The 230,686-nt window shown below is 52.8% G+C and carries 188 protein-coding genes, 4 tRNA genes, 1 other RNA gene and 4 pseudogenes (2 of these 197 only partly in view); 107 read left to right on the top strand and 90 right to left on the bottom strand.

Annotated elements, in window-relative coordinates:
- The 3 genes from gyrA to IPJ96_09160 form a co-directional block, all read left to right on the top strand.
- Window positions 1-511, top strand: partial view of a DNA gyrase subunit A gene (gene gyrA / locus IPJ96_09170; GenBank protein MBK7910516.1) — the final stretch only. The gene continues 2,054 nt to the left of window position 1, outside the view; the window shows 511 of its 2,565 coding nt (coding positions 2,055-2,565); its start codon lies off the left edge, out of view; it ends in the stop codon at window positions 509-511.
- A 40-nt stretch (window positions 512-551) separates the two neighbouring features.
- Complete coding sequence (locus tag IPJ96_09165) at window positions 552-1,757, top strand: tetratricopeptide repeat protein (protein ID MBK7910515.1); 1,206 nt, start codon at window positions 552-554, stop codon at window positions 1,755-1,757.
- Between the two features lie 332 nt (window positions 1,758-2,089).
- The gene (locus IPJ96_09160) at window positions 2,090-2,764 is read left to right on the top strand and encodes a glucosaminidase domain-containing protein (GenBank protein MBK7910514.1); all 675 of its coding nucleotides are present in this window, start codon (window positions 2,090-2,092) and stop codon (window positions 2,762-2,764) included.
- Between the two features lie 66 nt (window positions 2,765-2,830).
- Here the strand turns inward: IPJ96_09160 and IPJ96_09155 are convergent, their stop codons facing one another.
- The 5 genes from IPJ96_09155 to guaA all read right to left on the bottom strand — a co-directional run bounded on the left by IPJ96_09155 (window position 2,831) and on the right by guaA (window position 7,644).
- Window positions 2,831-2,971 (bottom strand): hypothetical protein, encoded by a 141-nt coding sequence (locus IPJ96_09155; GenBank protein MBK7910513.1) that lies wholly within the window; start codon window positions 2,969-2,971, stop codon window positions 2,831-2,833.
- A gap of 98 nt (window positions 2,972-3,069) precedes the next feature.
- Window positions 3,070-3,732 carry a DUF4918 family protein gene (locus IPJ96_09150; protein ID MBK7910512.1) on the bottom strand — a complete coding sequence of 221 codons (663 nt, stop codon included), beginning with the start codon at window positions 3,730-3,732 and terminating at the stop codon, window positions 3,070-3,072.
- 11 nt (window positions 3,733-3,743) lie between these two features.
- Window positions 3,744-4,649, bottom strand: coding sequence for an oxygen-dependent coproporphyrinogen oxidase (hemF, locus tag IPJ96_09145; protein ID MBK7910511.1), 906 nt, complete (start codon window positions 4,647-4,649; stop codon window positions 3,744-3,746).
- Window positions 4,650-4,663: 14 nt separating this feature from the next.
- The gene (locus IPJ96_09140) at window positions 4,664-6,103 is read right to left on the bottom strand and encodes an ABC transporter substrate-binding protein (protein MBK7910510.1); all 1,440 of its coding nucleotides are present in this window, start codon (window positions 6,101-6,103) and stop codon (window positions 4,664-4,666) included.
- Between the two features lie 11 nt (window positions 6,104-6,114).
- Complete coding sequence (gene guaA / locus IPJ96_09135; GenBank protein MBK7910509.1) at window positions 6,115-7,644, bottom strand: glutamine-hydrolyzing GMP synthase; 1,530 nt, start codon at window positions 7,642-7,644, stop codon at window positions 6,115-6,117.
- 158 nt (window positions 7,645-7,802) lie between these two features.
- Here guaA and IPJ96_09130 point away from each other — a divergent pair, with 158 nt between their 5' ends.
- Window positions 7,803-8,990: a hypothetical protein gene (locus tag IPJ96_09130; GenBank protein ID MBK7910508.1), complete on the top strand. Its 1,188-nt coding sequence runs from the start codon at window positions 7,803-7,805 to the stop codon at window positions 8,988-8,990.
- 266 nt (window positions 8,991-9,256) lie between these two features.
- Complete coding sequence (locus IPJ96_09125; GenBank protein ID MBK7910507.1) at window positions 9,257-9,463, top strand: hypothetical protein; 207 nt, start codon at window positions 9,257-9,259, stop codon at window positions 9,461-9,463.
- Here the strand turns inward: IPJ96_09125 and bshC are convergent, their stop codons facing one another.
- Window positions 9,464-11,074: a bacillithiol biosynthesis cysteine-adding enzyme BshC gene (gene bshC, locus IPJ96_09120; GenBank protein MBK7910506.1), complete on the bottom strand. Its 1,611-nt coding sequence runs from the start codon at window positions 11,072-11,074 to the stop codon at window positions 9,464-9,466.
- Between the two features lie 234 nt (window positions 11,075-11,308).
- On the opposite strand from bshC, the gene IPJ96_09115 reads away from it, so the two are divergent.
- Window positions 11,309-14,725, top strand: coding sequence for a hypothetical protein (locus tag IPJ96_09115; GenBank protein MBK7910505.1), 3,417 nt, complete (start codon window positions 11,309-11,311; stop codon window positions 14,723-14,725).
- Between the two features lie 6 nt (window positions 14,726-14,731).
- Here IPJ96_09115 and IPJ96_09110 read toward each other — a convergent pair whose 3' ends face one another.
- Window positions 14,732-15,133, bottom strand: a complete 402-nt coding sequence (locus IPJ96_09110) for a hypothetical protein (protein ID MBK7910504.1) — start codon at window positions 15,131-15,133, stop codon at window positions 14,732-14,734.
- 203 nt (window positions 15,134-15,336) lie between these two features.
- On the opposite strand from IPJ96_09110, the gene clpB reads away from it, so the two are divergent.
- From clpB to IPJ96_09055, 11 genes are all read left to right on the top strand, one after another.
- Window positions 15,337-17,949, top strand: a complete 2,613-nt coding sequence (gene clpB, locus IPJ96_09105; protein MBK7910503.1) for an ATP-dependent chaperone ClpB — start codon at window positions 15,337-15,339, stop codon at window positions 17,947-17,949.
- A gap of 154 nt (window positions 17,950-18,103) precedes the next feature.
- Window positions 18,104-18,913 carry a dienelactone hydrolase family protein gene (locus tag IPJ96_09100; protein MBK7910502.1) on the top strand — a complete coding sequence of 270 codons (810 nt, stop codon included), beginning with the start codon at window positions 18,104-18,106 and terminating at the stop codon, window positions 18,911-18,913.
- 100 nt (window positions 18,914-19,013) lie between these two features.
- Complete coding sequence (locus tag IPJ96_09095) at window positions 19,014-19,271, top strand: hypothetical protein (protein MBK7910501.1); 258 nt, start codon at window positions 19,014-19,016, stop codon at window positions 19,269-19,271.
- A gap of 114 nt (window positions 19,272-19,385) precedes the next feature.
- Window positions 19,386-21,296, top strand: coding sequence for a RecQ family ATP-dependent DNA helicase (locus IPJ96_09090; protein ID MBK7910500.1), 1,911 nt, complete (start codon window positions 19,386-19,388; stop codon window positions 21,294-21,296).
- A complete protein-coding gene (locus tag IPJ96_09085) occupies window positions 21,284-21,901 on the top strand; it encodes a DNA-3-methyladenine glycosylase (protein MBK7910499.1) in 618 nt (205 codons plus the stop codon). The genes IPJ96_09090 and IPJ96_09085 overlap by 13 nt, the downstream gene beginning before the upstream one ends.
- A 46-nt stretch (window positions 21,902-21,947) precedes the next feature.
- Window positions 21,948-23,135, top strand: coding sequence for a class I SAM-dependent rRNA methyltransferase (locus IPJ96_09080; protein MBK7910498.1), 1,188 nt, complete (start codon window positions 21,948-21,950; stop codon window positions 23,133-23,135).
- A gap of 95 nt (window positions 23,136-23,230) precedes the next feature.
- Window positions 23,231-24,526, top strand: coding sequence for an MATE family efflux transporter (locus tag IPJ96_09075; protein MBK7910497.1), 1,296 nt, complete (start codon window positions 23,231-23,233; stop codon window positions 24,524-24,526).
- The gene (locus IPJ96_09070) at window positions 24,523-25,497 is read left to right on the top strand and encodes a methionyl-tRNA formyltransferase (protein MBK7910496.1); all 975 of its coding nucleotides are present in this window, start codon (window positions 24,523-24,525) and stop codon (window positions 25,495-25,497) included. The genes IPJ96_09075 and IPJ96_09070 overlap by 4 nt, the downstream gene beginning before the upstream one ends.
- Window positions 25,498-25,557: 60 nt before the next feature.
- On the top strand, window positions 25,558-26,262 hold the full coding sequence (locus IPJ96_09065; protein ID MBK7910495.1) for an NAD-dependent deacylase: 705 nt from the start codon (window positions 25,558-25,560) through the stop codon (window positions 26,260-26,262).
- A complete protein-coding gene (locus IPJ96_09060) occupies window positions 26,259-26,861 on the top strand; it encodes a DUF2179 domain-containing protein (GenBank protein ID MBK7910494.1) in 603 nt (200 codons plus the stop codon). Before IPJ96_09065 ends, IPJ96_09060 begins: the two co-directional genes overlap by 4 nt.
- A gap of 92 nt (window positions 26,862-26,953) precedes the next feature.
- Window positions 26,954-27,526 (top strand): hypothetical protein, encoded by a 573-nt coding sequence (locus tag IPJ96_09055; protein MBK7910493.1) that lies wholly within the window; start codon window positions 26,954-26,956, stop codon window positions 27,524-27,526.
- A gap of 37 nt (window positions 27,527-27,563) precedes the next feature.
- Here IPJ96_09055 and IPJ96_09050 read toward each other — a convergent pair whose 3' ends face one another.
- The 9 genes from IPJ96_09050 to IPJ96_09010 form a co-directional block, all read right to left on the bottom strand.
- Complete coding sequence (locus IPJ96_09050) at window positions 27,564-28,421, bottom strand: aminotransferase class IV (GenBank protein ID MBK7910492.1); 858 nt, start codon at window positions 28,419-28,421, stop codon at window positions 27,564-27,566.
- A gap of 75 nt (window positions 28,422-28,496) precedes the next feature.
- The gene (locus tag IPJ96_09045; protein ID MBK7910491.1) at window positions 28,497-29,003 is read right to left on the bottom strand and encodes an HAD family hydrolase; all 507 of its coding nucleotides are present in this window, start codon (window positions 29,001-29,003) and stop codon (window positions 28,497-28,499) included.
- A complete protein-coding gene (locus IPJ96_09040) occupies window positions 28,993-29,616 on the bottom strand; it encodes a rhomboid family intramembrane serine protease (GenBank protein MBK7910490.1) in 624 nt (207 codons plus the stop codon). Before IPJ96_09040 ends, IPJ96_09045 begins: the two co-directional genes overlap by 11 nt.
- A 4-nt stretch (window positions 29,617-29,620) precedes the next feature.
- Entirely contained in the window at window positions 29,621-30,721 is a 1,101-nt protein-coding gene (gene ychF, locus IPJ96_09035; protein MBK7910489.1) for a redox-regulated ATPase YchF, read from the bottom strand.
- A 33-nt stretch (window positions 30,722-30,754) separates the two neighbouring features.
- On the bottom strand, window positions 30,755-31,666 hold the full coding sequence (locus tag IPJ96_09030) for a DUF4835 family protein (GenBank protein ID MBK7910488.1): 912 nt from the start codon (window positions 31,664-31,666) through the stop codon (window positions 30,755-30,757).
- 7 nt (window positions 31,667-31,673) lie between these two features.
- Window positions 31,674-32,882 carry a bifunctional phosphopantothenoylcysteine decarboxylase/phosphopantothenate--cysteine ligase CoaBC gene (gene coaBC / locus IPJ96_09025; GenBank protein MBK7910487.1) on the bottom strand — a complete coding sequence of 403 codons (1,209 nt, stop codon included), beginning with the start codon at window positions 32,880-32,882 and terminating at the stop codon, window positions 31,674-31,676.
- 73 nt (window positions 32,883-32,955) lie between these two features.
- Window positions 32,956-33,288 carry a DNA-directed RNA polymerase subunit omega gene (locus IPJ96_09020; GenBank protein MBK7910486.1) on the bottom strand — a complete coding sequence of 111 codons (333 nt, stop codon included), beginning with the start codon at window positions 33,286-33,288 and terminating at the stop codon, window positions 32,956-32,958.
- Window positions 33,289-33,301: 13 nt separating this feature from the next.
- A complete protein-coding gene (bamD, locus tag IPJ96_09015; protein ID MBK7910485.1) occupies window positions 33,302-34,123 on the bottom strand; it encodes an outer membrane protein assembly factor BamD in 822 nt (273 codons plus the stop codon).
- A 74-nt stretch (window positions 34,124-34,197) separates the two neighbouring features.
- Complete coding sequence (locus IPJ96_09010) at window positions 34,198-36,579, bottom strand: choice-of-anchor B family protein (protein MBK7910484.1); 2,382 nt, start codon at window positions 36,577-36,579, stop codon at window positions 34,198-34,200.
- Window positions 36,580-36,925: 346 nt separating this feature from the next.
- On the opposite strand from IPJ96_09010, the gene IPJ96_09005 reads away from it, so the two are divergent.
- The 3 genes from IPJ96_09005 to IPJ96_08995 all read left to right on the top strand — a co-directional run bounded on the left by IPJ96_09005 (window position 36,926) and on the right by IPJ96_08995 (window position 38,623).
- Window positions 36,926-38,167 (top strand): aminotransferase class I/II-fold pyridoxal phosphate-dependent enzyme, encoded by a 1,242-nt coding sequence (locus IPJ96_09005; protein ID MBK7910483.1) that lies wholly within the window; start codon window positions 36,926-36,928, stop codon window positions 38,165-38,167.
- Window positions 38,168-38,219: 52 nt separating this feature from the next.
- Window positions 38,220-38,408: a histone H1 gene (locus IPJ96_09000; GenBank protein MBK7910482.1), complete on the top strand. Its 189-nt coding sequence runs from the start codon at window positions 38,220-38,222 to the stop codon at window positions 38,406-38,408.
- Window positions 38,409-38,549: 141 nt separating this feature from the next.
- A tRNA-Met gene (locus IPJ96_08995) sits at window positions 38,550-38,623 on the top strand.
- A 14-nt stretch (window positions 38,624-38,637) separates the two neighbouring features.
- Here IPJ96_08995 and IPJ96_08990 read toward each other — a convergent pair.
- Entirely contained in the window at window positions 38,638-38,847 is a 210-nt protein-coding gene (locus IPJ96_08990; GenBank protein MBK7910481.1) for a hypothetical protein, read from the bottom strand.
- Between the two features lie 330 nt (window positions 38,848-39,177).
- Window positions 39,178-39,921: a DUF1295 domain-containing protein gene (locus tag IPJ96_08985; protein ID MBK7910480.1), complete on the bottom strand. Its 744-nt coding sequence runs from the start codon at window positions 39,919-39,921 to the stop codon at window positions 39,178-39,180.
- Between the two features lie 131 nt (window positions 39,922-40,052).
- Between IPJ96_08985 and IPJ96_08980 the strand changes: the two genes are divergently transcribed.
- The gene (locus tag IPJ96_08980) at window positions 40,053-40,457 is read left to right on the top strand and encodes an SRPBCC domain-containing protein (protein MBK7910479.1); all 405 of its coding nucleotides are present in this window, start codon (window positions 40,053-40,055) and stop codon (window positions 40,455-40,457) included.
- Here the strand turns inward: IPJ96_08980 and IPJ96_08975 are convergent.
- Window positions 40,452-41,042 carry a hypothetical protein gene (locus IPJ96_08975; GenBank protein MBK7910478.1) on the bottom strand — a complete coding sequence of 197 codons (591 nt, stop codon included), beginning with the start codon at window positions 41,040-41,042 and terminating at the stop codon, window positions 40,452-40,454. The genes IPJ96_08980 and IPJ96_08975 overlap by 6 nt on opposite strands.
- A gap of 38 nt (window positions 41,043-41,080) precedes the next feature.
- Here IPJ96_08975 and IPJ96_08970 point away from each other — a divergent pair, with 38 nt between their 5' ends.
- Entirely contained in the window at window positions 41,081-42,502 is a 1,422-nt protein-coding gene (locus tag IPJ96_08970) for an LptF/LptG family permease (GenBank protein ID MBK7910477.1), read from the top strand.
- Window positions 42,499-43,701 carry a glycosyltransferase gene (locus IPJ96_08965; protein ID MBK7910476.1) on the top strand — a complete coding sequence of 401 codons (1,203 nt, stop codon included), beginning with the start codon at window positions 42,499-42,501 and terminating at the stop codon, window positions 43,699-43,701. The genes IPJ96_08970 and IPJ96_08965 overlap by 4 nt, the downstream gene beginning before the upstream one ends.
- A gap of 4 nt (window positions 43,702-43,705) precedes the next feature.
- Here the strand turns inward: IPJ96_08965 and IPJ96_08960 are convergent, their stop codons facing one another.
- Both IPJ96_08960 and IPJ96_08955 read right to left on the bottom strand, forming a co-directional pair.
- Window positions 43,706-44,923 (bottom strand): bifunctional 3,4-dihydroxy-2-butanone-4-phosphate synthase/GTP cyclohydrolase II, encoded by a 1,218-nt coding sequence (locus tag IPJ96_08960; GenBank protein MBK7910475.1) that lies wholly within the window; start codon window positions 44,921-44,923, stop codon window positions 43,706-43,708.
- A 469-nt stretch (window positions 44,924-45,392) separates the two neighbouring features.
- The gene (locus IPJ96_08955) at window positions 45,393-49,607 is read right to left on the bottom strand and encodes a translocation/assembly module TamB (GenBank protein MBK7910474.1); all 4,215 of its coding nucleotides are present in this window, start codon (window positions 49,605-49,607) and stop codon (window positions 45,393-45,395) included.
- On the opposite strand from IPJ96_08955, the gene IPJ96_08950 reads away from it, so the two are divergent.
- From IPJ96_08950 to IPJ96_08940, 3 genes are read left to right on the top strand one after another with little or no spacing between them, the layout of a single operon-like run.
- Window positions 49,590-49,859, top strand: coding sequence for a hypothetical protein (locus IPJ96_08950; GenBank protein MBK7910473.1), 270 nt, complete (start codon window positions 49,590-49,592; stop codon window positions 49,857-49,859). The two genes, IPJ96_08955 and IPJ96_08950, sit on opposite strands and share 18 nt — an antisense overlap.
- 4 nt (window positions 49,860-49,863) lie before the next feature.
- Window positions 49,864-50,901, top strand: a complete 1,038-nt coding sequence (gene tsaD, locus IPJ96_08945) for a tRNA (adenosine(37)-N6)-threonylcarbamoyltransferase complex transferase subunit TsaD (GenBank protein MBK7910472.1) — start codon at window positions 49,864-49,866, stop codon at window positions 50,899-50,901.
- Window positions 50,902-50,905: 4 nt separating this feature from the next.
- Window positions 50,906-51,634, top strand: coding sequence for a hypothetical protein (locus IPJ96_08940; protein MBK7910471.1), 729 nt, complete (start codon window positions 50,906-50,908; stop codon window positions 51,632-51,634).
- A 68-nt stretch (window positions 51,635-51,702) separates the two neighbouring features.
- On the opposite strand, the gene IPJ96_08935 is transcribed toward IPJ96_08940, so the two are convergent.
- Window positions 51,703-52,260, bottom strand: a complete 558-nt coding sequence (locus IPJ96_08935; protein ID MBK7910470.1) for a fasciclin domain-containing protein — start codon at window positions 52,258-52,260, stop codon at window positions 51,703-51,705.
- Between the two features lie 149 nt (window positions 52,261-52,409).
- Here IPJ96_08935 and IPJ96_08930 point away from each other — a divergent pair, with 149 nt between their 5' ends.
- Window positions 52,410-52,949: a GNAT family N-acetyltransferase gene (locus IPJ96_08930; protein MBK7910469.1), complete on the top strand. Its 540-nt coding sequence runs from the start codon at window positions 52,410-52,412 to the stop codon at window positions 52,947-52,949.
- Window positions 52,950-52,980: 31 nt separating this feature from the next.
- Here the strand turns inward: IPJ96_08930 and IPJ96_08925 are convergent, their stop codons facing one another.
- A complete protein-coding gene (locus IPJ96_08925) occupies window positions 52,981-55,047 on the bottom strand; it encodes a M13 family metallopeptidase (GenBank protein MBK7910468.1) in 2,067 nt (688 codons plus the stop codon).
- A gap of 147 nt (window positions 55,048-55,194) precedes the next feature.
- Here IPJ96_08925 and IPJ96_08920 point away from each other — a divergent pair, with 147 nt between their 5' ends.
- The 5 genes from IPJ96_08920 (at window position 55,195) to msrA (ending at window position 59,393) form a co-directional block, all read left to right on the top strand.
- A complete protein-coding gene (locus IPJ96_08920; protein ID MBK7910467.1) occupies window positions 55,195-56,277 on the top strand; it encodes a PD40 domain-containing protein in 1,083 nt (360 codons plus the stop codon).
- A gap of 43 nt (window positions 56,278-56,320) precedes the next feature.
- A complete protein-coding gene (gene nhaA, locus IPJ96_08915) occupies window positions 56,321-57,517 on the top strand; it encodes a Na+/H+ antiporter NhaA (protein MBK7910466.1) in 1,197 nt (398 codons plus the stop codon).
- Window positions 57,498-58,166 carry a class I SAM-dependent methyltransferase gene (locus tag IPJ96_08910; protein MBK7910465.1) on the top strand — a complete coding sequence of 223 codons (669 nt, stop codon included), beginning with the start codon at window positions 57,498-57,500 and terminating at the stop codon, window positions 58,164-58,166. The genes nhaA and IPJ96_08910 overlap by 20 nt, the downstream gene beginning before the upstream one ends.
- Window positions 58,167-58,197: 31 nt before the next feature.
- Entirely contained in the window at window positions 58,198-58,662 is a 465-nt protein-coding gene (locus IPJ96_08905; protein ID MBK7910464.1) for a hypothetical protein, read from the top strand.
- A gap of 89 nt (window positions 58,663-58,751) precedes the next feature.
- Entirely contained in the window at window positions 58,752-59,393 is a 642-nt protein-coding gene (gene msrA, locus IPJ96_08900) for a peptide-methionine (S)-S-oxide reductase MsrA (GenBank protein ID MBK7910463.1), read from the top strand.
- Window positions 59,394-59,401: 8 nt separating this feature from the next.
- Here the strand turns inward: msrA and IPJ96_08895 are convergent, their stop codons facing one another.
- Complete coding sequence (locus IPJ96_08895; GenBank protein MBK7910462.1) at window positions 59,402-59,773, bottom strand: TerB family tellurite resistance protein; 372 nt, start codon at window positions 59,771-59,773, stop codon at window positions 59,402-59,404.
- Window positions 59,774-59,913: 140 nt separating this feature from the next.
- Between IPJ96_08895 and mutL the strand changes: the two genes are divergently transcribed.
- The 4 genes from mutL to IPJ96_08875 are packed head-to-tail and all read left to right on the top strand — an operon-like array spanning window position 59,914 to window position 64,686.
- Window positions 59,914-61,740 carry a DNA mismatch repair endonuclease MutL gene (gene mutL / locus IPJ96_08890; protein MBK7910461.1) on the top strand — a complete coding sequence of 609 codons (1,827 nt, stop codon included), beginning with the start codon at window positions 59,914-59,916 and terminating at the stop codon, window positions 61,738-61,740.
- A gap of 26 nt (window positions 61,741-61,766) precedes the next feature.
- On the top strand, window positions 61,767-62,621 hold the full coding sequence (locus IPJ96_08885) for a rhomboid family intramembrane serine protease (GenBank protein ID MBK7910460.1): 855 nt from the start codon (window positions 61,767-61,769) through the stop codon (window positions 62,619-62,621).
- A 9-nt stretch (window positions 62,622-62,630) separates the two neighbouring features.
- Window positions 62,631-63,506 carry a rhomboid family intramembrane serine protease gene (locus IPJ96_08880; protein MBK7910459.1) on the top strand — a complete coding sequence of 292 codons (876 nt, stop codon included), beginning with the start codon at window positions 62,631-62,633 and terminating at the stop codon, window positions 63,504-63,506.
- Window positions 63,507-63,540: 34 nt separating this feature from the next.
- Complete coding sequence (locus IPJ96_08875) at window positions 63,541-64,686, top strand: endonuclease/exonuclease/phosphatase family protein (GenBank protein MBK7910458.1); 1,146 nt, start codon at window positions 63,541-63,543, stop codon at window positions 64,684-64,686.
- Here the strand turns inward: IPJ96_08875 and IPJ96_08870 are convergent.
- The gene (locus IPJ96_08870; protein MBK7910457.1) at window positions 64,672-66,333 is read right to left on the bottom strand and encodes an ABC transporter substrate-binding protein; all 1,662 of its coding nucleotides are present in this window, start codon (window positions 66,331-66,333) and stop codon (window positions 64,672-64,674) included. The genes IPJ96_08875 and IPJ96_08870 overlap by 15 nt on opposite strands.
- Window positions 66,334-66,488: 155 nt before the next feature.
- Between IPJ96_08870 and mtaB the strand changes: the two genes are divergently transcribed.
- The 3 genes from mtaB to IPJ96_08855 are packed head-to-tail and all read left to right on the top strand — an operon-like array spanning window position 66,489 to window position 69,835.
- Window positions 66,489-67,838 carry a tRNA (N(6)-L-threonylcarbamoyladenosine(37)-C(2))-methylthiotransferase MtaB gene (gene mtaB / locus IPJ96_08865; protein MBK7910456.1) on the top strand — a complete coding sequence of 450 codons (1,350 nt, stop codon included), beginning with the start codon at window positions 66,489-66,491 and terminating at the stop codon, window positions 67,836-67,838.
- A gap of 43 nt (window positions 67,839-67,881) precedes the next feature.
- Window positions 67,882-69,042, top strand: coding sequence for a prolipoprotein diacylglyceryl transferase (locus tag IPJ96_08860; protein MBK7910455.1), 1,161 nt, complete (start codon window positions 67,882-67,884; stop codon window positions 69,040-69,042).
- Complete coding sequence (locus IPJ96_08855) at window positions 69,035-69,835, top strand: inositol monophosphatase (protein MBK7910454.1); 801 nt, start codon at window positions 69,035-69,037, stop codon at window positions 69,833-69,835. Before IPJ96_08860 ends, IPJ96_08855 begins: the two co-directional genes overlap by 8 nt.
- A gap of 6 nt (window positions 69,836-69,841) precedes the next feature.
- Here IPJ96_08855 and IPJ96_08850 read toward each other — a convergent pair whose 3' ends face one another.
- Together IPJ96_08850 and IPJ96_08845 are read right to left on the bottom strand one after the other, a co-directional pair.
- A complete protein-coding gene (locus tag IPJ96_08850; protein MBK7910453.1) occupies window positions 69,842-70,807 on the bottom strand; it encodes a LysM peptidoglycan-binding domain-containing protein in 966 nt (321 codons plus the stop codon).
- Between the two features lie 62 nt (window positions 70,808-70,869).
- Window positions 70,870-72,351 (bottom strand): sodium:solute symporter, encoded by a 1,482-nt coding sequence (locus tag IPJ96_08845; GenBank protein ID MBK7910452.1) that lies wholly within the window; start codon window positions 72,349-72,351, stop codon window positions 70,870-70,872.
- Between the two features lie 83 nt (window positions 72,352-72,434).
- Between IPJ96_08845 and recR the strand changes: the two genes are divergently transcribed.
- The 6 genes from recR to IPJ96_08815 all read left to right on the top strand — a co-directional run bounded on the left by recR (window position 72,435) and on the right by IPJ96_08815 (window position 79,466).
- Entirely contained in the window at window positions 72,435-73,076 is a 642-nt protein-coding gene (gene recR / locus IPJ96_08840) for a recombination protein RecR (protein MBK7910451.1), read from the top strand.
- A gap of 15 nt (window positions 73,077-73,091) precedes the next feature.
- Window positions 73,092-75,077 carry a glycosyltransferase gene (locus tag IPJ96_08835; protein ID MBK7910450.1) on the top strand — a complete coding sequence of 662 codons (1,986 nt, stop codon included), beginning with the start codon at window positions 73,092-73,094 and terminating at the stop codon, window positions 75,075-75,077.
- A 66-nt stretch (window positions 75,078-75,143) separates the two neighbouring features.
- Window positions 75,144-76,460 (top strand): 2-oxo acid dehydrogenase subunit E2, encoded by a 1,317-nt coding sequence (locus tag IPJ96_08830; protein MBK7910449.1) that lies wholly within the window; start codon window positions 75,144-75,146, stop codon window positions 76,458-76,460.
- Between the two features lie 35 nt (window positions 76,461-76,495).
- Window positions 76,496-78,076 carry a PD40 domain-containing protein gene (locus IPJ96_08825; GenBank protein MBK7910448.1) on the top strand — a complete coding sequence of 527 codons (1,581 nt, stop codon included), beginning with the start codon at window positions 76,496-76,498 and terminating at the stop codon, window positions 78,074-78,076.
- Window positions 78,073-78,849 (top strand): 3'-5' exonuclease, encoded by a 777-nt coding sequence (locus tag IPJ96_08820; GenBank protein ID MBK7910447.1) that lies wholly within the window; start codon window positions 78,073-78,075, stop codon window positions 78,847-78,849. Before IPJ96_08825 ends, IPJ96_08820 begins: the two co-directional genes overlap by 4 nt.
- Before the next feature lie 5 nt (window positions 78,850-78,854).
- Window positions 78,855-79,466, top strand: a complete 612-nt coding sequence (locus IPJ96_08815; GenBank protein MBK7910446.1) for a fumarylacetoacetate hydrolase family protein — start codon at window positions 78,855-78,857, stop codon at window positions 79,464-79,466.
- Window positions 79,467-79,502: 36 nt separating this feature from the next.
- Here the strand turns inward: IPJ96_08815 and IPJ96_08810 are convergent, their stop codons facing one another.
- Entirely contained in the window at window positions 79,503-79,973 is a 471-nt protein-coding gene (locus IPJ96_08810) for a DUF4878 domain-containing protein (GenBank protein MBK7910445.1), read from the bottom strand.
- A 10-nt stretch (window positions 79,974-79,983) separates the two neighbouring features.
- Window positions 79,984-80,640: a hypothetical protein gene (locus IPJ96_08805; protein ID MBK7910444.1), complete on the bottom strand. Its 657-nt coding sequence runs from the start codon at window positions 80,638-80,640 to the stop codon at window positions 79,984-79,986.
- Between the two features lie 95 nt (window positions 80,641-80,735).
- On the opposite strand from IPJ96_08805, the gene IPJ96_08800 reads away from it, so the two are divergent.
- Window positions 80,736-81,347: an HD domain-containing protein gene (locus IPJ96_08800; GenBank protein ID MBK7910443.1), complete on the top strand. Its 612-nt coding sequence runs from the start codon at window positions 80,736-80,738 to the stop codon at window positions 81,345-81,347.
- 14 nt (window positions 81,348-81,361) lie between these two features.
- Here the strand turns inward: IPJ96_08800 and IPJ96_08795 are convergent, their stop codons facing one another.
- Window positions 81,362-83,161 carry an arginine--tRNA ligase gene (locus IPJ96_08795; protein ID MBK7910442.1) on the bottom strand — a complete coding sequence of 600 codons (1,800 nt, stop codon included), beginning with the start codon at window positions 83,159-83,161 and terminating at the stop codon, window positions 81,362-81,364.
- 15 nt (window positions 83,162-83,176) lie between these two features.
- Window positions 83,177-84,118 carry an arginase gene (gene rocF, locus IPJ96_08790; protein MBK7910441.1) on the bottom strand — a complete coding sequence of 314 codons (942 nt, stop codon included), beginning with the start codon at window positions 84,116-84,118 and terminating at the stop codon, window positions 83,177-83,179.
- Between the two features lie 140 nt (window positions 84,119-84,258).
- Between rocF and IPJ96_08785 the strand changes: the two genes are divergently transcribed.
- Together IPJ96_08785 and IPJ96_08780 are read left to right on the top strand one after the other, a co-directional pair.
- The gene (locus tag IPJ96_08785; GenBank protein MBK7910440.1) at window positions 84,259-85,662 is read left to right on the top strand and encodes an arginine decarboxylase; all 1,404 of its coding nucleotides are present in this window, start codon (window positions 84,259-84,261) and stop codon (window positions 85,660-85,662) included.
- A complete protein-coding gene (locus tag IPJ96_08780; protein MBK7910439.1) occupies window positions 85,662-86,459 on the top strand; it encodes a hypothetical protein in 798 nt (265 codons plus the stop codon). The genes IPJ96_08785 and IPJ96_08780 overlap by 1 nt, the downstream gene beginning before the upstream one ends.
- Window positions 86,460-86,466: 7 nt before the next feature.
- Here IPJ96_08780 and mnmD read toward each other — a convergent pair whose 3' ends face one another.
- From mnmD to IPJ96_08765, 3 genes are read right to left on the bottom strand one after another with little or no spacing between them, the layout of a single operon-like run.
- Window positions 86,467-87,159: a tRNA (5-methylaminomethyl-2-thiouridine)(34)-methyltransferase MnmD gene (mnmD, locus tag IPJ96_08775; GenBank protein MBK7910438.1), complete on the bottom strand. Its 693-nt coding sequence runs from the start codon at window positions 87,157-87,159 to the stop codon at window positions 86,467-86,469.
- Window positions 87,159-88,160: a cation transporter gene (locus tag IPJ96_08770; protein ID MBK7910437.1), complete on the bottom strand. Its 1,002-nt coding sequence runs from the start codon at window positions 88,158-88,160 to the stop codon at window positions 87,159-87,161. The genes mnmD and IPJ96_08770 overlap by 1 nt, the downstream gene beginning before the upstream one ends.
- Window positions 88,160-89,227: a DUF2027 domain-containing protein gene (locus IPJ96_08765; protein ID MBK7910436.1), complete on the bottom strand. Its 1,068-nt coding sequence runs from the start codon at window positions 89,225-89,227 to the stop codon at window positions 88,160-88,162. The genes IPJ96_08770 and IPJ96_08765 overlap by 1 nt, the downstream gene beginning before the upstream one ends.
- Before the next feature lie 334 nt (window positions 89,228-89,561).
- On the opposite strand from IPJ96_08765, the gene IPJ96_08760 reads away from it, so the two are divergent.
- Window positions 89,562-90,320 carry a shikimate dehydrogenase gene (locus IPJ96_08760; protein MBK7910435.1) on the top strand — a complete coding sequence of 253 codons (759 nt, stop codon included), beginning with the start codon at window positions 89,562-89,564 and terminating at the stop codon, window positions 90,318-90,320.
- A gap of 99 nt (window positions 90,321-90,419) precedes the next feature.
- Complete coding sequence (gene uvrB, locus IPJ96_08755) at window positions 90,420-92,447, top strand: excinuclease ABC subunit UvrB (GenBank protein MBK7910434.1); 2,028 nt, start codon at window positions 90,420-90,422, stop codon at window positions 92,445-92,447.
- Here uvrB and IPJ96_08750 read toward each other — a convergent pair.
- Entirely contained in the window at window positions 92,444-92,941 is a 498-nt protein-coding gene (locus tag IPJ96_08750) for a GNAT family N-acetyltransferase (protein ID MBK7910433.1), read from the bottom strand. The genes uvrB and IPJ96_08750 overlap by 4 nt on opposite strands.
- A gap of 101 nt (window positions 92,942-93,042) precedes the next feature.
- Here IPJ96_08750 and IPJ96_08745 point away from each other — a divergent pair, with 101 nt between their 5' ends.
- Window positions 93,043-97,095 carry a T9SS type A sorting domain-containing protein gene (locus IPJ96_08745; protein ID MBK7910432.1) on the top strand — a complete coding sequence of 1,351 codons (4,053 nt, stop codon included), beginning with the start codon at window positions 93,043-93,045 and terminating at the stop codon, window positions 97,093-97,095.
- Between the two features lie 60 nt (window positions 97,096-97,155).
- Here the strand turns inward: IPJ96_08745 and IPJ96_08740 are convergent, their stop codons facing one another.
- The gene (locus IPJ96_08740; protein MBK7910431.1) at window positions 97,156-99,024 is read right to left on the bottom strand and encodes a T9SS type A sorting domain-containing protein; all 1,869 of its coding nucleotides are present in this window, start codon (window positions 99,022-99,024) and stop codon (window positions 97,156-97,158) included.
- 10 nt (window positions 99,025-99,034) lie between these two features.
- Window positions 99,035-99,544 carry an RDD family protein gene (locus IPJ96_08735; GenBank protein ID MBK7910430.1) on the bottom strand — a complete coding sequence of 170 codons (510 nt, stop codon included), beginning with the start codon at window positions 99,542-99,544 and terminating at the stop codon, window positions 99,035-99,037.
- 70 nt (window positions 99,545-99,614) lie between these two features.
- Here IPJ96_08735 and IPJ96_08730 point away from each other — a divergent pair, with 70 nt between their 5' ends.
- Complete coding sequence (locus IPJ96_08730) at window positions 99,615-99,932, top strand: rhodanese-like domain-containing protein (GenBank protein ID MBK7910429.1); 318 nt, start codon at window positions 99,615-99,617, stop codon at window positions 99,930-99,932.
- Here IPJ96_08730 and IPJ96_08725 read toward each other — a convergent pair whose 3' ends face one another.
- From IPJ96_08725 to IPJ96_08695, 7 genes are all read right to left on the bottom strand, one after another.
- Window positions 99,933-100,859, bottom strand: coding sequence for a DUF2279 domain-containing protein (locus IPJ96_08725; protein ID MBK7910428.1), 927 nt, complete (start codon window positions 100,857-100,859; stop codon window positions 99,933-99,935).
- 16 nt (window positions 100,860-100,875) lie between these two features.
- Window positions 100,876-102,480 carry a gliding motility-associated C-terminal domain-containing protein gene (locus tag IPJ96_08720; GenBank protein MBK7910427.1) on the bottom strand — a complete coding sequence of 535 codons (1,605 nt, stop codon included), beginning with the start codon at window positions 102,478-102,480 and terminating at the stop codon, window positions 100,876-100,878.
- Between the two features lie 169 nt (window positions 102,481-102,649).
- The gene (locus IPJ96_08715; GenBank protein MBK7910426.1) at window positions 102,650-104,248 is read right to left on the bottom strand and encodes a DUF4139 domain-containing protein; all 1,599 of its coding nucleotides are present in this window, start codon (window positions 104,246-104,248) and stop codon (window positions 102,650-102,652) included.
- Window positions 104,249-104,294: 46 nt separating this feature from the next.
- The gene (locus IPJ96_08710) at window positions 104,295-106,226 is read right to left on the bottom strand and encodes an OmpA family protein (protein ID MBK7910425.1); all 1,932 of its coding nucleotides are present in this window, start codon (window positions 106,224-106,226) and stop codon (window positions 104,295-104,297) included.
- Entirely contained in the window at window positions 106,223-108,904 is a 2,682-nt protein-coding gene (locus tag IPJ96_08705; GenBank protein ID MBK7910424.1) for an AsmA family protein, read from the bottom strand. Before IPJ96_08705 ends, IPJ96_08710 begins: the two co-directional genes overlap by 4 nt.
- A 45-nt stretch (window positions 108,905-108,949) precedes the next feature.
- Window positions 108,950-110,032, bottom strand: a complete 1,083-nt coding sequence (gene aroC / locus IPJ96_08700; protein MBK7910423.1) for a chorismate synthase — start codon at window positions 110,030-110,032, stop codon at window positions 108,950-108,952.
- 80 nt (window positions 110,033-110,112) lie between these two features.
- Entirely contained in the window at window positions 110,113-111,255 is a 1,143-nt protein-coding gene (locus IPJ96_08695) for a geranylgeranyl reductase family protein (protein MBK7910422.1), read from the bottom strand.
- A 55-nt stretch (window positions 111,256-111,310) separates the two neighbouring features.
- On the opposite strand from IPJ96_08695, the gene IPJ96_08690 reads away from it, so the two are divergent.
- Genes IPJ96_08690 through IPJ96_08680 form a run of 3 tightly spaced genes read left to right on the top strand, consistent with a single transcriptional unit; the run spans window position 111,311 to window position 116,657 of the window.
- On the top strand, window positions 111,311-112,579 hold the full coding sequence (locus IPJ96_08690; GenBank protein ID MBK7910421.1) for an imidazolonepropionase: 1,269 nt from the start codon (window positions 111,311-111,313) through the stop codon (window positions 112,577-112,579).
- Between the two features lie 18 nt (window positions 112,580-112,597).
- Entirely contained in the window at window positions 112,598-114,256 is a 1,659-nt protein-coding gene (gene ftcD, locus IPJ96_08685; GenBank protein MBK7910420.1) for a glutamate formimidoyltransferase, read from the top strand.
- Between the two features lie 49 nt (window positions 114,257-114,305).
- Window positions 114,306-116,657 (top strand): patatin-like phospholipase family protein, encoded by a 2,352-nt coding sequence (locus tag IPJ96_08680; GenBank protein ID MBK7910419.1) that lies wholly within the window; start codon window positions 114,306-114,308, stop codon window positions 116,655-116,657.
- Window positions 116,658-116,659: 2 nt separating this feature from the next.
- Here IPJ96_08680 and IPJ96_08675 read toward each other — a convergent pair whose 3' ends face one another.
- Window positions 116,660-118,639 carry a dehydrogenase E1 component subunit alpha/beta gene (locus IPJ96_08675; protein ID MBK7910418.1) on the bottom strand — a complete coding sequence of 660 codons (1,980 nt, stop codon included), beginning with the start codon at window positions 118,637-118,639 and terminating at the stop codon, window positions 116,660-116,662.
- 147 nt (window positions 118,640-118,786) lie between these two features.
- Here IPJ96_08675 and IPJ96_08670 point away from each other — a divergent pair, with 147 nt between their 5' ends.
- Entirely contained in the window at window positions 118,787-118,945 is a 159-nt protein-coding gene (locus tag IPJ96_08670) for a hypothetical protein (protein MBK7910417.1), read from the top strand.
- A 30-nt stretch (window positions 118,946-118,975) separates the two neighbouring features.
- On the opposite strand, the gene IPJ96_08665 is transcribed toward IPJ96_08670, so the two are convergent.
- Window positions 118,976-119,269 carry a hypothetical protein gene (locus IPJ96_08665; protein MBK7910416.1) on the bottom strand — a complete coding sequence of 98 codons (294 nt, stop codon included), beginning with the start codon at window positions 119,267-119,269 and terminating at the stop codon, window positions 118,976-118,978.
- Between the two features lie 70 nt (window positions 119,270-119,339).
- Window positions 119,340-119,690, bottom strand: coding sequence for a hypothetical protein (locus IPJ96_08660; protein MBK7910415.1), 351 nt, complete (start codon window positions 119,688-119,690; stop codon window positions 119,340-119,342).
- 146 nt (window positions 119,691-119,836) lie between these two features.
- Between IPJ96_08660 and IPJ96_08655 the strand changes: the two genes are divergently transcribed.
- From IPJ96_08655 to IPJ96_08635, 5 genes are all read left to right on the top strand, one after another.
- On the top strand, window positions 119,837-120,553 hold the full coding sequence (locus tag IPJ96_08655; protein ID MBK7910414.1) for a DUF5011 domain-containing protein: 717 nt from the start codon (window positions 119,837-119,839) through the stop codon (window positions 120,551-120,553).
- Window positions 120,554-120,646: 93 nt separating this feature from the next.
- Complete coding sequence (locus IPJ96_08650; protein ID MBK7910413.1) at window positions 120,647-122,557, top strand: LTA synthase family protein; 1,911 nt, start codon at window positions 120,647-120,649, stop codon at window positions 122,555-122,557.
- Window positions 122,554-123,444, top strand: coding sequence for a diacylglycerol kinase (locus tag IPJ96_08645; GenBank protein MBK7910412.1), 891 nt, complete (start codon window positions 122,554-122,556; stop codon window positions 123,442-123,444). Before IPJ96_08650 ends, IPJ96_08645 begins: the two co-directional genes overlap by 4 nt.
- Complete coding sequence (locus tag IPJ96_08640; protein ID MBK7910411.1) at window positions 123,441-123,803, top strand: diacylglycerol kinase family protein; 363 nt, start codon at window positions 123,441-123,443, stop codon at window positions 123,801-123,803. The genes IPJ96_08645 and IPJ96_08640 overlap by 4 nt, the downstream gene beginning before the upstream one ends.
- A gap of 10 nt (window positions 123,804-123,813) precedes the next feature.
- On the top strand, window positions 123,814-124,161 hold the full coding sequence (locus tag IPJ96_08635) for a translation initiation factor (GenBank protein ID MBK7910410.1): 348 nt from the start codon (window positions 123,814-123,816) through the stop codon (window positions 124,159-124,161).
- A 2-nt stretch (window positions 124,162-124,163) separates the two neighbouring features.
- On the opposite strand, the gene IPJ96_08630 is transcribed toward IPJ96_08635, so the two are convergent.
- The 3 genes from IPJ96_08630 to IPJ96_08620 are packed head-to-tail and all read right to left on the bottom strand — an operon-like array spanning window position 124,164 to window position 128,816.
- Entirely contained in the window at window positions 124,164-124,697 is a 534-nt protein-coding gene (locus tag IPJ96_08630) for a CopD family protein (protein ID MBK7910409.1), read from the bottom strand.
- An 11-nt stretch (window positions 124,698-124,708) separates the two neighbouring features.
- On the bottom strand, window positions 124,709-125,848 hold the full coding sequence (gene bshA, locus IPJ96_08625; protein ID MBK7910408.1) for an N-acetyl-alpha-D-glucosaminyl L-malate synthase BshA: 1,140 nt from the start codon (window positions 125,846-125,848) through the stop codon (window positions 124,709-124,711).
- Between the two features lie 37 nt (window positions 125,849-125,885).
- Window positions 125,886-128,816, bottom strand: a complete 2,931-nt coding sequence (locus IPJ96_08620) for a serine hydrolase (protein MBK7910407.1) — start codon at window positions 128,814-128,816, stop codon at window positions 125,886-125,888.
- A 154-nt stretch (window positions 128,817-128,970) separates the two neighbouring features.
- On the opposite strand from IPJ96_08620, the gene IPJ96_08615 reads away from it, so the two are divergent.
- Entirely contained in the window at window positions 128,971-129,861 is an 891-nt protein-coding gene (locus tag IPJ96_08615) for a hypothetical protein (protein ID MBK7910406.1), read from the top strand.
- On the opposite strand, the gene plsY is transcribed toward IPJ96_08615, so the two are convergent.
- From plsY to IPJ96_08590, 5 genes are all read right to left on the bottom strand, one after another.
- The gene (gene plsY, locus IPJ96_08610) at window positions 129,823-130,461 is read right to left on the bottom strand and encodes a glycerol-3-phosphate 1-O-acyltransferase PlsY (protein ID MBK7910405.1); all 639 of its coding nucleotides are present in this window, start codon (window positions 130,459-130,461) and stop codon (window positions 129,823-129,825) included. The genes IPJ96_08615 and plsY overlap by 39 nt on opposite strands.
- Window positions 130,462-130,557: 96 nt before the next feature.
- On the bottom strand, window positions 130,558-135,027 hold the full coding sequence (locus IPJ96_08605) for a hypothetical protein (GenBank protein ID MBK7910404.1): 4,470 nt from the start codon (window positions 135,025-135,027) through the stop codon (window positions 130,558-130,560).
- On the bottom strand, window positions 135,024-135,851 hold the full coding sequence (gene prmA / locus IPJ96_08600; GenBank protein ID MBK7910403.1) for a 50S ribosomal protein L11 methyltransferase: 828 nt from the start codon (window positions 135,849-135,851) through the stop codon (window positions 135,024-135,026). Before prmA ends, IPJ96_08605 begins: the two co-directional genes overlap by 4 nt.
- 4 nt (window positions 135,852-135,855) lie before the next feature.
- A complete protein-coding gene (locus IPJ96_08595; GenBank protein ID MBK7910402.1) occupies window positions 135,856-136,623 on the bottom strand; it encodes a triose-phosphate isomerase in 768 nt (255 codons plus the stop codon).
- Window positions 136,624-136,664: 41 nt separating this feature from the next.
- Window positions 136,665-137,741, bottom strand: a complete 1,077-nt coding sequence (locus IPJ96_08590; GenBank protein ID MBK7910401.1) for an ABC transporter permease — start codon at window positions 137,739-137,741, stop codon at window positions 136,665-136,667.
- A gap of 180 nt (window positions 137,742-137,921) precedes the next feature.
- Between IPJ96_08590 and IPJ96_08585 the strand changes: the two genes are divergently transcribed.
- Window positions 137,922-141,893 (top strand): PKD domain-containing protein, encoded by a 3,972-nt coding sequence (locus IPJ96_08585; protein MBK7910400.1) that lies wholly within the window; start codon window positions 137,922-137,924, stop codon window positions 141,891-141,893.
- A 5-nt stretch (window positions 141,894-141,898) separates the two neighbouring features.
- Here the strand turns inward: IPJ96_08585 and priA are convergent, their stop codons facing one another.
- Window positions 141,899-144,400 (bottom strand): primosomal protein N', encoded by a 2,502-nt coding sequence (priA, locus tag IPJ96_08580; protein MBK7910399.1) that lies wholly within the window; start codon window positions 144,398-144,400, stop codon window positions 141,899-141,901.
- Window positions 144,401-144,514: 114 nt separating this feature from the next.
- Between priA and IPJ96_08575 the strand changes: the two genes are divergently transcribed.
- On the top strand, window positions 144,515-145,507 hold the full coding sequence (locus tag IPJ96_08575; protein MBK7910398.1) for a serine hydrolase: 993 nt from the start codon (window positions 144,515-144,517) through the stop codon (window positions 145,505-145,507).
- A 64-nt stretch (window positions 145,508-145,571) separates the two neighbouring features.
- Window positions 145,572-147,131 carry an organic solvent tolerance protein OstA gene (locus IPJ96_08570; protein MBK7910397.1) on the top strand — a complete coding sequence of 520 codons (1,560 nt, stop codon included), beginning with the start codon at window positions 145,572-145,574 and terminating at the stop codon, window positions 147,129-147,131.
- Window positions 147,132-147,134: 3 nt separating this feature from the next.
- On the opposite strand, the gene IPJ96_08565 is transcribed toward IPJ96_08570, so the two are convergent.
- Window positions 147,135-148,148 carry an AI-2E family transporter gene (locus tag IPJ96_08565; protein MBK7910396.1) on the bottom strand — a complete coding sequence of 338 codons (1,014 nt, stop codon included), beginning with the start codon at window positions 148,146-148,148 and terminating at the stop codon, window positions 147,135-147,137.
- A gap of 44 nt (window positions 148,149-148,192) precedes the next feature.
- Between IPJ96_08565 and IPJ96_08560 the strand changes: the two genes are divergently transcribed.
- The 7 genes from IPJ96_08560 (at window position 148,193) to IPJ96_08530 (ending at window position 153,631) form a co-directional block, all read left to right on the top strand.
- Window positions 148,193-148,600, top strand: coding sequence for an RNA-binding S4 domain-containing protein (locus IPJ96_08560; GenBank protein MBK7910395.1), 408 nt, complete (start codon window positions 148,193-148,195; stop codon window positions 148,598-148,600).
- A gap of 147 nt (window positions 148,601-148,747) precedes the next feature.
- Window positions 148,748-149,590, top strand: coding sequence for a transketolase (locus IPJ96_08555; GenBank protein MBK7910394.1), 843 nt, complete (start codon window positions 148,748-148,750; stop codon window positions 149,588-149,590).
- 20 nt (window positions 149,591-149,610) lie between these two features.
- Window positions 149,611-151,014 (top strand): VWA domain-containing protein, encoded by a 1,404-nt coding sequence (locus tag IPJ96_08550; GenBank protein MBK7910393.1) that lies wholly within the window; start codon window positions 149,611-149,613, stop codon window positions 151,012-151,014.
- 15 nt (window positions 151,015-151,029) lie between these two features.
- Window positions 151,030-152,004 (top strand): transketolase family protein, encoded by a 975-nt coding sequence (locus tag IPJ96_08545; GenBank protein MBK7910392.1) that lies wholly within the window; start codon window positions 151,030-151,032, stop codon window positions 152,002-152,004.
- A gap of 31 nt (window positions 152,005-152,035) precedes the next feature.
- The gene (locus IPJ96_08540) at window positions 152,036-152,584 is read left to right on the top strand and encodes an RNA polymerase sigma factor (protein ID MBK7910391.1); all 549 of its coding nucleotides are present in this window, start codon (window positions 152,036-152,038) and stop codon (window positions 152,582-152,584) included.
- A gap of 35 nt (window positions 152,585-152,619) precedes the next feature.
- The gene (locus tag IPJ96_08535; protein MBK7910390.1) at window positions 152,620-153,153 is read left to right on the top strand and encodes a hypothetical protein; all 534 of its coding nucleotides are present in this window, start codon (window positions 152,620-152,622) and stop codon (window positions 153,151-153,153) included.
- A gap of 4 nt (window positions 153,154-153,157) precedes the next feature.
- A complete protein-coding gene (locus tag IPJ96_08530) occupies window positions 153,158-153,631 on the top strand; it encodes a hypothetical protein (protein MBK7910389.1) in 474 nt (157 codons plus the stop codon).
- Window positions 153,632-153,640: 9 nt separating this feature from the next.
- On the opposite strand, the gene IPJ96_08525 is transcribed toward IPJ96_08530, so the two are convergent.
- Both IPJ96_08525 and glmM read right to left on the bottom strand, forming a co-directional pair.
- Window positions 153,641-154,789, bottom strand: coding sequence for a cysteine desulfurase (locus IPJ96_08525; GenBank protein ID MBK7910388.1), 1,149 nt, complete (start codon window positions 154,787-154,789; stop codon window positions 153,641-153,643).
- Between the two features lie 11 nt (window positions 154,790-154,800).
- Window positions 154,801-156,207, bottom strand: coding sequence for a phosphoglucosamine mutase (gene glmM, locus IPJ96_08520; GenBank protein MBK7910387.1), 1,407 nt, complete (start codon window positions 156,205-156,207; stop codon window positions 154,801-154,803).
- 284 nt (window positions 156,208-156,491) lie between these two features.
- On the opposite strand from glmM, the gene IPJ96_08515 reads away from it, so the two are divergent.
- Entirely contained in the window at window positions 156,492-160,082 is a 3,591-nt protein-coding gene (locus tag IPJ96_08515) for a T9SS type A sorting domain-containing protein (protein ID MBK7910386.1), read from the top strand.
- A gap of 165 nt (window positions 160,083-160,247) precedes the next feature.
- Here IPJ96_08515 and IPJ96_08510 read toward each other — a convergent pair.
- The 5 genes from IPJ96_08510 to IPJ96_08490 all read right to left on the bottom strand — a co-directional run bounded on the left by IPJ96_08510 (window position 160,248) and on the right by IPJ96_08490 (window position 168,938).
- Window positions 160,248-160,321: transfer RNA gene (locus IPJ96_08510), tRNA-Arg, on the bottom strand.
- A 73-nt stretch (window positions 160,322-160,394) separates the two neighbouring features.
- Window positions 160,395-161,198 (bottom strand): M48 family metallopeptidase, encoded by an 804-nt coding sequence (locus IPJ96_08505; protein ID MBK7910385.1) that lies wholly within the window; start codon window positions 161,196-161,198, stop codon window positions 160,395-160,397.
- Window positions 161,199-161,262: 64 nt separating this feature from the next.
- Window positions 161,263-161,553, bottom strand: coding sequence for an ATP-dependent Clp protease adaptor ClpS (locus tag IPJ96_08500; protein ID MBK7910384.1), 291 nt, complete (start codon window positions 161,551-161,553; stop codon window positions 161,263-161,265).
- A 41-nt stretch (window positions 161,554-161,594) separates the two neighbouring features.
- On the bottom strand, window positions 161,595-167,651 hold the full coding sequence (locus tag IPJ96_08495) for a PD40 domain-containing protein (protein ID MBK7910383.1): 6,057 nt from the start codon (window positions 167,649-167,651) through the stop codon (window positions 161,595-161,597).
- A gap of 99 nt (window positions 167,652-167,750) precedes the next feature.
- Window positions 167,751-168,938: an RsmB/NOP family class I SAM-dependent RNA methyltransferase gene (locus IPJ96_08490; GenBank protein MBK7910382.1), complete on the bottom strand. Its 1,188-nt coding sequence runs from the start codon at window positions 168,936-168,938 to the stop codon at window positions 167,751-167,753.
- A gap of 69 nt (window positions 168,939-169,007) precedes the next feature.
- On the opposite strand from IPJ96_08490, the gene IPJ96_08485 reads away from it, so the two are divergent.
- Complete coding sequence (locus IPJ96_08485) at window positions 169,008-170,414, top strand: hypothetical protein (protein ID MBK7910381.1); 1,407 nt, start codon at window positions 169,008-169,010, stop codon at window positions 170,412-170,414.
- Here IPJ96_08485 and IPJ96_08480 read toward each other — a convergent pair.
- Both IPJ96_08480 and IPJ96_08475 read right to left on the bottom strand, forming a co-directional pair.
- Window positions 170,399-171,379 carry a phosphoribosylaminoimidazolesuccinocarboxamide synthase gene (locus IPJ96_08480; protein ID MBK7910380.1) on the bottom strand — a complete coding sequence of 327 codons (981 nt, stop codon included), beginning with the start codon at window positions 171,377-171,379 and terminating at the stop codon, window positions 170,399-170,401. The two genes, IPJ96_08485 and IPJ96_08480, sit on opposite strands and share 16 nt — an antisense overlap.
- Before the next feature lie 3 nt (window positions 171,380-171,382).
- On the bottom strand, window positions 171,383-172,327 hold the full coding sequence (locus tag IPJ96_08475; GenBank protein ID MBK7910379.1) for a PhoH family protein: 945 nt from the start codon (window positions 172,325-172,327) through the stop codon (window positions 171,383-171,385).
- Between the two features lie 165 nt (window positions 172,328-172,492).
- Here IPJ96_08475 and IPJ96_08470 point away from each other — a divergent pair, with 165 nt between their 5' ends.
- From IPJ96_08470 to dnaN, 9 genes are all read left to right on the top strand, one after another.
- Window positions 172,493-173,287 (top strand): SAM-dependent chlorinase/fluorinase, encoded by a 795-nt coding sequence (locus tag IPJ96_08470; GenBank protein ID MBK7910378.1) that lies wholly within the window; start codon window positions 172,493-172,495, stop codon window positions 173,285-173,287.
- Window positions 173,280-173,576, top strand: a complete 297-nt coding sequence (locus tag IPJ96_08465) for an antibiotic biosynthesis monooxygenase (protein ID MBK7910377.1) — start codon at window positions 173,280-173,282, stop codon at window positions 173,574-173,576. The genes IPJ96_08470 and IPJ96_08465 overlap by 8 nt, the downstream gene beginning before the upstream one ends.
- 211 nt (window positions 173,577-173,787) lie before the next feature.
- Window positions 173,788-176,376 carry a T9SS type A sorting domain-containing protein gene (locus tag IPJ96_08460; GenBank protein ID MBK7910376.1) on the top strand — a complete coding sequence of 863 codons (2,589 nt, stop codon included), beginning with the start codon at window positions 173,788-173,790 and terminating at the stop codon, window positions 176,374-176,376.
- 234 nt (window positions 176,377-176,610) lie between these two features.
- Window positions 176,611-178,182: a T9SS type A sorting domain-containing protein gene (locus tag IPJ96_08455; protein MBK7910375.1), complete on the top strand. Its 1,572-nt coding sequence runs from the start codon at window positions 176,611-176,613 to the stop codon at window positions 178,180-178,182.
- Window positions 178,183-178,260: 78 nt separating this feature from the next.
- Entirely contained in the window at window positions 178,261-178,998 is a 738-nt protein-coding gene (gene gldF / locus IPJ96_08450) for a gliding motility-associated ABC transporter permease subunit GldF (GenBank protein MBK7910374.1), read from the top strand.
- Window positions 178,995-179,654 (top strand): Gldg family protein, encoded by a 660-nt coding sequence (locus IPJ96_08445; GenBank protein MBK7910373.1) that lies wholly within the window; start codon window positions 178,995-178,997, stop codon window positions 179,652-179,654. The genes gldF and IPJ96_08445 overlap by 4 nt, the downstream gene beginning before the upstream one ends.
- Window positions 179,651-180,688 carry a Gldg family protein gene (locus IPJ96_08440; protein ID MBK7910372.1) on the top strand — a complete coding sequence of 346 codons (1,038 nt, stop codon included), beginning with the start codon at window positions 179,651-179,653 and terminating at the stop codon, window positions 180,686-180,688. The genes IPJ96_08445 and IPJ96_08440 overlap by 4 nt, the downstream gene beginning before the upstream one ends.
- A gap of 12 nt (window positions 180,689-180,700) precedes the next feature.
- Entirely contained in the window at window positions 180,701-181,723 is a 1,023-nt protein-coding gene (locus IPJ96_08435; protein ID MBK7910371.1) for a DUF4340 domain-containing protein, read from the top strand.
- Between the two features lie 193 nt (window positions 181,724-181,916).
- Complete coding sequence (gene dnaN / locus IPJ96_08430; protein ID MBK7910370.1) at window positions 181,917-183,041, top strand: DNA polymerase III subunit beta; 1,125 nt, start codon at window positions 181,917-181,919, stop codon at window positions 183,039-183,041.
- 65 nt (window positions 183,042-183,106) lie between these two features.
- On the opposite strand, the gene IPJ96_08425 is transcribed toward dnaN, so the two are convergent.
- The 8 genes and pseudogenes from IPJ96_08425 to IPJ96_08390 form a co-directional block, all read right to left on the bottom strand.
- On the bottom strand, window positions 183,107-183,250 hold the full coding sequence (locus IPJ96_08425) for a hypothetical protein (protein ID MBK7910369.1): 144 nt from the start codon (window positions 183,248-183,250) through the stop codon (window positions 183,107-183,109).
- An 11-nt stretch (window positions 183,251-183,261) separates the two neighbouring features.
- Window positions 183,262-183,513, bottom strand: coding sequence for a hypothetical protein (locus IPJ96_08420; protein MBK7910368.1), 252 nt, complete (start codon window positions 183,511-183,513; stop codon window positions 183,262-183,264).
- A gap of 211 nt (window positions 183,514-183,724) precedes the next feature.
- Window positions 183,725-185,437: a T9SS type A sorting domain-containing protein gene (locus IPJ96_08415; protein ID MBK7910367.1), complete on the bottom strand. Its 1,713-nt coding sequence runs from the start codon at window positions 185,435-185,437 to the stop codon at window positions 183,725-183,727.
- Between the two features lie 375 nt (window positions 185,438-185,812).
- Window positions 185,813-185,890 (bottom strand) — tRNA-Leu (locus IPJ96_08410).
- A gap of 58 nt (window positions 185,891-185,948) precedes the next feature.
- Window positions 185,949-186,028, bottom strand: a tRNA-Leu gene (locus tag IPJ96_08405).
- 106 nt (window positions 186,029-186,134) lie between these two features.
- Window positions 186,135-186,566: pseudogene (locus IPJ96_08400) on the bottom strand (prolyl oligopeptidase family serine peptidase).
- Window positions 186,560-187,471 carry a S9 family peptidase gene (locus IPJ96_08395; GenBank protein MBK7910366.1) on the bottom strand — a complete coding sequence of 304 codons (912 nt, stop codon included), beginning with the start codon at window positions 187,469-187,471 and terminating at the stop codon, window positions 186,560-186,562. Before IPJ96_08395 ends, IPJ96_08400 begins: the two are co-directional and overlap by 7 nt.
- A gap of 265 nt (window positions 187,472-187,736) precedes the next feature.
- Window positions 187,737-188,177, bottom strand: a complete 441-nt coding sequence (locus IPJ96_08390; protein MBK7910365.1) for a PD40 domain-containing protein — start codon at window positions 188,175-188,177, stop codon at window positions 187,737-187,739.
- A 95-nt stretch (window positions 188,178-188,272) separates the two neighbouring features.
- Between IPJ96_08390 and IPJ96_08385 the strand changes: the two genes are divergently transcribed.
- Window positions 188,273-188,809 (top strand): hypothetical protein, encoded by a 537-nt coding sequence (locus IPJ96_08385; GenBank protein ID MBK7910364.1) that lies wholly within the window; start codon window positions 188,273-188,275, stop codon window positions 188,807-188,809.
- Between the two features lie 54 nt (window positions 188,810-188,863).
- Here IPJ96_08385 and fabG read toward each other — a convergent pair.
- Window positions 188,864-189,609, bottom strand: a pseudogene (gene fabG / locus IPJ96_08380) (3-oxoacyl-[acyl-carrier-protein] reductase).
- A 176-nt stretch (window positions 189,610-189,785) separates the two neighbouring features.
- Window positions 189,786-190,666: pseudogene (sucD, locus tag IPJ96_08375) on the bottom strand (succinate--CoA ligase subunit alpha).
- 126 nt (window positions 190,667-190,792) lie between these two features.
- Between sucD and mnmE the strand changes: the two are divergent.
- A pseudogene (mnmE, locus tag IPJ96_08370) lies at window positions 190,793-192,194 on the top strand (tRNA uridine-5-carboxymethylaminomethyl(34) synthesis GTPase MnmE).
- Window positions 192,195-192,218: 24 nt separating this feature from the next.
- On the opposite strand, the gene deoD reads toward mnmE, so the two are convergent.
- Complete coding sequence (deoD, locus tag IPJ96_08365; protein ID MBK7910363.1) at window positions 192,219-192,926, bottom strand: purine-nucleoside phosphorylase; 708 nt, start codon at window positions 192,924-192,926, stop codon at window positions 192,219-192,221.
- 42 nt (window positions 192,927-192,968) lie between these two features.
- Complete coding sequence (locus IPJ96_08360) at window positions 192,969-193,358, bottom strand: cupin domain-containing protein (GenBank protein ID MBK7910362.1); 390 nt, start codon at window positions 193,356-193,358, stop codon at window positions 192,969-192,971.
- Window positions 193,359-193,491: 133 nt separating this feature from the next.
- On the opposite strand from IPJ96_08360, the gene IPJ96_08355 reads away from it, so the two are divergent.
- The 7 genes from IPJ96_08355 to IPJ96_08325 all read left to right on the top strand — a co-directional run bounded on the left by IPJ96_08355 (window position 193,492) and on the right by IPJ96_08325 (window position 202,917).
- Entirely contained in the window at window positions 193,492-194,784 is a 1,293-nt protein-coding gene (locus IPJ96_08355) for an acetyl-CoA hydrolase/transferase family protein (protein ID MBK7910361.1), read from the top strand.
- A gap of 44 nt (window positions 194,785-194,828) precedes the next feature.
- Window positions 194,829-196,361 (top strand): CotH kinase family protein, encoded by a 1,533-nt coding sequence (locus tag IPJ96_08350; protein ID MBK7910360.1) that lies wholly within the window; start codon window positions 194,829-194,831, stop codon window positions 196,359-196,361.
- A 21-nt stretch (window positions 196,362-196,382) separates the two neighbouring features.
- Window positions 196,383-197,666, top strand: a complete 1,284-nt coding sequence (locus IPJ96_08345) for a replication-associated recombination protein A (GenBank protein MBK7910359.1) — start codon at window positions 196,383-196,385, stop codon at window positions 197,664-197,666.
- A gap of 103 nt (window positions 197,667-197,769) precedes the next feature.
- Window positions 197,770-199,404 (top strand): hypothetical protein, encoded by a 1,635-nt coding sequence (locus IPJ96_08340; protein ID MBK7910358.1) that lies wholly within the window; start codon window positions 197,770-197,772, stop codon window positions 199,402-199,404.
- Window positions 199,404-200,651 carry a hypothetical protein gene (locus IPJ96_08335; GenBank protein ID MBK7910357.1) on the top strand — a complete coding sequence of 416 codons (1,248 nt, stop codon included), beginning with the start codon at window positions 199,404-199,406 and terminating at the stop codon, window positions 200,649-200,651. Before IPJ96_08340 ends, IPJ96_08335 begins: the two co-directional genes overlap by 1 nt.
- Complete coding sequence (kdsA, locus tag IPJ96_08330) at window positions 200,651-201,463, top strand: 3-deoxy-8-phosphooctulonate synthase (GenBank protein MBK7910356.1); 813 nt, start codon at window positions 200,651-200,653, stop codon at window positions 201,461-201,463. The genes IPJ96_08335 and kdsA overlap by 1 nt, the downstream gene beginning before the upstream one ends.
- Before the next feature lie 14 nt (window positions 201,464-201,477).
- A complete protein-coding gene (locus IPJ96_08325) occupies window positions 201,478-202,917 on the top strand; it encodes a T9SS type A sorting domain-containing protein (protein ID MBK7910355.1) in 1,440 nt (479 codons plus the stop codon).
- On the opposite strand, the gene IPJ96_08320 is transcribed toward IPJ96_08325, so the two are convergent.
- The 6 genes from IPJ96_08320 to IPJ96_08295 form a co-directional block, all read right to left on the bottom strand.
- On the bottom strand, window positions 202,911-204,884 hold the full coding sequence (locus IPJ96_08320; GenBank protein ID MBK7910354.1) for a PD40 domain-containing protein: 1,974 nt from the start codon (window positions 204,882-204,884) through the stop codon (window positions 202,911-202,913). The two genes, IPJ96_08325 and IPJ96_08320, sit on opposite strands and share 7 nt — an antisense overlap.
- Before the next feature lie 86 nt (window positions 204,885-204,970).
- Window positions 204,971-205,594, bottom strand: a complete 624-nt coding sequence (locus IPJ96_08315; protein ID MBK7910353.1) for a 7-carboxy-7-deazaguanine synthase QueE — start codon at window positions 205,592-205,594, stop codon at window positions 204,971-204,973.
- A gap of 20 nt (window positions 205,595-205,614) precedes the next feature.
- Window positions 205,615-206,553 carry a bifunctional 5,10-methylene-tetrahydrofolate dehydrogenase/5,10-methylene-tetrahydrofolate cyclohydrolase gene (locus tag IPJ96_08310; GenBank protein ID MBK7910352.1) on the bottom strand — a complete coding sequence of 313 codons (939 nt, stop codon included), beginning with the start codon at window positions 206,551-206,553 and terminating at the stop codon, window positions 205,615-205,617.
- A gap of 33 nt (window positions 206,554-206,586) precedes the next feature.
- On the bottom strand, window positions 206,587-207,921 hold the full coding sequence (gene ffh / locus IPJ96_08305; protein ID MBK7910351.1) for a signal recognition particle protein: 1,335 nt from the start codon (window positions 207,919-207,921) through the stop codon (window positions 206,587-206,589).
- 83 nt (window positions 207,922-208,004) lie between these two features.
- Complete coding sequence (locus IPJ96_08300) at window positions 208,005-208,766, bottom strand: MBL fold metallo-hydrolase (GenBank protein ID MBK7910350.1); 762 nt, start codon at window positions 208,764-208,766, stop codon at window positions 208,005-208,007.
- Window positions 208,767-208,774: 8 nt separating this feature from the next.
- On the bottom strand, window positions 208,775-209,065 hold the full coding sequence (locus IPJ96_08295) for a hypothetical protein (protein MBK7910349.1): 291 nt from the start codon (window positions 209,063-209,065) through the stop codon (window positions 208,775-208,777).
- Between the two features lie 118 nt (window positions 209,066-209,183).
- On the opposite strand from IPJ96_08295, the gene IPJ96_08290 reads away from it, so the two are divergent.
- The 5 genes from IPJ96_08290 (at window position 209,184) to IPJ96_08270 (ending at window position 212,919) form a co-directional block, all read left to right on the top strand.
- The gene (locus IPJ96_08290; GenBank protein MBK7910348.1) at window positions 209,184-210,314 is read left to right on the top strand and encodes a Re/Si-specific NAD(P)(+) transhydrogenase subunit alpha; all 1,131 of its coding nucleotides are present in this window, start codon (window positions 209,184-209,186) and stop codon (window positions 210,312-210,314) included.
- 9 nt (window positions 210,315-210,323) lie between these two features.
- Window positions 210,324-210,686: a hypothetical protein gene (locus IPJ96_08285; GenBank protein ID MBK7910347.1), complete on the top strand. Its 363-nt coding sequence runs from the start codon at window positions 210,324-210,326 to the stop codon at window positions 210,684-210,686.
- Window positions 210,687-210,691: 5 nt separating this feature from the next.
- Window positions 210,692-211,009, top strand: a complete 318-nt coding sequence (locus IPJ96_08280; GenBank protein ID MBK7910346.1) for an NAD(P) transhydrogenase subunit alpha — start codon at window positions 210,692-210,694, stop codon at window positions 211,007-211,009.
- A gap of 21 nt (window positions 211,010-211,030) precedes the next feature.
- Window positions 211,031-212,416, top strand: a complete 1,386-nt coding sequence (locus IPJ96_08275) for an NAD(P)(+) transhydrogenase (Re/Si-specific) subunit beta (protein ID MBK7910345.1) — start codon at window positions 211,031-211,033, stop codon at window positions 212,414-212,416.
- Between the two features lie 86 nt (window positions 212,417-212,502).
- Entirely contained in the window at window positions 212,503-212,919 is a 417-nt protein-coding gene (locus tag IPJ96_08270) for a nucleoside-diphosphate kinase (GenBank protein ID MBK7910344.1), read from the top strand.
- Window positions 212,920-212,926: 7 nt separating this feature from the next.
- On the opposite strand, the gene IPJ96_08265 is transcribed toward IPJ96_08270, so the two are convergent.
- Both IPJ96_08265 and IPJ96_08260 read right to left on the bottom strand, forming a co-directional pair.
- The gene (locus IPJ96_08265; GenBank protein ID MBK7910343.1) at window positions 212,927-213,223 is read right to left on the bottom strand and encodes a DUF721 domain-containing protein; all 297 of its coding nucleotides are present in this window, start codon (window positions 213,221-213,223) and stop codon (window positions 212,927-212,929) included.
- Complete coding sequence (locus IPJ96_08260; GenBank protein ID MBK7910342.1) at window positions 213,220-214,341, bottom strand: DNA replication/repair protein RecF; 1,122 nt, start codon at window positions 214,339-214,341, stop codon at window positions 213,220-213,222. Before IPJ96_08260 ends, IPJ96_08265 begins: the two co-directional genes overlap by 4 nt.
- A 153-nt stretch (window positions 214,342-214,494) precedes the next feature.
- On the opposite strand from IPJ96_08260, the gene IPJ96_08255 reads away from it, so the two are divergent.
- From IPJ96_08255 to IPJ96_08240, 4 genes are read left to right on the top strand one after another with little or no spacing between them, the layout of a single operon-like run.
- Window positions 214,495-215,913, top strand: coding sequence for a tetratricopeptide repeat protein (locus IPJ96_08255; protein MBK7910341.1), 1,419 nt, complete (start codon window positions 214,495-214,497; stop codon window positions 215,911-215,913).
- Window positions 215,910-216,677, top strand: coding sequence for a phosphosulfolactate synthase (locus tag IPJ96_08250; GenBank protein MBK7910340.1), 768 nt, complete (start codon window positions 215,910-215,912; stop codon window positions 216,675-216,677). The genes IPJ96_08255 and IPJ96_08250 overlap by 4 nt, the downstream gene beginning before the upstream one ends.
- Window positions 216,678-216,687: 10 nt before the next feature.
- Window positions 216,688-217,176, top strand: coding sequence for an LEA type 2 family protein (locus tag IPJ96_08245; protein ID MBK7910339.1), 489 nt, complete (start codon window positions 216,688-216,690; stop codon window positions 217,174-217,176).
- A gap of 17 nt (window positions 217,177-217,193) precedes the next feature.
- On the top strand, window positions 217,194-217,754 hold the full coding sequence (locus IPJ96_08240; GenBank protein ID MBK7910338.1) for a DinB family protein: 561 nt from the start codon (window positions 217,194-217,196) through the stop codon (window positions 217,752-217,754).
- A gap of 75 nt (window positions 217,755-217,829) precedes the next feature.
- Here IPJ96_08240 and IPJ96_08235 read toward each other — a convergent pair whose 3' ends face one another.
- Complete coding sequence (locus IPJ96_08235) at window positions 217,830-218,810, bottom strand: T9SS type A sorting domain-containing protein (GenBank protein MBK7910337.1); 981 nt, start codon at window positions 218,808-218,810, stop codon at window positions 217,830-217,832.
- A gap of 128 nt (window positions 218,811-218,938) precedes the next feature.
- On the opposite strand from IPJ96_08235, the gene IPJ96_08230 reads away from it, so the two are divergent.
- On the top strand, window positions 218,939-220,606 hold the full coding sequence (locus tag IPJ96_08230) for a HAMP domain-containing histidine kinase (GenBank protein ID MBK7910336.1): 1,668 nt from the start codon (window positions 218,939-218,941) through the stop codon (window positions 220,604-220,606).
- 15 nt (window positions 220,607-220,621) lie between these two features.
- Window positions 220,622-221,329, top strand: coding sequence for a response regulator transcription factor (locus IPJ96_08225; protein MBK7910335.1), 708 nt, complete (start codon window positions 220,622-220,624; stop codon window positions 221,327-221,329).
- A 13-nt stretch (window positions 221,330-221,342) separates the two neighbouring features.
- Here IPJ96_08225 and IPJ96_08220 read toward each other — a convergent pair whose 3' ends face one another.
- Window positions 221,343-223,565, bottom strand: coding sequence for a T9SS type A sorting domain-containing protein (locus IPJ96_08220; protein ID MBK7910334.1), 2,223 nt, complete (start codon window positions 223,563-223,565; stop codon window positions 221,343-221,345).
- Window positions 223,566-223,618: 53 nt separating this feature from the next.
- On the opposite strand from IPJ96_08220, the gene IPJ96_08215 reads away from it, so the two are divergent.
- The 3 genes from IPJ96_08215 to IPJ96_08205 are packed head-to-tail and all read left to right on the top strand — an operon-like array spanning window position 223,619 to window position 226,243.
- Window positions 223,619-224,290, top strand: coding sequence for a hypothetical protein (locus IPJ96_08215; protein MBK7910333.1), 672 nt, complete (start codon window positions 223,619-223,621; stop codon window positions 224,288-224,290).
- The gene (locus tag IPJ96_08210) at window positions 224,268-225,170 is read left to right on the top strand and encodes a hypothetical protein (GenBank protein ID MBK7910332.1); all 903 of its coding nucleotides are present in this window, start codon (window positions 224,268-224,270) and stop codon (window positions 225,168-225,170) included. Before IPJ96_08215 ends, IPJ96_08210 begins: the two co-directional genes overlap by 23 nt.
- Entirely contained in the window at window positions 225,167-226,243 is a 1,077-nt protein-coding gene (locus IPJ96_08205) for an FAD-dependent oxidoreductase (protein MBK7910331.1), read from the top strand. Before IPJ96_08210 ends, IPJ96_08205 begins: the two co-directional genes overlap by 4 nt.
- Here IPJ96_08205 and IPJ96_08200 read toward each other — a convergent pair.
- Window positions 226,237-228,327 carry a hypothetical protein gene (locus IPJ96_08200; protein MBK7910330.1) on the bottom strand — a complete coding sequence of 697 codons (2,091 nt, stop codon included), beginning with the start codon at window positions 228,325-228,327 and terminating at the stop codon, window positions 226,237-226,239. The genes IPJ96_08205 and IPJ96_08200 overlap by 7 nt on opposite strands.
- 94 nt (window positions 228,328-228,421) lie before the next feature.
- Window positions 228,422-228,808: RNase P RNA component class A (gene rnpB / locus IPJ96_08195), an RNA gene on the bottom strand.
- A 147-nt stretch (window positions 228,809-228,955) separates the two neighbouring features.
- On the opposite strand from rnpB, the gene IPJ96_08190 reads away from it, so the two are divergent.
- Window positions 228,956-230,686 carry the 5' portion of a TonB-dependent receptor gene (locus tag IPJ96_08190; GenBank protein ID MBK7910329.1) on the top strand. It continues 642 nt past the right edge of the window, so only the first 1,731 of its 2,373 coding nucleotides appear in the window; it begins with the start codon at window positions 228,956-228,958; its stop codon lies beyond the right edge, outside the window.

Genomic DNA, 230,686 nt, shown 5'->3' with positions numbered 1-230,686 from the left:
AAATTCAATCGGAGTGAAGGGCGTCACGCTCGACGGAGATGACGACGCTGTAATCGGCATGGTATGTGTCAGTGACCCGCTCAAAGAGTCGGTATTGGTTGTAGCAGAACAAGGTTATGGCAAGCGTTCTGATATCGACGAATACCGGAAAACGAACCGGGGGGCCAAGGGCGTAAAGACCATCAACATAACCGACAAGACCGGCAACCTGGTTGCGATCAAGGTGGTAGTTGAAAACGACGACCTGATGATCATCACCAAAAACGGACTGACCATTCGGATGGGGGTAGAGGATATCTCGGTTCAGGGCCGGGCGACCCAGGGCGTTCGACTGATCCGCCTGGAAGATGATGATGAAATCGCCTCGGTTGCGAAGGTGGAAGTGGAGGATAAGGAAGAATCGAAGATGGAAGATACTCCCGCCATTGAGGGCGCTACGCCGGAAGGACCTTCTGATGAAGCGGAGTCAGATGGGGATGCGAGCGGAGAGGCCGGGCAGGAAAATAATTGAACTGATATTCGTTTAACATAATAATACGCAATCGGAAATCATGCAAAAACTGCTTTCGTTGATCGTAGTGCTTTGTTTGTCTGTAAGTTATTCCTTCGGACAAAAAGCGAAACTTCAAACGGCTATTAATTTCTACAAGGTCCCTTATCAGCAATACGATAAGGCAAAAGAGGCCATCGATGAGGCCGTCAACCATGAGCAGACCAAGGGGATGGCCAAGACCTGGTACTATAAAGGGCTGATCTATTCGGCTCTGTATTCAAGTGAGAAGTATGGTTCACTTTGCAACAATTGCCTGGTGGAAGCCAATGACGCGTTTAAAAAGGCCATGGAAATCGAGCCCAATAATGAATGGGCTGGTGAAATTCAATTGAATCAAATGCAGTTGATGAGCCAGGTCTTCAACAAAGGTGTTGGTCAGTTCAAAGAAGGCAAGTACGCGGAAGCGCTGGTGGATTTCGAGATCGCACAGGCCATCAGTCCGAACGATACCGCTACGATCCTGAATTCAGCGTATGCCGCTGAGCGGGCGGGAAATAAGGCCAAGGCGAAGCAATACTATGAAAAGCTGGTTTCCATGAATTATCAGGACGATAAGTCTTATGCCGCCTTGTCGAACCTGTACCGTGAGGATGGCAATACCGATAAGGCTTTGGAGGTTCTGCGCCAGGGACGTACCGCCATGCCGGAAAGCATCAATTTGATGCTCGCCGAGATCAACATCCTGTTATCGACCGGTAAGAGTCAGGAAGCCACCACGGCACTGGACGCGGCCATTCAAAAGGATCCCAAGAACCCGAGCCTTTATATGGCCTTGGGCAGCACGTTTGACAACATGGCCAATCCCAAAGGTGCGGATGGCAAGGACAAGGCGAAACCGGCTCAGTATAACGATTACATGAGCCGTGCTGAAGCAGCCTATAAGAAGGGTCTGGAGATCCAGCCGGACAATTACGAGATCAACTATAACCTGGGAGCCATGTACTTTAACCAGGGCGCCGATATGGCCAATGCAGCGAATCAGTTGACCAATAATGCCGAATTCGAGAAGGCGAAGGTCAAATATGAAGACAAATTCAAGGCTGCAGCGCCGTATCTGGAAAAGTCGCTCGAAGCGAATCCCCGGAAGACAGAGGATGACCAGTCCTTGTACCAAGGAACCTTGTTGTCGTTAAAACAGCTGTACGTTCGATTGAATGAGACAGAGAAGTATAACCGGATCAAGAATCTGTTGGAGCAGAAGTAGACTGCTGTTCGAGCGACTCGATAGGATATATTCGAACACTTCACATTCAGGACCCCGGCCAGGAGACAGACTTCCAGGCCGGGGTTCGCTGTTTCTATGGAATGGGGTGTTTTGCTTACTTATAACTTAACATAATGTTAATTATAAGACTGAAGGGGTTGTATTTTTTTGAAAATGAGGACTATCCGCTGGCGGCAAGATCCCGGCTGTTCGCCCAATCAGGTTATCCGTTTGACCAAATAAGGTTCCGGTTCGGCTGGCTGCCAACCTACTTTTGATCTGACTTCCCCGACACACCATGAATACCCGAGTCCCCCTAAAGATTCAACGTCATGAAGTCGATTTGCTGTCATACCAAGTTGCTGCAACCTGCCGGTCCGGACACCCCCGATCTGTGCCTCAACCCGGATTGCGGAAACTACCTCCGCCCGACCGCTATCTATAGCCCCCGGGTCTGGAACCGCGTCCTGGCGGTTGGGTTCTTCTTGTTCCTCTTTATGCTGACCATGGATGATCGTTCTACAGCCAACCGGGCTACAGAACTCACCAGCAGCATGCAGAAAATGCGCGGAAAAACGGTTCGTCCGTTAAGCCCGGAAAGCCTGCGTGAAGAATTGGATCATCAGCATGTGATTTGTCCTGAACAAGTCCAGGCCCAGATCCTGCTCGAGTCCGGTAACCTGGAATCGTATCTGGCCCGCCGAACCAACAACCTGCTGGGCATGCGCTTCCCGTTTCGAAGAAAGACCACGGCCATCGGTATCTACCTGCCGGAATCCAACCTGATCATCCGAGGTACACAAGACGAACTGAAGAAGTATCGAAGTGCCAACCATTATGCAGTCTATGAGAACTGGGTCGATTGTGTGGCCGATTACAAGTTGTGGCAGGAACAAACCTTTCGCCTGACGGACCGTTACCTTGATTTTCTGGGTACCTATTACGCGGAAGACCATCAATACGCGGATAAGATCCGAAACATGGTGGACCGTCGAAAAGGGTCCTGAACGGTAATAACTAAAATCAAAAAAGCCCGGCACTATGGCCGGGCTTTGTATTTGTCTGGGTCGAGATCAACCGAAATTGACAACTCCGAAGATCCAGCTTAAGGTCAGCAGGATCCAGATAAAGGCGACAACGGCTGCGCCGGTTTCTCCAAGGTACGTGTACCAGATTCCGCGTTTGGGTTCTTCTGCGTGATGATCGTGCGACATAGGTTTTTCTTTATGGAGCGTCAAATATCGTGATTCTCACTAAAACGGACAAAAGCCTTCCCGGGTTGCCGGGCGGCGAATTATTAACGTGGTTCTCCCTAGGCCAAAACAGCGGCATAACGGTCCAGATACTCCGGAAGCGCTTTTCGCTTGTATTGCATGATGAACCTCGGATGCGGAAGACTGACCACCTGCCGACAAAAGCCGTACTGACGATTCCATTGCAGGAAGTGTTTCGCATTTTGGCCTTCGCCAAGAAGTATCACCGTGTCCAGATTAACGCCGAGCGCGAATTGTTTTTGCAGGGTATCGAGTATGAAAGGCCTTGTCGCATCCAGCAATTCCGGATCGTCATAATAGTTGATGTTCTTACCAGCCCTGGTGAACCCCAGCGGACATACAGCGCTTAAGAGATTTTTTCCAAAGAACTTTGCTGGTCCACCCAGGTGCCGGATCATCCGGTAGATGAAATCGCTGCTGAGTTCAGTCCGTTTCTCCAGTTGATTCGCGATACCACAACCTTCTGACAGCCTTACGGGATCGGTGAACGGAATGCCCGTCATCCCGCCACCCAGACGGCCAGGATTGATACCCAGAACAAGTGTGCGCGGTCGCTCGTCGTGATAGTAACGCGAGTAAAACGCCTCAACGAATCCGCGAACCTCCGGGTCCTGATAAACGGAAAGTACTTCGACTCCATTCGGCACGTGTAAACGCGACGGCAGTGAAAAATAAAACCGGATGATCCGTTCGGAGAGCATCGTTGAACCAATCAACCTTTGATCCAATCAATTCCTTTTATCAGAAGTGCCTGGGTTTCCGCTTCCGGAGTTCCGGCGGCTGGTTGAAAGTCGTATTCCCAGGACGCCAGGGGCGGTAAACTCATCAGGATCGATTCGATCCTCCCGTCGGTTTCGAGCCCGAATTTCGTTCCCCGATCGTACACCAGGTTGAACTCCGCATAGCGTCCGCGGCGGATCAATTGCCATTGCTTTTCGCGTTCGGTGAACGCAAGTCCTGCATTCCTTCTGATCAGTTCCGTGTAGGTCGGAAGAAAAGTTTCTCCAACCGCCTGCATGAACCGGATCCGGTCATCGAACCCGTGTCGATCATCCGCCTTTAGATGGTCAAAGAAGATCCCGCCAACGCCTCTTGTCTCCTTGCGGTGTTTAATGAAGAAGTAATCGTCGGCCCATTGTTTGAATGCAGTATAATAGGCTTCATCAAAGCGATCACAGGTTGCTTTCAAAGCCTGATGAAAGAACCGGGCGTCCTCCCGTTTAACATAATGCGGAGTCAGGTCAATCCCGCCTCCGACCCAGCGCACCTTTGAGCCTGTTTCAAAGTACCTCACATTCATGTGGATGATCGGCACTTGGGGTGAATTCGGATGGATGACAATGGAAACACCGGTTGCGAAGAACTCGGAACCTGCCTCCGGGCCCAACTGCTGTTTAAGAAAGTCAGGAGTACTCCCGAAAACCGCTGAAAAGTTGACCCCGCCCTTTTCGATTACCGAACCGTTGGTGAGCACCCGGGATCTTCCGCCACCGCCGCCTGGTCGTTCCCAATTATCTTCCCGGAAACGCCCGGTCCCGTCAGCGACTTCAAGTCCTTCGGTAATGCGATCCTGAAGGGACATTAGCCAATCGGCAATATACCGGCGGTCAGTAGCCATAGTCAACTCGACCATTACTGGCCTACCTCGATCGGTTTTCGGTCACGAAACTCCCATATCCGGATATTCATGTTCTCCATGCAGGAGCCGGCTTCAGTCTTGCTAAACCGATAATCACAATAACGTCCATTGTAATTCGGGAGTGATAATTCGTCCGGAAAATCTGCTCCTGATTTTTTCCAGCCGTTTAGAAGAATGTCGATGGCATCCGCTCCAAGCAGCGCGTTTTCATCAGGTTCTGCGGCATAGCGATCGCGAAACGATTTTCGCATTCCGGCTTGATCCGGGATATCCTGCTGAAGGTATGCCGAGGTGAACAGTTCAACACCTGCCGATTCCATGAGCGCGGCGTCGATGGTTTCAAAGTGCATCCAGGTTGGCAAACCCACGATCTTAAGTTCGTAATCGGCTTTCAGTTCCTTGGTCTTGTTCAGAACGGCGGTGACAAGATCCTCGTTGCTGGAAGGAAGGAAGATCACGTTTGACTTGCCCTTGGACAAGGAGTCCTGCAACTTGTCAGCGCCCAGTTTTGCGTAATCGTACGTGCGAAAACGGACATGCTCGAACTGTTTCTTCCATCCATCCCGAAATTCAGAAGCACGTTCATTCTCCCTGGGGAGCGCTGTCTTGACCAGTACCACATTGGCACCGGGGAAGCGTTTCGCGGTCAGTGTTCCGGCGCGGTTGCATTGCAAGAGCGATGACGGAAGCATGACTACTGCCAAGGGATTGTTTCGAACAGGTTCGGTACTGTTCACGGAAGTGGACAATAACCGGATCTTTTGCTTCATGCACCAACGATTCAGGAAACGAAGTTGACTGCCATTCAGGTTCGTGATGACCGCGTCAACTTCTTTGAGTTCCGCTTTGGTCAACGCTTTTGCCAGCGAAACCGTATCGCCACCGGCATCGACGATCGACAATTTCACTTTCCAGCGGTGATCCGTGGCGACAGCTTCTTCCAAAGCGTACTGGACACCTTCATTGAACTGTAAACTGTTACGCACGTCCTCTTCCAGTACTTCTTCCTCTGCCGTTGTATCTGCAGGGTCCGGTTCGCGCAAATCCTGACGTGGAAGAAAAAGGCCCGCGATCGCCGCGACTCTCAACTCCTGCGCATCCCGGCGGCTGGCTTTCTCATCCTTGCCATTATCCTTTTCTCCGCCTTTCTTCTTCCAGGAATAGGCAGGAATCCAGAGCTTCATTTTACTCTTCAAGCCCTTCTTCAATTCAGGATTCAATTCTTGCAACTCGTCCTGGGGAATGCCGAACTTTTGGGAGATGGAAAACAAGGATTCACCCTTCCCAACCTGGTAGAGATAAAACTTCCGGTTGTTGAGAAACCGGACTTCTGCCGTGTCTTTTGCGGACAGGTTGACCTTTGCATTTTGTGCGCTTACCGCCTGGATGCAAAACAGCAGGAAGACAAAACTTCCGATCGCAAGGGACTTCAAGCCAGGTTGGATCATTCCCATTCGATCGTTGCTGGAGGTTTCGAACTGATATCATAGACCACCCGGTTCACGCCCTTCACCTTGTTGATGATCTCGTTGGAGACTTTTGCAAGGAATGTATGCGGCAGGTGGCACCAATCGGCCGTCATTCCGTCGACGGATGTAACTGCACGCAGGCAAATGGCATTTTCATAGGTTCGCTCATCGCCCATTACACCAACCGACTGCACTGGTAAGAGGATAGCGCCGGCTTGCCAGACGTCCTTATAGTGGTTGTGCTCCTTTAGCAATTGAATGAAGATGGCGTCGGCTTCCTGGACCTTGCGGACCTTTTCGGCGGTAATATCTCCTAAGATCCGAATGGCGAGACCTGGTCCGGGAAACGGATGACGGTTAAGGATCGAAGGGTCAATGTCGAGCTGAGCTCCGACTTTTCGGACTTCATCCTTGAACAGTGTTTTGAGGGGCTCGACCACCTTGAGGTGCATCTTTTCAGGGAGGCCTCCTACGTTGTGGTGCGATTTGATCGTTGCCGATGGTCCTTTCACGCTGACGGATTCGATCACGTCTGGATAGATGGTTCCCTGAGCCAGCCACCGTACGTCTGAAATTCGATGGGCTTCGCGGTCAAAAACCTCGATGAAGACCCGGCCGATCGCTTTTCTTTTCAGTTCCGGATCGGTGAGACCGTTGAGCGCCGAGTAAAAATCCTGCTTTGCGTCCACTCCGGTAATGTTCAAGCCCATATGCTGGTAGGAATCCAGGACTTGTTCGAATTCACCAAGGCGAAGCAAACCGTTATCAACGAAAATGCAGTGGAGATTTTTCCCGATGGCACGATGGAGCAAGGCTGCAGCAACCGTAGAGTCCACACCACCGGATAGTCCGAGTACGACCTGGTCGTTGCTCAACTCCTGCTTGAGTTTTTCGACGGTCTCCTCAACGAAGGAAGCAGGGGTCCAATCCTTTTTGCAACCGCAAATGTCGACGAGAAAATTCCGCAACAGCGTCTTACCATCCTCGGAATGGGTGACTTCCGGATGAAACTGAATGCCGAATGTCGCTTCGTTGCGGATATGATACGCCGCAACGGCTACATCGGCCGTGCTAGCGACCACTTCAAAGCTTTGTGGAACTTTGGCGATCGTATCGCCGTGGGACATCCAAACCGTTGAATCGACCGGGATATCGCGAAAGAGCACAGACGAGTGGTTAATAGTTTTGAGGTGAGCCCGGCCATATTCCCGGATACGAGACGGCATGACCTCTCCCCCATTGTTCTGCGCCAACAACTGGGCTCCGTAACAGACCCCCAGGAGGGGTACTTTTCCCCTCCATTGGCTGAGGTCGACCTGCGGCGCGTGCTCATCGCGAACAGAGGACGGGCTACCCGAAAGAATGACACCCTTTATGGATGGATCAAGGGCAGGTACATGATGAAACGGATGAATTTCGCAGTATACATTCAGTTCACGAACCCTTCGGGCGATCAACTGGGTGTATTGCGATCCGAAATCAACGATCAGGATCGTTTGGTGCATGCGCAAAATTAACAAAAGAACGGCGTCGGATTTTCAGTAATCTTTGGATCTATTGACATCTTTCCATGTTGAAATTGAACCACAAATTCACCTCGAAACCCAAATAATGAAACACCTTTACCTGGCAAATTGGGTTCACAACCAAACACCACGAGACAATGGTAAAATGCATCCGTACTGGCCCGCTGGTTGAATTCGGGGCCGCCTGGAAGTTGTTCTTTGGCCTCTTGCTGTCGGTGTCTCTTCAGATCGGGGTCAGCGGGCAAACTGTTCCCAGGCCGGATCATGTGGTGATTTGCGTTTTGGAGAACCATGGTTACTGGTCCATCGTCGGGTCGCCGTATGCACCGTTCATCAATGGTCTGATCGGTCGCAGCGCTTTGTTGCAGGAATATTATGCGTTGACCCATCCTTCCCAACCCAATTACATCATGCTCTATTCCGGGGATGCACAGGGAGTATCGGATGATTATCTTCCTTCGGGAACACCCTGGTCGACGCCCAACCTGGGATCCGCTCTGTTACAGAACGGTTTTACGTTTGTCGGCTATTCCGAGGATTTGCCCGGACAAGGTGCCTTGGACGAGGTGTCGGGCGGATATTATCGGAAGCATTCACCCTGGGTGAATTGGCAGGGAAACGGAACAAATCAATTGCCCATTGCCTGCAATCAGCCCTTCTCAGCTTTTCCGGTGGACTATCATTTTCTCCCAGATGTATCCTTCGTGATTCCAACGGTTGACCATGACATGCACGATGGGACAGATCCGCAGCGTATACAAACCGGAGACGACTGGGTGCGGGACCATCTCGAGGCCTACATTGATTGGGCAGATCAGAACAACTCCCTATTTATCCTGGTATTTGATGAGGATGACGACCTGAGTCAAAATCATATCCTGTGTCTATTTCATGGACCGATGGTCCAGAACGGGGTTTATGGAACCAATGGCCATCATCACTACGATCTCCTGAGGACCCTGGTCGATATGTATGATCTCCCGGATATCGGAGCAAGCGCAGGCGCTGAACCCATCGATGAGATCTGGCAGCAGGCTACCTCAACTTCCTTCAACTCCACCCCAGGGAGCAACTTTGTGCTTTGGCCTAATCCAGGCATGACCACACAGGGTTTCGAGATTTCTTCAGCCAGCGGGTTTAGAAGAGGGGATGTATTGATCGTTCGCGATGGATTGAGCAGGGAACTATACCGGCAGACTCTTGATACGGATTCAAAGAGGTTGCAAGTGTCAAGCGATGCTCTTGCCCTGCAAACAGGTCTCTTTTTCGTGGAGTTGTGGTCAGGCGGAAGTCGGCTATTTACTTCGAAGTTGGTCCGACACTAGACCAAGTTTGCTCAGCAAGGCTTAACAAATTCCACTTATCATTCTTCTTGGCGATTCTTAGGGGTTCTCCCCGATTTGGTTGTTTTCAATTTTAGCTTATTTTTGGTTCGGAGTACTGCGAATATTCTGAATCAGTTATGCCGAATAAACCTACGCGCTGGGGTCGGGCGCATTGGAGTGCGTTGTTGCTCCTTCCTGTTTTGCTTTATTAGCTGGTTTGGCTGACGTCCAACCTGGCTAATGACGATTCTCAGGAACGGGTTGTGATGTTCTATTCCATCATCCCTCGAACGATCCTATTCATTCCGGTACATCTGATCGTACTCCTCCTTACTTCCGCTGCGTTATCCTTCGCGATCAAAGAGAAAATGGTACGACGGATTCGTTGGTATAAGACACCCAAATACCTTCAATTCCTCATACTCGTTTCCGGAGTCTTGTTGTTTACCTGCGTCTTGCAGTTCATGATGTAATCAATAGCAGATCAGGTTCAGGCTCTTTTTCAACGGATCCATGAGTTCCAATAGGTCCATCGGATGATGTAAATCGCCGCTGCCGATAAAACCCAGTATGTTATCGTGACGTTCCTGGAGTGTTCCATTCGGGAAGATCCTATCCCGCACTTTCCGGATCACCTGAACCGACTGGTCTTCGGACCGCTTTTGTGACTTTTTCCATTTCTCTTCCAGCTTGTCGATCGCTTGCAGCATGCGGACCTTTTCCGCTCTCCCGGCGTCGCCCAACGTTTTATCCGTTGCTTCCATGAATCCGGTCAATGCATCCATTTCAAGCGTCGTTTGTTTTCGTGCCTGATCGAAAACCTCAGTCGTGATTCCGCGAGCGTTCATCCAGCGGGCAATCAATTCATCCGGCTTCTCCAGCCAGTCTTTTCCGGCAAAGCCCATGCGTCGGAACTTCTCGTACAAATTGTTGTCCACCAAGACTGCATGTGCACGCGGGAGGAGCACCGGGAATGGAATGTCGTGCAACTGAAAGACACCACGCAGTTGAAGCCAGTAGACCACTTCCGCGGGGCCACCGATGTAGGCTACATTCGGGAGTATCGATTGTTGATACAAGGGTCTCAGGACCACATTCGGACTGAACCGTTGCGGAAAGGCTTCGATTTCGGCACTCAACTGTTCGGGTGTCCAGTTGAAACGTTCGTCGGGTGTACGGAAACCGCCGGGGACCGTGTCGATGCGCAAGCGAAATTGTTCACCGAGGTAGAACAGATTGACCGATCGAATCGATAAGGGGAGCGAACCATGAGTGGACAACTCCTCTTCCAGTCTCTTCGCCGCCTGTGGTGCTTCCTGACGGGTAATATCGCGTTGCATGACCGGTATGAAGGATCGTTTCAAGGCCGCTGCGTCCGGATCAATCATCAGGAGACCAGCCTTGCCGAACCACTCGTGGATCAATTTCCGGGTTGCCAGTGAAAGCGTGTATTCACTTTTGTACGCGTTGAATACTTCAGCCAACAACTTATCGATTCCTGGTCGGGCCCCAAGATCGGTTTTCAATTGTTCCAGCATTTCCGGAAGCCCCTTGCAGGACATTCGTCCGGTGGGCCCGGATTGTTCGGTCAGCCAGGTGTAGGTTTTTCCCGCCACCTGAAGTTCCCGGACTTCCTGCAAGTCATGGTCTTCGGAAGCCAACCAAAAAACCGGAATAAACCGATGTTGTTGTTGCACTGCATTCAACTGCTTGCATAGATTCAACGTTGAAAGGATCTTGAAGACTACATAAAGTGGTCCCGTTGCCGGGTGCAACTGCTGCCCGGTCGTGATCGTCCGCGAGTCAGGTGAAGAAAGCGCTTCCAGATTGTCCTTAACTGCTTCTGAGATGACAGCTCCGCTTTCTTCCAGTTCACGGTATTGGGCTGTAAGGGTGTTGAGCAGGAGTTTGCGGTCGAACTTTTCCCATTCAGCATCCTGTGCAACCTGCAGCAGGCCCTGGAGATCCGGTTTTGGCAGTTGGAAATGATCAAGCCATTGACGCTGCTCGATAAAATCAATGAAAATAGAAGAAAACAGACCGGTTTCTTCCAGGGGTAGTGCGATACTTGATATCCCGTTCATATTTGGTGAACTCAAAGGTAAGGATTGCAAGCATGAAGGAATTTCGGACAGCATTCTCGTTTAACGACTATTTTTTGACATTTACCGAGTAAGGGGAATCGATTACCGATTCAGGACAGTATTTCGGTACTTTTTAGCTATATTTGATTAACTAAGCTGTTGCCACTGGAGTCTGGCAGATTCTGACGGACTACCACTTGGATTTTCCCCTCACCGAAAAGTGAGGTTCGTGACATGACGCACACACACGCTCAAATCTCCAAGAGGAGTGTATTGGCTATTGCCATCCTCTTCGCAGTGCTTTCGATTTCCATTGGCCGTTCAACGGCTCAGGGAGTCAGCACTTATACCTTCTCGACTGCTTCCGGCTTTGCCCTCGACCCCCTCCCGGGTAGCTTTTCCATGCTGATCGGACCGGGACAAGATGATGTATCCAGCTCTGTAACGTCGATCGGATTTACTTTTGAGTTCGACGGATCCTATTATTCCAACTTCTCGGCTAATAGCAATGGACTTGTTTCCCTCGGAACTACTGCCGTGAGTACTTCCGGATTGAATCAGCTTAGCAATGCATCGATCAATCCCAAACTGGCACCTTATTGGGACGATCTCACTACCGGTACGAATGGGTATGTGGTCACCTGGCTGGCCGGTACGGCTCCCAACCGTCGGCGTGTTGTAGAATGGCAGGTGACCGTTCCCAAAGGACTTACTAACGCTGCCGGTGCGAAGTTCCAATTGTGGATCCTCGAAGGTACCCGACAAGTCCGATTCGTTTACAGTTCGGGGATCAGCGCCAATTTGGGCCAGTATTCGATCGGGTTGTCCGGAAGCAGCGGTGGATTTCATGCCGTAACGGCGTCGAATAACACTAGCAGCAATTCGGTGGTAAAGGATAATAATACCACTGCCATGAACAGTGGCCGTACTTACCTGTACACACCTCCCTCCTTGTTATCCGGTTGTGTCCTTAATGCTACTCCTGCGAATGGAAGTGAAGGCGTCAGTCCGATTACGCAGTTAACATGGCAGGCGAACTATGGCTCTCCTGCCGCTTACAACGTTTATTTTGGTACTACCACTTCTCCTCCCCTGGTTTCCGCTGCTCAGGCAGGCACGACCTATTCGCTTCCGCAGCTTTTGCCCAATGCAACCTATTACTGGAAAGTTGAACCGATCAATGCGCTCGGGACCAATACCACCTGCGCCGTAAATTCCTTTCAAACGAATTATCTTCTGACCTACTCTCCTGTTTGGTCGGACAATATCGGTTTCAACTCCATCGCTTCCACCGGCAGCTCCGTTGCCAGTTGGCGTAATGGCTCGAATACGGACGATAACCTGAGTCAGGCGATCCCGATCGGCTTTAATTTCACCTACCAGAAGTCGTCCTTTAATTCGTTGCTGATCTCAACCAACGGATTCATTACGCTGAATACGGCTACGACAGCTACGGGTGGCGGACCTGGCGCGTATGGCTATTTCAATTCCAATCTCACCAATGGTGACCCTGCAAATAATTCACCGTTGATCATCGCGCCATTGTATGAAGACCTGGTTTGCCAGGGCAATCCCGGAACGCTTTCCAGCCTAAGCAGTTCTATTCATTACATGGTGAACGGAACGGCACCCTACCGGTCATTGACAATCGAATGGACCGGCATGGAAGTCTATAATAACCCGGGACCTAATCTCAATTTTCAAGTAACTCTCTTTGAGACAATCGGCGAGATTGAATTTACCTATGGTAATATGGAGGCTTTCAATGGAACCTCCACCTACTCTTATAGTTCCTCCATTGGATTGAATGCGATCTATGTTTCCAATCCGCCAGTGGTTGGCGAGTACTTTGTACAACAGCAGACCAATTCCGAGAGCTTTGCAAATACTCCTGCTAATTCGCTCAATGTCCTGCCCAAGTGTCATTCGTCAATCCATCTTTACCCGGTTTCCGGTGCTATTATCCCTGTCGTAGCAACTGTCCCTGATAACGATGAGTCTGCTTCCGCGATCGGCGTCCTCGTAAATCCCTTCCCGTGTACGGAATTGTGCGCTACCTATTTTTCATCACAAAACGGTACGCCTTCAGGTTTGGGAACCTGTTCCGGAAATGCGGATGATGATGTCTGGTTTAGCTTTACCGCTACAAACGCGCAAACGACCATCCGCGTCGCGGGCGGAGCGGACTATGACCCGGCCTTCGAGTTATGGAACGCCAACCTTTCCATCAGATTGAATTGTCGTGACACGAGCGGTGCTGGCGCTATGGAGTTGCTATCGCTATCCAACCTGATCGTTGGCGATACTTATTATTTGCGTGTCTATCATAAACTAAGCGGTTCCGGTCTGACGGGGCAGTTTAGTTTGTGCATCTATGCAACTCCGCCGCCACCGGGCAACGATGAATGCAGCAGTGCAGTTTACTTATCAGTCAATCCTACTTGTATCGGAATAGCGGGCACCTCTACGCTGGCAGCCACTCCAAGTACCGGAATTCCGACGTGCAGTGTTTCCGGAACCATTCCGGATGATGACGTTTGGTATTCCTTCAAGGCGCAGAATCCGGTTTGTTACATCACTGTCCAGGGCGGTTCGGGATTCAATCCGGTTGTTCAACTGTTTTCAGGATCATGTGGCAATCTTCAGTCCTTACAATGCGCCAATTTTACCGGTTCCGGTCAAAGTGAGACGATCACTGCATCCGGTTTGACAATTGGGGCGACCTATTTTGTCAGGGTCTACCACGCGGCCAGTGGCTCGGGAAGCGGAGTGTTTTCAATTTGCGTTTACTCTCCTCCACCTTCCTGCACCGGAGGTTACATCCCTGCGAATGCCACCCAGAATGTCCCGGCATCCGGTACACAGTTACGTTGGAATAAGGCGAGTAACACCAACTCGTATAAGGTCTATTTCGACATGGTCAACCCTCCGGTAGCTATGTTGGCTCAGGTGGCGGATACATTTGTTTCGACCGGTGCATTAACACTGGGAGCCTCCTACTATTGGATGGCTGTTCCGGTCAATGCCTCCGGTGATGCAACCGGTTGCAGCCCGGTTGTATTTGCCACGGACCCTACCGGCGTCCCGATGCGGTTGTCGACTTACCTTCAAGGCTATTACCTGTCCGGAGGAACCATGATCGCGGCGGTTGACGCAGGTGTCCTGGATACGATCGCCGATACATTATCGGTAAGTGTCGCTGCAAGCACACCGCCTTATCAGATCGTCGGTACCAGCAAAGGACTGCTAAGCACCCAGGGTATTGCCTATTTCGATATCCCGCAGCCCTGTTTTGGCTTAGGTCAGTATTATTTGGTGTTGAATCACAGGAATCACCTCGAAACCTGGAGTGCACTTCCTGTTCAATTCGATTCGGAAGATTCACTTTATGTTCTATCGGATTCTCCCTCCCGGATACTTGGTGGCAATGTAATCGAAGTCGAACCAGGATATTGGGCGATGTTCGCCGGTGATATCAATAAAGACGGGCTGATTGAATCCACCGACTATAGTGCAGTCGAGAACGCCGCGATCCAATTCCTTTTCGGTTATGAGCCGACGGATCTGAATGGGGACGGATTGGTAGAGGCTGCGGATTATTCTTTGGTTGAGAATAACAGCCTCTTGTTCTTGTTCACCATCACTCCGTAGATCGCATCAATCCTGTTCGTGGTAATCAGGGCGTTCTCCCTGATCCTGTTCGTTCGCGCCGGATTCTCTGGCTTCAGCGTTTTGTTCATCCAGGGTCCAGGTATCGGTTGTCGTGGTCCTCAACCAGACTTTCCCGGACATTCTGAAGATTTCTGCATGGATCCCGAACTGACTACGGATCTGCTCTTCCAATTCCCGCACGGTTGTCAGGCCGGTCAGGTGAATCTGACCAGCGGTCGGATCTGAATTCAAATCGCTAAACCGTTTGTGTGCATCCACCCTGTTCTCCGGTTTGATGGTTGCTCCGCTTTTGACCTTGAAGAATTCGATCTTCAGGAATGGAAACCGTTTTTGAAACTGTTCTTGAATACTGCCGATGGTCAAATCTGGTGCGATGCGGATATCCATGCTATCTTGTATTAACTGAATATCGAAGTACGCCAGAATCCGACCATTTTTGAATGACCGTTATCAGCCTAAGTTCAGATGTAAATCAGCGATCCTGACAAGCTGACTTTCCGAACTTTGCTTTCCCTGACAATGTTGCAGTAGATTTGACATGATCTTGCGTTGGCTCCCAAATTGATGCAGCGAGTTTGAATAAGACAGCTATGAATCTGAATAATTTCACCATCAAGTCACAGGAGGCTTTGCAACAGGCTCAGCAAATCGCTGCAGGTCTGGAACAACAGTCCATTGAACCGGCTCACATCTTTCAGGGAATGCTGGAAGTGGACGAAAACGTGATCCCGTTCATTCTAAAGAAAATCGGCATAAAGCCGGACCATCTTCAAAATGCTACGGATACGCTGGTTCGTTCGTACCCGAAAGTCAGTGGAGCGCGTCAATATCTTTCTGATGAAAGCAATAAGCTTGTACAGAAAGCCATTTCAACTGCCAAGACCCTGGGTGATGAGTACGTTTCCCTGGAGCACCTGTTTGTCGCGCTGCTGGGAATCCGTGATCGGATGTCTGGTATTTTGAAAGATGCGGGTATAACCGAAAAGGAGACCATGGCCGCCATTCGGGAACTTCGGAAAGGCAACAAGGTGACCTCCGCCAGTGCAGAAGAAACGTATAATTCTCTGAGTAAATACGCCCGGAACCTCAATGAATTGGCGCGTCAGGGAAAGCTTGATCCGGTCATCGGGCGGGATGAAGAGATCCGCCGAGTCTTGCAGATCCTTTCCCGACGCACGAAAAACAACCCTATCCTGATCGGCGAACCTGGTGTAGGTAAAACAGCTATTGCTGAAGGCCTCGCCCACCGGATAATCAACGGAGATGTTCCGGAGAACCTGAAGAGCAAGCAGATCTACTCGCTTGACATGGGCGCACTGGTGGCAGGCGCAAAATATAAGGGTGAATTCGAAGAACGCCTGAAGTCGGTAGTAAAAGAAGTCATCAGTGCCGAGGGAGAAATCGTCCTGTTCATCGATGAGATCCATACGCTGGTCGGAGCAGGCGGTGGCGAAGGCGCCATGGATGCCGCCAACATCCTCAAGCCTGCGCTCGCGCGCGGGGAGCTAAGAGCCATCGGAGCAACCACCCTTGCCGAATATCAGAAGTACATCGAAAAGGATAAGGCGCTGGAGCGCAGATTTCAGAAAGTGATGGTCGAGGAACCTTCCTCCGAGGACGCCATTTCGATCCTGCGCGGACTCAAAGAGCGCTATGAGACCCACCACAAAGTCCGAATCAAGGACGAGGCGATCATAGCTGCGGTGGAATTAAGCGAACGCTATATTTCCGATCGCTTCCTACCCGATAAAGCCATTGATCTTGTTGACGAATCAGCGGCCAAGCTTCGGTTGGAAATTGATTCCGTACCGGAGGAGTTGGATGAACTCAATCGCAAGATCATGCAACTGGAGATTGAGCGGGAAGCGATCAAGCGGGAAAAAGATGAGCGAAAGCTTCTGGAACTCAACGAAGAAATCGCCAACCTGATCGAGGCACGGACCCAGATCCGCGCAAAGTGGGAATCAGAGAAGGGTGTCGTTCAGGGGATCCAGTTAACCAAGGAGCAGATCGAGCAACTCAAACTGGAAGCGGAACAGGCCGAACGGGCCGGTGACTATGGCAAAGTTGCGGAAATACGTTACGGCCGAGTTCGCGAAGCGGAAGACCGTTTGCATGGTTTGGAGAAACAACTGGTAGCGCTTCAGGCGGAAAAAGCCCTGATCAAGGAAGAGGTGGATGCTGAGGATATCGCCGAAGTGGTGTCTCGTTGGACGGGTATTCCTGTTTCAAGAATGTTGCAAAGTGAACGGGAGAAATTGCTCCACCTGGAAGACGAATTGCACAAGCGAGTCATTGGACAGCAGGAGGCCATCGCTGCATTGAGCGACGCTGTGCGCCGGAGTCGTGCCGGATTGCAGGATATGCGTCGCCCGATCGGCTCCTTCATCTTTCTGGGAACCACGGGAGTTGGAAAGACGGAATTGGCGAAAGCCCTTGCCGAGTTCCTCTTCAACGATGAGAATGCCATGACACGGATCGATATGAGCGAATACCAGGAGCGACATACGGTATCGCGTCTTATCGGCGCCCCTCCCGGATACGTAGGGTATGATGAGGGCGGACAATTGACGGAAGCGGTACGCCGCCGGCCCTACTCCGTCGTCTTACTGGACGAAATCGAGAAAGCGCACCCGGATGTGTTCAACATCCTGCTCCAGGTGCTGGACGATGGACGGCTGACCGACAACAAAGGGCGCACGGCGAATTTCAAGAATACGATCATCATCATGACCTCCAATATCGGTTCGCACATCATCCAGGAAGAATTCGAAGGAATGGATGAGTGGAATAAAGATGAAAAGATCGCTTCCGCCAAGCACAAGGTCTACGAGGTACTCAAAAAGAGTATCCGCCCGGAGTTCCTGAACAGGATTGATGAGGTGATCATGTTCCAACCCCTCAACAGATCCGAAGTGCGGTCGATCGTGGAATTGCAATTCCGGCAGTTGCAGCACCTGCTGGCAGCGAATGACATACGACTTGAGGCATCCGATGAAGCGATCGACTGGCTGGCACAACTGGGATTCGATCCGCAGTTCGGCGCCCGACCGTTGAAGCGAGTCATGCAAAAAAAGATATTGAACGAGCTTTCCCGTCAGATCCTGGCCGGATCGGTGAGTAAGGAAGATACCATCCTGATCGACCTTTCCGATAAGCATGAGTTTTTGTTCCGCAACCAGGGAAAGGCGATTGAAGCCTGAGACCAGGAAGTTTTAAAACAGTTCACAGCCCGGACAAACTAACTTTGTGCGGGCTGTGAACATTTATTCTGTCATCGTTGTTCGATAGACCATCCGTACCTTTGTTGACCCATCGTCCCCAATGAAAAAGTATCTGTACACACTCGTTTTTCTGTTGTCGGTTTCTTCAGTCAGTACCGGCCAGATTTCTTCCTGCTGTCAAAAAAGCGCCGAAGCGGAATTTTCCGCCCTGGCCATGAATGAGCGGTTCGCTGCCGCACACCTGGCTCCCGAAGCCTTTGTTTTGGAGAACAGATCCGGTTCTTCCATCGAGTTCCCTTGTCTTGATGGGAAATCGGGTGCCGCTTACCTGATCCGTTCCATCCAACCTACCAGGAACTGGCTGCTCGTCATCCATGAATGGTGGGGCCTCAATGATCACATCCGTAAAGAGGCGGAGCAGCTGCAACAGGATCTCGTGAACGTCAATGTCCTGGCGGTTGATCTATACGATGGCCGATTGGCCGAGACACCGGCCGTTGCGCAGCAACTGATGTCGGGGCTTGAAGAAGCGAGGGCTAAAGCCATACTCAACGGCGCAATACAGTATATGGGTTCGGATGCCCGTATCCAGTCCATGGGCTGGTGCATGGGCGGCGGCTGGTCATTGCAGTCGGCCCTTATGGCAGGGAAACAGTCTTCAGGTTGCGTGGTCTATTACGGTATGCCGGAGAAGGATGTAACCAGGCTAAAAAGTCTGCAATCAGATGTACTGTTTATTTTCGCTAAAAAGGATGCCTGGATCAATCAAGCTGTTTTGAAAGAATTTGAAACAAATATGAAATCGGCCGGTAAAAAGCTGACCGTTTTGAGCTATGAAGCGGATCATGCTTTCGCGAATCCCAGTAACCCGAAATTCGACAAAAAAGCTGCATCCGAAGCCCGAAAACAGGCTATCGCCTACATGAAGAAACACTTGAAGTAAGCCATGAAGTGATGCTTCAGTACAATATTATTTCTGAACAATCGCTTTAATTATCAACTTCTTTCTTGCTCAAATCACTAATCTTACTATATTTGTAATCATGCAACGCCCCTACCAACCCATCGATTGTTCTTTGTTGGATGAGCTTGAATGGCTGGCAATGCGACGTCAGCCGGTCTTGCTCTCTTACCGCGACGAACAAGATGAAGAGATTCACGGAGTAGCGCTTATTCAGGACTGGTATGCATCTCAAGGCATCGAGTACCTGGTATTGGGCGACGGTTCTGTGATTCGTATGGATCAACTGATGTCGTTGAACGGAAAGCCCGTAGACGCTTGTCCGAGTCCTTCCAACTGATTCTTCCATCCTCCGATATTCCAAGGCGCCAGGAATGGCGCCTTTTCTTTTTCCCTATTTCAAGCGGTTCATACCGCAGTTGATGTTCCGTAACTTGCAGTTTCGTTATCGTTCATGAGTGATCAGATCCATCAGGTACTGACCCGGTATTGGGGGTTTTCCCGATTTCGTCCCTTGCAGGAAGAGATCATTCGGTCCGTCCTGGATGGGAAGGATACGCTCGCCCTGCTCCCTACGGGTGGCGGGAAATCGATCTGTTTCCAGGTTCCGGCAATGGCTATGGACGGCTTGTGTCTGGTCGTATCTCCCCTGATCGCGTTGATGAAGGATCAGGTCGAACGCTTGAAGTCCAAAGGTATTGCAGCGGCATCCCTGGTGTCCGGAATGAGCAAAGCCGAGATCGATCTGACCCTGGAGAACTGCATATACGGAAAGACGAAGTTTCTATACGTGTCCCCGGAACGGCTGGGAAACGAACTGTTCCTTACCCGTGCTGCTCGATTTCCACTGTGCCTGCTTGCCATCGACGAAGCTCATTGCATTTCACAATGGGGATACGATTTCCGGCCGTCTTACCTGAAGATCGCCGAGTTTCGGAAGTTGCATCCACAGGTACCGGTCTTGGCTTTAACGGCAACGGCGACCCCCAAAGTTCAGGACGATATTCAGGAACGTTTGGGTTTTAAAGAACAAAACGTTCTTCGCAAAAGCTTCGAACGGCCGAACCTGTCCTATGTAGTATTGGAGGAAGAAGATAAACTGGGACGCCTTTTGAAAGTAGTACGGGGAGTTCGGGGAACCGGCGTTGTCTATGGACGGACGCGAAAACGTACGCGCGAAGTAGCGGAATTTCTGCAACGGAACGGAATCAAAGCCGGCTATTATCATGCGGGACTGGAACGAAGTCAGCGGGATCGTATGCAGGACGATTGGATGAAAGGTCGTACGCCGATCATTGTTTCAACCAACGCCTTCGGAATGGGAATCGACAAGCCGGATGTCCGCTTTGTCGTGCACGTGGACTTGCCTGACAGTTTGGAAGCCTACTTTCAGGAGGCGGGGCGTGCCGGTCGCGATGAACAAAAAGCCTACGCGGTGCTCCTCTTCCATCGTTCGGATGAACTTGAAATGGAACGGCGCGTGCAGCAGTCCTTTCCGGAAATGAAAACAGTCCGACAGGTATACCTGGCATTGGCTAACCATTATCAACTCCCGGTCGGTTCCGGCAAAGGCGTCAGTTTCCCATTCGATATCGTCGACTTTTGCAGGATGTATGAGCTTGAAGTGCCCGTTGTACATAGTTGTCTGACGATTCTTGGACTTCAGGGGTTGATCGCGTTGGAAGAATCACCGGAATTCCGTTCCCGATTGCACGTGATGGTGCGGCCGGAAGCACTCTATGAATTCCAGGTCAAAAGCCAGGTGCACGATAAGCTGATCAAGACCATGCTGCGTTCCTATGAAGGCGTCTTCGAAGAGTACGTCCAGATCCGGGAAACGGAGCTTGCGGAGCGCTCGGGTCTGAACGTTCAACAGGTAAAGTCCTTTCTCGAACAGTTGACCAAGTTGCGATTGCTAGACTATCAGCCGGCCATTGAAGAGCCCAGACTGAATTTCATTACCGAGCGACTTGATCAGAAGGACCTGCACATCGACCGGGAGCATTTGGCGAACCGGAAGACCCGATATCTCGAACGCGCGAAAGCGATGTTGCACTATGCCACGGATCAGGAGCATTGCCGCAGCCAACTACTGCTCCAGTACTTCGGTGAAGCGGTGCGTCATCGTTGTGGTGTCTGCGATTATTGCCTTGAGCGGAACAAAGCGAATGTGAACGATCTTGAATTCGAGCGAATCTCCCGCCAGGTAGAAGAACAACTCAAACTGCGACCGATGGCTCTCCAGGAATTGGTGGATTCCATCCGTGATGCCGGCGAAGAGCAGCGACTGAAGGTCATCACCTGGATGATCGAGCACGATCAGCTTCACCTTTCGGAGGAGCAACTCCTGTCATGGCGATCGTGAACCGGAAGTTGTCGAAGGATTTTTATCGCCGAAGCGACGTCGTTGGCATTGCCCGGGACTTGTTGGGTCAGATCCTGGTTACCCGTATCAACGGAACGCCTACTGCCGGATACATTACGGAAACAGAAGCTTATGCCGGAATATCGGATCGGGCTTCCCATGCATTCGGTGATCGCAACACGCCAAGAACCCGAATCATGTACCTCGAAGGCGGAGTCGCTTATGTCTATCTAATCTACGGGATTCATTCGCTCTTCAATGTTGTCACGAACCAGGAAGGAATTCCGCATGCCGTCTTAGTGAGAAGTCTTTTTCCGTTCAAGGGAATCGAAGTCATGACCGATCGAAGAGGACGGCAATTGTCGCCGGATAAACTGTGTACCGGTCCGGGGAGCGTCTCGCGTGCGCTCGGCATCCATTTTAGCGATACCGGAACCGATCTGCTGGGAGACCGGATCTGGATCGAGCGAAATGAATTGAAGCTCCCCGATACGCTGATCCGGCAAGGGCCCCGAATCGGAGTGGATTATGCCGGACCGGATGCCTTACTTCCCTACCGTTTCCATGTCAGGCACCCGGACCTGAAATCCCTGTGGAAGCTTTGATCCTGCAGCCCTTGGGCTATCTAACGGGAAGTGGTTTCTTTGCAGGATGACAGGAACCCTGCCACGCGTCGTATTGCATCCTAAAAAGGAACGTTCGCTTCTTCAGCGGCATCCCTGGGTCTTCAGTGGCGCCATTCGTTCCATTGACCAGGGGGTTTCGGAAGGCGATTGGGTGGAGGTAATCGGGTCCGACGGCCGTTTCCTAGGGGCCGGGCATTTCCATGAAGGATCTATCAAAGTTCGCCTCCTGTCTTTTCATCCGACTGTTGGTGAACAACAGTTTTGGAATGAACGCATACTGGCGGCATACCACCTGCGGGAGCGACTGGGTTTGACGCGTTCGAAGCAAACAACCGCGTACCGCCTCGTTCATGGGGAAGGCGATGAATTGCCGGGACTGATCATCGATATCTACGGGGATACCGCTGTTGTTCAGTGTCATTCCTGGGGCATGTACCGTGCCCTTGACCAGATCACAGAGGCGCTGATTGGTTGTTATGGTGAACGGTTAACAACGATCTTTGACAAGAGTGCAGATACGTTAGAGCGCCAGACTGAGCGAAAGGTTGATAACCGGTTTCTTAAAGGGGATCGCACAGCGACCACGATCGAGGAAAACGGCGTCCGCTTTCATGTGAATTGGGTGGAAGGGCAAAAGACCGGATTCTTTCTGGATCAACGGGAGAATCGGGAGCTCATACGCACTTATGCCCATGAGCGCGATGTCCTGAACACCTTCAGTTACTCGGGTGGATTCTCGATGTATGCCGGTTTGGCGGGAGCGCGGTCGGTTGTTTCCGTTGACAGTTCTAGGAAAGCGATAGAAGCCTGTAACCGCAATGCGGAGCTGAACGGACTACAGCAACACGCTTCTTCGTGTTCCGATGTGTTCGACTTTCTTAAACACCAGTCCGAGCAGCAATTCGACCTGATCGTACTGGATCCGCCGGCATTTGCCAAGCACCTGAGTTCGGTTGAGAATGCCATGATCGGTTATCGCAATCTGAACACCGAAGGGTTCCGACGAATCAAATCCGGAGGCATCCTGTTCACCTTTTCTTGTTCCCAGGTGATGGACAAATTGCTCTTCCGGAAAGTAGTTTTTCAGGCGGCCTTACAGGCGCGCAGAACGGTCCGCATCCTGCATCAACTCAGCCAGGGACCCGATCACCCGATCAATGTCTACCATCCGGAAGGTGAGTACCTGAAAGGACTGGTCTTGTACGTTTCCTGACGGCTTCCCTCCTGCCTCCTCTGACTATTTGAGTACCTTCGTCCTCCCGAATTTTCGTTTTGCAGGTTAATACGACATACAAGGACATCCTCCGTATGGCCTATCCGGTCATGCTGGGCAGCTTCGCGACCACGATCCTCAACGTTACCGATTCGGTATTCCTTGGACGAATCGGCGAGGTGGAACTGGGCGCTTCTGCGCTTGGCGGTATCCTGTATTTCGTCTTTGCGATGATCGGTGTCTCCATCGGTACCGGAACGCAAATACTGATCGCGCGTCGTACCGGTGAAAGGAACGATGCCGGGGTTGGGCCGATCTTCGACCATAGTTTTCTACTGCTTGCGGGAATAAGCATCCTGTTGTTCCTGATCTTGTTTGTAGGAGCTCCGGTCTTCCTGCCCTATATGGTCCGGAACCCCAAGATCCTGGCGGCAGCGATCGCCTTCCTGGAGTATCGGTCTTTCGGTATTTTCTTCATCATGGTCGCTGCGGTCTATCGAAGCTTCTATGTCGGCATCGCGCAACCCAAAGTCTATGGGACCTACAGTTTTCTAATGGCAGGGTTGAACCTGTTACTGAATTACACACTGATCTTCGGGCATTGGGGCTTTCCTGAAATGGGGATTGCCGGATCAGGACTTGCTTCCAGTATTTCGGAAGCTGTCGCGTTGTTCTATCTGGTCTTCTATACGAGCGGCAAACGATCCCTGAACATCTATCAGCTTTTCAAATTCAAATCCATTCAGTCGTCCGTCTTTCGTTCCACACTTGAGTTGTCGATACCGCTGATAGTTCAAAACCTCCTTTCCATGGGAGCCTGGTTCATCTTTTTCATTTTTATCGAAAAGATCGGGCAACACGAGCTGGCCATCAGCAATATGGTCCGTGGTGCCTACATGGTCAGCATGACCCCAATATGGGGCTTCGCCATCGCGGCGAATTCCATGGTCAGCAACGTCATCGGACAAGACCGGCGCGAGGAAGTCATGGTGCTCCTAAACAGGATCATTCTGCTTGCATTCGGAACCGCTGCAGTCATGGTCGCCATCAACCTGCTGTTTCCCGTTCAGCTACTGGGGGCCTTTACGCAGAACCAACAGCTCATCGAGGACGCGCGACCAAGTCTGATGGTGGTGAATGTTTCGATGTTCTTTTTCGCATTTGCCATGGTCTGCATCAGCGCTGTCAGCGGAACGGGGGCGACCCGCACCGCCCTTTATATCGAGATTGCCGCCATCCTGTTGTACATGGTATACAATTATCTTGTCACCTTTGTTTTTTCCGGAACGGTGGAAGCTGTGTGGATGTCGGAAATCATTTACTGGGTATTCACCGGTCTGGCTTCTTACCAGTTTTTACGTTCCTCACGATGGAAAGCCATCCAATTATGAAGCACGCGCACCCCAGGATCGTATTCATGGGAACTCCCGAGTTTGCCGTCCCTTCGCTGGAGGCACTGGTGCAGGCGGGATTTCCGGTGGTTGGAGTGGTTACAGCCCCCGACAAACCTGCCGGCCGTGGTCAGCAACTTCAGGCATCCGCTGTCAAGCAGGCGGCACTTCGGTTGGGCATCCAGGTATTTCAACCCGAAAAGCTACGATCTCCGGAGTTCCTAGAACAATTGAAATCCCTCCAGGCGGATCTGCAGATTGTCGTGGCCTTTCGAATGTTACCCGAGGTGATATGGTCGGCTCCTCCAATGGGAACCTTCAATTTACACGCGTCTTTACTTCCCCAATACCGCGGTGCCGCACCGATCAATTGGGCCATCATACAAGGTGAGCGTTTTACCGGTATCACGACCTTTTTTCTCCGGCAGGAGATCGACACCGGCAATATCCTGCTGCAGGAAGAAGTGGAAATCGGTAGTGACGAGACCGTAGGTTCCCTCTACGCGCGTCTGATGCACGCAGGCGCCGGACTCGTTGTCAGGACGGTGCAGGGGCTGATGGACAAGAGCATTACTCCCCGACCGCAGGCAGACACGTCGCTGGATGGATCTCCATTCAAGCCCGCACCGAAGCTGAACAAGGAAAATACTCGTTTGTCCACCGCGCTACCAGTTGCGTCGCAATTCAATTTCGTCCGGGGACTTTCCCCCTATCCGGCTGCGCATGGAGAGTTTTTCCGACTGTCGGACCAGCGTTCAATACCGGTAAAACTCTTCCAGGTCAGGGCCTCTCCTGATGACAAGTCGCATCTTTCCGGAAAGTTGCTGGTACAGGACAAAGAGAAGCTGTTTATAGAAGGTCCCGATGGCTTGTTGGAGATCCTGGAACTTCAACCGGCCGGGAAAGGTCGGATGAAGGCCCGTGATTTTCTGAATGGCAATCGACTGGAAGGTGAATGGACCTTTCGATAGTCGTGAAAAAAAAACAGCATTGCCAGTCGAGCGCATTGCGGCAGTCAGGAAATTTGCAGCATGAAAAGGCATCCACGACTGGTCGTATTGTCCGGTGCCGGCATGAGTGCCGACAGTGGTATTCGAACTTTTCGGGGCGCTGACGGACTTTGGGAAAACTACCGGATCGAAGACGTGGCTACTCCCATGGCCTGGCAGCGGGATCCGGAACTTGTTCAGCGTTTTTATAACGAGCGCCGCAAACAGGTACTGGAAGCTCAACCCAATGAGGGTCACCTCGCGCTTGCACGATTGGAAGCGTGTTTTGATGTCAGGATCATAACCCAAAACATCGATGACTTACACGAACGTGCCGGGTCGAGCAGTGTGTTGCACTTGCATGGAGAGATCCGCAAATCAAGGTCGTCCCTGGACCCCTCCTTGACCTATCCGATCGAGGGTTGGGAGTTGCGCATGGGAGAACGTTGTGCAAAAGGGTCGCAGTTGCGGCCGCACATAGTCTGGTTCGGAGAGATGGTGCCGTTATTGCCGGAGGCTGCCCACCTAGTTTCCACCGCCGATGTTTTTCTGGTCGTTGGAACGTCACTGGCCGTTTATCCTGCTGCCAGCCTGGTCGATTACGTGCCGGTAGCAGCAGAACGATTCGTTCTTGATCCGGAAATTCCGGACCACTTGATGGGTTATACAGCCATCCGTTCCGGTGCTGCATCCGGCTTGCCTAAGTTGGCGCTTCAATTGATCGAGACCTATACAACCAAGTCATGAATTCAGCTTTCATTGATACCGAGTTTTTCCGTTGGGTAGTATTACCCATTCTCATCTTCCTGGCGCGTATGGCCGATGTTTCGCTGGGCACGTTGAGAAATGTTTTTATCTCCCGGGGATTTCGGAGTATCGTGCCGTTTGTGGGCTTCTTTGAAGTGCTGATCTGGCTGGTATCCATGCGCCAGATCATGCAGCATCTCGACAACCCCCTTTGTTACATCGGGTTCGCAGGCGGTTTTGCCATGGGTACCTACGTCGGACTCTTCATTGAGCGTCAGTTGGCGCTGGGTATGCAGGTGCTTCGGATTATCACCCCGGTAAACTGGCAGGAACTGGCCGACGGGCTCCGCAGCGACAGTTTTGGAGTAACCGTCATTGATGGGCATGGTGCCAAAGGACCTGTTAAAATCCTTTTTTGTGTGGTTAAACGAAAAGACCTGGATCGGGTGAGGGTACGAATAAGGGAAATCAACCCGGAGGCTTTTTACTCGATTGAGGACATCCGGGTCGCCAATCAGGGCGTTTTTCCGAAGAATTCGGCGTCCAGCTCCACACTTGACCACATCCGGAACGTTTTTCCGGACCCCAAGGATAAATAACAACCTGTGGTTGATAGTTTTCCGGCGGCATCGCGTCCGGGTCCCCTTTTTAGTAATTTTGCAGCAAATCCAACTGAACCAAAAACAACACCATGAAAACCAAAGCAATCCTTGCTTTCGTAGTAGCCGGTGCCATGGCACTGAGCTCCTGCACCAAGAAAATTGATGAGAAGACCATGTCGGAAATCAACCAATTCGGTACCGACTGGACGGCACTCGGCGAAAAAGCTACCGCCTGGAGCCAGCAACTGACCGAGACGGCCACCAAGGCGAAAGAATTCGCTACGGCTCAGACCGACATGCAGACCCAGATGGCCAACATCAAGGACGAAGCGATGAAAACCAAGATGGCTGAAACCGCTCAGAAGGCTACCGAAGACGCTTCGAAGTTTGAGGCTATGTCTAATGAGTGGAACCAGTTCAAGACCACCTGGGACGAGACCACCAAGCAGTTCACCGAGTGGAAAGACAAGATTGCCAAAGGTGAAATCAACCCGGCTGACGCTGTAACCGGACTGGCCGATTTCAAATCGAAAATGAGCGATGCTCAGGCCAAGATCGAGTCCTGGAATACCTCCTTCGCTGAAGCTAAGACCAGCATCGAGCAGAACATGGCTTCTGCCGGTGAAATGGCTAAGAGCATCGAAGCTACTTCCAAGAAGTAATTTTAGATCGTTCCAACAAAAAAGGTCTGAGCATTGCTCAGACCTTTTTTGTTTGTGCTTCCTGGATCGCGTTGAGGAGCTTCCTGGAAGTCGTGTTGAAATAACGTTTGTGTCGGAAAGCCCCCACCCATCGCAGGCCGTGGATCACGTCCGTGAGAAAGATTTCGTCGGCTTTTAAAAGGTCATCGACCGTGATGCCGGTTTCCTGCACGGAGCGCCCGTTCAGTCGCTCGTGCTCGATGATGTATTCCCGCATAACGCCGGCTACGCAAGCTTCTTCCAGACCGGGCGTGAACAATTCGTTTCCCCTGATCAGGAAAATGTTGGAGGAGATGGCTTCCGCGATCCTACCCTCGGTATTCAGGACCAGGCAATCTTCGATACCCAATTGCTTTTTGTACAATCCGGCCATGACATAGTACAAGGCATTGGATGACTTCAGGTTCGATAGCCGGCTCATCGGTTTTTTGATGTCCGGATAAAGTTCGATCCTGAGTCCGTGGTCGTTCAACCTGTAGTCTTTGTGAGACAAGGGTGTGACCTCAATCAGGTACGAAACGTGATTTGTCTGGGGTGTATAAAGTCCTCCGTCGTTCCGGAATACTTCCAGCCTGATCCTGCCGTTCCCCTTCAATTGGTTGACCTGATCGAGGTGACGAATGGAGAGGTAGAGGTTATGGAACGTCAGATCATCGTGCGGCAGCATGCCGAGGAGTTGCATGCTGTTCCGTAACCGTTCCAGGTGGCGGTCTAAGAAAAGGATTTCGCCCTGTTGTAATCGGATGGTTTCAAATACGGCATCGCCATAACGGAAGGCACGGTTCGCCGAGGTGAAAATCGGCTGATCCGACGGCGTGATGTTGCCGTTGAAGTTCAAAAAAGTTGGCGCCTGCATCTCTGTCGATGCAAAGGTAGTCAGCCACCCGCGATCTGGATGTCATGGAACCGGAATTAATCAACGTTTGATTCTTTAAAACGTCCCCGAAAGGATGCGGTCGACGATCGGTATCAGCGATGCGTTCGGCGAGATCCGTACCGTTGTTACGCCTGCGGAGTGCCCCGCCTCCACGTCCCGTTCAGTATCACCAATGAAAAAGCAGGCGGTCGGGTCGAGTTGAAAGCGGGCGATGGCCTTTTCGATCATCAGACCGGATGGTTTTCGACAGAGGCATTTTCCGGTAGCCGGATGATGGGGACAGTAGTAGATCTCCGTCAGGCGAACGTCGCCAAGTGCCAGTTGCCGTTCCAGGTGAAGGTGCAAATAATCGGTATCCGACTTTTGATAGAGACCCTTTCCGATACCGCCCTGGTTACTGATGACGATCAACAGGAAACCGGCATCGGCAAGTCGCGCCAATGCTTCCAGAACCCCGGGATTAATCTGAAAATCCTCCAGCAGCCAGGTATAATCGCCCCGTTCACGGTTGAGCACACCGTCGCGATCGAGAAATACGGCTTTGCGCTTTTCAGATCGCATTTCTGAAGTACACCAATTGTTCGAAAAAATGTATCAGGAGCGACGGCTTCAGCAGCACTGTAAAGACGATGCCATAGATCGCTCCCCACAAATGCGCATCATGGTTCACCCGGTCACCACCCCGTTTATCCATGTAGTAACTGAAGACCAGGTACGCGACACCGAAAATCACACCGGGAAGGCACAAGACTCCGTACAGGCAAAGCCGTTCCAGCGGATTGAACAGGATGAACGCGAACACGACCGCCGATACCGCTCCGGAGGCCCCCAAGCCATTGTAGCCGGGATTGTTTCGGTGCTTTCGGTAAGTGGGTAAAACGGCCGTCATCATACCGCCGAAGTACAGGAGGAAGTAGAGTACCGGACCTTTTTCCGGGAAAGTCTGCTGATAGTAGAATTCGACAATCTCACCGAACGAGAACAGCACGAACATGTTCACCAGCAAGTGCATCCAATCGGCATGGATCAGTCCGCTACTGACGAAGCGGTACCATTCACGGTTCCCGTCGATGCGGTAGGGTTTGAACATCAGTTTATCCTGAAGCCCGGGATTGCTGAATGCGATCATGGAAACCGCGACCGTCACCAAAAGGATCAACAGGGTCAGACTCATAGCCTTATACGTTGAAACGGAAGTGCATGACATCGCCGTCCTGCACTTCATACTCCTTCCCTTCCACGCTCAGTTTTCCGGCATCCCGGCATGCGGTTTCCGAACCCAGGTTGACGAAATCCTCGTAGTGGATCACTTCGGCGCGAATGAATCCCTTTTCGAAATCCGTGTGAATGACACCGGCAGCTTGTGGCGCCAGCATTCCCCGGGTAATGGTCCATGCCCGGACTTCCTTCTCCCCTGCGGTAAAATACGTTTGCAAACTAAGGAGTCGGTAAGCCGCCTTGATCAACTGACTCACACCCGATTCGGTTAAACCAAGATCATCGAGGAATGCTTTCCGGTCTTCGTAACTGTCGAGTTGGGTGATCTCGGCTTCAATGGCAGCGGCAATGACGAGTAATTCAGCGTTTTCGTCCTTCACCGCTTCGCGTAAACGCGTTACATATTCATTGCCGGTCTGGACCGATTTTTCATCGACGTTACAAACGTAGAGCACCGGTTTGGCGGTCAGCAGGTGGATATCGGCAATGTGCCGTTTGTCCTCCGGGGCCACCGGTGCACTGCGCGCCGAACGTCCCTGTTCGAGGTGTTCCTTGTAGATCTTAAGGGTTTCCACGGCTTTCAACGCCTCCTTATCTCCCCCGGTCTTTGCGACCTTTTCAATACGTTGGATCTTCTTGTCGACCGATTCCAGGTCCTTCAATTGCAGTTCCGTCTCGATCACTTCTTTGTCACGAACCGGGTTGACCGATCCGTCGACGTGAACCACGTTGGGGTCGTCGAAACAACGGACCACGTGAATGATCGCATCGCACTCCCGGATGTTACTCAGAAACTGATTGCCGAGCCCTTCACCCTTGTGCGCACCTTTGACCAGTCCGGCTATATCGACGATCTCGATCGTCGTGGGAACGATGCGTTGCGGTTTGACGAGCAATTCCAGTTTATTGAGGCGATCATCCGGAACGGTGATAACACCCAGATTCGGTTCGATCGTGCAAAATGGAAAGTTTGCAGCTTGCGCTTTGGCGTTCGAAAGACAATTGAAGAGCGTGGATTTCCCGACGTTTGGAAGTCCCACGATTCCGCATTTAAGACCCATAATCAGCAGTAGTAATTGGTATGTGTGGTCGACTTACTTCGTCTGACCCATGTTTTGGTATTTCAACGTATTGGCCGGATCGACCAGCGATAAAACAGGGACCACCTGATTGCGTTCATCGCCTTGTGCCTGGCTGTAGAGGTTTACGATCTCGTCGCTTTTGGCATTGAAGAACGATTGCATCGCAATGGAGTTCGGGCGGTCAGCGTAGGTGGTCCGAAGCAGTTTCAGGGCTTCGGTAATGGCCGCGCGTCCGTCCTGGATATTTTCCGTCAGGCGATCCATGCCGAGCCGATGATACTGATAAATGCAGTTGCGCAACGGCTTGAAGGATACGTTGAGGTAATTTTCCGTGAACCAATAACGATTCCGGTTGCTTTCAAAAGCTTTCCAGCCGCGTTCCGGAATCGCCTGGGCGTTGTTCACGATCGTCTGTGCTTTTACGAAGTATGGGGTACCACCATCCTTGGAAAACGAATCGTAATCCAGTGCAAGGATGATGTAAGCATAAAAGGCCAGGATAGCCGTGAGGTTGGTACTGGAGGAGATATTGCTTTCATCGTACTCCAACACCTGGTCCTGAAGATACCGGAAGCTCAGGTCATTGTCCTGATGGTTGAACAGTGGCGAGTTGTAGGAGGTCTTATAGACAGGGCGACGCGCCTGGATCTGGATATTGCCCCGAAACTCATCGACCGATACCCGTTCGGAGATCGTAATGGTAATGCTGCAGTCGATCCGCTCCTGGTTCAGGAACTTGTCCTGTGTCCAGACCCGGTTATTCATGAATTCCCGGATCGAGTTCTGCATGGTCTCGAAGAGGGTCTTGTCCGTTTGCTGAATCTGTGGCGTCAACACGGAAACCTGGCAATTGAGTTCCTGTGCGGTCGACCGATTGATCAGAAGGGCCAAGAAAATGGTGGTGAACAGCAGAATGCGTTTCATGACGGAGTCAGCTTCGGTGGAGATTTTGCCAGCGGTCGCGTATGTAGTCAACCAGGTGTTGGGCGGTGTCGGATTTTGACAGCAAAGGTAATCGCTTCGCATCATGAGGGCCAATCAGGGTGACCTGGTTGGTATCGTGACCAAACCCGGCGCCGGTGTCCTGAAGGCTATTCAAAACGACCAGGTCGAGGTTTTTTTTCTTCAATTTTTCTTTAGCAGCTTCGAGCCCATCCGTGGTTTCGAGGGCGAATCCGATCAGCAACTGACGATCAGATTTACGAGCGCCCATTCCAGCGAGGATGTCCGGATTACGAACGAGTGCAATGTTCAACTCCCCGATGTCTTTCTTTATTTTACTTTCCGCCGCATTTTCGGGACGGAAATCGGCTACCGCCGCGCACATCACCACGACGTCCTGCTCTTGAAAGCGGTCCATACAGGCCGCCTGCATTTCCAGGGCGGTGACCACGTTGACCCGGGTATCTATTCCGGGAGGATCCGATAAACTGACCGGACCGGCGACCAGAGTTACCGTCGCTCCCGATTTTGCCAGTTCGCCGGCAATCGCAAACCCCATCTTGCCTGAGGAGTGATTCCCGATGAACCGTACCGGATCGATCGGTTCATAGGTTGGACCCGCGGTGACCAGCGCTTTCATGCCCAGCAGCGGACGTCCGGTCGCCCACCATGTTTGCAGTGCGGACAGTATCGCTTCCGGTTCTTCCATTCGTCCTTCGCCTACGAGTCCGGAAGCCAGTTCGCCATGCGCCGGGGCGATGAGCTTTACTCCCATCGCCTGCAACTTTTCCAGGTTCGAACGGGTGCTGTCGTGTTTCCACATGTCGAGGTCCATCGCCGGCGCGACCCAGACCGGACAACGCGACGAGAGGTATACGGCAGTCAACAGGTTATCACAATAACCGTTCGCCAGTTTGGCCAAAGTATTGGCCGAAGCGGGCGCGATTACGAAAAGATCGGCCCACATGCCGAGGTCTACATGATTGTCCCAGGCGCCGGAGTTGGCATCAAAGGACTCCCGGTGTACCGGGTTTTTACTGAGTGTGGAGAGTGTCAGCGGGGCAATGAAATCGGTGGCCGCGTCAGTCATGACCACGCGAACGTCCGCGCCAGCCTTTACGAGCAGACGAACAAGTGTGGCGGATTTGTAAGCGGCAATGCTGCCGGTTACGCCAAGGAGTATACGGGCACCTTTCATACTTGGCTTAAAGACGAAAAGAACCCGATGAAGTCACCGGGTTCTTTTCACTGGATACTTTGAATGCCAGGACTTAGAATCCTGCCTGATTTTCTTCCCGGGCAGGATTGCGGTGGTAGATCTTCTTCTCGTTGAATTCGCTCAAAGAGATGAGCGTCGGTTTGGGCAGTCGCTCATAATATTTGGAGATCTCGATCTGCTCGCGGTTTTCGAACACTTCTTCCAGGTTATCCGACGCGCTGTTGAATTCGGAAAGCTTGGAGTTCAGTTCTTCTTTAAGGTCCGAAGAGATCTGGTTGGCGCGCTTGGCGATGACAACGATGGATTCGTAGATGTTTCCGGTTTCACGATCGTACTCGCGTAAGTTACGGGTGATCGTCGTCGATGCGTCTGCTTTGTAATTCATGGGCTCGAGGAAATTAGTTGCTACTGGAAGGATTGAGGGTGCCGTTCAGGCGTTCGAGGCGACGGCGCGTGGTACTGGCGATATCGTCGGCCTCCTTCTTGAATTTACTTTCGGGGTAGGCTGCGGTGAATTCTCCGTAGAACCCCAGGGTTTCGCTATAACGTTCCGATTTTTTCTCGTCAATGCTGTTTTCGGCCAGCAAGAATTCGGATTTAACGATCAGAAAGAGGGAGTTTTCCCGAAAGGAAGTTGACGGGAAGTCGTTGAGCAGATTCCGGAAAGCCGTAACCGCGGCTTTGTAGTCCTCCATGTTGAAATAGAGACGGGCCTGTTCGAACGATTTGGTTTCCAGTTTTCCCCTCAACTGATCGATCAAACGATTGCATTCGGTGATTCGCTGGCTGGCAGGATACCGGTCCGCAAACAATTGGAGTTCATTGATCGCCTTGTAGGTATTGGTCTGGTCAAGGGAAAAATCGGGAGAATCCTGATAGAAGCAATACGCATGCATGTAAGCGCACTCTTCTGCAAACTGCGAAGTCGGAAATGTCTTGGAGAAGTTCTCGAAATCATACGCGGCCGACGTATAATCCCCAAGCCGGTAATTCGTGTACGCGTAATAATAGTAGGTACGTTCGGCTTTCTGCGTTCCGCGATAGACCGTAATCAACTCCTCGAGCAACGGCAGCGCCTTGAAGTAGTCGCCTTTGTTATAGAGCTTCACGGCATATTCCATCTTGGCATCCATATCGGACCCTTTCAGGACCCGGTTATATGGACTACAAGCGGCAAAAACGGCCGGAATCAGGAGAAAAAGAAGCTTCTTAAGGCGCATCGGGGCGCAAAGGTAAGAAATTATCCAAATCATTAAAAATCATGGATCTGGACAATTCCTGGCCTGTCTGGATGTCAATTGCGGATCAGTTTCCGGTACTCCGTCCTGCCATCCGCCTGTTTTGCTTCCAGTAGGTAACAACCCGGGCTCACCTGCTCTCCCCAGTTGATCAGGCCTTTTTCAAGATCAAGACCAGTCAGGTTGCTCATCAACTTACCCTGGAGGTCCAGGATGCGGATCTGAACAAGGCCTGCGGCCTGATCGAACTGGATGCGGAAGTTTGCGTTGCTGGGGTTGGGATAAACAGTTAGCGAAGCCGGAGCAGTAGCAGCGGGCAAGCCGACGGTCAGTTGTCCGGTAATGCTGAACCGATCCAGTCCGCCTTCCAGCACATGCCCCGGAGCATCGTCGGCAATGTCGACGATCAACTGCATGGTGGAGGTCAACGGCAACAGACCAGTAAGCGGAATCGCTTGGGGAACCCAGGTACCCTGGCCCGGTGAGGTGATGCTGACCTGTTCCAGGGCGATCGTGGTTGTTCCATTCGTAAGACGGAAGTTCATCAGGTCATTCGGCGTCCCTGTACCCGCCGTATTGACAAACCAGCGATAGTATTCGATGGTAGGATTGGAATAGATGGTGGCATCAAAAACCGGTGAGGTCAGTTGCGTATTCCCGTTGTCGACATCGTGGTTGGAGAATGTGCCTCCACCATTATCGGTGACGTAACAGTACTGCTGACAATCGCCCGATACATCCGTAGCCGGGTTGACTTCATCTCCCTGGTTATCGTATGTGCCAACCGGAATGCCCCGCTCCCACGCATTGGGAGAAGTGCCACTCACGGTCCAACCGAAGTCAAAGGTGAAGTCATCGTAGTAGCCGGGTACCAGTTCCGTCTGAAAGGCCCCGGAGCCTGCAACGAAGCCCGAACATTTGGTCACATACCCCCACAATCCGACCGTGACATCGTAATTTCCAGCTACCACACCGTTTAGGGAGAAAGTTCCGGCAGCATCTGTGGTGGTGTTGAACGTGAAGTCAGGATCCGACATCATCACCATGGCACCGGCTATGGGCTGACCCGTCAGACTATCCAATACCGTTCCGCTAATACTAATGGTCGGCACGGGCGCTAATTGTACATCGAGCGTCGTCAGCACACCATTGGAAAGGGTGACACCTGAAATTGTCTTGGTCTGATAGCCGGGTTTGCTGATCTCGACATCGTATGTACCACCGGTTACCGTCCCGGTCCGGTAATCGCCGAGAATATCGGAAACAGCTGTGAGGGTGGTGGTCAGCAATCGGACACTTGCCGCTTGTAAAGGGAACCCGGTAATGCTGTCAGTGACCTTTCCTTCCAGGTAGCAGGCTCTTACATAGGTCGGAGTCAGGACAAACAACCCATTGTCGATGTCGGACGCGACGACCGTACCCGACGGCAGGAACGGATAAACGCCCCAGCAGCCATTGAATCCATTCCCACTTCCTTGTGCGTAGGTATCATAGTGTCCTACTTCGACCGGATTCGCCGGACGGGAAACGTCGGTAATGACTACCCCCTCCTTATACCAGGAAGTCACGGCAAAATCGTTCAGGATATGCGTATTATGAATAACGGCACCGCTGCCGGGAGCGGTCTGAAAGCGTGCCAGCTCCGTGATATTGCTCAAATCGGAAATATCGTAGCAGCCGAGAAAGGACCCAGAATTCTCGTCCGTGGTAAACAAGGTCTTGTGATCGACCGAAAGCCAGGTATTGTGTGTGAATTCCGTCGGGGTAACCTGAGTAGCCAGGAGCACCGGGTTCGCCTTGTCGGTTACATCCACGACGGTGAAGAAGCCGGCGTAGATGTGTGACTGATACAAGGTGTCATTATCGGCATAGCCATCGTGTACATAGGCATCGCTGCCGCCACCGGGGTAAACATATTCCCCTGCGTAGGTCGGGTTGGCGGGATCGGACAAGTCGAAAAACAGGGTGTTTCCACTTCCGATATTGCTGCCGTAGAGATACAGGAATCCCTTGGTCGTATCGACGTGCAGGGCGTGGATCGTTTCCAATTGGTTGGCGATCGCCCCATCCCCGTTGTAGTCGTAATAATTGACGTTTGCGGGAAGCTGAGAAAGGTCGACGATGGTCAAGCCTCCGCCACCTTCCGTTGTTACATAAGCGAAATCGTGGTAAGTCTTGACCTCACGCCAAATGGAATTGGCGCCGGGAACAGTAAAACGAATAGCCGGATTGTCGGGATCGGTAACGTCGACGATCGAAAGGCCGAAATCTGTTCCGACCAGGGCATATTCGTTTCCATCATGGTCTACATAACCTCCGATGTTGGCCAATGCGGAGGAGCCGTAAGACAGATTCGCACGTAATTGGAGGTTTTGAGCGGAGAGGCTGGAAACTGACAGCAGCAGGATGCAGCCAAGGAAGGCGATGAGCTTTTTCATGGGTGGGGCTGCAAGGACAGCAGATTTTCAGGTAAATACAATGAAGTCCATGTCTTTTTAGCGTCAAATTTGTCCATGCAAGTCCTGCGGGATCGGAGATTGAAACCAACAAATCTGCCGCTGGAACGATGTATGGAGGCTACTGAAATAAGCTTTATATATCTGAATATCAATAATATATATAGCAAATGGTGAACTGTTTCTAATGCATGTGATCAGCTCCGCACCTACTTCTTCCACACTGACGTGTTGATGAAAAGCCTTAAAATTCTTTGAATTCGAGCAATTATGGTTACATTTGTAGAGAAGGCCTTCATCGGAAGGCCTCGACAAAAAGGAGAACATCGTGGATCTGTTTGAAAAAATTAAGAAGAATCGCGGTCCGATCGGTCAGCACGCGAAAGACTCGCATGGCTACTTCACCTTTCCAAAACTGGAAGGTGAAATCGGTTCGAAAATGGTATTCCGTGGAAAAGAGCGCCTTGTTTGGAGTTTGAATAATTATCTCGGCTTAGCCAACCATCCCGACGTTCGCAAGGCCGATGCAGCTGCCGCTGCAGAATACGGTTTTGCGTCGCCCATGGGTGCACGCATGATGTCGGGTAACACCAACTACCACGAACAGTTGGAGAACGAGCTTTCCGCCTTCATGCACAAGGAGGACACCATTCTGCTGAATTTCGGATACCAGGGAATGGTTTCCGCGATTGATTGCCTGGTTGACCGCCATGACGTAATCGTTTACGACAGCGAAAGCCATGCATGCATTATTGACGGTGTGCGTCTACACATGGGCAAACGCTTTGTTTTCCCGCATAATGATATTGCCAACTGCGAAAAACAACTCGAACGGGCGACCCGGATCGTTGAAGAGACCGGTGGTTCCATTCTCGTCATTACCGAAGGTGTATTCGGCATGCGCGGTGATCAGGGTAAATTGAAAGAAATCGTCGCCCTGAAGAAGAAATACAACTTCCGCCTGTTTGTGGATGACGCGCATGGATTCGGCACGATGGGTAAGACCGGTGCCGGTACGGGTGAAGAGCAAGGTGTTCAGGATGAGATCGATGTTTACTTCGGCACGTTTGCCAAGAGTATGGCCATGATCGGCGGGTTCATTTCATCCAAGGAAGATGTGGTGGAATACCTGCGCTACAATATGCGATCGCAGATTTTCGCCAAATCCATGCCTGCAGCCCTGGTAAAAGGCGCCTTAAAACGCCTGGAACTGCTCCGATCGAATCCCTCGCTGAAAAATGACCTGTGGAAGATCGTAAACGCACTTCAATCGGGTCTGAAAGAAGCAGGATTTGAGATCGGAAATACCGAAAGTCCGGTTACGCCTGTCTATATGAGCGGCTCGATTCCGGAAGCCACCAACATGATCTACGACCTGCGTGAGAATTCCGACATCTTCTGCTCGATGGTCGTCTATCCGGTCGTCCCGAAAGGCGTGATCATTCTCCGACTGATCCCAACGGCGGTACATACACTCGAGGATGTGAAATACACGATCGAAGCGTTCCGCAAAGCGTATGTCAAATTGAAAGCCGGCGAGTATATGTCGGATAAGATCGCCGCATTCTAATATTCACTACTTCCCTTCCACCTCCATTCTTAACCCCTAAACGATCATCAACATGAAAGAGTACGAAAAAATCAAGCAACTGGTCGCCGCAATTGAAGAGGATGTGATCAAGTTTTCCGAAAAGGGCAACGCGGCAGCCGGAACGCGTGTTCGCAAAGGCTTGCAGGACATCAAGCGTGCTTGCCAGGATATGCGTGACGCTATTCAGGATATTAAAAAGGGAGATACGCCGCAAGGCTGATCATTTTCCCGGACGGTACATCATCCTGAGATTCCTTCCTTGGGGAAGGAATCTCTTTTTTATTTCCGCGCAAAGGATGCAGTTTTTTGAAGGATGCTTGGGCGGAATCAATTCTATTCGGATATTTGCAGCCCCAAATCCGGCGAGGTAGCTCAGGTGGTTAGAGCGCAGGATTCATAACCCTGAGGTGGAGGGTTCGATTCCCTCCCTCGCTACACCAACATCCCGTTCAACCGAACGGGATTTTATTTTTTGTGGAGGGTTCTCCGCCTTTTTCATGCCGCTTTTTTCCGGATTCAAGGAAGGTTCGGCGGACATGGATTCCCTCCCTCGCTACACCAACATCCCGTTCAACCGAACGGGATTTTATTTTTTGTGGAGGGTTCTCCGCCTTTTTCGTGTCGCTTTTTTCCGGATTCAAGGAAGATTCGGCGGACATGGATTCCCTCTTGGAGGTTCTCCGCCTTTTTCGTGTCGCTTTTTTCCGGATTCAAGGAAGGTTCGGCGGACAGGGATTCCCTCCCTCGCTACACCAACATCCCGTTCAACCGAACGGGATTTTATTTTTTGTGGAGGGTTCTCCGCCTTTTTCGTGTCGCTTTTTTCCGGATTCAAGGAAGATTCGGCGGACATGGATTCCCTCCCTCGCTACACCAACATCCCGTAAAAGGAACGGGATGTTTTTTGTGGAGGGTTCGCCCCCTTTCAATCAATGACCGTATAGCAACCGCAGTTCAATGCGTGCATTCATCAAACCCGGCCGGATCCCTTATGAACGTCCTTCTTCGTTAAGCAGGCTGGTATAGTGCTTCAGGCTTCGCAGTAACAAGGTCATTGCAATGGTGACATAGAGCACCACCAAAAAGTGATCACCGATCGAGAAGGTTCCCCAGCGGAACCAGCCGATCATCACTTCCACGAAGACGAATCCGATCACCGTGGCGAGCACCCCGGAATACTCGCGGCGCAGGACCGAACGAACGGAAAACGGGATGACACTTGGAACAAATCCCGAAAGTCGGGGAACGAAAGCCGGAAGTTTGCTGGCCCATTTCAGGTAAGCATCGCCAAACTTTCGTTCCAGAAAACGTTCTTCGGCGAACATGATTCGCTCGTAATAGAGCCAATACAGCAAACTAACGATGATGACAAACCAGATGTTCTTGGTAAATATCACAATGCCGATCCACATCAGGTAGTTGCCGAGGTAAAGCGGGTGACGCACGAGCGAGTAAATGCCGGTACTGTTCAGGCTTTCGGCTACTTGTCCGGCGGTATTTCTGCCGGAAGTTCCGCGCGGCGTGGTTCCGATGGTGTACGCGCGTACCAGGAATCCCAACAGACTGCAACCGGCAGCCAGCCAGTTCATCCAATGACTGAATGCCGGCGAGAGCTGTTCGTAGTCCGTAAACGCGATTGCCGGAATGGCCAGCAGAAACAAGACGACGGGCAATTGTCCCCTTCTGCGAAAGAGCCAGTTTCCATCCGATTCAAGCGAGTTGATGAGCGCCATATGGGCACGAAAATAGAATAAAGATCGGCTTTGAACGTTTTCATGATGCGAATCAGGTCGTTCGAACCGTATTTTTAGGTATCTTGCGCCCTCTCAAATCTGGCCCTATGGCCCCTGAACGTAGTCTAGTGATGTCGGAAATCAAGTCCCAGAAGAAGCAGAAATATACCCTCGAATTCGAGATCAAGTCTTCACCGAAGATCCTTTTCAATTACCTGAGTACCGCCAGCGGTCTTGAGGAATGGTTCGCCGACAAAGTGAATATCCGGGAAGGCGATTACATGTTTCAATGGGACGGTACGGAACAGCGTGCCCGCATCGTAGCGCGTAAAGAAAATCAGATGATCCGGTACAAGTGGATCACCGAGGATAAATCAAAGGACGAGACCTTTTTTCAGTTTGAGATCCAACAGGACGAGATCACCGGTGATGTAGCCTTGATCGTGACCGATTTCGCATCGGATGATGAAAAGGCGGGCAACATGATGCTGTGGGATTCTCAAATCCACGCCCTCATGCACCACATCGGTTCATGACAAGCATTGCCTGAAGAGGCGAAAAGTATCCTGTCCGAATTCCACCACTTCTCCGGTTCGCGCAAGCGGCAGTTGTCTGCTTAACTTGACAAACGATCCTTCAAGGCACCGATGTTCGAATTCATCGGGTCGGATTTCCACCAATTTCCGGTAGTTGTCCTTTTCGAAATGGTACTCCCAGGGTGTATCGTTGGTACACCACCAAACCTCCGCTTTCAGTAAACGATCCCGTGCGGTGATCAGCTTCTCCCGAAAGGGTTGCAGGCCCTCTCCCTGCAGGTGCAGCGTAAAACTCCATTCATTTCCCCAGCGACAAAGCGAACGCATCGCGAAGACTCCCTTCGCATCGAACCGCCTCGGGTAGTCCAGCAGGTGATACGGGAACTGCCGGTAGTTTTCCCCGCGAAAGATCTTGCCCCTGCTGGTATCGACACCTTCAACCGGTAGCGGCCAGCTCTTCAGTTCGTCCGACAAGGCATCTTTGAGGCGCGACAAGAGCTGATCCAATTCCTGAGCGATGCGAAACCGGGCCGGGAAGAACCGGGTATCGCAGAGTACGTGCAGGTCATCCTGGCTTAAGGTCATTTTCTTAACTTGCGCGGGCTTTTCAGCTTCAAAGATACGTGAAGAAGCTTACACTGCTGGTTCTCCGCTCCTTTGCCGGTCCGCTGGTCCTGACTTTCCTGATCGCGTTGTTCGTCCTGGAGATGCAGTTCCTGTGGAAGTACATCGACGACCTGGTCGGAAAAGGACTCGATACCTGGATCATCGTCCAGTTGATGGTATACGTGTCGGTTACCCTGGTACCGCTTGCGCTTCCACTGGCCATTTTGCTTTCGTCCATCATGACCTTCGGCAACCTGGCTGAACAATATGAACTAACCGCTTGTAAGGCCGCCGGCGTATCGCTCCAGCGTGTGATGCGACCGCTCATCGTGACCGCCGTTCTGATCTGTTGCGGAGCCTTTCTCTTCTCCAATTATGTCCTGCCGATAGCGAACCTGAAGATGAACGCGCTGCTGTATGACGTGCGTGAACAGAAGCCGGCATTGCTCATCAAAGAAGGCATCTTCTACAACGGGATCGACGGATACTCCATCAAAGTGGGCCGGAAGGATCCTGACGGCCAAACGTTGCACAACATGATGATCTATGACCATTCGTATAACCGGGGAAATACGAAGCTGGTCATAGCCGAACGGGGTACCATGAAGCTTTCGGAAGATGAGCGCTACCTCCTACTCACCCTGTACAAGGGCGCCAGCTACGAAGAGCGGGAAGATCCCAAGCATCCGAAGGCCCGGCCACTCATGCGTACGGAATTCGATGAAGAAAGAATCCGCTTTGACCTGAGTTCATTCAAACTCACCCGTACCAACGAGCAGTTGTTCAAGGACAATTACCAGATGCTCAATCTGAAGCAGTTGACCCGATCCGCCGACTCCATTTCAAAAAGTATTACCACGAAGGAAAAACAGTTTTCGAACCATATCGCCCCCATCATCAGTGCCGATTTCGCCCAGTTGGGGCGCAGTGCGCAACCCATACGTCCCGCGAAAGACCTGCTGAGAAGTCTTCCGGAAGAAAAGCGGGCCGCTATCGCCTCATCAGCGCTTTTTGGCGCCAGGAATGTGAAGAGCATGGCAGATGATTCGAAACAGGATCTTCAGATCAAGAACAAGTCGTTGCGTAAACACCGTATCGAGTGGCATCGGAAGTTCACCCTTTCTTTCGCTTGTCTGATCCTGTTCTTCATTGGCGCACCGTTGGGTGCCATCATCCGGAAAGGCGGACTGGGCATGCCGGTTGTAGTTTCCATTTTGTTCTTTGTCACGTATCACGTCATCTCGATTTCCGGGGAGAAATTCGCACGTGAAGGTGTCATTCCTCCCTGGCGGGGCATGTGGACATCCTCGCTGGTCCTGTTGCCGATCGGTATTTTCCTCACCTACAAAGCGACGACCGATTCCGCACTCTTTGACAAGGAGGCGTATATCCGGTTTTTCAAAAGGTTCGTTCCGCATAAAAAATCCGGTGTTTCGTGAAGATCCTGCAAATCTGCCACCGGGTCCCTTATCCGCCACTCGACGGAGGAAATATCGCCATGCAAAACATGGCCGAAGGACTGGCCGGTGCCGGCGCGGAAGTACATCAATTCGCGTTGAACACCAACAAGCACTATGTCGCTCCGGAGTCCCTGCCTGAGCGGTTCCGCAGCATCTTCCATTTCCAATCTTCTCCGATCCGGACCAATGTCACTGTTGCCGGAGCCGTCACCAATTTTTTCAGGCGGAATGAGTCCTACAACCTTGTTCGTTTTTTCGACAAGCAGGCAGCTCAAAAAATCGCGACGATTCTGAAAGAAGGCGCGTTCGATATCGTGCAGCTTGAAACACTTTTTGCTGCGCCCTACCTTCCGGTGATCCGCGAAAACAGTCAGGCACGTATCGTCCTGCGCGCGCACAACGTGGAGCACATCATCTGGAAACGGCTCCGGGATGCCGAGCATCGGAATCCGCTGAAGCGCTGGTATCTCGGCTTCCTTTCCCGCAGGTTGAAGCGTGAGGAACTGAGAATTTTCCGGGAAGTGGATGCCATCGTTCCGATCACCGATGTGGATGAAGGGATGATCCGACAGGTGGTACCGCACAAGCAACTCCTGACCGTGCCCCTGGGCGTCGATCTGAATGAATACCCGGTGCAGGATACTACCGGTGAACCGCTACGGTTGTTTCACCTGGGAAGCATGGACTGGCTTCCGAACCTCGAAGCGGTCAATTGGTTCCTGGGGAATTGCTGGCCACGCATTCATCAACAATTTCCGCAACTGGAACTATTTCTTGCCGGTCGCGGTTTTCCGGAATCCCTGCTCCTGAATGCTCCTGCCGGTGTTCAATGCTCCGGGACGGTAGAAGATGCACAAGGCTACATGCGCGATAAGCAGATCATGGTTGTTCCACTGTTATCAGGTTCCGGCATGCGTGTCAAGATCATTCAGGGGATGGCGCTGGGAAAAACGATTATCTCCACATCCATCGGTGCAGAAGGAATCGGCGTAAAAGACGGGGAACATCTGCTGATTGCCGATACGCCTTCGATGTTCCTGGAAAAGATCCGCTATTGCCTGGAACATCCGGAAAAATGCAGATCCATCGGAAAGGCGGCACGTCGCCTTGTGGAAGAGCGCTATAGTTGCGCTTCACTCGGAAAGCGGCTGATTGAATTCTATCAGGGATTGGCCTGATCCGTCAGGAATCGATCCGGATCGTATGCCCCATTTTGTCCCGCTTCGTCTGCAGATAAAGCCGATTGTGCTCGTTTGATTCGATCTGCAAGGGAACGACTTCTACGATTTCCAATCCGTAGCCGATCAGGCCGGCACGCTTTTTCGGATTATTCGTCATGAGTCGCATCTTGGTGACACCCAGGTCGCGAAGAATCTGCGCACCGACTCCATAGTCGCGCTCGTCGCTGTTAAAACCCAACTCCAGGTTCGCTTCGACCGTGTCACGGCCCTGCTCCTGCAATTTGTAGGCTTTGAGTTTGTTGAGGAGACCGATCCCACGACCTTCCTGGTTCATGTAGACGATCACCCCTTTGCCGTCCGCCTCGATCAGTTCCATCGCTTTGTGCAACTGCGGACCGCAATCACAGCGGCAAGACCCGAAAATGTCGCCGGTCATACAACTCGAATGAACACGCACGAGTACGGGCTCGTCCTTCGACCAGCTTCCTTTCCGCAGGGCCAGGTGCTCCTGTCCGTTGTTCAACTGACCGTAGGCGATAAGTTCAAAGTCACCGAATACCGTTGGGAGTTGAACATCCACCTGTCGCTCGATGAGCGTCTCGTGCCGCAGCCGGTACGCGATCAGATCTTCGATGGATACGATCGGCAATTCGAACTTTTCGGCTATCAGAAAGAGGTCGGGTAAGCGAGCCATCGACCCGTCTGCATTCATGATTTCCACGAGTACACCTGCGGGATAGCAGCCAGCCAATCTGGCGAGATCGATGGTTGCTTCGGTATGTCCGGTTCGGCGTAAAACTCCACCATTCTTGGCACGCAGCGGGAAGATATGCCCGGGTCGCCCAAGGTCTTCCGGCCGGGTGGCCGGATCAATCAGTGCTTTGATCGTCTGAGCCCTGTCCGATGCCGAGATGCCGGTTGTAACCCCTTTTCCCAACAAATCGACTGAAACCGTGAACTGGGTTTCGTGTGAGGCCGTATTCTGCATGACCATCAGCGGAAGGTCAAGTTCATGGCATCGGTCTTCGGTCAACGCGGTACAGATCAAACCCCGGCCATGAGTGGCCATGAAATTGATGATATCGGGCGTGATGTGTTCTGCCGCAACAATGAAGTCCCCTTCATTTTCACGGTTTGCATCGTCCACGACGATGACCACTTTGCCCGCGCGCAGGGCATCCAACGCGGTTTCGATCGTATCTAATTGCATTCGTTTCATTTCGAGCTGACAAAGGTACGAATCAACCGTGGGCATATTGTGCTTTCAGGAGAGCATAGTATCGGGATTTCGGCGAATAAAACCCCCAAAAAACCACATTTCCGGTTCGGTCTTACTTGCCTCAAGCCTGCCCCAGGGCCGATTCTTATTCAAAAGGGAACAACCTTGCATCGCAATAGTTCAATTCCAGCCTGCTGCTTACCGATGTAAGTGTACCGGGAATTCCAACATCCGGCACGGAAATCCGGGGTTACCTTGCTTCCATCACTTCATCATCTGAAGCGACAACAATTAACGCAACCCCGTAAGGTTGCCCACAAAAGCCGCACAGGCCCCGTAAGGCCGGCGGCTTTTGTTCATTTATGATCGCATCGGGGTACGGAGTCGATTTAGCATGATTCGTTCATGCGCACCGCTCATACCCGGCCCGCAATCCGAACCTTCACAACGGCAACATGCAAAGGGTCGCTTATTCCTTGGGGACTTGTTTGTTTTCCAGGCTTCTTTTAAGTCGTAAGCGGGTTAGCAGGTCGTTCATGTCGTTGAACTCTTGTCTGAAAAAAACACCGAATCCCTGCGTGTAGGGTGCTGAGTAATTGAGAATGTTATCGAGATTATTCCGGTTGAATCCTTTGAGACGGAAACGACCGTCCTGCGTCAATTTATACTCCGCATAAAAGTCGCCTACCAGGTTGCTGTTGTTCCCGGTGGTAGTCGCAGCCTGATTACCCGTATAGCCTACGTTTCCCTCCACCAACAGCCGATCATTGAAGAGCGATTTTGAGAACATGAGCTGGATCTCCTCGTTACTATACGTATCCTTGGCGCGATAATTAAAACCGATGCTGACGTTCTTACTGAGTTGCGATAGCCAGTTGCTGACCTGATTGCTCAACAATTCACTGGCACTTGCGCCGGCTCCTGCTCCTGCATCCAGGCGCGCCACTCCCTGCGAGCCCCCGCTTTGCGGCACGAACTGATTCAGGACCATCAGACCGAACATTTGTCGGCTTACCTCCTGCTCTGAATTCAGAAATGTCTTCACCAGGCTTTGAGCGGTAGCATCCAATCCTCGGGGTTCGATCTCGTAATCGATCGTCGGGTTCATGAGACGATTGGTCATTCGCAGTTTGCAATCGACCGGTATCCTTCGTTTGTAGGTGGAGTCCTGGAGGAGGTTGTAGAGCGAGGAAGTGTAAACGGTATAAACAGCCGTCAGGTCGACGTTCGCTTCATACGGGTCGCCGGACCAGGTGATCCTGCCGCCACGATCGATGTTGAATCGCTTGTTGATCAGGTTCTGCAGGGTGAACAAGTACGTGCCCTTTTCGATCGTATAGGTCCCGTACATATTGAAATCGCCAACGGTATTGATATCCAATCGAAGATTCCCATTACCGTTTCCGGAGATCACGTCACCGATCTTTTGGTCGAAGATGATGTTTATCTCCGCATCCGGATTCATCTCGAGATTCATGTTCAACCGGATCCCCGACAAATCGATGGTGTTTGAATTTTCGGAGAAGTCGTCCCGTTTCTTTGGGTCGATGAAGGTGATAAAGTTGCTTTGCGTTACCTCCGTGCTGCTCGTCAGCGGGATGTTGAGGATGGTTCCTTTCGTCGGGGAAAGGGTGATGTCCATGTTCAGGTATTCGAGCGGGCCGGTGATCTTGACCAGGCCAGTGGCGTTGGCACGCCCATAGTAAAGTTCATTCTGACTCGGATCCGTGTTCAGCGCCTGGAAATTCCTTGGCCGTAACTGGATATCAAATCTGAAATTCCTGAAATAGTCATGCAGTATCTTGCCCTTGACAGCGGCTTCGTTGTTATTCACATCTACCAGGGTCATATGGTCGAGGTTGAACGCGTTCTCTTCGACTTTCACCTTGCTGGTAAAATTATATCGGGTATTGAGATAATTCACGACACATCCTGCTCGCTTGAAATCCAGTTCTCCCTCGAAGACAGGCCTTTTGAGCGTTCCGTGAAGGTTCAGCTCCGCGGACAATTTTCCGTTCACATCCGAAACCACATCATCCACATAACGTTCGATCGTTCGCAAGTAGAAATTTTCCAGTTTGATCCGGAAATCCAGATTGTCGGATTCCCGCGCGAGATAATAGTTGCCGCGGATATCCGCTACTTTGGCAGTACCCCGCTGGATACCGATGCTGGCCACGACGACCTTTTGTTCACTATTCAAACGGGTGACGACTGTCGCATTTCCCAATGAATCTCCGTTGACTGTCAGATCCGCGATCGTGAGGTCGGTTTCCAATTGCGGATGACGCAGAAGGTCGACACCGATCACATCGCCATTCACCCGACCACCCAAAGCCGTTCCGCCCAAGACCGGATCCAGGTGATGGAGGTTGAAATTCTCCATACGCACGACAAGCTGGTGCAGGGAATCCTTCACGATAGCCCCTTCTATTCGCAGCGCTTCAAGTCCATTGGATACGTCCAAGGCGTGGAAGACAATGGCCGAAGAATCAAAGGCCACCTGATTTCCTTCATTCAACACCCAGTGCCGGCCTTCCAGGAAGAGCGATGAGGAGTCGATCTCCAGACTAAACTTTCGGGAGGAGGTGAAATCCAGATCCCCGGCAAGCATCATCCGGTTGGGAAAACTGTCTTGTTGGGATACGTTGAGGAGGTACTCGATCCTGTTATCATGGGCCGAGGCATGGAGATCAACTAAGGGAACGACCCGTCGGTCGGCTCCGAGAAAGAGCGAGTCGGCAGAAACATCCAGCCGCAGGTTGGCGACATCCGAGCTCATGACGGTTTGCAATCCATGAATGCCGACAGCCCCATAGGTAAGATCCGGCGAGCTCAGCTTGAGCAGTACCGTTTTATCCATGGTATTCATTTTCCCGCTCAAGCGTGTATTGGGATCAATCGTCCAGGAAGGTAAAAACGTCTCCGTCAGGAATGAGGTGTTTTTGACCCTGATTGTAAATGTAAAATCCTGAATACCCGGGTCGGTCTTCATCGGCAGAATGACCGATGGCAGGTAGCGCGGCAACCATTGCTTGGCGGCATCGCCCAATTGCGCCAATTGGAATCTACCGGACATACGCGCGTCCAGGAAGTCCGATTCCAGAAACAAATCCCGCTCTTCCTGGTCGAGCCAGGTCGAATTCAGAAAAATACGGTTAACCCGATACAATTTCTGGTCTACCTGAAAGTTGGTGTTATCGATCCGCACTTCACCGGTCAGATTGTCAAGGTTGTTACCGGTCAACCTGCTGTTGATCGTCGTGGAGATATAATTGTCGCCGGAGATATTCACCAGATTCAACGGATCAAGGTGAGCCCGCTTGATGGCAGCCGTAAAATCAAAGATGGGAAGCTTGCCCTGGAAATTGATCTTTCCTTCAAAATCCAGATCCAGATTGGGGTCCTGCACATTGACTTTACCATTGAAGAGTTTCTTGGCGATCTCACCATTCACTTTGATGTTGGAATACGCATAGTTCTTGAAACCCAGGGATTGGATGTTCCCGATCAAACGTGCATCGACCGTTTCGAATCGTAATCCCTTGCCGTCAATATCAGCAGCAAGGGTGACCTGCCCCATATCACCGATACGCGCGATCTTGCCGATATCGAAGTGATTGCTGGACACATGCCCTTTATAGACATAGTCCTTGATACGGGAGTCGTATTTCAAGTTGATATCCGCGCTCAGGTAACCGACGTCCGAGTTCAAATTCCCGTAGGCGACGAAGTCACTGAAGAATCCCGTGAACTTCCCTTTGAAATCAACCAGCCCCAGGTCTTCCAGGTTCTCCGGAACATCTATGGTCTGTTTGGTTTCGAAGGGTGGAATCGGAATCCATTCAATATCGCGAGCGCTTGTGCGAATCTGCTCGGCCAATACGTCGATGTAGGTTTCGTCGATTTCCGGCAGACCGGTCATGGAGATATTCCCTTTGAAGACCGATTCCTTGCCCCAGCCAAGACGGACGTTCCGGCCACGAAATTTGCTGACGGTCCCGCGGAAGTTCCCTTCCAGGGCCACTGCCTTATCGAGACCTTTCAGGTCGGTCGCGAAGTAGGCGATGTCGGTGAAAGAAACAGTGGAGGAAGTGAAATCGCCTCTCCATCGGACTTTTTCCAGGAACTCATCAAAGTCCGGGAAACTGTCGAATTGGAAAGTCAGATCCGCCCGGATGGAAGTCTGAGGTGTAACGATCTTCAGGCCCTTGCAACGCAATTCATCGGGCCCGACTTTGGCATCGGCGCTGAGTTCCTGCAGTGTGAATCCGCTGTGGTCGTGAAATCGCAACTTCTCGATCCTTGCGAAAACTGAATCTCCAACGAAATGGATGTCGTACAGATCTCCGTGAATACTGTCGATGTCGAGGTTGGAGAAATCCACTCCCTCGGGCTCCAGGGAATCCGATTCGACCCGGTGCCGGAAGTGCAGGTTGTCTAACTTCAACTGGTCGACCGAAAGTTTCCAGGGCTTTGAAGCAGTGGTATCATTCGATGAAAAATAGTCGAGCAAAAAGTACAGGTTATCATGTTCCTCACCCCGGTATTCCATCAGGTTGAAGTCGGTCCGGCTAAGCCGTAAAGTGCCGATTGACAACCGGCGGGCGGCGGTTGAAAGGTCTTTTATTCCTACACTGATCTCCTCGCTATAGAGGAGTGTATCGTGATGCAGATCTTCCACGTAAACGCCCTTCAAATTGACCGAAGTAACCAACCGGATGGAAACACGGTCAATGGATACGGTAGTGCCCAGTTCGCCCGAAAGCCAGGCGGCGGCACGGCGGGCAAGCCAGGATTGAAAACCATCGAATTGAAACGCACCGAAAAGCAGTCCGATCAGCAGAATAAGACTGCCGAAGATCCAAAGCGCTATGCGACCTGCTTTTTTGATATTTTTGAAATGCTAAACGGTCGTGCCGTGATGCAATTTTAATACCGTGTCGACACCTTCCCAACCCCAGTTCATACTAGGCATAGAATCGTCGTGTGACGAGACAAGTGCCGCGGTTATTCAGGGAAGAACCGTTCTGTCCAATGTGATCGCTAACCAGTTGCTGATTCACCGGAAGTACGGTGGCGTCGTTCCGGAACTGGCATCGCGGGCACATCAACAAAAGATTGTTCCGGTGGTCGAAGAGGCCCTGACCCTCGCAAATATAACTAAAAATCAACTTTCTGGGGTGGCATTTACCCGAGGTCCGGGTTTGATGGGGGCCTTATTGGTTGGAGTATCCTTTGCCAAATCTTTTGCCCTTGCTCTGGATATTCCGCTCCTGGAAGTTAATCATATGCAGGGACACGTCCTTGCGCACTTTCTGAAGAAGCCCGGAGAGCATAAGGCGGTTCCCTCCTTTCCGTTTCTCTGTCTGACAGTATCCGGCGGACATACCCAGATTGTCCGGGTGGATGATCCCCTGGAGATGCGCGTCATCGGAGAAACGCAAGACGATGCCGCCGGTGAAGCATTCGATAAGGCAGCCAAGTTGCTCGGATTGCCATATCCTGGAGGACCTCTGATCGACCAGCATGCTGCGAAGGGAGACCCGGACAGCTTCAAGTTTCCGCATCCCAGGATTCCCGGACTTGACTACAGTTTTTCCGGATTAAAGACCGCCTTTCTTTACTTCCTACGTGACCAGGAGAAGCACCACCCATCATTCAAACAGGAACGGTTGGACGATATCTGTGCCTCCCTGCAACAATCGATTGTTACGATACTGCTGGAAAAGCTGGTGTTGGCCAGCCGGGAAACCGGTATACGGGGTATTGCAATTGCCGGCGGCGTAAGTGCCAATTCTGGACTTAGGAAAGCACTCCAGTTCACGGGTGAACGCGAAGGTTGGCAGGTTTTCATACCGCCATTCGAATATTGTACTGACAATGCCGCGATGATCGCTTGTGGAGGCTCGTTTCTCTTCGAAGCAGGTCGTTTTACCGGACTTGAAACCGCTCCCCTTGCCCGAATGCCTTTCTGATCGTATGAACCAACCCTCCTCCCGCAGCTCATCGCTACCGATTTGGACTACCCTGGTATTCGCCGGCTGGTTGTTGTCCTTCTTGTTCTCCTGTCAACAACCGCGACAGGAAAGCGAGCAAACCGAAGCGGCAACGAACGATACCACTGCGCTGATGAACAATTTCCTAACGGGCTTGTGGAGCGTCGATTCGCAGAATTTCCTGAACAACGAAGGGTTCTATCTGCAGCCAGATGGTCGGTTATCGTTAGTCGCCAGTGAAGCGCAAGGCGAATGGAGACTGATGGGTCGTGATACACTCTATCTGAAAGTCCATAATTGGTCACCGGATCCACTGGAGTATTTTTTCATCCTGGATTCGCTTGATCCGCAATTCATGATCCTGCGCGACACTATCGGGCAGACGGTGTATCGCAAAGTCCCGTATGGGACCAATGCGGAAGGCATCGTACTGAACGGCTTCATGGGCACACTCGATCGTCAGTTAAATGCGAAGGAATATCGCTTTGATCTTCCGTCTGCCAAGCGCATCAAGCTGGAGCTTAAATCAGCCTTCGCCGGTATCAGCTTTCGCGTTTTCGACGGGGAGCATGAACTGACCGCGGCACCCGTAAAAAGCTGGGACGCGATCCTGATCCGCAGCGGTCAGTACAGGGCGGTGGTGGCGATCGATGATCCCCGGCGGTTGTCCGAAGACCGAATCGAATTCGATCTGAAAGTTTTTGGTTATTAGCGACCGGCCATAAAAAAGCCCGCTCTTTCCAGAGCAGGCTATCCAACTGAAACCGTATGCTTTTACGCTTATTGTGACGGCAACAGTACCTTATCGATCACGTGTACGATCCCGTTTGATGCCGGAACGGATGCCAGCACATTCGCGCCGTCGATGGTCATTTTGCCATCAGCCCCTACGGTTACTTTACACGATCCACCTGCAAACATGCTTACCTGTTGGCCATCCCGGAACATTTCCTGTTTCATGTTTCCAACGATGACATGATGGTAAAGTATGTCCGTCAATTTCCCTTTATTCTCAGGTTTTAGGAGACCTTCCACCGTGCCGGCCGGCAAGGCTGCAAATGCATCATTGGTAGGTGCAAATACCGTGAACGGGCCGTTGTTCGAGAGCGCGTCGACCAGTTCAGCGGCCTTTACCGCTTCGACCAATGTGGTATGGTCCTTTGACCCTACCGCCACTTTCACGACGTTAGGCTGTGAGACATCATCTTCTACTGTGGATTGGCCACCTTCCACGGGTGTGGACTCGGTTGACTGATTGGCGTTAGTTGCTCCTTCTTCCTGAGCGCCGGACTGGCATCCCGGTAGTGCCAAAACCAGGCTTAAGGAAAGGAGGCTCATCGGGATCAAATGTGTCAGTTTTTTCATGGGTGCGGGTTTGATTAACTTGCCAGTGAAATTACAACCGTCGTAAGCAGCGGGTGACTGATTGCCCTCAGGGCACGTACTGCTCTTTATCATTCCCTCGCCTACGAAAACACACCATTCCGATGATCCGCCTACGAACATTCGATCTGGGAGACGCCGATGCGATCGCCAGTCTGGCCAACAACCGGAAGATCGCCGATAACATGCGCGACATGTTTCCCCACCCGTATCACCGGGAAGATGCGGTTCGGTTCATTCAGCGCGTCAATCAGCAGTCGCCTTCTACCGTCTTCGCCATCGAGCTGGACGGTAAGCCGATCGGCTCGATCGGTTATTTTCCGGCATCCGACATCAACCGCATGAACGCAGAGGTCGGTTATTGGTTGGGTGAACCATTTTGGGGCAAGGGCATCATCACAGAAGCCATCGGCAAGCTGGTCGACCATGCCTTTACGCATTCGAATCTGAGTCGCCTCTTTGCCATTCCGTTTCCGCACAACCTGGCTTCCGCCAAAGCGCTGGCGCGAAACGGTTTCGAACTGGAGGCTAGGTTGAAGGGTACGCTCATCAAACATGACCGGGTGATGGATGAGCTGATCTATTCCATTCGTCGCGAGGAGTGGGCCAAACGATTTCCGGAAAAAGCAAAGGCCCGGACATGACCGGGCCTTTCGCTTTGAAGTAGCTACCGTGTTACCAGATGCTTGCACGAAGCGAATCCGGGCGCCACATCGGATCGCCTTGCTTGATGCCGAAGGCCTCGTAGAATTCAGGAACGTTGCTGAACGGGCCGTTTACCCGGAGGAAGTTCGGAGCATGAACATCGGTCATGACCTGATTAGCAAGACTTGCATCACGGGAATGTCCCAACCACCCTAAAGTGTAGCCCAGGAAATAACGCTGCATGGGCGTCAGGCCATCGATCTTCTCGCCTTTCTTGTATTGCTCCGTTTTCTTGAACGCTTCCAAACCGATCACTACGCCGCCAAGATCTGCGATATTTTCGCCGAGTGTAGCCTCACCATTCACATGCAGGCTGTCCAGGACGGTATAGTTGCTGAATTGATCGATGATGAGTTTCGCACGTTGGGTGAAGCGGGCGGAGTCTTCCGCTGTCCACCAGTTTTTCAGGTTGCCAGCCGCATCGAATTGCCGACCCTGGTCGTCGAATCCATGGGTCAATTCATGTCCGATGGTCGAAGCGGCGGCATAGCCATAAATGATCGCGTCATCGGCCAGGGAATCCGGTAAACCGGGAATTAGAAACTGTGCAGCAGGCAGGACGATCTCGTTGTTGCTGGGGTTGTAGTAAGCATTATACGTCTGCGGAGTCATCTCCCATTCGTTCCGGTCAACCGGTTTGTAGAGTTTCCCGACGATATATTGGTATTGCCAGATTCGGGCGTTTATGACATTTCCGAGATAAGAATCACGGGAGATGCGCATGGAACTGTAGTCTTTCCAGTTATCGGGGTAGCAGACTTTACTGGTTATACGTCCCAATTTTTCTTCAGCCTTCTTTTTAGTCGCATCCGACATCCAATCGAGCTGGCGGATTCTTGCACCATACGCATCCAGCATATTGTGAACGAGATCCTCGTACCGCTTTTTCATGCCGGCTGAAACGTATTGCTGTACGTAGAGCTGTCCCAAGGCGTCGCCGAGAAAGTTCTCCGTCTGATCAAGGATCCGTTTCCAGCGTGGACGTTGCTGCGGAACGCCAGTGAGCGCGGTTCCATAGAACGCGAAATTTTGCCGGTCAAACTCGCCGCCTAGTTCTGCCGCGAAGGAGTTGATCAGGTTCCAGCGCAGATAGGTTTTCCAGTCTTCCAGGGAAGCGGTCTTCAGGTTATTGGCCAGCGCCTTGAAAAACTCCGGTTGCCCGACGATGACCGTATCGATACCCTGAATGTTCAGGCTGTCGAGCATGGATTTCCAGTCGATACCCGGCGACATCGCATTGGCTTCAGCCAGCGACATCTTGTTGTAGTTCGCATAGGGATCACGAAGGTCTTCCAACTTACGGGATGCCCGGGCCAGATCGGTTTCAAGCTTCATGATTGTTTTCGCATGACGGTCAGCCAATGCCGGCTCCTCTCCCATCAGGCGAAACATCTTGCCTAAGTGATCAAGGTACGCCGCACGTATTTCTTTGGTCCGTGAGTCTGAATTGAAATAGTAGTCGCGGTCGGGTAAACCGATTCCACCCTGATAAAGGTGCAGGGAATACCGGGACGAATTCATCTCATCCTGGTAAATTGCCAACGCGAACATGGGCGACCCCGCGAATTGTTGGTGCCGGGCTACCAACCGAAGCACATCATCCTTTGTTCGGACCTGATCAATCAACCCCAATTCCTCCTGGAGCGGCTTTAGTCCGAGTTGATCGATTTTGACGGAATCCATTCCGGTCGCCCAGAAGTCACCGATCTTCTGTGTATTCGATCCGGGTTGTGCAGCCTGATCGTTCGCTGCCTGCTCACAAAGGCCACGAAGTTTTTCGAAGTTGTCGTCGCGCACCAGGTTGGCAATACCCCAACGACGCTCACTGGCGGGAATCGGATTGTTCTTTAGCCAATTGCCGGTGGCAAACTTGAAAAAGTCGTCGCCAGGCCGTACACTGGAATCCAACCATTGCACCAGGAAATCATCCTCGCGGATATTCGCAGTTTCGGTCGATCCAGCCTGTTTGCAGGCATAGTTGCCGGACAGCAGGAGAATCCCTGCAAGGCCGGATAAGAGTTTGGTGTAGAGCTTCATGGGTTTGTGGATACCCTGCAAAACTAGGGACTTTACCTACCGGAGGCCGGATTTAACGCACATTAACGTGTTTTACAAAATGATGATAAACTGACGATTCTACTTTTCCCTTGTACTATGTTCGCAGTTCCACACAACGTCAGCACGATGAACCTTCAGAAAATAGCCATAGCGGCAGGGATAATTTCAGGCATGATGACTACCGCTCGTGCACAACAGCATGTTCATAGCCAGGAACCGGCCGACACCACTACCCACTATTCCGCTGAAAAGCACCTGTCGAACATCCGTCAGCTAACCTTTGGCGGCGACAATGCGGAAGCCTATTTCAGTTTTGACAGCAAAAGCATTGTCTTCCAGGCAACCAACCCGGCCTGGAATGCAAGCTGTGACCAGATCTTTTCCTCGGCGATCGAACCGTTCAAACCAGCCCTGGTGAGTACTGGTTTGGGGAGAACCACCTGCTCCTACTTCCTGCCGGGCGACAGTCTTTTTCTCTATGCCAGCACGCACGGTGCTGGGAAGGAATGTCCGCCCAAGCCGGCACCCCGTGCGGACCACAAGTATGTATGGGCACTTTATCCGTCCTTTGATATTTACATGGCTGATCTGAAAGGACAGATCCGAAAACAACTGACCACCGAACCGGGATACGATGCCGAAGCAACCGTCAGTCCCAAGGGCGATAAGATTGTTTTTACCTCGACACGAAATGGAGACATCGACCTTTACGTCATGGATATTGACGGCGGGAATGTTCGGCAAATCACGCGTGAATTGGGATACGATGGCGGGGCGTTCTTCTCACCGGACGGCAGCAAGATCATCTTCCGGGCTTCCAGGCCTAAGACCGAGGAAGAAGTTTCCACCTACAAGCAGTTACTTCAGGAAAACCTCGTCATGCCGACGAATATGGAGTTGTATGTCTGCAATGCCGATGGTAGTGAATTGAAGCAACTGACCTCGCTGGGCGGAGCGAATTGGGCGCCTTTCTTTTCGCCGGACGGGAAGCGCGTCATCTTTTCGAGCAATCACGTTCGGAAAGGGTACAGTTTTAACCTGTGGATGATCCAACTGGACGGTACCGGATTGGAACAGATCACCTTCGATCCTCATTTCGACGCGTTCCCCATGTTTTCTCCTGACGGGAAGCGACTGATCTTTTCATCCAATCGTAACAATGGAGGGACACACGACACGAACCTCTTCATTGCGGATTGGGTAGAGTAACACCTGAACAGGATATCGTATCTTTTCGCGGAAATCCAATTCCGTGTCGAAAAACACAGCGCCCCTTTTCTACAGGATCAGTAGCGGATTCCGGTTATTCGTCCGGTCACAGCAATTTTCCGGATTCCTGCTGATCGGTTGTACTCTTCTTTCAGTCCTGCTGGCCAATTCCGAGGTCGGTGAAGCGTACCTTCATCTGTTCCATGCTGAATTACCCTTATCGATACCGGGCATACACCACACCGTCAGTGTCGAATGGCTGATCAATGACGGACTGATGGCCGTGTTTTTCTTATTGGTCGGGTTGGAGATAAAGCGGGAATTGTTGGTGGGAGAACTCTCGAGCTTTCAAAAGGCCTCCCTGCCGGTGATGGCAGCCATTGGCGGCATGATCGCTCCTGCCTTGTTTTATACTGCTTTTAACGCCGGAACCCCGAGTGTTTCGGGATGGGGCATTCCCATGGCGACCGACATCGCCTTCGCACTGGGAGTCTTATCACTGCTTGGTAACCGCGTACCCTTATCCCTGAAGGTGTTTCTCACCGCACTGGCTGTTGTCGATGATCTGGGGGCCGTTGGTGTGATCGCCGTTTTCTATACACACGATCTTTCGACTACGTACCTGTCTTATGCCGCTGCAGTGCTGTTGTTGCTGATGATAATGAACCGAAGCGGTATCAACTCCCTTTGGAAGTACCTGATCCCCGGCCTTGTTTTGTGGTATTGTGTCCTTCAATCCGGCGTACATGCAACCGTCGCCGGAGTATTGCTTGCCCTTTGTATTCCGCACAAGACCCGGAAAGGTCCTCCCCTCCTGAGTCGACTGGAAGAGCGGCTGCATACTCCCGTCAATTACTTTATCATGCCACTATTCGCCCTGGCGAATACCGCTTTACCGATCAAGTCGGAGATGGTGACGCATCTTTCGGATCCGATAGCGCTTGGGGTGATTTTCGGACTTGTAGTAGGGAAGCCGGTGGGCATATTTCTGTTTAGTTGGCTTTCAGTCACTACCGGTCTGAGTCAGTTGCCTGCTGGAACGCGGTTCCGGGAGTTGGCCGGATTGGGGATGTTAGGGGGAATTGGTTTCACCATGGCAATATTCATCGCCTTGCTGGCCTTTCGTGACCCTGGGCAGATCGTTGAAGCCAAGATCGCCATCCTGGTAGCGAGCCTGTTATCCGGCATATTCGGTTATTTGTTTTTATCCAAAAGCCTTCATGAAAGAGCTGGATCCTGAAGCGCTCGCGAGCCAGCTTCGCTCCCCGCATGGTGATCACGCCAAAGCAGTGGGAGAATTCATGAGTAAGGGTAATAAGCGGCTCTACGCACTCTTATTTCGCCGGATGACGGAGAACCCGATCGGCAGCGTCCTGGAGGTTGGGTGTGGAAATGGCTGGTACATGGACCAGTTCCTGGCATTAGGGAATGCTACGACCTATCAGGGATTGGATCTAAGTGAGGAAATGGTCAGGGATGCCCACGAACGGATCAAAGCATTGGGAAAGACGGATTTGGCCAGCGTGCAACAAGGCGATATCCTGCACTGGCAATCCGATGTGCAATATGACCTGGTCATCGCCATGAACCTCATCTATTTCTTCCCTGAACCGTCGGAACTGATCAAGCGATTGTCCGGTTTTCTAAAGCCCGGAGGCCAGTTGCTGCTTGGATTCCGGACAGCCGGAAGTATGCAACAATTACCCTTCGCCAGTTTCGGGTTTCGATTATTTGAGCCGAATGAAGTGGAAGACTTGTTCAAAGGAACAGGATTGACTTCCATCGACACTCAGTTGGAACGGGAAGAATTGGAGACACCTGCAGGTACCTTTTCGCTCGTGAATGCAGTTGTTTCCGGTATAAGACCGAGCGTACGAGCACTTGACTAAATTGATTTTATTCATTAGATTTGAGTGTATTATGAGAGATTATAAAAAGTATTCATTTAGAAATCTGGCTGTAGCGACTAGCTTTCTTTGGCTCTTCGCTGCTCAGGTCGCCTGGTCGCAAAAGGTCACCAAGGTGACCATTACGGACCAGCTTTCGGCCGCCAGCGCCCTCTCCTATGGAACTCCCAAACCTGCCGCAGCCAAGGATAAATTCGTACTGGCAGGCGACAAGGGAGCAAAGGTGCTGGTCTATCTCTCGCTTGAACCCGACTCCATGATGCAACCGGGCTTCGGTTTCAAGTATACCGTTAACCGAAGTCAGGATGGGAAAGAGGAGTGGATAGACGAACGGCTGTTAGCCTTAAAACCCACGGCCAGGTATAGCATGGCGGCATTCACCCTGACAGAACCCGGTCGATATCATTTCCTGGTAACCGATCAGCAAGACGAACGCAAGGTCTACGCGGAAGGTTGGGCGACGGTGGTGCAGGAATAGGGATTCGGTCGGTTGTTAATCTTTCATAAATCACGCTCTCCGACAAATCCCAAACAATCCGAACCCCGTGGAAGCGCGTACATCCGGACATGCGAACACTTATCTTGGTCACCTATATATTATTCAGTCTGGCTGCCTGCGGCCAGCGCAATACCCCCTCCCCGGTTATGTCTGATGTAACAAGCGTGCCCCCCGAATTCCTGGATACTGCCACGCTCGGGGGTGGCTGTTTTTGGTGTACCGAAGCTCAATACAAACTGCTTGATGGAGTTGTGAACGTAGTCTCCGGATATTCCGGCGGAGAGATCAGGAATCCGGCGTACAAGGAAGTCTGTTCCGGAAGAACCGGCCACGCGGAAGTCATACAAGTGGTTTACGACACGCGTAAATTAAGCTTCGACCAAATACTGGAAGCGTTCTGGGTATCACACGATCCCACCCAACTGAACCGACAAGGCAACGACATCGGAACGCAATATCGTTCGGTCATTTTCTATCATAATGCAGAGCAACAGCGTATCGCGGAAACCTATAAGAAACGTTTGAACGATGAGCAGGTCTTCAGCGATCCGGTCGTCACGGAAATATCGGCATTCAAGGCTTTTTACCCTGCCGAAGATTACCATCAGGATTACTATGCGGAAAACGGTGACCAACCGTATTGCCAGTTTGTAGTCGCTCCCAAAGTGGAAAAATTCAAAAAGGTCTTCAAAGAGCGCTTAAAGCACTAAGCAACTGATCAGAGACCTTCGTTTTCGGAGTCCCAGGAGTTGAAGAGCATCTTGAGGAAGGTATTTTCCTTGCCGGTGACCTCATTATCCGCCTTCACCAATTGGGTGGCAAAGTCCAGGAACTCGATCCGTTCCTTTCGGGTGGAATCGGAATAGAAATCATCCATACACTTTTGGAAGTGCAGCACATAATCGTCGGCATGAAGAGCGCTCAGGTGCTCGATCGCGCCATCGAGTGAAACGTGGAAGGGGTAATTCTCCACCAGGTACTTTCGGATGACCAGGTCCTCTTCCAACGTGAATTTTCCATCAACAGCGGATAGTAATTGCAAGAGATGATAGCCTGCTTCCGATTTATTCAAACGGCGTGTTTTTTCCATAACCAAGTATTCGCTCATCAAATTAGATTTTTTTCTCTGAATAAGCAACGTTTCAGGGCACCGGTTGTTTTGAAATTTGGGCTTGTTTTTCAACAACAAACGCGAAAAACGTACCTTTAGGCAGATTTTTGCATGACCGTATGCCCGACTTGATCCGCCTGCTTCCCGACACCGTAGCCAACCAGATTGCAGCAGGTGAAGTCATTCAACGTCCCGCTTCCGCAGTGAAGGAACTGTTGGAAAATGCGATCGATGCCGGCAGTTCCAGGATCGATCTCTTCGTCAAGGATTCCGGCAAGACCCTGATCCAGGTCACCGACAACGGCTGCGGCATGAGTGCCACCGATGCCCGGATGGCCTTTGAGCGGCATGCTACCTCCAAGATCCGCTCCGCCGACGATCTCTTTCATATCCGCACGATGGGGTTTCGCGGTGAAGCCCTTGCCTCCATCGCTGCCGTGGCGCAGGTCGAACTAAAGACCCGACGGCACGACGATGAAGTGGGTACCCGTCTCCAGATTGACGGGAACGAAATACTTTCCCAGGAGCCTGTAACCGCAGCGGCCGGTAGCACCTTTTACATCCGGAACTTGTTCTTCAATGTGCCGGCAAGAAGGAATTTCCTCAAGTCGAATCCTGTCGAAGCGCGACACATCATCGACGAGTTCGAGCGGGTAGCGCTTGCTCAGCCGTCTATCGCATTTTCACTGAACCAGAATGGTCTGGAAGTCTTCAAGCTTCCCGCATCCAATCTTCGACAACGGATTGTCAACCTCTACGGGCAGCCCTATAACGAACGCCTGGTACCGGTTCAGGAGGAGACCACCCTTCTGAACATTCAGGGTTTTGTTGGTAAGCCCGAGTTTTCGCGTAAGACCCGCGGAGAGCAGTATTTCTTTGTCAACCGTCGTTTCATCAAGGACGGTTACCTCCACCATGCGGTCACGAATGCCTTTGAGTCCCTCCTTCCCCGGGAAGCGTATGCCTCCTATTGGTTGTACCTCGAAATCGATCCGGGAAAGATCGATGTGAACATCCATCCGACCAAGACCGAGATCAAGTTCGAAGACGAACGGTCGGTTTACGCCATCGTACGGGCAGCGGTGAAGCGCGCGCTGGGTCAATACAGCGTAACGCCTTCGCTGGATTTTGAGCGGGAGACATCCTTCGATGTTCCGAGCGGCATGAACCACCGTCCGCCGGTCCTTCCCGGGATCACCGTCAATACCGGTTACAACCCCTTCAAAGAATCCGGTGACCGTATCCGGACATCCGGCTGGGAGAAAATGTACGAAGGACTGGATCAGGTTGCCGTTGCTCAGGCTTCCTTGATCCCGGATCCTGCTGAATTGTTCCCAGACGCGGCCGCGACAAGCGAAACAGCATCCGATGAAATGGCTCCCGCGACCGGCGAGATCATCAGCATCGATTCACGTTACCTGGCTTTCCCGATGCATGGCGGACTTTGCCTGGTCGACCAGCAGGCTGCCCATGAACGGATCCTTTTCGAGGAACTCCTCAACCGGCCTGAGGAGGCCATTCAGGGAAGCCAGCAGGAACTCTTTCCGGTTCATTTACAGTTCCGGACCGCGGATGCCGAGTTACTAGCCCAGCACCTGGCTGACCTTCGCCGGTTCGGTTTTATGTTGGAATCATTCGGCGGTAGCGCTTTTGTCCTGCAGGCAACACCTGTTGGCGTGGAACGCGGTACCGAACAATCCGTACTGGAGCACATCCTGGAGAACCTGAAGCACTTTCATCCGGATCCTACCGAACCGGTACGAGAACAACTGGCCAGGGCCCTTGCACGTTCACTGGCAATTCCAGCTGGCCGTGAGTTAACACCCGTAAAGCGACAGGAACTTATTGAAGCATTGTTCCGGTGTTCGAATCCGGGTATGGGCATCGATGGGAAGCCCTGCATCGTGAGAATTTCCCAGGAGGAACTTCGTGGACGTTTCCGCTGAACTGAAAAAATCGACCGAGCACTGATATGAACGACTACCAACGTCCTTCCGGATTCAGCCTCATGCCGGAGGCGGTCAAGAATATCCTCATCATCAATGGCCTTCTGTTTCTCGCTACGATCGTACTCGGTAACAAGGGAATCGATCTGACGAGTATTCTCGGTCTTCATTACTGGGGTGGTTCCGATTTTCGTTTTTTCCAATTTATCACCTACCAGTTCATGCACGGTGGGTTTGCCCACATCTTCTTCAACATGTTCGCTGTTTGGATGTTCGGAACGGCGATCGAACAGGTTTGGGGAAGCCGTAGGTTCCTCACCTACTATCTGCTGACGGGTGTCGGCGCGGCACTTTGTCATTACGGGTTGTTCTATTTCGAACTGCAGCCGCTGCAAGCGCTCTTTGAAACCTACCAACAATCCCCTACCGTTGAGAACCTCGAGACACTCCTGCACAGTCCCTTACTCCATACGTATTGGTCCGCTGAAGTGGAAAGTTCGATCCGCTCATTCGTTGAAGAATTCAATGTGCAGTATTCAGCCGACCCCGAGAAGGCCATGATCTACAGCGTAGGGTACGTGAAGGATCTGGAGAACCTGATCATGAACGCCCCCCTGGTGGTTGGTGCCAGCGGTTGTGTCTTCGGTTTGTTGTTGGCCTACGGGATGTTGTTTCCAAACAATGTCATATACATCTATTTCGCGTTACCCATCAAAGCCAAGTACTTCGTGATTCTTTACGGCGCAATCGAATTGTTTTCCGGCATTGCCAATGTCAGGGGCGACAACGTTGCACACTTCGCGCATCTTGGCGGACTGATCACCGGATTCCTCCTGATTCAATTCTGGCGGAACCGGAACCGTCGGAAATTTCGTTATTGATACCCTGAGATGAGTACTGGCTGGAAGGATATGTGGCAAAACCAGGTTCGGTCGGCGGACCTCTTGCAGCGGCTGTTGATGGTCAATATCGCGCTGTTCATCCTCCTGCATTTGGTCCATAGCCTCTCAGCATTGTTCCTGCATCCGATGCTGGACTTCGCCACTGCATCACGCTGGCTGGCGGTTCCGGCAGCTTTGCCGGTACTGGTGGTCAAACCCTGGTCCCTGCTGACCTATCAGTTCTTTCATTGGGATTTCTTTCACCTGCTCTTCAACATGCTCTGGTTGTATTGGATGGGAAAGATCTTTCAGGAGTACCTGGGCGCTCCGAAATTGTTCGGTACCTATTTGCTCGGCGGATTGAGCGGAGCCGTCTTTTACATCGTGTTCTACAATGTTTTTCCGCTCTTTGCTGATGGTGTCCGGGATTCGTTTGCCCTGGGAGCCTCGGCCAGTGTACTGGCTGTCACCATCGCGACCGCTACCTTGCTTCCGGATTATCCGATCCAATTGCTGTTGTTCGGCACGGTACGCCTCAAGTGGATCGCGCTCATCACTATTCTACTGGACCTCATCAATATTTCCGGCTCCAATGCCGGCGGTCACATCGCCCACCTGGGAGGCGCGTTCTTCGGCTTCATCTATATCCGGCAATTGCAGTCGGGCCGTGACTTAAGTGCCTGGCTCCAGCGAATGTTCTTTCGAAAGGGAGGCACCGGAAGGATGAAAGTGAAGTATCGTCGGTCCGACGATGATTTCCTTTCCGACAAGAAATCGAAACAGGAACGCCTGGACGAGATCCTCGACAAGATCAACCGATCCGGTTATGGCAGTCTGACGAAAGAGGAACAGGAGTTCCTATTCCATGCAAGCAAAGACAGCTAACGTGATTGTCAGGCAAATTTTGTTTCTTTAAGTCGTGAGTGGCGCCTCTGTTCCGCGTACCGGCGGTATTTTGAAAAGACTCTTCTGGTTCCTCAACCTACTGGCAGGTATCGGCCTGCTGCTTTCTTTCGTTGCGGCATGGGTGAGCCCGGCCTCCGTCTGGTGGCTTGCATTGTTCGGACTCGCTTTCGGAACGCTCTATCTGGTCAATTTTCTATTTTTCCTTGGTTGGAAACTTGCCCACAGTCGTCGATACTGGTTCTCTCTCGCGTTACTGCTTCTGGGGGCCGGAAAACTATTCGGCATGTATCAGTTTCCTTTTGGTGGAAAGGATGAGCCAGCCTTAGCAGATCGTAATCGATCGCTCAAGGTCATGTCGTTCAATGTCCGTCTGTTCAACTTGTACAACTGGTTCCATAACCAGGAAACGCGACAAGCCATATTCCGGTATCTGGAACGATCCTCTCCGGACATTGTTTGTTTTCAGGAGTACTATCAGTCCGACGATCCGAAAGAAAACTATCACAATACGGATAGCATCTACCGGATACTGAATACGACTTTTGCCCACGTGGAATATACCGTCACGCTAAGGGAAACGCATCACTGGGGTATCGCGACGTTCAGCAAGTACCCGATTGTCCGACAGCAAGCGGTGCATTTCAAGAAAAAAGGTGGCAACATTTTCCTGCTCACGGATATCCGGGTCGGAGATGATACGCTGCGGGTCTTCAACACACACCTGGAAAGCATTCGGTTTCGGTGGGAGGATTATCAGTTCATCCGTAATCTCGGGAATGAAGAAGTCGAACAAGACGAGATCTCCGGAGGCTTGAGCATACTGCGCAGGTTGAAACGTGCCTTTGTAAAACGCGCCAACCAGGTAGCAGTGTTACACGATTCCATTCAGCACAGCCCCTATCCCGTGATCGTCTGCGGCGATTTTAACGATACCCCTTCCTCCTATGCCGTTCACATCTTGTCAGACGATCTGACCGATGCGTTCCGGGAAAGTGGACGTGGAATCGGGAAAACCTATTCGGGTATCTTTCCTTCCTTCCGGATCGACTACATCTTCCACGACCGACGGTTGAAGTCGTGGGATTACGACACTTACCGCGATGAACCCTTGTCGGATCATTATCCGATCAGTTGTCAGTTGGTATTACCGCATCGCTGATTTCCGAACCCGGTCCAGCAATAGCAGATTCATCGAATTTGGCGGAAGACCTTCGACGTTATTTCGCCGTAACCGTATCACCTTGTCGTAGTACAGGATGATGACCGGCGAGGCTTCCATGACTTTTCGATCTATTTCAGCATAGAGTTTCGCCCGTAGGCTGTCGTCAATCGTCCTGCCGGCTTGTTCATACAAACGATCGGTTTCCGGGTCATGGAAGTGCGTGTAATTCGGGCCTCGGGGAGCAGCATTCCTGCTGTAAAACAGCGAGAGATAGTTTTCCGCGTCCGGATAATCCGCAATCCAGGATCCCCTGAAGAAGCCAAGCTTCTGCTCCGCCACCAGCTTTCTGTGAACAGCAGCCTGATTGATATCGATACGGATGCGTAAGCCTAAATCCTCCCACTGGCTCTTGATGTACTCCGTCAGGTCGAGATACGAAGAAGTTGTTCCCAAAACGATTTCCGGTATCCCTTTGCCTCCCGGGAAGCCGGCTTCCCGTAACAGGGCTCTGGCCCGATCGGGATCGAACCGATAGCCGGTTGTCGAGTCAAAGCCTGGAAGTCCGGGTGGAATGAAGCCATAGTCGCCGGGAGTACCCATGTTATTCCGCAGGAACAACATCATCCGACGTTTGTCGAATCCGTAAGCAAGCGCCTGACGTACTTTGGGATGTAAAAGCGGATTGTTCCGCATACCGACAACATTGGTATCGACCAATATCCCGAGGTACTCGGTATTCAGATAGGGCAATGTTTCGAGTTGAAAACGTCCCTGATGACGTTGCTGCAATTTCCCATCGCGGGTGAGCAGTTCATCTTTGTAGCTTGGATCCAGTCCGGAGAGGAAATCCAGGTTACCTTTTAGAAATTCGATGAATGCGCTCTGCTTGTCGTTGATGAATCGCATCTCCACCGCATCGAGGTAAGGCAACGCGTGCCCGGAATCATCTTTGATAAAATAACGGTCATTTTTCCAGGCAACGAGCCGGACGCCTTCTTTCCAAAGGAACAACCTGAAAGGCCCCGTCCCGCAGGGATGACTTCGGAAGTCGGCTCCGAAATATTGAACCGCCTCTTTTTGAACTACCGCACAATACGGCATGGCCAGTAAGGAGAGAAATGGCGGGAAAGGATGCCGAAGCTGAATCAACAGGGTCGAGTCGTTTTCGGCGGTGATGCTCAGGTGGGTTCCCGAGCTGTCCTGATCGACCGGGCGCATCACCCAACGGCCGGGAGATGCAACAGCCGGATCCGTCAGCCGGTGCAAGCTGTAAACGAAATCATCAGCGACCACCATTCTGCCGGCTGCCTCCTTCGGCAGTTCCGGTGCAGCATGAAAGAAAACATCGGTTCGAAGATGGAATCGATAAGTTGTGCCGCTATCCAGGATTTCCCAGGAATTGGCGATACAGGGAACAGCCCTTAGCCGGTCATCGAATCGAACCAAGCCGTTGTAGAACAACATGGATGCCCAAATATGCGATTGGTCTTTCGCGAAGGCAGGGTCAAGTGTCAGGATCCCGCTGGCATCGTTGAAACGAAAGACTTGTCGGCCATCCGAACCATTACCGGTCGGGTTGCAGGCCTCCAGGAGCACGACCATGAGTCCGAGCAAAGGAGTCTTTCGAAGTAAGCACTTCAACATAGGGTCCTCAAGTTATAGCAGTTGGCGTATTGGATGGTTCCTTTTCATCAGCAGTTTTAAACGTATCCGGGTGGACGTGAGATTATTCTGAACGACTGAAAAACAAGCAGTTAACAGCTTTTCGATGCATTGGCCGTTTCGTACCTTTGCGACCCATGAATCGGAGGCCGAGCGTTTCATTTCACACCCTGGGTTGCAAATTGAATTTTGCCGAGACCAGTACGATCGGCAAGCAGCTACGCGATGCCGGCTTTCAGAAAACCGAATTCGATTCCGGTGCGGATGTCTATGTGATCAACACCTGTTCCGTTACGGAGAATGCCGACAAAGAATGTCGGACTCTCGTTCGTCGTGCTTTACAGCGAAACCCGAACGCGTTTGTCGCCATCATCGGATGTTATGCGCAGCTGAAGCCCGAGGAGATATCCCGCATCCCGGGAGTCGACCTGGTGCTGGGTGCAACCGAAAAGTTCAACTTACCCGCATACCTGAACGATCTGAAGAAATCAGGTTCTACTCAGGTGCACAGTTGCGAGGTAAGCGACGCGACACGATTCATCGCGTCCGAATCGGCCGGCGACCGTACCCGCGCTTTCGTGAAAGTTCAGGATGGCTGCGACTACCCCTGCACCTACTGTACCATCCCCCTGGCACGTGGACATAGCCGAAGCGATACCATCGACAACGTAGTTGCCCGTGTAAAGGCCCTCGCGGCAACGGGCATTCGGGAAGTGGTCCTGACGGGTGTCAATTTGGGTGATTTCGGGCTGCGTCACCTCGAAGGAGGCGGATCAGAGCGACCCGAGCATTTCCTCCAACTGGCGGAGGCTCTGGAGCAAGTTGAAGCGATCGACCGCTTCCGTATCTCCTCGATCGAACCCAATCTGTTGCGGGACGAGATCATCCGGTTCGTCGCGCAGTCGACCCGGTTTGTTCCACATTTCCATCTGCCGTTGCAATCGGGATCTGATAAGATCCTGGCAGCGATGAAACGTCGTTACCGGACCGGCTTGTATACTGAACGAGTCGAAGCGATCCGGCAATTGATGCCGCATGCGGCCATCGGCGTTGATGTGATCACCGGCTTTCCGGGGGAAGGCGAAGCTGAATTCATGGAAACGTTCAATTTCCTGCATGGCTTACCGGTATCGTATTTCCATGTATTCACCTATTCGGAGCGTGATCATACGGAGGCGGCTACCCTGCCGGGGAAAGTGCCGATGGAAATTCGAAAAGATCGTACACGGCAGTTGCGTAATCTGGGCGATAAAAAATACCGTTCGTTCATCGAATCGTTCATCGGACAAACACGCCCGATCCTTTGGGAGGCCGAGCAGGTGAATGGAAGGATGCATGGCTATACCGATAATTACATCCGGGTCAGCACTCCTTTTGCAGCGGCTGCGGTAAATACGGTTGTTCCCACCGAACTTGGAGAAGTTGATCCCAATGGTACACCCTGCCTGATGTGCCGGAATGTAGAAGCATTGATCCATGTTTCCTGACCTCCTCACCCACCGTCGCTGACGATCAGCACCCCTACTTCACATGTATCCAGGCATCAGCGACCTCTTCAACGAACTGTTCGGCACCCATTTCGATTTCAGTTTCCCCCCTTCGTTCGGCACGCTCGTCGCTATCAGCTTTGCGCTGGCTGCCTGGACACTTGGTCTGGAACTAAAACGAAAAGAACGTGAAGGCCGCTTGCAACCTGTGAAACGGACAGTGGTGATCGGAACCCCCGCCTCCTTTTCGGAACTGGCCTCCAACGGGCTCTTCGGTTTCATTTTGGGTGCCAAAGCCTTGCTGATCATTTCAGACAGCAGCGCCTTTTTGCAGGACCCTCCCGGGATCCTGCTTTCTTTAAAAGGGAGTTGGACTGGAGGTATTGCCGGAGGATTGTTGTTCGCTTATCTGAAGTACCGGGAAAAAAAGCGAGTCCAGTTACCCGCTCCAAAAACCATTCAAGAAACGGTATATCCACATCAGCAGGTCACTGAATTGACCATGATGGCGGCGCTTGGCGGACTGGTTGGCGCCAAGCTCTTCCATATACTTGAGTACTGGCATGCCTTCCTACAGGATCCGCTTGATATGATCTTCAGCGGCAGCGGACTTACGATGTATGGAGGTCTGATCGTCGGTGCGATAGCGGTGTTGTATTATGGCCGAAAACAAGGCATTCCGCCCCTGGAATTATGCGACGCGACCGCTCCCGGTCTGATGCTGGCATATGGTACCGGCCGTATCGGTTGTCAACTGGCCGGCGATGGGGACTGGGGCATCGTCAATCATGCACCAAAGCCCGATTGGCTGAGTTTCATTCCGGATTGGGCCTGGTCCTCCACCTATCCACACAATGTTCTCAAGGAAGGTGTACCCATCCCCGGATGTACCGGCAGGCATTGTTTCGAATTACCGGAACCGGTATTTCCTACGCCACTCTATGAAAGCATTTTGTGCATTGGGTTCTTCTTTTTGCTTTGGGCATTCCGAAAACGACTGCGCTTACCGGGACAGGTGTTTGGATGGTACCTCATCCTGAATGGCCTGGAGCGCTTCGCCATCGAGTCCATTCGTGTCAATTCCCTCTACCATGTTGCCGGTATTTCCTTTACGCAGGCGCAGCTTATTTCTGTATTGCTTTTCATTTCCGGACTGACCTTGCTTACCCTTATCCGGCGAGACCGCCCGAAGCAACATGCGTGAGGACCTCCAACTGGTATGCAGTGCGGTTACCAGTCTGACCGGAAAGGTCGGTCAGTTCATTCTACAGGAACGTAAGCGCTTTCGCGCGGACCGTGTGGAAAAGAAAGGACATAACGACCTGGTTTCGTATGTGGACAAAGAAGCTGAGCGTATGCTGGTTGACGGATTGGCGGACATCCTGCCGGATGCCGGATTCCTGACGGAGGAAAAGACACGTACCGATGAAGGAAATGGACTTCGTTGGATCATCGACCCCCTCGACGGCACTACCAATTTCATCCACGGTATCCCCTGCTATTGTATCAGCATCGGCTTGTTCGACGGAAACAAAGGCCTTGTAGGAGTCGTTCATGAATTGAACCTGGACGAGTGCTTCTATGCTTCAGCCGACAATGGCGCCTATCTGAATGGAGAACCGATCCGGACTTCGAACGTCCCGTCATTGGCGGATTCGCTGATCGCTACAGGATTCCCTTACCACGATTATGACCGAATGAAGCCCTACATGGAAGTCTTCGATCATTGTATGCGTCATACGCGGGGTTTACGCAGACTGGGGTCTGCAGCGGCTGATCTTGCCTATGTGGCAGCGGGCCGGTTCGAAATTTTTTACGAATATGGATTGAACCCGTGGGACGTCGCAGGCGGGATCGTGCTGGTACGGGAGGCTGGCGGGATCGTAACGGATTTTTCGGGCGAGGATAACCCGTTGTACGGTGCCGAGATCATTGCCGGCGGACCGGAGATACAAAACAGCTTCCTGGATGTGGTACGGGAACGGTTTCGTCCCTGAAAGAACTCACTTCTCCTGAATTCCGTAGAGGAGGTCAACCTGGAATCGCTGGTCGATCACGCCCATCTTGTCGGCCGCGGCTTTGGAAATCTTGATGATCATGCCTTCGTTCTCACCGGAATCCGGCAATCGTCCGACCACTTTCACAAACACATTTGCATTGTTCATCCGGTTGGTGACCCGGATAATGGTACCATTCGGTGCACTGCGGTGCAAAGCGTAATAACGGTTGGGATTGATATCCTCGTCGCCAACCCATCCCGCCATGCCCTGTTCGGTCACTTTCTTTCGTCCATTCGTGAAAGCGTAATCCGGCTCCGGGACGGGTCTTGCATCGGTCTTCGGCTTTACCTCGGACTCCACTTCCTGATTCGGCCTGGGCATCGGTTGGACTGAAACGACAGGTTCAGGGACACGCTGTTTTTCCGGTACCGGTTGTTCCGGCACGATCGTTTCGACAACCGGATGAGCCGTCGACGTGGTGCTCTTTCGGATCTCCAGTTTCTGACCCTTGTTGAGGCTGTTACTGCTTAGTTTGTTCCACTTCTTCAGGTCGTCAACACTTACCGAATACTTCCTGGAAATACCATACAAGGTTTCACCTGCGCCCACCGTATGTATTTGGGTGACGGCAGATGCTGGTGATTGGGGCTGTGCATCCGGAGTATTGGGTACCGGTTCTATGTCGTGTTTCCGTTCAATTCCTCGTTTGGATTTACCGGTGGGGACCAGCAGTACCTGTCCCGGTTTCAGGAGGTCGGAACTTCCGCGATTTGCCAGCTTCAGTTCGGCAAACGTTACCCCGTACTGCCGGGCGATAGCATACCAGGTTTCGCCGGATTCCACTTCGTGCCGGGTGTATTTTTTTCCGTCTTTGGTGGTTGTGCCAATTGAATCGACCGGAAGTGCATTTGCTGCACTGACTACAAAGAGGCATCCGATCAACAGAAAAGCAATCCTAAATCGCGTCATTCCCATCATACAGACAAAACTATGCCAGATAAGCCGAAATTATTCCCCCTTTTTTCGCGGGTTTAAACTGATTTTTTAACATCGAATGGCTTTGATGTCCCCGAGGCCTTCAGCAACCAAAGTCCGATAAAGGTGAGCAGTCCGTTGAGAATGATCAATTCGAAGCCGAATTTGTAGCCATTCCACCAGACCGGCGCATTTTCATTCAACCAAAAGCACAAGACCGGGGCTACGAGACAAACCAGCGGCACGAAGCGATCCCGTACCGGATGCCGTGTAAACAGCCCGAATGCGTACAATCCCAACAAGGGACCATAGGTATAGCCGGCCGCTTTGAATAGGATCCCGATCACCGCATCGTTGTTGATGATCCGGAAGACCACGATAACCAGGAGCAGGAGTATCGCGAATGCAATGTGTACCGTGTAACGGGTCCGTTCCTTTTTCTCTTTCGACCAGTCTTTTCGTTCCATTCCCAGGAAGTCAATGCAAAATGAAGCGGTCAGTGCGGTCAAAGCCCCATCTGCGCTGGGATAGGCGGCCGAGATAAGTCCGATGATAAAGAATACGGCGGAAAGCGTTCCCAGGTGCTGTAATGCCACCGTTGGGAATAAGTCATCGGAAGTATGGAATTGGGTAGCGATACCTTCTATGGAAACGTAATTGTACAGCAGAATGCCCAAGGAGAGAAAGAGCAAGTTAACCAGCACCAGGATCAGGCTGAAACTGATCATGTTTTTTTGCGACTCGCCCAGCGTCCGGACGCTGATGTTCTTTTGCATCATCTCCTGGTCGAGGCCGGTCATGGCGATGGCGATGAACATTCCGCCGAAGAAATGTTTCCAGGCGAAGTTCGAGGCTTTCACATCGGAAACAACCATATTCGAATAGGGTCCCGAAGTGAGTTGGTTCACCAATTCGCCCCACGACCAGCCGAGTTTACCGAGTATCAGGACGATCGAAAGCACCAGGGACAGGAGCATGAAGGTTGTTTGCAGGGTATCCGTCCAAACGATCGTCTTAACGCCGCCTTTGTAGGTATAAAGCAGGATCAGGAGAATGAATACGCCTACGGTAACCGCGAATGGGACACCCCATGCATCGAAAACAAAGGTTTGCAAGACGTTTACGACGATGTATAAGCGGAAGGAAGCGCCGATGGTCCGGGACAGGATAAAGTAAAACGCGCCGGTCTTATAGCTCCAAAAGCCGAAACGCTGTTCCAGGTAAGAGTAGATCGATGTCAGCCGCATCCGATAATACACCGGCAACAGGATGCCGGCGATCGCGGCATAACCGAGCAGGTAACCGAATACTACCATCATATACGACATGCCGGTGGTTCCGACCCAGCCAGGCACCGACATGAACGTGACTCCGGACAAGGAGGCTCCGATCATACCATAGGCCACGACATACCACTTGGAGGATCGGTTACCGATGAAGTAGGACTCGTTATCGGCACCACGACTCGTCAGCCAAACGACGAAAAAGAGCAGCGCCGAATAAAGGACAACACAGGTCAGGATAAGGGTTGCAGACATTCTATGGTTGTGAATACTGGCCGAAGTAAGTAATTTCGTCTCGGCGGGATTCCCGCACCAGTGTCCTTTTTTCAACACCTTCCGTGAGCAGTCTCCCATCCCGAATCCTCGAAGAAGCTGTACAGGAATTCTCCCGCTTACCCGGAATCGGAAAGCGATCGGCGCTCCGGCTGGTTTTACACCTGTTAAAGGCGCCAGCCAGCGACTCCCGTCGGCTGGGTACTGTTTTGTCCAGGCTTCGGGATGAAATCCGGTATTGCAGGATCTGCAACAACATTTCCGAGTCCGACACCTGCGTCATCTGTTCCAATCCCCGTCGGGAGACTTCACTGCTCTGTGTCGTCGAGGACATACGGGATGTTATCGCGATCGAGAACACCGGACAATATCAGGGCCGCTACCACGTTTTGGGCGGTATCATTTCTCCCATCGATGGTATCGGACCGCAAGACCTCAGCATTGAACCCTTCCTGGAACGCATCCGATCAGGTGAAATTCGCGAGGTCATCATGGCTTTGGGTACAACCCTGGAAGGCGATACCACGACCTTTTACATTTATAAACGCATGCAGGCAATAGGCACTCCGGATGTGAAATGTACGACCATTGCCCGGGGAATCTCGGTCGGCGATGAGCTGGAATACGCAGACGAAGTAACGCTGGGACGATCCATCCTGCAGCGAGTCCCTTATGAACAAGCCGTAGCCCGACCCAACGAACGCTGACCCCCTACTCCTTCCGTGAAGCTTTCCGTCGTCATTGTCAACTACAACGTACAGTACTTTCTGGAACAGTGCCTGCGCAGTGTCGAGATCGCCTGCAAGCGGGTATCCAGTGAAGTATTCGTGGTCGACAACAACTCGGTGGACGGATCGGTCGAGATGGTTCAGGAGAAATTCCCCTCGGTGCGGCTGATTGCCAACAAGGAGAACCTCGGATTTTCCAAAGCGAACAATCAGGCGATCCGGATCGCTTCCGGCGAGTACGTCCTCTTACTCAATCCGGACACCGTAGTAGAGGAAGACACGTTTGAAAAGATCGTCCGGTTCATGGACGAACATCCCGACGCCGGTGGATTGGGTGTCAAGATGATTGACGGTAGCGGACGATACCTGCCGGAATCAAAGCGCGGCTTACCGACTCCTGCCGTGGCCTTTTACAAGATCTTCGGCCTGAGCGCACTCTTTCCTCGGTCCACCCGGTTCGGCAGGTATCATCTCGGGTTCCTCGATAAAAATGAAACGCATGTGGTTGATGTCCTGGCCGGAGCATTCATGTTGCTACGACAAGCGGCCCTGACGAAATGCGGTTTGCTGGACGAGGATTTTTTCATGTACGGGGAAGACATCGACCTCTCCTACCGGATCCAAAAAGCCGGTTTCAAGAATTACTATTTCCCCGGCACACAGATCATCCATTACAAGGGAGAAAGTACGAAAAAGAGCAGCGTGAATTATGTCTTCGTGTTTTACAACGCGATGATCATTTTCGCGAAGAAGCATTTTTCCCCACAGAACGCCAGCCTGTTCTCCTTTTTTATCCGGATTGCGATCTACCTACGTGCCGGAGCGGCGGTCCTGACCCGGGCATTCCGAAACCTGTTGTTGCCGGCACTTGATTTCGGTTTCCTGTTCGCGGGATTGTACTTTCTCCAGGCGTATTGGGGAACGAACATGAACGTGCGTTATCCTGAGTTGTTTCTTCAAGCGGCTGTCCCAACCTATATCCTCTGCTGGATCGTCTGTATCTATTTCAGCGGCGGCTACGATGTGCCCATCCGCATCGCGAAAGTTGTTCGAGGAGTTTTCACCGGCACCCTGATCATCCTGGTGGGCTATGCCTTGCTCCCCGAGCATTATCGTTTTTCGAGGGCACTTATCCTGCTTGGAGCGGCCTGGGCTACGGCGGCTGCGGTAGTTATTCGCCTCGTGTTGAATGTGCTTTGGAAAAAGCGCTATGAATTGGCCAATGACCGACCCAAACGTCTGATCATTGTCGGCAGTGAAGAAGAAGGTTCCCGGGTCTTGTCACTGCTCAAACTGACCGGCACCAATCACAATTTCATCGGATTTGTGCGACCGGAAGAAATAACCCGGTCTCATCCTGGAAAGTCGCAGGAACTGAACACCTATCGGCTCGGTGATCTTTCTCAGCTGACCAGTATCGTCGAAGTTTTTGCCATCGACGAAGTGATCTTCTGTGCACGTGACCTTGCCTCCAACCGGATCATTGCGCTCATGGCCGGTATGGCGGGGAAAGCAATTGAATTCAAGATCGCTCCACCAGACAGCTTGTTCATCATCGGCAGTAATTCGATTGACGATCCGGGAGAATTGTATGTGATCGATATCAACAGCATTGGAAAGAAAGAGAACCGGCGGAACAAGCGGTTTCTCGATATCACCTTCTCCATCGCGCTGCTGCTGGTCAGTCCGATCCTGATGTGGCTGCAACAGCGACCCTGGACATTTTTTCTCAACCTGTTCAAAGTACTGCTGGGCAGCATGTCGTTGGTGGGCTACAACCGCGCGGCCTCCGGATTGGATGAATTGCCAAGGATCCGTCCCGGTATCCTGCATCCCGGTGACCAACTCCGCGATCAAACAACGGATTCGTCCACCCAACAACGGCTGAATACGTTGTACGCTAAAGATTATCAGACTGATACGGATCTGCGCATCCTGTGGAAAGGGTTGAGAAAATTGGGGCGGACGGCAGGAAATTAACGCATCCTTATTGCTAATTTTGCTAAAACCCCGGTAGCGGGGTCGTTCCTATTCTATTCCCAACCGATGGCGCAACTCATCATGCCCAAAATGGGCGAAAGCGTGGCTGAAGCTACAATTCTCAAATGGCTGAAAAAGGAAGGCGATCGCATTGAAGCCGATGAACCGGTATTGGAGATCGCGACGGATAAAGTCGACTCCGAAGTACCGTCTCCGGTTGCTGGTATCCTGAAAAAGCGCCTCTTTGAGGAGGGACAGGTTGTCAAAGTCGGTGAAGTGATCGCTGAGATCGGGTCTGAACAAGACAAAGTCGCTGCGACTCCTGCCAGTCCGGCCCCGGCAGCGCAACCGGCTCCTGCTGTAACGTCTAACGGACACAAATCCGCCACTCCGGTAGCAGTATCCGAGCCTCTGGTCAAGTCATCATCCGGCAGCGGTCGCTTTTATTCGCCTTTAGTGAGAAATATCGCCAAGCAGGAAGGCATCGGCATGCAGGAACTGGAGAGTATTCCGGGAACCGGCATGAACAACCGGGTTACCAAGCAGGATATTCTCCAGCATATCGACAACCGGCAGCAAGGACAACAGATCAGCGCTCCGGCACCTGTCCCTGCACCAGCCGTAGCAACCGCAGCCGCTCCAGCCTATACTGCTCCGGCGGTGAGTGTTTCCGGCGCGGTCGAGATCATTGAAATGGACCGCATGCGGAAAATTATCGCGGACCATATGGTGATGTCGAAGCATACTTCGCCGCATGTGACCTCCTATGTGGAAGCAGATGTGACGAATCTGGTCAAATGGCGCGATAAGGTCAAGGGTGCCTTTGAGAAGCGCGAGAAAGAAAAGATCACCTTCACCCCGATCTTTATTGAAGCGGTAGCCCGGGCTATTCGGGATTTTCCGATGATCAACGTCTCGGTTGACGGGAACAAGATCATTGTGAAGAAAAACATCAACATCGGTATGGCCACGGCGCTTCCTTCGGGTAACCTCATCGTTCCGGTCATCAGGAATGCGGACCACCTGAATCTCATCGGCCTCACCAAATCGGTCAATGACCTGGCCAATCGTGCACGTCAGAACAAACTGAAACCCGACGAGATCCAGGACGGCACGTTCACACTGACGAACGTAGGCAGCTTTGGTAACGTGATGGGAACACCGATCATCAACCAACCCCAAGTCGCCATTCTGGCAGTCGGCGCCATCCGGAAAAAACCGGCCGTCATTGAAACACCGGAAGGCGATACGATCGGGATCAGGCACATGATGTTCCTGTCGCTTTCGTATGATCACCGCGTGGTGGACGGATCGTTGGGCGGCAGCTTCGTTCGTCGCGTAGCGGATTACCTCGAACAATTCGATGTGAATCGTCCCATCTGAGCAACCTCACTTCCCCTAAAGTCTATCCTACCTGCATGCGAAAGCATTACCGGTTATTCCTGTGGCTCGGGTGTCTTCTCCCCGTCCTGACATCCGCCCAGAAAGCAAAGAACCACGTACTGACAGCTGATGAGGCTAAGGTGGTCAAGAAAGACGCATCAGTCCTGTTCGTTGCCGGCAACTTCGATAGTGCCTTGAAATCCTACAAGGAACTGGTCAAGTCGGATCCTGGCAATGCGGATTATCAATACAAACTGGGTGTCTGCTATCTACTGACGAATCAGGACAAGGCGGAAGCGCTGGAGCATTTGGAAAAGGGGAAAGCAGCCAAGGACGCCAAGAAGGAGATCGATTTTTGGATGGGCATCGCTTATATGCACCAGTTGCGCTGGGATGATGCGATCGCATCCTTGAGCACCTTCAAGACCGCCAACAACAATAAGCCGCTTCGTGATTTCGTAAGTCCGGAACGTCTTATTCAGATGTGCCAGAACGGAAAAGAACTCTGCGCTCATCCGGTCGCGGTTACGTTCACCAACCCGGGCAAGGCGATCAATACGATCTATGATGAATACAATCCGTTCATCTCCGCCAACGGGAAGCAGCTTGTGTTCACCTCCAGAAGAAAAGGCAACATCGGTGGATTCATTGAAGATCTTGGTATCTATCCTTCCGACATATATTGGAGCACCTGGAAAGATACTGCCTGGCTGAAAGCGAAAGGCATTGGCGGACTGGTGAACACCGACTGGGATGAAGAAGCCGTCGGGATGACTCAGGACGGAAATCAACTTTATGTCTATTTTGACAATGCGGAGATCTTTGGCGATCTCGGTGCCGCGCCGTTGAAAGGAAAAGCCTGGCAACGGTCCAACCTGCTTCCCCCGCAGGTCAACTCCAAGCAAGAAGAAAGCGCCGCGGCCCTTTCAGCCGACGGCAACCTCCTGATCTTTTCCAGTGACCGTAAGGAAGGGCAAGGTGGTCGCGATCTCTGGATGATCCGACGGGAGAAAGGCGAATGGTCAGAAGCCATTAACCTGGGGACAACCATCAATTCAAAGTTCGACGATGATGCACCGTTTCTGACCCTGGATGGTCAAACGCTCTATTTTGCCAGCAAAGGACACAACAGCATGGGAGGCTATGATCTGTTCCGAAGTTCTTTTGACGCAAAGACGGGCGCTTGGTCCGCCCCCCTGAATCTCGGCTACCCGGTCAATACACCGGATGACAACCGTTTCATCTCATTCAGCGCTGATGGTAAGTCCGCGTATGTAAGTTCTTGCCGGAAAGGCGGCATGGGCGATCGCGACATCTGGCAGTTGACCTTCGATGACAAGGCTTCATTTCCGGTTCGGACCCTGATCAGTGGCAACATCACTTCTTCGACAGGAGCGAAAGTGGAATTGACCAAAGCCGTGTTGGAGGACGCGAATGGACAACCGGTCCAGGAATATAAACCCCAGGTGGCTACCACGCACTTCTACCTCGCGGTAGATCCCGGCACCTACAAACTACGTCTCGAAGGCTACAACTTCGAGAATCACGCGGAGGATGTCCAGGTAACCGACGCGCCGCTGGAATTGAACATCACCGTCAAAGCTGCAGCCAAATGAGTCGTAAGCTTCAATTAAAACGGCCGTTGGTCTTCATCGATCTGGAAACGACCGGAACCAACATCGGCACGGATCGCATCGTTGAAATCGCTTTGCTGAAAGTCCAGCCGAACGGTAATCGTGAAAGCAAGACCATGCGGATCAATCCGACTGTCCCGATACCTGTTGAATCCAGCCGTATCCACGGGATCTACGATGCCGACATCCAGGACTGCCCAACCTTCCAGGATGTAGCACGCGACCTGCAGGCCTTAATCGGTAATGCTGATCTGGCCGGATACAATTCCAACAAATTCGATATCCCGTTGTTGATCGAGGAATTCACCCGTTCCGGAATCCATTTTGAGATCGCTGACCGAAAATTAATCGACGTGCAAAACATCTTTCACAAGATGGAGCAACGCACCTTGTCGGCAGCTTATAAATTCTATTGCGGGAAAGACCTGTTGAATGCCCATTCCGCCGAAGCCGACACCTTTGCCACCTGTGAGGTGCTCGAAGCCCAGTTGGAGCGATACGACAGCCTGCAAACTGACGTCGATTGGCTGGCCCAGTTCAGCAGCATGAACAAGAACGTGGACCTTGCCGGCCGTATCGTATACAACGAAAAAGGTGATGAAGTATTCAACTTCGGTAAGTACAAAGGGCGCCTGGTTTCCGAAATTTTCCGAAACGAACCGTCCTATTACGACTGGATGATGAAAGGTGATTTCGCCACCAATACCAAGAATGTCATTACCCAGATCCGGTTAAAGGATTTCAACAACAAGTAACCCGGATGAAGATTCTGTGCATCGGCCGGAACTACGCCGAACACGCGGCGGAATTGAAGAACGATATCCCCGCGGAACCCGTATTCTTCTTAAAGCCCGATACCGCCCTCCTGCCTCCGGGACAGGCTTTCTACCTGCCTGATTTCTCAAACGACATCCACCACGAGGTGGAGCTGGTTCTTCGCATCGGCAAGGAAGGAAAGCACATCCAGGAAGAATTTGCCTCCCGGTACATCGATGGGATCACGGTAGGAGTCGATTTCACAGCTCGGGATGTACAGCAGCGCCAGAAGGAAAAGGGCCTGCCCTGGGAGCCCGCCAAAGCCTTTGATCATTCCGCTCCGGTCGGACGAATCGTTCCGTTCGAGTCGTTCTTAGGAAATGACGCCATTCATTTTTCCCTGACCCGAAACGGCCAGGAGGTGCAACGTGGCGACAGTTCGCTCATGCTCTTTCCTTTTAACCGCATCCTTGCACACCTCTCCCGCTACATTACACTCCGTAAAGGTGATTTGATCTTCACCGGGACCCCGAAAGGGGTCGGGGCGGTCGCGGCAGGTGATACGCTCGAAGCCTTCCTGGAAGGCGAGTCGTTGTTGCGTTTCGATGTAAAATAAAAAAGCCGGCTGTCCGCCGGCTTTATCTGTGTTCATTCAATTGGAAACACTGTCCACCGCCTCAGGTTCAGGTTCCGGTCCGGCAGAACTATCCATACTGGTAGCGCCGATATCCATGGAGCCGCCCGCATCCGCACCGCTCATGCTCTCTTTACTCATGGACACCTTCCACTTACCGTCGATGCGTACCAGACTGAGGGGCGTTTCACCTTCACGGCCTTCTTCCTTGTAAGTCACGGTCGCCTTGTCACCTTCGATCTTTTCTCCGGTGATTTCAAACTTGGTCTCATTCGCCTTCATGGAATCCGGAACCATTTTGGCAAAACCGCTCATCATGTCGAGCAACTTGCCGGTGTCCTCCGTGCCGTATTTCTTGGCGCCTTCAAAGTCCATGCTGTTCATGGCCTTCAGGAAGTTCTCGGCTACGGATTTCGGGGAATCTCCTCCACCGCAAGCACTCAGGGCCGCGATCAGCAGGAAACTCAGGAAGTGTTGGAGCTTTTTCATTTCAAGTGGATTATTTCCGGTTGGAAGAGTACGAATAGATGATGCGTGCGTGTTCGTTGAGGTACAGGTTATCGCATGCCACATATTCCCGACCCGAAAGACGGGTCAAAGGTAGGAATTTACGATCCCCAGTTGCTGCCAATACGGCTTTGTAAACAAACTCTGTGCAGTAGAACCGGTCATCGGAAGCCAGGTCGAAATCGGAATCGAAATAAGGTCCCGCCTCCAGCATACTTTCCACGATCCGCTTCAGCCTCACCCGATCAGCGGGTGTGAGGTCAAGACGAATGATACCCATGGCGCTACTCAGATCGGAACGACAAAACGCGGCAAGCGATTCTTTCTTCAATTTATCCGTCGGATTGTCTTCCCCGCCGATGGCATGGACCACCATCCAACGATCTTGCTCCCGCACGAGTATCCCCGCATGGGAGTACGATGGATCCTGCAACGAAAAGTGACGGAGGGATTCACTGATGATACCTTTGCCGCGGCGAAGAACGACATCGCCTTCGCGAAGCAGTTCATGATCCGGCAGGGACAAATGGGAAAGCGACGTTCGATCGCGGGCAGGTCCCTGTCCGGCGAAACCGACCCCAACTAACGATATACCCAGGAGTACCAGGAGCAACAGGTCAGGAAAACGCGGGCGGATGGAGCGCAGCACAAGGAATGATAACGGACAAGCCGCTGCCGGGTTTCGCCTTTTCAAAAAATCAGCGAACAATCGCATAGCGGGAAATTCTTCGTACTTTTCCTCGTATGGTGAATATCCGGCTGCTGGATATACAGGTAGCGCAGATGCTGCAGTCGCGGCTTTTGCCGGACCTCTATTACCACTCACCTGCCCACACCCGGGATGTATTGCGGTCCGCCTTGCGCATAGGTCGTGAAGAAGGCCTCTCGCCATTCGAGCTGGAACTCCTGGGGGCCGCAGCGATCCTGCACGACACCGGTTTCACGGTTGCCTACGCCGACCACGAATGGCATAGTTGCGCGATCGCGCGCATCTTATTGCCCCAACACGGTGCGGATGAATCCTTTGTCGAACGAGTGTGTGACCTCATTCAGGCTACGCGCATTCCTCAACATCCGACCGACTTGCTTTCGGAGATACTGTGCGATGCCGATCTGGATTACCTCGGACGGGATGACTTCGAGGAGATTTCCAATCATCTCTACCGAGAATTGCTAGCCTACCGGATCGTGAACGACTCGTTCGAGTGGGACCAGATTCAGGTTCGTTTTCTGGAAAACCACCACTATCACCGCCCTTTGATGCGGGAGTTACGGGAATGGAAGAAACGGGAACACCTGGAGATCATCCGGGAACGACTGGACAATCGCCCCGAAGAAGAGGAAGATGATGAATAAGCCGGATATCCTTATCACATCCGCTCAGGCGCCTCGATGCCGAGCAGCCTTAACGTTTCTTTGATGACAGCTCCCGTTACCCGGCTCAGCTCCAAGCGGAAGGCAGAGGCAGTGGGATTGGCCGCATCGATGATCTGGTGGTCGTGCCAAAAGTGATTGAAGCTTTTTGCTACTTCGTAGGCATAATTCGCGACCAGGGCCGGAGAATATCCATTCGCCGCGTCTTGCAGGACTTCCGGATATCGGTACAATACGCGTAGCAGGTCTTTTTCGCCCTCATCCGGTTGGTGTGTTCCGGTAAGGCTTTTATTGACATTGGCAGCCGTTCCCTTTCTCAGGACGGAACAGATGCGGGCATGGGCATACTGGATGAACGGGCCGGTGTTACCGTTGATGTCGATGCTCTCCGCCGGATTGAAGAGCATACGCTTCTTGGGATCGACTTTCAGGATGAAATACTTCAACGCGCCCATTCCAAGCGTGTGGTACAAATGCCGGGCTTCCGCTGAATCGAAATCGTCGATCTTCCCCTGCGCCTTGGTCGCCATTTCGCATTGCTCCACCACTTCACGGATGAGGTCATCGGCATACACGACGGTACCTTCTCGGGATTTCATCTTGCCGGACGGAAGGTCGACCATCCCGTATGACAGATGGTATAAACCGGTAGCCCATTCCCGGCCTAGTTTCCGGAAGATTTCCCGCAGTACTTTGAAATGATATTCTTGTTCATTTCCGACTACATAAATCAATGATTCCAAGCCCTTAAACTCATCGTAGCGCAACTGCGCGGTACCCAGGTCCTGGGTGATATAGACAGAAGTTCCGTCGGAGCGCAGGAGCAATTTCTGATCAAGTCCGACATCCGTCAGATCAATCCAGACGGAGCCATCGTCTTTGCGATAGAACACCCCTTGGGACAGACCTTCATCGACAATTCGTTTTCCTAAGAGGTAGGTTTCAGATTCGTAATAGGTTTTGTCGAAGTCCACCCCCATGAGCCGGTAAGTCTCATCAAAGCCTTCGTAGACCCAGCCGTTCATCCGTTTCCACAAAGCAATGGTCTCCGGATCGCCGGCTTCCCATTGGCGCAACATCTCCTGGACTTCAAGGGTCAGTGGCGCCTGTTTTTCGGCCGCTTCTTCCGGAAGACCGGCTTTCTTGCCCTCCTCGATCTGCTCCTTGAGTTTCTTGTCGTACACGACGTAGTACTTGCCAACCAGGTGGTCGCCTTTCATCCCACTCGATTCGGGCGTCTCGCCATGACCGAATTTTTTCCAGGCCAGCATGGATTTGCAGATGTGAACGCCCCGGTCGTTGACGAGGTTCACCTTCGTGACATCATGGCCGGCGGCTTTCAGGATTTCCGCGACGGAAAAGCCGAGCAGGTTGTTCCGGATGTGCCCAAGATGGAGGGGTTTATTGGTATTCGGCGAAGAATACTCTACCATCAAACGGCGACGCGCCGTCTTCCCCGCATCAAATAATTGCCGGGTATCAGCGGCAATGGCCTGAAAGAAATCGTTCCAGAAACGATCGGCAATGACCAGGTTCAGAAAGCCTTTGACGACATTGAATCGCGTGACGATCCCGGCAAATTCCACGAGGTATCCGCCCAGTTGCTCGGCCGTAAGTTCGGGTGACAAGCCGGAAACCTTGGCCAAGGGAAACACCAACAGGGTGATATCCCCTTCAAACTCCCGCTTGGTCTCCTGGAATACGACCTGGTCAGCGGCAATGGATTTTCCAAACCGGTCTTGAACGGCAGTGACCACCGATTGGCGAATGGTATCCTGGAATCGTTGAATTGACATATCGTAAGCTGGGAATCAGGCGAGCTGGCTGACCACCCGTTGAAGGATTTCAAAGGTGTTTTCAGCCATCAGGTTTTCTTTGTCGAGGGTCGGATTGACTTCGGCGATCTCAAAGCAACAAACCTTTTCATTCTGGATAAGTCGCACCAGTAAACTACCCGCTTCTTTCTCTGTAATGCCGTTACGGACGGGGGTCCCGGTTCCTTTTGAAATGGAGGAATCCATGGAATCCACGTCAAAGCTGATATAGATCAGGTGGCAGTGGTTCAGGTGTGCCAGGGTATCGCGGGCGATCTTTTCCACCCCATTGCGCTTCACTTCACTTGTGCTGAAGACCTTCACTTTGTGCTTTTTCAGCAGATAGGTCTCTTCCGGTTCGGTGTCCCGTAAGGCGATGAATACAAGGTCTTTATAGTCTAATTTGGGTGCAATATTTCCCAATTTCTTGATCTTGTTCCACCACTCCAGCGTCTCCTTATCAGGCCGGTTCATCTTATTCGAGGCATTGTCCTCGTTGAGTACTGCGGCCAACGGCATGCCGTGCATGTTGCCGGAAGGGGTCGTCCAGGGTGAATGGAGATCGGCATGGGCGTCGACCCAGATCACGCCGAGGCGCTGCTTCGGGTAAGCCATCCGGATACCGGAGATCGTTCCCGCCGCTGTTGAATGGTCGCCAGCCAGGACGATGGGAAACTCATTACCCTTGAGGGAATTCTTCACCGCGTTGGCCACCCGTTCCAACATGGCATAAACCGCCTTGATACGCTTCGCGTACGGACTTCCCGGAGCATCGAACAACTGTTTGTTCTCGTTCGGCACTTCCGTCGCATCGATCTTCTTGAACAGGTTACTTCCGTAGTCGAGCGCTGCCACTTTGATGGCATCTGGTCCCATGCTGGCCCCCCGGGTACCGGCGGCGATCTCCGACTTGACTTCAATGAACCGGATCTTCTTCATAAGGTTCTGGCATCTAAAAATTTACTCTCCAACGCAGGAGGGAAATGTAAGTTACTTACTTTCGCAAGCCCCCGGCGATCCGGGAGACTTACTTCACGTTAAAACGACCAATCCGACTTACCCGGAGCATCCACGGGACGATGAAAAACACCTATCGCGACCTGATCGAACAAACGTTCTACTTCCCCCAGGAAGGATTCGAGGTCATCGACAACCAGCTACACTTCTACGGCATCGATTTGATGGAGATCATCAAGCAATACGGTACTCCGTTGAAGATCTCCTACCTCCCCAAAATCGGATCGCAAATTAAGAAAGCGAAGCGGATTTTCAACGTAGCCATTGCCAAAGCCGACTACAAAGGGTCGTATACGTACTGTTACTGTACGAAAAGCAGCCATTTCAGTTTCGTACTGGACGAGGTTTTAAAGAACGAGGTCCACCTGGAGACCTCCTCGGCCTACGATATCCAGATCATCCGGTCGTTGTACGCGGCAAAGAAACTCGATAAGTCCATCACGATCATTTGTAATGGTTTTAAACGAGACCAGTACATTCAGTACATCTGCGACCTGATCAACGACGGATTCGAAAACGTCATTCCCGTGCTCGACAACATGAACGAGCTGGAGCAATACGAGAAACGGGTCAAGGGGCGCAGGAAGGTCAAGTTCGGAATCCGGATCGCGGCCGAAGAGGAACCCAATTTCGAATTCTATACCTCGCGCCTCGGCATCCGGTACGACGAGATCAAGGATTACTACGTCAAATCGATCAAGAAGAACAAGCGTTTTCAATTGAAGATGCTGCACTTCTTCATCAACACGGGCATCAAGGATACCGCCTATTACTGGTCGGAGTTGAACAAGTGCGTCAATGTCTATGGCGAATTGAAAAAAGTCTGCCCGACGCTCGACTCGCTCGACATCGGTGGCGGATGGCCCATTCGACATTCCCTGGGCTTTGAGTACGATTACGAGTACATGGCCGAGCAGATCATCAAATCGATCCAATCGGCCTGCAAGACTCAGGGCGTCGACGAACCCAACATCTATTCGGAGTTCGGAAGCTTCACCGTTGCTGAAAGCGGGGCTACGCTCTACTCGGTCGTCGACAAGAAACAGCAGAATGACAGTGAACTGTGGTACATGATCGACAGTTCCTTCATCACTACCCTGCCCGACACCTGGGGCATCAAGCAAAAATTCATCCTGCTGGCGATCAACCAATGGGAAAGGGATTACGACCGGGTGAATATCGGCGGTATCACCTGCGACAGTGACGATTATTACAACAACGAATCCCACGTCAACCAGGTGTATCTTCCGCGCATACGGGAAGACGACAAAGAGCCGCTGTATATGGGCTTTTTTCATACCGGCGCTTATCAGGAAAGCATCGGCGGATACGGCGGCATCCAGCATTGTCTCATTCCGGCACCCAAGCATGTCATCATCGACCGGGATCAGGACGGAGAGATCGTTACCCGATTGTTCGCAAAAGAGCAAAGCGCGAAGAGCATGCTGAAAATCCTCGGCTATTGATGAGTCAGGGCGTCATCTCCCCTGCCATTGGCGGCTTCTTCTTCAAATCCCGGGATCCGAAATCACTGGCTCGATGGATGGAAGACCGTCTGGGTGTTCCGTTCGGCACGCAGTTGTATGCATCTTTCCTATGGAAGACGTCTCCTGACGACTCGATGACCGGCCGTACAGAGTTAGGATTGTTTCAGCAGGATACGGATTACTTCTCTCCTTCCACAACAGATTTCATGCTGAACATCCGCGTAACGGGATTGTTTCAGCTACTGGATCAACTGCAATCCAAGGGTGCGACCGTTCTCGATCAAACCCAGTCGTTCGAATACGGCCACTTTGGTTGGGTCCTCGATCCGGATGGAAACAAGATTGAACTTTGGGAACCGAACGAGTCTGGTTTTGGCGATTTACCAGCACAGACTGTTTCGTCGCGCATGACCTGCGATGGTATCGGAGGTGTTTTTCTAAAGAGTCGTCAACCGGACCAATTGAGTAACTGGTTCCGGGAGATGTTTCAACTGCCGATGCAGGGCACAATGGCATTGTTTAAGAATTATCCCGTCAATGGAACCGTGCAACAGGTTCAGGTCTTTTCCATCATGAAGGAGGATAGCTCTTACTTTGCCCCTTCAGCGCAACAATTCATGTTGAATTTCCGGGTTCCCGACCTCGATGTTGTCATCCGTGAACTGAAAGATCATGGTGAGACACTCGTTGGCGAACCGGAATCGCACCCGCAAGGGAAATTCGCCTGGGTGCTGGATCCGGAGGGACGAAAGATCGAACTCTGGCAACCTGCCTGAAACAGGTTTACAAAATTTTTACCGCGCGTATCATTTCACGCTTACCCGGAGGACCCGGAAGCGCGATAACCTGTAGCCCAACTGCTTTCAAGGCGCGCTTGAATGCACCCTGTGCGCAGTAAGTGACCATGCTACCACCCGTGCACAGGCGTTCCGCCAATCGTCGCATAGCCGACTCGCCCCATAGTTCCGGCTGTACACGCGGGCCAAAAGCATCGTAATAGACCAGATCAGCCGGAGGAAGTTCAATCGGGTCATTCCACGAGGCGTTCCATTTCCAAAGCTTGAATCGTTCGTCCAAATCGACCGGTACACCCCAGGGCGCATCGTGCAGTCGTTTGAATGTCTCGGAGTATTCTTCCAGATCATTGCGGCAATAATTCAATCGATCGATCACCGGCCAGTCGAGTGGTCGAGTCTCCAACGCATGGTAATGCAGTTGGAGACTGCCTGGGTGTCGTTTCAAAAAATCGAAGGTCAGCAGGGCGTTGAGTCCTGTACCCAACCCCATTTCCAGTAATACGACAGGTGTTGAGTCGTTCCGTTCCGCAAACAAGCGGGACAAACCCGCATCGATGAAAACATGACGCGATTCCTGCAGCGCGCCTCTGGCCGAATGATAGGGCTCGTCAAGGTCGGTTCTTCGCAGCGTGAAACTGCCGTCGCTGGTGGGTGATACTTCCAGATCGTGCTCTGCCATTATCCCCGGTGTGGTTCATTCTTCAACAGGATGCGGAGATTCCAGTCCAGACGCTCCCGAAAAGGCTCCTGCCTCACCGGACAATCGGACACCGTGCAGATCGGACAGGAAGCAGGAAGGCAAGGATCGGTATGAATGAAAAACTCCACCCGGTTACGGAACCGTTCGTTGATGATGCCTTCCAACTCCTTCACCGCATCGTGCGATTTTCGGAGATCCTGATACCAGGGCAAGGTGAGGTGAGCGTCGATATGCAATTGGCTGCCATACTTCACCACACGAAGATTGTGAATGTCGATCCACTGGTCACGGCGTTGGGAATTCAGCACATGTATGATGTCTTTGATCTGATAAAAATCAGCTTCATCCATCAGGCCGGCAAGGGCATCCCGCAGCAAGCGGTACCCCACAACGAGAATATACAAGCCGAGCAACAAGGCCAGCGTGGGATCGATCCAGGCATATCCGGTCAGCCGGATGGCTCCCAGCCCGATCAACAGGATGACCGATGACCAGGTATCGGACAACAGGTGTTTCCCATCGGCTACCAGTGTTTGTGAATGCAGTCGCTTGCCCTGGCGCAACAGCAACCAACCCATGAACCCGTTGACTCCCGCCGCTCCGGCCGTGATCCACAAGCCGATGTCGATCCTGGCCAGCGGGAGTGGATGGAAAAACCCGTATACCGCCTTGACAGCCATGACTGCCCCGGCAAGAAAGATCGCTCCACCCTCAAAGCCTACCGAGAGGAATTCTATTTTCCCATGCCCATAGGGATGGTTCTCATCGCGTGGACGTGCGGCTACGGTAAGCGATAACAAGCCGATAGCGGCCGCAATGATATTGATGATGGATTCCAGGGCATCGGTCAACACCGCGTCGGAATGTGTAAGGAACCAGGCGATGAACTTCCCGATGGTCAGCAAAAGGCCGAAAATCAGAATTCCCCGCATGATGCGGATCTTCTCCGTGGCAGCCTGTTCCAGATCCATGGTGTTCATTACTGGAATATGACTTCGGTGGCGCCATAGCCGAACTGTTCAGGCGGCGCATCCTGGAATCGGATGGCGGGGTATTTTTTTAATTCTTCCCGGATAGAACTGCGCAGTACGCCGCTTCCCACACCGTGAATGAACGTGATCTTGTGCAATTTATCCAACAAAGCACGGTCAAGTTCCTTTTGGAAATGGTTGAGCTGATAGGATATGATCTGCGCGTTGCTCATACCGGTAGGATCCTTGATCAATTCCTCTATGTGCAAGTCGACGATACGCTCCCGTGAAAGGATGGTGAATTTACTTCCCCGTGCCGGCTTTGCTCCGCCCTGCCGTTCCTTCGCTTCCGCTTCCGACTTACTGAACTTTTCCAGCAGGCGGGAAACATCCACTTCCCCTTTCGGCATTACTTCTGCCAGGGAATGCAAGAGGACAGTCTCCGGATGCCCGGGTAGCTTATCGCGAAAAGAGGGTTCCAGAAAATCCGACGGACTGATACTGAGTGACCGAACGATGGGCGGTCGGAACGCATACTCGCGCTCTCCGAAGAAAAGGATCTGGAACTCGAACCCCTCGATACGGTGCAGTTCATCCGCGGAGAAGACGCCAAGGCTTTCCTCCTTTCTCGACTGCAGGATACCGGAGCGTACCCCTGATCGCACATCCGGCATTTTACGCGCTACAGTGAAGAGGATGGTCCAATGCGTGTTGTTGATCAAACGGATATCAATATCGGAAACCAATGGAGCGTCCGGTCTCTTGAGTGCGGTTGCCACATACACGGTCTGATCCTGATCCATGAACCTGATCCAGGTATCTGCCGACTTAGCAGTGGCAGCCTGGGTGGCCTCCACTAGTTTCTCAACGGGTCTTGAAGTCGAACTCGCTTCAGCCGGAACGGTCAGTTGTTCATCCAGTCCGAACTCGATCCTGACGAGTTGATGCAACTCGATAATATGGGTGAATCCATCTGAATCAATTACTTCTGCCCTGCTGTTGGGCAAAAGCCGACGTACCGTTCCTTCGATCGGATCATTGAGAAACCGGACTTTATCGCCTACTTCAGGTAGCATAGATGAAGGAATGTAGTAGTACTACTACGGTCCTGCAATTTCTCAAATTTTTAAGATTTCTATAGGAAAATTCAAGCTGAAGAGTGTGTATATTTGTGACGGAGTTATTAGTGGAGCTACTGCGAGCTTCGGCTTATCGAGAATCACTGGAGAAATGACGCTACGTCATTGGTAAGGTTTTATGCATTAACCGCTTTTATTTTTCCCGGACTGCGACCCGCGGAGCGATAGAAGACTTAAACGATTCCGACATGCTGAGTTTTCGCCCCTGCTACGACTATTGAACCGCTTGTTGAACCAGAACCTTAATCTTAACCCTAACCTTAGTACCATCATGAAACGTTTCGGATTGTTCGGTCACCCACTTGAACATTCGTACTCAAAAAAGTTCTTTACTGAAAAATTTCAGCGTGAAGGACGGACTGATTGCGTTTATGAAAATTTTGACTCTGATAACATTTACGATCTGAAGAAGATCGTTCGAGACAACCCTGACCTGGTTGGTTTGAACGTGACAATCCCGTACAAACAGGATGTCATCCCGATGTTGGATAACCTGGATGATATTTCCCAGCGGATCGGCGCGGTCAACACGATCCGGATCCAGCGATTCGAGAACGGAAAATTTGAATTGCACGGCTTCAATACGGACGCATGGGGATTTGAACTCGCCATCCGACCGATCCTTCGCCCGCACCATCGTCGCGCCCTGATCCTGGGAACCGGTGGTTCCGCAAAGGCGGTCAGCTATGTTTTTCGCAAGTTGGCGATCGAGCACTTTTTCGTGACCCGTGAGGAATCCCGATTCCATTACTGCTACGCCGACCTCAACCAGAACACCATGAAGGCGTTCCAGGTCGTGGTGAACACGACACCCCTCGGCATGTATCCGAACGTCAACGACGCTCCGAACATCCCGTACGAGTTTCTGACCCATAAGCATCTGTGCTTCGACCTTATTTACAACCCGCCCCAAACGCGCTTTTTGGAAAAGTCAAAAGCATCAGGCGCTTTCATTCACAACGGATTCCGGATGCTTCGCTTACAGGCGGAAAAAGCCTGGGAGATCTGGAACGAACCGATTTATGTCTGATCGTTAGTCAGTACAAGAATGAAGACCGGTAGATCCGGTCTTTTTTTTGTCCGACCGCCTCCCGATGTTTCGTACTTTCAAGCGCAGATTGTCCTTTCCATGTCTTTTAAAATCATTTCAGAATTCCGCCCTACCGGCGATCAACCGGAGGCGATCCGGCAACTGGTAGAGGGCCTTCGGCGCGGCGACCACGCCCAAACACTGCTCGGAGTGACCGGATCCGGGAAGACCTTTACCGTTGCCAATGTCATCGAACAGGTCCAGCGTCCGACGATCATCCTGAGTCACAACAAGACGCTTGCCGCCCAATTGTATGGCGAGTTCAAACAGTTCTTTCCGGAGAACGCGGTGGAGTATTTCGTCTCCTACTATGACTATTACCAGCCCGAGGCGTTCATACCAAGCACCAATACCTATATCGAAAAGGACCTCGCGATCAATGATGAGATCGAGAAGCTTCGGCTGAGTACCACCACTTCCCTCTTGTCGGGCCGACAGGATGTATTGGTTGTAAGCTCGGTATCCTGCATTTACGGTATCGGAAACCCGGGTGATTTTAAGGCGAATACGATCCGTGTCAGGGAAGGAGAGAAAATCAGCCGGAACGCGTTCCTTCACAAACTGGTCACCTCCCTCTATTCCAGAACCGACACCGATTTCGACCGGGGGAAGTTCCGCGTTCGCGGCGATACGGTGGACGTCTTCATCGCATACGGTGACATTGCCTACCGTTTCTACTTTTTCGGAGATGAGATCGAAGAAATCGCCTCGATCGATCCGATCAACGGAAAGACCCTTGAAAAGCACAACGCCGTTGCCATCTACCCGGCGAACATCTTTGTCACGAATCCTGAACGCCAACTGCAGGCCATCTGGCAGATACAGGAAGACATGATGAAGCAGGTGGAGTACATGAAATCACTGGGGCAGCACCTGGAAGCGAAACGTCTGGAAGATCGTGTCACCTATGATCTGGAGATGATCCGGGAACTGGGATATTGTTCCGGGATCGAGAACTACTCGCGTTATTTCGATGGCCGGGATCCCGGGCAGCGTCCCTTCTGCCTGCTGGATTATTTTCCGGAAGATTATTTGCTGGTGATCGACGAAAGCCATGTAACGGTACCCCAGATCCGGGCCATGTACGGTGGGGACCGCTCACGCAAGCAAAACCTCGTCGAGTACGGTTTCCGCTTACCAGCCGCGCTGGATAACCGGCCGCTGAAGTTTGAGGAATTTGAAACCCTGGTGAACCAGGTCATCTATGTGAGTGCCACCCCGGCTGAATATGAATTGCAGCAAAGCGAAGGTGTGCTGGTGGAACAGGTCATCCGGCCGACCGGTTTGCTCGATCCCATCATTGAAGTTCGGCCAGCGATCAATCAGGTCGACGACTTACTCGAAGAGATCGACCGGACGATCAAAGCCGGAGATCGTGTGCTCGTTACCACTCTCACGAAACGAATGGCCGAGGAACTCACCAAGTACCTCACGAACCTGAACATCAACTGCCGCTATATCCACTCGGAAGTGGAGACCCTGGAACGCGTGGAGTTGCTGCGCGACCTGCGGCTTGGCAACTTTGATGTACTCGTCGGTATTAACCTGTTGCGGGAAGGTCTTGACTTGCCTGAGGTTTCTCTGGTCGCGGTCCTGGACGCCGACAAGGAGGGCTTTCTGCGCAGCAACCGCTCGCTCACCCAGACGGCAGGACGCGCCGCGCGCAATGTCAACGGGCGGGTAATCTTCTATGCTGACAAGATCACTGAGAGCATGCAGCAGACGATGGATGAGACCAATCGTCGGCGGGAAAAACAGCTGCGGTATAACGAGGAACATGGGATCACACCGACGCAGATCCGCAAATCGAAAGACGCGATATTACTGCAGACCAAAGTGGCCGACCGCCGGCAGCTTGCGGAGCCCGGTGCCTATACCGAAGATTTTGCCACCCCATCGATCGCCGCTGATCCTGTCGTGCAGTACATGGATCAGGAGCAATTGAAGAAACTCATCGGGCAGACCAGGAAATCCATGGAGAAAGCAGCACGTGAACTGGACTTCATCGAGGCGGCCCGTTTACGGGACGAGTTATTCCAATTGGAAAAAATGGTGAACGCCCATTAGGCGGAACGATATCGTTCAAGTGCTTCCGGAGCCAATTCCATCCTGAAGGTGGTTCGTTTGAAAACCGGATGGACATGATGATCACCCTTACGCCGGAATCCCGCACGCTCATAAAGCCGAATCGCTTCGACCAACTGGTCCGCGGTATCGAGATGGATGGTGGTAAAATTACGACTGACGGACCAGCGCAAAGCCGCGTCCAACAAGGCGTTGCCGGCACCTAAGCCGCGACACCGTTCATCAACCCCCATTTTCGCTACCTGAATACTTGAAGGACTATCAGGAATCACGGCTACTGTGCCGATGGGACGGTCCTCCAGTACTGCGAAAAAGATCATCCCTCCTTTCTCCAGGATCGCCTCAGGATTTCCCAGTTGCCGTTCATCTTCCGCTGTCACGGAAAAGAGGGCAGCGAGCCAGGAAACATTCAGATTTCGAAAATCCGACCGCCATTCCGGGCGATATTCCCTGACCTGAATGTCTCTTTTATCCATTTTCGGGCACTTTTTGATTAAAATCTGATTAGGAGGATGTCAAAATTCTTCCTATATTAGAACCAGTTCATTGCTGCGTAAATAACCCTTACACCTACTACATGAAACGAGTCCTTACCCTGCTCGCGCTCGGAATTGCCTTGCAATTTAATCAGGCATCCGCCCAATGTACAACCACGAACGCGACTACCTGCGTTTGTCCTCCCGGACAGGGAACAGACTGCGATCTGTTACCTGATATTACGGTATCCAAGGATGCCATTTCAAATTCGGGAGGCACCACGGAATATGCCCAGACAGGTGCCGGCACCAACTATTCCGGCCAGGGTTCTGATGATGGTCGACTTCGCCTGACCGGTGCTACGCCGAACATCGGCTATGGTCCGATCGAGGTGCGTGGACAATCCCGTTGGGTATGCGGTACTGATACCTCGCTCACCTATCCGGGCGTCGGGGGGTGTCCGAACGGCATGGATCCCAAGCAGGTGGTCGTTCAGCGCATCTACCACAAGAATGGCAACGCCATGTCCTTTACCGACCGGCTGGCCGGTACCATGACCTATCACAGCACCCACGGTCACCAACACGTTGACTCCTGGGGCGAGTACACCATCCGTCTGGAGAATCCCAATGAACCTGATCCCAGGAACTGGTCCATTGTCGGCACAGGCTCCAAACTGGCGTTCTGCCTCTTGGACCTGAGCAATTGTAACTCCAGCGCCGGATATTGCCGGGATTCGCTCAACACGGTATTGAACTCCACCAACCTGCCCAACTATGGACTGGGTGGAGGAAGCTACGGCTGTTCAAACGCCCTTCAGGGTATTACAGCAGGGTATGTAGATATTTATTCCAAGTCGCTTGATGGAATGTGGATCAACATTCCTTCCGGAACCTGTAATGGAAACTACTGGATCGTCGTCACCATCGATCCGAATGAGAATTTTCTAGAGTACCGGGAAAACAACAACGTCATCGCGGTGCCCATTACCCTGACCCGCCAGGCTACGTCCAACCCGATCATCGAGATCATGGCCGACAAGTCCGGCACGATTGCTCAGGGTGAAACCATCCGACTGACCGCAACAGCAGGAACCGCATACCTTTGGTCGACGGGTGCGACTACTCAATCCATCGAAGTGAACACTTCGGGCACGTATTCTGTCACCGTAACCACCTATTGCGGTACCGTTACGTCTGCGCCCTTCAACGTTACCGTAATTCCGAACCCCAACGATCCTACTGTCACCAGTGCCACGATCTGCCAGGGGCAATCCGCCACCATTTCGGCTAACGCTTCTTCCGGCACGGTATACTGGTACACGCAACCTTCCGGTAACTCCTTACCGGTCGGTAATGGTCCCAGCTACACGACACCTACCCTCGGCGGCACCACGACCTACTATGCCCAGGCAGAAGAAGTAACACCTGGACCCGTGAACTTTTGCAGCCCGACCGATAACACCTTCGGCAGTGGCGCCTATTACACTTCAGCCGGAACTCCCTATGTGGTCTTTACCGCGTACTCCAGTTTCGTGCTGCAAAGTGTTCAGGTCTATGCCGGCGCTGCCGGTAACCGTACGTTCCAACTGTACGACAAGAATGCCACCCTGGTCCGCCAGGTTACAGTGAACCTTCCCGCCGGAAAAAGCCGCGCTGTCCTCAACATTACGGTTCCGGTCGGAGAGCACTTCCGCCTGCAGGTTAGCGGTACGCCGAACTTGTGGTACAACACCACCGGTGTAAGCTATCCTTATACGCTTCCGGGTTTCATGTCGGTGACGAATTCATCCGCCGGTAAATCCACTTATTATTTCTTCTACGACTGGCAGATCGCATCTCCGGACATCATCACCCGCAGCGCACGTGTCCCGGTGACGGTTACTGTTAATCCGACACCAGTTGTAAACGCTTCCGCTGCTCAATCGACCCTGTGCTCCGGCCTGAGCGTCGGCCTGAGTGCCTCCGGTGCGGACACCTATGTATGGTCTCCTGCAACCGGCCTCAGTGGCACGACCGGAAGTGCGGTGAACGCCTCCCCGACTACTTCGACGGTTTACACCGTAACCGGTACTTCGAATGGTTGTTCCGCAACCCAGACTTTATCCCTGACCGTCAACCCTTCTCCATCCGCAACGCTCTCTACTTCGAACGTAACGTGTAATGGCGGTAGCAACGGCAGCCTGCAGGCCAATGTTTCCGGCGGCACTGCCCCATTCAATTATTCCTGGAATACAAGCCCGGTTCAGACCGGTGCAACTGCCTCGAATCTGAGTTCAGGAGCTTATACCGTCAGTATCAGTGATGCCAACGGTTGCACGACCAGCGTACAGGGAACAATCAGTCAGCCCGCTGCTTTGAATCTTTCATCGAGCGTGACACCGGTTATTTGTGGACAAGCCAACTCGGGGGCCATTGACCTGACGGTCAGCGGTGGCAATGCACCCTATTCCTATAGCTGGTCAAATGGCGCGACATCAGAAGATCTGTCGAACCTGAACAGCGGCAACTTCACCGTAACGATTACGGACGCTTCTTCCTGTACCGGCAGTCAGACCTTCAATGTCGGACAAGTCGGTACCGCACCGGCGACTCCGGCATCTGTAAACGGAGCAGCGGCCGTTTGTAACAACCAGTCGCTGACCTATTCCGTTCCGGCTGTACCGGGGGCATCAACTTACAACTGGACCTTCCCGTCCGGATTCACCATCACCGGAGGTGCCGGCAGCAATTCCGTGACGGTGAGTGCTTCCAACATTCCCGCAAGCGGACAGATTTGTGTCACTGCACAAAATGCCTGTGGAACCAGCGCGCCAGTCTGCTTCACCGTAGCAAAGGTTACCGCGCGTCCGGCAACTCCGGCTGCCATCGTCGGTGCAAACATCATTTGCCCCGGTTCTACCGTCTCCTTCAGTGTCGCGGCCGATCCGATGGCAACAAGCTATAACTGGCAACTGCCCACCGGCGCTACGGTTGTCAGCGGTCAGGGCACCAATAGCATCAGCTTCACGCTGCCCACACCGTTCACCACCGGAACACTCCGTTGTACGCCTTCGAATTGCCTGGGCGCCGGCGGAACGCGGACAATGACGGTCTATGGCACACCGACCACTCCAGGCACGATCAGCGGGCCCACCAACGGAGTCTGTGCCGGTAGCACCAATGTGAATTATTCGGTTAGTCTTGTACCCAGTGCCTCCTCGTACGTATGGAGTGCTCCTCCCGGAGCAACCATTACCTCCGGTGCAGGAACAAATGCCGTCACCGTTACTTTCAGCGCGGGATTTACCGGCGGTAACCTGACCGTTGCTACGGTCAATTCCTGTGGCACCAGCAGTTCTCGCGTGGCTTATATCCGCAGCAAACCGGTTACTCCCGGTTCCATCAACGGAACCCTCACCGGAATTTGCAGCGCAGGCGCCATGAACTTCTCGATCTCACCGGTGACCGGAGCTACAGGCTATTCCTGGAATGTACCCAGCGGTATTTCGGTCCAATCCGGTGCCGGCACTACGTCGATCGGTGTGAACGTCTCTCCCGCATTTGTATCCGGCAACCTGTGTGTGACCGCTTCGAATTTATGTGGAAACAGCCCTCAGCGTTGCGCGGCCCTGACTGCCAAACCTGCTGTACCGTCCAGCATCAGCGGACCTACTGCGGTATGCGCCAATCAGACCAACGTCGCCTTCTCCACTGCCTCCGTATCCGGAGCGACTACGTATAATTGGGTGGTTCCATCCGGAGCTACCATCGCATCCGGTGCCGGTACGAATTCCATCCTCGTCAATTTCGGTGCGAATGGCGGTACCGTAAGCGTCAATGCCGGTAACGGTTGTGGCAACAGTTCCAACCGAAACATGGCAGTGGCCATCAACTGTCGTTCAGCTGCAACAGCAACCACCTCCGGAAACATCTCGGCCTTCCCGAATCCGGCATCGGAGTTGTTGACCGTACAGGTCGATGCGCTTGAAAAGTCGAACAGCCGGGTTATGCTGCGGGATCTGACCGGAAGAATCGTACTGCAACAGGATCTTCGCCTCATCGCCGGCTTGAACCAGATCAACCTGGATGTGCACCAATTGGCACGTGGAGTCTATGTGCTGGAATTGGGACAAGACGACCAACGCGAATCACTGCGGGTTGTTCTTCAATAATCGTCAGCTATAAAAAAGAAAGGCCGGGTTCAACGCCCGGCCTTCCTTTTTTCATGTAGGTCAATGCAATACTTGTAGTCGCCTTGTCACTTGCTGATTTCCTGATGTCAGTCGGATAAAATACAACCCGCTTTTCCAGTTTGAAACATCGAGCACCAGAGGAGAGATAACTCCCGTATCCCGGCCTGAACGGCGTAGTGTGCAGCGTCCATCGGGCAGGAAGACTTCGATCGAAACTCCTTCGGCCGAATACTCCGTATTTTGAAGCTGAAGACAAGCGATTCCGGATGCCGGATTCGGATAGAATTGGGAAACACTCCTGTCATCCAGCAAATCCATGCCGGTGATCAGATTGACGGTATCGACGGTGGCATTGATCATCAGATCCTCCGTTTCCCGTGTACGGTAGATCGCCCAGGCATTGCTTAACACTTCATAGGTGCGGTTCGAAAAAGGTCCGATCAGGTCTTGACCGAGGCTGATGAATTCTCCTGCCATGTTCCAGGCAACATAAAATCCGCCGCTGTTGATGACGATCGGTGTTGTCAGCTGCAGGCTGACCCAACCCGGTGTGGTAAAGGTAGCCGGATCGGCATACACGGAATCCAGACGCGTACCGGGTGCTCCGCTGCCGCCGTTATCATCGAAAACGGTCATGTAAAAACCAACCAGGTTCGGATTGGCCTGGATATAGGCATGCACCTCTGTGACCTTACAGGGATAGAATGGCGGAATAAAGTGTACGCCCGCTCCACCATTGCCCGCCTGCCAGTTCAAGCCGACTCCGCTCGCGGATCCGTTGTCAAAGGAAAGCCTGACCGGCAGCACCGTGGTATCCACGACAACGATCTCAACAGTCGATGAATCATTGGATGGTACCAGATCACCGGGATACAGGGTACGGCTGACCTGTAAGTAGGTTCCCACTCCATCCGGGCTAAAAGTTTCCGACATGGTGATATCGGAAGTCGTTTGAGGCGCCATACCGGCTTGTGTAACGGTATCGTCCACGATCACCGTTCCGGTAGTTCCGAAATTGTCGGTTGCCACATACGAATAGACATTGAACGCATTGCAGGTGGTATTCCCGGTGTTCTTGACCTGTAATTGCAGCGGCCATGGCGCTGCGGTTCGGTCACTGATGAAAACGCCTCCATTGGATGGATTGTTGGAATACGTGCAGCTAAGATCGAGTACCTGATACGAGGTGGTGGCGGGATAGTAGAATTTTACCGCATAAGGTGTAGCCAGATAATTGACACCCGGAACATTGACCGGATTCAATAAGTGTTGCAGTCCGACCCCGCCGGTGATGTTTTCAATACCCGACGACCAATAGGTTGCCGTCCCCCCGTTGTATACTCCGTTTTGGGACAGGTACTGGAATGTTATGGAACTGTCGACACTGGTCAGGATGATCTGAAAACTGTTCGAGCCGATATAGTTCGGCGCTGCCGGATCCCAGAAGGGAACATCCACCCAGGATACCACCAGGCTGTCGCCGGTCGGGCTTTGCCAGGAATAACACCGGCCGGGATTTCCGGTACCGTCGAAATTCAGGTCAGACGCCATGGCTGCAATGAAATTATGCGGCTGGCTGGTGCTTGGTATGGAAGGAAAGGAAGCCGATAACTGACCATTCTGGAAGGCAATGTAACCGTTGCTGCCGACCCAAAACTGATCGACATCGTACCAGTAATAGTGGAAATCGAAATTCATGTTGAAGGGCCCCTTGGTATTGTCATCCGACAGATTCTCCACGAGGTTGACGCCCGTTCGGGTGGTAAGATCGATCCAGTTGAACACTGGCCCGGCCGGGTCGAGGTTGTCGCGCCAGACATAACCGTAAGCGTCAGGTCCGCCGCTGCCTGCGAATGCTTGCTGAGCAAGTAATAGACAGGCACTCAGGATGCGTAGCGTTCTTTTCATGTAAGTGGATTTAGGATTGTGAGGGATTCGATACAACGAGGCATTCCGCCATCAGGTCATGCAAGGCCTGCCTCTTTTCCGTGAAGGCTGCCATGATGAAACCAATGTACAGGATCATGCCGGAAATGATCTTTCCAAAATACCGGCCGGTGGCGCGCAGGAAAGTTATCCTTTCGCCATTCAGATCAGTAACCCTTAAGCCTAAAGCGATCTTTCCGACCGTGGCTTGCCGGGAACTGGATTCCATCAAAGCGTAGTACAACCAACCGATAATGGCCAGTACTACATACAGGATTGCCGCGCCGCTGAGAATAGCCATGAACAACATGGCCTGATCGTCTTCCGACATGCCTTCCGCATCGATACCGCTGGCAACCGCACCGATGCCTAACATTCCAAGTACCGGAACGATTACGATCATGTGCAATGCGCCGAGTATCAAATAGTCGATCAACATCGCTGCAAACCTTCGCCAAAAGCCTGCATATACAAGGATTTCAGTATTCGTGGTAGAGTCCATAAAGCAGATGGGTTAGTGTGTGAATGGACAATTTAAGTTATTTTTGAACTGTCTCAAAACCAAGAGGTTCATGAAGGAAGTCACCGTCCAGGAATTAAAGGAGAAACGCGATAATGGAGAAGATTTTCAACTCATCGATGTACGGGAATCCTATGAGTTCGAAGTTTGCAATCTTTCCGGAGAGCTCATCCCGATGGGGACCATCTTCGAACAGATCGATCGCATTGCCCGCGATAAAGACGTGATTATTCATTGCAAATCCGGCGGTCGTTCCGGTGTCGTGGTCCAGGAACTGGAACGACGGTATGGCTTCACCAATTTGTACAACCTGCGCGGTGGGATACTCGCCTACGCCCGCGAGATCGACCATTCGATTCCCACGTATTGATCAGAAGTATAACCAGTGGCCCTTCACACTCCTACCCGGTGAAATTTCCAGGGCGGGGGCCGGTAAGTGGATCAGGTTGATCACACTTCCCACCGCTTTCAGGAACCGTGATCGTGTCCGGATGCGCGATAGCTCCACATCAACACTGAGATAGAATTGCCTTCGGCGTTCGAAGGATGGAATCGGTACGCCATCCACGGCAGGAGGATTTTCTTCACCTCCGGTCATCCCGTCGGCACCATAACCGATTGCGACACTCAACCAGCGGGGAAATTTTTCGTTCCCCTTCAGGAAACTTGCCGGGTTTAGGACTGCCCAGCACGTCATTCCATTGTAGTCCTTCAGGATCCTTTCTGGAAACGTTTCACCGAGTACCTCCGGTCGAAACCGCGCATATTCGGAGAGGTGAAACGAATATTTCAGTGTGATACGCTGCTCCTGCCACAATAACTCTTGCGAAAGGAATGCACCTGTACCAAAGCTGTTCGCCAGCATATCCGGTACGGAGAATCCCCATTCGGCGGAAAATCCGTCAAACACTTCAATGGTGGTTTGGTAAAGGAACGCGATACCTGCACCGTAGAGCGCGGATCGGTGAGTACCATGTCCTGCCCATCGAAAGGTCCTGGCGAGCGGCTTGGCGATCGAGTACGCATCCCAGGCATGCGCAACTTTATCCATTTGTTCCCATTCACCGGCATCGTTGAAAAAGTGGAAACCTGACTGAGGATAATCTTTATACCATTGAGCATACAGCCAGGTCATGCTCAGCGGATACAAGCCCAGGGTTGTACCGGCGATCAGTCTGGTTCTCCCTGGATGTGGTCGTGTCGCGTTCTCCCAGGGAGAAAGCAATGGGATGCCGGATGAATCGGACTTCTCCTGAGCCATCGCTACCGAAGCGGATTGGAGCGCAAGCAGCAGCAAGCAAAATAAACGAAGATCAGTAAAGCAGGGTGACCCGTCCTGTCTTTTGTTGCTCACTTCCATCGGTGGCAAGATACCGAAGCAGGCAGACATATGTGCCGGTAGGAGCCGGCTTACCGGACAACTTTCCATCCCAGCGGTCATATGGTCCCTGATTCAGGAGAATAGCATTTCCCCAGCGGTCGTAAATGTTCCAGCCGATAACACGCTCCAATGGTCCTACGGGCGACCAGGCATCGTTAATACCATCCTGATTGGGTGTAAAGGCATTCGGCAATAAGGGTTCGCCCAGACAATCCAGTCGCACATGTAACGTATCGGTACCGGTACAACCGCGTGCATTGGTCACTTGCAAAGCAATTACGCCTGAATCTGAAATGAGCACAAACGGTCCATCATCCCCCGTCGACCACAAATATTGATCAAACACTCCCCCGCCCAGTTGCAGGGGCCGGTCCGGGCAGACAAACGTGTCAGGGCCCAACTCGGGACGAACGTACCCGTCGGGACGAGTTTCAATGCCGGTGGAGACTTCCAGCGAGCAACCGTTGCTGACCGAAACGATTGCGTCGTATACTCCTTCCTCAAGTCCCAAAAGGCTATCTCCGACAACCGGAACCGGAAGTTGCCAGACAGTCGCATGTGCAAGACCGGAAGGCAGGACTTCGAGGGAGACGCTCCCATCGTTACCACCGGCACAGCTAACGGCTTGTGTTACCGAGGTAGCGCGCAGCACGTTTATTTCCTGCGTTCCGACTGCCGAAGCACCGCATGCATTTTCGGTTTCCAGGGTCACCGTATAGGTGCCTGGAGTTAAAAATGTATGCGAAGTTCCGGAGACAGTCTCCGAAGAAGAACCCGAAGTTCCGTCTCCGAAATCCCAGGACCAGGATTGATTACAGGAAGGATCGGCATCCGAGAATTGCACCGTGGTTTCATTTACACAGCTAAACAGAACACCTGCAGTAGCAGCGCTGGAACTTTCCCGGATCTGGAAGGCATCGAATGCGAAACCATCGAAGTCATTGCAAGTGGTACCCGAACCGAACGTAACCCGAAAGCGCACTTCCGGTTGTCCGGCTAACTCACGTACGCAATGGCGGGCGGTTACCCAATCGCCGCTGCCATTCCCGCCGCGACAGGAACCTGAAGTCGGTTGCACGTTACCGGACCAACCGGATCCCGGATTGACAAACCCGGAAAGATTATTGATGCCTGAACGGTTGAACCAATTTTCCGAGAGGCAAGTACCGGATTCATTCGCGTTGCCAACATTCACCCAAGAGGAACCCCCATCGATCGAGTATTGCAAATTGGCGCCGTCGTATTGATACTCGGTTTCCCAGAAAACCATCAAGGAGACTTCCGGGAACTGTAATCCGGAAAAATCGAAACAGGGACTTTCCACCCACGATCGTTCCCCGAAGTTGTAAAAAGAAAGCGTTAGTCCGCCGGTAATCCAGGAATTCAAACCGTCGCCGGCCGTACGAATAACCGGTTTGCCCGGAGTACCCAGCGCCCAGTCATCATTCGAGCCACTGCTGCTCCACCCTCCGTTACCGACTTCAAAACTCTCGAAATAGGGAAAACTACTGACGGTGGAAGCGCATTGCGCGTTCAACCATTTCGGAAAAGCGGAAATTAGCCCGAAAACGAGTAAAATATTGTATATCAGCTTCTTGCTCGCCATTCCGTGCTGCAAAAAAACGGAAAATGCGCGAATCTTCCCAACGCCGGATGTTAAGGAAATAAGAAACGCCGCCTATACAGGCGGCGTTTCTCCTTCTTGATTAAAGGCCCGGAACTGGTCGGTCTTTCGGGTGTTTGACCGTGTAGTTGAACTTGCGGTTTTCCGTTTGGTTGGAACCTATCGACAACCTCCACGTCAGTTTGCCGCTAACTTCATCGTACGAGGCACCGGAGAAGTCTCCGGTTTGTACCTTGATGTCTTTGTCACGACTCACGGGGAACTGATCTTCGAGTACCAGATTGATGGCCTCGCGTTTCGAGTTCCGCACTTTGATCTCCCAGGTAGTTTCATGGACCTGCGTACCGCCGATGGTTTTATTGGTGGTCAGTTCTTTCAGTTTCTCGCGTGTAATGACAATCCGTTTATCACGGCCGAGTGAAAGATCCAGGGTGTCCTGTGTGGCGTTGGGATTGATCGAAGTTTCTCCGACATAGCTTCCTTCAAAATAGACATTCGCTTGTCCAGGCAGCAGGTTCAATGCATCCCAACCCGTGACACGTGCCAGCAAGAAGGCATCCCGGTCCAGACGCGGTGCTGCATAATAGGTGTAGGTGGCCGGAAGTTGATGGGACTGGATATCGACCGTGACCGGTTTGCCGTCGCCGTTCAAGGTATACGGAAGGGTGATGTCAAAGTCGGTGGCCAGTTGGTTCTCATTCATCTGAACAATCGGCGCGGAAAGCTCGACGGCCTGGCCCATCGCCAGATTATCATCCCGCATGGCCGGTACCGCTGACAGTTCTTTCAACTCTTGTTTCTGGCGCCCATAGTAGGGCTGAAGAAAATCGAGGTACCACGGATTCAGTTGTGGTTTTGTACCACCCAGACTCGGATTGCCTGTTGAAAGTGTCAGCCGAACATTCTCCCATTGCTCTCCCGTAGCATTTGTCACCTGTGCTTTATAAGACAACTGCACCGGACTCGCCACGTCTTTGGCACGGATATCATACAGCGGCGACCAGGCGACACCCTGCACATAGTAGCTCAGGGAAAGGTTGACACTGGTGCGTTGACGGGCAGTCAGGGTGACCAGAATGGTTCCGAACGGATGATTCTTCCTTGCATTCAGTTCATTCAATTGTTGTGTGACGCGAGCCAGGCGTTCACTGACTTTCTTCTTTTCCCGTCCCGAATCGATGAGTTTGATGCGCAGTTCAATCATGCGTTGTCGGAAAAAATCGGCTACTTCCCGCAGGTTGTCGACATCCACACCTATGTTTGAACCACCCACCGCTTTATTGGCATTCAGCAGGGTTATTTCATCGTTGTACACCTGCTCCAACCCATTCACTTTGTCCAATTCCAACTGAAGCGTTTTTGCCGAGTCCTCGAGTTGACGGACCTCCGGTGATTTTCGGTCTTCGGTCAGGTACTCCATCCTGAAACCCACTCCGGCGATCACCGCTTCTCCTGTTCCGCTCACACTGATCGAACTCTTATCGATGTACTGCGACAGGTTTTCGATCTGCAGTAAGGTGGTGCCGGCATCGATGGTGGTTTTTGCTTCCCGATTAACCTGCGCTCCATTGAGGAAGACTTTTACGGATTTCACGTCGGATTCCGTGATCGATCGCACTTGCTGTGCGGATACCGGTATCGCGATCAGGAGAGCGAATACCGGGGCTAGAAAGTACTTCATGCTGGATTTTTTAAGTGGAGCACGGTGCATAGCATTTTCCATACCATTAATTCTGGGAAACCACGAAAACCGTCCTTCGGTTCTTCGCACGTCCGGCTTCGGTAGCATTCGGGAAAAGCGGCTTCGTTTCGCCATATCCCTTATGCGTCATCCGGGTAGCGGTAATGCCCTGACCGACGAGATAGTCGAAGACGGCCTTGGCGCGACGCTCTGAAAGCGCCATGTTATCACCTGGGTTCCCGACATTATCCGTATGCCCCTGAATGCCGACCCGCAACTTCGGGTTCAACTGCAGATACTCCGCAAAATCATCCAGGACGGTCTTGATGGTGTCGTTGATCTCGGAAGAATTCGTTCCGAACAGGATATCGTTGATCGGGTACTGTGCCCCTACTTCCAGCTTCTTCAGTTGAAGATCGCTGGTAACTACCAATGGTCGGGCCGTGTCTTTCCGTGATACATACTGGGATTCGAACGCATAGCCTTCTTTCTTAACGGATACCAGGAGGTCGTGATCGAAGTTTACGACGAAGGCATATTCACCGGTCACGGAATCGACATCGATCCTGGTGAGTTTTCTTGTCACCGCATCCTTGATCTCGATCGTAGCAGGTAATGGATCAGCATCCTCCGGTCCGTTCAGATCGCCCTTTTGAAAATACACCTTCCCCGGTCGGGCGCCTTCATACAAATCGAAGGAATAGATATCGAAACCGCCGGCTCCGTTATTCAATTTGTTGGAGCTGAAAAATCCTTTTTTCCCATCGGTGCTGACAAAGAATCCCACTTCATCGGCTTCCGTATTGATCGGATAGCCCAGATTCACCGGTTTGCTCCAGTTACCCTTCTCATCCTGTCGGGAAAAGTAAATATCGTATCCGCCCAATCCAGGCAGACTGTCGGAAGAGAAATACAAGGTCCGGGCATCGCTGTGAAAGAAAGGCGATTTATCATTCCCGTTCGTGTTGACGGGAGGCGGGAGCTTACGCGCCTTGTTCCATGTTCCATCATCCGACCGCGTTGTCACATAGAGATCAATTCCCGTGGCTGCATCCCTTGCTGAAGCGAAGTACAACGTCTTCCCGTCCGGCGCAATGGTCGGCTGCGAATCCCATTGCTTCGGGTCGTTGACATTCGGGCCGAGATTCCGGATCTCTCCCCACTGCCCATTTTCGCGATCCGAAGTACAGATGTCGAAATTACCCTTTGTATTGACCGTAAAGAACAAGTGCTTATTGTCAATCGTGATCGTTGCCCCGCCTTCGTTGTTCGAGCTTGCCTGATTGAAGGGTAATGGCATCGGGGCACCTCGCTCAAAAACGCCCAGACCGGTGCGTTTCGAAAGCATGAATTTCTCGACGCTTTGCGGCACCAGCATGTTCTTGTCCTTCAGTTCAAAGCGGCGGGTGAAAAACGCCAGGTCCTGGTCGGGTGATATGTACGGCAGATACTCGGGGTCGGGTGTGCTCAGGTCTTTCACCGGTTGCGGGTCAAAGGGTACCGGATGGGCATAAAGCTTCGCCCTTGCCAGCATCAATTCGGCCTTGGCACCATGTTCTTCGTTGATCCGGTCATGACCTGTGAATTTTGACAGGTAGCGCTCCGACTCCTTCCATTTCTTGAGGTCATAATACAACCAACCCAGCTGATAATAGGCTTCCGGATCGACCGACTCGCAGAGTTCGATCGCCTTTTGCAAACTCTCTTCCGCCAATCCGAATGAGCGTTTCTTCAATGCGGCATAACCTTGCAGCAAATAAGCGTCTGCATATTCCGGATCCGCGTCAATCGCTTTTCCACTGGCATCCAACGCATCTTCGTACTTGCGCGACTTGTAAGCCGACTCCGCCTCCTCCTGGAAGCGGAGGGCTTTTTTATTCTCCGACTTCGGGCATGATTGCGCAACCGCCAGGCAGGAGTTCAACAGCAATGTTCCCGCGATCAGGAACCTGCCAATAGGACAAACGGCTTTTATCACTTCTTCTTCTTGAACGGATTGAATTCGTCGATCATCTCCTTCCCTTTCTTCTCCGCGGCTTTCTTCGCGCTGTCGGCAGCTGCTTTCGCTTTCGCTTCCGCTTCTTTCTTCAAACGATCCGCTTCCGCCTTGGCCTTTTCCTTCTCGGCGTTCAGCTTTGCTTCCGCTTCCGCCTTGAGCTTGTCGGCCTCGGCCCGGGCTTTCGCTTCGGCTTCAGCCTTCTTCTTATCAAACTCCGCTTTGGCCTTGGCCTTCAGGTCATCCATAACCGCTGCGCCTTTTTTATTGAGGTCCGTTCCGACCTTGGGCTCCAGCACCGTACCGCCAATGGTCACATTCAACGGGACCGTCTCTCCCAAACTGAAATTGGCTCCGGAAGCATTGGCCTTGGAAACGAGACCTTCGAGTGCTGCGTTGGCGTTGCCGCCAAACGAACTCCGCGGAATCTGAACAGCCATGGTATAGTCGATGGTCTGGTCGAATCCGTTCGATCCTGCAATGGTCGCCTTGTTCCCGTTCATGGTCACATCGAACGGATCCACATAGACGCGGCCATTGACAAAACGGAAGGAAGGATTCAACGCGGGTACATCCAGCTTTTTCCAGGAGGGCATCTTCAGCGCATCCGCCAGTTTGTTGAATGCAGGGAAATTCGAAATCACAACCTGACTGGTACTCAGCTTTCCTGCACCGGTGAGGGAATTCACTACCGGGCTCATGTGTTGATCCAACTGTCCCTTCACCGTCATGGTCGTACCGAACTTGCCCGAGCAATACTTCGCCATGGGTGCGAGCTTTTCCACCGTATTAAAGGTCGCCACCGTTTTCTGCATATCGAAGTTCTTGATGTCCATGCTGAAGTCGATGTCCGGAGCTTTGGGATTCTTCGTCGAGTAACTTCCGTTCATCGCCATCGTCCCATCCATCAATTGCATGTTGACTCCACTCATCCGGACGGATTCATCGCGAACGATCAGTGAACCTTTCAGGTTATAGATATTGAAATTGGTATAGACCAGTTTGCCGATCGACGCGTTCAAGGTGAAATCGATGTTGGCAGGAACCGGAATAACACTCAGCGCAGCCGTGTCGGCTGTGGCAGCATTGGTGGAGTCCGATGCAGGCATCCACTCGTTCAGGTCCACCACCCGGGAAGTCATGTTCAGCTTGCCCGTCAGAACCCCTTCGTCTTTCAGGAAGTACGCGAGAAACTGTTCCAGGCTTCCTTCCGCCTGGATATCGGTCTTCCCTGCCTGCATCTGAAGATTCTCCAGTCGAACAATCTGGGGAGAAAAGCCCAGCTTCAGTTCAGCGATCGAAACAGGTTTCCCTACGGCAGGATCGACGTATTTGAACTGGCTCAGGAGCAAACGCCCGGCTGCTTTAAACTGATCGTACTGCTTGCGGTCGATCGACGACATGCGTCCCTTCAGTTCCAGATCGGCTTCCATACGACCACTTAGATCGGTTCCCTTTTCGAGCGGAACGAATTTCTTGACATTGTCCAGATTGATCCGGCCTTTCATCATCGCATCCAGATCGGGATCGCTGACCGGTGTCTTCAGCACCAAACGGGAACGAAACTCGTCACCACCGAGGTTGGCATCCAGTCGGGAAAGGTTGATGTACGTATGATCGGGAACACCGTCGGGGTTTTCAACCGCCAGGTTGACGAACACGCTGCGTACTTCGGCCGGCAGGCTGGGATATTTGAATCGCCCGTTATCAATATCCAACTTCAGTCCGAATCCCGGCATACTGGCGGCATTGTATCGGCCTTTGATGAAACCGGACAGGGCCATTTTGCCATTCGCCTGAATGGAAGAAAAGTCCTTGGAATAAACGGCTGGAATCATGGACAGGAAGTTCCGGAAATCGGCTTTCGGGGCGTTGAATTTCAAGTCCATGTCGATGTTGGTGTCCGGCATGGCCACCCAACCATCGACACCCAGTTCAAGTTCATTGAGCTTGAGTTGATTTTGCTTGAACGTGAACTTGAATTGCTTCATGTCCATGTCGAGGTCGGCCAGAATTTCGGCTTTTGCCGCAGCGATATACGGTACACCACCATACTTCATCGCAACGTTCGGACTGATGGTAGTGGTCGACAGGACGAACAGGTCTTGGGTAAAATCTCCTTTGCCTGCATGATTCACATCTTTAAGGCGCAGGTAAAAATCGAGCGACCGGTCATCGTAGGTTACATCCGCGTTGGAAACCGTATACGACTTCAGACTCGCCTTGAATTTCGATGGTTCACCAGCAGCGGTGGGCGTTTCAGAAGGTTTGGCAATATCCCAGTTCGCTTTCCCTTCTTTGGTGACCAGGAAATTCATGACCGCATCCGCGACCGTGACGGAGCGGATGTTGATCTCACTACCTCGGATGACCGACATGATATCGACCGTAATGCCGAGTGACTTCGCATAGACCAAGGTATCACCGGCGAAGGGGGCCATGTTGATGACCGATAGATTCTCCAACTCCAGGGAGAGGTTGGGGAAACTCCGGATCAAAGAAAGACTGGCATCCGAGAAGTCAACCGTCGCGTTCAGGTTCTTATTCGTTTCCTCTTTGATCAGGCCAACCAATTTGTCCTTGAAAAGAAACGGAGTGGCGATCAATAGCACCAACAAGACTCCGATTACGATGAAGAACCACTTCAGTATTTTTTTCATGACTTTAATTGATATTATACTAACGGGATTTTCGATAAATATTGTTTACAAGCGGGAGGAGCGGTGGCGCAGATAGTGATCGGCTAGCACCAGACAGGTCATCGCTTCGACGATCGGAACGGCGCGCGGCACTACGCACGGATCGTGCCGCCCTTTGGCTTCCAGGACAGTAGGATTTCCTCCCGTATCGACTGTTTCCTGCGGCTTCAGCAGAGTGGCGACGGGTTTGAAGGCTACGCGGAAACGGATGTCCATCCCATTGGAAATACCCCCTTGGATTCCCCCGGAATGGTTGGTACGCGTCACGATCCGGCCAGCCTTCGCAGTCGTAAAGACATCGTTATGTTCAGAGCCTTTCATGGCCGCGGCAGCGAAGCCGCTTCCGTATTCGAATCCATGAACGGCGTTGATGCTCAACATCGCCTTACCCAGATCGGCGTGGAGTTTATCGAATACCGGTTCACCCCATCCGGCTGGCATGCCACGGACGAAGCCGGTGATGACACCGCCGGTGGTATCGCCCAGTGACTTTAGCTCTTCGATATACCGGATCATCTGATCAGCGGCGGTTTCATCCGGACAACGGAGTATGTTCGCGTCAACTTCCTCGCGGCTGAAAAAGCGATCGGCAGTGGCGAACTGATAGGGACCGACACCCGAAACACAAGCGCCTACTTCCACACCGACGGTAGTCAACAGTTGACGGGCGATCGCGCCTGCAAAGACCCGGCAAACCGTTTCGCGGGCGGAACTGCGTCCACCACCTCGATGATCGCGATGTCCGTATTTGGCGGTAGTCGTATAATCGGCGTGAGAAGGACGAAAGCTTCCGGCCATGGCATCGTAATCGGAAGAACGTTCGTCACGGTTCCTGATGATAAATCCGATCGGAGCGCCGGTGGTTCTGCCCTCAAACACACCCGATAACAACTCAAAAGAATCAGCCTCCTTTCTCGCGGTGGTAATGCCGCTTTGTCCGGGTCTCCGTCGATCAAGATCAGCTTGTACAGCAGTCAAATCAATCGGCAGTCCGGACGGGCAACCATCGAGTACGCCACCCAGTGCGGGACCGTGCGATTCGCCGAACGAGGTAAGACGAAAAATCTGTCCGAAGCTATTTCCAGCCATAGGATACGAAGTTACGGTTCGGGTTGGCTGCAGAACCCGGTGAAAGGCCTAAAAATCAACGAAAAGATGTTAATGCAGCCTTACAACCTGCGTGCTACCCGGTCTTTCAACCAGGGAATTCGGTTCCCCAACGCAACCAGGGACTCGATCAGCCAGGGACGGTTAAAAACACGTTGCATCAACAATTTGCGGCGGAGTTCCGGTCCAAGTTTGGAGTAGAGTTCCCGATCGTAGGCTTGCAAAGAGTCGTGGCCAAACGCTCCCGACTTGAAGGCCTGCCGGATATGGCGTGCCGCGATTTGCGCACTCCACATCGCGTTGGCTATACCTTCCCCGTTCAAAGGATCGATCAGGGAAGCGGCATCGCCACAGAGTAGGAAACTGTCACCGCTGAGTTGTTGCACCTTTCCGCCAAGTGGTAAGCCGAATCCTGTCACCGTTCCTTCCCTTACGGCGAACCGGAATCGGTCACGCAGTTCATCATTGGACCGGATAATCGCGTCCAGGGCAGCCTTCAGATCGATCCGCCGTTTGGAGATATCGCTGGTCAACATCCCGAAACCCACATTCGCTGCTCCATCCGGAAGCGGAAATATCCAGAAGTATCCCGGCAGAAAATCTTTGAGCAGGTAGATCTCGAGCAACTCATTGCCTTGAACACCTTTTATCCCGCGGTAATAAGCCCGGACTGCTCCCGAGTGAAAAGCAGGATCTACCGTTCTCCCGACCAGTTGCCGGGCAACGATGGAGTTTGCGCCATCACAGCCCACCAGAAAACGGGCCTTGAGTTGCAGCCCGTCAGCTAACAATTCAAACCCCTCTCCGGTATTCCGGATCGACTTGACCGTCAGTCCGGTCAACAACCTGAGTGTCGGAAACTTCACCCGGAGTTGTTCGAACAGAAAATGATCGAAGTCCCATCGGCGAACGACCCGGCCAGGTTTTACAAACCTGGCTGTAACGGACCTGCCCCGGGGTGTCACCAATCGCCAGCCGGCAGCCTTTACGCCGAACGCGCGCCTTGAAAATTCATCGGCCAGGTCCGGATCAAGTTCCCTCAGGACACGTTCAGCCCTCCCTCCAATCGCATCCCCACATACCTTGTCGCGCGGAAAATCACTTTTGTCAACAAGCGCCACCTTCAGCCCTGCGTCATGCAAAGCCAAAGCACAGGTACAACCGGCTGGACCGGCGCCAAGGATCACGACATCGTAGGTATCCATACAGGCGGTGGCGGGATTAATTGCTACTTTCGCCGGCGAATCTACCAAAGTTCCTGTGGCTTTATTGATCCGGAACATCCGTACCCTGGTGCTTGCCCACCCGGGTTCACTTTCTCCGCTTCGTGGCGATGCCATGGACCGTATTCCGCTCGTGGATGGAGCCTACCTGCTTGTCCGGCACGGGAAATTTGAAGCCTTTGGACAGGAAACACCGGAGGCCCTGGCCGAACTTCGATCCCGCTACACGATCGGCGAAGAGATCGATGCCCAAGGCGGATTGGTGCTACCCTCTTGGTGCGATGCCCATACGCATACCGTATTTGCCGGTAGTCGTGAACAGGAATTCGTTGATCGTATGCAGGGACTCAGCTATCAGCAGATAGCGGAGCGTGGTGGTGGTATATTGAATTCAGCCAGGCGCCTTCGGGATGCTTCGGAAGATGAGCTTTTCCACGCGGCACGTGAGCGTGTGCTGGATGCGATCCGGATGGGAACCGGAGCGATCGAGATCAAGAGCGGTTATGGCCTTGACGAAGCCAGTGAGTTGAAAATGCTCCGGGTCATTCGTCGGTTGCGGGATCACTTCCCGATTCCGGTGCGCAGCACCTTTCTTGGAGCACACGCGGTCCCAGCCGAGTTCCAGGGTGACCGATCAGCCTATCTGAAATTCCTTACCGATACCTTATTCCCGAAAGTCGCCGATGAAGGGCTCGCTGATTTCTGCGACATCTTTTGTGAACAAGGGTATTTTACGGCGGACGAGACGTTTCAGTACCTGTCAAAAGCTCGTGCGTTCGGAATGCGGCCCAAGGTGCATGCCGAGCAGTTGACCCGAAGCGGTGGTATCCTGGCCGGAATCAAAGTCGGAGCCATCAGCGTGGATCATCTGGAATACGCGAATGACGAAGACATCAAGGCGCTGGCAGACTCTACAACCATTCCGGTCCTGTTGCCCGGAGCTCAGTTGTTCCTCGGACTTCCTGCTCCCCCGGCCCGGGCGATGATCACGGCCGGCAATGCGGTCGCACTGGCGACCGATTTCAATCCCGGCAGCAGTCCCAGTTCGAACATGAACCTCATGGTGTCTCTTGCCTGCATCCTCTACAAGATGACCCCACGGGAAGCGATCTGCGCCGCAACAATCAATGCAGCGGCCGCCATGGGCATTCAGGATACACATGGAAGTATCGGCATCGGAAAGGTTGCCAATTTCTTTGTGACCTCGCCGCTTGAATCCGTCGAAGCATTTCCATACTTCTTCGGTCAGCCACTCATCCGGCAGTGCTTCATCAACGGCCGGACATTATCCTCACTCAATATCTGACAACTGACAACACCCCATATGCAACAGCTTATCGAATGTGTTCCCAATTTCAGTGAAGGACAGGATCCGGCGATCATCCGGCAGATCACCGAGGTTATCGAAGCGACCGATGGAATCCGTTTGCTGAACGTCGATCCGGGAAAGGCTACCAATCGTACTGTGGTTACGTTTGTCGGAGCGCCTGAACAAGTTGTGGAAGCCGCGTTCCAGGCCATCCGCAAGGCGGCGGAACTGATTGACATGAGCAAGCACAAAGGTGAGCATCCCCGCATGGGTGCTACCGATGTTTGTCCGCTTATCCCGATCAGCGGTATCTCCATGGAAGAGACGGCTGCCTGGGCGCAGAAGCTGGCTCAGCGCGTGGGAAATGAATTGAAAATTCCGGTATACCTCTACGAGGCAGCTCAGCCTGACCCGGCCAGGAAGAATCTATCGGTCATCCGCGCCGGCGAGTATGAGGGCTTCTTCGAAAAGATCAGGAAGCCGGAATGGAAACCCGACTTCGGTCCCGCTGTTTTTCCTGCCCGTTCAGGCGCTACGGTTATCGGAGCACGAAATTTCCTCGTGGCTTATAACATCAACCTCAATACCACTTCTGTACGACGGGCCAATTCGGTTGCGTTCGACGTACGGGAAAATGGCCGAAAGGTCAAGAATGAAAAAGGCGAAGAAATTGTACAGCCCGGCACCTGCAAATCGGTCAAAGCCATCGGATGGTTCATCGAAGAATACGGCATTGCCCAGGTCAGCATGAACCTGACCGACATCAGCGTGACTCCGGTTCACATCGCGTTTGACGAATGTGTGAAAAGCGCTTACCAACGAGGGCTTCGGGTTACGGGTTCCGAACTGGTCGGTCTGATTCCCCTATCCGCAATGACGGATGCGGGAAGGTACTTTTTAAAAAAGCAGAAGCGATCAACCGGTGTATCGGAAGAAGAACTGATACGGATCGCCATCAAGTCGATGGGACTCGACGAACTGGGACCATTTAAACCGGAAGAGCGGATCATCGAATACCGTTTGCGCGACGCAGCCCAGGAGCGTTTGGTCGGCATGCGGCTACGCGAATTCGCGAACGAGACAGCCGCTGAATCCCCTGCACCCGGCGGTGGCTCCATTTCCGCCTATGTGGGTGCATTGGGTGTTTCCCTGGGTTCCATGGTCGGGAATCTTTCCTCCCATAAAAAGGGCATGGATGATCGTTGGGAGTTCTTCTCGGATTGGGCAGAAAAGGGTCAGCAACTGAAGGACGAGCTTTTGTTCCTGGTCGATGAAGACACCCGATCGTTCAACCGTATCATGGCCGCCTTCGGTCTTCCAAAAGCTACGGAGGAAGAAAAAAAGGCCCGAAGTGTGGAGATCCAGGCGGCTACCCGGTATGCGACCGAAATACCGCTCCGTGTCATGAAGGCCGCCTTCGCTTCGCTTGCAATCATTAAAGCCATGGCCGAAGAGGGCAACCCCAATTCGGTTACCGATGCTGGTGTAGGTGCGTTGTGTGCCAGGACAGCCGTACAGGGCGCCTATCTGAACGTCCGGATCAACGCTTCGGGGCTAAAGGACAAGGAATTCGTTGACGGGATCCTGAAGGAAGCGGCGGCAGTCATGGAAAAGGCTAAAATCGAAGAGAAAGTTATCCTGGAAACGGTCGAACGTAAGATAACTACCGCATAAGTGTCAAACTTTTTCCTGTTTTGAACGTAAATTATTGGTACTGCGTTCAATGAACAGGTTCCGCCGCCCCGATTTCCGAAGACGTAAAGCCTTTACCCGCTTTATCTATTCGTTTCCCATCCAGTTACTGGTGGTGATGCTGAAAAAGAATCACCTCCTGTTGTTGTACTGGGTGGTGCTGTTCGGCTGGGTGACGGAATCGCTTTCCAAACGCTTCGGTATACCCTATCTGTTTCTCGATCCCGAGTACATGGGGACCGTCGGTTTTCTGAGTTTCTTCATCATGGGTTTCGCCACCGGCGCGTTCATCATGGTGTTCAACATTTCCAGTTACATCATCAACGGCTTCCGCTTTCCGTTCATTGCCACCTTATCGCGCCCGTTTCTGAAGTACACGATCAACAACTTCATTCTTCCTGCGCTGTTCGTCCTGGTGTACCTCGGCAATCTCATCAGTTTTCAGCTCAACAATGAATACCAGGGCTTATGGAGCATAATTTCGGAGGTGACCGGTTTCCTGATCGGCATGACGCTGATCTTCACCGTCACGCTGACGTATTTTTTCCGAACCAACAAGGACATCGTGCTCATGTTCGGCATGGAGACTTCCGATGCCGATCCCAATGCGCCTGTCGCGGCGCATGTGGATGACGAAGACGATCTGCTGCTGACAAGAAAATTATTCACCAAGAAGAAAAAACCGGCCCAGATCAAGGAGTGGCGGGTTGATACGTACCTGAGCACCTTCCGAAAAGTCAAGTTGGTACGGCATACCGGACACTATACCCGCGACATGGTCGAATCGGTGTTCCGCCAGAATCACCTGAACGCCGCGATCATCGAGATCATCGTCTTTGGCATGTTCATCCTGATGGGACTTTTCAAGGAGTACTCCCTTTTCAAGATCCCGGCCGGCGCCAGCGTGATGCTCACCTTCTCCCTGCTGATCATGTTGAGCAGTGCCTTCCGGTTCTGGTTGAAATCCTGGGCGGGCTCCGCGTTCATTCTCCTGATCCTGGTGGTCAATTTCCTATCGCAATACGGCATCTTCTATCCGGAAAATAAGGCCTACGGGCTCGATTACACGGTGAAAAAGAGCGCGTACGACATGGATGCCATCCGGAGAAGCGACGACAGTCTGCGCGTTCAGGCAGACATGGCCGCCACGATCGCGCAGTTGGAAAAATGGAAAGAGAAAGCGGCCGTCGGCGGGACGAAACCGAAGATGATCTTCGTTAATTGTTCCGGTGGCGGCTTGCGCGCATCCATTTGGGCCTTTCGGATCATGCAACTTTGCGACAGTCTGACCGACTACCGCTTCACACGTTCCACCCAACTCATCAGCGGGGCTTCGGGGGGAATGATCGGCGCGGCGTACTACCGGGAGTTGTTCCTGCGCCAGCGACTCGGACTGCTCTCCGACCTTCAGAACAAGAAATACATTGATAACATCGGGAAAGATCTGCTGAATCCGGTCACGTTCAGTATTTCCGTGAGCGATCTGTTCCTCAACGTCCAAAAGTTCCGGGAAGGCAATAACCGATACTCGAAGGATCGGGCCTATGCTTTCGAGAACCAACTCAATGAAAATACCGGCAGTGTCATGGTCAAGCGTCTGCAGGATTACCGGAAACCGGAATCGGAAGCCATGATCCCGATGATGGTCTTCGCGCCGACCATTGTCAACGACGGCCGTCGCCTCCTGATCTCACCCCAACCCATCTCCTACCTTACCACCCACAGGAACGACAGCAATTTCAATTTCAAGACCACTTACGACGAAGTGGAATTCTCCGACCTCTTCAGGGAACAACAGGCGGGAAACATCCGGTTCAGCAGTGTGCTGCGGATGAACGCGACCTTCCCTTACATCCTGCCGGCTGTCAGTTTACCCAGCGAGCCGATGATCCAGGTGATGGATGCCGGCATCCGGGACAATACCGGAATGAAAACCTCGTTGCGTTTCCTCCATACCTTTCGCAAATGGATTGAGGAAAACACCAGCGGGGTGATCTTTGTCGATATCCGTGATTCTCACAAGGAGCGTCCCATCGAAGAGCAACCGCGAAAGACCTTCATCGAGAATATCACGACGCCGCTCGGCAACATCTACGGCAACCTGCTGACCATTCAGGATTACAACCAGGATGAGTCGTATGAATACGCCAAGGCCTGGCTGACCTCCCCGTTCGATTTCATCATCTTCGAACTACCGACCAAGGAACAGGAGATTTCGCTGAGCTGGCATCTGACGACCCGCGAACGCCGGTCCGTTTACAATTCGGTTTACCTCGAGCAGAACCAGGTGGCCATTGCCCGTTTACTCGAGCTGATGAAGCCGGTACGCGAACAGCCGAACAAGCCGTTACTCACGGACGTTTCTACGACCGATCCAAAGTAATATCAGTAACGGAGCAGTTGCTCCAGACGTTCTCCGAGGCGGTTCTTCGGAAGAAAATTCCATTCCAATTCCAGGTTCATGGGAACCGGTGTATCCAGGCTGGCCAGTCGCATCACCGGCGCGTCCAGGGATTCAAAGCAATGCTCGGAAATATGCGAAGCGATCTCTCCCCCGAATCCTCCCGTGTGCGTGTCCTCATGGAATACCAGCACTTTTCCGGTCTTACGCACGCTCTCCATCACCATTTCCTTATCCCACGGTAAGAGCGAGCGCAGGTCAATCAGGTCAACCGAAATTTCGGGATGCTGATCGAGGTATTCCAGCGCCCAGTGGACCGCCAGCCCATAGCTCACAATGGTGGCAGCATTTCCCTGACGGACCAACTTTGCCTTTCCGATCTCGAGGGTATAATAATCGTCCGGAACCTGCCCCTGGACAGAGCGGTAAAGCGCCTTGTGTTCAAAGAACATGACCGGATTGGGGTCCGCGATGGATGCTGCGAGCAATCCTTTCGCATCATCCGGGAACGCGGGATAGACCACCTTCAAACCGGGTGTATGGGTGAACCAGGCTTCGGTTGACTGAGAATGGAACGGTCCGGCATTCACGCCGGCGCCGGTGGGCATACGAACCACTACATCGACATTTTGTCCCCAGCGATAGTGCGTCTTCGCGAGGTTGTTTACAATCTGGTTGAAGCCGCAGGTGACGAAGTCGGAAAACTGCATTTCGACCATGGCTTTCATACCATTGATGGCTAAGCCCTGGGCGGTTCCAACGATTGCGGACTCGCATAAAGGCGTATTCCGTACACGGTCCTTTCCGAAGGCTTCCACAAATCCCTGGGTAACCTTAAAGACACCGCCATATTCGGCAATGTCTTGTCCCATGAGAATCAGGTTCGGGTAGCGCTCCATGGACTGACGGAGGCCGTCGCTGATCGCATCGACCAGACGTTTCTCGGTAGCCTTGCCTGTAACGGGCTCAATCAGTTCAACCGAACGCTGATCGTACATGTCCCGTAACTCGACCTCCGTGTCCGGTTCAGGGTTCGACTCCGCATAAGCGACCTCCAGATTCGCTTCGATCTCCTGCTTTATCTCTCTGCGCGTCAGAGCTATAAATTCCTCGTCGATCACTTTCTCTTTAAGCAGGAAATTCTCGTAATTATTGACCGGATCCTTCTTTCCCCAAAGGTCGAAGAGCTCCTGTGGGACATATTTCGTCCCGGAAGCTTCCTCATGCCCACGCATTCTGAAGGTCATGCATTCCAGCAGGATCGGACGAGGCCGTTGACGCACCGATTCCGCCAGACCGGATATGGTCTTATAGGTTTCGAGGATGTTGTTTCCATCGATCTGAACAGCCTCCATTCCATAGCCGATTCCCTTGTCGATGAACTGTTTCATCCGAAACTGTTCATTGCTGGGGGTGGAAAGTCCGTAACCGTTGTTCTCGATGATAAAGATGACCGGCAGGTCCCAGACCGCGGCCACGTTGAGGCTTTCGTGGAAATCGCCTTCGGAAGTTGCTCCATCGCCGGAGAAAACCGCGGTAACACGCTTTTCCGAGCGGATCTTATTGGCCAGCGCGATGCCATCGGCCACACCGAGTTGGGGACCCAGATGAGAGATCATTCCGATGATCTTGAATTCCTGTGTACCGAAGTGAAAGGAGCGGTCGCGACCTTTGGTAAATCCACCTGGCTTTCCCATCCACTGGGAGAACAGTCGGTTGAGCGGAATTTCCCGAGTGGTAAAGACACCGAGATTCCGGTGCATGGGCAGGATGTATTCATCGCGATCCAGGGCAAGGCCGCACCCAACGGCGATAGCTTCCTGACCGATACCGGAGAACCATTTCGCCAGTTTCCCCTGGCGCAGGAGCACGAGCATTTTCTCCTCGATCATGCGAGGCTTCAGGATAGCTTTATAGATACGCCGGAGTTGGTCGTCGGAGAGTCCGGAACGGTCGTACTTCATCATAGGTGAAATCGCGGTTGGCGCTGCAAAATTACCGAATCAGAACGGGCTGCTGCCTTGGGGCCGGCAGGTTGATTTACAGACTTTCCAACAAATCAGCCCGACTACCCTGAACGAAAAGCAAGCCCGCATTCGTATCTTAGCGGAATGGAATGGCAGTCTTTGGTCGCTTATGTGCTCTTGCTGCTTGCGGCGGGTTACCTGTTGCAGAAATTGGTTGGAACATTCTCCGGGAAAAAGACTTCCGGATGCTCCGCCTGTGACCCCGGATCGATGAAAAGTGTAGAAAATAAAAAAGGAGCCTGAGGCTCCTTTTTTATTTTTTTCTGCGCGGAATTACTTGGCAGACTCAACAGCAGCAGCAGCAGAGTCAACAACCGTTGCAGCAGCAGCGGCAGCAGAATCCTGCATAACAGCCTGCTCGGCAGCAGCCTTAGCGGCAGCTTCAGCAGCAGCGATCGAATCTTGAGCAGCTTTTTCCTGAGCAGCTTTTTCTTCTGCGCTCGGACCACAAGCTACGAGAGCGATCATTCCGGCGACGAACAAGGTAGAGAGAACCTTTTTCATTGTTTTTTGGATGGTTTTTTGATTGAATGGGCGCAAAGGTAGGGCTTTTTCCTTAGGAAACAAGGCCTTAGGTTAAAAAAATTAACAGGGGAACGTTAATATCCGCTCCCCTGTTTTATGCTAAAAAGCCAGATTACTTGGCTCCCGGCTTCTTCATGCCCACCTTGGGCTGTCCGGTCGGGGCCTGCTTCGGCTCTTCTTTCGGCTTGGGCTTGGGCTTTGGCTTTGCTTTCGCCTTATCCGCTTCAGCTTTAGCGATGGAATCGGCCTTCGCCTGCTCCATAGCCGCGTTGATCGAATCCTGACGAGCCTGCTCCAGGGCAGCCTGGGCAGCTGCTGCGGAATCAGCTGCAGCCTTTTCCATTACAGCATTGATTGAATCCTGGCGGGCTTTCTCAGCCGCAGCCTTTTCTTCAGCGCTCGGGCCGCACGCGACCGTAGCGATCATACCGGCTGAGAGAAGAAGGGCGAATACTTTCTTCATGATGGTTGTTGGTTAATCGTTTGATTTTTGATTGACGGCAAAGATATACTGAAAGGAATGAAAATTGTTTCGGCCAGGCAAAAGAAAGATAATTCCGCTATTTTTGCGGTACCAAACGTAACGTAACTTAACCAATCAACCCTCCAATGAAAAAATCAATTTTGTATTCCGCTTTTGCGATTCTCGGATTTGGCGCGCTGGTCCTGACGGGCTGTTCCAAGGACGAAGACACCACTGCTCCTTCTCTTAGCCTGACCGGCGGTACCAGCATCACGGTCAGCCTTCCTACCACAGCAGGTGGCGCCGGCACCTGGTCGGATCCGGGTTTCAGCGCTTTGGATGACGAAGATGGCAACATCACCAGCTCCGTTACCGTTACCGGCGCTTCTGCTGTCAACCTGAACCGCAAAGGCTCCTACACTGTTTCCTACTCTGTAAGTGACAAGGCAGGCAACTCGACATCTGTCGACCGCGTAATCAACGTGGTGAACGATGCGGAAGTATTCGCTGGCTCTTACGCCACCTGTACCGATTCATCCACGACTTTTGCCCTCGTTGCCAATTTTGCAGCCTCCTGTTCCACTTCAGATACGATCAATAACCTGGTCAAAGTGGTGAACTTCGGCGCCTTTGACTCTACCGGAACCTATCCGATCTACATCAAATTTGACGGAGTAGCCGCCGGATCGGCAATTACCCTGAACACCAACAATCAGTTTGTCGGTGCAGTTGCTCAAGTCACCCAGATCTATCCGACGGGAACGGGTGTTGTAAGCGGAACAGCTCCGACCTCTTTCGATATCACTTACCAGTGGACCGACGGTACCGCTACGGACATTGCCGTATCGAAATATCGCCGCTAACCATCTGTTGATGGTATAACAAAAAAGCCGCCGATGAGGTGGCTTTTTTGTTTCTCGCCATCTTCGCGAATAGCATTATCTTGCCCTGGACTGATGAATAAAAGCGCCACGCTGCTTCTGATGCTTCGTTTCAGCGGACTGCTGGTGCTTTACTCATTGCTCAGGCTGATCTTCCTGTTGGTGCACTGGGACTATTATGCCGGGACATCATCCGGAACGCTGCTCCTTTCATTCTTCTACGGTTTACGCTTTGATGCGACGGCCATCTGCATCCTGAATACGCCTTTTTTTCTTTTCCATGTTCTCCTTCCCGACCGCTGGCTTGCGCACGGTTTTATGCGAAAGATCCTCAGCGTCTACTTTGTCACCCTGAATGCGCTCTTTCTCCTCGCGGCTTGTGTCGATCTTGGATTGTATAGCTTCTCTGCCAGGAGGATGACGACCGATATGGTACGCATCATGGGTTTCGGCGACGACTTTGTGAACACCGTACCCCGGATGGTGGTGGATTATTGGTATCTGCTCCTGCTCTTCTTCGGATTAATCTTCATCCTCTATCGCATCCTGCGTTGGTCTCGCACCACATCGCGCTTTTACCGGCTCAACGAAGCACTTTCCAAACGCTGGTGGAATCTCGTCTTCCGGATGCTGGCGCTGGTTTTGCTGGTCATTGGTTTTCGCGGAGGACTTCAATATCGTCCGTTAAGTATTGGCAATGCCGCTCAATTGGGTGGAGGTCATACGTCGGCCCTCATCCTCAATACGCCATTTACCATCTTCAAGACCTGGGGGAAAGATGAACTGGAAAGAGCCCAATGGATGGATGACGCTACGGCCCGGCAGTTACAACCATTCGCCTATCATCCGCTTCCGGCGGATAGTGCATCCCATCGCCCGAATGTGGTCATCCTCCTCCTGGAGAGCTTTGGCAGCGAATACATCCAATCGCTCCATCCCGATGGCGTCGCTTACACGCCATTTCTTGATTCGCTTTTCAAACACAGTCTGCTTTGCACGAACGCGTTCGCGAATGGCAAGCGCTCCATTGAAGGCATACCGGCCGTGATCGCCGGTATTCCGGCGCTGATGAACGAGCCATTCATTACTTCCGTATACGCCGGCAACCGGTATGACGGACTTGGTACGCTCTTAAAACGTATCGGGTACCAATCCGTTTTCTTTCATGGTGGGACGAATGGTACCATGGGATTCGACCATTTTGCAAAAGCTGCCGGATACGACCGCTATTTCGGTCGCAAGGAATACGGCCATGACGAGGACTTTGATGGCAACTGGGGCATTTATGACGGGCCTTTCCTGCAAAGAGCCGTTCATGAGATGGATCAATTGAAAGAGCCTTTTCTGTCGACTATTTTCACTTTATCCTCGCACCATCCCTATTCCATTCCTCCTGCAATAAAGTCTCAATTTCCGGAAGGACCGTTACCCATTCACGCCAGTGTCCGGTATACCGACGCGTGTCTGCGCGATTTCTTTAAAACTGCAGCGAGGAGTACATGGTATTCCAACACAGTGTTCATCATCACAGCGGATCATACCGCAGAAGCCGAGACTCCCTATTACCTCAGCAAGGCAGGTATGTATGCCATACCGATCGCGTTTTATCATCCTGATGAAAGCCTGAAAGGACGGTACGAACGCACCACCCAGCAAATTGATATCCTCCCGAGTATCCTGGACCAGGTTCGGTATCCGGATCCTGCATTTGCATTTGGCAATAGCATCTTCCGGACGGGTGTCTCCTCCGGCGCCTACACCTGCCTCCAATCCGTTTATCAACTGATTGACAGCGGATATGTACTTTCGATGGACACTACCGTCCACCGCCAGTTGTACCGGCTCCAGGAAGATCCTTCCCTGCAGCAGGATATCAGCGTCTCCGACAGCAGCCGGGCCGATCGGATGAGCCTGCGGTTGAAAGCCATGATCCAACGCTTCAACAGTGTATTACTCGACAATGCCATGAGCCAGAGCAAAGAATGAGTAAGCAACGTATCCGATTCATCATCAACCCGCATTCCGGCACGTCAAAAAAACACAACCTGCCGGACATGATCCGTGCGGCGATCGACCCGGGTCGCTTCGAACCGGAGATCGTCTTTACGCAAGCGCAGCTTCATGCCACCGAGCTAGCCCGTGAAGCCGTCTCCATGGGTTATCGTGCGGTCATAGCTGTGGGCGGGGACGGCTCCGTGAATGAAACAGCGGCCGGATTGTCCGGCACCACCACCGCCCTGGGCATCATCCCAACCGGTTCGGGAAACGGCCTGGCCAGGCACCTGGGCATGCCGATGGGTTTGACTGACGCGATGAAATGTCTCAACACGGCGGAAGAAATCTCCATTGACACCTTCCGGGTGAATGATCGGCTGGGAGTCGGGACTTTCGGTATCGGGTTTGACGGACACATCGCGCACTTGTTCGCGAAGGCCGGAACACGCGGATATTCCACCTATGTCAAACTCGTCTTGTCGGAATTCTATAAATACCGTCCACGTGAGTTTCACTTCAGTGTTGACGGGAATCCCCACTCCAAGGAATCGTTTCTGTTTACGTTCGCCAACTCATCCCAATTCGGCAACAACGCCGTGATCGCGCCTTTCGCCGATCTGCAGGACGGGTATCTGGATGTAGCGATGCTCCGGCAATTCCCGGTTTATTCGGTTCCCCATCTGCTCTACCGGATGACACACAACACCTTGCATAAATCGCGTTATTACGATATGCTGCGCGGCAAGGAAGTGAAGATCCACAACGCCGATGAAGTTCACGGCCATATCGACGGTGAACCAATCATCCTGCAGGGCAATATCCACATTACCGTAGTGCCATCATCCTTACTCATCCTCGCACCCGCAAAGACGCCATGAACCCGTTGATCATGTTCCTTCGCAGTTTCATCTACGCGATGGCAGGTTGGCGGTCGGCCATACGAACGCAGCGCAATTTCCGTATCCATCTGCTGGTGACGGTCATGGTGGTCTTGGCAGGCTACTATTTTTCCATCTCCAGAACCGAATGGTGCTTTGTATTGCTTTGCATAGGCCTGGTCTTGTCCGCTGAACTTTTCAACTCATCCATTGAAACCATGATCGATCTAATCCATCCGGAGCGGCATCCGCTAGCCGGCAGGGTAAAAGATATGGCCGCCGGGGCCGTCCTGATCACCGCGATCATGGCGGTGATCATCGGACTTATTATTTTTCTTCCCTATCTGCTTACAACCTGAGCTTACTGACATGTCCAATAAGAACAAGCACCGCAGCGGAGTGGTTTATTCCACCAACCCGGATTTTCATTATGCATCGGATCAACAGCAACCGGAAACCGGCAGCCTTGCTCCTGCCCGTCAGGATTTGCGCGTGCAATTGGACAAAAAGCAGCGGGGAGGAAAAATGGTGACCCTGATCACCGGGTATATCGGCGCTGGGGATGACCTGGAGACGTTGGGGAAACTGTTAAAATCGAAATGCGGAGTCGGTGGCAGCGTAAAGGACGGCGAGATCCTGATCCAGGGTGACCACCGCGATCGTGTACTGAAGATCCTGCTTGAACTGGGTTACAAGGCCAAGCGATCCGGCGGCTAAGTTTACTGTTCCCGAAATTTCCGGTAAAGCCGAATGGCAACCATCAACAGGGCTGCAAAGGCCACCAGACCTACCAGACCGTATATCCAATTGGTCAGGTCCTTCATGACCACGACGAACACAATGGCCACGAGAAACAAGGTGGCGACTTCGTTCCAAACGCGCAGGGCATTGCCCGACAATGGGAATCGTCCGCTTTGCAAGCGCAGGAACAAGCGATGGCAGATCAGTTGGTAGATGGTCAGTAACAGCACCAACAGGAGTTTGAGCCACAACCAATCCGGAATGATCCATGCGTAAGCCGTATGGATCAGGCTGAATCCGAATACGTACGTCAGAACGGCAGAGGGCCAGGTGATACCGTACCACAATCTCCGTTCAGCACCCAGAAAGTGTTTGCTTAACACACTTCGCTCAGGCTCCGGCGCGTTGTTAGCCTCCGTATGGTAGATGAACAGCCGAACGATGTAGAACAACCCGGCGAACCAGGTGACTACGAAAATGATGTGCAGGGCTTTCAGGTGAAGGAAGCTCATACCCGGCTGCTTCAGGCTGTTTTGGTTGCGCCGGCCAGCACGCGATCATACAAGGCTTCGTAACGCGGAAGAATCTGCTGGATGTCGAATTCACGGGCATGCCGGAGCGCGTTGGCCTTGAACTGAAGAAGGCGTTCGTCATCTTCCAGAATGTGAATCGCGTTCCTGGCCATATCTTCCACGTCGCCAACGTTACTCATGAATCCGGTCACACCCTGGACATTCAATTCAGGAATACCACCGGTATTGGTGGAGATGACCGGAACCTGACAGGCCATGGCTTCCAAGGCGGCAAGTCCGAAACTCTCTGTCTCGGACGGAAGGATGAACAGGTCGCCGATGGAGAGGATTTCCTCGACCGCTTCCAATTTCCCGAGAAAGCGAATGTGTTCGCAAGCGGAACATTCGCGGCACTCCTTCTCGACTTTGCTTCTGTCGGGACCGTCGCCGATCAATAATAATTTGGCCGGGATCTTCTCCTGCACCCGGTTGAATACCGAGACAACATCGCTGACCCGCTTAACAGGCCGGAAGTTGGAAGCATGGATGATGAGGCGTTCATTGTTCGGTGCGATCGCACGCCTGAAATGATCCTTCCTCATCTTGTTGAACCTCCGGAGGTCGATGAAGTTGGGGATCACTTCGATCTCCTTTTCAATACTGAAATTCTGAAACGTATCGCGCCGCAGGCTATCGGAAACACTGGTAACCGCGTCACTCTGGTTGATCGCAAAGGTGACAACCGGGTTATAACTCTCATTCTTCCCGACGAGGGTGATGTCGGTTCCGTGCAAAGTGGTGATGAACGGAAGGTAGGTGCCCCTGCTGAGCAGGATCTGTCGGGCCATATAGGCGACGGACGCGTGCGGTATGGCGTAGTGAACATGTACGATATCCAGTTTCTCGAAGAGCGCGACATCGACCAGTTTACTGGTCAGCGCGGTTTCGTATGGACTGAATTCGAAGAGCGGATAGTCCGCTACGGTCACCTCGTGGTAGAAGACGTTCTCGGCAAAATGTTCCAATCGCACCGGTTGGCTGTAGGTGATGAAATGCACCTGATGCCCTTTCTGGGCCAGGGCTTTACCCAATTCCGTCGCAACGACTCCACTGCCGCCGAACGTAGGGTAACATAAGATGCCGATCTTCATGTGGGAGGGATTCCCTCCAAAGGTACGACTTCCGTCCTTACTGGTCGAGTATCGCGTCGTAGGCCGCCTGCTGGATCCGTGTCCGAATGTTCATTTTCACCAGCTTATCGTTGGTTGCATCCGGGAAAACCCGGTTGGAAAGGAAAATCACCAGTAACTCCTCCTTCGGGTCAGCCCAGACACAGGTTCCGGTGAATCCCTGGTGTCCGAATGTTTCAGGAGATGCGGATGCTGCACACGGACTGGACTTGGAAGGATCGATTTCAGGTTTATCGAACAACAAGCCACGGCGGTTGTTGCCTTGGGTGAATTGCCTGCGGGTGAACATACTCACCGTATTCGGCTTCAGGTACTGACGTCCCGCGTAACTACCATGATTGAGCAACATCTGGAAGATGACGGCGAGATCACCCGCATTGCTGAAAAGACCCGCGTTGCCGGACACGCCGCCCTGCATGGCGGCGGCAGGATCATGCACATCACCCAGCACTAGTTTTTTCCGAAAGGCAGTATCCCGCTCTGTCGGAATGATGCGGTCTGCGGAGAAGTTCTGCCAGGGTTTATACAACGTATTATTCAGTTGTAGCGGACTGAAAAATTGCTCTTCCAGGAATTGATCGATGGGTTTGTCCGCTACACGCTCCAGCGCAAAGCGCAGGAAAATGGGGCCGAGATCGGAATACACGTATTTGCCCCGCTCTCCCGCCGGGCTTTTGACTGACCAATCCAGGATACTATCCGCCAATTGAGGAAATGTAAAGAGACTGTCCGATACCCTGACAGAGAAGCGCTCGTCGGGTGTACGGCGATAGTACAAACTGTCAGGACCATTGGCCGAAACCGTCTTCTTCCAATACGGTATCCAGGAAACCAATCCTCCCTGGTGAGCCATGATCTCCCGGATCGTCAGGCCCTTCTTGCCGCTGTTCCGTAGTCGTGGCAGGTAACGGGCCAAGGGTTGATTCAAATCGATCTTGCCCTGATCGAAGACTTTCATGGCCATCAGGCCGGTGCCGGCCACCTTGGTGATGGACGCAATATCATACAGGTCATCATCCCGGACGGCAAGCAGCGAATCGTAAGTATGATAGCCATACGACTTTCTGAACACCACCATTCCCTTCCTCGCCACGAGCACCTGGCAACCGGGCATGGCTTTCGCGCGGATCGCTTCAGCAACAATCGTATCGATTCTGGATAAGGTCCGGCTGCTCATTCCTGCCTTTTCCGGAGTGGTAAATGTCAATCGGATCGGACCGACCGTAGTAAGTCCGGATTCGCGGGTGTATTTTTCGGAAACTTTCACCGGTAATCCACCTTCCGCACGCAGACCACCCATCACGACCTGCGCGGCAAGTCCATGTACATATGGAAAATCCTCGTATGCCAGCACAACGGCTTTCGCTTTGTTGAGCCTGTTGAAACGCGTAAGGGTATAAGCATTACCGAAGTCGACGAATACAGTCGGGTAATTCAACATGACCGAATCCACGAACTTCCGGGCCACTTCCGGAATACCGTAGCCGTTCTGCGCTTTCATGGTTGTTCCGTGAAGGCTGAGAACAACCAGGTCGTAATTCTTCAGAAATGTGAACAGCGCCTCGAACTGACTGACCGGCGCATCCTTGTCCTCAGCAAATACATCCACGCGCGCGTATTTCCGGAGGTTTTCCTGAAACGCATTGTACTTACGGTCGCCAATCACGACCGAAGCGATCCGGATCGAATCCAATGCCCGTAGCGGCAGGAGTTCCCGTTCGTTTTTCAGGATCGTAATGGCCTCGCTAAAAAGATCGAACTGCATCGACAAGGCCTCAGGTGTATTCAGATCGCCAAGCAGATTGGTCGTATCGACCAAGGGCCGCGTGGAGAGGCCGCACCAGTATTTCGCCATCAGGATCTTCCGGACCCTTCGATCCACTTCTTCCTGACGAATGACACTATCGTTGACAGCCTGTAAAAGTGTTTCCACCCCTTTGTGTACATCTTCCGGGCAGAGGAAAATATCGTTCCCGGCCTGGAAGGCAGCCAACTCCAATTCACCCGGCCGGAAGCATGCTGCAACACCCTTCATGTTCAAGGCGTCGGTATAGATCAGCCCCTGAAAGCCCAACTCTTCCTGCAGCAGTCCGGTGACAATGCGTTTCGACAAAGTCGATGGCAAGGCAGGAGTTGAATCGAGTGCGGGGATGGACATATGGGCGACCATGACGGATGCCAAACCGTCGTTGATCATATCCCGAAAGGGCCGAAGTTCCATCGAATCAAGGGCAAGTCTGCTCTTCGCCAACAGCGGCAGCGCCAGATGAGAATCGGTATCCACGTCACCGTGCCCTGGGAAGTGCTTCCCGTTTCCAAGGATACGCGAGGATTGCAGTGCCCTTTGATACAGCAACGCACGACGTGAAACCAGGGCCGGATCATCGCTGAAAGAGCGGCTACCGATGACCGGATTTTGCGCGTTGTTATTAACGTCAGCATCGGGAGCGAAATTGGTATGAATGCCCATTCGGTTGAGCTGGCGTCCGATCTCCAAGCCCATCCGGTAGATCAGGGAGTCATTCTTCATCGCCGAGAGCGTCATTTGACGGGGAAAGCGCACGGTACTATCCAGACGCATCGACAATCCCCACTCACCGTCGATCCCGATCAGTAGCGGGACTTTGGACCGCTGTTGATAATCGTTCGTCATCAAGGCCTGACGCATGGGATCACCCTGAAAAAAGATCACCCCGCCGATTCCCCAGTCTTCAATCAGTTTTTCGATCTCCCGGATATGGACACTATCCCGGTTGCTCCAGGATGAAACCATAAACATCTGGGCGATCCGTTCCGCAGGCGAAAGTGTCGCCAGGACGGAGTCCGCCCAGCGCCTGGCCTCAGGCGTTTCAAATGGTACCCCGGCAGCCGACGCTTTACCGAACGAAAGCAGCCAGAACAATCCCAGGACCCAATACTGTTGCAGCATCGGCCTTGGATTCAAATGCACGGATTTTCTCACTGTTACAAATTTCCTGGTTATATGCCTGCCATATCACCGGGCGCCGCTGACTTTCTCAACAATACAGGCTGGATTTCTAAAGGTCCCTCCTTCCCTTTCTGTCAGCCATTATCTTTGGTGCATGTCGTGGGTATCCCTGTTGCTTTTGACAGCCGCGTTGCTGTTCAGGAAATTCGAATTGCCGGGTGCACAATGGTTGTGGCTGGTCGCGTTAACCAGCCTTGGGGTAAATTGGTTGAGCCTTCGAGACAAGATCAGACCGGTGCGGATAATCCTCGTGCTCTTGCTGCTTTCCTTATTGGCACTCTACCTGCGGTTCGGGATCGTGTCTGGTCTGGGACGTTTTGCGTCCTGCTTTGGATTGATCAGCTTGGGAATCACCTTTGCCGCGAAATCATTTCCGGGAAAAGGCATTGATAAGGTTAACGTATTGCTGTGTTTCGTATTGTTAGGTACCGGCTCCGCACTGGGTGACTGGAAGTTCTTTCATTACTTCAGAGGCAAGAACATGGAGGATCTCCTCCTGGCCAGGCTGTCCGATGATCGGCTGAGCGATGCGGATAATAAGATCGAGCGGTTGTTTCCCCGCTCGGAGGCGGACGACGTATCGTCGAAGGAAGCATTGGACCGTGCACATACTTTTGAGGAACGTCGTGAACTGGGAAATGCGCTTCAGGCGTACGACCTCGCCATTTATTATAATCCCTATAATGCCCTTGCCTATCTGGCCAGGGGATCATTTAAGCTTAACCGACTGGATCTGGATTTCGCAACTGCTGAGTCAGCGATACGGGACTTCAGCCGGTCGATCCGGCTGGATTCAACGATTTCCCAAAGCTGGTATCTCAGGGCAAATGCGCTCGCCTATCTGAATCGTCGGGAACGAGTGTGCGGTGATGCACTGCGGGCATTTCAGCTCGACACCGGTCTGCGCGATGGCTGCCTCAACCTGACGCTAAGGATCTGTCCGGACTCAAGCTATCTTATTACGGGGATGCCACTTCACCCGTGACTCCTCGCCGGCGATCAATCGCTCGATATTGCGCTGGTGCGTCACCAGGATCATGATCGCCACTGCCAGCGAAAAGATGTTGATACTGGAATTGGTGGAATAAAAAACCATGATGACCACCGGAAAAGCCAAGCCGGCCGCCATACTGCTCAGGGAAACGTAGCCGGTGATCAACAGCGAGAGCAAAAATACACCGGCGCAGATCAACGCTGCCGGCGTGTGCACAGCGACCAGTATGCCCAGCATGGTGGCAACTCCTTTTCCACCCCGGAAGCCGACATAAACCGGAAAGATGTGCCCTAACAAGGCGCACACGGAAAGGGCCAATTCGAAATCGATGAATTCCGGAGATGCCGGATCATAATCGCCGACCAGGTAAGCCAGCTTCACCCCTGCGAATCCCTTCAGCACATCCATGATCAGTACTACGATGCCAGGCTTTTTACCGAGGACCCTGAACGTATTCGTGGCACCCGCGTTGCCGCTGCCATATTCCCGTACATCGATGCCATAAAAGGTTCTTCCGACCCAAACCGCGGACGGAATGGATCCTACGAGATAAGCCAGTAATAGACCGAACAGGTTGACGGGTGTCAGCACAGCGTATTGTTCAGGGCGCTAAAGCCCCGCAAGTTAAAAAAGGCCCCGAATTCGCGTCAATCGCGGAATTCGGGGTTTTAAGCGGGTTGATGTCGATTATTCACCTTCCGGTGGCGGTGGATTCATCCGCTTCAGGAAGTTCCGGACCGCCCGATCGGTGGAGAGCATGTATTCAAAATCAGGCTTGTCTTTCACCTTGCTTACGCGCTTCTCCGGCTTCAGCTTGTTGATCTCGTCGTTGAAAGCACTGTAGGACGCGATGGTCTGCAGTAATCCGCGCGAGTAACTGAAAAAGAACCACGCGCCGTTTTCAGGTTCGAGGTAGATATTCAGTTGATCTCCACTCTTCTTATGCACGATCTCGACCCATCCATTCATCTTTCGGTTGACGGATACCTTATCGAGACTACCGATCCCGATCGGACCAATCGAACGATAGGTCCTGGTTTCGTTGTTCCAGGCCAATTTCAGATCGGTGATCAGTAAGGTGTGGCGAAGGTCTTCCGGGATCTTCTTGAAGTTTCCGTAGAGGTTCAGCTCGCCGATGTACTTGTCAGCCTTTTCTTTTCCGACCAACTCGGTCATCCCGCGTTCAAAGGCTGGTCGGCCGAGGTCCTGGGTTGCCTGAAGGTTCGGATTGGTGGATAGCTGATCGCTCATGACCTTCAAGGCGTCATCGGAGAACGGGAAATCGATGGCGGCCATGATCTCGAACTGCGTACTGTCGTTGACGAGATTATTGATCACATTACCAACAGTAGTCAGGTTGAGCTGGCCGAAATCGGATCCGAAATTCAACCTTCCTTCGCCATAGACAAAGCAACGAGCATCATCCAGGCTCAGATAGTTACCGGCTGCGGCAGGTTTTTCCAGGCGTTCAGCGGTCGTTATCCGGAACTGCTTGCTCGCTTTATCGAAATACAGCACACCGGAAGCACTTATGATCTCCAGGTCACTGGGCCGCTGCTTGGGCATGAGGAAGGCGGCGTAAATGCCGGTGCTGTCGGACGTCTGAGCTACGGCTGCGGATAACTTCGCGCCATCGTCCGTTACCGGCGAAGCGATCGGGATGCTAACGTTGGCCGGGTTGATATCACCACTGAATCGGATCCAGTTACGCCCGATTTTCTCACACTGGATGTTGGGTTTGGTAAAGCCCGAGAAATTGAGATACTCCTTTGAAGCTGTCAAGCGCACATCTCCTTTAAACAGGAACTGCGGACTGAGCGGGAATCCGGCGGTATCGGCCAGTTGTCCCCGGGCTACGGTTTGGAAAGTGGTGTCCACGCCGATCTCGTCAAAATGAAAATGGTGTTTCACTTTATTCTCGTCGATGTAGTCGTAGTCACCGGTACCGCTGAAGCGTTTGCGTCCCTGAATGTCGATGTTGGCGTTGTAGATCGTATGGTATTTGGTCGTGTTATTGGCCAGCACCCGTGCATCGGTGAGCGTGCGCATTTTGGCGTAGCGTTCCACTACGACCTTTCCGCTATCCGGAATGACCGAAGCGTCGGCGGTTTGGATGAAGGCGACCTTTTCGGCTTTGATCAGGAAGTCCTTCAGGGAGTAGCGCGCGAACGGGGCTTTCCAGCGCAGGGAATCCTGACGGGGCTCTACCGAGATGAAGTCGGACCCGGTGAGCGAAATTCCGGTAGCCGTATCCTGCACAGCTGCCGTGGAAGATGAACTCAATTCGATCTCCTTTTGGTCCATGAACCACTTGAACTGGTCGATGAAACAGATGTACTGGTTCAACGGGAAATTGACATACGAACCGGCACCATTCGATTTGAACTCACCCATCCGCTTGACAAAGTCGATGTGCGCGTTTACGTTCTTGGTATCGAAGGCAAGCGCGGAGGCATTGTCGGATGTGAGTCGAAAATCGGAGGTGTCAGCATCAAACTGCTCTGATTTATAGCGAAACAGTTTGGACTCGAGTTCGCTTCCGGTGAATGCCATCAGCCCGTTCCCGGTCATACCGGCAGGTCGCAGTTGCAGGTTGCCGTTCAGCGTAGCCTGCTGTTCGTACATCTTCAGGTCCTCCTGCCGACGGTTGACATACATGACGTCCTTCTTCGGCTCCCAGTGCACATACACTTCATCGCCAATCACAGAGGGGTACTGGACCCCTCCCAGCGTTTCATTCCGGTTGGTGAAGCTCTTCACGTTGGAGTTCATCGAATCCGGCAGGAACAGGAAGTCGTCGGTTTTCGAAACAGAGGTCAGGTAATCAAGGGTACCGTCACCGTGCAGGCCGGCATTGCTGAGGGAGAGCTTGGCGGTGACTTTACCTTTACCCCCATATGCCTGCCATCCGGCATCGCCCGTTTGCCGGACCAGGCCCAGGGACAGATCGGGCTGGAGTTTCAACGAATCCCGGAAGTCCGGAAAGATTCCGGCGCTGACAAACTCACCCGCGAACCCGAGGCCTGCACGACTGAAGTTATCAAGCGAATCGATCGTGAACGGGTCCAGGTGAAAATAGAAATCATCCCGGGTGTAAACGCCTTCCTGGATAAACGGACGATCATAATAGACGTAGGAGTCCTTCTTGGAGTTGAAAATCGGGTACTGCGGAAAGTCCTTTAATCCGGACTTATTCCCGAACTGGTCGATCAGCAGGTCACCGGTGATGTTCTCGACCACGCTCCTGACGGCTACCAGCTTGCGATTCCCGAATTCATCCACTTCCGAAGGATCATCGCTTTCCACGCGCAACCGAAGCGAATCAACGTTGTCGAGATTGATCTTGAAATTGTGGTAATCGAACGAAAACTGCTTTCCAAAAAAATCGAAGCGGCCCGCCTTCACCCGGCCGGCAAAGGTGAAATCCCGGTTCTTCTTGAGCTTCACTTCCTGTTCTTTCGGGAAAATGACCACGTTCTGCGAATCACTCAATACGATCGGTGCCAACCCCCGCAGCGTCATTTCATAATTCAGGAGGTTGATGCTGGCATTCGGGCGCGCCTTGATGACCGATTCGAACTGGAGTACATCGTAGTCCGTCTTTCCTACATTCGCCTGCAGGTAATAATAGAGCCGGTCTTTGATGATGGCGCGATCTTCTTTGCTGTCGTAGCTGACGAAACCACCATTGGAGAAATTGATCAACATGGTCCGCACCTCGCTGGGAGCAAGGCGCATGTACTTGGCGAGGTCTTCGGTATAGACAATGTTATTACCCTGCGATTGCGCGAATTGCTTGATGGTAAACAAGGGGTGCACATCGCTCAGCCCCTGGAGTTTGAGAAAACGGTTCTTCCGAAAGTAATTCGAGGATTCGAATGTGGCTTTGCTTTCCCCCGCACCGCTGATCATTTTCAGATCGATCAGCGGATCGTCGATCTTCCAGTACAATCCGTCGTAGTACATGTCGATCTGATGGAACGAATCATAATACGGTGCCTGTGACTTCCCTTCTTCCGCACGGATGAGCGTCACTTCACGATCGGCTACCATGTACTTGAAGGTGATGCTGGGGCGATATATGCTGTCGCCGTCGAGGTTGAACAGCACGGAGGCCTGGTCGGCGGTGATCCGATCCTTACGAACGACGAAGCCGTCGGAACCGGCGATGAGGAAGGGTTTCTTTTCTCGGGAAAAGATCAGCTTGGCTTGTTCTTCAACGGAACCTGAACCTACCATGCGGTTGCCGATCATGGAGAAACCGCCCCGGTAATTCACATCGGGTACGATATTCTTGATTTCAAGACTGGTTGTATAAGAAACAAAACGCGGATAAGAGGCATTCTCCGGTCCCATGTTGGCCAGGAGCTTATCCGTGTACTTACCTGTCAGCGGCGCCTGAAAGTAGGTCGAATTGTAGAACGTCACGCTGTCGGCTTCGAAGTCGCTCCCCGTTACATCGATCCGGAACCTTGCCAGCTCGGCACGCACAACACCTGCATCCCAGCCGGCCCGCGTCCAGTCAACCTTTCCACCGTTTCCGAAAAACTCCTGCTTGGTCGGATAATAAGCACCACTGGTTTCCCGAATCATCAACGAATCACCTTTGGAGTTACAGACCAGGTTGGTGGCCGGGATCAGGATACGTGGTATGGAGTCGAATTCGAAGCGGTAATTGTTATGCTGAGTATGCCAACGGGTGGAAGCGGACTCATACAAGGTGTTATCCCGGAAAAGCAGGTTACAGGTATTGATGTACTGGGGAAAAAAACGTGTAGGCATCAACAACAGCTTATCGATGCTGGATTGCCAGGCCGCGAAACTTTCCGCTGACTGATTGCTTGCGGCAAAACTGGTGAGGGTCATCACGTAATTTCTGAAATCCGGAATGGCTTTCATCCGTTTCCGCAGCATCGCGTTACAGGTCTTGTAGATGGCGGTTTGTTGCTGCGGGGAGAACTTACCACCGGTCCAGTATGGGAGAAAAGCTTCCATCACTTTCTCCGCTTCCTTCTTGTCGGTTTCAGCCAGGAACTTTTGCAACTCATCCGCAAACTTCACAGGATCATCGGTGAAGTTGCGCAACCCTTGTCCGAATACAGCCGGCGAAACCAGCAGGAACAGCAGCGCTAAAAGTGAGTATCGAAAAATCCTCATGGTTTTTTGAAGGTTATGGCAGCCCATTCGTTATCGGTTTCAGTGTAGATGAAGTGAAGTCCGGAAGCGGCAGCTGCTTCCCGGATGACCGGAAGATCCTGGTTCAGGAATCCGCTCATCATCAGGAGAGCATTCGGATGCATGGCATTTGCCATGACCGGCATTTCCTTGACCAGTATATTCCGGTTGATGTTGGCGAGGACGAAGTCGAATTGCCTTTCACCGATCGCGCGTGCATCTCCTTGCTCCACTCGCATGCAAGTGATCCCGTTGCGCTCGCAGTTTTCCCGGGTATTCTCCACGGCCCAAACATCAATATCGATTCCCGTCACCTCGACGGCACCCAGTCGGGCTGCCAGGATGCCCAACACTCCGCTTCCACAGCCGAGGTCCAGGACCGTTTTCCCAATGAACGATTCGCGCAGCATCATGCGAATCATCAGGGTGGTGGTTGGATGATGACCGGTTCCGAATGACATCTTCGGCTCGATCTCCAAAGCAATATCGCCTTCCGGTGCGGCTGGATGAAAGGGGGCGCGGATGGTCACGCGCTGGTCGATTCGTACCGGTTCATACTGCTTTTCCCAGGTTTCATTCCAGTTCTTGTCTTCCAATAACGAAGCGGTCCAGCGCAAATTTTCGCCGAATGGAAATTCACTTGCCAGGCGACCGAATGCGGCTTCATCGAATCGGTCAGCCGGAACGTAAGCGTTGAGGATGCTTCCCTCCTGCTCGAAAGCATCGAAATCCAGCTCGGCGGCCCAGGCCAGTACCACTTCCGGGTCGATACCCGCAGCCTGCATGGAAACTTTGATCCAGCTCATGCGATCAGCGGTTCGTGCCAGCGGCTGCGATGATGGAAAGGAAATCGACAGCTTTCAGGGACGCGCCGCCTACCAGTCCGCCGTCCACATCCGGGCAAGTAAACAGATCGCTTGCATTGGTAGCATTTACGCTCCCGCCGTAGAGGATCCGCATTTCGGATGCAATCGGTTCGCCATACCGGGCAAAAAGCAATTGTCGAATGAAGCGGTGCATCTCCTGCGCCTGGCCTGTCGTGGCGACCACCCCGGTACCGATCGCCCAAACCGGTTCATAAGCGATCACACATTCTGTCACTTTCTCAGGAGAAAGATGAAAGAGGCTCTCGTGCAATTGCTGTTCGATCAATTCAAAATGTCGGCCTGCAGTACGGTCATCCAGTTTTTCTCCACAACAGAAAATGGGCAACAGCGATTGCTCCAGCACGCGATCGACCTTTGCCGCCAGCAAAGGGTGATCCTCGTGATGATATTCCCGTCGTTCGCTATGTCCAACGATCACATACTCGACACCCACCGAAGCCAGCATGGAAGCCGCTACTTCACCGGTAAAAGCGCCACGTTCGTAGGCGGAGACATCCTGAGCCGACAGTGCGATACCGGGCTTTCGCTGAATGCGGTCCAGCACATCGTGCAGGTAGATAGTCGGCGGTGCCAGCACGATTTCCGCGCCGTTGTTTTCCGGCAAGCCATCAACGATCGCATCGACCAGGGTCATCGCTTCGGCATATTGCAGGTTCATTTTCCAGTTGCCTGCGACGAGTGGAGTTCTCATGATTCTTCAGGAGGTAGATATTCGAGGATAAAAATAGGACATTATCCGCCGACGCGGATGCGCGGGTCCAACCAGGCGTTGATCAGGTCGGCGATCAGGTTCAATATGACAAAGATGACGGAGATGAAAAGTACCACGCCCATCACGAGTGGCAGGTCATACTGCTCTAAAGCATGTACCGTAAGCTTACCGATACCGTTCCAACCGAAGATATATTCCACAAAAACGGCGCCTGCCAGCAAGGAGCCCAGCCAGCCGCTCACGGCGGTTACGATCGGGTTGAGCGCGTTACGAAGCGCATGTCGCAACAGAACACGGCGGGAGGATACACCCTTCGCGCGGGCCGTACGAATATAGTCGAGCGACAAGACCTCCAAGAGGGAACTACGGGTAAGTTGAGTGATGATCGCCATCGGACGAAGACCAAGCACCAGGGTGGGCAACAGCAGGTTCTTCCAGGCGATGTATTCACCATGGAACGGGTCGATCTCGCGTAAACTCCCGGTCATCTCCAATCCGGTCCAGTCGCTCCAGGCATAACCCAACCACCAGGCAATTAGGATAGCGGCAAAGAAGCTCGGCAACGAAACACCCGCGACAGAAAAAGCGAGCGCCAACCGATCCGGCCAACGATCCTTGTTCAAGGCTGCTACCAGTCCGAGTATAATTCCTAAAAAGGTCGCGAGTAAAATGGATGCAAGCGCCAGTATCCCGGTCTCAGGTAATTTCTCCAGTAGGATTTCCGAAACGGGACGTTTGTTCTGATAGGACTTACGCAGATAAGGCAACTTCGCAACAAGTTCGGTCTTCCCGAGCCGAAGCAGGTGAACGACCGAACCGTACTTCTCCTTATGAGCATAATAACGGCTGACCGTATCGGTCGAATGCAAGGAGAGTGGCGAGAGGTCATTAATGAAGACAACGAATTGCCGGGAAACGGAAAGATCACGTCCGAGGTCGCGGTTGATGATCGCAAGCGAGGCTGAATCCGCCTGCTGACCCAACATCATCCGTGCCGGGTCAGCGGGGAGGACGGAAAATAGCAGAAAGACGAATACAGCTACACCGGCTACGACAAGCAAGCCGTTCCATAAACGCCGGAAGAGGAAATTCAGCATGGTACGAATTGCAGAATTAAGATTTTATCAGGCCAGGCAAGCCGGCCAAACGTTGCATTTTGTAACATACTTTCAAACAAAAAACCGATTTTAAAATTGCTGCTTCTGACTGAATTGCAACAGCTTAGATCATTTTAGAAAATAACCTACATTTGGAAACAACCATTCTCCGCAGACACAATGCAAAGGAATTTCAAGTTACTGATTATCTGCATTTTAAGTCTTCTGACCCAAAGTGCGATCGCACAGGTTACAGCGAACTTTACTTCCAACGTCACATCCGGTTGCTCGCCGCTGATCGTCAACTTCAGCAGCACATCTACCGGAAGCCCTACTTCCTTCACCTGGGATTTCGGTGATGGCATTGGCAATTCGAATCTTCAGAACCCCTCCTATTCCTACGCTAACCCGGGTGTCTATACGGTAACACTCACGGTTTCCAACGGCTCTTCAACGGATTCGGAAACGAAAACGAATTACATTACGGTCTTCCGGAATCCATCCGCTTCCTTCTCGATCAGTCAGGACACGGTTTGCGAGAACATCCCCATCACGTTTACCAGTACGTCCACTCCCGGCGATGGCGCCATCAATCAATATAGCTGGACATTCAACGATGGTACTCCTTCTGTCACCGGCGTTTCTTCCACCTCACACGCGTTTTCGAATGGCGGCTCTTCCATTCGTTTCTATGTGCCGGTATTGCTGATCAACGACGTGAACGGTTGCAATAGCACCTACAATCAGGATTCTGTTTGGATTGTCCCGGTTCCAGTTCCGGGTTTCTTCATTGCCAGTGTTAATTCCTGCAGCGCTCCCGCCACTGCACAATTCACCAACACTTCCACAAATACCACCAGCTTCCAATGGGATTTCGGTGATCCTGCGAGTGGTGCCAATAATACGTCTTCACTGACGAACCCATCTCACACGTATAATACCGCGGGCACCTACACCGTTACGCTGACGGCAGGGGTGAACGGCTGCGACAGTTCCTACACGATGCAGGTCAGCATCCTGCAGCCGGTGGCTGACTTCAGCGCCTCGGACACTTCGATATGTCTCGGTGAAACGGTTCAGTTCACCAATACCGGTTCCAGCGGTTCATTGAACTGGAACTTCGGCGACCCTGCTTCCGGTTCCAACAACACGTCAACACTGGCCAATCCGACCCACACCTTCAACACGGTGGGAACATTTGTAACACAATTGATCGTGTCCGTTGGAAATTGCCGGGACACCATCACACGAAATATCCAGGTCAACCCACCGCCGGTGGCAGCGTTCACTTCTCCCGATCGCCAGGGATGCAGCGTTCCCTTCCCCGTTACATTCAACGCTACCACGCCCGGGATTTCCGGTTGGAGCTGGACGTTTGGCGATCCAGGCAGTGGTTCCAATACCGCTACCACGCAGAACCCCAGTCATACCTACAACGCGTTCGGGCAATATTCCGTCACCCTTATCGTGACCGACGCGAATGGCTGTAAGGATACATTGACCCAGGTCAACTACGTTCAGGTGATCGCACCGACCGTAAACTTTTCCCAGACCGACAGCGGATGCGTCGGTGAGACGTTCAACTTCAATGCAGTGGTCACCTCACCGGCTGATCCCACGATCGCAAGCTACCAATGGAATTGGGGGGATGGCAATACGTCCACCGTCACCACCGCCGGTACTTCCCATACCTATAATGCAGCGGGCATCTACGATGTCACACTGACGATCACCACCTCCACCGGCTGTACGGCCACCTTGACCAGAACGCAGTTCATCCGTGTCGGTACCCGCCCGACAGCAGGAATTACTTCTCCGATCGATACCATTTGCTTCAAGGAAACGGTCTCTTTCCTCGACGCCTCCCTGCCACCTGTTACCGGCTGGTTGTGGAACTTCGGTGATGGTGGTTCCAGTACCACGCAGAACCCCAGCCATCAGTTCAACCTGGACACTTCCGGAGTCGCCGATCCTTTCGACATCACCCTGATCGCATTTTATAACGGCTGTCCCGATACGTTTGTCCTCCAGGACCAAATCGTCGTACTGGGGCCGATTCCCGCTTTCACGATCACGTACAATTGCGCCAACCCGTATTCTGTCGCGTTCACCAATACATCCGGCGGAGCCACGTCCTACTCCTGGGACTTCGCGGACGGTTCTGGCCTATCCACGCAGACCAGCCCTACCCACGTTTTTCCTGACAACACCAATTATCCCGTAACGCTCGAAGCGACCAACGCCGACAACGGATGCGTGGTGGAAACGACCCTGGTCGCGCAGGTCCGTGAACCGATCGCCAATGCTGTGGTGAATACTCAGCAAGCCTGTTATCCGGGGACCATCTATTTCACCGGAAGCGGCTCGCAGGACGCCAACCAATACCAGTGGACTTTCGGAGAAGGCATCGCGGGCGTACGCGATACCACACGCTTTGCCGACACCCTGCATCTCTACAATAGCGTTGGCAATTACACCGCCACGCTCTCCATTACCGACATTCACGGTTGCATCGACACGGCTCAGGTTCCGATTGCCATTGTAGGCCCGGACGCGCATTTCACGGCAAGCCCATTGACGGACTGTGCCCCCATGACCGTCACCTTCCGCGACAGCAGCCAGACTTTCGGAGGAGCGATCGCCCAGTGGTCCTGGAATTTCGGCAACGGCAACACCCATGTTACCACCAATTCAACCGATACCAGCAGCTATACTACGCCCGGCAACTACAATGTCACGCTGACTGTGACCGACGTGAACGGCTGTACCGATGTGATCACGCTGACGAACTACATCCGACCTACCCGGCCCACGCCGATCCTGGCCTTTAACCCCGTTGACACCAACGCCTGCATCAACGAAACGATCGGCATGAGCGTCAACCCGGGACCTTATGTCGCGAATCCGCTTACCTATTCGTGGAATTTCGGCGATGGGAACACCCTGCCGTCCGGCAGTTCCAATGAACTGCACAGCTACACGGCCAATGGCGATTACCCGGTAACGGTCGTTGTGACCGATGCCAACGGTTGTACGGATTCGACAATTCGCACGATCAAGGTTTATACGACTCCCGCCTCCGTGAGTATCACCACGACCGATACCTGTGTGGTTGAAAACGGTATCAAGAAAGCTCAGGTGTACGCGACGATCGTGAGCGACAGCAACGCTTATGTATCCAGTTGGTCCTGGGATCTCGGCGTTACGGCTTTCCCGAATTCATCCTTATCGACCGTTCAATATGCTTACAGTGTTCCGCCGGGCTCCTACGATGTCAGCCTGACGGTCCTCAACCAGTTCGGTTGCCGGGACACGGTCATCCTGCCCGGTGCGATCGTGGTCCCTGGTCCGACCGGAAGTTTCACCTTTGCCCCGGATAGCGGATGCAGTCCCCTTTCCGTCACGTTCAACGGAACAAGTACCGGCGCTGCGTTCTACTCTTGGGATTTCGGTGACGGAACGGTTCTCAGTGAAGTGGAACTCGACACCGTTTCGCATACCTACACCGGCAATGGTAGTTACGTCCCCCAGTTCTATCTCGGATTCCAGCTACCTGTCAGCCAGTCGTTCTGTTATGTGCCAGTACCGATCTTTGACACCGTAAAGGTCACATCCCTCATCGGTGTCGATATTCTGGAAGATACCATCGAGGTCACCGATGGTGAACAGGACACGCTCCATGTCTTCGTCACCGATCCCAATAACAACCCGCCCTACACCTACAACTGGACTCCTGCCAGTCAGGTGACCCAGGACCTGTTGGATGACGAGACGTTCTACGCCACGACCACCGGCAATACCCAGTACTACTATGTCAGTGTTCCCTTCGGAGTTTCCGGCTGCTCTGCCATCGATTCCGTGCTCGTGGTGTACCGTGTCTGCGAGGGCGAATTGAAAATCCCGAACGTGTTCACGCCGGATGATGACGGCAAGAACGATACCTACTACGTCAAGGACCTTTGCAATTACGACGGTTTCGAGTTCCGTATCTACAATCGCTGGGGTCGCATCATTTACGAATCTTCGGACCCGGATTTTCAATGGGATGGAAAGACGACCGGAGGCGAACTGGCCAACGAAGGCGTCTACTATTACGTGATGAAGACGAAAACAAAGGAGTTGAAAGGCTGGATCCAGTTGATCCGGGAGTGATCGTCTTATACGGGATCAACGTCCGCAAAAAGCTGGACCGGATGGTAGATCCGCTCCTGGTAAAATTCTCGCATGCAGGATCGAATGGTCTCACGAACGCCCGCGGTTTTCTGCTCGCGTTCGATCTTGAGCAAAATGTGGCGGATGTACTGATTCCGTACACGGTGAACGACCGGGATATGCGGACCGTGGACCCGCGACCCGAATTTGTTTCGTAACAAAGTACAGAACCGCGTAGCCGCGTCATGCGTCAGGGCTTCCTCCCGATGACGGATCGTGAAGGACACCAGTCGGCAATGCGGCGGATAACCAAAGTGGCGCCGCTCTTCCATGTCCTGGTGGTAAAAGGAAGCATAGTCGTGATTCATCACGGCCCGGATGACCCAATGCCCCGGATTACGCGTCTGGATAATGACCTTTCCTTGTTTGCTTCTCCTGCCCGACCGACCTGCAACCTGTGACATCAGCTGAAAACTGCGCTCAAAAGACCTGAAGTCAGGGAAGTTGAGCATCTGGTCGGCATCCAGAATCCCTACGGTACTGACATTGTCGAAGTCCAGACCCTTCGAGACCATCTGTGTCCCGACAAGCAGGTCTATGCGGCGCTCTGAGAAATCATGCAACAGCCGATGCAGGGACGATTTGGTTCGGACAGTATCCAGGTCGAAGCGAGCGATGCGGTGATCCGGAAAGAACACGGCAATCTCCTCCTCGATCCGCTCCGTTCCGAAGCCTCTGACTTCAATATGATGATCGCCGCAGTTCGGACAAGCCGAAGGCACCGACTGGGCATATCCGCAATAGTGACATTTGATCTGGTGTTGCTGCTTGTGATAGGTCAGCGTGACCGAACAGTTCTTGCAATGCGGGATCCAGTTACAATGACGGCATTCCAGAAACGATGAAAAGCCGCGCCTGTTTTGAAAAAGGATCACTTGTTCTTCCTTCGCTAACGCGCTGCGCACGGCATCGAGTAATTCCGGCGTGAAGTGGGCCTTCATCAGTTTCTTCCGGGAAGCGTCAGCGATATCCGCAACACTGATCTCCGGCATACGAATACCCCCGAAACGCTCGTGCAGGTTGATCAATCCATAGCGACCCTGCCGCGCATTGGTGTAGCTCTCCAGGGAAGGCGTGGCAGAACCCAACAACACCTTGCCGCCATGACCTGCAGCGAGGACAATCGCCGCGTCCCGTCCGTTATAGCGTGGCGCAGGGTCTTGTTGCTTATAGGAAGGATCGTGCTCTTCATCGACGATGACTAGTCCTAAACGGGAAAACGGAAGGAAAATGGACGATCGCGCCCCCAGGACCAACTGCCCCTTTCGCGGAAACGGAGTTTGCTGGTCCGTCTGATCGAAATGCAGGACCTGCTTCCAAACCTCTACCCGTTCATTGCTGTTGAACCGCGAGTGGTAAACGGATACGGCTGCTCCGAAATATCGCTGCAAGCGTTGCACCAGTTGCGTCGTTAACGCGATTTCCGGAAGGAGATACAATACCTGACGACCAGCCCGAAGCTGTTCATCAATCAGGTGGATGTACAATTCCGTCTTTCCGCTCGACGTTACACCATGCAGCAAGGCCACCGGATGCTCCAGCGAGGCCTCTTGTATCTGCTGCAAAGCGAGTTGTTGGTTCTCACTCAACTCCGCAACGGGCTGAACATTGCCGGAAAATGCAGGGACGCGGTCGATCACCGCTGCGTATTCTTCCAGGATCCCGTTTCGGATCAGGGTTTGAAGCGCGGAACCGGAGACCTGCTCATGCGCAGTTAAAGCTGATTTCCGGACATAGTCGGTCCCGGCTTGATCCAACCGCAGTTTCAGAAAAACCAAGAGTGTTTCCAGTTGCCGGCTTTTCCTTTTATCCTGTTCCAGTTGGAGGAAAACAGTTTCCAGTCCTGCATCGTCCCGGTAAGCATCCCGCAAGCGGATGCGCGCTTCCTGGAGCGGCTTATAGCGTTCCTGTATCTCCTCCTTCACCAGCAACCAACCCTCCTCCAACAACGACTTGATCAATTTCGGCATTCCCTTTTCAGGGAAAAGTCGGTTCAGGTCGTGCAGGGAAATTTCATCCTCTTCCTTCACCTGTTCCAAAATGGTCAAGGCGTCCGCTGAAAGTCCTGCATCGAGAAAATCCTTGTCCGGATTCAGCGAAACGGAAGTCTCGCTCTGCAAACGGAAAGAGGCCGGCAGCGCGCTCGTGAGTACATCACCCGGATTGCAGAGGTAATACTCGGTAATCCACTCCCAAAGCCTGAACTGCGATTCGAGAACAACCGGAAGATCATCCAGGACCGACGCGATCGCTTTTACTTCCACCCCGCTGGGAGCATGCTCATGGACGGTTCGTACCACACCGGAGAATAGCTTGTTCCTACCCAGCGGTACGATGACCCGCTTGCCCGGCAGGACCTCACCCGCCAGATGTTCCGGGACCCCATAGGTCAGGGCCCGGGGCACCGAAAGCGGCAGGATGATGTCAGCGTATTGTAAAAAAGCCAAAACAGGTTGATTCCGTCGGTGAAGTGCTAGAATGTCTTGGTCAAATCCTGACCAAATTCATGGTTTGAACCATTTGACAAAGGTAAATTCGCCACTCCTTATCAGAAAGCGCCCATGAATTTTCTTCACGCCCGGATTCCCATCGGGTTCGTACTCATTGCCATCGCAGTTTCTTCGGCCGCCACGGCGCTGGTGGTCAAATCGCACGTCAAGGTAATTGAACGTGTGGCCGCTCAAGGCTCGTGCGATGTTCAACTTGTCCGGAACGGTCAGTACAAGCTGACCAAGCCGCTCATTATGGTGGATATTCCGAACGAAAGTCCGGTTTACGCCTCCCTGAAAGGTAACATCATGTCCTATCTGGACGACCAGAAGCAAAAGGGTCTGATTCGTTCTGCCGCGGTGTATTTCAGGGACCTGAACACCGGTCAATGGTTCAGCATCAACGAAGGTGAAAGTTATAGTCCGGGCAGTATCATGAAACTGGTTACCCTGGAATGTATATTGAAACAAGCCGAGGCGAATCCCGGCCTGTTGAACAAACAGATCCTGCTGAAGCGACATTTTTCCGAACTCCCGGAACAGACGCTTTTCAGCAAACCCATGGAAACCGGAAAAAGCTATTCGGTTCGCCAATTGTTGGAATCGATGATCATCCATTCAAACAACGACGCTACGGCACTCCTCAACCGGGAGGTGGATCCTAAAGTCTTCAAATCGTTGTTTGAGTCACTACAGCTTAGGGTGCCCGATATGAAGGACTGGGACTATCAGGTCAATGTATTCGAGGTAAGCAAGTTCATCCGGGTATTATACAGTTCCACCTTTCTGTTCCCCTCATCTTCCGAATTCGCCCTGGATCTTTTGAGCCGTAGCGATTTTAAGATCGGACTGGTGAAAGAGTTGCCGAACGATCAATTGGTCGCTCACAAATTCGGCGAACGCTTTAACGAAGGTGATCAGCAATTACACGAGACGGCCATCGTTTACATTGGCTCCTCGCCATTCCTGTTGACGGTCATGACGAAAGGACTTGATCGTACCAAACTCCCGGATGTACTGAGCACGGTCGGACAAATGGTCCAAAGTACCCGCGGGAACTTCTGACCCTGTTCAGGATCGTTTCGATTGAGTATTTTCGCCGGGAATCATGGTAATTCCGGTATCCCGCATGCGTTCCCGCTTTTTCCTGGCGATCTGCCTGCTCTTGCTTTTCACCGGCTCAGTCGTATTCGCGCAACAACCGACGCGAATAGAATTATTGAACGCGGACGTTTCCGAATTCGACGAATCCCTGGAAGCTAACGCCTTACGATTGATAGGCAATGTGGCCTTCCGGCACGAAGGGGCTACCATGCAATGTGATTCCGCCTACCTGTACCGAGACGACAATCGCCTCGAAGCGTTTTCTCGCATCAACATGCGCCAGGGCGATTCACTCCAATTGCGCGGAAAGCATCTGTATTACGACGGGAATACCAAGATCGCCCAGGTGTTCGAAGATGTGGTCCTGAGCGATGGTCGCATGACCCTGCATACCCGTCAATTGGATTATAACCTCGGTACGGATATAGCAAGCTATACCGACAGCGCCATGATCCTCGATGGCGATAATCGTCTGAGCAGTAAGACAGGGTACTACTACAGTGATCGGCGTGATCTTTACTTCAAGCAAAATGTATTGCTGGTGAATCCGCGTTACACCCTCACCTGCGATACACTTCGCTACAATACGGTCGAAAAGACCGCCTACTTCTTAGGACCCACCCGTATTAACTCCTCCAGCAATACGATGTATTGCGAACAAGGCTGGTACAACACCAACAGTCAGCAGACCAGCTTTCAGGGAAATTCTTATCTCCTGACCCGGACGCAGATGCTTCGTGGAGATTCCATACTCTATGACCGCAGCAGCGGGATCGGCCGGGTATTCGGCCATGTCAGCATCACCGATACCGTCAACCGCCTGATCATCCGCGGAGACTACGGGGAACACCATGAACTAACGGATAGTTCCTGGGTGGCCGGAAATGCCGAGCTGGTGCAGATCTTCGATACCGACAGCCTGTTCATGCATGCCGACACCCTCCTGGCCACCGCTGCCGATTCACTCCCCGCCGCTTCAGGCGATACGGCAAAGCAGAACAACCGGAACTTGTTCGCGTTCCATCATGTGCGCCTGTTTAAACCGGACCTGCAAGGTCGTTGCGATTCCATCGCGTATACACTGAAGGATTCGACCCTTCGGATGTTCCGGGATCCTGTCCTCTGGTCGGGGCTCAACCAACTCACTGCCGACTCGATCGACATCATCGCAGCCGGCGGCGGAATTCACCGGCTGTACCTGGTCAATTCTGCATTCATCGCGTCACGTGCCGACAGCAGTCAAACAGGGCCGATCGATTCCTTGCGCTTCAACCAGGTCAGAGGTAAGACCATGACCGGCTACTTTATCGATAATAATCTCTACCGGATCGACGTCTCCGGCAACGGTCAGACCATTTATTACGCACGCAACAAGGAAGAAAAGAACTTCGCCGTCAACCGGGCCGATTGCAGCGACATGACCATCTACCTCGAAGAAAATAAGGTCAAAGGACTTTCCCTGCTCCAGTCACCGGAGGGAGTATTGTACCCGGTCAAGCAGATCAGTACCCGGGAACTGCGCCTGAAAGGTTTTAACTGGAAGGAAGCCCAGCGTCCGATCGACCGGGCGGCGATCTTTCGATAATCGTCAGACGGAGAGGAATTCCTCCCGGAAGATCCGCAACATGATCAGGAAATAGGAGATCAGCAGCGGACCGAAAATGATTCCGGGAACGCCGAACAATTGCAATCCGACAATTACCCCGATCACGGTGATCAGGGGATGTACATCCGCGAACTTTTTCTGGAAAACGAAGCGGAACACATTGTCCACCACTGAAATTACGAGCACGCCATAAGCGAAAATGGCGATGCCCTGCCAGATCATACCGGTTGACAATTGATAGATCGCTGCGGGCAGCCAGATGAGCATGGAGCCTGCAACGGGCAAGAAGGAGAAGAAGCCCGTCATCAGCCCCCAGAACACCGGTTCCTGTAAACCGAAAAGCCAATACCCCAGCGCTGCAAAGATGCCCTGGATGAGCGCCAGCAAGGGTCCACCTAAGGCGTTGGAGAAAGTTTGAGTTTCCAACTCATCGGTTAATCGGGAGGTATTGTCTTTGGACAATGGCAGATAACGTTCGAAGAAATTTTCCACCTTCCCGGTATTCACCAGAAAGTAATAAAGCAGGAAATATAATACGGCGATATCAGCCAGAATACCCATGGATTCACCCAGAAATCGCGTGATGAATTCACCCGCTGACTCCTGCACCTTTCGGATGTTTTCCTGGTTCATGAGTTCGTACCCGGTCATCGCCTGGATCTTGGCATCCGCGGAATTCAACACCGACATGATCACCGAAGAATCGGAGAAAAACAGGGAAACCTTCGGAACGATCATATAGGTGATCGCGATCAGTGGAATAAGGACGATCAGGAATGAAAGAAACAAGATCAGGACAGCCGCTCCCCCACGCGGCCACTTGCGGACTTCGACGAGTTTCCGCATCATCGGCCTGAAGAGAACATACAAGGTCACCGCGCCCAGGAAAGCGTCGATGAACGTTCGCATGGTAAAGAGAATAAGACCACCCAGGATAATGATGGCGGCCAGCACGAATTGGTGGGTATATTTTTTACGAAGTCGATCACCTGCCATAGGATTCGAAGATACGGCATTTCCGGAAGGCCTATCTTTGCGATATGGAACCCGCCGGCACACGTACCCGAATCGACAAATGGATGTGGGCGGTCCGCCTTTTTAAAACCCGTTCCCAGGCGACCCTGGCCTGTGAACAGGGTCGGGTACACATGGATGGTCATCCCGTTAAAGCCAGTCGACTGGTGAAACCCGGTGACACCCTCCACATCCGCAGAGCAGGACTCACCCGGATCTTGTCGGTGAAGCAGTTAACCGAAAACCGCCTGGGCGCAAAACTGGTTCCCGATTTCTGTGCGGACCTTACACCGAAAGAAGAGCTGGATGCCTATAAAGCCCGCATCAGCCGCGTGACCGTTTTTCGAGATCCCGGTACCGGACGACCTACTAAGAAGGAACGCCGGGCGCTGGATGATTTCATGGACGGGGAATGGGAGTTTCCCGACTGTTAATTGGCGAAATTTCCGGCGAATCGTCCTGTTTTTGTTGATATTTTCTGAAAAACAAGCATCCACACAAGAAGCGCGTAGCGGAACGCGTTTCTACCTTAGAGGCCGGTGATGTGGATCGCATCATTCCACCGCATTAACCATTCCCGTATGAATACAGATCAATTGAAACGCATCGCCTCACAGGTTCGCCGCGATATCATCCGACAGGTACATGGCGTGAATTCCGGACACCCGGGAGGTTCCCTGGGCTGCACCGACTTCCTTGTCGCGCTCTATTTCTCGGTGATGAAGCATGAGCCGAAACAATTTTCGATGGACGGCGCCGGCGAAGATCTGTTCTTCCTCAGTAACGGTCACATTTCACCGCTCTGGTACAGTGTGCTGGCACGATCCGGCTATTTCCCTTTACAGGAACTGAGCACCTTCCGTAAGATCGATTCCCGTCTGCAAGGTCACCCGGCCACACACGAAGGGCTTCCGGGTGTTCGCATGGCTTCCGGATCTCTCGGCCAAGGCATGAGTGTTGCCCTGGGTGCCGCCCTGGCGAAGAAACTGAACAAGGATAATCAGTTGGTATATTGTCTCTGCGGCGACGGCGAAATGGAAGAAGGCCAGATCTGGGAAGCGGTCATGTATGCCGGCGCTAAGAAAGTTGACAACATCATCGCCACGATCGACGTCAACAACCAACAGATCGACGGCTCGATCGACCAGGTCCTCCCCTATGGTCCCTTGCGCCCCAAGTTCGAGGCGTTTGGATGGGAAGTACTCGAAATGAACGGCAATCATATGGAAGATGTCGTGCTTACCTTACAAAAAGCACGATCGCTTTGCGGCAATAAAAAGCCGGTGGTGATCCTGATGAAAACCGAAATGGGCATGGGCGTGGATTTCATGATGGGTACCCACAAGTGGCACGGCGTGGCACCGAATGCCGAACAAACCGCCACGGCGCTGGCTCAACTCGAAGAAACCCTCGGCGACTATTGAGTCGCCCATTTATGCGAGGAATGAAGGGGAACAAATTCAAGCTGTACACGGACCGGATCTTTTTCCTGATGGTCCTGCTCGGGCTGGGACTTCCTGTGCAGGCTCAGGTGACCAGCCGGAAGCAGGTACAGCCTACCCTCACCCGCATCGAGTTCCTCTTCGACGCTTCGCAAAGCATGTACGGGCGCTGGCAAAGCGGCGCCAAGATCGATGTCGCGAAAAACCTGATGAACCAATTGCTCGACAGCCTGCGGTTCGTCCCCAACATCGAGCTGGCTTTGCGCGTGTACGGTCACCAGAAGCCCTATCCTCCCCAGGATTGCGACGACAGCCGATTGGAGGTTCCTTTCGCAAGCGGTAACGCGACACGCATCCAGGACGCGCTGAAGAACATCACCCCCAGAGGCACTACACCGATCGCGCGTTCACTCGAACTTTGCGCCGACGATTTCCCCGCGAGCCCCGCTCGCAATATCCTGATCCTGATCACCGACGGTATCGAAGAATGCGGCGGTGATCCTTGTGCCGTCTCGGCAGCGCTTCAGCGAAAAGGGATTTTCCTGAAACCTTTCGTCATCGGGATGGGACTCGACGAATCGTTGAAGAAGACGTTCGATTGCGTGGGCCGATACTTCGACGCGACGAATGAAGTGATGTTCCGGCAGGCGATGGATATTGTCATTTCCCAGGCGCTCAATTCCACGACCCTGCAGGTGAACCTGCTCGACGTGAACGGTGTACCCAGCGAGACGAATGTGAACATGACGTTCTACGACCGTAACACCGGCGAGGTCAAGTACAATTACATTCACACGCTGAACGCCAAGGGCAATCCGGACACGCTCGTCATCGACCCGCTTCCGATCTATCGGATCGTGGTCCACACCGTCCCGCAAGCCATCAAGGACTCGGTGGTGCTCGTACCCGGGAAACACAGCACCGTGGGTATCGATGCCGGACAGGGCTCCCTGATGATCCGGTACGACGGCCCATCGGAATACCGGAAGATCCAGGCGATCGTTCGCCAACCGGGCGATATGGCTACCCTCGTCGTCCAGGACATCAACGCGACGGAAAAGTACCGGGTTGGCAAGTACAATCTCGAGATTCTTACATTACCTCGTATCCTGCTCGACAACGTAGATATAAGCCAGAGTAAAACCACTACGGTCACGATTCCGCGTCCCGGCATCGTGACACTCGTTACCAACAATCCCGGCTTCGGCAGTATCTATACGGTCGAAGGCAAGACCCTGAAATGGGTCACCAACCTCGACGAAAACCTCAGCAAAGAAACCTTCATTCTCCAACCCGGTCGTTACCGCGCGGTCTTCCGTCCGCGGGCTTCCCGGGAAAGTATCTACACACTCGAAAAGGAATTCTCGATCGTGTCCGGCGAATCGAATGTCGTCATCATGAATTGAACCCACCCTACACGCATGAAACGTTTCACTTTTACCGACAAGAAAGACACCCGCTCCGGCTTTGGCGCCGGGCTCCTCGAACTGGGCCGCAGCAACCCGCAGGTCGTCGCACTCTGTGCCGACCTGACCGGCAGTCTCAAGATGGATGCATTTGAGAAAGAATTCCCGGACCGCTTTTTCCAGGTCGGCATTGCCGAGGCGAACATGATGGGCCTCGCTGCAGGCATGACAGTCGGCGGCAAGATCCCGTTCACGGGTACCTTCGCCAATTTCTCGACCGGACGTGTTTACGATCAGATCCGTCAGTCGATCGCGTATTCCGGTAAGAATGTCAAGATCTGCGCCTCCCACGCCGGCATTACGCTCGGCGAAGACGGCGCCACGCACCAGATCCTGGAAGACATCGGCATGATGCGTATGCTCCCCGACATGGTGGTCATCAACCCCTGCGATTTCAACCAAACCAAAGCCGCAACACTCGCTATTGCCGCCTATAAGGGCCCGGTGTACCTGCGCTTCGGACGACCGGTCGTTCCCAACTTCACCCCGGCCGATCAGGTATTCAAGATCGGCGAAGCCGTAACCCTGGCCGAAGGAACCGACGTGAGCATCTTCGCCACCGGTCACCTTGTCTGGAAAGCGCTCGAAGCCTGCGAAATGCTCGAAGAAAAAGGCATCAGCGCCGAAATCATCAACATTCATACGATTAAACCCCTGGACGTTCAGGCAGTCTTACGGTCTGCCCGTAAGACCGGATGTGCTGTCACCGCAGAGGAACATCAGGTCAACGGCGGCCTGGGCGACGCGATCGCTCGAGTATTGGTTAGCCAGCATCCGGTTCCGCAGGAGTATGTAGCCGTCAACGACAGCTTCGGGGAAAGCGGTACGCCGGAACAGTTGATGAAAAAGTATGGATTGGAAGCAGAAAACATCGCAGCCGCAGCCGAACGGGTCATCCGCCGGCGCAAGCACGAACTCTCTTCCACCTGATCCCCGCCGCGGCTCAGCCGCCCAGCACGGTATGACGGAGTACTCCGATGAAGAATTGCTCGAACAATTCCGACAGGAATCGACCCGGCACGTCGCGTTCAACACCCTGGTCCGCCGTTACCAGCAACGTATTTACTGGCACATTCGAAAGATCGTCATCGACCACGATGATGCGAATGATGTTGCCCAGAACGTATTTGTGAAAGTCTGGAAGAACCTCGACAACTTCCGGTCCGACTCCAAACTCTTCACCTGGCTCTATCGCATCGCGACCAACGAATCGATCTCGTTTCTCAACCAGAAACGTCGTCGCTTCTTCGTCCCCTGGTCGGATGTGGAGAATCAACTCTCCAATACCCTGCACAACGATCCTTATTTCAAAGGTGACCGTATACAACTCAAACTGCAGCAGGCCATTTTGAAACTGCCAAAGCAGCAACGGATCGTCTTCAACATGAAATACTTCGACGGCATGAAATACGAGGAGATCTCGGAAGTTCTCGGCGTCACGGTTGGTGCCCTCAAGGCCTCCTACCATCATGCGGTCAAGAAAATTGAAAAATACATGCTGGGCGATTAAACCAAGCCGGAAAGAACCGCTCCAACTACAGAACCATGAAACGGCGAAACCAACCACTGCCACACGATCAGGATCCGGAGATCACTACCGGAAACCGTGAATTGCCGTTCCAGACGCCCGAAGACTACTTTGAAAAGCTGCCGCGGGAGATCGAGCGGCGGCTCGAGCTCCTCCATACCGAAACGGCAAGACCCGAACCGGACGGATTCGTCGCTCCCGAACGGTATTTTGAACAGCTCGAATCGTCGATTCACGCCCGCATCCGGGGTGGCGCCTCGCCTGCTTTCCGCTGGTGGAAGCAGCCGGAATGGTCCCTCTCGATCGCGGCCCTGCTGGTTTGCCTGTTCCTTGGAACGCGCAGCTATTTCACCGACCGGAAAGTCGACTATACCGCAGCGATTCAACCTTTGTCGGTTGATGAAGTCAGTGAAGCGCTGGACTACCTCGACCTTGATCCTTCCACAGTTGCCAGTCTCTTACCGGCGAGTGAAGAAACCGGGACAAACGAACAAGAACTCAAACAATACCTCCTGGAGAACGACATCGATCTTTCTCAACTCGAACTCTGAAGCCATGAACCGTACCCTGCTGCTTATCCCGGCATTCCTCCTGCTCTTCTTCTTCTCCAACGGACAGCCGCCCGAAGGCCGTCGCGAGCGCGTGGAAGCCATGAAGATCGGCTTCCTGACGGAACGCCTTGATCTCAGCCCGGAAGAAGCCAAATCGTTTTGGCCGATCTACAACAAGTACCAGGACGAACTGGAAGCGCTGCGCAAAGGCCGTCGCGACAACCTGATCAACGCCCGTCAGAACTTCGACGAGATGAGCGATGGTGAAGTAGCGAAAGCCGTGGATACCGAATTACAATTCCGCCAATCGGAACTCGACATTATCCGCAAATACGATCCGCAGTTCAGAAAAGTGTTGCCGATCAAAAAAGTCGCGCGCCTATACCAGGCGGAAGAAGCCTTTAAGCGAAAGCTGCTGGAAATGTTGCAGGAACGCCGGGAAGGTCGCGACGGCCCGCCACGCGGACCGGGCAGATAAACAACTCAATCAGGAATTGATCACGTTCGCTACGGTCAACTCCTTCAGCTTGTCAACCGTACGATCGATCTCCGCTTTTGTATTCAACTTACTGAAGGAGAACCGAACCGCCGGACGGGTGCTATCGGGATAGATCGCAGCCAAAACGTGCGAACCCGCATTGGATCCGCTTGAACAGGCGCTGCCGCCCGAACAGGAAATACCGGCAATGTCGAGATTGAAGAGCAGCATCTCGCCCGCTTCACTCGCCGGGAAACTGACGTTCAGGACCGTGTAGAGACTCTCTCCCAGCGTATCGCCATTGAAAGCAACTCCGGGTATCTCCGCTTTGAGGCGCCTGACCATGTGGTCCTTCAGCCCCTGGATATACTGATGGTGCTCCTCCATGTGGGAAACAGCCAGTTCGAGCGCCTTTGCCAGGCCGACGATACCGTACACGTTCTCCGTCCCGCCCCGCATGTTGCGCTCCTGTGCGCCGCCGAAGATGAACGGATGGATGCGGACGCCCGAACGGATGAACAGGAAGCCCACGCCCTTCGGGCCGTGGAACTTGTGGGCCGCGCAGGTGATGAAGTCCACCGGGATCTCCTTCAGGTCTATCGGGAAATGTCCCATCGTCTGCACCGTATCGCAATGGAACAGGGCGCCGTACTTGCGGCACAACGTGCCGACTTCCATGATCGGAAGCAGGTTGCCCAGTTCGTTGTTGGCGTGCATGAGCGACACCAGCGTCTTACCGCCCGTCGACAACAGGCGTTCCAGGTCGGCCAGGTCCACCCGGCCTTTCTCGTCGAGCTTTACATAGCTGAGCCGGATCTTGCCTTCCCGGGCCATCTGCTCGAGTGTATGGGTCACCGCATGGTGCTCGATCGGCGAAGAAATGACGTGCTCGATGCCGAGGTCGCGCACGGAACAGAACAGGGCTGTATTGTTGGCTTCCGTACCACCAGAGGTAAAGAAAATCTCCGAGGGTGAAGCGTTGAGCAGCTTGGCGACGGTCTTGCGTGCTTTTTCGATACCCGAACGCACCTCCCGCCCGAACGCGTGGATGGAGGATGGGTTTCCGAAGTGGTGCTGCATAAAAGGCAGCATCGCCTCCAGCACTTCGGGGTCGAGCGGTGTGGTGGCGGCGTTGTCGAGGTAGATGCGCGGGTTCATGCGGTGATGGATCAGCGGGTATGCTTTTCGCTGATCATGTCTTTGATGTCGTGAATGATCTTCTCGGCCAGGTTCTGCGCGGTAGTCTGCGACTGGCTCTCCGCGTAGATGCGTATGATCGGTTCGGTGTTCGACTTGCGCAGGTGGACCCATTCGCGGTCGAACTCAATCTTCACACCGTCGATGGTGTTGATCGGTTGTTTCTTGTATTTGGTCTGGATGCCGCTCAGGATGCCATCGACATCGATCTCGGCCGTAAGTTCGATCTTGTTTTTCGAGATATAGTAGTTCGGATAGGTGGCCCGCAGCAGCGAAGCGCTCTTGCCGAACTTGGCCAGGTGGCTGAGGAAAAGGGCGATGCCCACCAGCGCGTCGCGGCCGTAGTGCAGTTCCGGGTAAATGATCCCGCCGTTGCCTTCACCGCCGATCACGGCCTTGTGTTCTTTCATCGCTTCGACCACGTTCACTTCGCCCACAGCCGCGGCAAAGTAATGCCCACCGGCCTTTTCTGTTACGTCGCGCAGCGCGCGGGTCGACGACAAGTTGGAGACCGTATTGCCCTTTTGGCTGCGCAGGACGTAATCGGCCACGGCTACCAGGGTGTATTCTTCGCCGAACATCTCCCCGTCTTCGCAGACGAGGGCCAGGCGGTCGACGTCCGGGTCCACCACGATGCCCAGGTGGGCATTGCGCTTACGGACCTCCTTGGAGATATCGCCCAGGTGCTCCGGCAGCGGCTCAGGATTGTGCGGGAACTGACCGTTGGGCTCGCAATACAATTCGATCGTTTCCTCTACGCCCAGCGCCTTGAGGAGGGCCGGAACGGCAATACCTCCCACCGAATTAACGCAATCGATCACTACCTTGAACTTCCTGGCTTTGATTGCCTTAACATCCACCAGCGGAAGCGCCAGTATCTTTTCGATATGCTTGAGGTGGTAGTTGGGTTCGGTGGTATAGCGGCCGAGTTTGTTGACTTCGGCGAAAGAAAACTCGCCCGCGTCGGCAATGCGCAGGACCTCGGCACCGTCGGCGGCGGAGATGAACTCGCCCTTCCGGTTGAGCAATTTGAGGGCATTCCACTGTTTGGGGTTATGACTGGCCGTAAGGATGATACCCGCATCGGCTTTCAGGTCCACGACCGCCATTTCCACGCCGGGGGTGGTACACAGGCCCATGTAGATCACATCGATGCCCAGTCCCTTCAGGGTACCGGCCACCAGATTCTGTACCATCTCACCCGAGATCCGGGCATCCCGACCAAGGGCGATAACCGGACGTTTGTTCTGGATGCCCTGGCGCGTCACCCAGGTCCCAAAAGCGGCGGTAAAACGGACGATATCCGGAGGCGTCAAACCGTCGCCCGGTTTCCCGCCGATCGTACCCCGAATACCAGAAATAGATTTTATAAGTGCCAACGTTCGTCTCCTTTAGAATGGGCGTAAAGATAGTGATTTATGCGTTTTAAGACCGAAAAATCGAATCTCGAACCGGCAACCAGTTCCAATCAACTTCCTGTGAATGCCCGCCAGTTCAGCATGGCCTCAGACATCCCATTGTGGAATTCCGGTGTCTCAAAGCCGGAAAATCCGTTTGGATTTCTTCCGGAATCTGCATTACTTAGGACTTAGCCTGAGGGAAACACTCCCAGGCTGAGTTCGTTTTTTCAAACCGCTTTTTCACTTTAGTGACTTAAATACCGATGCGATTCAAAAAGCTCCTGCCTTTTACTTACAGTAGTAGTATCGTTCTTGTAACGATACTGGTGTCTGCCTCCCCTGATATTACTGCACAGAACAGACAGTTGGTAGGGCTGATGAGTGGCGGAGGCCTGGAATTTGGCACCATATTTTCGATTCCAGTCGGGGGCAATTCAGTAAGCCAGGTGAAGTTTCTACAAGGGGAGCCTGGCAAATATCCAATTGGCAAGCCTCTCGAGATAAATGGAAAGTTCTATGGTGTTACACATTACGGTGGGCCCACCAATTACCAAGGTGCAATCTTTGAGTTCGATAAAACTTCAGGCACCTACACTACTAAAGGGGTATTCGATTCAATTATAGGCAACCAGCCTTGCAGTGACTTACTCCTGACTTCATCTGGAAGGCTGATTGGAACTACTGGATGTCAATGCACCGATCAGCCGAGTGCATTGTATGAATTCGATATAACCAAAAGCACTTTCAGCAAGCTATTTGATTTTACAACCAGCTACAATGGAGATGCTCCCGGGGGAGCATTGCTTGAAGCCGCCAATGGAAAACTGTATGGAGCTGCTACATATGGTGGTGCAGACTTTGCAGGAATGATCTTCGAATACGATCTTGCGAACAATCGTTACACGCCTATAATCGAACTGACTGATTCGCTCGGCAGTAGACCGTGCGGGGCCCTCGTGCAGGCATCAAACGGAAAATTGTATGGAATGACAAGAGAGGGAGGCTCCGGCAATTTCGGTACGCTCTTCGAATACGACATTTCAACAGACATTTTTACGAAGAAAATCGATTTCGATAGTATCAATGGCTCACTTCCCTACGGCTCTCTTTTTGAAGCGGGGAACGGAAAGCTATATGGCACCACTCAGTATGGTGGATTACATAACCAAGGTGTTCTTTTTGAGTATGATTATTCAGCAAACTCCTTCGCTAAGAAAGCTGATCTTCAATATCATGGATATGCGACAGGTAGATTAACCGAAGTCCAGACCGGAAAGCTATATGGTACAAAAACTTCCGGGATCTTCGAGTACGATTATATCAACAATGTCTTTTCAGACAAACACTATTTATACAGCCTCATCGGATACATGCCGGATGGGCTTCTCAATGCGGCCAACGGCAAATTGTATGGATTCAATTATGTTGGCGGAGCGAATAATGGGGGTACCATTTTTGAGTATGACTACCTGACTGATCAATATACCAATATCCATGATTTCGGCTCTCTTTCTGGCGGACTTCCAAGCGGTTCACTTACGCTGGCGTCGAATGGTAAATGTTATGGAATAACAAACCGCGGAGGGGTCAATGGCCACGGAGTGATTTTCGAGTTCGACTATTCATCCAATTCCTACATCAAGAGAATAGACCTCAACGATTCGACCGGCAGTCTTCCTTTTGGAAAGTTGGTAGAAGGCTCGAATGGAAAGCTATATGGAATGATGAAATCAGATTTTGACTCGGTTTCGATGATCGAGTACGACCCTGTAAATCATGTTTATACAAAGAAGGTCACCCTGCCTCAAACATTTCCTGCTTCTGTCCCATTCGTCAATTCACTTGTACATTCCAGCAATGGAAAGCTATACGGAATGACTTATAATTTCCAGTCTGGACCTGTAGCAAGCATCTTTGAATATGATTATAACTCTAATAGCTGCATTGTAAAATTCGAAATCCCTGATTCACTGGGCAGGGAACCGAAGGGCGCCCTGATCGAAGCATCCAATGGAAAATTCTATGGCGTCACATACAGAGGCGGAAGAAGTAATCGCGGTGTAATTTTTGAATATGACAATATCAATAATGTTTACACCAAACTTATCGACTTGAATGATTCACTTGGAAGTTATCCAGAGAATTCACTCATTCAAGCAACGAATGGAAGATTGTATGGCATGACGGCCCAAGGAGGGGCCCTCGATGGAGGAGTAATTTACGAGATCGATCCAACAACCAGTTTGTACCAGGTTATACACATTTTTGATAAATGGGAAGAGAGTCATCCCCGGGGTAAACTTCTGGAAGCATCGAATGGAAAACTTTACGGAACAACTTATGAGGGTGGCAACCACTTTGTAGGAGTTGTCTTTGAATTCGATCCAATCACGCATAGCTACCGAAAAGTAATTGATTTGGATCCCTTAAGTGGATTTCAGCCATTGTACGACCAATTTCTTGAAATTGATGTGAACGCCATCACAACCTGGGCAGATCAAAATACTTTATGCAATGGCTCATCCTTACAGGTGAGTTATTCCACTCCTCCTGCCTTGCCTGGTAACATATTCAACGTTCAATTAAGCGACTCTTCGGGCAGTTTTACAAGCCCCATCATCATCGGTTCGATCGCGGCCACGGGCAATGGTAAAATCTCTTGCACCATTCCATCAGGCACACCATCCGGATCTGCTTACCGGGTGCGGGTGGTTGGTTCCCTGCCGGTGCGTATTGGAAACGACAATGACTTTGACATCGCAATTAAGGCTATTCCCACCCTGTCAGTTTCCTGTATCCTTTTAGGGCCTGACAATTGCGATGGAAAAAGCGGTTCTGCGAAGGCAGTCGTAACAGAAGGGTCCGGTCACTTCATTTATCAATGGTCATTGATCGGAAATTATCACGTTCAACCGGTCGGACCTCGAGAATCTACTTTGTTCGGGTGGGCAGGAAATTACACCGTTACAGTCGACGACCTGGTCTGCGGCCAGGCTTCTTCCAGCATTCAAATACCCTACGGACCACCACCAATCACCTCGATTCTCAGTGCGCCGGCAGTCAGTTGCTCAGGGGGAAGCGATGTTATCGTAGCAGCCGCCGACGCCCTGGCAAATGGCTTTACCTGGTATAGTCGCCCTACGCTACTATTCAATAGTCAACCCGGACCGTACACCTCCTACGGGAATGCCGTGAACCTTACTTACCTCCCCACTCCTCCGGGAAATCAGCCCTCCTGGGATGTTTGTGTGAAGGCCTTCAATGATTGCGGGCTGTCCATTCGACCCGCATGTACCACTATCCGTTCTGCACTCCTTGCTACGGGCGCCATTCAGGGCCCTGAACTGGTTTCACCCGGTACCATCGCAACATATACGGTGCCTTCCTTCACTGGCGCAAATGCATTCCACTGGACCACGACCGGTACCGATATCTCTGCCAGCGGTTCTGGCAACATTGCCGCTGTATCCTTCGGCCCCTCCTTCTCCAGCGGAACGTTGTGCGTCGCGGGTGTTGATGCTTGCGGCATCATAGGACCGGCCCGCTGCATTGAGATCGCGCAGTTACTTTCGTCATCTCGCATTGGAATGCCGTATGGGGCCTCATATACGTACCTCTTTCCCAACCCGGCCCACGACGCGCTCCAAATCCGATTCCAAAGCAATGCCGGCAATCATGCTTATACGCTCAACATCTCCGACCTTAGTGGCCGTCTGCTGCGTTCCGAAAACGGCCTAGCCGCACCTGGGGACAATCTCCACACGATTGACCTCAGCGGACTCGCCAAAGGGGTCTACCTCTTGAACCTGAAGTTCGAAGGTGGCGGAGAGGTGTTAAGGGTCGTAGTTGAATAAGCCTGCGGAATTGACAAATGATAGCACGCGGATTCCACGGACCAGGCGGATAACCGCGGAAAAAGAAGCCGTGTAAATCCGCAGCATCCGCAGGCTATCAATAAGCCCAAATCCGAGCCCAATGAAAAGCAAAACGCCCTGCAGTATGCGAGGCGTTATGGGCAGCGGACCCGAAGGGAGTCGAACCCCTAACCTTCTGATCCGTAGTCAGATGCTCTATCCAGTTAAGCTACGGGTCCTGCTAGGTCTTCCTTTCGGAAGCCCGTCGGTGACGGGGCTGCAAAAGTACGAACTTTTTGAGATTTTCAAACTTCAGGAGCCGGTTTTGTAATATTTCAAGGCCGTGGGCATGAAGGCTTTGAGGTTGCTGATGCGGGTCGCGTCGCTGGGGTGGGTGCTCATCCATTCGGGCGGTTTGTTGCCGCTGCTCTTGGCGCTCATGCGCTCCCAAAAGGCGACCGACAGGCGCGGATCATAACCAGCCATGGCCGCGAAGATGAGACCGAGTTTGTCCGCTTCGGTTTCGTGGGTCCTGGAGTAAGCCAGAATGCCGAGCGTTGAACCGGCGCCATAGGCGGTCAGGAACATGTTGCGGGTTTGTGCCGGCTTCTGGGAAAGGGCCACATCCAGGGCCATGCCCATCCCCTGCGCTACCATCATCTGGCTCATGCGCTCGTTGCCGTGTCGTGCCACCGCATGGGCGATTTCGTGTCCCATGACAATGGCCAGGCTGGTCTCATCCTGCGTAACGGGCAACAGGCCTGCATACACGACTACCTTCCCTCCCGGCATGCACCAGGCATTGACATCAGGACTGTTCACGAGGTTGAATTCCCACTGATAGCCTTTGATCCGGTCGCCCATCTTGTTTTGGTTCATGAACTTGATGACCGCGTCGGCCACTTTCGTTCCGACTTTTTGCACCAGGGCTGCATCGGCGGTGCCCCTGACCGGCGGGTTTTGCTTGAGGAAGTCCTGATAGTTGGTCAGACTCAGAGAAACCAACTGGGATTCCGGCAGCAGGTTCATCTGCTTGCGCTTGGTGATGGGTACTTTGCTACAGGAAACCAGTACTACAGCCAGCGCCAGGCCGGCGAACAGGGAACGGGAACTCATGGTCGGGAAGTTTGGCTACCGGTAATCAAAAGGTGTACCGGAAAAGAAATTGGTGTAAAAACCGTCAATCGATTACGGCGGAAAGTCCACGGTCGAGCAAAGCCTGACGCATGGGATTCAGTTGCAGGTAGGACCCGGTCTTGACGGTACACTTACCATTGTAATGCACGATATAGGTGCATTGCTCGGCTTGCAAAGCGTCATGCTTACAGACTTCGATGAGACACTGGATGACGAAATCGAAGGTGTTCACGTCGTCGTTGTACAACACGAGATCGCGGACCCGGACTTCTTCGGTCTTGTTGTCAACTAGCTCTTCAAAGGCGAGTTCGCCTTCGTTCTGGAAACGGATCATGGCATCCTGCTTTCGGATGCGTAAAGATACGAAATTCCGGGTTATTGACCTACCTGCCGCAAGGCCTCGGCCAGGGGGATCCGTTTCGTGCCGCTGAAGGCTACCACGAAAGCATCCGGCACACCGCGGCCCACCACTTCTTCCTTCAGCTTCCGGGCGGATTCGTAGTCCGAGAAACGTCCGGCGAAGAAGACCTGCAGTCCGCGCGGATCCTGCTCGCGTTCTACGCCACGATCCGATACTTTCAGGAGTGCATCGACCACCTGGAAAGGAACCTGCTGACGGAATGCCCCAACCTGTACCCGGAACGTGATGGCTCCGGTTTCAACTGCCGGTTGCGCGGCGGGTGTTGAAGCTGCAGGTTGTGGACGCACCACCGTAGATCCTGACGTACCGGTCTCGCTGCGCCGCGCGTTGCTCAGGCTGACACGACGACCATCGCGGTAAGCGACAACAAAGGCATCCGGGATACCGGCGGCCACAGCGACTCGGCGCATGGAATCGGCGGAAGCGTAAACCTGGTATCGTCCGGTGGTATAGCGGAAAAGACCGCGCTGCAAAGCTTCCTGCTGTAAAGGTTGCAGACTGCCCAGTACGGCAGGCGGAATGGAAGATCGATACACACCCACCTGCACCGCATAAGCCGTACCGGTACCGAAACCGTCAGCCGATGCCGAAGTAGTTCCTCCGAAGAATTCCTGTTCGTCACGATCCGGTGCGCTGGTACGCTGCGGAACGATGTTGAGTGCTTTCAGGCGTTGTAATTCTTCACGGGATACGGAAGCATAGGTCGCACGGGAGTCACTGCCCGCCTGGTTCAGCATGGCATAGGCTTCGCCAAGTGAGATCCGTTTGCCGTTAAAGTAAGCGACGACGAACGCGTCTTTGAAACCCTGTCCGCGCATGGCTTTCTTCACCAGGTTGGCCGGCTCGAAGGTGCGGAAGAGACCGACACAGTAACGGATCCAACCCGGACGGGTGTTTTCGCCGCTGACGGGCGACAAACCGCCAAAGGCTTCGTTCGGAATCGGTTTGCGGAAAGCGCCGATCTGGACTTTGAAGACGAGTCCTTCGGGCAGGGGTTGATCCACCGGTATCGGTGCAGTATCGGTGTACGCGGGTTTGTCGCTGCGCACGACCATGCGTTCGATGCCCGGAACGGTAAGCGGGCCTGCTTTGACCGGCGCACGATCATTGCCGGTCTGCTGTATTGAAACAGATGATTCAGCGCGTACCGTCTCATCCATTTCCGGAATAGTTGCCGGTCGAATGTCGGTAGTCGTTGTTCCGGAAGTTCCAGGCGTAGTGGCAGGAGAAGTACGTGCAGGACCCGACTTTCGGATCGCCAGGCTGAGCGCTTCGAGCGACTGGTTGTTTTCCCAGATCTCGTCGGAAAGCTTTTGCGCCTGCGCCATCAGTTTGCCGGCTTCCGCTTCGTGTTCTTCCGAATCGTGTTTACGCTTTTCAGCGCTGCGGAGCAGTTTGGCTTTTTCGTTGGCATCGGCGGTAGCTTCCGCTTTTTGCATCAGATCGACTTGTTCTTCTTTCTCTTGGGATGCTTTCTTGTTCAACTCGATAGCCGAAGAAAACAAGCGGATGGTTTCGTCCTGCTTCTCTCCCACTTCCTGGCGCAATTTGAGGTAACGCGGAAAATCCTTGTGGGAGGAGTCCAGTTGTGCGACCGGAACATCTTCATTGGATTGCAATTTGCTCCGAACGGAAGCCGTATCGTACACCAGTTCAACCTGGGAGGTTGCGGGTTGAGCAGGTTGCTGCATCGCGCCCGGCTGCTGTTCATTGACGGTATTTCGGTTGTCTGCCGCTTGAGTGGTTGTATTCGTAGGAGTGTTGGAAACAGCATTGGCTGGAGTAACTGCCGGCTCCGTATTGTCTGCGATCCTTGTCCGGTCTGTTGCAGTTTGAACCGCATTGGAATTCCGTTGACCTCCGGACTCCTGGGTTTCCGACGAACGAACGGATTCCTGCCTTTCGGATTGGTTGGTGACGGTTTCCTGACCGGATACAGTAGGCGCAGCTTCTTTCGAAACAGGGTTCGATCGCTCAGCAGAAGCCGGTCTTTCACCTGGTGTCTGATCCGGGTTGGCAACGACTTGTCCCGCACGCTCTGCGCCGGATGGAATCGTTGATGGTTTCGTGGCAACCGCCTGCTCATCGCCTCGTCCAGCCGCAGGCGTAGCATCGCTCCGATCCTGCCGGGCAGTGGTAGTACCTTGTTCAGCCGAAGGCGAGATCGCACCCTGCCTTGATTCGTTCCGGCTTATTTCGCCAGTGGATGTTGCTGGAGCGACATCTCCACCCGACACTGGTCGGGGCTCGTTCGGGTTATTTGCTGAAACTTCTAATCGCTGGCCTTCGCCATCGTTGCTAATACGGTCAGCAGCTTGATTTCCGGACGCGTTGGTTGCAAGCTGTCCATCATTCCGCGCTTCCCCGGAAGCCGGTTCAACCGACGGGGTCGTTGGTGTAACCGAAAGTTGATTCGTTTCCTCGACATCGGTTTTTATCGCGCTAACTTGTCCGGAAGTGGCAGGTTGTGTTCCCGCCGGTTGCTCCGAACGATCAGCACGATTCGTATTCGCCGACTGGTTTCCGGATACGCCGGTCCTGGCAGCTGACTCGCCGGTCGGCACAGCGTCGCGTCGCACCGGGTTTGCAACAGTGGCAAGCTCCTGACTCGTTACGACGGGCTCCGCTGCAGGTTCTGCAGCCTTTGCCGTTGCGATGGCAGTTTCCGCTTTGGTTTGGATCTCCGGATCATCCGCCTTGGCAAGTTGTAATTGTTGTTGAGCCGATTGCCACTGTCGGATTGATTCCATACTCATGGAGTTGGACAACTGGATGAGGCTATCCCGTTCCGGAGAGTTCTTCATCGTTGCCACTTGCGTCTGCAGTTCTTTTGAACGTTCGTCGAGCCGCGAGGAGAATTCCATCCGTTGCTTGTAGTTCTGATAAGCCAGCCTCGTTTCTTCGCTTACACCTTCCATAGCCGGAACCATCGTCAGTCGGGTTGCTGAGGTGCTCCGATCAGTGCTGCCGGTTTGAGTTCCGGTCGTAGCTCTGGTCCTGTCTGTGTTTTGCGTAGTCTGGGGGGAAACCGGAGCACCGTCTGCGTTGACAGCCACCGGTACCGATTGCGCAGCATCATCCGTGGAACGAATGGTCGTTGCGTTAGCTGCAGTAGAAGATGTCGGTTGCGACGTCCCGGTTGTCGCTGCAACTTTATCATCTTTTGAATTTCCAGCGGAAGGCTGATTGGCGGTCGGTTGTTGACGGCTCTCTGATTCCCTTGTGGGCTGCCCGGCGATGACAACAGGCTCTCCCGACGAAGTTGCCTGATCTTTGGGCCTGTTCTCCATTGCATTCGGTTCGGCCTTTGGTTGTTCTTCGGACGCTTGATGGATCGCTACAGTCCGCTCATCAGCCGATTGCTGTGCCTTTTGTTCCGGTAATCCTTCAGGCTTAGTGGTTGCATTTACGGTTGTTTCGGGTTCAATAACCGATTGCTTGTCGTTTGCTGCATGCTCATCGCTTGCAGTAATTGCAGGGTTGGTTCCGGCAGCAAGGACATCAGCAGTATTTTTCTCTGAAACAGACGAGCCCTCCGGATTCGTACCGACAACCGGTTTCCCAGTCTCCTTTCCGGACGATTCAGCCGCATGTCCACGTTTAAAGTCCGCAGTTGGTTGAGATTCTTCTGAGACATTTTGCTGGACGGCGACGACGCCGGAATCGTTTGAATCGGGAGATACCCTGGAAGTTGTCGCCGCAGTTTGATTTTGCTCTTGCTGATTTGGAGAAGTTGTCGCCAACTGTTCTTCATCCGCAGCTTGCGGCTGTCCGGCAGCCGGAGTTGTTTGACTGGTCGGGTTGGCCGTTGAAGAGACACCTTCCGTACGAACTTCAACAGCCTGTTCGGCCATGGGTTCCAACGAGGGAGATGTGACTCCTTGAGCCGCACTAGGACTTGATGCAGTAACGGATGCCTTTTCACTGGTTCCGGCCAAGGCTCTGTCAACTGAAGCGGAAAGTTCCTTGTCTTTCGTATTCGTCGAACTGATCAAGGCTTTCGCGTCGGTCAATGCCTGCTTTGCTTCAGCGCGACGCTCGGTTGCAAGCCCGTCCAATTCCCTGGCCTGCTGTTTTTCCGCAAGGGCCATCTGCTTCATATCATCCGATTGCAGGTAGAGGTTGGCTGCGCGAACGGTATCCTCTTTGATGGACTGCGCTTCTTCGAGTAAGCGTACTGCTTCCTCTTCGCGGTTTGCAGCCGACGCATACAATTCCCGGCTGCGATCCTGCAGACTGTCCGCTTCGCGTTGCAGGGCGACACCATCCTCCACGGCGCTGCGTGCAAGTTCGTGTTCATCGACGGGCACATGGAGTTGCTCTGCGGGGATCTTTTCATCCGCGACCACTTCTTCCGAGCGAAGCTGTTCTTCCTGGCGTTGACGGATTTCGTCCTGGGTCATCTCCCGGTCCAACAGCGGATTGTAGTTGTCCGCGAGTGAGGTGTCCTCATCTGCAGCCTGGTCGGCTGTTACCGGAACTTCACCGGCTTGTTCAGGGGATGTTACCGGCTGACTGACCGGTTTGCTAACAATCAGCGTTTCGTTTCCGACCGAGATTTGAACTGTCTCCGATGACGGAGTTGTAGCAGATGTTTCGGTAGAACTAGGACGGTCGTTTACTGCAATCACATCAGCACCAATGGCAGATGGCATGGGCGTGAAGAAATTGGTGACCGTCATCAATTCCTCCTGCTTGTTGCGGTTCATGCGCACTTCCTGTCGGAGCGCGGCTTTTTCGAGACCTGCAGGCAGGTCGAATGATTCGGTATGCGGAACATAGCCGCCGCCATCGATGACAAGCCAGTACGACTCACCGCCCGGCAACACCAATTCATATCCACCAGTCCTCGGATCGGTTCGAACAGTTGTCACAACAGAACGATCGGCTGCACGCAGCACAATGACCCGAGCATCGCGACGCATGGGCTGGTCAATCGAATAATACGTTCCGCGAATGGTAGCGAAAGGATTCCGCTGGTCATCGAGGTGGATGGTACGGATTTCGGTGTGCGTGTTATCTGTAAAGTCGGCGGTGGTGTATACGGCGGTTACACCATCGGAGCCGGGCACATACAGCAGATCATCGTCCGGAGTGTTCACCGGTATTCCCAGGTTTTCAGGTGCCGACCATTGGCCGGTATTGAAATTGAAAACGGATTTGAAAATATCGTAGCCACCGATCGAATTGTGACCCTGGCTCGCGAAGTAGAGCGTTTTGCCATCCCGGTCAAGGAACGGATAATCTTCGTTGTAGACGGAGTTTAGCACGGACCCCAGGTGTTCGGGTTGTGCCCATTCCCCATTCGTCATCTTACGAATGAGATAGAGGTCCTTTCCTCCCACACTCCCTTTCCCATAGCTGGCGTAGTAGATCGTCTGTCCGTCGCGCGACAGATACATGACCGGAGCAGCCTGTTTGTCTTTGTCGGCTGTCGTCTGGAACTTTTCCGGCACCGGCAGGATCCTACCGGCAGCATTCGTATAGTCGATTTGAGAGTAAGCTGCAGAACGTAAAACTTCCTTCTGCGCGGTCACGCTGACCATCCTGCGTTGACGGGATAACTCCGATGCGGCACCCGCGGAACGAAGCCATTCTTCCGAATTGAACTTCTTGCGCTGCGCGTCCGTTGCCCGGGTATTAAACCGGTTGAAACAACTTTTAGCATCCTCGTACTTTCCCAGAAACATGTAAGATCGTCCGAGGTACACCCAGCCCTCCATCGGTTGTGCTGGGTCGTTCATGGCTTTTTCCAGGTAGCTTACCGCGTTCCGTTTGTCTTTTCCGGAAAGCAACAGGGCCGTGCCATAACGATAATTCAGGGTGGCATCATTCGGCTGCAGGCTGAGCAACTGGGAATAAGGCCCGACAGCGGTCAGATATTCCTGATCCTGAAATAACTTATCTGCCCGCTTACGCAGCTCGGATTCAGAATTAGCCTGATTTTGTCCTGATACTACAACCTGTGTCAGCAACAGGCCCGTCAGGATGAATAGGATTCGTAGGTACATAATACTCCCTGGTGTGGGATTAGAATGTATACTTCATCCAAGCCCGAATAGTTCCTGCCTGCAGTGGCATTATTTGATTGATTTACAAGCTATTGGGGCTTAATTAAGAAAAGAAGCACCAAACAGTGTATCGGCCCTGTAAGCGGCACCTTCGAAATAGCGGTATTGCTGTAGTTTCAGGTTGGTTTCCTGCTCTACCCAGGAAAGCATTTCTTCATTTTCAGCAGAAAAAACTGAACATGTCAGATAAATGAGGCGGCCGCCGGGCTTAATCCTGGATGAAAGATTCTTGACGATTTTCTGCTGCAGGCTTCTGAACCGCTGAAAGAAGGCTTCATCCACTTCGGTAAAAAGTCCTTCCGGTTTTCTTGTCCAAGTTCCTGATCCTGAACAGGGAACATCGGCTAAAATAACATCGAACATCTGCTCCGGCCAGTCAGTCTCCGGTTGGGTCAGGTCACAGACCACCAACTCGTCCGGTTTCAATTTTGCGAGCCCAAACCGCTCTTTCAGGTTTTTCAGGATCGACGGGCGCCGGTCAGAAACCGTGAGGTGCAAGCCCGGTTCCTGGTCCAGCAATAACAGGGATTTACCACCGGAACCTGCGCAGGCATCCCACCAGGTTTCACCCGACTTGGGCTGGAAAAATTCAGCGGTAGCCTGACTGCTACGATCCTGCACTTCGAGCAGGTGCTTTCTGCTTGCTTCAAGATCATCGATCGACGTCCTGTTCGGTAGCCGGATCGCGTTGGGCAAAATCGGATCCACGGAAAACGGTATGGATCGATCCGTCAACTCCTGTATCACTTGTTCCCGGTACTTTGTCCTGACGCGAATCCACAATTCAGGGGGAAGGAACAAGCCCGACAGAAAAGCCGCCCGGTCAAGACCGGAAGAAATGCGGGAGGAACCGGGGAATATTTTTTCCAGGCTGAATCCCGGAAAGGACCGGGCAACCGCGTTGGTCTTCTCTTCCACCGACGACTGCAATGACGGGAGCTCAATGTCCGACAACTCGGAATTCAACAACGCCTCCAGTGCCGGATAAGGTTCCGGAGTCGTCAGGTAAGTGGCAACAGCAAGGCGTTTCGCAAACGGGAGATCCTCCAGGGAGCGACCGAGTCGAATCCAGGCATAGACCCAGGCACGACATTCCCGGCGGTCGCGTGCGCCCATGTTGCGGTGACAGGAAAAATGATCGGAGAGATGACGCGCGACCGATTCGCCCGGTTTCCAGGATCGCACCACCCGTTCGACTCGCTCTACCTGTTGTCCCAGCCGGCTCATGGGTTGCAAAGAAACGAATTCACCGTGTACCCATCTTCCTGAGCGCGCGAAAGAGTAGTTTCGCAAACAATGCTACGATCACTGACCGCTCTCCTCATCGCGCTGTGGTGTTTCACAGCCTGTACTTCGTCGGATCATCGGGCGACGAATTCCGTTCCGCCGCCTGTGCAAGACAGTGTACCTGCTCCAGCCCCGCCTGTCCGGGATACGCTGACGACACTGATTCCCGGGAGCTATCTGGAATCTGTCACCAACGGAGGACAGGCGTACATCCTCTACATTCCCCGATCCTTTCGCGACAGCCTGCCCATGCCGTTGATGGTGTGCTTTGACCCGCAAGGCAACGGTCGCGTGCCGGTACATCGCTACGCATCCCTGGCCGATGATTTCGGTTTTATTCTGGCCGGATCCAATCAAGTACGAAACGGCCTGGGCATCGACGCATCCGCCTCCATGGCCCGGGAACTTGCAGCCGCGGTACTCGAGAAAATGAAAACCACCCACGCGGGTCTGTTCCTCTGCGGGTTTTCCGGCGGCGCCAAAGTCGCGCTGGTAGCTCCCGGTAACATGAAAGGTGTTTCGGGCGTGGTGCATTGTGGTGCCGGACTTCCGGATGGGATTCCGGCGCCTACGGTACCAACCTATGGTGTGACGGGCAATCGGGATATGAACTACTCCGAAGTAATCGAATTCGTCAACCGTCTGGGCAGACAACCCATGCATCACCTGGACATCACCGATGGAAAACATGCATGGCCCGAGACGACCGACATGCGCCGGGCATTTAGCTGGTGCAAGGTACTCGCCTGCAAATCCGGCGGGAATTGCGAGCGACCAATACTCCAGCAATTCACGAGACAGATCAACACCCTGGCTGCCAGAACCACTGACCCGATCCAACGCATGCGGATCTACCGATGTGGAATCGATTGTCTGCAGGGATTGTCGCCGGTTCCCGAGTGGGAAAATAGTGTCCAGCGGTTGATGAAGGATCCTGTCTATCAGCAATCCATACTGGAAGATTCACGGGCGCTCTCTGCAGAGCTTAACCGCCGGCAGTTCTTACTGGATGCGTTTCGTTCCCAGGAAGAGGATTGGTGGTCGCACGTGATCGGGGATTTGCAGAAGCGAAAACAGGATCCGATGAACGATCGGCTGCTCGGCTACATTTCGCTGGCCTGTTACAGCCTGACCCGGCAGGCGATGGAACAAGGCAACATGCCCGAAGTGGCGCGCCTGAACCGGATCTATTTACTGGCAGATCCCGAAAATGCCGAACCGAATTTCCTTGCCGCGAAACTCTTCTCCCAGGTTGGCCAGAAAGACTCCGTACTCAGCTATCTGAAACGCTCCGTACAATACGGGTTCAAGGACCTCAGCAGGCTGGAAAGCGAAACGGCGATGCGTGCGTTGCTTTCTCCCGCCGATCAACGGGAGTTGGAAGAAGGAATTCGAAAAAATCAGTCGGACTGGTAGCCGAGCAGGCTCAATGCCCGGCGAACATTATATTCAATGCGTTCCTGCGGATCGCCGGGAGGGGCCGGGGTGAACGACTCCCCGGTCAGCTTTTCGTAGAGCTCAATGTAGCGACTGCTGATCTCGTCTAGCCAGGTATCCGGCATTTCCGGCACCGACTCCCCCGCTCTGCCCTGGAAGCCGTTAGCGATCAGCCACTGGCGTACGAATTCTTTAGAGAGTTGCTTTTGTTGTTCTCCCTTTGCCTGACGCTCCGCGTAGCCGTCGGCGTAGAAATAACGTGAACTGTCGGGTGTGTGGATCTCATCGATCAAACGGATCGTGCCATCCTCGTCCTTTCCGAACTCGTACTTGGTATCTACGAGGATCAGACCGTGTGATGCTGCGATCTCGGATCCGCGTTTGAACAATTGTTGCGTATAGGATTCGATCCTGGTATAATCTTCTTCCGAAACGATTCCTTTAGCGATGATGTCTTCCCGGCTGATATCCTCGTCGTGTCCTGCAGCAGCCTTTGTTGTGGGCGTGATGATCGGTGTGGGAAAACGGTCATTCTCCTTCATCCCTTCCGGGAGTGCCACACCACAAAGTACGCGGCCACCCGAAGCATAGGTGCGTGCGGCATGGCCGGAGAGGTAGCCCCGAATGACCATCTCCACTTTAAACGTACTGCAAACCCGTCCGATCGTCACATTCGGATCCGGGACATCGATCACCCAATTCGGAACAATATCCGCCGTTGCCTGCAGCATCTTCGCTGCGATCTGATTGAGCACGGCCCCTTTATGAGGAATGGGACGCGGAAGCACCACATCGAACGCGGATATCCGATCCGTAACGATCATGACCAGGTATTTACCATCGATCGTATAGACATCCCGCACCTTGCCCCGGTAAAAAGCGGACTGGCCGGGGAAATTAAAGTCCGTCGTGCTGACTGCCGTTGCCTGCATAGCGTGCATCATGGATCAGCGGTCCTTGTTATACGCTTCGATGATCTCCTTCACCAGACGGTGGCGAACGACATCCTGCGCGTCGAGATAGATGAAATCGATACCCCGCACATTGGACAGTATCTTGATGGCCTGCACCAGTCCGGACGGTTGGTGTTTGGGCAGATCGATCTGCGTCACATCACCCGTGACGATGAACTTGGCTGAAGGTCCCATACGGGTGAGGAACATCTTCAACTGGCTCTCGGTTGCGTTCTGGGCCTCGTCGAGGATGACAAAGGCATTGTCGAGTGTTCTACCACGCATGAAGGCCAGCGGCGCTACTTCGATGATTCCGTTCTCGATGTAGGACTTCACCTTATCGGAAGGGATCATATCGTAAAGGGCATCATAGAGCGGACGGAGATACGGATCGATCTTTTCCTTGAGGTCGCCGGGCAGAAAGCCCAGGTTCTCCCCGGCTTCCACTGCCGGACGGGTGAGGATGATACGCTTGATCTCCCGGTTCTTCAGTGCACGTACTGCGAGGGCGACAGCGGTATAGGTCTTACCGGTACCGGCGGGGCCGATCGCGAACACCACGTCGTTCTTTTCGGACGACTCCACCATTCGTTTCTGGTTAGCCGTACGGGCGCGGACCATGAGTCCGTTCTGGCCAAAGACGAGGACATCGGCCGTCTGTGGGCTGGGTGGTGGTGCGGCGCCATCCCGGTCGCCCAGGAAATGGAGCACGTTATCGGGTGTCAGGCTCCCGACCTTCTGGTAGTGCTGGATCAGCTTGTTGATCTTTTCGCTGAAGAGGTGGATGTTCTTCTCATCGCCGATGACCTTGATCTCATTGCCACGAGCAACCAGTTTGAGTTCGGGAAAATTCTTTCGGATGATGTCGAGGTTCGCATCGTTCACACCGAAAAATTCCACCGGGTTGAACGTGTCGATAGGAATGATTACTTCACTCACGTCGGGCTGGATTGGGTCGCGAAATCCGGTTACAAGTTATCAACACCAAGGATAGCCTTTGGTGTGAATGGATTTGCGCGAGCGTCGATTCAATAGTACCCCAAAAGCCATTACTTTTGACCGAAGCAGGATCAGAAGTTTTCAACACCGGGGCGCAGCAGAACGATGGCTTTCCTTACGCTTATTACTGATTGGGGATTACGCGATCATTACGTCGCTTCATTCAAAGGCAAGCTGCTCTCCCGATCCGCTGATCTCGGCATCATCGATATTTCTCACGAGATCGATCCGTTCAATACCCTGCACGCTGCATTCGTCTTACGCAACGCGTATTCCGCATTTCCGACCGGTACGGTCCATTACATCGGACTGGACGGCGCCGGAAATTCGGCACAAGACGAGCCAGGGCGTGACTATCTGATCGTGACAGCGAACGGACATCACTTTGTCGGAGTCGACAGTGGAATATTCTCCCTGCTGTTGGGCGAGGAGGAAAAGAAAATTCATCGCCTGCCGATCGATCCGATTCGTACGGGGCACCGGGAAGTGCAGGACCAACTGGTCGATGTCCTGATAAAACTCTGTACCGGCAAGCATCCGCGTCAACTCGGCCTGGAGGTCGACCATCTTTTACCGAGTTTCTTTGCTCAGCCGACCGTTGATCCGGGTGGCATACGCGGCGCACTCGTTTATGTGGATGGCTTCGGAAACAGCATTTTCAATATTTCCCGCGAACTCTTTGAACGCGAACGAAAGGACCGGTCCTATTCGATATTGCTGAGGCGAGCCAATTACACGGTCCGGCAGATCATGCATGATTACGGATCGGTTGAAACCGGTGAGATCGTCGCCCTGTTCAATCAGGACGGGTATTTAGAGATCGCCATCAATCGTGACAATGCATCCAAACTGCTTGGCTTAAAACAATTTGACACCCTACGCATCGAGTTTCATGATTAACCGGTTGGTCAAGCTTAGTTTTCACGCGGAGGATGCAGGGAAGTTCACGGAGCTATTTCGGGAAGTTTCCGGGAAGATCCGGGCATTCCCGGGCTGTCTGCACCTTGAATTATGGGAAGATTTACGTGAAAAAGGCGTTTTTTTCACGTTTTCTCAATGGGATTCGGAAGCTTCCCTGGACCATTACCGGTTTTCCCCCCTTTTCAAGTCCGTTTGGGCGCATGTTAAGCCCCTTTTTAAGGCTCCTGCGGAAGCCTGGAGTGTTCGCAAGAATCCGGTGGATTCTTGAAAGATTACCCGTGAAAGCCTTGTCAGATACGGGTTTTATGAATAATATTGCTTCATCTAACGATCAAAATCCGGCCAAGATTCGCAACGGAAGTCATGCCTTTCACCACTCCGCTTCCGCCTTTCACCGAAGAATTTAGGCTTACCGATCGCTCCCATAGTACATTTAGCCCTATCTTAACTGCGTACACTACGAATCAACTCCAATCAATATGACTAAAAAGATGTACAACGTACACAAAACAACGGGGATTCGCGCGACAGCTCGAGCCCTCTTCTTCCTGGTAGCACTGCTGCTGGGTGGACGGACGGCCAACGCCAGTCACATGGCTGGTGCCGACCTGACGTATGAATACCTGGGCAACGGACAGTACCTTGTGACTTACACATTGTACCGTGACTGTTTCGGTATTCCTGCACCGACATCGGCTTTCATGACGATGAGTTCAGCGTCCTGCAACAACTTCTCGCAGTCCGTTACACTCAACGCGGTACCCGGAACCGGACAGGAAATCTCTTATGCTTGTCCCGGCACACTGACGACCTGTTCGGGTGGTACAGCACCTGGTTTCCAGGAGTGGGAATACTCGGCAATCGTTACGCTTCCGGCTCAGTGTCCTGACTGGACGTTCTCGGTTTCCGATTGTTGCCGCAACGGCGCGATCACGACGATCGGTACGCCCGACAGCTACAGCCTGTACATCGAAGCGAAGTTGAACAACACCGTATTCGACAACACTTCGCCGACCTTTACCAACGTACCGGTTACCTTCCTGTGCATCGGCCAGGATAACTATTACAACCACGGTGTCATTGATGCAGAAGGCGATTCGCTCGCTTACTTCTTCATCCCGCCGCGCGACGCTCAGAACACCAACCTGGCTTACCAGCCGGGCTACTCGATCTCGAACCCGATCACGTCTTCCCCGGCCGTCAGCATTGACCCGGTAACGGGCGACATCTTCACCCACCCGACCGCTTCGGAAGTTGGTGTGATCGCAGTACTGATCCTTGAGTACCGCAATGGTGTACTGATCGGCAGCGTAATGCGCGATCTTCAGGTTTACACGGTGCAGTGCAACAATACCCTGCCGACCGCGACCGGTATCAACGGTACGACCAACTTCAACGCTTCTTCCTGCGCAGGTGGTCAGCTTTGTTTCGACATCATCACGGCGGACACCGATCCCGGTGACACCCTGACCATGACCTGGAACAACGGTATCCCGGGCGCAACCTTTACGGTAAGCGGCGGACGTCTGCCGGTTGGAACCTTCTGCTGGACCCCGGGTCCTGGCGATGCTCGTCCCCAGCCTTACACCTTTACGGTTACGGTACGCGACAACGCTTGTCCTTCCAACGGTGTTCAGACCTACTCCTATTCCATCCTTGTGGGTGGTCTCAATGTAGCGGTTACGAGTACTCCGAGCGTAACCTGCTTCGGAGATCTTGATGGTTCTGCCAGTGCGTCCGCCAATGGCGTTCCTCCGTACAGCTTCCTGTGGTCAACAACCGACACCACTTCCAGCATCTCCGGTCTTGGCGCCGGTACCTACTCTGTAACCATCACCGATGGCGCTGGATGCGCAGGTACCCGCTCTTTCACCATCACCGAGCCGGCTCAATTGTCTGTCACCGCTTCCGGAACCACCTCTTCCTGCACCGGCGGTGCGGGTCAGGCTACCGCTGCAGTAACGGGTGGTACCCCTCAGTATGATTATAGCTGGAACACCAGCCCGGTTCAGACCACTGAAACGGCTACCGGACTTGCTCCCGGCACCTATACGGTGACGGTAACCGACAACAATCAGTGTTCCGCTACGGCTACCGCTACGGTAACCGGTACGGATCCGGTTCTGGCCAGCCTGGTTATCACCGACGCTACCTGTAACGGTAACGATGGTGCGATCGAAGTGGTCGTGACCAGCGGCACGGGTCCGTTCGACTATGTATGGAATCCGAATGTCAGCACCGGAAGCACCGCTACCGGCCTGACTCCTGGCATGTACGATGTAACGGTAACCGACGCCAACGGTTGTATCGCCAACCTGAGCGGAACGGTTAACTCGAGCGGCATTGTCGCTTCGATCGTCAGCCAGACCGACGCTACCTGTTCGAACGGTGATGATGGCTCTGCCACGGTTGCCGGTTCGGGTGGTACTGCTCCTTACTCCTACCTGTGGATGCCGAACGGTGACACCACCGCTACGGTTAACAACCTCGCTCCTGGCACCTATACGGTTGCCGTATCCGACTACTTCGGTTGCACCGGCTACGTGACAGTAACGATTGGTTCCGTCAACCAGGCTCCGGTTGTTGATCTTGGTCCGGATGTGACCGGCTGCATCGGTTCTACGGTTACCCTCGACGCTGGTGCCGGTTTCGCATCCTATCTGTGGAACGACAACTCCACCGCTCAAACGCTGGATGTCACGGTTGATGGTACGTACTCCGTACTCGTCACCGACAACAACGGCTGCGAGAACTTCGACGCAGTGGTCGTAAACTTCATCCAGTGCCAGACGGTTCGTCCTGAAATCACCCCGGTGGGTGGACCTGGCATCGACCTCTTCCCGAACCCTGGCCGCAACCGTGTACAACTGACGGTTCCGGGTGTTAAGGATACGGAAGTAACGGTCATCGTACGCGATATCCTGGGTAACGTGATGTCCTTCTCCCGTGAGAACGCCGGTCACGGTTACATCAAGAACCTTGACATCAAGGGCCTCGCTGCCGGTATCTATACGGTTAACGTAACGTACGCCGGTCAGAACGAGACCATCCGACTCGTCAAAGAATAAGTTGATTGTAGTGATTAGTCAAGGGCGTACCGCAAGGTGCGCCCTTTTCTATTTTTATAATATATTGATTTTCAATTATATACAATACTTTCCGAATAACGGGCACTTTAACAACTATCACGATTCACCCCAGCTGGGTCACTGTTGACCTGCCATTTTAAGCTGAAAGCATAAATAAGTTGATGCCGCTGGCCGGTAGGGATATTTTGCATTTCCACCCTATTGGATTCACGCGTGCAACATCTATTTGAAACTACTCCCCGTAATTTAACGCTTGGTCTTCTCGCACTTGTTGTTGCTGCATTCACCTCATCAAGTCCGGTAAACGCGGAAGCTCCCGGAGCACTTCCACTCACGGGAATCGATGGTACGGATCGTTACTCAGCAACCGTTTGCGCAGGCAGCAGCATCTGCTTTGATGTATTCACTCAACCCGATAAGGACGTGCAGATCCGACGCTGGGTGGGGGATCTTCCCAACGCCCTGTTTGAGCTGTTAAACGCGCAAGGAAACAGCGGTCATTTATGCTGGACGCCGGGCGAACAGGATGCACGCGAGGAGCCTTATCGCTTCACCATTTTCGCAGGGACTGAAAACACAGAAGTTCCCGTGGAGTACACCTTACTGGTCCCGCACATCCAGATCAGAAGCGTGACGAAGGAGATCAGTTGCAAAGGAATGGATGATGGTCAGATCCTACTGGAATCAATCCCTGCAGTTGATGAGTATTTCTACACCTGGAGCGACACCCCTGGACAAACTCCGGAGCGAGATCATTTGAAAGCCGGCAGCTACTTAGTCGTTATCAGCGACCCGAACGGATGTTCCATTGAAAGAGAATTCGTGCTGGATGAACCAGAAGCGTTGACCACGAAATACACGGTGATTCCCTCCGATTGCCGAATAGTCAACGGCCGAATCAAACTGGAAGTATCAGGTGGAACATGGCCATACCAGTATGACTGGAACGGCTTGTCCGGATCCGAACCTGAATTGGGTCCCGTAGCGGAAGGGTATTATGGATTAGCCTTAACCGATGCGAATGGATGCAGTCTTCGGGACCGCATTCATGTTCCGTCAGCAGCACTGATGGTACAAAATGCCAAGATCCAGCCAGCCTCCTGCCCGGAACAAGCGGACGGTAGCGCGTCCATTACAATCAATGGTGGCACTGCTCCTTATGAGATCGAGTGGTTTCCTTACGGCGGATCAGCACAGCATGCAGCAGCGCTCACTGCCGGACTTTATACCGTTCAGGTTGCCGATGCCGCCGGATGCTCCGCTACACTGGAATTGTCGATCGAAGCAAGATCCCAAAGTCCAAAGCTGGAGATGCCGGCTACCATTGAATTCTGTCAAGGTAGTCAGGTCGCGCTATCAGCCGGGAATGCATGGCATACGGTTGAATGGAGCGATGGCAGCCGACATAGTTCCTTGTCGGTCAACCGGGCCGGAAAATATTCCGTATCCGTCACCGATGATCATGGTTGTCAACAGCAATCGACGATCGTGGCAACCGCAGTGAATTGCAATGATCAACGTTCGGCACGTCCGACCGACTCTCCCCTGCTACGGGTTTCGCCGAATCCTGCTGGTGATTTGACAACGGTACTGCTGGACCCTGAATATCCGGAAGGCACAACCCTGTTTTTATCAGACGCACTTGGCCGACAATTGCAAGTGATTACACCGCGGCGTGATGGCGCTGAGATTGAAATCCCTTTGCGCAACTACCCGGCAGGAACTTACCTGCTGACGATCCTTCAGCCTTCCGGCAGCGAGACCATCCGGTTGATAAAGTACTGATAACCCGCCTTAGCATCGCTTCAAAAGTGAAGTGGGCGCCAACAGGAAATACGCTATTTTTGCGGCGCATTCCTGCCCGTGTACGCACTCTTTCGTAAAGAACTATCGAGCTTTCTGGGATCCCTGACCGGGTACCTGGTGATGACCGTTTTCCTGTTGTCGGTCGGAATACTCCTGTGGATTTTTCCGGATACTTCCTTCAGCATTCCGGATAACCGGATCGCCGCCCTGGACGGCTTGTTCATCGTCGCGCCCTGGTTGTTCCTGTTCCTGATCCCGGCGATCAGCATGCGGATGTTTTCCGAAGAGCAGAAGACCGGAACACTTGAACTCCTGCTAACGCGTCCCCTGAGCGAATTTCAATTGGTCTTCGCAAAGTTCCTCGCCGCGTTCGTCTTGGTGGTGTTGTCGTTGATTCCTACCCTGATCTACTACTTCACGGTCTACCGTTTGGCGGTTCCAGCCGGTAATGTTGACACGGCAGGCATAGCGGGTTCTTACATCGGATTATTGTTCCTGTCCTCCGGCTTCGTGGCAATCGGCATCTTTTGCTCGGCGCAAACGAACAATCAGGTCGTCGCGTTCTTGTTCGCGCTGATCCTCTGTTACTTCTTCTACGCCGGATTCGACGCATTCGCCTTGTTAGGAATTCCTGTACGGTTGCAGAACATCCTGTCGCAGTTGGGAATCGCCAATCACTATGCCGCGATGAGTCGAGGCGTGATGGATTCCCGCGACTTGCTCTATTTCGTCAGCCTGACCACCTGCTTCCTGCTACTTGCCCGCTTCACGCTCGAAAAAAGAAAATGGTCATGAGTTCGGGCAAGCAACGCAAGGATAGTCTGCTTCGGCTGATCGCCTCCCTGGTGATCCTGGTCTCGGTCAACATCATCGGTAGCTTTCTCTTTTTCCGGATCGATCTGACCGTTGAAAAGCGATACAGCATCAGTGATGCTTCACGCGAACTGGCCGGCTCGCTGAATGATGTGGTTTATTTCAAAGTTTACCTTGATGGCGAACTACCACCGGGATTCCGGCGGCTTCGCAATGCTACCCGGGAAATGCTCGATGAATTCAGGATCTACGCGGGCGGCAATATCGAATATGAGTTCGTCGACCCTTCCGCCGAACCGGAGGAAAATAAACGACTGGAACTCTACAAGCAATTAGCCAGGAAAGGTCTGCTCCCAACCAATTTGGAGGAACGTGAAAAAGGCGGGAGCAGTCAGAAGATCATATTCCCCGGCGCCGTCGCCTCCTTCGGAAGCGAGGAAATCCCTGTGCAATTGCTGAAGAGCCGGCTAGGCAGCTCGCCCGAAGAGATGTTGAACATTTCGGTCGAAAACCTGGAGTATGAGATCGCGGGAGTGTTACGTCGCTTCACCCGCACCGGCGGAGCCCCGCGTATCGGCTTCCTGCGCGGTCACGGCGAATTGGACAACAAGCATATTTCCGACGCAGCGCGCGCTTGAACGAATATTACAATGTAGATACCGTGTTCATTGGTGGTCGACTCGACGCCCTGAAGGACCACCGGTTGCTGATCATTGCCAAGCCAACGCTGTCGTTTGATGAGAAGGACAAGTTCGTCATCGATCAATTCATCATGCGAGGCGGGCGGGTGTTATGGCTGATCGATCGCATGCAGGCGGAGATGGACAGCCTTGAGCAGACCGGCACGACTGTGGCAATCCCGTACGAGCTTAACCTCGACGACCAGTTATTCCGCTACGGAGCTCGCGTCAATACCGATCTGGTCATGGACCTTCAGGCGGCACCCATCCCGGTGGTGACCGGGTATGTGGGTAATCAACCCAAGCAGGAATTACTACCCTGGTATTATTTTCCCCTGTTGGAAAGCACGGATAACCATCCGATCGTCCGCAACCTGAACGCAGTTAAAACGGAATTCCCTTCCTCCGTCGACACCATTGATGTAACCGGGATCAAGAAAACCGTTTTGCTGGCGGGCAGTCAGTATTGCCGTCTGCAGTTGCCGCCCGCCCGTATCTCCATGAATATCCTGCAACAGGAGCCGGATCCCGCGACCTTTCCACGCCGGCATGTGCCGATCGTCTTGCTCCTGGAAGGTAACTTTCGTTCCCTTTATGAAAACCGGTTACCGGACACGATCGCGAAGGATCCCGGAATCGGTTTCCGAGCCGCAGGAGACAGCAGCAAGATGATCGTTGCGGGTGACGGAAATCTGATCGAAAGTCAGGTAAGTAAAAAAGGCGCTATTTATCCGCTCGGATACGACCGGTTTTCGCAGCAACAATTCGGCAATCGGAATTTCATCCTGAATGCTGCCGATTACCTGTGTGACGATACCGGAGTGCTCGCACTTCGTGCCAAGGAATTCCGGCTGCGTTTGCTGGATGCCGGTAAGTTGAACGAGCAGGGAACGATCATCCGCTGGGCCAATGTCGTGCTGCCTTTGCTCCTGCTTTGGATCGCGGGCTGGCTGTTCCACCTCGGTCGGCGTCGCCGTTATCAACGCAAATAAGGCGGGTCAAACATGAAAAACAAAATCCTCTTCCTTGCAGCTGTCCTTTTAGCGATTACCGCGGTTTGGTTCGGATGGTCGAATAAGAACAGTACGATCGACAAGGAAGAACTCCGATTCGCAGTCGATACGGGAAGTGTCCGGAAAATTTTCCTCGCCGATCGTACCGGAAGGTCCATTACCATCGAACGCGCCGGTGGAGCCACCTGGTTGGTGAATGATTCATTCCCCGCTCGTCAGGACCTCTTGAAAAGCCTGTTAACGGCTATCGCCGGCGTGGAAGTCAAGACCCGTGTTTCGAAAGCCGGGTTCAACAATGTGGTGAAAGCGTTGGCTGCCGACGGCGTCAAATGCGAGATCTATTCCGGCGATTCGGAGCAACCTGTAATGACGTATTATGTCGGAGGGCCGACTGCGGACCAACTGGGCACCTTCATGATGAAAGAAGGCGCTGACCTGCCATTCATCTGTGAACTACCGGGCTTCAACGGTTATCTCAGCCCCCGGTATACAGCTAATTCGCTTGAATGGCGCGACAAAGTGATCTACTCGTTGCAACCGGAAGAGATCACGAAGGTCCGCGTGCATTACCCGTCCCGACCAGACTGGTCGTATTCGCTGAGCCGTACATCCAACGGATTCCTTCTCGGTGATCCCCTTGATGGAACTTCGATCGGCATTGCCGACACGACTTCGGTCAGGAACTACCTTTACCTGTTTCGAAAAGTACCCTTCGAGACAGAAGCGATGAAGATGCGAAAAGAAGAACAAGATTCACTCTCCCGACTGACGCCGGTTGCTGAGTTGGAAGTCACCGATACCGCTGGACGGGTTCATGGCTTGAGGTTGTTCCCGATGCCCGTTCAAACCGGTGCGCTGGCAACGCATGACTCTTTGGGAAACCCACTCCAGCACGATGCGGATCGCTTTTATGCAACCGACCCGGTTCAGTTGAAGTGGTGGGTGCTGCAACATTTCACCTTTGATCCGCTGCTTCGGAAGCGAAGTGACTTTTTATCAGGAGGAAAGAAATAAACAGTCTGGAAGACACCCTTCCCGCATCCTCGTAAATAGCTGTTTATTAACATTATAGCATTAGTATAGGCAGTGTCGCTTGTTCATATTTTAAGGAGCAATCACGCTGTCAGGAACTCAGATTTTACGGGGAATGTGGTAGGTTTGTGGGTCGAAGGCGACGGTAGTTCGCCTTTTGTTTCCTTCCGAACCTATGAAATTCATCGTATCGAGCAGTACGCTCCTGAAGCAGTTACAACAGATCTCCGGAGTCTTGAACTCCAGTAACCCGCTTCCCATCCTGGACAATTTCCTTTTCATTGTTGAGAAAGGCAACCTGACCATTTCCGCTTCGGATCTTGAGTCAACGATGACCACCGAGGTCACCCTGATCGAAGGGAAGCAATCCGGAAAGATCGCCATCCCCGCCAAGATCCTGCTGGAGACACTCAAGACTTTTTCGGAACATCCCCTCACCTTCCTGATCGACGATAAGACGAAAGGAATTGAAATCGTCAGCGACAACGGAAAATACAAGTTGACCGGTTTCGATGGTGACGAGTTCCCGAAAGTTCCGGCCTTGGACGGCGCCAAGAGTATCGAAGTTCCGGCTTCGTTGTTGCAGAAGGCCATTGCCAAGACCCTCTTCGCGACCGGCAACGATGAACTGCGGCCTGTGATGTCGGGGGTGTTCTCTCAATTCTCCAAAGACAGTCTCACCTTTGTTGCTACCGATGCGCACAAGTTGGTGCGATACCGGCGTACTGACCATCGTGCCAAGCAGGAAGGGGCTTTCATTTTGCCAAAGAAGCCGCTCAACCTCTTGAAGGGTATTCTGGGTACGGGTGACGAACCTGTCTCCATCGCCTACAACGACAGCAATGCATTCTTCACGTTCGGCAACTTCTCCCTCATTTGCAGGTTGATCGACGGACGCTATCCGAATTACGAAGCGGTCATTCCGGTTGACAATCCGAACAAACTAACGATCGATCGCATCCAGTTCCTTCAATCCGTGCGACGGGTCTCGATCTTTTCGAACAAGACTACCCACCAGGTACGGCTCAAGATCCAGGGCAGTGCGCTGCAGATCAGCGCGGAGGACCTTGATTTCGCCAATGAGGCGAACGAACGCCTCAGCTGTCAATACACGGGTGAAGACATGGAAATCGGATTCAACGCCCGTTTCCTCGTCGAGATGTTATCCAACCTCGACAGCGAGGAAGTGATGATGGAACTTTCTGCACCCAACCGTGCAGGACTTTTGATTCCGTCCGGCACCGAAAGTTCGGGGGAAGACCTGCTCATGCTGGTGATGCCGGTTATGTTGAACAACTGATCAAACCCGTAAAAATGAAAACGGCAGCCCGATAAGGCTGCCGTTTTTGCTTGTTCAGGATCGGATCATTCGTCCGCCGAAAGCGTAGTCGAGATCGTACCGCCGCTTTCTGCTTGCTGAGTTTCATGCGGCACCTTCCAGATGATGAAGGCGATGAGCAGGACACAGAAAACCAGAAACAGTCGGTTGAAAGTGCTCAGACGCTGCATGACTATAGATATCAGTGAATCGTGGTGGCTGTAACGATTGATTGCAGATCGACCAATTGACCCATTTTTTTGTGGGCATCAAGGTCATGGTGCGTGCGTGCCGATTCGAAAGCCAGGAGGTTTTTCGCGGGGATAAAATAGAACTCTACCCGGGCTTCTTTGATGTTGTAGCGGGAGATGACCATTCCCTCGTCTTTGCGGCCATCGGAAAAAGTGAAATTGCCTTGTTGGTAAATCAGGTTTTGCATTTCGCGGATACTCATATCGACAAGTGTTTTTAGTTGATTGTTGAACGAAAATACCGTCAGCACCTGCCGGGCTGCAATTTACTTTGGTAAACGGAGCTTAATTCAGGTCTGTTTATCGCCTAATCCGGGGTGAATGGATTGTTTTGAACGGTAACGGAAAAGGGAGGAAAAGGGCCTTGGAAGCCGCACTTCCAAGGCCCTTTTTATTAAAAATTCAAGATTTACTCTACATGACCCGGATTTTCTCCTGCGATCCTGCCGAATTGAGGCAGATGAGGTAGATACCAGGGCTCATGCCGGTCAGATCCAACAGTTCACGGTTTGAACCAATTGAGCTTGAACGATTCAGCGATACGACGTCGCGGCCGGTGATGTCGACCACCTTCAAATTGTAATCCTGAGCAACCGTAGATTGGAAGGCGATTTGTATGGAATTCTTCGCCGGATTCGGGAAAGCGATCAGCTCCAGGAATTCGGTATTGCTCTCAGAACCAGCAGTACGGCAAGGATTGACGATCACTTCCAGCGTGCGAGCCGGGCTGATGCCGCAGTCGTTGAACGCACGTACACTTACATTGCCGGTCGAAGCTCCCAGAAAGTCTACGGTAATGCGCGTAGTACCTTGTCCGAGTGTGATGTTGGCACCCGGCGGTACACTCCAATCATATCCGTTGGCCCCGAACATCGGTTGGACCTCGTAATAAGCAATGCTGGTTGCCGGATTGGAATTACAGGCGCCGGTCGGTCCATCGATGAAGCGAGGCGTCTGTGGGCGTGCGAATACTACTCCGCAACGAGCCACTGAACTACCGCAGGAATTGTTCGCCGTCACGCAGAGCGTGGCTTGGGTGAAGCCGGTAGCGAAATCCACGTAGATGGTATCGTTCCCGTTTCCATTGATCGTCGTGAAAGTTCCGGGGGTAAACGTCCAGGTGTACGACTCCGCACCCGGCACTGAATCGACGTAATACATTACGCTCGTCATATCACAGACACCGAAGAGCGGGCCGCGAATACCACCCGGCTTGACCGGCACAGAACGAATCTTCAGTTCACGGCGCTCGGAAGAGTTACAACCGCTGTTCGATTGTACGTAGATCGAGCCGTTCACAAAACCTGCCGGGAAAGTGATATCCACGGAGGTGACAGAGGTGGTCAACGGGTTACCGCTCGTCACCGGGGAGGCAATGACACAACCTGCCGGTGCGAACCAGGTGTACGAGGTAGCGCCGGGGACTGCCTGGATTGAGTACGTATAGGTACCATTCGGGCAGGCGCCGGTCGGCGGGCCGGAAATGGCACCTGGTTTGGTCGGTGCATTGAATACGGTGATCACTTTTTGTCCGGTAGTTCCGCGACAGTTGCTCGCTGAGACACGCAAGTATCCCCAGCTGAAGGCGGGACCCGCTTCTACCGTGATGGTAGCGGTTCCTTGTCCAGTGAGGATGGTCATGGTCGGTGGAACGATCCAGTCGTAGGAAGCTGCATTGGGATCTGGTGTCAGAACGGAATACGTCACGACCTGACCGGGGCATACGCTGTAAACAGGGCCCACAATCGAATCCGGAGAATTCGGTCGGCCGGTAGCCGCGATGGTGGTAATGCAGGAAGGGCTACTGGCTCCGCTTCCGTCATCGGCCGTAACACAGATATCGCCGAAATCGCTTCCGAAATCAACGACGATTGATGCTGTACCGGCACCAGAGACGATGGATGCACCACTGGGTAGTGTCCAGTCGTAGGTAACGCTTCCGGGTAATGCCGCTACGGCATACGCTACACCGGTTTGGTTGACGCAAACCGCTGACGGACCTGTGATCGGTCCGGGTGTCGCAGTCGCAGCAAGTTGCGATGCGGGTTGAATGCCTTCGGCACGCGCCCACAACGCTGCTGTCAGATTAAGCGCTATCAGAAATAACGCCAGGGTAAATTTCTTCATGACCGTAGAAATTGAGATTTGATTCCGACTGTTATATAGTCCGGAAGTCGCCCTACAGTTGAGGTGTCAGGCTGCTGCGACTTACAACTGTAAGGTTCATGGAAGAAATGTCGCCGCATTTCGAAATCACGGTGAAGAGTATCCAACAATCTTGCGATACTGGCATGAAAGCGAGTCAATGGGAGTTATCGCCTCCAAACTTCATTTGAAAAGAAGCCGATAGAATCGCATGGATAGAAAAATGAAGGATAAGAAAAGCACAATCGAGCGGTAAATAGCGCTCATGTTTACAGAAGCGGAAGTCGGAAACCCTTGAGCGCACAACAAGAAAATCGTCAAAAAAGAAAGCCCCTTCTTTCGAAGGGGCTTGTCCGGTGCCTGGGTGAGACTCGAACTCACAAGGATGTAACTCCAACGGCTTCTGAGACCGCAACGTTTACCAATTTCGCCACCCGGGCATCTTTCGATGCAACAGCATCGGGAAGGTCGGTAAGACCTCCTGGTAAACGTGTGCCCAGGGCGAGACTCGAACTCGCACGGTTGCCCGCCACCCCCTCAAAGTGGTGCGTCTACCAATTTCGCCACCTGGGCAAGGGGATTGACCGTCCGGTAAATCGACTGTAAATGAGTCGTTTTTATCGCAACGGGGCTGCAAAAATAACCTTTTTTAGATTCCTAACCGGCTTTTTCAGATTTTTTACTTCAAGTATCGATCCAGCCAGTCGAAGAAAACACGTTGCCAGACGACACTATTTTGGGCTTTAAGGACCCAATGGTTCTCATCCGGGAAACTCAGCAGTCGGGCCGGGATACCACGCAGACGTGCCGCCGAAAAAGCCTCCAGTCCCTGTGTATAAGGGACCCGATAGTCTTTTTCGTTGGCGATGATCAGAATGGGTGTATCCCAGAACTGAACGAATTTTTGGGGTGAAAACTGCTCGTAGCTCTTAGGCTTGGGGCTCTGCCAGAAATTCCCTTCAAACTCGTGGATCGGGAAAAAGGGTTCTTCGGTCGCAATACTGGATTCCAGGTTATAGACACCATTGTGGGAAATGAAGCACTTGAACCGCTTCTCGTGATGACCGGCAAGCCAGAAAACCGAATAGCCGCCGAAGCTGGCTCCTACCGCCCCAGCTTATCCTTGTTCACGTAAGGTTCTTTCGCCACATCATCGATCGCGCTGATCAGATCACGCATCGGTTGTCCGCCCCAATCTCCCTGGATATCGTCGTTCCACGCCTTTCCGAATCCGGGAAGACCGCGACGATTCGGGGCAACGACTATATATCCGTTGGCAGCCATGAGTTGCAGGTTCCATCGGTAGGAAAAGAACGGACCAACCATCGATTGAGGTCCGCCCTGGCAGTAGAGCAGTGTCGGATACTTTTTACTAGCATCAAAGTTGGGCGGATAAACCACCCACGTCAGGATCTCCTTGCCGTCAGTGGCCTTGACCATGCGCTTCCTTACTTCACCCATCTTCAGCGCTTTCAACGCTTCTCCATTCACCTGGGTCAGCTGCCGGCTCGATTTTGTCTTCGGGTCGAACACGAATAGCTCAGCCGGATGCGATAAGTCTTCCCGTGTTGCTACGATTACGTCTTCACGCTTTCCATTTGTCGCTACGGTGAATGCCGTATAATCCGCAAGTTCATCGGAGAGTTGTCGCCACACGATAGCGGAACGCATGCGTGGATCGGCAACGAAAAATTGAATGGTTGCGTTGATTCCTGAAGTGAAATACACTACCTGACCATTCGGGCTCCAGTGGTGAGCGTCGACGCTGTTGTCGTATCCTTGCGTCAGGTCACGTTTGGTCCGGGTCTTAAAGTCATACAGTATCAATCGGTTTTGATCGGCTTCATAGCCGTCTTCGGCCATACTTTGCCAAACCAAGCGTGAACCATCCGGTGAGAATTCCGGTACCCGATCATATCCTTTGTTTCCTTCCGACAGATTCGTGGTTTTCCCTGTGGCCAATTCGTAGAGATAAATTTCAGAATTGGTACTGGTGGCATACTCAACCCCGTTCATCTTTTGCAGGTATAAGCGATGCGAGCACCATCCGTTGAAATCGCGATCTCCTCTCCCCCGCCCATCGGCTTCATCGGCGCGTCAAAGGGCTCGCCGGCCATGATATCGACTACGGGTCCCAGGGTCGAATCGTTGAGCGAAGCAGTAAAGACATGACTACGGGAACCATCGTCCCAGGTATCCCAATGACGCGCATTGAGATCGTCATAGATGCGCGCGCTGTTCTTCGGCAGGTCAGGATAAATATCCTTTCCCAGTGTCTTATTTATGGCGACATCCTGAGCAAACCAGATCTGTTTACCATTTCCCGATAGTCCAAAGGCGTTGATATCCTTATCCAGGCGTGATACTTGCCGACGATCGGAAGGTCGGAGCGGACACGCCAGATCTGGGAGGTCCCGCCGGCATCGCTCAGGTAATACAGGATCGAACCATTCGGACTCCAAACCGGATTGGTTTCCGTCGCGGTTTCTCCGGCCATCAAATGTGATTTCCCGGTAGAAAGCTCCACAACCCAGATATCAAAATTGCTCTTACCACTGGACAGGTCGATGGTTCGAACGCTATAGGCGGCTTTATCACCCTGAGGTGCCACAACCGGTTCGGCAACCCGACCGAATTTCCATAATAGTTCAGGAGTCAGTGTGGACTGCGCGTTCACAGTCATCGACAGGCTTATGAAAGCCGAAAGCAGGATTCGCTTCATGGTAGTAGAATGGGTCGACGAAGATAATCCATTGGCCTGATTCCGCCTTGCGTCCGCCCCTATCGGCTTATCTTTGAAGAATAAAACATCTTCGAATGCGCAGCGCTATCTTGCTTTCTTTGATCCTGTTCGCCTTCTTCTCCAACGTCAAAGCGGAGGACAAAAAGCCGATTTGTGACACGTTGAAGCTGGACCTGGATTCCGGAAAGGTCAATAAATGGCGACCCGACGCTCCAGTGGATAGCCTCAAGAAGTACTTTCCCTGCTATTCTCAATTCACGGAAGAAGGCGGGGAAGAGTTCTGCGGCGGTGGCTTGGATTTCGAGAACATGGGGCTGCGCATGTACACCGGATTGAATTGCTTTGAGGTCCTGCCCGGTTTCGGTGGCAAGATCAACTATCAGCTGTTCGGCCACGACGAAGCCTACCTCGAGGAAGTTCTCGGACAACCTGTCCGCGTTACGGACAAACAGGATTACGAGGATTCACCCATTACGAGCATCTACCATTTCAAGCGACCTTATGGTTGGTTGTTGGTCTGGGTCAGTCCTGCCCATGAGGTAATCAGGATTCAGGTACACCCCGTGAGCTGGACAAGCTTCAATGGTGCGATTGATCGACTACCGCTATAAAACGAAACGCCATGCTGAGTATGATGCATGGCGTTTCTTTTCATTCAAACTGTATCAGGTCAACATCCCACCATCTACGTTCAGGACCTGTCCGGTGATATAAGCCGACAGCTCGGATCCCAGGAAGATCACGGCGTTAGCCACATCGTCGGGTGTGCCGCCGCGCTTGAGCGGAATGGCTTCGCGCCATTGCTTGACGGTCTCCTCGTTGAGGACTCCCGTCATTTCCGTCTCGATGAATCCCGGTGCGATAGCATTGCAGCGGATGTTGCGGGACCCCAACTCCAGGGCTACTGATTTGGTGAAGCCGATTATCCCGGCCTTGGAGGCGGCATAATTCGCCTGGCCGGCATTTCCCTTTACGCCTACGACGCTCGAAATATTGATAATGCTGCCCTGCTTCTGCTTGAGCAATTGACGGATCGCAGCTTTGGTAACGTTGAAACCGAATTCAGATTGATCCGGATGACTTCATTGAATTGCTCCTCCGTCATGCGCATGAGCAAACCGTCACGGGTGATGCCCGCATTGTTGACGATGACTTCGAGTGAACCGAAGTCGCTTACGATCGCATTCACCAGTTCTTCGGATGCTTTGAAGTCGGAGGCGTCACTTCGATAGCCTTTGGCCTTGATGCCGAATGCCGCCAGCTCGGCTTCGAGCGCTTGCCCCTTCTCAACCGAAGAAAGATAGGTGAACGCGACATTGGCGCCGTGCTCCGCCAACTTAAGGGCGATCCCGCGACCAATGCCTTTAGAAGCACCGGTAACAAGGGCGGTTTTTCCGGAGAGTAGTTTCATTTTAGTGAACAGTGAACAGTGAATAGTGAATAGTGAATAGTGAATAGCGAATAGCGAATAGTGAAGAGTGAATAGTGAAGAGTGAAGAGTTGTCCTTCAACTTTCAACATTCAACTTTCAACCTTCCAGCTTCAACTTTCCCGAATTACTAATTACTAATTACAAATCTTCCCCCCTCAGGCCGTCACCCCTTTCAACACCTTGGCCATCGTAACGCCGATGAAGGCGGGTGTATCGACAACGTGAATGCCGCATTCGCGCATGATCTTCATTTTTGCTTCTGCGGTATCATCCGCTCCCCGATGATCGCACCGGCATGTCCCATGCGACGTCCGGGAGGCGCCGTCTGGCCGGCGATGAATCCGACTACGGGTTTGGTGCCGTTCTTCTTGATCCAGCGGGCTGCTTCCGCTTCGAGACTTCCGCCGATCTCACCGATCATGATGATGCCTTCCGTTAGCGGGTCGTTCATAAATAGTTCGACTGCTTCCCGGGTGGTGGTTCCGATGATCGGATCACCTCCGATACCGATGGCGGTAGAGATTCCCATGCCGGCCCGCACGACCTGGTCGGCGGCTTCGTAAGTCAGGGTTCCGGATTTGGAGACGATACCGACTTTCCCGGGTTTGAACACGAAGCCCGGCATGATGCCAACCTTGCATTCACCCGCGGTAATCACACCCGGGCAATTCGGCCCGATGAGACGGGTTTGTTTGTCGGCCAGGTATTCTTTTACCTGGATCATATCGCGCGTCGGGATACCCTCCGTGATCGCAACAACCAGCTTGATGCCGGATTCGGCCGCTTCCATGATCGCATCGGCTGCAAAAGCCGGCGGTACGAATACGATGGAGACATCCGCACCGGTCTGGCGGACCGCATCGGCTACCGTGTTGAAGACCGGACGTTCGAGGTGCGAAGTGCCGCCTTTTCCCGGGGTGACGCCGCCTACGACATTGGTTCCGTATTCGATCATTTGCGAAGCGTGGAAGGTTCCTTCGCTGCCGGTGAAGCCCTGGACGATGATCTTGCTGTTCTTGTTTACGAGTACACTCATGGAAATAGGGTTGCTAAGCTGTTGGTTGCTAAAGAAGAAGTCTGACTTTTCTCGCAATTCCAGCGCGAAAATAGTGTTTTGCCCCCATGAATCCACCGGATTGGGTAAATTTGCACTCCTTTCAACATGCTGAATTTCAAGCCGGACGATACCATTGCGGCGCTATCGACAGCCCCCGGAACCGGAGCCATTGCGGTGATCCGGCTATCGGGGAAATCCGCTTTTACCATCGGTGACCGGGTGTTTCGTGCAAAATCCCGGTCAATAAAGTCGTTGCAGGACCAACCGGGCTATAGCCTGCACTTCGGTGAATTTCATTTCGACGATGCGGTCCTGGACGAAGTTCTCGTTGCCGTTTTTCGCGGTCCTCACTCCTACACGGGTGAAGATACCCTGGAATTTTCCTGTCATGGTTCACCATTCATCCAGCAACAACTCTTGCAGGCGCTTTGCCAGCAAGGGGCACGGTTGGCTGAACCGGGAGAGTATACGCTTCGCGCCTTTCTGAATGGAAAATTGGATCTGTCGCAGGCCGAAGCGGTCGCCGATCTCATCGCGAGTGGTTCGGCCGCTGCCCATCGCGTGGCCTTGCAACAGATGCGCGGAGGTTTCAGCAGGAAGATCAAAGACCTGCGTGCCGAACTCATCCACTTTGCATCCCTGATTGAATTGGAACTGGATTTTTCCGAAGAAGATGTTGAATTCGCCAACCGCGAACAAATGCGCGGTCTGGTCAAGCGTTTATGTGGCCAATTGGACGCCTTGATTCGCTCGTTCGAACTGGGCAATGTCTTGCGGAATGGCATCCCGGTCGTTATCGCGGGTAAACCGAATGTGGGCAAGTCAACTCTCCTCAATACGCTGCTGCGGGAAGAACGCGCCATCGTCAGCGACATAGCCGGAACGACCCGCGATACGATCGAAGAAGAGCTCAGCCTCCAGGGAATACGGTTTCGTTTCATCGACACCGCAGGGATCCGGGATACCAGCGATACGATCGAACGGATCGGTGGAGCGTACGCTGGACAAGATCCGGCAATCTCCGCTCCTGCTCTACCTGTTTGACGTTACCGAAACGACTGCCGGCTCGCTGCAATTGGAACTCGAAGCGTTACGAAAATTAGCCGGCAGTGACACGTTCCGTCTGTTGCTTGTCGGAAACAAGTCCGACGGCAGCCAACCCGAAGCGCTAGAAAAGGAATTCAAGAACTATCCTGAAGTCATTTTTCTTTCTGCAAAATCCGGATCGGGACTCACTGTATTAGAAGAACGCTTGCTGTCGGCGGTTGACGCCGAACGGTTGCAAAGCGGCGACACGATCGTGAGCAACGCCCGGCACGCACTTGCTTTGCAGCAGACCGAAGCTGCACTTGAAAGGGTACTTGCCGGTCTCGATTCCGGAGTTACGCACGATTTTATCGCCAGTGACCTGCGGGTCGCCTTGCATCACCTGGGCGAGATCACCGGGGAAATCAGCACCGACGACCTCCTGGACAACATTTTTTCCAAGTTCTGTATCGGGAAGTGACGATCCTTACGGAAAAGTCCGGACTCAAAGCTCAACACAGGCCTCCAAAGCCAGTTCGATCATCGGCTTGAGTGATTTTTCCCTTGCTTCTGGGCTGATGACTTCGCCGGTCGGAATTACGTCGGAAATCGTCAGCAAGGTGCCAGCGGTCTTTTTCAGGTAACGGGCATTGGCAAAGAGGGCGAACGCCTCCATTTCGACCGCCAGGCAGTTGTGTTCAGCGACGATCTCGGGCAACTCCTTGCTGGCTCTGTAAAAAACATCGTTGGAATGAATCGTTCCGGCATGCACCGGCTGGTTCAACCGACGAGCGGCTTCATTGATACGTTCAAAAGCAGGCCCTTGATGGACCATCTTATTGCCTTCGAAGCCGAAAGCGTTGTGCGCGTAGGTCGATTCGCTGCAGGCAAACTCGGCGTTGACCAACTCGTAAGTCTTCAGATTCGGGAGGTAAGAACCGGCCGTTCCGATCCGGATAATGGTCTCGACCTGATATTCGGTATAGAGTTCGAAGGAGTAGATTCCGATGGACGGACAGCCCATTCCGCTTCCACCTACGGTGACGCGCTTGCCTTTGTACTCACCGGTAAAGTAGAACATGTTCCGCGTGGTGCTGACCAGCTTTGGATCCTTCAACCAGTTTTCGGCGATGTACTTAGCGCGAAGCGGATCGCCCGGGAGCAGAACGATGGGTGCGATGCTTCCCTTTTCAGCGTTTATGTGAAGGCTCATAGTGTTTGAATCAATAGTTGATATTCCGGGGTGCAAAAATGCTCACTTCAATTCAAAATCCCTAAAGTCGAATCCGGGGCTGACCTGACAACCCACCAGGCAGAAAGACCCTTCAGCCGCCAACCTGGCCCCGAACCATCGACCTGCAGGTACGACATGTTGCAAGACTTCGCCGTCGAAACAACGCTTTCCCAGCCGTGTCACCACTTCCCTGCCCTGTTCATCGATTTCCACAATTTCCAGTCCTTCGCCATCGTGATAATACCAAAGTTCATCGCTTTTAATCCGATGCAAGGCAGAGGACTGACCCGCTTTCAGCAGAAAAAGAATGCTGGTGGCAAGTGATCGGTCACTGTCAAAGTCAGCCAAGCAGATATTCGTTGCACTTCGGAAGGTCTCTACAAAGTACCCTCCCTCCGGATGGGCAATCATGTGAAAGTACCGGATATAGTCATCCGCTGTCATGTCCGAAAGATACGGATATGATGTACACGACCTTTTCCAACGTTTCTCCCTGATGAAGGTCAGAGCCGATTCAGGAGTTCGGAATATCTTTGCCCGCATTATGCAATACAAAGTAGATTACCTCCCGGCTTCGGAGGCGCTCCAGGTAGTCCAATCCGGTCAGCGGGTCTTCATTCACGGCAGCGCGGCGACTCCTACCCATCTTGTACGGGCACTGGCCGGGGAAGCTCCACGACTAAAGGACGTGGAAATCGTCTGTATCAGTGTACTGGGGGACTTCCCGATAGCCGAATCCCGGTATGAGGGCAACTTCAACATCAATTCATTCTTTGTTTCCGAGCCGATCCGTCCCGCCGTGAACGAAGGGCGTGCCGACTACATTCCGGTCTTTCTCAGCGAAATCCCGGATCTCTTCCGCACCGGTATCATGCCCCTGGATGTGGCGTTGGTGCAGGTATCGGAGCCGGATGCGCATGGCTTCGTATCCCTTGGCACCTCTGTGGATATCGCCCGAGCCGCCGTCAATACAGCCGAACATGTCATTGCGCAGGTCAATCCACTTATGCCACGAACCCACGGCGATGGACTCATTCATGTCAGCGAACTGGATGCACTGGTTTATGCGCCAGAGCCCTTGCACGAGACGGTTTTCGGCGATCGGGTAACCACCACCGAACGGAAGATCGGCGAGTACATCGCCGAATTGATTCCTGATGGCGCTACGCTTCAAATGGGTATTGGCGCCATTCCGGATGCGGTGCTGAGTTGTCTCGGCAACCACCGTGACCTGGGCGTTCATACGGAAATGTTCTCCGACGGGATCATTCCGTTGATCGAATCGGGTGTCATCAACAATAAACTCAAAACGAAGCACCCCGGACGGGTGGTGACCGGTTTTTGTCTGGGCAGCCGCAAACTGTACGACTATGTTCATGACAACCCGTTCTTCACCTTTCTGGACATCGACTATGTCAATGAAGTATCCGTTATCCGTCAGAACCACCAGATGGTGGCCATCAACAGTTGCATTGAAATCGACCTGACCGGACAGATCTGTTCGGACTCTATCGGCACTTATCAGTATTCCGGTGTGGGTGGTCAGATGGATTTCATGCGTGGCGCGGCCTTGTCAAAGGGCGGGAAAGCCATCATCGCGCTGCCCTCGCGTACACAGAAAGGTGTTTCCCGGATAACGCCCTTCCTTAAGCAAGGTGGCGGAGTGGTAACGACGCGCGCCCATGTCCACTATGTGGTCACCGAACACGGTATTGCCTACCTGTTCGGGAAAAACCTGCGGGAACGCGCCCGCGAATTGATCCGCATCGCTCATCCCGATGACCGCGAACTGCTCGAGCAGGCCGCGCGTGATCGATTTGGGCGATGGTCGGATTAAACCCAGCTACCCATTAGATGTCCAACGGACTTCCATCACCCGCCATGCGTCAATTTCTGTTCCTGGTATTTTCGATCGTGTCCGCCGGATTGCATCTTGCAACGGCCCAAACAGCCGGACAACAACTCTGGTCGCAAGCCGTCGTGCATGATGTGTACCTGCAGTTCCACCAGCTTTCCTATCTCGATACGCTGTCGACCAATTATACAGCGGATGTTTATACCGTATGCGACCTGACCATAGACGGCCAAGTGCTTTCTAACAGCGGCGCTAAATACAAAGGCAATAGCTCTTATAACAATCCCGGACCGAAGAAATCTTTCAAGCTTGATTTGATCGAATTCGTATCCGGTCAGGAATATGATGGCATCAAGAAATTCAACCTGAACAATGGCTTCAAAGATCCCAGCTTTCTCCGGGAAAAACTGATGCTCGATTTTCTGGTTTCACACGACATAGCGGCACCCAGATGCTCCTATGCCAGGGTCTTCGTCAATGGCACCTATTGGGGTTTATACACTTTGGTCGAAGAGGTCAATAACGACTTTTGCGACCGTTGGTTCGGTAGCAGTTCCGGCAACCGGTTCAAGGGTGATCCTTCCGGTGACCTGCGCTGGTATGGAAGCAGTCCGAACTTGTATTACAACCGTTATGAACTGGATAATAACGAAACGGCCAACGACTGGAGTGACCTGATCCGACTGATCGATAAGATCAATAACAGCGGAACAGCCTTTCATGATTCACTGGCCGAAGTGCTGAACACCTGGCCTTTCTTCCGCCATTGGGCTGCCGACAACCTGTTCGCCAATCTGGATTCCTACATCGGCTCCGGTCACAATTATTTCATTTATCACGAAAGTGTATCCGATCGCTTCGAATGGATCCACTGGGATGTAAACGAAGCGTTCGGGAATTTCCAGCAACAACTCAGTCTTGCACAGATCAAAACCTTATCGTGGGATTACATCAGTAATGCGACAGGGCGACCCTTGTGTCAACGCGTGCTGGGCGACCCGGGATACCGGAGCGATTACATTCAGGCGCTGTGCCTAGTGTCGGAAGATTTCAGTAATACCTACTTTGACCCGATCATCGACAGCATTGTCCCGATCATCCGTCCGTTCGTGTATGCCGATTCGATGAAGACCTTCTCCAATCAACAGTTCGAGGACAACGTGGTTTCCGACATCAGCATTACCAGCCCCATGGGTACACAATGGATCGCCGGCATCAAGTCGTTCATCCAGGACCGGGGAAGCAACATCCGGAGCCAATTGTCCTCCTTAGGCTGCATAGTTGGAGTCGATCATTCCACGGCGGGAAATTCCAAACCTCAATTATTCCCCAATCCTGCCAATAGCACCACCTTCATTCGCTGGGAACAACCTTTGGCAAACCCAATACGTGTGGAAATGCTTGACCTGTCCGGTAAAATGATCCGAATTTCTCAGGTTCAAGTTGGAGTTTCGGAATATGTTCTTTCGCTGGACGATCTTCCGGCTGGAGTTTACCTCCTCCGGCTGGGTTCGGAGGGAACGGCTCCGACCTGCCTTCCGTTGATGATCACACGCTGAGCATTTGCTTACCTTTGGGGCATGAGTCCGCTCGCCGAGCGCATGCGTCCAGAAGATCTGGACCACTACATTGGACAGGAACACCTGGTCGGACCGGGCGGAGTGTTGCGCCGTTCCATCGAAGCCAATACCATCCCGTCCATGATTTTATGGGGACCTCCCGGAGTCGGTAAAACGACTTTGGCGGGTATCATCGCGAAAAAGCTCCGCCGGCCGTTCTATATCCTAAGTGCCGTTTCGTCGGGTGTCAAGGATGTCAGGGAAGTCATCGAAAAAGCTTCCCAATATTCGAGGGAGTTGAAAGAGGTTCCCGGAAATGCAATCCTTTTCATCGATGAAATCCACCGGTTCAGCAAGTCCCAGCAGGATTCGTTGTTGGCCGCGGTCGAAAAAGGCATCATCACCCTGATCGGCGCCACAACGGAGAACCCATCCTTCGAGGTGATTTCTCCCTTACTCAGCCGCTGTCAGGTTTACGTTTTGCGGGAGCTGACGCGCCAAGCGTTGCTGGCCATGTTGCAACAGGCGATCGAGCGCGACGACTACCTGCGCCAGCGAAAAGTCGATTTGAAGGAAACCGATGCCTTGCTCCGCATCTCAGGAGGAGATGGCCGCAAACTATTGAATTTGCTGGAGCTTGTGGTACAATCCATGCCGCCGTCCTCGCCAGCGATCATGACAGACGAAGCAGTGCTCTCCGTTGCGCAGCAGAATCTGGCTCGATACGACAAAGGGGGCGAGCAGCATTATGACATCGTCAGCGCGTTCATCAAATCCATGCGGGGCAGCGACCCGAATGCAGCCGTGTATTGGTTGGCGCGTATGATCGCAGGCGGTGAAGACCCGTCCTTCATCGCGCGTAGGATGTTGATATTGGCTTCGGAGGACATCGGTATGGCTAATCCGACCGCATTGGTAATCGCCAATGCCTGCTTCGAAGCAGTGAATCGCATCGGCTACCCGGAATGCAGGATCATCCTTTCTCAGGCGACCGTTTACCTGGCCACTTCTCCCAAAAGCAACGCTTCCTACATGGCCGTTGAAGAAGCCCTTGCACTGGTCAACAAAACCGGCGACCTGCCGGTCCCTTTACACATCCGCAACGCCCCTACCCGGCTTATGAAGGAACTGGACTATGGTAAAGGCTATGCCTATGATCATTCCAGGCAAGGCAGTTTTTCCGGACAAGAGTTCCTGCCTTCGGAGATCAGCGGTACACGCCTGTATGATCCAGGGAAGAACAGCCGGGAAAACGAACTTCGGGAATGGTTGAAAGTTCGTTGGAAGGATAAATACGATTACTGAGCAGGTGAATCCGGTTGGTAAATGACATTGCGCTGATAACTTCAACCGAAATCAGGACCGTCATGCTGATAAAATACGCATCTTACGAGACTGTACATTGACTATGTCGTTCAGAACAATAGCCCTACGATTCCTGAACAGCCCGTTTACTTTCTTCGCCATCCTGCTCCTGCCCGGCTTGTCGCTACCGGGATGTAAAAAGGAAAATGATCGCCCGCAGTGGGACGTAGAAGTCGCCGGCCCTTTGCTTTTCGCGGACATTGGCATCAACCAACTCCTTGCGGATTCGCTGACTCAAGCCGAAGCGAACGGAGCAATCCGCGTGGTATATGAAGAGACGGTTGACAACCTGGACCTCGACTCGATTTATACGATCCCGGACACCTCGATTCAGACGCTTTACATATGGTCCCTCTTCCCCTATCTCGTACAACCGAACACGCCTTTTTACACCAACGACAACAATGTCCGTCTGGGCATATCGGGCGTTGAGCTAAAGAAGGCCTACATCCGGACCGGCAAGATCGGCTTGAGTATTCGAAACACGCTTCCTACACGCATCTATTTTACCTATACGATTCCAAAAGCGATTAAGAACGGTAACCAGTTCCAGGTTGTACAGGATGTTGGCCCCGGCAGCATCAGTTCGCCGACCATTTTCAACGGAACATACGATTTCGATGGTTATGACGTAGAACTAACCGGTGCCAGCGGACTACTCGTCAACACCATCGCCTACAATGTTCAAGCTGTTTCCGATCCCGCAGGATCGGCATTTACCGTAAATCCGGGTGACACCATGATCAACCTGGAAAGCACACTGCTTTCGATCGAACCTTCCTACGCGAAAGGATACCTTGGGCAAACTTCGGTGAACCTCTCGGATTACGCTAATGTCGGATTAGGCAATATCATACGTGACGGCACCGTAGAATTGGACAGCGCGATGCTCAGGCTTGATGTGATCAACAGCATCGGCGCTGACGCGTCGGCGATCATAGCTAACCTGGAGGCGACCAACAATCGCACCGGTACCACGATCCCGCTAACAGCGCCAGGCATCCTCAATACCCGGCTGAACATCAACCGTGCTTCGGAAAGCGGCAACGCTTCGGATCCGGTCAGGCCTTCCACGCTTAGCTTGAGCCTGGACCGTTCGAACAGTAACCTGGTGGATCTGCTGGAGAATATTCCCGATCGTCTGGATTACAATCTGGATCTTTCACTCAATCCCCTGGGCAATGTTTCAGGAAGCAATGATTTCGTTTACAGTGACCGTCTCGTTGCCTCACGCCTGCGACTTGAACTACCACTCAGGTTTGCCGCCAATCAGATACTCCTGGCTGACACGCTGGACTTGACGGCAGATAACCTGACTAACCTGGATCCCGTTGGACCTACTATGGTGACGATGGTTGCCGAGAACGGCTTCCCGCTCAACATCGAGTTGCAATTTTTCCTAATAGACGAGAACGGGACTGTAACCGATTCGCTGCTGCAGCAGGGAAACCTGATTCCATCCGCTTATGTAGATGGCGCGATGAACGTGGTAGCCGCCCGATCGACGCGCCTAGAAATACCTGTCGAAGCCGAGCGGAAATCCCGTTTGCAGTCGGCCAGGAAGATCGGGATACGCGGCCGGTTCACAACCCCCGCTTACCCTGTGTTGGTTCAATTCTATGAACATTACCGCCTGCGCATCAAACTGGTGGCAGAAGGAACTTATTCCATCCGCTGATGACCGGCACGTTACATCGCCTTTGTTTACTGTTGATATTGGTTGGATGCCGATCCGTGTTCGGTCAGGTTGCTACGGTGGAACTTTTTCCGGAGAAAAGTTATGTCGGACTCGATGCGGGATTCGCGTTTCGTTCTGATTGCATCACTCATGAGTTTGCGTCGGCCTACTTCCGTCATGCTTTCATCGACGAGCAGATCAAGGATCGTGTCAGTACGGGGTTAGATGCCCGCAATGCCTTTGCGCTGGATTTCGGGGTAAGAACCTATTATCGTCACAGGATCCTCGCGGATTCCGGCCGTTTTACCTCCTGGGGCATTGAACTGGAAGATCGCCATTGGATCCATTCGGATTTCAGCAGCGACGCATTTGAATTGTACTTCCGGGGCAACCGAGCTTACAAAGGCCGATCGGCCGATCTCTCTAATTTCCGATTTTCCGATCTGCATTGGCAAGCCGCGAAGGCTTCGGTGCAAATCCGACTCTCCAGCCATAGCGCGTTGGACGCGGGCTTCGGCCTTGTGCGGGGACAGGAATTCTTAGACATCCGTACAAAGCGCGGAAGTCTGTACACCGCGCCGAATGGCGACTACCTGGACGCCGATCTGGACCTAACGATACGCCAACAGGATTCTTCAGGTACCGGATTCGATTCCTGGAACGGAACGGGTGCAGTCATGGATCTTCGCTGGAAGAAACAATTTCGCGACGGTTCCCTGTTTGAGATCGGGGTCAGCGATTTCGGCTTTATCGGCTTCGATGGTGGAAGTTCATTCGTGCCCGCCGATACAACCTACCGTTTCGAAGGTATTGATGCGACGGACCTTTTCGATTTTACTGATACCGTGAGCGGTACGATCAATTCGGACAGCGCGTTTGTCCAGGGATTTCTGACGGACCGCCGAGAGGAATCCAGTCTTCAGCCACTGCCCGGACTACTTCGTGCCACCTATTCGCTACAATGGTCGGAAGGTAAATACACCTGCACCTGGGAGGTACAGCAACGATTGTTTTACGCGGCCAGACCCTTGGCCCGCATGGAGGGCTCCTGGAGCATTAACCGACATCATCGCCTTCACCTTGGTTTGCAATATGGCGAATATACCACCTGGGTAGCCGGATTGGGCTATACGCTGCGTCTGGGCTCCTGGCAATTCCATGCCGGTAGCCGGTTCCTGAGTGGTTGGATCAACCCGGAAGGCCGCTCCGCCGGGGCTTTTGTAACTTTGCGAAAACAATTACCCTGATGATTCCGAATATTCCGTCGCTTCGACATACCGATTCCGGCAATTTCTTTCTGCTTGCAGGTCCCTGCGTGGTAGAGGGAGAAACCATGACCCGAAAGATCGCTGAACGGGTTGTTGGAATTTGCGATCGACTGCGCATTCCGCTCATCTTCAAAGCGAGTTATCGAAAAGCGAACCGTACACGTGTCGATTCCTTCACCGGCATCGGCGATGAAGCGGCACTTGAAATTCTGGCACGCATCCGAAGCGAATTTTCCGTCCCTGTTGTCACCGACATCCACGAAAGCGATGAAGCCGCCCTGGCTGCCCAATATGTTGACGTGCTACAGATCCCGGCATTTTTATGCCGGCAAACGGATTTGCTCGTCGCGGCCGCTAAAACCGGAAAGGTTGTCAATGTTAAAAAAGGACAATTCCTTGCACCGGAGTCGATGAAGTTCGCAGTGGATAAGATCCGAGCGGCAGAAAACGATAACGTCATGCTGACGGAACGGGGCAGCATGTTCGGTTATCAGGACCTTGTCATCGATTACCGCGGCATACCGGTCATGCAGCAAAACAAGGTTCCTGTTATTCTGGACATCACCCATTCGTTGCAGCAACCCAATCAAAGTAGCGGCGTAACCGGCGGTCGGCCGGAACTGATCGGGCTGGTTGCAAAAGCGGGCATTGCTGTGGGAGTTGATGGATTGTTTGTAGAAACGCACCCGGATCCGGCCAATGCCAAATCAGATGGTGCGAATATGTTGCACCTGGACCGGCTCGAAGAGTTGCTCGTTCGCTTACTGGCTATCCGCGCCGCCATTGCCTGAAAAAACACCATCGTATGAAGGGTCGTTTCCTCGCTTTCCTGTTGCTGCTCAAGAGTGCAGCCTTCGCTCAGCCTGCCTTCCAGCATTCATATGCCATGGGAAGTCAGAACGAGGGGAAAGCAGCAGCCATCGCAGCGAATCACGATCTATTTTTCGCCGGCACGACCAATGACAACAACCTCTCACAGTCAAACATTTATCTTCTTTGCACCGACAGTGCGGGGAATTTCCGCTGGCAACGTTCGTATGGCGGCGGCGGTGTTGAACAAGGAACAGGCCTCACACTGTTAGCCGACCAGACGCTGATGATCGGCGGGTACAGCAACAGCTTCAACTTGACAAGCGACTACGACGGCTATATCCTTCGCGTGGATGCGGCTGGCGATACCTTATGGACGCGGCATGTTGGTACAGGATCCTGGGACTTCCTTACTTCACAGTGCGCCGGGATCGGAGATACGGTCGTATTCGCCGGCTATTCCTATGGGAATGGATCCTCGTTGGCACAACCCTGGATCGTAAAGGCATTATCGGATGGATCCATCGCCTCAACGCGCATCCTACCCATCGGCGAAGAGTGTTTTGTGAATAAAGTGAAAGTCCTGTCCGACGGAAAGATTCTCTTGGGGGGTTACTACGGTACCGGGCCGAACAACCCGGATGATGCCTGGCTTGGCTTGTGCGACGCCTCGCTGGATACGATCTGGAACAGGAGAATCGACTACGGACATGCCGAACGGATCTGTGGCCTCGACCAGTTCCCCAATGGGGACTACCTCTTTGCCGGCCGGTTGACCCTTAGCACCAATGGCTTTGATCAGAACATGATCGGCCGGATGGATAACGCTGGCTCCCTTGCCTGGACGAACATCGCCGGCGGCGATTCCACCTACGACGGTTTTGATGATGTATTCATCCGAAACGACACCCTGTTTTGTGGTGCCACGACCGCAACCTTCGGTCAGGGTGCTCGCGATTTTCAATTGATCACCTTCGACGGTGCCGGTAACTTCCTGATCGGAAAAACTTATGGTGGTCCCGAAGGGGATCAGGTGCGAAGCTGTATTCCCGGCGAATTTGGTGGCGTAATCCTGACCGGTTACAGCAATTCCTTTCCGGTTGACCAGCAGACGCTTTTTGTCGTGCGTACCGATTCCGCTTTGGAAAGCACGAACAACACGGTAATTGGCGTATCGGAATTATCGAAAAACAACTTGATGGTTTATCCGAATCCTGTCCGTTCCAATCAGGAATTGACAGTTTCCAGCGCTGTCCCGCTTCAGGAGATCGTACTGACGGATCTTTCCGGACGCATTGTCCTACGCCAGTACCCGAACAGGAAGGAAATCAACCTGGCGATTACCAGTCAGTCTGCCGGCATCTATCTGCTTGGCTGTCGCTACCAGGATAACGACTGGATGATCCGAAAAGTGATGATCAGCGGGGATCATTGATCCACGGCAACGATCGTGAACTCGGTGCGACGGTTCTGTGCACGCCCCTGTTCCGAAGCATTGTCTGCGATCGGCTTGGCGTCTCCGTATCCCTTTGAACTCATGCGGGAAGCAGGAATCCCCTGTCCAACCAGATAGTCGTATACGGCCTTTGCCCGCTTGTCTGACAGATTGAGGTTATAGGTCTTACTCCCGACATTGTCGGTATGTCCGCCGATCTCAACCCGCACTTTGCTGTTCTTTTGAAGAAAGGCCACCACTTTCGACAATTCCGCTCGTGACTCGTCTTTGAGATCGAATTTGTCGAACTCGAAAAAGATGTTCTTCAAAACGACACTTTCACCAACACGGATCGGTTTCAACGGAATATCCTTTACCAGGGGATCGGATGCAGCCTTGGGATCGTCGAGTCGGAATGTTTCCGAATAGAACAGATAACCATCCTTGGCAACGTTGAGCGCGTAGCTCTTACCCGAAGGCAGACACACCAGGTACTCCCCGCTTCCGACGTTCGATGTCGAGCTGACGACCGTCTTACGCGTCGCGAGGTCGATCAACTCAAAGCCGGCCGCCAGTGGTTTCTTCGTGTCAGCATCGTAGACTTTACCTTTCATGTAGGTAACGGGTACCGGTCGCATCGATTCCGGAAGTTCGAATTGATACAGGTCAAGTTGTCCGTAACCACCTGCCCTGTCCGAGGCGAAAAAACCCAGCTTACCATCGGGGCTGACGAGGAGTGAATTCTCATCGGCGCCGGTATTGATCGGATATCCCAGGTTAACCGGTTCGCTCCAGCTTCCATCGGGCTGGCGGCGAGCGAGGAAAATATCGAGACCACCCATGCCCGGATGCCCGTCGGAAGTGAAATAGAGCGTCTGATCGTCGGGGTGAATGAAAACCGACATTTCATCACCAGCAGTATTGATCTTATCGCTGACAGAAACCGGTTCGGTCCAGGCTGAATTGTCTCCAATGCGCGTCATCAAAATATCGCGCTGGCGACGACCATCGCTTCCGGTGATCGCGCGAACGAAGTACAGGGTACGACCATCCGATGAAAAAGACGGCTGACTTTCCCATGCGCCCGTATTGATGGGCATCTCCAGATTACGCACCGGCCCGAATCGATCCCCGACTTTCTTGGTCAGGAAAAGGTCGCAGCTTCCTTTGGTCTTTCGAGCGTCATTGGAGAGCATCTCTTCGCAAGCAGTGAAGAACAAGTACTGCCCGTCCGCAGAAAGCGCCGGAGCGCCTTCATTGCCACTGGTGTTGATCTCTGCTACCGGAGCCGCATCCGACCAGTTTCCGTCGGCATTTTTGTGACTTACATAGAAGTCCTCTTGTTTGTTCGCTCTGCCGGCAGGATCCCGAAAGCGCGAGCGCCGCGTGAACAGGAAGGTTGCTCCGTCGGCGGTAATCGCCGGGAAGTACTCTTCTTCCGGAGTGTTGATGGCGGAACCCATATTCACCGGCTTGAACGGGACGGGCGACTTCACAGCTTGCTCGGCAAAGGCACAACTCGTCGACAATTGTCTGGCCTTTGCTGCCAGGCCGGCATTGATTTTCGGGTAGGTCAGAAACTTGTCGAGGTGTGTGTGGGCATCGCTGTAGAGGCCTTCACTGAATTCGACTCTGGCAAGAGAGTAATAATTGTTCGGAAAGAAATCAGGATTGATTTCAATGGCCTTCTTGTATGCCGCTATGGCTTGCGGATACAATCGTTGATCGGTGAGGATATTCGCCCGCATCATGTAGGCTTCCACAAAATTCGGGTCGGCGTCGATCGCGCCTTGTAAAAACTTCAGCGCCTGCTCATCTTGACGGGAGTCGTAATAGCCTCCGGCCGTTTCGAATGCACGGATAGCGCGGGAATCGGTTGACGTATACTTCGGCTCCTTTTGAGCAAAGAGGGACAGCGAAGTGAGCAGAAAAATGAACAGGAAATGCAGCCTGCGGGAAGGGATCATGAAGCGGGTTTCGAATGCTAACACTTCAAAGATATTGCCACACCCATCCTGTCGATTGCCCGAAAGAACCGATTTTCAACAAACCATCAGGGAATCTGCATGAACTTGTGCGTTTGCAGGGAAATCGTCCATTCCGGGTGACGTTTGACGAAGGCAATGATCTCGGGAAGTACTTTATCCCGCACACTGTACTCCGGCTGTAAGAAGAGCCTCGTTCCTGCGGAGGTCCCGGAAGCCTGTTCCTGTGCCCAGGACAAGTCGTGGCGGTTGAAAACCACCACTTTCAATTCATTCGCTTTGGCCAGCGATGCAGGAAGAACCGGTTTGAACTTCTTTGGAGAGACACAGATCCAATCCCAGGTCCCACTGACCGAATAAGCACCCGATGTTTCAAGATATGTTGCGATCCCTTCCTGTCGGAGCCGAGCAGTCAGGCCATCCAGCTCATACATGCAAGGTTCTCCGCCGGTGATGACCGCCCGTCTTGCACCCGTGTCCTTTACCCAACCCACGATGGTTTCCAGGGTGTATACCGGATGCACGGAAGCGTCCCAGGATTCCTTGACATCGCACCATACGCATCCAACATCACAACCGCCGAGGCGAATGAAATACGCGGCCTGACCGGTATTTGCGCCTTCACCCTGGATGGTGAAATAGTGCTCCATGACCGGAAGCCGGGATCCGTTGGCTGGATCGGATGGTTGCATGTAACAGGAATTTTGTGGGGTCAGAAGCGCACTTCTTTGCGCGCTGCCCGCAGCGTATTCTTCAAGAGACCGATGATGGTCATCAACCCGACTCCACCCGGTACCGGACTGATGTAACTGCATTTGGGTGCTACGGCTTCAAAGTCGACGTCTCCGACGATGCGGAATCCGCTTTTCGTTTCCGGCGCCGGCACTCGGGTAATGCCGACGTCCACAACGATTGCTCCGTCCTTTACCATGTCGGCTTTGATGAACCGGGGCTTACCCAGCGCTGCTACGATGATATCGGCTTTGCGGCAGTGTCCGGCAAGGTCGCGGGTTCTGCTGTGTGCCAGTGTTACGGTACAATTTCCGGGTTCAGCATTTCGTGAAAAGAGGATGCTGGCCGGCATACCGACGATATTGCTCCGCCCTACGACTACGCAATGCAAACCCTCCGTACGGATCCCGTAATGTTGCAGCAAGAGCAGAATACCGTAAGGTGTCGCCGGTAAAAAGCAGGGAAGGTTTTGCACCATGCGGCCGACATTGACGGGATGAAAACCGTCGACGTCCTTCTCGGGACGTATCGCTTCCGTCACCTTCTGAACACTGATGTGCTTGGGAAGCGGAAGTTGCACCAGGATCCCGTCAATGCCGGGATCATCATTCAACAGGCTGATCCTTTCCAGCAGAAATTGTTCGCTGATCGATGCATCGTATCGCTCCACTGCACTGTCGAAGCCGACCAGACCGCAGTTCCGGATCTTGCTCGCGACGTAGGTTTCAGAAGCGCCGTCGTTTCCCACCAGGATGGCGACCAGTTTCGGCGCCCTCCCGCCGTTGGCGATCAGCTCGCGCACCTCGGCTGCAATCTCTTCCCGGATGCTGGCGGAGACCACCTTCCCGTCAAGCAACACCGCCCGATCACGCGTGGTACCGTCCGGTGTGGTGGTGGGAAGGTTCGCGGCGTCAGGCATCGGACTTTGGGAAAGGTTCATGGATGATTCTGTTTATCGCGGCATCTTCGGCATGTTGCGCATCAACCGGGCCGCCTGGTCCTTGTTGGAGAAGACTTTCATCATCTTGCGCATTTCGTCAAATTGCTTGATGAGGCGGTTGACATCCTGAATGGTGGTTCCGCTACCTTTGGCGATCCGGTTACGGCGACTTCCACTCAGGATAGCGGGGTTTTCCCGCTCCTGCATGGTCATGGATTGGATGATGGCTTCGATCTGCTTGAATGAATCGTTGCTGATGTCGATATCGCGAACCGCCTTACCGACCCCGGGTATCATGCCGAGCAGATCCTTCATGTTGCCCATCTTCTTGATCTGCTGGATCTGCTGATAGAAATCGTTGAAGCTAAACTGGTTCTTCTGTATCTTCTTCTGCAGCCTTGCAGCTTCTTCGGCATCGAACTGTTCCTGGGCCTTTTCGACAAGCGAAACGATATCCCCCATTCCGAGGATACGATCCGCCATCCGCTCAGGATAGAAGATGTCGAGGGCATCGAGTTTTTCCCCGGTACCGACGAATTTGATCGGCTTATTGACGACAGACTTGATGGAAAGGGCGGCACCGCCACGGGTATCACCATCCAGTTTCGTCAGTACCACGCCGTTGAAATCGAGTCGGTCGTTGAACGCTTTGGCGGTATTGACGGCGTCCTGACCGGTCATGGAATCGACCACGAACAGGATCTCGTTCGGCTGAATCGCCGACTTGATCCGGGCGATCTCGTCCATCATCTCTTCGTCGATCGCCAGGCGACCCGCGGTATCGATGATGACGACGTTACGGTTATGCTCCTTCGCGTACCGGATACCGTTCTGCGCAATGGTAATGGGGTCCTGATTGCCGGGCTCGCTGTAAACGGGCACCTCGATCTGTTCGCCCAGCACTTTGAGCTGATCAATAGCGGCAGGGCGGTAAACGTCGCAGGCAACCAGTAAAGGGAGTTTCTGCTTTTTTGACTTAAGGAAGTTGGCCAGCTTGCCGGAGAGCGTCGTTTTACCGGAACCCTGGAGACCCGACATCAGGATGATCGTCGGGTTGCCGTTCAGGTCAACTTCCGATTTGGAGCCCCCCATCAACTGGGCGAGTTCATCGTGCGCGATCTTGACCAACAATTGGCCGGGAGAAACTGATTTGAGTACGTCCTGACCAAGGGCTTTTTCCTTGACCGTATCCGTGAATTGCTTGGCGACTTTATAGTTGACGTCCGCGTCGAGCAGCGCCTTCCTCACCTCCTTCAGGGTTTCGGCCACGTTGATTTCCGTGATCCGGCCTTCCCCTTTGAGAAGTTTAAAAGCCTTTTCAAGTTTATCGCTTAAGCTCTCAAACATAATTGATATTCAATTAGTTATGTAATTCCAGTGGAAGTTGAAATTCCCCCGCAAAGATAGCATTCGATCCGGGACTTCCCGACTCAGCAGTCCAGTTTTAGTCCGTCATAGGCACACTGAATACCGGCCGGAAGTTCCGCATTGATCTCCTCGTGCCGGCCCATTTGGTGCGACAGGTGGGTCAGAAAGGCCTGTTCCGGTTGAACGGAACGTATCAAATCAACCGCTTCCTGCAGGGTATAATGCGAGACATGTTTTTCCCGCCGGAGCGCGTTCAAGACCAGTATGCGTGAACCACGGATCTTCTCCAACTCCGGTTCCGGGATGAAATTGGCATCCGTGATGTAGGTGAAATCGCCGATCCTGAAACCGAGCACCGGCAGGTTCATGTGCATGACCTCGATGGGCTGGAAGACCATTCCCGCAACTTCGAATGGTACCTGGTGAATCGTCGAGAGTTCGATCCTTGGAATACCCGGATATTGGACATTGGAAAAGACGTAGTGAAACTCCCGTTTCAAGGCCTCTTGTACCCGCTCCGTCGCATACACCTCCATGGGTTTACCACTGAGGTAATTGAATGCCCGGACATCGTCGAGCCCGGCGATATGGTCCTTGTGTTCGTGCGTGAAGACTACCGCATTGAGCGAACGTACCGATTCACGTAACATTTGCTGTCGGAAATCGGGGCCGGAATCGATGACTACGGCTCCGGACGGGCCCTCGACCAGGACACTGGTCCGTAGCCGTTTATCTTTGGAATCGGGAGAGGTACAAACCCGGCAGGTGCAACCAATCATCGGAACGCCCTGTGATGTTCCGGTTCCGAGAAAGGTGATACGCATGGTTCGGGTCAGGAAGCGGGTTGTTCCGAAGGCTGAAGTTTCATTTGCCGTGCATCCGCAAGCAGTTTGCGGTAGCGATCATCCAGCAGGGACTCATCCAACTCGAGGGATTGAATCGCTTCGATCAGGTAGCTGACCTTGGCTTCGACCGGAGAGAACTTATTGAGAACGATGATCTTCGAAGCTTCGACGATACAACTGCCTGACTTGAAATTCCCTTTTTCGTGACGAACCTTATAACCGCCTAAAACGAGCAGTTCTTCGAGTTTGTCCAGGGTGGCCTGTGTGAGTTTCAGCATAGGATACAAATATACAAACACGATCGCGGCCAACACCCCGGACTGCCAATTTTAACCCCCAATTCCATTAAAATTCGTTTCTTTGCCTGCCAAATTCCGAAGGATAAACGCTTTTAACGTGATCTTAGCCGTCACTAAAGAAACCAAGGATCGTGAACGCCGCGTGGCGCTGACCCCTGAGGTTGTCCAGACACTCATCAAAGCCGGATACGAAGTCCGGGTCCAGTCAGGCGCCGGCCTGAATGCCTACTACGAGGACTCCGCTTATGAAAAAGCCGGGGCTCAGGTACAGGCAGACCGCCAACAGGTGCTTCAATCGGCCGATGTGCTCTTAAACGTCAACCCGCCTTCACCGGACGATATTGCCAAGCTGAAGAAGGGCGCTGTCGTGATCAGTTTCCTTTACGCTGCGATCAATCCCGCGGTAGTCGAGGCCTGTGTCAGGCAGGGCGTGAGCGCGTTCTCCATCGATGCGATCCCCCGTATTTCCCGTGCACAGAAGATGGATGCTTTGTCGTCTCAGGCCAACCTGGCCGGCTACAAGGCGGTTTTGTTGGGCGCCACCGCCCTTGGGAAGATCTTTCCCTTGTTGATGACGGCTGCCGGTACGCTTAAGCCTTCCAAAGTTGTCATTATGGGCGCCGGTGTCGCCGGCCTGCAGGCCATTGCTACGGCAAAGCGCCTCGGAGCGATCGTCGAAGTATCCGACATCCGACCGGAGACCAAAGAACAGGTTGAATCACTCGGAGGCAAGTTCATCGAAGTCAAAGGAGACGATTCCATCAAGATAGAAGGCGGATACGTAAAAGGTGTTTCCGAGGAGTTCCTGAAGAAGCAGCAGGCGCTTGTGGCGAAACACATGGCCGAAGCCGACCTGGTGATCACGACCGCCCTGATTCCCGGCAAGAAAGCTCCGGTGCTGGTCACCGAAGAAACCGTCCGTGCCATGCGCATGGGATCGGTGATCGTCGATATGGCCGTTGAACAAGGCGGGAACTGCACCCTTAGCGAACTGAATCAGACGGTGGTGAAACACGGTGTCACCATCATCGGCGAATCCAACCTGCCGAGCCTGTTGCCGCTGAACGCGAGTGACCTTTATGCCCGTAACGTGCTGGCCTTTCTCCAGCACCTCACGACGAAAGACGGTTTCAAGTGGGAAATGGACGAGGAAATCACCAAAGGTTCCCTGATCGTGCACGAAGGTGTCGCCGTACACCCGAGTGTGAAATCAGGTGTGACCGCATAACACAACCAAATGCAACTGGATCAAAATTTTAAGAACTGGACCGACAACCTGACACAGGCGATCCTTTCATCGGCCTATGAAGATGGCCAGGAACACGAGCAGCGTTTCCTTGCCCGCAAGCTCAAGCAGGCCGCTCAGGCCATGCAGCATGCTTCGGAGCAATTGCACCACACCCGCGAGCCGCGTGAATTCTACATCCGGCTGTGCGTCTTTATCCAGGAAGCGAAGGATTGTATCTACTGGTACGAACGGTCCCTTGAGTACGAGCAAGTCAACCTCAACAACAGTCAGTTGATCCTCAACCAGGGCAAGAGCATGATCGATGTGATGGAACTCGCCCTGCGTGTCATCAAATACCAGGAAAAACCCTGAGCCACATGAACGAAATCATCACCTTCCTCGGGCAACATATCGAGATGATCTACATCCTGATCCTCTCGGTGTTCGTAGGCGTAGAGGTTATCTCGAAAGTGCCCTCGGTACTGCATACGCCCCTGATGTCCGGCGCCAATGCCATTCACGGCGTGGTCATCGTCGGTTCGATCATCGTCATGTTGAATACCGAACCCGACAATATCCTCCTCCTCTCACTCGGCTTCGTGGCCGTCATCCTGGGTACGCTGAACGTTGTCGGCGGCTTCGTGGTCACCGACCGGATGCTCGAGATGTTCAAGAAAAAGCCGGGTAAAAAATAATTCATACACGACACCTTCCGTATGCTTTCCAACTACCTCCTGGATATCATTTATCTCATCGCCTCGGTCACGTTTGTGATCGGACTGAAGATGCTGAGCGGCCCTCAAACCGCACGACGGGGCAACCTCGTCGCCGCGTTTGGCATGGGTATCGCCGTAGCCGGAACGATCCTGCTTCACCAGGGAGAGGTCGCGCCCCTGGTGTACGGTATGATCTTCGGCGCCATCGCGATCGGCAGTATCATCGGCTGGGTAGCGGCTAAGCGCGTCAAGATGACGGCCATGCCGGAGATGGTTTCACTCTTCAACGGAATGGGTGGTGCCTGCGCGGCGCTCATTTCATTGCTCGAATTCCATCACAACGTCGGCAATCCCTCCCGGATCGGCATCATCATGGCGGGTATGGTCATCGGCAGTGTCTCTTTCTCCGGTTCCATCATCGCGTTCCTGAAACTCAATGGGACGATGCGGAAATCCGTACGGCTGCCGAAATACAACATCATCAATGCCATCCTGATGCTGGCTACGATCGCGGTTTCGGTATGGCTGACGGCCAGCGGAACCGATAGCATGGGTATGCTGCTCTTCACCTTCGCGCTGGCCCTGCTCTACGGGGTACTCTTCGTGATGCCGATCGGCGGAGCCGACATGCCGGTGGTGATTTCCCTCTTGAACTCCTTCACCGGTCTGGCAGCGGCTTTTGGCGGGTTCCTGTACGACAACCAGGTCATGCTCACCGGTGGCATCCTCGTCGGTTCTGCCGGCACGCTCCTGACACTGGCCATGTGTACGGCCATGAATCGCCCGCTCTTCAACGTAGTGTTCGGGGCCTTTGGTGAAAGCGCGGCAGCAGGTGGCGGCACGTCTGTACAGGGCACTATCAAAGACATTTCCGTTTCCGATGCCGCTGTCCTGATGAACTATTCCAAGAAAGTCATCATCGTTCCCGGCTACGGTTTGGCCGTAGCGCAGGCGCAGCACGTCATTCACGAATTGGAAACCATCCTGGAAGATCGCGGGGTACAAGTGAAGTATGCGATCCATCCGGTTGCCGGCCGGATGCCCGGACACATGAACGTATTGTTGGCAGAAAGCAATGTCGATTACGGAAAGCTTTCCGAGATGGAAGAAGTTAACCCCGAATTCAGCAGCACCGATGTGGTTCTGGTGGTCGGCGCGAACGACGTCGTGAACCCTGCTGCCAAGACGGATCCCTCCTCCCCGATTTACGGGATGCCGATCCTGGAGGTAGAAAACGCGCAGCACATCATTGTCAACAAGCGAAGCATGAATGCCGGTTATGCGGGCATCGACAACGAGCTCTTCTACAACCCCAAGACCTCCATGTTGTTCGGCGACGCTAAGGACGCGCTCACGAAGCTGGTCAACGAACTCAAGACGCTTTGATCTGACCCGTGTTATCGCGGGTTATCGGGTAATTAATCCGTACCTTCGCGCCCTTCAAATCCCAGTCAGTAACCTTACTTACCACCATGTCGAACAAGACCTTCACCATGATCAAACCGGATGCGGTTGGCAACAACTACATCGGACCCATTTTAGCCAAGATCAACGAAGCGGGCTTCCGGATCGTTGCGATGAAATACACCAAGTTGTCGGCCGAACTGGCCGGACAGTTCTACGCGGTGCACCGCGAACGTCCGTTTTACAAGGACCTGGTCAGCTACATGAGCTCCGGTCCGATCGTAGCCGCCATTCTGGAAAAAGACAATGCCGTGGAAGATTTCCGCAAACTGATCGGCGCTACGGATCCCGCCAAAGCCGCTCCGGGAACCATCCGGAACTTGTTTGCGAAGTCGATTGAAGCGAATGCCGTCCATGGAAGCGACAGTGATGAAAATGCCGCCATCGAAGGCAACTTCTTCTTTTCCGGCACCGAACGCTTCTGATAGAAGCTCAGCGTAATACGATCTCTTTGATGATTTCAGCTCCTGCCTCACGGTTCAGGAGCTGAATTATTTTCTCCCGGGATTGAAGCAACTCCTGACGCAGGGCCGCGGAGTTCAGGGAAACAAAAAGCACTCCATCGCGGACATACAGGCCGGTCGTCCGGTTGGCAATCGCCGGGCCCATCAAGACGGGCCACTGACCGACAATGCGCGCTTCCGCCACTTTACGGTCAAGTCGCAACTCTTTCATCCAGGCTTCCAGAGCTTCTTTCATCGATCCGTCGCCCGTTCTTCGGAAACTCATGCCGGTGAATTTTCTGGTTGTGGATCCGTCACCTTACCGTCCAGTACCGGAAAACATCGGATCGAACTTCCGATGGAAGCAAACACCTGTCGTATCCGCTCAGGGTGCGTATCGGTAATGAACACCTGACCAAAGCGGTCGTCATGTACCAGTTGCATCAAGGCCGCCACGCGACGATCGTCCAGCTTGTCGAAAATATCATCGAGTAACAAGAGCGGTTTCACGCCCTTGATCTTCCGGAGGAAATCGAATTGAGCAAGCTTGAGGGCAAGCAGAAAGGACTTCTGCTGCCCTTGCGAGGCCGTGCGTTTTACCGGGAATTCGTTGAGCTCAAACTCCAGGTCGTCCTTGTGGGTACCGACGGATGTGTATTGCAGGGCTCGTTCCCGTTCCCGGTTGTTTTGCAACAACACGTTCAGGGGCGCCTCGGAAAGGCGTGATCGGTATCGTATTCCAGGCTGCTCTTTGCCGCCGGAAATGTAGGTGTAGTACTCCCGGAAAATGGGTTCCAGGTCGGCGATAAAACGACATCGGGTTTCGTAAATCGGGCCGGCAAGATCCGAGAGTTGTTCGTCCAGCACACTGAGCGTAGTTTCATCCCAGCGGCCCGCCGAGAGTTGCTTGAGCAGACTGTTGCGTTGCGAAAGCACACGTTCATACCGGATCAACCGATCCAGATACAGACGATCATACTGGGATATGATCGCATCCATGAACCTACGTCGCTCTTCACTGCCTTCCGTAATGAGTTGGGTATCGGTGGGCGCGATCATCACCAGGGGCAGTAAGCCGATATGATCGGACAAGCGCTCATAATCTTCCTGGTTCCTGCGAAATATCTTCTTCTGGTTCTTGCGGACCGTACAGGCGATCACGTCTTCCCTGCCGTCAAGATCGAACTGGCCCTGCACCATGAAGTAGTCTTCACCGTGACGGATCTGCTGGCTGTCGATGCTGTTGAAGTAGCTCTTGCATAACGACAGGTAATGGATCGCGTCGAGCAGGTTGGTTTTGCCGGATCCATTGTCCCCAACGAACGCGTTGAAGGAAGGGTCCAGAACCAGATCCGCCTGCTCATAGTTACGGAAATTGATGAGCGAAAGTCGCTGCAGGTACATTGGTGTAAAGATACGCAGAAGTGGCCGCCGGAGCTTCGCCAACCCCGAAATCAGGCCAATTCACCCATTCGTGTGGATAACTCCCCCTTTCCTTGGGCGCTTGCAGACCCAATTTCTTATCTTTGAAGAGAGAAACGGACTTTTCCAGAATACATGGAAGAAGAGGAATTCCCCAACCCGAACGAGGAAAGCAGCCGCATCCGTCATTCGATCGAGCGATATGAGGAGATGGTGCGGAATAAAGAAGCGTACTTCTTCGACGTCGACGCTTTCCTGAACATCATCGACTATTACATCGAACGGAACGATCCCGTAAAGGCGCTCCAGGTGGTGGATTTCGCGCAGTCGCAACACCCCACCAGCATCGACTTCCTGCTCCGTCAGGCACAGTTGCTTGCCATGGTGGACCGAACCGAAGAAGCCCTGGCGATTTTGGATAAAGCGGAACAACTCACACCGGCGGATCCCGACCTTCACATGATCCGGGGGAGCATCTACTCTTCCCTGCAACAGTTTGAAAAGGCAGTTGCCTGCTTCAACCAGGCCATTCCGCTCGCCGATGAACTGGATATTCTTTACCTCAACCTTGCCTACGTTTACGAGAGCTGGGGCGATTACAACAAGGCCATCGAATACCTGCAGTTGAGCCTGGAAGACAATCCGGAAAACGATGTCGCCTTGTACGAGATCGCGTTCTGTTACGAGTTCACGGACCGTCTCGAAGACAGCATTTCCTTTTACGAGCGCTTCATCGACAAGCAACCTTACAGTTACGCTGCCTGGTATAATCTCGGCAACGTACTGAATCGCATGGACCGTTTCGAAGAAGCCCTGGATGCCTACGACTACTGCCTGGCCATCAAGGACGACTTCTCGTCGGCCTATTTCAATAAAGCAAACTCCCTGGCCAACCTGAACCGTTTTCAGGAAGCCATTGAATGTTACAAGAAGACTTTCGAGTTCGAGGCCCCCGACGCGCTTACCTATTACAACATCGGTGAATGCTACGAGCAGTTGGAAGACATGCAGCGCTCCAGGGAATATTACCGGAAAGCCACCAAACTGGATCCCAACCTATCACAGGCCTGGTTGGGAATCGGCGTCACGTTGCAAAATGAAGAACGCTGGTTTGAAGCATTGCACTATATCAAGAAAGCGCTTGAACTGGATGAAGACAGCGCCGAATGCTGGTTTGCGCTCGGAGATGCCGAATACCATCTCGACAACTATGCTGCAGCCGAAGCCGCCTATCAGAAGGTCGTTCAGTTAGAGCCGGAGAACAAGGACATCTGGCTGGAGTATTCCCATTTGCTGATGGTCGACAACCGGCAGGCCGAAGCGATTGAATTGTTGGAGAATGGACTGGTTTATCATCCCGAAGACGCGGAGCTTTTATATCGAATGGTCTGTTATCATTACAGCACCGGCAGGATCCAGGAAGCTTACCAGCTTTTAGAAGCCGCTCTCGATAAAAATGTCGACCTTTGCCACACCTTATTCGAGTATGCTCCTTCACTCGAAAAGGACAGAAATATTGTCGAGCTGATCGACCTCTATAAAAAACGCCTATGAATTTTTCGCTGGACCAGGTCCCCGTTCGGACGGTCAAGCCCCGTCAGAGCGGTTTGACCATGGTAATGGACAAAGGCCTGGGGGTTCGCCAGGCTGAGGATCTTGTTGAGAGTTCCGGCCCTTTCGTCGATCTCGTAAAACTCGGTTTCGGTTCTTCGTATATAACACCCCGCCTGGAAGACAAACTGGCCGTCTACCGGAATGCCGGCCTGCCTGTTTACCTGGGCGGCACTTTGTTGGAAGCCTTCATCATCCGGAACAAGTTCGAAGATTACCTCCGGCTGATCGACAAATACAAGCTGTCCTATGCAGAAGTGAGCGACGGCAGTATCACGCTCGCGCACGATCAAAAGCTGGAATATATCCGCCGTCTGAGTAAGCAGGTAACCGTGATCACAGAGGTCGGCTCGAAGGAAGAAGGTATCATCATCCACCCGAACAAGTGGATCGAACTAATCAATTCCGAATTACAGGCCGGCGCCTGGAAGGTCATTGCCGAAGCACGCGAAAGCGGCACGGTCGGTATTTACCGTCCTTCCGGAAAAGCCCACGTAGTATTGATCAACAAGATCATTTCGCAGGTATCAGCGGACAAGATCATCTGGGAAGCCCCGAATAAGGGCGGTCAGACCTACTTCATCAAACTGCTGGGCGCGAACGTCAACCTTGGCAACATCGCGCCCAATGAAGTGATCGCGGTCGAATCGTTACGCATCGGACTTCGCAGCGATACTTTTTTCCAGTATCTCGACAAAAAGCACTGAGGCCATTGCCATGCCCCGCTTTCGGATCCTGAGCATTCCCTGCCTGGTCGCTTGTTCGTTTCTTCATACCGGTTGCCTGACCATGAAATCGGTCAAGATCAGTTCCATCGATGCCTTGCAGGTGGAGCTGAATGGAAACGTACCGAACATTCGTTTTGACCTGCGCGTGGAAAATCCCAACAACTGGGGTGTCCGCTTGCTGGAGGCGGAAACCGGGTTGTTGATCGACAACAAACCGGTGGGGACGGCTAAAGCTGATCAACGATTGAAAATCCGGGCCAAAAGCGAGACAGCCGTTCCGGTGTCCATACAGACTTCTTACATGGAATTATTGAAAATGGCACCGCAAGGATTGGAACTTTTATCGGGCCAACGTTCGGTGGAAGGCCGCGCGGTCGGTAGTTTGAAGATCGGCAAGTTCATCTTCCGGAAACGGATCGCGTTCGACTTCAGCGAAAAGTTGGACCAACAGCGCCTGAAAAAACTATTCGGGAAGTAATCAGGATGAACCAGGTAATGTCACATCCCGAGATCCGAACGGCCATCGATCGCCTGCGGGTATGCCTTGCTCGCGTGGACAAGCTCAAGGACCTTCGCCCCGATCAATTGTTGTGGAAGCCTGCTCCGCATCGCTGGAGTATCGCTCAGTGCCTGGATCACCTCATTGTTTCCAACGAGTGCTATTTCCCCGTACTGGACCGGCTCTGCGGCGACCGATACCAGGCGACCTTCTGGGAACGCTGGAGTCCGTTCAGCAAGAGCATCGGCCGGAATATGGTTGCCACACTTGGCCCGGAGGTGCGAAGGCCTTTCAAGGCACCGAAGATCTTTCAGCCGCGACAGAAAGAAGTGAAGGACCTTGCGATCGTCGATCGCTTTCGAAAGCATCAGGAAACGCTGATCGGCAAACTGGAAGCTATCCGGGTCCAGACGATAAACAAAGTCGTGGTCACATCGCCCGTTGCCGGCCTGATTACCATTCCATTCCCGGATGTGCTTGAGATCCTTGCCGGGCATGAAGAGCGACATTTGTCTCAGGCTGAGCGCCTGCTGGTCGAAACCGGCTTCCCGGTATAATTAAAAAACCCCGGATCATCGTCCGGGGTCAACCTGGGAACCATCACGAAACCAGGTACAATTGAAATTGAACGTTTAGCGTATGATCACTTTTCGGGTGATGCGCGATTCTCCCTGCTCCATGCTGAGCGTATAGGTACCTGCGGCAATTCCGGAAATATCGATGCGTTTGTAGTATGCACCCGAGAAAGCACGAAGGGTTTCATCGTACACCACCTTCCCCTGCAGGTCCATCAGACGGATCGTGATATCGCCGGTCTTTTCCTTTTCAAAGCTGAGGGTGAGCCGGTCATCGGCCGGATTAGGAAAAATCTCGATATCGCGAATGTCCAACTGCTTCTCGGCAGCCCGGGAGCGCTGTGCTTCCTGGCTGAGTTGACGCTGGAAGACGAACACTTGTTTTCCGGAAGCGGTGGTAACGGTCTTCTCGAAAACCGGTGCAGCCTCGTCCGGTTTTCCGATGATCAGGATACGATCGTCCGACTGAAGGCTGTCCAGTTCAGGATCCCCTACACCGCAACGAAAATGCTCAGGGAATTCGAAATCAAAGTCAGCCGGGAAATGCATGGATAAGGCACCTGAGCCTTCTTCGTCCATGCCCTTGATCTCCATATGGAATTCCTTCATGGCTTTATGGGCATCTTCCAAAGACCGTTCACTATCCCGCATAGCGGCTGCTAGCTCGTCCTTCATACGTTTCCGGTCATCCGGGCTAAGATCTTCACTCCAGAATTTCATTGTGAAGGCATCCTCCTTACCATGCTCACCAGGCATTCGCAGGTCAAAATGGAAATCGTCGCCGAGCTCCAGTTTCTTCAAGGCCGCTTCGATGGCGGCTTCATCGGCCAGGTTGATGGTGGTGTCGAGTCGAATGACTTTCCCGTTGTCCTCTTTGCAAATGGAGATCACAGCTTTCCCTTCGTGCTTGTCTTCCTTCTTTTTCCTTTGATCCTTTTTAGGCTCACCGGCATAAGCGATGGCTGTTCCAAAGAGCAGTGCTGCCAGCAGCAGAACGGTCCAGGAGATGGCTTCCAAGGGGGCGATGCGTTGTTTCATGGTGTTGTCGCTTGGTTGACACAAAGAAAGCCCGGGAAGCAGCCCTTTGCGGTTAATGAGCCGTTAATCTCTGTTAAGGTCCGGTTAATCATCCCGCCAAATGTTAAAGGAGGGTTACTTTTGTTGAAATGAATAAACGCCAAATCCGCTGGATCATCGCCCTGATGAGCTCGGCCCTGATCGGGATCATCGGGCTGCAGGTTTACTGGATTTTGCACGATATCCACCTGAAGGAGCAGCAATTCGACCAGACGGTCAACCAGGCCATGAATGCCATTGTCGACCGCATAGAACGGAGCGAGGCTGCCGACGTGCTGCAAAGAAGATTTTTCGATATCGATCCGGCGACCATCAGCCACATGATGATGAGCGAAGACGATGCCGATGAGGAAGACCTGGTGGTGCCTTCTGCTCAGAAAGTCGAAATGGTCACGGATACCGCCTTCGAGGTAACGGACCTGCATGCACTCCAGCATTCCCCCTATTTTTTCCATGACCTGGACAATGCGGATATCAACATCGAGTTTCACCGTCCGGGTACGAACCGTACGTTCCTTCGGATCCAGCGGCGGAATCTCTTCCAGCGCGATTCGGTTTCACAGCATACGATTCGTTCTTCCCAGATCACCCGTGTTTATGGGGATTCCGCCGAGGTGATCATCCGGCAGAACGAAGAGAAAATAAAAGCCCGACTCGAGAAGCTCCGTGACGTGATGCAGAAAATGGCCGTTGAGTTCGCCGGAAAGGAACCGGATATCCGACAGCGGATTGACCCAAAGCTGCTCGACTCCCTGATCTCCCACGAACTTGGCAACCGTGGCATCCACGTCCCATTTCAATTTGGCGTATTGAACGGCGTAAAGGATTCACTGGTCATCTCGAAGACCGACCGGCATGCCGGAGACCTGATGAACTCCAAGTACCGGGTCTTGTTGTTCCCGAACGACATCGTATCCAAACCGGATTATCTGATCCTGCAGTTTCCGAACAGCATCCGGTATGTGCTTTCTTCGATGTGGCTGATGCTGGGCAGTTCAACCCTGTTCACGTTCATCATCGTGTTTGGATTCGCGTTTACCATCCATGTGATCCTGCGTCAAAAGAAGTTGTCGGACATCAAGACCGATTTCATCAACAACATGACGCACGAATTCAAAACCCCGATCGCGACAATTTCACTGGCCGTCGACTCGATCAAGGATCCGCGCGTATCCTCCCAACCGGAGAAGCTGGAATATTTCTCCCGCATCATCCGGGAAGAAAACAAAAGGATGAACAAGCAGGTGGAACACGTACTGCAGATGGCGCAGTTGGAAAAGGGAGAGCTTAGCCTTCGTCGCGAGACGGTCGACCTGCACGACACCATCCGTCAAGCCGTTGATTCCATCGGCATGCAGGTTGCATCCCGGGGTGGTAAGATCGAAACACGAATGGAAGCGCTTCACCCTGCCGTTACCGGTGATCCGGTTCATTTGATGAACGTGGTCCTCAACTTACTGGACAATGCCAATAAGTACAGCCCGGAAGCTCCGGATATTCTGATCGCTTCCAACGACCATCCCGGAGGCATATTGATTTCCGTACGCGACCAGGGCATGGGTATGACCAAGGAAACGCAAAAGCGAATCTTCGAAAAGTTCTACCGGGTACCGACCGGCAACATTCACGATATCAAAGGCTTCGGTTTGGGTCTGAGTTATGTCAAAGCAATCGTGGAAAAGCACCGGGGATGGATCCGTCTTGACAGCGATCCCGGGAAAGGCAGTACCTTTGAAATTTACATCCCTCATTCCTAATACCCTCTCTGCAACATGTCCATTTCAAAACCACACATCCTGTTGGTGGAAGATGATCCCAACTTCGGTTCGGTTCTCAAAAACTATCTGGAATTAAACGACTACCAGGTCAACCTGTGTCAGGACGGATTTGCCGGCTATGACCAGTTTGTCACGGGCAAGTATGACATCTGCATCCTCGATGTCATGATGCCCAGAAAAGACGGGTTCACCCTTGCCCGGGAAATCCGGGAAAAGAATCCACAAGTACCGATCATCTTCCTGACCGCTAAAACGATGAAGGAAGACATGCTTGCAGGATTTAAAGTCGGGGCTGATGACTACATCACAAAGCCGTTCGATTCCGAAGTCCTGCTATACAAACTAAAAGCCATCCTGAAAAGGAGCAACGAAAAAGGGCACGATCACACCCAGCGGGAATTCACCGTGGGCAAATACCAGTTCAATTACGATCATCGCACCATCATCTCGGGCGAAGAATCTCAAAAACTGTCTCCAAAGGAGGCCGATTTGTTGCGGATGCTGTGCATCTACAAAAACGAGTTGTTACCCAGACAGAAGGCGCTCAAAGAGATCTGGGGTGATGACAACTATTTCAACGCCCGCAGCATGGACGTGTTCATCACCAAACTGCGTAAGTACCTGCGCGACGATCCCACCCTGGATATCATCAACATTCATGGCAAGGGCTTCCGGCTGGTCGATAATGTCCAGAAGCCCTGATCGGAGTTCGGATTTATTCCCGAACCCAACGCACTACCTGGCGCCAGCCGCTGGCGGACAGTTCCAGGAAATACAGGCCGCGTGGAAGTCGGCTTAGGTCAAGAATAGCTTCGTGTCTGTCAATTGGCAATTCCAATGTTTCAGACAGCACACGACCGCTGATGTCGGTAACCCGGGCCGTTAGGAGTCCACGCTCATCCGAGGTGTTCAGGTGCACCAGCCCGGTCGAGGGATTTGGCCACACCAGCACCCTATCCAATTCAGGTTCGTCCGCAATTCCCGGATTGAAATCGATGATCGCTTCTTTCTTGTAGTTCTCACCAAAATCGTTGGCATTGCAGATAACGGTTGCCGTCCCCCCTTTCAGTACCCGGAAATAACCGCTTCCACCGAAGCAGCACAAACCGTCTCCGAAAGAATCGAATACATTGAAACTGTAACAGCCATTTGACAGGAACACCGTATCGATATACAGCGAGCCGGCGGCAGGATAGCTCGTTCGGGAGAACAGCACATTACCGGCCGGATCGGTAATACTCGTGGATACTTCATTCGGCGCGCCATCGGTTTTCACCAACACCCTGACAAACGAGGTATTGTACATCGCCGGTGTGGTGAATGTGCAATTCAGCGAATCATCGGACCCGAACTCGTCGGGCTGGCCATTCGGATTGACGGCCATTACACTGAACAGATGAGAACCGGCAGTTTGTGTGATCACTGGCAGTTCTATGATTAGTGTATCAAGGAAAGGCAATGCACCGGTCCATGTATGAACCGTGGAATGGTCACCGTCGAGACCGTAATGAAATTCCAGACTGCGCAGCGTATCACTGCCCAGGTTTCGGAACCGTACGAGCGGATGCTGTTCACCGCAGGCGGGATTCATCCTGTTATATTCAAAAGCATCATTCGGACGGAGAACTTCCAGCAGGGCTGCATTATTGCGGTAACCCGGAGCCTGGTAGTAGATCGCCTGTGATTGAATGTAGTATTCCGGGAAATAAAATCCCGGAGGTCCGCCGGTTACGGTATAAGGCTCCAGCTCATAATCAACAATGACCGGATTACCGGATCGCACAGGATCGGTAACGATGTAATCATGCGGGGTCACGAATGAACCGGGGCACCAGTTCGCACGCCGATAATACCAGGTACTGCTATAACCGGGTGCACCTTGGGGATACAATGGATTGAGCCCGCAATCGGCGCGCCATAGTCGCTGCGATACGGAATCCCCGTTGATGAGCAAATGATGCGTGACATCATAGAACTCCGCCACTTCAGGGTTGGGGTCGCCGCCAAAGCCATGTCCGGTCGTGATCAATCGAATCCGTGCGAATCCAGCGGCCGTATCACCAGCTATCGTGAGCGGCTGGAGATGCGTATCGATCGGATTGCCGGAATTCCCATATTGCCAGGTACCGTTCCAGAGGTTGACGTGCCTATATGGTTCCAGGTAAGGTTCCCCTTCGATGAAATAGAAATCCGTTGTCACTTCCCAACCGTTGCTGTAACCGCAGACCATTGTGTACAGGCTCACGGAATCCCGCAAGAGATCGGAATAGTCGCTGACATCGAACCAGAGTCCGACCGCCTCTCCGAAGGGCGTGATCGCACGCGCGATCTCCACCGGTTCCAGCACCTCAAAAGGAGCCGACCAAACCGAATCATAGGTCAGGTAGAAAGTAGAATCCGGGGCAATGAGGGTGGAATCGGTGGCGTTACCGGAAGCGTCGAAACTATACTGGTAATAATACAGGGGCCAGACGGTAAGCGTATCGGTCGGCGTGAATGGCTGTAGGGAATCGGTATAAAACAACACCGTCAGTCCCGGCAGAGGAACGGAATCGATCGATTGACTGAGGGTATCATAGCTGTACGCATAGGCCGTATCGAGCACGCACGTCAAGGTATCAACCCGGCTGCCGTTCACGGTAAAGGACGGCGCCAGTGTCAAAGTCGAATCGATCTCTCCGGTTGGGCGAAGGAGTTTCAAGGTTGCAATCCGGTCATAGATGTCGCATCCGAAAGACGGACAACTCAGCTGGTAATGGAGCATTACTTTATAAAAGCGAGCCGAATCCGAAGGAAACAAAAACCTGCCGGTACCGGAATTACAATTCTGGTGGAGAAAATGGTCGAATGCACGGACCATGGTCGTATCGCCGACCGATCCAATAGCGGCAGGCATTTTCAACCCATTGAGTAACAACAGCAATAAGATCGCACGCAATTGAGGCATGTTTAATAGCTTTGGGTGGTAAATTAAGAAAGATACCCCGGATCATGGCATTTTATCTCACGCTCAGCCTTTACATATTAGCCGTTCTGGGCGGACTGATCCTGATGATCAGCATTCGACGGGTACCCCGGGGGACATTCAACCGTCTGGCTGTTACCCACGGGCTACTGGGAATCGGCGCCATCCTATCCTTCGTTCTGGTCAAGAATCCTGATCCGGAGGCCCCTCATTACCTGCTCTTCGCCTTTATCATTTCCGGTGTCCTGTTGTCGGGGCTCGTCTGGCGCGTCCCAACGGCCTTCCCGGTAAAAATCTATTTCGGTTTGTTTGCACTCACCTTTCCGCTCTTCCTATTTTCCCCTTCCATGCTTGTCAATTTTCTGTTGACCTTTCGTTACACCGACTCATTGGGCAAAACGTTCGACCTCGGAAACCGGTATTTCATCGAGGAACAGCAGGCGGTCTTGCGTTCCAAATCAACGCTGCGATACAAACTCGTACGGAAGACCGGGATCTATCGCAGTACGATCGCACGGGACATCGACTTTGCCGGACCGGTCGATTCCATCCGCGTCCTGGAACTATCAGGAAACGACTCCATCAGCATTCGAGCCTATCGTATTCATAACACCTATGTGAGTACGGAGATCGACAGTACGGACCGCACCATCACGCTTCAACCTGCACGAAAAAATGTCATACAACGAAATCTCTAAAAAGCTGCGCTTGCTCGTCGGGCTGGTGCTCGTTTCAACCGGAGTAAAGGCTCAATTACCTGATACTGATATTTTCCTGGTGGGGTTCAAGCAGGATCAGGACAAGTTCACGTTCGATAATCCTGTGAACATCACAAACCGGAAAGGATACGACAACCAGCCCAGCTTCATACCGGGTACTTCTACCCTGTTGTATGTGCGCATTCCGGATTCCGGATCTGCCGATATCCGTCAGTACGAATTATCCGGCAAGGATGTAGCGATAACCGATTCGCCCGAAAGCGAATATTCCCCCTCCTATTCGCATAACATGCAATTCTTGTCGATGGTACGCGTTGACCTGGATTCCGGCCAACGGTTCTACCGTCTGCCTACCGCCCATCATGACATTTCCATACCCCGTCCTGAACCCGGCACCGATTCGATCGGATACTATTGCTGGATGAATGACAGCATGCTGGCCATGTTCATCCTGGGTCCGGCCAATACGCTGCAAGTGCTGAACCTCCGAACGCATCAGCGTACTCTCATCGCCTCTGACATAGGACGTTGCATGCGCATGAATCCGGATCGCTCGGAACTGTATTTTGTCGTCAAGGCAAACGAGCTTGAATGGAAAATACTTGCCATGAACGCGAAAACCTATGCAACAAGGGAGCTTTTCCCCACGCTGGCCGGCAGCGAAGATTATACTGTTCTATCCGATGGCAGTTTGTTGATGGGATCCAAAGGCAAGTTGTACAGACGAAAGTTGAATAGCGGAAGCGAATGGGCCGAGATCGCCGACTTTTCCAAATCCATCGGCGACTTCTATCGGATTGCCGTTAACTCGGCATCGGATCGTCTTGCTCTGGTCGGATTTACCGGTACGCGTCCATGAATCAGGATGCGGTGGTAGATTATCTGATCGTCGGTCAGGGATTGGCAGGTACACTACTGGGGCGCGCTTTTGAACGCCGGGGAATCTCCTTCCGCATTGTCGAACAGGAAAAACCGGTATCCTCTTCACGCGTTGCGGCGGGTTTGGTCCATCCGGTAACCGGTCGCAGGCGTGCTAAAAGCTGGATGGCCGACACCTTTCTCACCTTCAATGAATCCTACTATAATTCCCTGCATCGCGATACCGGCGAGTTGTTCTATCACGCGGTCGATGGACTGGAAGTAGCCGCCACTGTAAAGGAATGCAACGACTGGACTGCCCGCATGTCCGATCCGGATCTCGATCACTTGCTCGTCGGGCAGTATACGGATGATGACTATAAAACTGCCTTACAACCTTCGGCGGGGCAATTCGTCATGCGGCATTGTGGTTGGATGGATCTGCCCCGTTTTCTTGACTTCTTCCGGGTAAAATGGAGTAACCAAGGGATATTATTGACGGACACCTTTGATCCGACATCACTTCAACTTACCGAGGAGTTCGTTCAATTCAACCAGGTCAGCGCGCGGTCCATCATCTTCTGTGAAGGGGAACAAGCGAGAAAGAATCCATTATGGTCCTGGTTACCATTTGACCCTGTGAAGGGAGAGATCCTCACGATTCGCGTACCGGGTTTGCCGCAACAGCATATTATTTTCCATGGACTATTCCTCGTGCCGATCGGAAATGAACGCTTTCGAGCCGGAGCAACTTACTCCTGGCATGAACTGGATCAAATCCCGACTGAACAGGCAAAAAAAGACCTGATAGACAAACTGGAAAGTGTATTACGCCTGCCCTTTGAGTTAATAGACCACCAGGCCGGTATACGCCCGGCTGTAAAAGGGCGTCGTCCGCTGATCGGCCGTCATCCGAAGCATGCCAATGTTTTCCTGTTGAATGGATTTGGCAGCAAGGGAGTCCTCATGGGACCCTGGCTGACAGAGAACTTTGCTGATTGGTTAAGCGGAAAAGGAACACTGCATCCGGAGACGGACATCGCCCGCTACTATATTTTCGTCGGCGATCAATAAAGCCCCGAACGTTTACGGATAAACCATTCGGCAGCCAGGAGCCCCATGAGCAGGAAGAAGATCCACTTTACCTGGATCAGGTCTTCCAGTCGGATACGGGAATAGCTGACGGTGCGAATGTCTTCCCGCTTCAACAAGGTATCGGCTAGCATATCCAATTGATCGCGACTGAACGCTGCACCGCCGTTTTTACCAGCCAGATTGAACATGAGCGCATGGTCGGCTACGGTTTCCTCCCGTTCCGCCTGAATGGGCGTAACACTGAAGCGCCCGGTGGCGCTATAGCGCTTGTCACCGACCAGGACATTCGCATCATACCGGTACTCCCCTGGCGCCAGGAATCCCGCATTGAGCGAATAGGCGTTGCCCGATTTGGAGAAAGTGAATGGAAACCTGGTTCCGTCAGGACGCAGCAACATAAGTGAAACATCCGGGGTATTCACCAGCGAGTAACTCTGGTCATACACTTCGGCATCCAGAATGATCGCTTCGTTTTCAGCGTAGCTGTTTCGTGCGAGTACACGGAAGTTGCTCCTGTTTCCGGATGCCGACAGGAATTGCACCGTCTTGAGCAACAACTCCTGACTTGCATCCCAGGATCCGTTCTGGCTGTAATCGGCAATCGGCCATCTCCAAAAGCCTTCGCCGCATAGAAATCCTCTACGGCTGCGTCCGTTTTCTGTGAAGAACAACAACGGTTCCGCGCTGGTTACGGCGCCGATCTGCTGGTTCAGCAGTACATAGGGAGTACCGGATGGCTTGTACTTTCCAAAAGGAGCCAGCAGTGGCGGAAAGGATGCGATTGAACCGCGCAGTACATCCGACAAACTGAAGAGCGAAAAGTTGTTGTCCAGTACCGGTCCGGCGGCATTCGTCCGATCCGTGCTACCACCCTGGATAACCAAACCGGACTGGAGCGCATTAAATGCGTTTACATTGAGCGATGTACCCAGGATAAACAAGACCGGGACACCGGCATCGGCAGCCTTTTTGAGAAGGGCCTCCGGGTTCTGGTTGCGGGAAGGCAGGTTGTGCAAGACGAGCAGGTTCAATCCGCTCAGGTTGCCGTCGAATTTCTCGAATCGTCGGGTCTTGACCTCATAATTCCGGGTGCGTTCGAGTACCTCCCGAAAGGCTCCGAGGTCTGGATGAGGCGCGGCGGCAAGTATCAGAATCTGTTGTTTTTGCTCCAGCACTTCGATGTAGACATCCCGTTCATTATTCGTATAGGTCACTTCGCCCTGCAACTGATTCAACTCGATCTTGTAGTGGTGCAGGCCTTTCTTGAGCGCTTCCAGCAAGACCGGGATTTCCTGGCGGAAACGGTTACCGGTGATCGGGAAGTTGCGGCTGAACCGGACAATGGAATCCTCTTTCACCGTCAAGGTCATTTGCTGACCGGATAATTGTCGGGCTTCCACCACGACATTGATGGGAAAGGTATTTCCGAGATAAGCCGTCTTGTTGTGATTGACCCGGGCGATGAAGAGATCCTTCCTGACAATCGTATCGCCCAGCAGGATCGAATAGACAGGAGCCTGTATCCCGGTCGAAACATAGGCAGGATTGATGCCTTTGTTGATGATTCCGTCGCTCGCCACTACGATAGCGCCTACATTCCGGTTTGCATAGCGGATAGCGGACTCCGAGAACAAACTCGAAAGGTCTGTTTGCCGGTCTTTCAGGTCGAGGGTATCGGATTCCCGGACTTCTTCTCCGAAGCGCAGCCAGCGGACTTCAAACTGATCATCGAGCTTCGCGGCAAACCGATGCAGGTCGGTTGAATAGTCGGAACGATAATAAGCGGAGTCCTTGTTGAGTAAAAGACTCTGGCTATTGTCTGCGGCAAGCAATAGAATCGGTTTCTCCGTTTCCCTTGAAAGGGTACGCAATAAAGGGGAGAGCAGAAAAAAAGCGAGGAATGAAACAACCAACGCCCTGAACAGGAACAACAGCCGATGCAACACCTTACCCAGCGATTCCACAGCCGGGTATCGGTAGAGCACGAAGGCGTATAGCAGTCCAAGCAGCAGGCAGGCAACTAGCCAAAGCGGGGAGTGTTCCGTGATCAGCTCTACCGGCATAGGGTTCAAAGATACGATTTAAGGGCCGACATCGCTTTTTTGCTGCCCATACAAAAGGAAAGCAGCCACCCCGTTGTGGGGCAGCTGCTCATGTGGTCATCGCCGGATCGTAAGCCGGGTTCTGTTTCCCGCAAGCGGGACCCTTGTCATTTATCTGGGCGTGCATTCACATGCCCGCTCGATCGACCTACCCGCCGTGGCGCAAAAGCATCGGATGGGCCACCCTCCCGGAAACGAGTTCCTTCCACGGCTTATTTGGTCTTTCAATGCCTGAGGTTTACCCGCAGTACCGTCGCCGGTAGCTGCCGTGAGCTCTTACCTCACGTTTTCACCCTTACCCGGAACTTGCGCTCCTGGCGGTTTAGTTTCTGTGGCACTTTCTATGATCCCTTTCAGGATCCCTTCCCGTTAGGAAGCAGGCTGCCCGATATTGCCCGGACTTTCCTCCCCGACTGAACGGAGCGACAAGGTCACCGGCGATGATAAGAACGTGCTGCAAAGATACATCGCAAATCGGGGGCATTCAAGTTGACACGAAGAATCACTGATTTTTAAGAAACCGGTAACCAATTATCCAATGGTCTGTTTCTACCTTCGCGGCGCCAATCCGGCCTTCCTTATCTACTTTATGCGTTTTATTCTGTTTTGCTTCATCTTCCTGTTCTCCATCGAACCGATGGTTCAGGCTCAAACTCCGGGAAATCATACCGTCAGCGGCTTCATTCGGGAAGCAGCTACCGGCGAATCACTCCTCGGAGCGAATGTCTACATCAAAGAGAACCTGAAAGGTGTAACGACCAACCAGTATGGTTTTTATTCCATCACGCTTCCTGCCGGGCAATACACGCTGGTCATCTCCTACCTGGGTTTCAAGAGTGAGGAGCGGTCCGTTGACCTGAATAAGGACCTACGCATCAACATCTCCCTGCAATCGGGGGCGATCGAGACCAAGGAAGTCACGATCAGCGGCGAAAAAGCTGACCGGAATGTCCAGTCAACCGACATGGGTAAGGAGAAGATCGAGATCGAAAAAATCAAGACCCTTCCCGCATTCATGGGCGAAGTCGATGTCCTGAAGACGATCCAACTACTACCCGGCGTTTCATCCGCCGGAGAAGGAAACTCCGGTTTCTACGTACGCGGAGGTGGCCCTGATCAGAACCTCATTCTCCTGGATGAAGCGGTCGTTTACAACGCTTCTCACCTGTTTGGTTTCTTCAGTGTATTCAATGCTGACGCGGTGCAGAATGTCACCCTTACCAAGGGAGGCATGCCCGCCAACTACGGTGGTCGACTGGCATCGGTGCTCGACATTCAAATGAAGGAAGGGAACAACCAGAAATTCGGAGCCGAGGGTGGTATCGGTTTCGTATCCAGCCGCCTGACGGTTCAGGGGCCGATCCGGAAAGATACCGGGTCGTTCATCGTGTCGGCTCGCCGCACGTTCATCGACTTGTTCATGGGAAAACCGTTTGTGAGCAGCAGCTCCGACATTGCCGGCAACAAGTATTACTTCTACGACCTCAACGCAAAGGTCAACTACCGTCTTGGTGAAAATGATCGTTTGTTTCTGAGCGGCTATTTCGGTCGCGATGTTTTCAACTTCAAAAGCCAGGAATCGGATTTCTATATCAAAGTTCCCTGGGGTAATGCCACGGCCACAGCGCGTTGGAATCACTTGTTCACCGACCGCCTGTTCATGAACACCTCGCTCATTTACACGAATTACAAGTTCGAATTCGAAGGCGGACAGGATGCCTTCAACTTCAAGTTATTCAGTGGCATCACCGACTACAACCTAAAGACCGATTTCACCTGGCTACCGAACGTCTTGCATACGGTCAAGTTTGGTGCTCAGTATATCTTCCATGTTTTCGTACCAAGCAACGCTTCCGCGCAATCAGGAGATGTCAAATTCGATCTGGGGAAAGTGCTGCGCAATTATGCCCACGATGCAGCGATATACGTCAACGACGAATATGAAATCGACGACCGTTGGAAGGTCAACGGCGGACTTCGACTTTCCCGCTTCCAGCAAGTCGGGCCGTTCGACCGGTATGTACGAGATCCGGTCCGGAACGTAGTGACCGACACCTTGCACTACTCGCCGGGAGAAAACATCAAGACCTATCTGAAGCTCGAGCCCCGGCTTTCGGTACGATTTGCCTTGAACGACCGCTCCTCGATCAAAGCGGCCTATACGCAGAATTACCAGTACATCCACCTGGCTTCGCTCTCCTCGATCTCGCTGCCTACGGACGTCTGGATTCCTTCGACGGATATCGTCCGCCCGCAATTCGGAACACAATACGCGATCGGATACTTCCGGAATTTCAAGGACAATGCCTGGGAAACCTCG

The sequence above is a fragment of the Bacteroidota bacterium genome, assembly GCA_016713765.1.
GTDB lineage: Bacteria > Bacteroidota > Bacteroidia > AKYH767-A > 2013-40CM-41-45 > Pollutiaquabacter > Pollutiaquabacter aromativorans.
This window is presented reverse-complemented; position numbering and strand designations above follow the sequence as displayed.

Coding starts and splice junctions, on each gene's coding strand:
- ffh (MBK7910351.1), bottom strand. CDS start 207,921: ATGTTTGAGAGCTTAAGCGATAAACTTGAAAAGGCTTTTAAACTTCTC.
- IPJ96_08830 (MBK7910449.1), top strand. CDS start 75,144: ATGGCGCAACTCATCATGCCCAAAATGGGCGAAAGCGTGGCTGAAGCT.
- IPJ96_08245 (MBK7910339.1), top strand. CDS start 216,688: ATGCCCCGCTTTCGGATCCTGAGCATTCCCTGCCTGGTCGCTTGTTCG.
- IPJ96_08920 (MBK7910467.1), top strand. CDS start 55,195: ATGAACCTTCAGAAAATAGCCATAGCGGCAGGGATAATTTCAGGCATG.
- IPJ96_08265 (MBK7910343.1), bottom strand. CDS start 213,223: ATGAGTTTCCGAAGAACGGGCGACGGATCGATGAAAGAAGCTCTGGAA.
- IPJ96_08930 (MBK7910469.1), top strand. CDS start 52,410: ATGATCCGCCTACGAACATTCGATCTGGGAGACGCCGATGCGATCGCC.
- IPJ96_09030 (MBK7910488.1), bottom strand. CDS start 31,666: ATGAAACGCATTCTGCTGTTCACCACCATTTTCTTGGCCCTTCTGATC.
- IPJ96_08855 (MBK7910454.1), top strand. CDS start 69,035: ATGCGTGAGGACCTCCAACTGGTATGCAGTGCGGTTACCAGTCTGACC.
- IPJ96_08990 (MBK7910481.1), bottom strand. CDS start 38,847: ATGTCCGCCGAATCTTCCTTGAATCCGGAAAAAAGCGACACGAAAAAG.
- IPJ96_08465 (MBK7910377.1), top strand. CDS start 173,280: ATGATTAACCGGTTGGTCAAGCTTAGTTTTCACGCGGAGGATGCAGGG.
- IPJ96_09065 (MBK7910495.1), top strand. CDS start 25,558: ATGAAAAGGCATCCACGACTGGTCGTATTGTCCGGTGCCGGCATGAGT.
- IPJ96_08435 (MBK7910371.1), top strand. CDS start 180,701: ATGAAAAACAAAATCCTCTTCCTTGCAGCTGTCCTTTTAGCGATTACC.
- IPJ96_08470 (MBK7910378.1), top strand. CDS start 172,493: ATGGCTTTCCTTACGCTTATTACTGATTGGGGATTACGCGATCATTAC.
- IPJ96_09155 (MBK7910513.1), bottom strand. CDS start 2,971: ATGTCGCACGATCATCACGCAGAAGAACCCAAACGCGGAATCTGGTAC.
- rocF (MBK7910441.1), bottom strand. CDS start 84,118: ATGAAGAAGATCCGGTTCATTGAAGTCAAGTCGGAGATCGCCGCCGGT.
- IPJ96_08515 (MBK7910386.1), top strand. CDS start 156,492: ATGCGATTCAAAAAGCTCCTGCCTTTTACTTACAGTAGTAGTATCGTT.
- IPJ96_08740 (MBK7910431.1), bottom strand. CDS start 99,024: ATGAAAAGAACGCTACGCATCCTGAGTGCCTGTCTATTACTTGCTCAG.
- IPJ96_08570 (MBK7910397.1), top strand. CDS start 145,572: ATGCGTTCCCGCTTTTTCCTGGCGATCTGCCTGCTCTTGCTTTTCACC.
- IPJ96_08480 (MBK7910380.1), bottom strand. CDS start 171,379: ATGATGCACGCTATGCAGGCAACGGCAGTCAGCACGACGGACTTTAAT.
- IPJ96_08715 (MBK7910426.1), bottom strand. CDS start 104,248: ATGAAGTACTTTCTAGCCCCGGTATTCGCTCTCCTGATCGCGATACCG.
- IPJ96_08235 (MBK7910337.1), bottom strand. CDS start 218,810: ATGAAACAACGCATCGCCCCCTTGGAAGCCATCTCCTGGACCGTTCTG.
- IPJ96_08850 (MBK7910453.1), bottom strand. CDS start 70,807: ATGACGCGATTTAGGATTGCTTTTCTGTTGATCGGATGCCTCTTTGTA.
- ychF (MBK7910489.1), bottom strand. CDS start 30,721: ATGGGTCTTAAATGCGGAATCGTGGGACTTCCAAACGTCGGGAAATCC.
- IPJ96_09150 (MBK7910512.1), bottom strand. CDS start 3,732: ATGCTCTCCGAACGGATCATCCGGTTTTATTTTTCACTGCCGTCGCGT.
- IPJ96_08565 (MBK7910396.1), bottom strand. CDS start 148,148: ATGGCAGGTGATCGACTTCGTAAAAAATATACCCACCAATTCGTGCTG.
- IPJ96_08325 (MBK7910355.1), top strand. CDS start 201,478: ATGAAGGGTCGTTTCCTCGCTTTCCTGTTGCTGCTCAAGAGTGCAGCC.
- IPJ96_09080 (MBK7910498.1), top strand. CDS start 21,948: ATGACAGGAACCCTGCCACGCGTCGTATTGCATCCTAAAAAGGAACGT.
- IPJ96_08350 (MBK7910360.1), top strand. CDS start 194,829: ATGCGTCAATTTCTGTTCCTGGTATTTTCGATCGTGTCCGCCGGATTG.
- IPJ96_08595 (MBK7910402.1), bottom strand. CDS start 136,623: ATGAGAACTCCACTCGTCGCAGGCAACTGGAAAATGAACCTGCAATAT.
- IPJ96_08935 (MBK7910470.1), bottom strand. CDS start 52,260: ATGAGCCTCCTTTCCTTAAGCCTGGTTTTGGCACTACCGGGATGCCAG.
- IPJ96_08460 (MBK7910376.1), top strand. CDS start 173,788: ATGACTAAAAAGATGTACAACGTACACAAAACAACGGGGATTCGCGCG.
- IPJ96_09060 (MBK7910494.1), top strand. CDS start 26,259: ATGAATTCAGCTTTCATTGATACCGAGTTTTTCCGTTGGGTAGTATTA.
- IPJ96_08575 (MBK7910398.1), top strand. CDS start 144,515: ATGAATTTTCTTCACGCCCGGATTCCCATCGGGTTCGTACTCATTGCC.
- IPJ96_08780 (MBK7910439.1), top strand. CDS start 85,662: ATGAGTCAGGGCGTCATCTCCCCTGCCATTGGCGGCTTCTTCTTCAAA.
- IPJ96_08230 (MBK7910336.1), top strand. CDS start 218,939: ATGAATAAACGCCAAATCCGCTGGATCATCGCCCTGATGAGCTCGGCC.
- IPJ96_08275 (MBK7910345.1), top strand. CDS start 211,031: ATGCTTTCCAACTACCTCCTGGATATCATTTATCTCATCGCCTCGGTC.
- IPJ96_09055 (MBK7910493.1), top strand. CDS start 26,954: ATGAAAACCAAAGCAATCCTTGCTTTCGTAGTAGCCGGTGCCATGGCA.
- IPJ96_08490 (MBK7910382.1), bottom strand. CDS start 168,938: ATGAGCCGGCTGGGACAACAGGTAGAGCGAGTCGAACGGGTGGTGCGA.
- msrA (MBK7910463.1), top strand. CDS start 58,752: ATGCGAACACTTATCTTGGTCACCTATATATTATTCAGTCTGGCTGCC.
- mutL (MBK7910461.1), top strand. CDS start 59,914: ATGCCCGACTTGATCCGCCTGCTTCCCGACACCGTAGCCAACCAGATT.
- bshA (MBK7910408.1), bottom strand. CDS start 125,848: ATGAAGATCGGCATCTTATGTTACCCTACGTTCGGCGGCAGTGGAGTC.
- IPJ96_08645 (MBK7910412.1), top strand. CDS start 122,554: ATGAGTAAGCAACGTATCCGATTCATCATCAACCCGCATTCCGGCACG.
- IPJ96_08505 (MBK7910385.1), bottom strand. CDS start 161,198: ATGAGTTCCCGTTCCCTGTTCGCCGGCCTGGCGCTGGCTGTAGTACTG.
- IPJ96_08360 (MBK7910362.1), bottom strand. CDS start 193,358: ATGATTGCCCATCCGGAGGGAGGGTACTTTGTAGAGACCTTCCGAAGT.
- IPJ96_08210 (MBK7910332.1), top strand. CDS start 224,268: ATGTCATACAACGAAATCTCTAAAAAGCTGCGCTTGCTCGTCGGGCTG.
- IPJ96_08530 (MBK7910389.1), top strand. CDS start 153,158: ATGAACCGTACCCTGCTGCTTATCCCGGCATTCCTCCTGCTCTTCTTC.
- IPJ96_08250 (MBK7910340.1), top strand. CDS start 215,910: ATGAATTTTTCGCTGGACCAGGTCCCCGTTCGGACGGTCAAGCCCCGT.
- IPJ96_08500 (MBK7910384.1), bottom strand. CDS start 161,553: ATGATCCGTTTCCAGAACGAAGGCGAACTCGCCTTTGAAGAGCTAGTT.
- IPJ96_08345 (MBK7910359.1), top strand. CDS start 196,383: ATGAGTCCGCTCGCCGAGCGCATGCGTCCAGAAGATCTGGACCACTAC.
- IPJ96_09020 (MBK7910486.1), bottom strand. CDS start 33,288: ATGAATTACAAAGCAGACGCATCGACGACGATCACCCGTAACTTACGC.
- IPJ96_08870 (MBK7910457.1), bottom strand. CDS start 66,333: ATGTTGAAGTGCTTACTTCGAAAGACTCCTTTGCTCGGACTCATGGTC.
- IPJ96_08550 (MBK7910393.1), top strand. CDS start 149,611: ATGAAGGGGAACAAATTCAAGCTGTACACGGACCGGATCTTTTTCCTG.
- IPJ96_08860 (MBK7910455.1), top strand. CDS start 67,882: ATGTATCCAGGCATCAGCGACCTCTTCAACGAACTGTTCGGCACCCAT.
- IPJ96_08735 (MBK7910430.1), bottom strand. CDS start 99,544: ATGGACTCTACCACGAATACTGAAATCCTTGTATATGCAGGCTTTTGG.
- IPJ96_08560 (MBK7910395.1), top strand. CDS start 148,193: ATGGAACCCGCCGGCACACGTACCCGAATCGACAAATGGATGTGGGCG.
- IPJ96_08980 (MBK7910479.1), top strand. CDS start 40,053: ATGTCGGAAATCAAGTCCCAGAAGAAGCAGAAATATACCCTCGAATTC.
- IPJ96_08590 (MBK7910401.1), bottom strand. CDS start 137,741: ATGCTGAATTTCCTCTTCCGGCGTTTATGGAACGGCTTGCTTGTCGTA.
- IPJ96_08620 (MBK7910407.1), bottom strand. CDS start 128,816: ATGCTGCAACAGTATTGGGTCCTGGGATTGTTCTGGCTGCTTTCGTTC.
- IPJ96_08485 (MBK7910381.1), top strand. CDS start 169,008: ATGCTACGATCACTGACCGCTCTCCTCATCGCGCTGTGGTGTTTCACA.
- IPJ96_08260 (MBK7910342.1), bottom strand. CDS start 214,341: ATGTACCTGCAGCGACTTTCGCTCATCAATTTCCGTAACTATGAGCAG.
- IPJ96_08635 (MBK7910410.1), top strand. CDS start 123,814: ATGTCCAATAAGAACAAGCACCGCAGCGGAGTGGTTTATTCCACCAAC.
- IPJ96_08540 (MBK7910391.1), top strand. CDS start 152,036: ATGACGGAGTACTCCGATGAAGAATTGCTCGAACAATTCCGACAGGAA.
- IPJ96_08445 (MBK7910373.1), top strand. CDS start 178,995: ATGAGTTCGGGCAAGCAACGCAAGGATAGTCTGCTTCGGCTGATCGCC.
- IPJ96_08795 (MBK7910442.1), bottom strand. CDS start 83,161: ATGTCAATTCAACGATTCCAGGATACCATTCGCCAATCGGTGGTCACT.
- IPJ96_09095 (MBK7910501.1), top strand. CDS start 19,014: ATGCAACGCCCCTACCAACCCATCGATTGTTCTTTGTTGGATGAGCTT.
- IPJ96_08650 (MBK7910413.1), top strand. CDS start 120,647: ATGAATAAAAGCGCCACGCTGCTTCTGATGCTTCGTTTCAGCGGACTG.
- IPJ96_08390 (MBK7910365.1), bottom strand. CDS start 188,177: ATGAAGCGAATCCTGCTTTCGGCTTTCATAAGCCTGTCGATGACTGTG.
- IPJ96_08545 (MBK7910392.1), top strand. CDS start 151,030: ATGAAACGTTTCACTTTTACCGACAAGAAAGACACCCGCTCCGGCTTT.
- IPJ96_08295 (MBK7910349.1), bottom strand. CDS start 209,065: ATGCTGAAACTCACACAGGCCACCCTGGACAAACTCGAAGAACTGCTC.
- IPJ96_08615 (MBK7910406.1), top strand. CDS start 128,971: ATGTCGTGGGTATCCCTGTTGCTTTTGACAGCCGCGTTGCTGTTCAGG.
- aroC (MBK7910423.1), bottom strand. CDS start 110,032: ATGGCTGGAAATAGCTTCGGACAGATTTTTCGTCTTACCTCGTTCGGC.
- IPJ96_08320 (MBK7910354.1), bottom strand. CDS start 204,884: ATGATCCCTTCCCGCAGGCTGCATTTCCTGTTCATTTTTCTGCTCACT.
- IPJ96_09040 (MBK7910490.1), bottom strand. CDS start 29,616: ATGAGTCTGACCCTGTTGATCCTTTTGGTGACGGTCGCGGTTTCCATG.
- IPJ96_08845 (MBK7910452.1), bottom strand. CDS start 72,351: ATGTCTGCAACCCTTATCCTGACCTGTGTTGTCCTTTATTCGGCGCTG.
- mtaB (MBK7910456.1), top strand. CDS start 66,489: ATGAATCGGAGGCCGAGCGTTTCATTTCACACCCTGGGTTGCAAATTG.
- IPJ96_08415 (MBK7910367.1), bottom strand. CDS start 185,437: ATGAAGAAATTTACCCTGGCGTTATTTCTGATAGCGCTTAATCTGACA.
- IPJ96_08335 (MBK7910357.1), top strand. CDS start 199,404: ATGACCGGCACGTTACATCGCCTTTGTTTACTGTTGATATTGGTTGGA.
- guaA (MBK7910509.1), bottom strand. CDS start 7,644: ATGCACCAAACGATCCTGATCGTTGATTTCGGATCGCAATACACCCAG.
- IPJ96_08280 (MBK7910346.1), top strand. CDS start 210,692: ATGAACGAAATCATCACCTTCCTCGGGCAACATATCGAGATGATCTAC.
- bshC (MBK7910506.1), bottom strand. CDS start 11,074: ATGAACGGGATATCAAGTATCGCACTACCCCTGGAAGAAACCGGTCTG.
- IPJ96_08760 (MBK7910435.1), top strand. CDS start 89,562: ATGAAACGTTTCGGATTGTTCGGTCACCCACTTGAACATTCGTACTCA.
- IPJ96_08985 (MBK7910480.1), bottom strand. CDS start 39,921: ATGGCGCTCATCAACTCGCTTGAATCGGATGGAAACTGGCTCTTTCGC.
- IPJ96_08605 (MBK7910404.1), bottom strand. CDS start 135,027: ATGAGGATTTTTCGATACTCACTTTTAGCGCTGCTGTTCCTGCTGGTT.
- IPJ96_09070 (MBK7910496.1), top strand. CDS start 24,523: ATGAAGCACGCGCACCCCAGGATCGTATTCATGGGAACTCCCGAGTTT.
- IPJ96_08310 (MBK7910352.1), bottom strand. CDS start 206,553: ATGCCTGACGCCGCGAACCTTCCCACCACCACACCGGACGGTACCACG.
- IPJ96_08535 (MBK7910390.1), top strand. CDS start 152,620: ATGAAACGGCGAAACCAACCACTGCCACACGATCAGGATCCGGAGATC.
- IPJ96_08655 (MBK7910414.1), top strand. CDS start 119,837: ATGAAAAAATCAATTTTGTATTCCGCTTTTGCGATTCTCGGATTTGGC.
- IPJ96_09125 (MBK7910507.1), top strand. CDS start 9,257: ATGTTCTATTCCATCATCCCTCGAACGATCCTATTCATTCCGGTACAT.
- IPJ96_08695 (MBK7910422.1), bottom strand. CDS start 111,255: ATGGATACCTACGATGTCGTGATCCTTGGCGCCGGTCCAGCCGGTTGT.
- IPJ96_08630 (MBK7910409.1), bottom strand. CDS start 124,697: ATGAGCTTCCTTCACCTGAAAGCCCTGCACATCATTTTCGTAGTCACC.
- dnaN (MBK7910370.1), top strand. CDS start 181,917: ATGAAATTCATCGTATCGAGCAGTACGCTCCTGAAGCAGTTACAACAG.
- IPJ96_08730 (MBK7910429.1), top strand. CDS start 99,615: ATGAAGGAAGTCACCGTCCAGGAATTAAAGGAGAAACGCGATAATGGA.
- IPJ96_08495 (MBK7910383.1), bottom strand. CDS start 167,651: ATGTACCTACGAATCCTATTCATCCTGACGGGCCTGTTGCTGACACAG.
- bamD (MBK7910485.1), bottom strand. CDS start 34,123: ATGCGCCTTAAGAAGCTTCTTTTTCTCCTGATTCCGGCCGTTTTTGCC.
- IPJ96_08555 (MBK7910394.1), top strand. CDS start 148,748: ATGAATACAGATCAATTGAAACGCATCGCCTCACAGGTTCGCCGCGAT.
- IPJ96_08770 (MBK7910437.1), bottom strand. CDS start 88,160: ATGAACACCATGGATCTGGAACAGGCTGCCACGGAGAAGATCCGCATC.
- IPJ96_08940 (MBK7910471.1), top strand. CDS start 50,906: ATGAACCAACCCTCCTCCCGCAGCTCATCGCTACCGATTTGGACTACC.
- IPJ96_08215 (MBK7910333.1), top strand. CDS start 223,619: ATGGCATTTTATCTCACGCTCAGCCTTTACATATTAGCCGTTCTGGGC.
- IPJ96_09045 (MBK7910491.1), bottom strand. CDS start 29,003: ATGCGATCTGAAAAGCGCAAAGCCGTATTTCTCGATCGCGACGGTGTG.
- IPJ96_09165 (MBK7910515.1), top strand. CDS start 552: ATGCAAAAACTGCTTTCGTTGATCGTAGTGCTTTGTTTGTCTGTAAGT.
- kdsA (MBK7910356.1), top strand. CDS start 200,651: ATGATTCCGAATATTCCGTCGCTTCGACATACCGATTCCGGCAATTTC.
- IPJ96_09085 (MBK7910499.1), top strand. CDS start 21,284: ATGGCGATCGTGAACCGGAAGTTGTCGAAGGATTTTTATCGCCGAAGC.
- hemF (MBK7910511.1), bottom strand. CDS start 4,649: ATGGCTACTGACCGCCGGTATATTGCCGATTGGCTAATGTCCCTTCAG.
- IPJ96_08205 (MBK7910331.1), top strand. CDS start 225,167: ATGAATCAGGATGCGGTGGTAGATTATCTGATCGTCGGTCAGGGATTG.
- IPJ96_08200 (MBK7910330.1), bottom strand. CDS start 228,327: ATGCCGGTAGAGCTGATCACGGAACACTCCCCGCTTTGGCTAGTTGCC.
- prmA (MBK7910403.1), bottom strand. CDS start 135,851: ATGAGCTGGATCAAAGTTTCCATGCAGGCTGCGGGTATCGACCCGGAA.
- IPJ96_08785 (MBK7910440.1), top strand. CDS start 84,259: ATGAAAAACACCTATCGCGACCTGATCGAACAAACGTTCTACTTCCCC.
- IPJ96_08925 (MBK7910468.1), bottom strand. CDS start 55,047: ATGAAGCTCTACACCAAACTCTTATCCGGCCTTGCAGGGATTCTCCTG.
- IPJ96_08315 (MBK7910353.1), bottom strand. CDS start 205,594: ATGCAACCATCCGATCCAGCCAACGGATCCCGGCTTCCGGTCATGGAG.
- IPJ96_08750 (MBK7910433.1), bottom strand. CDS start 92,941: ATGGATAAAAGAGACATTCAGGTCAGGGAATATCGCCCGGAATGGCGG.
- IPJ96_08670 (MBK7910417.1), top strand. CDS start 118,787: ATGGAATGGCAGTCTTTGGTCGCTTATGTGCTCTTGCTGCTTGCGGCG.
- IPJ96_08910 (MBK7910465.1), top strand. CDS start 57,498: ATGAAAGAGCTGGATCCTGAAGCGCTCGCGAGCCAGCTTCGCTCCCCG.
- IPJ96_08810 (MBK7910445.1), bottom strand. CDS start 79,973: ATGAAAAAGCTCCAACACTTCCTGAGTTTCCTGCTGATCGCGGCCCTG.
- clpB (MBK7910503.1), top strand. CDS start 15,337: ATGAATCTGAATAATTTCACCATCAAGTCACAGGAGGCTTTGCAACAG.
- IPJ96_08675 (MBK7910418.1), bottom strand. CDS start 118,639: ATGAAGTACGACCGTTCCGGACTCTCCGACGACCAACTCCGGCGTATC.
- IPJ96_09010 (MBK7910484.1), bottom strand. CDS start 36,579: ATGAAAAAGCTCATCGCCTTCCTTGGCTGCATCCTGCTGCTGTCAGTT.
- IPJ96_08225 (MBK7910335.1), top strand. CDS start 220,622: ATGTCCATTTCAAAACCACACATCCTGTTGGTGGAAGATGATCCCAAC.
- IPJ96_08880 (MBK7910459.1), top strand. CDS start 62,631: ATGAGTACTGGCTGGAAGGATATGTGGCAAAACCAGGTTCGGTCGGCG.
- IPJ96_08255 (MBK7910341.1), top strand. CDS start 214,495: ATGGAAGAAGAGGAATTCCCCAACCCGAACGAGGAAAGCAGCCGCATC.
- IPJ96_08355 (MBK7910361.1), top strand. CDS start 193,492: ATGCAATACAAAGTAGATTACCTCCCGGCTTCGGAGGCGCTCCAGGTA.
- IPJ96_08640 (MBK7910411.1), top strand. CDS start 123,441: ATGAACCCGTTGATCATGTTCCTTCGCAGTTTCATCTACGCGATGGCA.
- IPJ96_08385 (MBK7910364.1), top strand. CDS start 188,273: ATGCGCAGCGCTATCTTGCTTTCTTTGATCCTGTTCGCCTTCTTCTCC.
- IPJ96_09130 (MBK7910508.1), top strand. CDS start 7,803: ATGGTAAAATGCATCCGTACTGGCCCGCTGGTTGAATTCGGGGCCGCC.
- IPJ96_08885 (MBK7910460.1), top strand. CDS start 61,767: ATGAACGACTACCAACGTCCTTCCGGATTCAGCCTCATGCCGGAGGCG.
- IPJ96_08745 (MBK7910432.1), top strand. CDS start 93,043: ATGAAACGAGTCCTTACCCTGCTCGCGCTCGGAATTGCCTTGCAATTT.
- IPJ96_08705 (MBK7910424.1), bottom strand. CDS start 108,904: ATGAAAAAAATACTGAAGTGGTTCTTCATCGTAATCGGAGTCTTGTTG.
- IPJ96_08395 (MBK7910366.1), bottom strand. CDS start 187,471: ATGAACGGGGTTGAGTATGCCACCAGTACCAATTCTGAAATTTATCTC.
- IPJ96_08800 (MBK7910443.1), top strand. CDS start 80,736: ATGGTGAATATCCGGCTGCTGGATATACAGGTAGCGCAGATGCTGCAG.
- IPJ96_08825 (MBK7910448.1), top strand. CDS start 76,496: ATGCGAAAGCATTACCGGTTATTCCTGTGGCTCGGGTGTCTTCTCCCC.
- coaBC (MBK7910487.1), bottom strand. CDS start 32,882: ATGAAAGGTGCCCGTATACTCCTTGGCGTAACCGGCAGCATTGCCGCT.
- IPJ96_09110 (MBK7910504.1), bottom strand. CDS start 15,133: ATGGATATCCGCATCGCACCAGATTTGACCATCGGCAGTATTCAAGAA.
- IPJ96_08300 (MBK7910350.1), bottom strand. CDS start 208,766: ATGCGTATCACCTTTCTCGGAACCGGAACATCACAGGGCGTTCCGATG.
- IPJ96_09050 (MBK7910492.1), bottom strand. CDS start 28,421: ATGCAGGCGCCAACTTTTTTGAACTTCAACGGCAACATCACGCCGTCG.
- IPJ96_08660 (MBK7910415.1), bottom strand. CDS start 119,690: ATGAAGAAAGTATTCGCCCTTCTTCTCTCAGCCGGTATGATCGCTACG.
- IPJ96_08340 (MBK7910358.1), top strand. CDS start 197,770: ATGTCGTTCAGAACAATAGCCCTACGATTCCTGAACAGCCCGTTTACT.
- IPJ96_08815 (MBK7910446.1), top strand. CDS start 78,855: ATGAAGATTCTGTGCATCGGCCGGAACTACGCCGAACACGCGGCGGAA.
- IPJ96_09115 (MBK7910505.1), top strand. CDS start 11,309: ATGACGCACACACACGCTCAAATCTCCAAGAGGAGTGTATTGGCTATT.
- IPJ96_08585 (MBK7910400.1), top strand. CDS start 137,922: ATGCAAAGGAATTTCAAGTTACTGATTATCTGCATTTTAAGTCTTCTG.
- IPJ96_08240 (MBK7910338.1), top strand. CDS start 217,194: ATGTCACATCCCGAGATCCGAACGGCCATCGATCGCCTGCGGGTATGC.
- IPJ96_08425 (MBK7910369.1), bottom strand. CDS start 183,250: ATGCAGCGTCTGAGCACTTTCAACCGACTGTTTCTGGTTTTCTGTGTC.
- IPJ96_08420 (MBK7910368.1), bottom strand. CDS start 183,513: ATGAGTATCCGCGAAATGCAAAACCTGATTTACCAACAAGGCAATTTC.
- uvrB (MBK7910434.1), top strand. CDS start 90,420: ATGTCTTTTAAAATCATTTCAGAATTCCGCCCTACCGGCGATCAACCG.
- ftcD (MBK7910420.1), top strand. CDS start 112,598: ATGCAACAGCTTATCGAATGTGTTCCCAATTTCAGTGAAGGACAGGAT.
- IPJ96_08975 (MBK7910478.1), bottom strand. CDS start 41,042: ATGACCTTAAGCCAGGATGACCTGCACGTACTCTGCGATACCCGGTTC.
- IPJ96_08765 (MBK7910436.1), bottom strand. CDS start 89,227: ATGCTACCTGAAGTAGGCGATAAAGTCCGGTTTCTCAATGATCCGATC.
- IPJ96_08895 (MBK7910462.1), bottom strand. CDS start 59,773: ATGGAAAAAACACGCCGTTTGAATAAATCGGAAGCAGGCTATCATCTC.
- IPJ96_08270 (MBK7910344.1), top strand. CDS start 212,503: ATGTCGAACAAGACCTTCACCATGATCAAACCGGATGCGGTTGGCAAC.
- IPJ96_08680 (MBK7910419.1), top strand. CDS start 114,306: ATGAACAGGTTCCGCCGCCCCGATTTCCGAAGACGTAAAGCCTTTACC.
- IPJ96_09075 (MBK7910497.1), top strand. CDS start 23,231: ATGGCCTATCCGGTCATGCTGGGCAGCTTCGCGACCACGATCCTCAAC.
- mnmD (MBK7910438.1), bottom strand. CDS start 87,159: ATGGCAGAGCACGATCTGGAAGTATCACCCACCAGCGACGGCAGTTTC.
- IPJ96_08905 (MBK7910464.1), top strand. CDS start 58,198: ATGAGAGATTATAAAAAGTATTCATTTAGAAATCTGGCTGTAGCGACT.
- deoD (MBK7910363.1), bottom strand. CDS start 192,926: ATGAGCCTTCACATAAACGCTGAAAAGGGAAGCATCGCACCCATCGTT.
- IPJ96_09090 (MBK7910500.1), top strand. CDS start 19,386: ATGAGTGATCAGATCCATCAGGTACTGACCCGGTATTGGGGGTTTTCC.
- IPJ96_08960 (MBK7910475.1), bottom strand. CDS start 44,923: ATGAAACGAATGCAATTAGATACGATCGAAACCGCGTTGGATGCCCTG.
- IPJ96_08285 (MBK7910347.1), top strand. CDS start 210,324: ATGCAACTGGATCAAAATTTTAAGAACTGGACCGACAACCTGACACAG.
- IPJ96_08525 (MBK7910388.1), bottom strand. CDS start 154,789: ATGAACCCGCGCATCTACCTCGACAACGCCGCCACCACACCGCTCGAC.
- IPJ96_09160 (MBK7910514.1), top strand. CDS start 2,090: ATGAAGTCGATTTGCTGTCATACCAAGTTGCTGCAACCTGCCGGTCCG.
- IPJ96_09000 (MBK7910482.1), top strand. CDS start 38,220: ATGAAAGAGTACGAAAAAATCAAGCAACTGGTCGCCGCAATTGAAGAG.
- IPJ96_08820 (MBK7910447.1), top strand. CDS start 78,073: ATGAGTCGTAAGCTTCAATTAAAACGGCCGTTGGTCTTCATCGATCTG.